The organism is Microlunatus sp. GCM10028923, assembly GCF_042666975.1.
GTDB lineage: Bacteria > Actinomycetota > Actinomycetes > Propionibacteriales > Propionibacteriaceae > Microlunatus.
The window spans coordinates 110,803-339,584 of the sequence record NZ_JBHTFF010000004.1 but is presented as its reverse complement, the minus strand read 5'-3'; the positions used below and the strand labels follow the sequence as shown (position 1 = coordinate 339,584).

At 69.5% G+C, this 228,782-nt stretch carries 205 protein-coding genes, 1 tRNA gene and 1 pseudogene (2 of these 207 only partly in view); 132 read left to right on the top strand and 75 right to left on the bottom strand.

What is annotated here, in order from left to right:
* A protein-coding gene (locus ACFQU4_RS11800; protein WP_377491478.1) for an ABC transporter substrate-binding protein crosses the window boundary here: on the bottom strand, positions 1-700 show its 5' portion. 326 nt of this gene lie to the left of the window's left edge; 700 of the gene's 1,026 nt are visible here — the first part of the coding sequence; it begins with the start codon at positions 698-700; its stop codon lies beyond the left edge, outside the window.
* A 133-nt stretch (positions 701-833) separates the two neighbouring features.
* Here ACFQU4_RS11800 and ACFQU4_RS11795 point away from each other — a divergent pair, with 133 nt between their 5' ends.
* Both ACFQU4_RS11795 and ACFQU4_RS11790 read left to right on the top strand, forming a co-directional pair.
* On the top strand, positions 834-1,145 hold the full coding sequence (locus tag ACFQU4_RS11795) for a hypothetical protein (RefSeq protein WP_377491474.1): 312 nt from the start codon (positions 834-836) through the stop codon (positions 1,143-1,145).
* Between the two features lie 9 nt (positions 1,146-1,154).
* Positions 1,155-1,715 (top strand): GNAT family N-acetyltransferase, encoded by a 561-nt coding sequence (locus ACFQU4_RS11790; protein WP_377491471.1) that lies wholly within the window; start codon positions 1,155-1,157, stop codon positions 1,713-1,715.
* A gap of 22 nt (positions 1,716-1,737) precedes the next feature.
* On the opposite strand, the gene ACFQU4_RS11785 is transcribed toward ACFQU4_RS11790, so the two are convergent.
* Entirely contained in the window at positions 1,738-2,988 is a 1,251-nt protein-coding gene (locus tag ACFQU4_RS11785; RefSeq protein ID WP_377491468.1) for an amidohydrolase family protein, read from the bottom strand.
* A gap of 17 nt (positions 2,989-3,005) precedes the next feature.
* Here ACFQU4_RS11785 and ACFQU4_RS11780 point away from each other — a divergent pair, with 17 nt between their 5' ends.
* From ACFQU4_RS11780 to ACFQU4_RS11750, 7 genes are all read left to right on the top strand, one after another.
* Complete coding sequence (locus tag ACFQU4_RS11780; RefSeq protein WP_377491465.1) at positions 3,006-4,820, top strand: gamma-glutamyltransferase family protein; 1,815 nt, start codon at positions 3,006-3,008, stop codon at positions 4,818-4,820.
* An 87-nt stretch (positions 4,821-4,907) separates the two neighbouring features.
* Positions 4,908-5,813: a dihydrodipicolinate synthase family protein gene (locus ACFQU4_RS11775; protein ID WP_377491462.1), complete on the top strand. Its 906-nt coding sequence runs from the start codon at positions 4,908-4,910 to the stop codon at positions 5,811-5,813.
* Positions 5,813-6,814, top strand: a complete 1,002-nt coding sequence (locus tag ACFQU4_RS11770; protein WP_377491460.1) for a proline racemase family protein — start codon at positions 5,813-5,815, stop codon at positions 6,812-6,814. The genes ACFQU4_RS11775 and ACFQU4_RS11770 overlap by 1 nt, the downstream gene beginning before the upstream one ends.
* Complete coding sequence (locus ACFQU4_RS11765; protein WP_377491457.1) at positions 6,811-7,473, top strand: GntR family transcriptional regulator; 663 nt, start codon at positions 6,811-6,813, stop codon at positions 7,471-7,473. The genes ACFQU4_RS11770 and ACFQU4_RS11765 overlap by 4 nt, the downstream gene beginning before the upstream one ends.
* A 5-nt stretch (positions 7,474-7,478) precedes the next feature.
* Positions 7,479-8,633: an NAD(P)/FAD-dependent oxidoreductase gene (locus tag ACFQU4_RS11760; protein ID WP_377491454.1), complete on the top strand. Its 1,155-nt coding sequence runs from the start codon at positions 7,479-7,481 to the stop codon at positions 8,631-8,633.
* The gene (locus ACFQU4_RS11755) at positions 8,626-8,898 is read left to right on the top strand and encodes a (2Fe-2S)-binding protein (protein WP_377491451.1); all 273 of its coding nucleotides are present in this window, start codon (positions 8,626-8,628) and stop codon (positions 8,896-8,898) included. The genes ACFQU4_RS11760 and ACFQU4_RS11755 overlap by 8 nt, the downstream gene beginning before the upstream one ends.
* On the top strand, positions 8,895-10,334 hold the full coding sequence (locus ACFQU4_RS11750) for an FAD-dependent oxidoreductase (protein WP_377491448.1): 1,440 nt from the start codon (positions 8,895-8,897) through the stop codon (positions 10,332-10,334). Before ACFQU4_RS11755 ends, ACFQU4_RS11750 begins: the two co-directional genes overlap by 4 nt.
* Here the strand turns inward: ACFQU4_RS11750 and aztD are convergent.
* Complete coding sequence (gene aztD / locus ACFQU4_RS11745; RefSeq protein ID WP_377491445.1) at positions 10,309-11,526, bottom strand: zinc metallochaperone AztD; 1,218 nt, start codon at positions 11,524-11,526, stop codon at positions 10,309-10,311. The two genes, ACFQU4_RS11750 and aztD, sit on opposite strands and share 26 nt — an antisense overlap.
* A gap of 123 nt (positions 11,527-11,649) precedes the next feature.
* Between aztD and ACFQU4_RS11740 the strand changes: the two genes are divergently transcribed.
* Positions 11,650-12,042 carry a DUF5709 domain-containing protein gene (locus ACFQU4_RS11740; RefSeq protein WP_377491442.1) on the top strand — a complete coding sequence of 131 codons (393 nt, stop codon included), beginning with the start codon at positions 11,650-11,652 and terminating at the stop codon, positions 12,040-12,042.
* Positions 12,043-12,061: 19 nt separating this feature from the next.
* Positions 12,062-12,979: a phosphotransferase gene (locus tag ACFQU4_RS11735; RefSeq protein WP_377491439.1), complete on the top strand. Its 918-nt coding sequence runs from the start codon at positions 12,062-12,064 to the stop codon at positions 12,977-12,979.
* A 51-nt stretch (positions 12,980-13,030) separates the two neighbouring features.
* Here ACFQU4_RS11735 and ACFQU4_RS11730 read toward each other — a convergent pair whose 3' ends face one another.
* The gene (locus tag ACFQU4_RS11730; RefSeq protein WP_377491436.1) at positions 13,031-13,255 is read right to left on the bottom strand and encodes a hypothetical protein; all 225 of its coding nucleotides are present in this window, start codon (positions 13,253-13,255) and stop codon (positions 13,031-13,033) included.
* Between the two features lie 104 nt (positions 13,256-13,359).
* Here ACFQU4_RS11730 and ACFQU4_RS11725 point away from each other — a divergent pair, with 104 nt between their 5' ends.
* From ACFQU4_RS11725 to era, 6 genes are all read left to right on the top strand, one after another.
* Positions 13,360-14,079 carry a metal-dependent transcriptional regulator gene (locus ACFQU4_RS11725; RefSeq protein WP_377491433.1) on the top strand — a complete coding sequence of 240 codons (720 nt, stop codon included), beginning with the start codon at positions 13,360-13,362 and terminating at the stop codon, positions 14,077-14,079.
* 88 nt (positions 14,080-14,167) lie between these two features.
* The gene (locus ACFQU4_RS11720) at positions 14,168-15,190 is read left to right on the top strand and encodes a PhoH family protein (RefSeq protein ID WP_377492251.1); all 1,023 of its coding nucleotides are present in this window, start codon (positions 14,168-14,170) and stop codon (positions 15,188-15,190) included.
* A 25-nt stretch (positions 15,191-15,215) separates the two neighbouring features.
* The gene (gene ybeY / locus ACFQU4_RS11715) at positions 15,216-15,677 is read left to right on the top strand and encodes an rRNA maturation RNase YbeY (RefSeq protein ID WP_377491430.1); all 462 of its coding nucleotides are present in this window, start codon (positions 15,216-15,218) and stop codon (positions 15,675-15,677) included.
* Between the two features lie 65 nt (positions 15,678-15,742).
* Positions 15,743-17,008 carry a hemolysin family protein gene (locus ACFQU4_RS11710; protein ID WP_377492248.1) on the top strand — a complete coding sequence of 422 codons (1,266 nt, stop codon included), beginning with the start codon at positions 15,743-15,745 and terminating at the stop codon, positions 17,006-17,008.
* A gap of 2 nt (positions 17,009-17,010) precedes the next feature.
* Positions 17,011-17,334 (top strand): cytidine deaminase, encoded by a 324-nt coding sequence (locus tag ACFQU4_RS11705; RefSeq protein ID WP_377491427.1) that lies wholly within the window; start codon positions 17,011-17,013, stop codon positions 17,332-17,334.
* A complete protein-coding gene (gene era / locus ACFQU4_RS11700) occupies positions 17,327-18,268 on the top strand; it encodes a GTPase Era (RefSeq protein WP_377491424.1) in 942 nt (313 codons plus the stop codon). The genes ACFQU4_RS11705 and era overlap by 8 nt, the downstream gene beginning before the upstream one ends.
* A 10-nt stretch (positions 18,269-18,278) precedes the next feature.
* On the opposite strand, the gene ACFQU4_RS11695 is transcribed toward era, so the two are convergent.
* From ACFQU4_RS11695 to ACFQU4_RS11685, 3 genes are read right to left on the bottom strand one after another with little or no spacing between them, the layout of a single operon-like run.
* Positions 18,279-18,596 (bottom strand): type II toxin-antitoxin system PemK/MazF family toxin, encoded by a 318-nt coding sequence (locus ACFQU4_RS11695; protein WP_377491421.1) that lies wholly within the window; start codon positions 18,594-18,596, stop codon positions 18,279-18,281.
* A complete protein-coding gene (locus tag ACFQU4_RS11690; protein ID WP_377491418.1) occupies positions 18,593-18,793 on the bottom strand; it encodes a hypothetical protein in 201 nt (66 codons plus the stop codon). The genes ACFQU4_RS11695 and ACFQU4_RS11690 overlap by 4 nt, the downstream gene beginning before the upstream one ends.
* Positions 18,794-18,827: 34 nt before the next feature.
* On the bottom strand, positions 18,828-19,583 hold the full coding sequence (locus tag ACFQU4_RS11685) for a helix-turn-helix domain-containing protein (RefSeq protein WP_377492245.1): 756 nt from the start codon (positions 19,581-19,583) through the stop codon (positions 18,828-18,830).
* Positions 19,584-19,764: 181 nt separating this feature from the next.
* Here ACFQU4_RS11685 and ACFQU4_RS11680 point away from each other — a divergent pair, with 181 nt between their 5' ends.
* The gene (locus tag ACFQU4_RS11680; RefSeq protein ID WP_377491415.1) at positions 19,765-20,532 is read left to right on the top strand and encodes a phytanoyl-CoA dioxygenase family protein; all 768 of its coding nucleotides are present in this window, start codon (positions 19,765-19,767) and stop codon (positions 20,530-20,532) included.
* A gap of 9 nt (positions 20,533-20,541) precedes the next feature.
* Here the strand turns inward: ACFQU4_RS11680 and ACFQU4_RS11675 are convergent, their stop codons facing one another.
* The gene (locus ACFQU4_RS11675) at positions 20,542-22,473 is read right to left on the bottom strand and encodes a hypothetical protein (RefSeq protein WP_377491412.1); all 1,932 of its coding nucleotides are present in this window, start codon (positions 22,471-22,473) and stop codon (positions 20,542-20,544) included.
* Positions 22,474-22,571: 98 nt separating this feature from the next.
* On the bottom strand, positions 22,572-23,792 hold the full coding sequence (locus ACFQU4_RS11670; RefSeq protein WP_377491409.1) for a hypothetical protein: 1,221 nt from the start codon (positions 23,790-23,792) through the stop codon (positions 22,572-22,574).
* A gap of 90 nt (positions 23,793-23,882) precedes the next feature.
* Here ACFQU4_RS11670 and ACFQU4_RS11665 point away from each other — a divergent pair, with 90 nt between their 5' ends.
* Complete coding sequence (locus ACFQU4_RS11665) at positions 23,883-26,045, top strand: hypothetical protein (RefSeq protein WP_377491406.1); 2,163 nt, start codon at positions 23,883-23,885, stop codon at positions 26,043-26,045.
* Here the strand turns inward: ACFQU4_RS11665 and pepN are convergent.
* Positions 26,033-28,621: an aminopeptidase N gene (pepN, locus tag ACFQU4_RS11660; protein ID WP_377491403.1), complete on the bottom strand. Its 2,589-nt coding sequence runs from the start codon at positions 28,619-28,621 to the stop codon at positions 26,033-26,035. The two genes, ACFQU4_RS11665 and pepN, sit on opposite strands and share 13 nt — an antisense overlap.
* Before the next feature lie 19 nt (positions 28,622-28,640).
* Positions 28,641-29,399, bottom strand: a complete 759-nt coding sequence (locus ACFQU4_RS11655) for a hypothetical protein (protein ID WP_377491400.1) — start codon at positions 29,397-29,399, stop codon at positions 28,641-28,643.
* Between the two features lie 92 nt (positions 29,400-29,491).
* Here ACFQU4_RS11655 and ACFQU4_RS11650 point away from each other — a divergent pair, with 92 nt between their 5' ends.
* Complete coding sequence (locus ACFQU4_RS11650; protein WP_377491398.1) at positions 29,492-29,953, top strand: ribose-5-phosphate isomerase; 462 nt, start codon at positions 29,492-29,494, stop codon at positions 29,951-29,953.
* On the opposite strand, the gene ACFQU4_RS11645 is transcribed toward ACFQU4_RS11650, so the two are convergent.
* On the bottom strand, positions 29,916-30,119 hold the full coding sequence (locus ACFQU4_RS11645; protein ID WP_377491396.1) for a hypothetical protein: 204 nt from the start codon (positions 30,117-30,119) through the stop codon (positions 29,916-29,918). The genes ACFQU4_RS11650 and ACFQU4_RS11645 overlap by 38 nt on opposite strands.
* A 65-nt stretch (positions 30,120-30,184) precedes the next feature.
* Here ACFQU4_RS11645 and ACFQU4_RS11640 point away from each other — a divergent pair, with 65 nt between their 5' ends.
* Positions 30,185-30,991: an Fpg/Nei family DNA glycosylase gene (locus tag ACFQU4_RS11640; RefSeq protein ID WP_377491394.1), complete on the top strand. Its 807-nt coding sequence runs from the start codon at positions 30,185-30,187 to the stop codon at positions 30,989-30,991.
* A complete protein-coding gene (locus ACFQU4_RS11635; RefSeq protein WP_377491392.1) occupies positions 30,973-32,523 on the top strand; it encodes a hypothetical protein in 1,551 nt (516 codons plus the stop codon). The genes ACFQU4_RS11640 and ACFQU4_RS11635 overlap by 19 nt, the downstream gene beginning before the upstream one ends.
* 21 nt (positions 32,524-32,544) lie before the next feature.
* Here ACFQU4_RS11635 and ACFQU4_RS11630 read toward each other — a convergent pair whose 3' ends face one another.
* Positions 32,545-32,919: a hypothetical protein gene (locus tag ACFQU4_RS11630; RefSeq protein WP_377491390.1), complete on the bottom strand. Its 375-nt coding sequence runs from the start codon at positions 32,917-32,919 to the stop codon at positions 32,545-32,547.
* Between the two features lie 174 nt (positions 32,920-33,093).
* Here ACFQU4_RS11630 and ACFQU4_RS11625 point away from each other — a divergent pair, with 174 nt between their 5' ends.
* From ACFQU4_RS11625 to ACFQU4_RS11615, 3 genes are all read left to right on the top strand, one after another.
* Positions 33,094-34,695, top strand: a complete 1,602-nt coding sequence (locus ACFQU4_RS11625) for a carboxylesterase/lipase family protein (protein WP_377491388.1) — start codon at positions 33,094-33,096, stop codon at positions 34,693-34,695.
* Positions 34,696-34,706: 11 nt separating this feature from the next.
* A complete protein-coding gene (locus ACFQU4_RS11620; RefSeq protein WP_377491386.1) occupies positions 34,707-36,209 on the top strand; it encodes a glycoside hydrolase family 28 protein in 1,503 nt (500 codons plus the stop codon).
* A gap of 62 nt (positions 36,210-36,271) precedes the next feature.
* Positions 36,272-37,756 (top strand): CoA-acylating methylmalonate-semialdehyde dehydrogenase, encoded by a 1,485-nt coding sequence (locus tag ACFQU4_RS11615; protein WP_377491384.1) that lies wholly within the window; start codon positions 36,272-36,274, stop codon positions 37,754-37,756.
* Between the two features lie 9 nt (positions 37,757-37,765).
* On the opposite strand, the gene ACFQU4_RS11610 is transcribed toward ACFQU4_RS11615, so the two are convergent.
* From ACFQU4_RS11610 to ACFQU4_RS11600, 3 genes are all read right to left on the bottom strand, one after another.
* Positions 37,766-38,545 (bottom strand): glycosyltransferase family A protein, encoded by a 780-nt coding sequence (locus tag ACFQU4_RS11610; protein ID WP_377491382.1) that lies wholly within the window; start codon positions 38,543-38,545, stop codon positions 37,766-37,768.
* Between the two features lie 144 nt (positions 38,546-38,689).
* Positions 38,690-38,983, bottom strand: a complete 294-nt coding sequence (locus ACFQU4_RS11605; RefSeq protein ID WP_377491380.1) for a DUF503 domain-containing protein — start codon at positions 38,981-38,983, stop codon at positions 38,690-38,692.
* A gap of 177 nt (positions 38,984-39,160) precedes the next feature.
* Positions 39,161-40,525, bottom strand: coding sequence for a DNA polymerase IV (locus ACFQU4_RS11600; RefSeq protein ID WP_377491378.1), 1,365 nt, complete (start codon positions 40,523-40,525; stop codon positions 39,161-39,163).
* Positions 40,526-40,661: 136 nt separating this feature from the next.
* On the opposite strand from ACFQU4_RS11600, the gene ACFQU4_RS11595 reads away from it, so the two are divergent.
* From ACFQU4_RS11595 to ACFQU4_RS11585, 3 genes are all read left to right on the top strand, one after another.
* Entirely contained in the window at positions 40,662-42,272 is a 1,611-nt protein-coding gene (locus tag ACFQU4_RS11595; protein ID WP_377491375.1) for a carboxylesterase/lipase family protein, read from the top strand.
* Between the two features lie 219 nt (positions 42,273-42,491).
* On the top strand, positions 42,492-44,639 hold the full coding sequence (gene glgX, locus ACFQU4_RS11590; RefSeq protein ID WP_377491372.1) for a glycogen debranching protein GlgX: 2,148 nt from the start codon (positions 42,492-42,494) through the stop codon (positions 44,637-44,639).
* 5 nt (positions 44,640-44,644) lie between these two features.
* On the top strand, positions 44,645-45,256 hold the full coding sequence (locus ACFQU4_RS11585; protein ID WP_377491369.1) for a 50S ribosomal protein L11 methyltransferase: 612 nt from the start codon (positions 44,645-44,647) through the stop codon (positions 45,254-45,256).
* A 4-nt stretch (positions 45,257-45,260) separates the two neighbouring features.
* Here ACFQU4_RS11585 and ACFQU4_RS11580 read toward each other — a convergent pair whose 3' ends face one another.
* A complete protein-coding gene (locus ACFQU4_RS11580) occupies positions 45,261-45,728 on the bottom strand; it encodes an Lrp/AsnC family transcriptional regulator (RefSeq protein WP_377491366.1) in 468 nt (155 codons plus the stop codon).
* Positions 45,729-45,838: 110 nt separating this feature from the next.
* Between ACFQU4_RS11580 and ACFQU4_RS11575 the strand changes: the two genes are divergently transcribed.
* Positions 45,839-47,080, top strand: coding sequence for an NAD(P)/FAD-dependent oxidoreductase (locus ACFQU4_RS11575; protein ID WP_377491363.1), 1,242 nt, complete (start codon positions 45,839-45,841; stop codon positions 47,078-47,080).
* Between the two features lie 43 nt (positions 47,081-47,123).
* A complete protein-coding gene (locus ACFQU4_RS11570; protein WP_377491360.1) occupies positions 47,124-47,675 on the top strand; it encodes a GNAT family N-acetyltransferase in 552 nt (183 codons plus the stop codon).
* Between the two features lie 30 nt (positions 47,676-47,705).
* On the opposite strand, the gene ACFQU4_RS11565 is transcribed toward ACFQU4_RS11570, so the two are convergent.
* From ACFQU4_RS11565 to ACFQU4_RS11535, 7 genes are all read right to left on the bottom strand, one after another.
* Positions 47,706-48,635 (bottom strand): transketolase family protein, encoded by a 930-nt coding sequence (locus tag ACFQU4_RS11565; RefSeq protein ID WP_377491357.1) that lies wholly within the window; start codon positions 48,633-48,635, stop codon positions 47,706-47,708.
* 2 nt (positions 48,636-48,637) lie between these two features.
* Complete coding sequence (locus ACFQU4_RS11560; RefSeq protein WP_377491354.1) at positions 48,638-49,324, bottom strand: thiamine pyrophosphate-dependent enzyme; 687 nt, start codon at positions 49,322-49,324, stop codon at positions 48,638-48,640.
* Positions 49,325-49,412: 88 nt separating this feature from the next.
* Positions 49,413-50,420: a LacI family DNA-binding transcriptional regulator gene (locus ACFQU4_RS11555; protein WP_377491351.1), complete on the bottom strand. Its 1,008-nt coding sequence runs from the start codon at positions 50,418-50,420 to the stop codon at positions 49,413-49,415.
* Between the two features lie 37 nt (positions 50,421-50,457).
* Positions 50,458-51,921, bottom strand: a complete 1,464-nt coding sequence (locus ACFQU4_RS11550) for an alpha-L-fucosidase (protein WP_377491348.1) — start codon at positions 51,919-51,921, stop codon at positions 50,458-50,460.
* Between the two features lie 14 nt (positions 51,922-51,935).
* The gene (locus ACFQU4_RS11545) at positions 51,936-53,585 is read right to left on the bottom strand and encodes an ABC transporter substrate-binding protein (protein WP_377491345.1); all 1,650 of its coding nucleotides are present in this window, start codon (positions 53,583-53,585) and stop codon (positions 51,936-51,938) included.
* A gap of 22 nt (positions 53,586-53,607) precedes the next feature.
* Entirely contained in the window at positions 53,608-54,537 is a 930-nt protein-coding gene (locus tag ACFQU4_RS11540; RefSeq protein ID WP_377491342.1) for a carbohydrate ABC transporter permease, read from the bottom strand.
* Between the two features lie 4 nt (positions 54,538-54,541).
* Positions 54,542-55,525, bottom strand: coding sequence for an ABC transporter permease (locus ACFQU4_RS11535; protein WP_377491339.1), 984 nt, complete (start codon positions 55,523-55,525; stop codon positions 54,542-54,544).
* Positions 55,526-55,782: 257 nt separating this feature from the next.
* Here ACFQU4_RS11535 and ACFQU4_RS11530 point away from each other — a divergent pair, with 257 nt between their 5' ends.
* Together ACFQU4_RS11530 and ACFQU4_RS11525 are read left to right on the top strand one after the other, a co-directional pair.
* The gene (locus ACFQU4_RS11530; protein WP_377491336.1) at positions 55,783-57,285 is read left to right on the top strand and encodes a SulP family inorganic anion transporter; all 1,503 of its coding nucleotides are present in this window, start codon (positions 55,783-55,785) and stop codon (positions 57,283-57,285) included.
* Between the two features lie 4 nt (positions 57,286-57,289).
* On the top strand, positions 57,290-57,727 hold the full coding sequence (locus ACFQU4_RS11525; RefSeq protein ID WP_377491333.1) for a MerR family transcriptional regulator: 438 nt from the start codon (positions 57,290-57,292) through the stop codon (positions 57,725-57,727).
* Here the strand turns inward: ACFQU4_RS11525 and dnaN are convergent.
* On the bottom strand, positions 57,702-58,856 hold the full coding sequence (gene dnaN, locus ACFQU4_RS11520) for a DNA polymerase III subunit beta (RefSeq protein WP_377491330.1): 1,155 nt from the start codon (positions 58,854-58,856) through the stop codon (positions 57,702-57,704). The two genes, ACFQU4_RS11525 and dnaN, sit on opposite strands and share 26 nt — an antisense overlap.
* Before the next feature lie 110 nt (positions 58,857-58,966).
* On the opposite strand from dnaN, the gene ACFQU4_RS11515 reads away from it, so the two are divergent.
* The gene (locus ACFQU4_RS11515) at positions 58,967-59,605 is read left to right on the top strand and encodes a hypothetical protein (RefSeq protein WP_377491327.1); all 639 of its coding nucleotides are present in this window, start codon (positions 58,967-58,969) and stop codon (positions 59,603-59,605) included.
* Positions 59,602-60,231: a hypothetical protein gene (locus ACFQU4_RS11510; RefSeq protein WP_377491324.1), complete on the top strand. Its 630-nt coding sequence runs from the start codon at positions 59,602-59,604 to the stop codon at positions 60,229-60,231. The genes ACFQU4_RS11515 and ACFQU4_RS11510 overlap by 4 nt, the downstream gene beginning before the upstream one ends.
* Before the next feature lie 3 nt (positions 60,232-60,234).
* Here ACFQU4_RS11510 and hutI read toward each other — a convergent pair whose 3' ends face one another.
* From hutI to hutH, 6 genes are all read right to left on the bottom strand, one after another.
* A complete protein-coding gene (gene hutI / locus ACFQU4_RS11505) occupies positions 60,235-61,413 on the bottom strand; it encodes an imidazolonepropionase (RefSeq protein ID WP_377491321.1) in 1,179 nt (392 codons plus the stop codon).
* Positions 61,413-62,744: a formimidoylglutamate deiminase gene (locus tag ACFQU4_RS11500; RefSeq protein WP_377491318.1), complete on the bottom strand. Its 1,332-nt coding sequence runs from the start codon at positions 62,742-62,744 to the stop codon at positions 61,413-61,415. Before ACFQU4_RS11500 ends, hutI begins: the two co-directional genes overlap by 1 nt.
* Positions 62,741-63,952, bottom strand: coding sequence for an allantoate amidohydrolase (locus ACFQU4_RS11495; RefSeq protein ID WP_377491316.1), 1,212 nt, complete (start codon positions 63,950-63,952; stop codon positions 62,741-62,743). The genes ACFQU4_RS11500 and ACFQU4_RS11495 overlap by 4 nt, the downstream gene beginning before the upstream one ends.
* Complete coding sequence (locus ACFQU4_RS11490) at positions 63,949-65,319, bottom strand: purine-cytosine permease family protein (RefSeq protein WP_377491313.1); 1,371 nt, start codon at positions 65,317-65,319, stop codon at positions 63,949-63,951. Before ACFQU4_RS11490 ends, ACFQU4_RS11495 begins: the two co-directional genes overlap by 4 nt.
* A 59-nt stretch (positions 65,320-65,378) precedes the next feature.
* A complete protein-coding gene (gene hutU, locus ACFQU4_RS11485) occupies positions 65,379-67,037 on the bottom strand; it encodes a urocanate hydratase (protein ID WP_377491310.1) in 1,659 nt (552 codons plus the stop codon).
* Positions 67,038-67,142: 105 nt separating this feature from the next.
* Entirely contained in the window at positions 67,143-68,696 is a 1,554-nt protein-coding gene (gene hutH, locus ACFQU4_RS11480) for a histidine ammonia-lyase (protein WP_377491307.1), read from the bottom strand.
* 80 nt (positions 68,697-68,776) lie between these two features.
* On the opposite strand from hutH, the gene ACFQU4_RS11475 reads away from it, so the two are divergent.
* Positions 68,777-69,541, top strand: a complete 765-nt coding sequence (locus ACFQU4_RS11475) for an IclR family transcriptional regulator (RefSeq protein WP_377491304.1) — start codon at positions 68,777-68,779, stop codon at positions 69,539-69,541.
* A gap of 51 nt (positions 69,542-69,592) precedes the next feature.
* Positions 69,593-70,009: a DUF3224 domain-containing protein gene (locus tag ACFQU4_RS11470; RefSeq protein ID WP_377491301.1), complete on the top strand. Its 417-nt coding sequence runs from the start codon at positions 69,593-69,595 to the stop codon at positions 70,007-70,009.
* On the opposite strand, the gene ACFQU4_RS11465 is transcribed toward ACFQU4_RS11470, so the two are convergent.
* Positions 69,981-70,541, bottom strand: a complete 561-nt coding sequence (locus ACFQU4_RS11465; protein ID WP_377491298.1) for a dihydrofolate reductase family protein — start codon at positions 70,539-70,541, stop codon at positions 69,981-69,983. The genes ACFQU4_RS11470 and ACFQU4_RS11465 overlap by 29 nt on opposite strands.
* Positions 70,542-70,574: 33 nt before the next feature.
* Positions 70,575-71,306 (bottom strand): helix-turn-helix domain-containing protein, encoded by a 732-nt coding sequence (locus ACFQU4_RS11460; protein WP_377491295.1) that lies wholly within the window; start codon positions 71,304-71,306, stop codon positions 70,575-70,577.
* Positions 71,307-71,404: 98 nt separating this feature from the next.
* Between ACFQU4_RS11460 and ACFQU4_RS11455 the strand changes: the two genes are divergently transcribed.
* From ACFQU4_RS11455 to ACFQU4_RS11440, 4 genes are all read left to right on the top strand, one after another.
* A tRNA-Pro gene (locus ACFQU4_RS11455) sits at positions 71,405-71,477 on the top strand.
* Between the two features lie 160 nt (positions 71,478-71,637).
* Positions 71,638-73,422, top strand: coding sequence for an ATP-binding cassette domain-containing protein (locus tag ACFQU4_RS11450; protein ID WP_377491292.1), 1,785 nt, complete (start codon positions 71,638-71,640; stop codon positions 73,420-73,422).
* Positions 73,423-73,545: 123 nt separating this feature from the next.
* On the top strand, positions 73,546-73,758 hold the full coding sequence (locus ACFQU4_RS11445) for a hypothetical protein (protein ID WP_377491289.1): 213 nt from the start codon (positions 73,546-73,548) through the stop codon (positions 73,756-73,758).
* A 3-nt stretch (positions 73,759-73,761) separates the two neighbouring features.
* Positions 73,762-75,450 (top strand): glycerophosphoryl diester phosphodiesterase membrane domain-containing protein, encoded by a 1,689-nt coding sequence (locus ACFQU4_RS11440; protein WP_377491286.1) that lies wholly within the window; start codon positions 73,762-73,764, stop codon positions 75,448-75,450.
* Between the two features lie 18 nt (positions 75,451-75,468).
* On the opposite strand, the gene ACFQU4_RS11435 is transcribed toward ACFQU4_RS11440, so the two are convergent.
* Positions 75,469-76,185 carry a tyrosine-protein phosphatase gene (locus ACFQU4_RS11435; protein ID WP_377491283.1) on the bottom strand — a complete coding sequence of 239 codons (717 nt, stop codon included), beginning with the start codon at positions 76,183-76,185 and terminating at the stop codon, positions 75,469-75,471.
* A gap of 94 nt (positions 76,186-76,279) precedes the next feature.
* Between ACFQU4_RS11435 and ACFQU4_RS11430 the strand changes: the two genes are divergently transcribed.
* The gene (locus ACFQU4_RS11430; RefSeq protein ID WP_377491280.1) at positions 76,280-76,522 is read left to right on the top strand and encodes a hypothetical protein; all 243 of its coding nucleotides are present in this window, start codon (positions 76,280-76,282) and stop codon (positions 76,520-76,522) included.
* On the top strand, positions 76,522-76,839 hold the full coding sequence (locus ACFQU4_RS11425) for a hypothetical protein (RefSeq protein WP_377491277.1): 318 nt from the start codon (positions 76,522-76,524) through the stop codon (positions 76,837-76,839). Before ACFQU4_RS11430 ends, ACFQU4_RS11425 begins: the two co-directional genes overlap by 1 nt.
* 31 nt (positions 76,840-76,870) lie before the next feature.
* Here the strand turns inward: ACFQU4_RS11425 and ACFQU4_RS11420 are convergent, their stop codons facing one another.
* Positions 76,871-77,239, bottom strand: coding sequence for a VOC family protein (locus tag ACFQU4_RS11420; RefSeq protein ID WP_377491274.1), 369 nt, complete (start codon positions 77,237-77,239; stop codon positions 76,871-76,873).
* 152 nt (positions 77,240-77,391) lie between these two features.
* Between ACFQU4_RS11420 and ACFQU4_RS11415 the strand changes: the two genes are divergently transcribed.
* Complete coding sequence (locus tag ACFQU4_RS11415) at positions 77,392-78,600, top strand: alpha/beta hydrolase family protein (RefSeq protein ID WP_377491271.1); 1,209 nt, start codon at positions 77,392-77,394, stop codon at positions 78,598-78,600.
* A gap of 15 nt (positions 78,601-78,615) precedes the next feature.
* Here ACFQU4_RS11415 and ACFQU4_RS11410 read toward each other — a convergent pair whose 3' ends face one another.
* On the bottom strand, positions 78,616-80,052 hold the full coding sequence (locus tag ACFQU4_RS11410) for an MFS transporter (protein ID WP_377491268.1): 1,437 nt from the start codon (positions 80,050-80,052) through the stop codon (positions 78,616-78,618).
* A gap of 40 nt (positions 80,053-80,092) precedes the next feature.
* On the bottom strand, positions 80,093-81,061 hold the full coding sequence (locus tag ACFQU4_RS11405; protein WP_377491265.1) for an LLM class F420-dependent oxidoreductase: 969 nt from the start codon (positions 81,059-81,061) through the stop codon (positions 80,093-80,095).
* 170 nt (positions 81,062-81,231) lie between these two features.
* Here ACFQU4_RS11405 and tig point away from each other — a divergent pair, with 170 nt between their 5' ends.
* A complete protein-coding gene (tig, locus tag ACFQU4_RS11400; protein WP_377491262.1) occupies positions 81,232-82,635 on the top strand; it encodes a trigger factor in 1,404 nt (467 codons plus the stop codon).
* A 72-nt stretch (positions 82,636-82,707) separates the two neighbouring features.
* Here tig and ACFQU4_RS11395 read toward each other — a convergent pair whose 3' ends face one another.
* Complete coding sequence (locus ACFQU4_RS11395) at positions 82,708-83,190, bottom strand: glutathione peroxidase (RefSeq protein ID WP_377491259.1); 483 nt, start codon at positions 83,188-83,190, stop codon at positions 82,708-82,710.
* Between the two features lie 119 nt (positions 83,191-83,309).
* Between ACFQU4_RS11395 and ACFQU4_RS11390 the strand changes: the two genes are divergently transcribed.
* From ACFQU4_RS11390 to clpX, 3 genes are all read left to right on the top strand, one after another.
* Positions 83,310-83,903, top strand: a complete 594-nt coding sequence (locus ACFQU4_RS11390; protein WP_377491256.1) for a ClpP family protease — start codon at positions 83,310-83,312, stop codon at positions 83,901-83,903.
* 62 nt (positions 83,904-83,965) lie between these two features.
* Positions 83,966-84,568, top strand: coding sequence for an ATP-dependent Clp protease proteolytic subunit (locus tag ACFQU4_RS11385; RefSeq protein WP_377492242.1), 603 nt, complete (start codon positions 83,966-83,968; stop codon positions 84,566-84,568).
* 119 nt (positions 84,569-84,687) lie between these two features.
* Positions 84,688-85,977 (top strand): ATP-dependent Clp protease ATP-binding subunit ClpX, encoded by a 1,290-nt coding sequence (gene clpX, locus ACFQU4_RS11380; RefSeq protein ID WP_377491253.1) that lies wholly within the window; start codon positions 84,688-84,690, stop codon positions 85,975-85,977.
* A 33-nt stretch (positions 85,978-86,010) separates the two neighbouring features.
* Here the strand turns inward: clpX and ACFQU4_RS11375 are convergent, their stop codons facing one another.
* Complete coding sequence (locus tag ACFQU4_RS11375; protein WP_377491250.1) at positions 86,011-88,842, bottom strand: polysaccharide lyase family 8 super-sandwich domain-containing protein; 2,832 nt, start codon at positions 88,840-88,842, stop codon at positions 86,011-86,013.
* Positions 88,843-88,983: 141 nt separating this feature from the next.
* Between ACFQU4_RS11375 and ACFQU4_RS11370 the strand changes: the two genes are divergently transcribed.
* The 6 genes from ACFQU4_RS11370 (at position 88,984) to ACFQU4_RS11345 (ending at position 97,514) form a co-directional block, all read left to right on the top strand.
* Complete coding sequence (locus ACFQU4_RS11370) at positions 88,984-90,141, top strand: ROK family transcriptional regulator (RefSeq protein WP_377491247.1); 1,158 nt, start codon at positions 88,984-88,986, stop codon at positions 90,139-90,141.
* A 324-nt stretch (positions 90,142-90,465) separates the two neighbouring features.
* Entirely contained in the window at positions 90,466-91,374 is a 909-nt protein-coding gene (locus tag ACFQU4_RS11365; RefSeq protein WP_377491244.1) for an ABC transporter permease subunit, read from the top strand.
* The gene (locus ACFQU4_RS11360; RefSeq protein WP_377491241.1) at positions 91,371-92,330 is read left to right on the top strand and encodes a carbohydrate ABC transporter permease; all 960 of its coding nucleotides are present in this window, start codon (positions 91,371-91,373) and stop codon (positions 92,328-92,330) included. Before ACFQU4_RS11365 ends, ACFQU4_RS11360 begins: the two co-directional genes overlap by 4 nt.
* 26 nt (positions 92,331-92,356) lie before the next feature.
* Positions 92,357-94,006, top strand: coding sequence for an ABC transporter substrate-binding protein (locus ACFQU4_RS11355; RefSeq protein WP_377491238.1), 1,650 nt, complete (start codon positions 92,357-92,359; stop codon positions 94,004-94,006).
* Between the two features lie 32 nt (positions 94,007-94,038).
* Positions 94,039-95,667: an extracellular solute-binding protein gene (locus tag ACFQU4_RS11350; protein WP_377491235.1), complete on the top strand. Its 1,629-nt coding sequence runs from the start codon at positions 94,039-94,041 to the stop codon at positions 95,665-95,667.
* The gene (locus ACFQU4_RS11345) at positions 95,595-97,514 is read left to right on the top strand and encodes a DUF2264 domain-containing protein (RefSeq protein ID WP_377492239.1); all 1,920 of its coding nucleotides are present in this window, start codon (positions 95,595-95,597) and stop codon (positions 97,512-97,514) included. The genes ACFQU4_RS11350 and ACFQU4_RS11345 overlap by 73 nt, the downstream gene beginning before the upstream one ends.
* A 214-nt stretch (positions 97,515-97,728) precedes the next feature.
* Here ACFQU4_RS11345 and ACFQU4_RS11340 read toward each other — a convergent pair whose 3' ends face one another.
* Positions 97,729-98,097 carry a VOC family protein gene (locus ACFQU4_RS11340; protein WP_377491232.1) on the bottom strand — a complete coding sequence of 123 codons (369 nt, stop codon included), beginning with the start codon at positions 98,095-98,097 and terminating at the stop codon, positions 97,729-97,731.
* Positions 98,098-98,112: 15 nt separating this feature from the next.
* Entirely contained in the window at positions 98,113-98,601 is a 489-nt protein-coding gene (locus tag ACFQU4_RS11335) for a MarR family winged helix-turn-helix transcriptional regulator (protein WP_377491229.1), read from the bottom strand.
* Positions 98,602-98,701: 100 nt separating this feature from the next.
* Between ACFQU4_RS11335 and ACFQU4_RS11330 the strand changes: the two genes are divergently transcribed.
* Positions 98,702-102,097: an efflux RND transporter permease subunit gene (locus ACFQU4_RS11330; protein ID WP_377491226.1), complete on the top strand. Its 3,396-nt coding sequence runs from the start codon at positions 98,702-98,704 to the stop codon at positions 102,095-102,097.
* 90 nt (positions 102,098-102,187) lie between these two features.
* Here ACFQU4_RS11330 and ACFQU4_RS11325 read toward each other — a convergent pair whose 3' ends face one another.
* The gene (locus tag ACFQU4_RS11325; RefSeq protein ID WP_377491223.1) at positions 102,188-102,559 is read right to left on the bottom strand and encodes a GNAT family N-acetyltransferase; all 372 of its coding nucleotides are present in this window, start codon (positions 102,557-102,559) and stop codon (positions 102,188-102,190) included.
* Here ACFQU4_RS11325 and nhaA point away from each other — a divergent pair.
* A complete protein-coding gene (nhaA, locus tag ACFQU4_RS11320; protein WP_377491220.1) occupies positions 102,525-104,459 on the top strand; it encodes a Na+/H+ antiporter NhaA in 1,935 nt (644 codons plus the stop codon). The two genes, ACFQU4_RS11325 and nhaA, sit on opposite strands and share 35 nt — an antisense overlap.
* Here the strand turns inward: nhaA and ACFQU4_RS11315 are convergent.
* From ACFQU4_RS11315 to valS, 6 genes are all read right to left on the bottom strand, one after another.
* On the bottom strand, positions 104,456-104,863 hold the full coding sequence (locus ACFQU4_RS11315) for a cupin domain-containing protein (RefSeq protein ID WP_377491217.1): 408 nt from the start codon (positions 104,861-104,863) through the stop codon (positions 104,456-104,458). The two genes, nhaA and ACFQU4_RS11315, sit on opposite strands and share 4 nt — an antisense overlap.
* A 32-nt stretch (positions 104,864-104,895) precedes the next feature.
* A complete protein-coding gene (locus tag ACFQU4_RS11310) occupies positions 104,896-105,318 on the bottom strand; it encodes a hypothetical protein (RefSeq protein WP_377491214.1) in 423 nt (140 codons plus the stop codon).
* 106 nt (positions 105,319-105,424) lie between these two features.
* The gene (locus ACFQU4_RS11305; protein WP_377491211.1) at positions 105,425-106,798 is read right to left on the bottom strand and encodes an ABC transporter substrate-binding protein; all 1,374 of its coding nucleotides are present in this window, start codon (positions 106,796-106,798) and stop codon (positions 105,425-105,427) included.
* A gap of 31 nt (positions 106,799-106,829) precedes the next feature.
* Positions 106,830-107,747, bottom strand: coding sequence for a carbohydrate ABC transporter permease (locus tag ACFQU4_RS11300; RefSeq protein WP_377491208.1), 918 nt, complete (start codon positions 107,745-107,747; stop codon positions 106,830-106,832).
* Complete coding sequence (locus tag ACFQU4_RS11295) at positions 107,744-108,703, bottom strand: carbohydrate ABC transporter permease (RefSeq protein ID WP_377491205.1); 960 nt, start codon at positions 108,701-108,703, stop codon at positions 107,744-107,746. Before ACFQU4_RS11295 ends, ACFQU4_RS11300 begins: the two co-directional genes overlap by 4 nt.
* Positions 108,704-108,843: 140 nt before the next feature.
* Positions 108,844-111,450, bottom strand: coding sequence for a valine--tRNA ligase (gene valS / locus ACFQU4_RS11290; RefSeq protein WP_377491202.1), 2,607 nt, complete (start codon positions 111,448-111,450; stop codon positions 108,844-108,846).
* Positions 111,451-111,595: 145 nt separating this feature from the next.
* Here valS and ACFQU4_RS11285 point away from each other — a divergent pair, with 145 nt between their 5' ends.
* The 5 genes from ACFQU4_RS11285 (at position 111,596) to ACFQU4_RS11265 (ending at position 115,389) form a co-directional block, all read left to right on the top strand.
* A complete protein-coding gene (locus ACFQU4_RS11285; protein ID WP_377491199.1) occupies positions 111,596-112,204 on the top strand; it encodes a TetR/AcrR family transcriptional regulator in 609 nt (202 codons plus the stop codon).
* 81 nt (positions 112,205-112,285) lie between these two features.
* Complete coding sequence (locus ACFQU4_RS11280) at positions 112,286-113,143, top strand: ABC transporter ATP-binding protein (RefSeq protein WP_377491196.1); 858 nt, start codon at positions 112,286-112,288, stop codon at positions 113,141-113,143.
* Positions 113,140-113,850, top strand: a complete 711-nt coding sequence (locus ACFQU4_RS11275) for a hypothetical protein (RefSeq protein WP_377491193.1) — start codon at positions 113,140-113,142, stop codon at positions 113,848-113,850. Before ACFQU4_RS11280 ends, ACFQU4_RS11275 begins: the two co-directional genes overlap by 4 nt.
* The gene (locus tag ACFQU4_RS11270) at positions 113,847-114,584 is read left to right on the top strand and encodes a hypothetical protein (protein ID WP_377491190.1); all 738 of its coding nucleotides are present in this window, start codon (positions 113,847-113,849) and stop codon (positions 114,582-114,584) included. The genes ACFQU4_RS11275 and ACFQU4_RS11270 overlap by 4 nt, the downstream gene beginning before the upstream one ends.
* A gap of 202 nt (positions 114,585-114,786) precedes the next feature.
* Positions 114,787-115,389 carry a hypothetical protein gene (locus ACFQU4_RS11265; RefSeq protein ID WP_377491187.1) on the top strand — a complete coding sequence of 201 codons (603 nt, stop codon included), beginning with the start codon at positions 114,787-114,789 and terminating at the stop codon, positions 115,387-115,389.
* Positions 115,390-115,423: 34 nt separating this feature from the next.
* On the opposite strand, the gene ACFQU4_RS11260 is transcribed toward ACFQU4_RS11265, so the two are convergent.
* From ACFQU4_RS11260 to ACFQU4_RS11240, 5 genes are read right to left on the bottom strand one after another with little or no spacing between them, the layout of a single operon-like run.
* Positions 115,424-116,185 carry an SDR family NAD(P)-dependent oxidoreductase gene (locus tag ACFQU4_RS11260; protein ID WP_377491184.1) on the bottom strand — a complete coding sequence of 254 codons (762 nt, stop codon included), beginning with the start codon at positions 116,183-116,185 and terminating at the stop codon, positions 115,424-115,426.
* Between the two features lie 18 nt (positions 116,186-116,203).
* The gene (locus tag ACFQU4_RS11255) at positions 116,204-117,235 is read right to left on the bottom strand and encodes an ABC transporter permease (RefSeq protein WP_377491181.1); all 1,032 of its coding nucleotides are present in this window, start codon (positions 117,233-117,235) and stop codon (positions 116,204-116,206) included.
* On the bottom strand, positions 117,232-118,227 hold the full coding sequence (locus ACFQU4_RS11250) for an ABC transporter permease (RefSeq protein ID WP_377491178.1): 996 nt from the start codon (positions 118,225-118,227) through the stop codon (positions 117,232-117,234). Before ACFQU4_RS11250 ends, ACFQU4_RS11255 begins: the two co-directional genes overlap by 4 nt.
* Positions 118,224-119,735, bottom strand: coding sequence for a sugar ABC transporter ATP-binding protein (locus tag ACFQU4_RS11245; RefSeq protein ID WP_377491175.1), 1,512 nt, complete (start codon positions 119,733-119,735; stop codon positions 118,224-118,226). Before ACFQU4_RS11245 ends, ACFQU4_RS11250 begins: the two co-directional genes overlap by 4 nt.
* Positions 119,736-119,745: 10 nt before the next feature.
* Positions 119,746-120,762: an autoinducer 2 ABC transporter substrate-binding protein gene (locus tag ACFQU4_RS11240; RefSeq protein ID WP_377491172.1), complete on the bottom strand. Its 1,017-nt coding sequence runs from the start codon at positions 120,760-120,762 to the stop codon at positions 119,746-119,748.
* A gap of 138 nt (positions 120,763-120,900) precedes the next feature.
* Between ACFQU4_RS11240 and ACFQU4_RS11235 the strand changes: the two genes are divergently transcribed.
* Complete coding sequence (locus ACFQU4_RS11235; RefSeq protein WP_377491169.1) at positions 120,901-121,980, top strand: substrate-binding domain-containing protein; 1,080 nt, start codon at positions 120,901-120,903, stop codon at positions 121,978-121,980.
* Positions 121,964-122,728, top strand: a complete 765-nt coding sequence (locus tag ACFQU4_RS11230) for a helix-turn-helix domain-containing protein (protein ID WP_377491166.1) — start codon at positions 121,964-121,966, stop codon at positions 122,726-122,728. Before ACFQU4_RS11235 ends, ACFQU4_RS11230 begins: the two co-directional genes overlap by 17 nt.
* Here ACFQU4_RS11230 and ACFQU4_RS11225 read toward each other — a convergent pair.
* Together ACFQU4_RS11225 and ACFQU4_RS11220 are read right to left on the bottom strand one after the other, a co-directional pair.
* Positions 122,700-123,530, bottom strand: coding sequence for a class I SAM-dependent methyltransferase (locus tag ACFQU4_RS11225; RefSeq protein WP_377491163.1), 831 nt, complete (start codon positions 123,528-123,530; stop codon positions 122,700-122,702). The genes ACFQU4_RS11230 and ACFQU4_RS11225 overlap by 29 nt on opposite strands.
* Positions 123,531-123,569: 39 nt before the next feature.
* Positions 123,570-124,022, bottom strand: a complete 453-nt coding sequence (locus ACFQU4_RS11220) for an HIT family protein (protein WP_377491160.1) — start codon at positions 124,020-124,022, stop codon at positions 123,570-123,572.
* A gap of 190 nt (positions 124,023-124,212) precedes the next feature.
* Here ACFQU4_RS11220 and ACFQU4_RS11215 point away from each other — a divergent pair, with 190 nt between their 5' ends.
* From ACFQU4_RS11215 to ACFQU4_RS11125, 19 genes are all read left to right on the top strand, one after another.
* Entirely contained in the window at positions 124,213-125,730 is a 1,518-nt protein-coding gene (locus tag ACFQU4_RS11215; RefSeq protein ID WP_377491157.1) for a bifunctional folylpolyglutamate synthase/dihydrofolate synthase, read from the top strand.
* On the top strand, positions 125,727-126,089 hold the full coding sequence (locus ACFQU4_RS11210; protein WP_377491154.1) for a DUF4233 domain-containing protein: 363 nt from the start codon (positions 125,727-125,729) through the stop codon (positions 126,087-126,089). Before ACFQU4_RS11215 ends, ACFQU4_RS11210 begins: the two co-directional genes overlap by 4 nt.
* A 34-nt stretch (positions 126,090-126,123) precedes the next feature.
* Positions 126,124-126,564, top strand: a complete 441-nt coding sequence (gene ndk, locus ACFQU4_RS11205) for a nucleoside-diphosphate kinase (RefSeq protein WP_377491151.1) — start codon at positions 126,124-126,126, stop codon at positions 126,562-126,564.
* A 2,056-nt stretch (positions 126,565-128,620) separates the two neighbouring features.
* The gene (locus tag ACFQU4_RS11200; RefSeq protein ID WP_377491148.1) at positions 128,621-129,724 is read left to right on the top strand and encodes a hypothetical protein; all 1,104 of its coding nucleotides are present in this window, start codon (positions 128,621-128,623) and stop codon (positions 129,722-129,724) included.
* Between the two features lie 742 nt (positions 129,725-130,466).
* A complete protein-coding gene (locus tag ACFQU4_RS11195; RefSeq protein ID WP_377491145.1) occupies positions 130,467-130,925 on the top strand; it encodes a hypothetical protein in 459 nt (152 codons plus the stop codon).
* A gap of 11 nt (positions 130,926-130,936) precedes the next feature.
* Positions 130,937-133,474 (top strand): GH-E family nuclease, encoded by a 2,538-nt coding sequence (locus tag ACFQU4_RS11190; protein ID WP_377491142.1) that lies wholly within the window; start codon positions 130,937-130,939, stop codon positions 133,472-133,474.
* Between the two features lie 149 nt (positions 133,475-133,623).
* A complete protein-coding gene (locus tag ACFQU4_RS11185) occupies positions 133,624-134,079 on the top strand; it encodes a suppressor of fused domain protein (protein WP_377491139.1) in 456 nt (151 codons plus the stop codon).
* Positions 134,080-134,109: 30 nt separating this feature from the next.
* On the top strand, positions 134,110-134,484 hold the full coding sequence (locus tag ACFQU4_RS11180) for a hypothetical protein (RefSeq protein WP_377491136.1): 375 nt from the start codon (positions 134,110-134,112) through the stop codon (positions 134,482-134,484).
* Positions 134,485-134,784: 300 nt separating this feature from the next.
* Positions 134,785-137,166, top strand: coding sequence for a M23 family metallopeptidase (locus ACFQU4_RS11175; protein WP_377491133.1), 2,382 nt, complete (start codon positions 134,785-134,787; stop codon positions 137,164-137,166).
* 2 nt (positions 137,167-137,168) lie between these two features.
* Positions 137,169-137,798, top strand: coding sequence for a hypothetical protein (locus ACFQU4_RS11170; protein ID WP_377491130.1), 630 nt, complete (start codon positions 137,169-137,171; stop codon positions 137,796-137,798).
* Positions 137,799-137,804: 6 nt separating this feature from the next.
* Positions 137,805-139,202, top strand: coding sequence for a P-loop NTPase (locus tag ACFQU4_RS11165; protein ID WP_377491127.1), 1,398 nt, complete (start codon positions 137,805-137,807; stop codon positions 139,200-139,202).
* Positions 139,202-140,176, top strand: coding sequence for a hypothetical protein (locus ACFQU4_RS11160; protein ID WP_377491124.1), 975 nt, complete (start codon positions 139,202-139,204; stop codon positions 140,174-140,176). Before ACFQU4_RS11165 ends, ACFQU4_RS11160 begins: the two co-directional genes overlap by 1 nt.
* A 16-nt stretch (positions 140,177-140,192) precedes the next feature.
* Positions 140,193-142,718 (top strand): ATP-binding protein, encoded by a 2,526-nt coding sequence (locus ACFQU4_RS11155; protein WP_377492236.1) that lies wholly within the window; start codon positions 140,193-140,195, stop codon positions 142,716-142,718.
* Positions 142,719-142,853: 135 nt separating this feature from the next.
* The gene (locus tag ACFQU4_RS11150) at positions 142,854-143,852 is read left to right on the top strand and encodes an ABC transporter substrate-binding protein (RefSeq protein ID WP_377491121.1); all 999 of its coding nucleotides are present in this window, start codon (positions 142,854-142,856) and stop codon (positions 143,850-143,852) included.
* Complete coding sequence (locus tag ACFQU4_RS11145; protein ID WP_377491118.1) at positions 143,849-144,730, top strand: ABC transporter permease; 882 nt, start codon at positions 143,849-143,851, stop codon at positions 144,728-144,730. Before ACFQU4_RS11150 ends, ACFQU4_RS11145 begins: the two co-directional genes overlap by 4 nt.
* The gene (locus ACFQU4_RS11140) at positions 144,727-145,452 is read left to right on the top strand and encodes an ABC transporter ATP-binding protein (RefSeq protein ID WP_377491115.1); all 726 of its coding nucleotides are present in this window, start codon (positions 144,727-144,729) and stop codon (positions 145,450-145,452) included. The genes ACFQU4_RS11145 and ACFQU4_RS11140 overlap by 4 nt, the downstream gene beginning before the upstream one ends.
* The gene (locus tag ACFQU4_RS11135; protein ID WP_377491112.1) at positions 145,449-147,071 is read left to right on the top strand and encodes an FAD-binding protein; all 1,623 of its coding nucleotides are present in this window, start codon (positions 145,449-145,451) and stop codon (positions 147,069-147,071) included. Before ACFQU4_RS11140 ends, ACFQU4_RS11135 begins: the two co-directional genes overlap by 4 nt.
* A complete protein-coding gene (locus ACFQU4_RS11130) occupies positions 147,068-147,406 on the top strand; it encodes a 4Fe-4S binding protein (RefSeq protein ID WP_377491109.1) in 339 nt (112 codons plus the stop codon). The genes ACFQU4_RS11135 and ACFQU4_RS11130 overlap by 4 nt, the downstream gene beginning before the upstream one ends.
* A 15-nt stretch (positions 147,407-147,421) precedes the next feature.
* On the top strand, positions 147,422-148,258 hold the full coding sequence (locus ACFQU4_RS11125) for an NADPH-dependent oxidoreductase (RefSeq protein ID WP_377491106.1): 837 nt from the start codon (positions 147,422-147,424) through the stop codon (positions 148,256-148,258).
* Here the strand turns inward: ACFQU4_RS11125 and ACFQU4_RS11120 are convergent, their stop codons facing one another.
* Together ACFQU4_RS11120 and ACFQU4_RS11115 are read right to left on the bottom strand one after the other, a co-directional pair.
* On the bottom strand, positions 148,259-149,065 hold the full coding sequence (locus tag ACFQU4_RS11120) for a hypothetical protein (RefSeq protein ID WP_377491103.1): 807 nt from the start codon (positions 149,063-149,065) through the stop codon (positions 148,259-148,261).
* 4 nt (positions 149,066-149,069) lie between these two features.
* Positions 149,070-150,431 carry an amidohydrolase family protein gene (locus tag ACFQU4_RS11115; RefSeq protein WP_377491100.1) on the bottom strand — a complete coding sequence of 454 codons (1,362 nt, stop codon included), beginning with the start codon at positions 150,429-150,431 and terminating at the stop codon, positions 149,070-149,072.
* A gap of 106 nt (positions 150,432-150,537) precedes the next feature.
* On the opposite strand from ACFQU4_RS11115, the gene ACFQU4_RS11110 reads away from it, so the two are divergent.
* The 7 genes from ACFQU4_RS11110 to ACFQU4_RS11080 are packed head-to-tail and all read left to right on the top strand — an operon-like array spanning position 150,538 to position 158,319.
* The gene (locus ACFQU4_RS11110; protein ID WP_377491097.1) at positions 150,538-151,545 is read left to right on the top strand and encodes a LacI family DNA-binding transcriptional regulator; all 1,008 of its coding nucleotides are present in this window, start codon (positions 150,538-150,540) and stop codon (positions 151,543-151,545) included.
* A 20-nt stretch (positions 151,546-151,565) separates the two neighbouring features.
* A complete protein-coding gene (locus ACFQU4_RS11105) occupies positions 151,566-152,726 on the top strand; it encodes an ABC transporter permease (RefSeq protein WP_377491094.1) in 1,161 nt (386 codons plus the stop codon).
* Positions 152,727-152,731: 5 nt separating this feature from the next.
* Entirely contained in the window at positions 152,732-153,658 is a 927-nt protein-coding gene (locus ACFQU4_RS11100) for an ABC transporter permease (RefSeq protein WP_377491091.1), read from the top strand.
* Entirely contained in the window at positions 153,655-154,668 is a 1,014-nt protein-coding gene (locus ACFQU4_RS11095) for an ABC transporter ATP-binding protein (RefSeq protein WP_377491088.1), read from the top strand. The genes ACFQU4_RS11100 and ACFQU4_RS11095 overlap by 4 nt, the downstream gene beginning before the upstream one ends.
* Positions 154,665-155,705 carry an ABC transporter ATP-binding protein gene (locus tag ACFQU4_RS11090; protein ID WP_377491085.1) on the top strand — a complete coding sequence of 347 codons (1,041 nt, stop codon included), beginning with the start codon at positions 154,665-154,667 and terminating at the stop codon, positions 155,703-155,705. Before ACFQU4_RS11095 ends, ACFQU4_RS11090 begins: the two co-directional genes overlap by 4 nt.
* Before the next feature lie 35 nt (positions 155,706-155,740).
* Positions 155,741-157,465, top strand: a complete 1,725-nt coding sequence (locus tag ACFQU4_RS11085; RefSeq protein ID WP_377491082.1) for an ABC transporter substrate-binding protein — start codon at positions 155,741-155,743, stop codon at positions 157,463-157,465.
* Positions 157,462-158,319 (top strand): glycosyl hydrolase family 18 protein, encoded by an 858-nt coding sequence (locus ACFQU4_RS11080; RefSeq protein ID WP_377491079.1) that lies wholly within the window; start codon positions 157,462-157,464, stop codon positions 158,317-158,319. The genes ACFQU4_RS11085 and ACFQU4_RS11080 overlap by 4 nt, the downstream gene beginning before the upstream one ends.
* Here ACFQU4_RS11080 and ACFQU4_RS11075 read toward each other — a convergent pair.
* Positions 158,307-159,278, bottom strand: coding sequence for an aldo/keto reductase (locus tag ACFQU4_RS11075; RefSeq protein ID WP_377491076.1), 972 nt, complete (start codon positions 159,276-159,278; stop codon positions 158,307-158,309). The two genes, ACFQU4_RS11080 and ACFQU4_RS11075, sit on opposite strands and share 13 nt — an antisense overlap.
* 137 nt (positions 159,279-159,415) lie before the next feature.
* On the opposite strand from ACFQU4_RS11075, the gene ACFQU4_RS11070 reads away from it, so the two are divergent.
* From ACFQU4_RS11070 to ACFQU4_RS11025, 10 genes are all read left to right on the top strand, one after another.
* Positions 159,416-161,383: an ArnT family glycosyltransferase gene (locus ACFQU4_RS11070; protein ID WP_377491073.1), complete on the top strand. Its 1,968-nt coding sequence runs from the start codon at positions 159,416-159,418 to the stop codon at positions 161,381-161,383.
* Positions 161,380-162,588 carry a glycosyltransferase gene (locus ACFQU4_RS11065; RefSeq protein ID WP_377491070.1) on the top strand — a complete coding sequence of 403 codons (1,209 nt, stop codon included), beginning with the start codon at positions 161,380-161,382 and terminating at the stop codon, positions 162,586-162,588. The genes ACFQU4_RS11070 and ACFQU4_RS11065 overlap by 4 nt, the downstream gene beginning before the upstream one ends.
* A 70-nt stretch (positions 162,589-162,658) precedes the next feature.
* Complete coding sequence (locus tag ACFQU4_RS11060) at positions 162,659-165,583, top strand: Na+/H+ antiporter subunit A (protein ID WP_377491067.1); 2,925 nt, start codon at positions 162,659-162,661, stop codon at positions 165,581-165,583.
* Entirely contained in the window at positions 165,580-166,122 is a 543-nt protein-coding gene (locus ACFQU4_RS11055) for a Na(+)/H(+) antiporter subunit C (RefSeq protein ID WP_377491064.1), read from the top strand. Before ACFQU4_RS11060 ends, ACFQU4_RS11055 begins: the two co-directional genes overlap by 4 nt.
* Entirely contained in the window at positions 166,119-167,651 is a 1,533-nt protein-coding gene (locus ACFQU4_RS11050; protein WP_377491061.1) for a Na+/H+ antiporter subunit D, read from the top strand. The genes ACFQU4_RS11055 and ACFQU4_RS11050 overlap by 4 nt, the downstream gene beginning before the upstream one ends.
* Positions 167,648-168,223 carry a Na+/H+ antiporter subunit E gene (locus ACFQU4_RS11045; RefSeq protein ID WP_377491058.1) on the top strand — a complete coding sequence of 192 codons (576 nt, stop codon included), beginning with the start codon at positions 167,648-167,650 and terminating at the stop codon, positions 168,221-168,223. Before ACFQU4_RS11050 ends, ACFQU4_RS11045 begins: the two co-directional genes overlap by 4 nt.
* Entirely contained in the window at positions 168,220-168,540 is a 321-nt protein-coding gene (locus ACFQU4_RS11040; RefSeq protein ID WP_377491056.1) for a monovalent cation/H+ antiporter complex subunit F, read from the top strand. Before ACFQU4_RS11045 ends, ACFQU4_RS11040 begins: the two co-directional genes overlap by 4 nt.
* Positions 168,537-168,941 (top strand): monovalent cation/H(+) antiporter subunit G, encoded by a 405-nt coding sequence (gene mnhG / locus ACFQU4_RS11035; protein WP_377491053.1) that lies wholly within the window; start codon positions 168,537-168,539, stop codon positions 168,939-168,941. Before ACFQU4_RS11040 ends, mnhG begins: the two co-directional genes overlap by 4 nt.
* A gap of 9 nt (positions 168,942-168,950) precedes the next feature.
* Positions 168,951-169,577: a pyridoxamine 5'-phosphate oxidase family protein gene (locus ACFQU4_RS11030; protein ID WP_377491050.1), complete on the top strand. Its 627-nt coding sequence runs from the start codon at positions 168,951-168,953 to the stop codon at positions 169,575-169,577.
* 289 nt (positions 169,578-169,866) lie between these two features.
* Positions 169,867-172,560 carry an Rne/Rng family ribonuclease gene (locus tag ACFQU4_RS11025; protein ID WP_377491047.1) on the top strand — a complete coding sequence of 898 codons (2,694 nt, stop codon included), beginning with the start codon at positions 169,867-169,869 and terminating at the stop codon, positions 172,558-172,560.
* Here ACFQU4_RS11025 and ACFQU4_RS11020 read toward each other — a convergent pair whose 3' ends face one another.
* The gene (locus tag ACFQU4_RS11020) at positions 172,561-173,439 is read right to left on the bottom strand and encodes an aminoglycoside phosphotransferase family protein (RefSeq protein WP_377491044.1); all 879 of its coding nucleotides are present in this window, start codon (positions 173,437-173,439) and stop codon (positions 172,561-172,563) included. It abuts the gene before it with no gap.
* A 358-nt stretch (positions 173,440-173,797) separates the two neighbouring features.
* Here ACFQU4_RS11020 and ACFQU4_RS11015 point away from each other — a divergent pair, with 358 nt between their 5' ends.
* The 5 genes from ACFQU4_RS11015 (at position 173,798) to ACFQU4_RS10995 (ending at position 179,592) form a co-directional block, all read left to right on the top strand.
* On the top strand, positions 173,798-175,228 hold the full coding sequence (locus tag ACFQU4_RS11015; RefSeq protein WP_377491041.1) for an extracellular solute-binding protein: 1,431 nt from the start codon (positions 173,798-173,800) through the stop codon (positions 175,226-175,228).
* Between the two features lie 2 nt (positions 175,229-175,230).
* Positions 175,231-176,181 (top strand): carbohydrate ABC transporter permease, encoded by a 951-nt coding sequence (locus ACFQU4_RS11010; protein WP_377491036.1) that lies wholly within the window; start codon positions 175,231-175,233, stop codon positions 176,179-176,181.
* The gene (locus ACFQU4_RS11005; RefSeq protein ID WP_377491033.1) at positions 176,178-177,080 is read left to right on the top strand and encodes a carbohydrate ABC transporter permease; all 903 of its coding nucleotides are present in this window, start codon (positions 176,178-176,180) and stop codon (positions 177,078-177,080) included. Before ACFQU4_RS11010 ends, ACFQU4_RS11005 begins: the two co-directional genes overlap by 4 nt.
* Complete coding sequence (locus ACFQU4_RS11000; RefSeq protein ID WP_377491030.1) at positions 177,080-178,462, top strand: sulfatase-like hydrolase/transferase; 1,383 nt, start codon at positions 177,080-177,082, stop codon at positions 178,460-178,462. Before ACFQU4_RS11005 ends, ACFQU4_RS11000 begins: the two co-directional genes overlap by 1 nt.
* A 71-nt stretch (positions 178,463-178,533) precedes the next feature.
* Positions 178,534-179,592: a LacI family DNA-binding transcriptional regulator gene (locus ACFQU4_RS10995; RefSeq protein WP_377491027.1), complete on the top strand. Its 1,059-nt coding sequence runs from the start codon at positions 178,534-178,536 to the stop codon at positions 179,590-179,592.
* Positions 179,593-180,468: 876 nt separating this feature from the next.
* Here ACFQU4_RS10995 and ACFQU4_RS10990 read toward each other — a convergent pair.
* Positions 180,469-181,926, bottom strand: a complete 1,458-nt coding sequence (locus ACFQU4_RS10990; RefSeq protein WP_377491024.1) for a hypothetical protein — start codon at positions 181,924-181,926, stop codon at positions 180,469-180,471.
* Between the two features lie 303 nt (positions 181,927-182,229).
* Here ACFQU4_RS10990 and ACFQU4_RS10985 point away from each other — a divergent pair, with 303 nt between their 5' ends.
* The gene (locus tag ACFQU4_RS10985) at positions 182,230-182,811 is read left to right on the top strand and encodes a GNAT family N-acetyltransferase (RefSeq protein ID WP_377491021.1); all 582 of its coding nucleotides are present in this window, start codon (positions 182,230-182,232) and stop codon (positions 182,809-182,811) included.
* On the opposite strand, the gene ACFQU4_RS10980 is transcribed toward ACFQU4_RS10985, so the two are convergent.
* Together ACFQU4_RS10980 and ACFQU4_RS10975 are read right to left on the bottom strand one after the other, a co-directional pair.
* Positions 182,784-183,830, bottom strand: a complete 1,047-nt coding sequence (locus tag ACFQU4_RS10980; protein WP_377491017.1) for an alcohol dehydrogenase catalytic domain-containing protein — start codon at positions 183,828-183,830, stop codon at positions 182,784-182,786. The two genes, ACFQU4_RS10985 and ACFQU4_RS10980, sit on opposite strands and share 28 nt — an antisense overlap.
* A 112-nt stretch (positions 183,831-183,942) precedes the next feature.
* The gene (locus tag ACFQU4_RS10975) at positions 183,943-184,851 is read right to left on the bottom strand and encodes a LysR family transcriptional regulator (RefSeq protein ID WP_377491014.1); all 909 of its coding nucleotides are present in this window, start codon (positions 184,849-184,851) and stop codon (positions 183,943-183,945) included.
* Between the two features lie 148 nt (positions 184,852-184,999).
* On the opposite strand from ACFQU4_RS10975, the gene ACFQU4_RS10970 reads away from it, so the two are divergent.
* From ACFQU4_RS10970 to ACFQU4_RS10940, 7 genes are read left to right on the top strand one after another with little or no spacing between them, the layout of a single operon-like run.
* Positions 185,000-186,586, top strand: coding sequence for an ABC transporter substrate-binding protein (locus ACFQU4_RS10970; protein ID WP_377491011.1), 1,587 nt, complete (start codon positions 185,000-185,002; stop codon positions 186,584-186,586).
* Positions 186,587-186,626: 40 nt separating this feature from the next.
* Complete coding sequence (locus tag ACFQU4_RS10965) at positions 186,627-187,556, top strand: ABC transporter permease (protein WP_377491008.1); 930 nt, start codon at positions 186,627-186,629, stop codon at positions 187,554-187,556.
* Complete coding sequence (locus tag ACFQU4_RS10960; RefSeq protein ID WP_377491005.1) at positions 187,553-188,422, top strand: ABC transporter permease; 870 nt, start codon at positions 187,553-187,555, stop codon at positions 188,420-188,422. Before ACFQU4_RS10965 ends, ACFQU4_RS10960 begins: the two co-directional genes overlap by 4 nt.
* A gap of 13 nt (positions 188,423-188,435) precedes the next feature.
* Positions 188,436-189,404 (top strand): ABC transporter ATP-binding protein, encoded by a 969-nt coding sequence (locus ACFQU4_RS10955; protein WP_377491002.1) that lies wholly within the window; start codon positions 188,436-188,438, stop codon positions 189,402-189,404.
* The gene (locus ACFQU4_RS10950; protein WP_377490999.1) at positions 189,401-190,195 is read left to right on the top strand and encodes an ABC transporter ATP-binding protein; all 795 of its coding nucleotides are present in this window, start codon (positions 189,401-189,403) and stop codon (positions 190,193-190,195) included. Before ACFQU4_RS10955 ends, ACFQU4_RS10950 begins: the two co-directional genes overlap by 4 nt.
* Positions 190,196-190,205: 10 nt before the next feature.
* A complete protein-coding gene (phnA, locus tag ACFQU4_RS10945) occupies positions 190,206-191,531 on the top strand; it encodes a phosphonoacetate hydrolase (protein ID WP_377490995.1) in 1,326 nt (441 codons plus the stop codon).
* Positions 191,521-192,990, top strand: a complete 1,470-nt coding sequence (locus ACFQU4_RS10940; protein ID WP_377490993.1) for an aldehyde dehydrogenase family protein — start codon at positions 191,521-191,523, stop codon at positions 192,988-192,990. Before phnA ends, ACFQU4_RS10940 begins: the two co-directional genes overlap by 11 nt.
* 175 nt (positions 192,991-193,165) lie before the next feature.
* Here ACFQU4_RS10940 and ACFQU4_RS10935 read toward each other — a convergent pair whose 3' ends face one another.
* Complete coding sequence (locus tag ACFQU4_RS10935; protein WP_377490990.1) at positions 193,166-194,044, bottom strand: alkaline phosphatase family protein; 879 nt, start codon at positions 194,042-194,044, stop codon at positions 193,166-193,168.
* Positions 194,045-194,151: 107 nt separating this feature from the next.
* On the opposite strand from ACFQU4_RS10935, the gene ACFQU4_RS10930 reads away from it, so the two are divergent.
* Complete coding sequence (locus ACFQU4_RS10930; RefSeq protein WP_377490987.1) at positions 194,152-195,555, top strand: FAD-dependent oxidoreductase; 1,404 nt, start codon at positions 194,152-194,154, stop codon at positions 195,553-195,555.
* A gap of 9 nt (positions 195,556-195,564) precedes the next feature.
* Here ACFQU4_RS10930 and ACFQU4_RS10925 read toward each other — a convergent pair whose 3' ends face one another.
* Genes ACFQU4_RS10925 through ACFQU4_RS10915 form a run of 3 tightly spaced genes read right to left on the bottom strand, consistent with a single transcriptional unit; the run spans position 195,565 to position 197,628 of the window.
* Positions 195,565-196,116: a hypothetical protein gene (locus tag ACFQU4_RS10925; RefSeq protein ID WP_377490984.1), complete on the bottom strand. Its 552-nt coding sequence runs from the start codon at positions 196,114-196,116 to the stop codon at positions 195,565-195,567.
* Between the two features lie 46 nt (positions 196,117-196,162).
* Complete coding sequence (locus ACFQU4_RS10920; RefSeq protein ID WP_377490981.1) at positions 196,163-197,299, bottom strand: hypothetical protein; 1,137 nt, start codon at positions 197,297-197,299, stop codon at positions 196,163-196,165.
* Complete coding sequence (locus ACFQU4_RS10915; protein ID WP_377490979.1) at positions 197,296-197,628, bottom strand: ArsR/SmtB family transcription factor; 333 nt, start codon at positions 197,626-197,628, stop codon at positions 197,296-197,298. Before ACFQU4_RS10915 ends, ACFQU4_RS10920 begins: the two co-directional genes overlap by 4 nt.
* A 103-nt stretch (positions 197,629-197,731) precedes the next feature.
* Here ACFQU4_RS10915 and ACFQU4_RS10910 point away from each other — a divergent pair, with 103 nt between their 5' ends.
* Entirely contained in the window at positions 197,732-198,994 is a 1,263-nt protein-coding gene (locus tag ACFQU4_RS10910) for a sodium:proton exchanger (protein WP_377490976.1), read from the top strand.
* Here ACFQU4_RS10910 and ACFQU4_RS10905 read toward each other — a convergent pair.
* On the bottom strand, positions 198,927-199,313 hold the full coding sequence (locus ACFQU4_RS10905; protein ID WP_377490973.1) for a DUF3037 domain-containing protein: 387 nt from the start codon (positions 199,311-199,313) through the stop codon (positions 198,927-198,929). The genes ACFQU4_RS10910 and ACFQU4_RS10905 overlap by 68 nt on opposite strands.
* Positions 199,310-200,068 (bottom strand): HipA family kinase, encoded by a 759-nt coding sequence (locus tag ACFQU4_RS10900; protein ID WP_377490970.1) that lies wholly within the window; start codon positions 200,066-200,068, stop codon positions 199,310-199,312. The genes ACFQU4_RS10905 and ACFQU4_RS10900 overlap by 4 nt, the downstream gene beginning before the upstream one ends.
* Positions 200,069-200,174: 106 nt before the next feature.
* Between ACFQU4_RS10900 and ACFQU4_RS10895 the strand changes: the two genes are divergently transcribed.
* From ACFQU4_RS10895 to ACFQU4_RS10885, 3 genes are all read left to right on the top strand, one after another.
* Positions 200,175-202,253, top strand: coding sequence for a glycoside hydrolase family 36 protein (locus ACFQU4_RS10895; RefSeq protein WP_377490967.1), 2,079 nt, complete (start codon positions 200,175-200,177; stop codon positions 202,251-202,253).
* Positions 202,254-202,347: 94 nt separating this feature from the next.
* Positions 202,348-203,052, top strand: coding sequence for an N-acetylmuramoyl-L-alanine amidase (locus ACFQU4_RS10890; RefSeq protein WP_377490964.1), 705 nt, complete (start codon positions 202,348-202,350; stop codon positions 203,050-203,052).
* Between the two features lie 102 nt (positions 203,053-203,154).
* Positions 203,155-203,763, top strand: coding sequence for a DUF5701 family protein (locus tag ACFQU4_RS10885; RefSeq protein ID WP_377490961.1), 609 nt, complete (start codon positions 203,155-203,157; stop codon positions 203,761-203,763).
* A gap of 27 nt (positions 203,764-203,790) precedes the next feature.
* Here the strand turns inward: ACFQU4_RS10885 and ACFQU4_RS10880 are convergent, their stop codons facing one another.
* Entirely contained in the window at positions 203,791-204,771 is a 981-nt protein-coding gene (locus ACFQU4_RS10880) for a Gfo/Idh/MocA family protein (protein ID WP_377490958.1), read from the bottom strand.
* Positions 204,768-205,898 carry a Gfo/Idh/MocA family protein gene (locus ACFQU4_RS10875; RefSeq protein WP_377490955.1) on the bottom strand — a complete coding sequence of 377 codons (1,131 nt, stop codon included), beginning with the start codon at positions 205,896-205,898 and terminating at the stop codon, positions 204,768-204,770. Before ACFQU4_RS10875 ends, ACFQU4_RS10880 begins: the two co-directional genes overlap by 4 nt.
* Positions 205,899-206,163: 265 nt before the next feature.
* Here ACFQU4_RS10875 and rplU point away from each other — a divergent pair, with 265 nt between their 5' ends.
* From rplU to proB, 4 genes and pseudogenes are all read left to right on the top strand, one after another.
* Positions 206,164-206,472 carry a 50S ribosomal protein L21 gene (gene rplU / locus ACFQU4_RS10870; protein WP_377490952.1) on the top strand — a complete coding sequence of 103 codons (309 nt, stop codon included), beginning with the start codon at positions 206,164-206,166 and terminating at the stop codon, positions 206,470-206,472.
* A 9-nt stretch (positions 206,473-206,481) separates the two neighbouring features.
* Positions 206,482-206,748, top strand: coding sequence for a 50S ribosomal protein L27 (gene rpmA / locus ACFQU4_RS10865; protein ID WP_377490949.1), 267 nt, complete (start codon positions 206,482-206,484; stop codon positions 206,746-206,748).
* A gap of 111 nt (positions 206,749-206,859) precedes the next feature.
* Positions 206,860-208,275, top strand: a pseudogene (gene obgE / locus ACFQU4_RS10860) (GTPase ObgE); the annotation flags it as partial.
* Between the two features lie 14 nt (positions 208,276-208,289).
* On the top strand, positions 208,290-209,408 hold the full coding sequence (proB, locus tag ACFQU4_RS10855; RefSeq protein WP_377490946.1) for a glutamate 5-kinase: 1,119 nt from the start codon (positions 208,290-208,292) through the stop codon (positions 209,406-209,408).
* 114 nt (positions 209,409-209,522) lie between these two features.
* Here proB and ACFQU4_RS10850 read toward each other — a convergent pair whose 3' ends face one another.
* The 3 genes from ACFQU4_RS10850 to ACFQU4_RS10840 form a co-directional block, all read right to left on the bottom strand.
* Positions 209,523-210,503 carry a type IV toxin-antitoxin system AbiEi family antitoxin domain-containing protein gene (locus ACFQU4_RS10850; RefSeq protein WP_377490943.1) on the bottom strand — a complete coding sequence of 327 codons (981 nt, stop codon included), beginning with the start codon at positions 210,501-210,503 and terminating at the stop codon, positions 209,523-209,525.
* Between the two features lie 223 nt (positions 210,504-210,726).
* A complete protein-coding gene (locus ACFQU4_RS10845; protein WP_377490940.1) occupies positions 210,727-212,586 on the bottom strand; it encodes a nucleoside/nucleotide kinase family protein in 1,860 nt (619 codons plus the stop codon).
* A 53-nt stretch (positions 212,587-212,639) separates the two neighbouring features.
* Positions 212,640-213,581, bottom strand: coding sequence for a sugar-binding transcriptional regulator (locus ACFQU4_RS10840; protein WP_377490937.1), 942 nt, complete (start codon positions 213,579-213,581; stop codon positions 212,640-212,642).
* Between the two features lie 141 nt (positions 213,582-213,722).
* Here ACFQU4_RS10840 and ACFQU4_RS10835 point away from each other — a divergent pair, with 141 nt between their 5' ends.
* From ACFQU4_RS10835 to ACFQU4_RS10780, 12 genes are all read left to right on the top strand, one after another.
* Positions 213,723-215,150, top strand: a complete 1,428-nt coding sequence (locus ACFQU4_RS10835; RefSeq protein WP_377490934.1) for an ABC transporter substrate-binding protein — start codon at positions 213,723-213,725, stop codon at positions 215,148-215,150.
* The gene (locus ACFQU4_RS10830) at positions 215,147-216,010 is read left to right on the top strand and encodes a carbohydrate ABC transporter permease (RefSeq protein WP_377490931.1); all 864 of its coding nucleotides are present in this window, start codon (positions 215,147-215,149) and stop codon (positions 216,008-216,010) included. The genes ACFQU4_RS10835 and ACFQU4_RS10830 overlap by 4 nt, the downstream gene beginning before the upstream one ends.
* Positions 216,007-216,873, top strand: a complete 867-nt coding sequence (locus tag ACFQU4_RS10825) for a carbohydrate ABC transporter permease (protein WP_377490928.1) — start codon at positions 216,007-216,009, stop codon at positions 216,871-216,873. The genes ACFQU4_RS10830 and ACFQU4_RS10825 overlap by 4 nt, the downstream gene beginning before the upstream one ends.
* A gap of 41 nt (positions 216,874-216,914) precedes the next feature.
* Positions 216,915-218,375 carry a sulfatase-like hydrolase/transferase gene (locus ACFQU4_RS10820; protein WP_377490925.1) on the top strand — a complete coding sequence of 487 codons (1,461 nt, stop codon included), beginning with the start codon at positions 216,915-216,917 and terminating at the stop codon, positions 218,373-218,375.
* A gap of 46 nt (positions 218,376-218,421) precedes the next feature.
* The gene (locus ACFQU4_RS10815) at positions 218,422-219,477 is read left to right on the top strand and encodes a zinc-binding dehydrogenase (RefSeq protein ID WP_377490922.1); all 1,056 of its coding nucleotides are present in this window, start codon (positions 218,422-218,424) and stop codon (positions 219,475-219,477) included.
* A 117-nt stretch (positions 219,478-219,594) separates the two neighbouring features.
* Positions 219,595-221,277, top strand: coding sequence for an ABC transporter substrate-binding protein (locus tag ACFQU4_RS10810; RefSeq protein ID WP_377490919.1), 1,683 nt, complete (start codon positions 219,595-219,597; stop codon positions 221,275-221,277).
* 7 nt (positions 221,278-221,284) lie between these two features.
* Positions 221,285-222,310 (top strand): ABC transporter permease, encoded by a 1,026-nt coding sequence (locus tag ACFQU4_RS10805; protein WP_377490916.1) that lies wholly within the window; start codon positions 221,285-221,287, stop codon positions 222,308-222,310.
* Positions 222,311-222,319: 9 nt separating this feature from the next.
* Positions 222,320-223,255, top strand: coding sequence for an ABC transporter permease (locus ACFQU4_RS10800; RefSeq protein WP_377490913.1), 936 nt, complete (start codon positions 222,320-222,322; stop codon positions 223,253-223,255).
* Positions 223,252-224,349, top strand: a complete 1,098-nt coding sequence (locus ACFQU4_RS10795) for an ABC transporter ATP-binding protein (RefSeq protein ID WP_377490910.1) — start codon at positions 223,252-223,254, stop codon at positions 224,347-224,349. The genes ACFQU4_RS10800 and ACFQU4_RS10795 overlap by 4 nt, the downstream gene beginning before the upstream one ends.
* A gap of 22 nt (positions 224,350-224,371) precedes the next feature.
* A complete protein-coding gene (locus tag ACFQU4_RS10790; RefSeq protein WP_377492233.1) occupies positions 224,372-225,451 on the top strand; it encodes an ABC transporter ATP-binding protein in 1,080 nt (359 codons plus the stop codon).
* A gap of 72 nt (positions 225,452-225,523) precedes the next feature.
* The gene (locus tag ACFQU4_RS10785; protein WP_377492230.1) at positions 225,524-226,198 is read left to right on the top strand and encodes a heme oxygenase (biliverdin-producing); all 675 of its coding nucleotides are present in this window, start codon (positions 225,524-225,526) and stop codon (positions 226,196-226,198) included.
* 92 nt (positions 226,199-226,290) lie between these two features.
* Complete coding sequence (locus tag ACFQU4_RS10780) at positions 226,291-227,922, top strand: GxGYxYP domain-containing protein (RefSeq protein ID WP_377490907.1); 1,632 nt, start codon at positions 226,291-226,293, stop codon at positions 227,920-227,922.
* A gap of 2 nt (positions 227,923-227,924) precedes the next feature.
* Here the strand turns inward: ACFQU4_RS10780 and ACFQU4_RS10775 are convergent, their stop codons facing one another.
* Positions 227,925-228,332 carry a DUF1304 family protein gene (locus ACFQU4_RS10775; protein ID WP_377490904.1) on the bottom strand — a complete coding sequence of 136 codons (408 nt, stop codon included), beginning with the start codon at positions 228,330-228,332 and terminating at the stop codon, positions 227,925-227,927.
* Positions 228,329-228,782: the 3' portion of a cupin domain-containing protein gene (locus tag ACFQU4_RS10770; protein WP_377490901.1), read on the bottom strand. 14 nt of this gene lie beyond the right edge of the window; 454 of the gene's 468 nt are visible here — the last part of the coding sequence; its start codon lies beyond the right edge, outside the window; it ends in the stop codon at positions 228,329-228,331. Before ACFQU4_RS10770 ends, ACFQU4_RS10775 begins: the two co-directional genes overlap by 4 nt.

The window sequence follows — 228,782 nt, the reverse complement described above, 5'->3', positions numbered from 1 at the left end:
CCAGGCTCGCGTAGTACGCGAGATCGGCGTTGTCCTTCGGTACGGCGATGTACATCATCTGCGGATCCAGGGCGACCGCGGCGATCCGGACGTCCGGCTTGCTCGTCGCCCAGTCCCGGAGCCGGTTGGACGCGGCTTCGAAGTCGGCCTTGTCCTTGGTGATCTCCGGCGAACCGAGATCGACGCCGAGCGAGGCGGCCAGCTCCGCGTACCGGGCGATCGTCCGGTCCAGCGTCGCGCCCTTGCCGTGGTTGATCTTGACCATCGGCGCGATCTCGGCCATCTTCTTCTCTTCGTCGGTCAACTCGGCCTCGGGCGACCAGGTGCCGTAGACGATCAGGTCCGGCGCCAGCGTGGCGAGCTTCTCGATGTCGGCCTGACCGTACTCCTCGCCGAGGTTCGTCACCGCCGCCGGATCCACGTTGCCGGATTGCGGATTGGGCTTGCCGTCGACCGGGGACAGCGGCCCGAACGTCCCGACCGCCTTGATGCCGAGGTCCCACAGCGCGCCGGCCGAACTGGTGTACGCGACGATCCGCTTGGGCACCTCGGGCGCGGTGACGGTCTGGCCGCGATCGTCGACGAAGCTCCAGCCCTGCTGGGTCTCGGCAACGGGCGGCGGCGTGGAGGCGCAGGCGGCGCCGGCGAGTACGAGCAGAGCGGCCAGGCAGGCCAGCACGGACCGGATCGGTCGAGCCACGAGAGTCCCCCTCGGTTAGGTCAGGCTTACTTTATAGCCTGTGGCGGCGTTGCGGACAGAACGAGGTCTGCGATCCGGACAGCGTGTGTGTCACGCTGTGCCGGGGGTCTTTCGAGGAAGGGGGACCGGGGACGTGATGGAGAGCTACTTCGCGGATGCGCGAAAGAAGCCGTTGTTCGGCTGGATCGTCGCGGGTGAGGTGATCGGTGGTCTCGGGTTGCTGTGCACGGTGATCTTCGCGGTGCTCGCCTTCACCTGGACACGCGAGCAATCGGCGTACGCCCGCACTAGTATGATGATCGTCCCCAGATTTTTTCCCTTGTATCTGTGGCTGACCTCCTCGCTCGCCTGCCTCCTCATCGGCATCGGCGTGATCTGGGTGATTGCCGCCCATCTGGTCCGGGCGTTCCTGCTGCGACGCCCCGAGGCGACACCACGCTCGTAGGCTGGGCCAGTGCCCACCCTGGAGTTCCCGGAGCTCGCCGATGACGTGGTCCGGCTGCGTGCCTGGCGGGACGCGGACGCCGATGATCAACTCGCCGGGCTCACCGACCCGCTGTTCGTACGGCACTCGGACGTGCCACCGCTCGACCGGGACAAGATCATCCGCAGGATCGCCACGCTGGACCGGCAGCGCAAGACGGGCTCCGCGATCTACTTTGCGATCGTCGCCGCCCACGACGACACCGAGGTGCTCGGCGAGGTGTCGCTGAGCGACCTCGACGGCGGCACCGGGCGAGGCAGCGTCGGCTACTGGCTGCTGGGCGCGGCCCGGGGCCGCGGCGCCGCGACCCGTGCGGTCCGATTGCTGGCCGGCTGGGCGTTTGCCGAGCTGGGCCTGGCCCGGCTCGAGCTGACCTGCGGACCGGACAATCCCGGTTCGCAGCGGGTGGCGCTGCGCAGCGGGTTCCGGCAGGAGGGTCTGCTCCGGTCGCATCAGCCGTTCAAGGGCGGCCGGCGGGACAGTCTGATCTTCGGACTGCTCCCGAACGATCTCGCCGCCACCGAACCCTGAGCCCGTCGAAGGGCCTCGTTGATCAACCCTCGAAGCAGACGGTCCCGGACCTGATCACCGTGCGCGGCCGGTCCGGGTCACACAGCACCTCGGGATCGGTGAACACGTCGCCGGACAGCACCAGCAGGTCGCCGACGCAGCCGGTCCGGATCCGACCAAGATCATCGCGCTGGATCAGGTCGGCGTTGACGGAGGTGGCCGAGCGCAGCGTGTTGGGCCAGCCGTCGATCTCGGCCTGCAGTCGCAGCCCGTTCAGTTGATCATCCTGCAGGTCGCCCATCAGATCGGAGCCGAAGCCGATCGGCACCCCGGCGGCCCGGGCGATCGGGATCGAGTCGCGGCCGGCGTCGAGCACCTCCCGGTTCTTCCGCTGGGCGAACTCCGGCATCCCGACCGCGGGGCCGCGGTCCTCGTTGGCGCGGTAGGCAGCCAGGGTCGGCACCAGGTAGGCGCCGTGCTCGGCCATGATCGCCGCGGCCTCGGTGTCGAGCAGGTTGCCGTGTTCGATGCTGCGGCAGCCGGCCAGGACCGAGTGGATGATCGCCTCCGGTGAATAGGCGTGGACGGCGACGTACGATCCGCGCCGGGCGGCCTCCTCGGTGGCGGCCCGCACCTCCTCGGTCGAGTACTGCGGCACCCGCAGCGGATCGGCGGGCGAGACCACGCCGCCCGAGGTCATCAGCTTGATCGCGTGCGCGCCGCGCCGGAACCGGTCGCGGACGGTGCGCCGGATCTGGTCCGCCCCGTCCACCACCTCGCACATCTGGTGACCGTGCGAACACTCGACGCTGTCGGCGCCACGGCTGTCGCCGTGCCCGCCGGTCTGGCTCAGCGCCGCGCCGGTGTAGAGGTAGCGCGGTGACCAGTAGAGGCCCTCGACGCCGGCCCGGGCGAACGCCGGGTCGCCGCCGGCGACGTCGCGCACGGTGGTGAACCCGCGGGCCAGCGCCGCGGTCAGCCGCCGGGCGGCCTTGACGCCGAGGTAGCTGCCCGGGATCCGGTCGGCCAGTGCGCCGGTCAGGTCGATGGCGAACGCGTGCAGGTGGGCGTCGATCAAGCCCGGCAGCACCGTCCCGCCGCCGGCATCGATCACCCGGCCGGACCCGGTCACGTCCGGGCCGGCCTCGACGATCCGGCCCGCCTCGATCCGTACCCCGCCTCGGTAGGGCTCCTCGGCGATTCCGTCGAAGATCATCCCGTTGACCACGGTGAGGTCGGACTCGGCGATCACGGCATGGTCGGTCCGCAGACCGAACCGGCGACTGCTCTCCATCCTCCCAGCGTAGTAGCGTGAAGCGATCCGACCGCACGATCATGATCAACTCCGGATCGCCGAGGAGCACCGCCATGATGACCACCCGCCCGGAACTGATCGGCGACTTCGGCATGGTGGCGAGCACCCATTGGCTCGCCTCCGCCGCGGGGATGAGCGTCCTGGAGCGCGGCGGCAACGCGGCCGACGCCGCCGTCGCGGCCGGCTTCGTGCTGCAGATCGTCGAACCGCACCTGAACGGCCCCGGTGGTGAGGTGCCGATCCTGGTCTGGTCCGAGAGCGAGCAGGAACTCAAGGTGATCAGCGGCCAGGGCGTGGCGCCGGAAGCCGCGACGATCGGGGCGATCACCGGTCAGGGCCTGGACCTGATGCCCGGTACGGGACTGCTGCCGGCGACCGTGCCCGGCTCGTTCGGCGCCTGGCTGCGGCTGCTCCGGCAGTGGGGCACCTGGTCCGTGGCGGACGTCCTGGAACCGGCGATCACCCTGGCCCGCAAGGGAAGTCCGGTGCTGTCCCGGGTCGAGGCGACGGTGGCCGGGGTGGCCGACCTGTTCCGTACCGCCTGGCCGAGCTCGGCCGAAATCTGGCTGCCCGACGGTGCGCCGCCGGCGGCCGGGAGCCGGTTCCGGAACCCGGTCCTGGCCGAGACGTACGCCCGGGTCGCCCGCGCGTCCGAGCAGGCCGGTGGCAGTCGCGATCAGCGGATCCAGGCCGCGCACGACGCCTGGTACTCCGGCTTCGTCGCCGAGGCGATCGACGCGTTCTGCCGTACCGCCGAGGTCCTGGACACCAGCGGCGAACGCCACCGCGGCCTGCTCACCGGGGCCGACCTGGCGCGCTGGCAGCCGCCGGTCGAGGACCCGGTCGTGATCGACTACGGCCGCTACCGGGTCGCCAAGACCGGGCCGTGGGGCCAGGGCCCGGTGCTGCTGCAGCAGCTGGCCTTGCTGCAGGCCGCCGGGATCGACGCGGTCGAGCCGGGCTCGGCCGACTGGGTGCACCTGATCACCGAGGCGAGCAAGCTGGCCTACGCCGACCGCGAAGCCTGGTACGGCGATCCCGACTTCACCGACGTTCCGCTGGACGACCTGCTCAGCCCCGAGTACGCGAAGCAGCGCGCGACGCTGCTCGGCGACACGTCCTCACCCGACCTGCGCCCCGGCAGCCCGGGAGGACGCGAGCCGACGTTGCCGCGCTACCCCGGTGATCATGAACCGGATCCGGGCGCCGGGTCGGGCGAACCGACCCTGCGCGGCGACACCTGCCACCTCGACGTCGTCGACGCGAACGGGATGATGATCTCCGCGACGCCGAGCGGCGGCTGGCTGCAGTCGTCCCCGGTGATCCCCGGCCTCGGCTTCTGCCTGGGCACCCGGGGGCAGATGTTCTGGCTGCAGGACGGGCTGCCGAACTCGCTCCGGCCGGGCGCCCGGCCGCGCACCACGCTCACGCCGTCGTTCGCCTTCCGGGACGGCGAACCCTGGCTCGCCTTCGGCACGCCCGGTGGTGATTTCCAAGATCAGTGGTCGCTGCACTTCCTGCTCGACGTGATCCACCGCGGGATGAACCTGCAGCAGGCGATCGACGCTCCCGACTTCCACACGCTGGCCGTACCGAACTCGTTCTATCCGCGCGACATCCACCCGCGGCACCTGCTGATCGAAGATCGTTTCGGGGAGCCGGTGATCGAGGAGCTGCGGCGACGCGAGCACCTGGTCGAGGTCGGCGACGGCTGGTCCCTCGGCCGGATCTCCGCCGTAGCCCGGGACGGTGGCTGGCTGAAGGCCGGCGCCAACCCGCGCGGTGCCCAGGGCTACGCCGCCGGGCGGTAGCCGTCCTTCCCGCTACCGGAGCGCGTGGCGTGCTTCGGTTCGGCCGGCCTCTATCTTCCGGTGCCGTGTGACATTACACTGCGGTTCATGGTGGAGCAGAGCAAGCCTTGGCGTGGAGTTCAGGTGGCGGCGGCGCTGCCGTTCCAGGACGACCTGACGATCGACGTCGACGCGTACGCGGAGCACGTGAGATTCCTGGCCGAGAACGGGTGCGACGGGATCTGCCCGAACGGGTCGCTCGGGGAGTACCAGACGCTGACCGACGAGGAGCGGGCGCTGGTCGTCCGGACGGCGATCGAGGCCGCGCCGGACGGGTTCTCGGTGATGCCGGGCGTCGGCGCGTACGGTGCGCTGCAGTCCCGGCGCTGGGCCGAGCACGCCGCAGAGGCGGGGGCGCAATCGGTGCTGCTGCTGCCGCCGAATACGTACCGGGCCGACGAGACGACCGTGGTGGAGCACTACCGCGAGGTGGCCAAGGCCGGCTTGCCGATCGTCGCCTACAACAACCCGTACGACACCAAGGTCGACCTGACGCCGCCGCTGCTGGCCCGGCTGTTCGGCGAGGGCCTGATCGTCGGCGTGAAGGAGTTCACCGGCGACGTGCGCCGGGCCTACCGGATCGCCGAACTCGCGCCCGGCCTGGACGTGATCATCGGCACCGACGACGTGCTGCTCGAGCTCGGCATCGCGGGCGCGGTCGGCTGGATCGCGGGGCTGCCCAACGCGCTGCCGGCGATCAGCGTCGAGCTCTACCGGCTGGCCACCTCGGCCGACCCCGCTGATCTTGCCGAGGCGCTGCCGATCTACCGCGCCCTGCACGCGCTGCTGCGCTGGGACGCGACCACCGAGTTCGTCCAGGCGATCAAGCTCATGATGGACGTCGCCGGCCGCAAGGGTGGGGCCTGCCGGCCGCCGCGGCTGTCGCTGCCGTCGGAGTCGGCGGCCGAGATCACCGGCGAGGTGGAACGGGCGCTGGCCCAGGGCTGGCGCTGATGCGTTCGAAGCGCGTCTTCCACGCGGTCGACTCGCACACGGAGGGCATGCCGACCCGGGTGATCACCGGCGGGGTCGGCGTGATCCCCGGTGCGACGATGGCCGAGCGGCGGCAGTGGTTCGCCGAGAACCAAGATCACGTCCGCACCCTGTTGATGTACGAGCCGCGCGGCCACGCCGCGATGAGCGGTGCGATCCTGCAGCCCCCGACCCGGCCGGACGCCGACTACGGGGTGCTGTTCATCGAGGTGTCCGGGCTGCTGCCGATGTGCGGGCACGGGACGATCGGGGTGGCCACGGTGCTGGTCGAGACCGGCATGGTCGAGGTCGTCGAGCCGGTCACGGTGATCAATCTGGACACGCCGGCCGGGCTGGTCCGGGCCGAGGTCGCGGTACGAGACGGCGCCGCGACCGCGGTGACGCTGCGCAACGTCGACTCCTTCGCGCACGCGCTGGACCGGACCGTCGAGGTCCCGGGGTACGGTCCCGTCGGCTACGACCTGGCCTTCGGCGGGAACTTCTACGCCATCGTCGAGCTGGACCGGCTCGGGCTTCCGTACGACCGCGCGGCCGGTGCCGAGTTGATCAAGGCCGGGCTGGCGATCATGGACGCGATCAACGAGGCCGACCGGCCGGTCCATCCCGAACGGTCCGACATCGCCGGCTGCCACCACGTCTATCTGGCCGCGCCGGGCTCGGACGCCCGGCACTCCCGGCACGCGATGGCGATCCACCCGGGCTGGTTCGACCGGTCGCCGTGCGGCACCGGGACCAGCGCCCGGATGGCCCAGCTGCACGCCCGGGGCGAACTGGCGCTGGACACCGACTTCGTCAACGAGTCGTTCATCGGCACCCGGTTCGTCGGCCGGCTGATCGACACGGCGACGGTCGGCGGCCGGCCCGCGGTGGTGCCGACGATCACGGGCCGGGCCTGGGTCACCGGCACGGCGCAGTACCACCTCGACCCGACCGATCCGTTCCCGGCGGGATTCCTGTTGTGACGCAGGCGTTGCGGCCGCTCAAGCGGGAGAATCTCCGGGACTCGGTGAAGCGGGCGATCCGGTCGGCGATCATCTCCGGTGAGATGGAGCCGGGCCGGGTCTATTCGGCGCCGACGCTGGGGGAGACCTTCGGCGTCTCGCCGACCCCGGTCCGGGAGGCGATGCTCGACCTGGTCCGGGAGGGTCTGGTGATCTCCCTTCCCAACAAGGGCTTCCGGGTCACCGAGGTGTCCGAGTCCGACCTCGATGACGTGGCCCAGCTGCGGACGCTGATCGAGCCGCCGATGGTACGGCTGGTGGCGGGCACGATCGACGCCGCCGGGATCGAGCGGCTCCGCGAGCAGGCCGGGAAGATCGTCGACGCGGCGCGGGCGGGGGACCTGATCGACTACGTGTCCTGCGATCTCGACTTCCACCTGACCCTGCTGGAACACGCCGGCAACCGGCTGCTGCTTGATGTCGTCGCCGACCTCCGGGCCAAGACCCGGCTGCTCGGACTGACCCCGCTGCTGGAGTCCGGCCGGCTGGTCGAGTCGGCCGAGGAGCATCTGGTGATCATGGACCTGGTCGAGGCGGGCCGGGGTGAGGACGCGGAGGCGTACCTGCGCCGCCACATCGGGCACGTCCGCGGCCTGTGGGCCGCCCAGCCCGAGGCATGATCACGATGCGGCATCCCGATCTGGTGATCATCGGTGCCGGCGTGGTCGGCGCCTCGTGCGCGTACTTCGCCGCCCTGGCCGGGTTGCGTACGGTCGTCCTGGACCGGGCCGGGGTGGCCGGCGGTACGTCGAGCGCCGGCGAGGGCAACCTGCTGGTGTCGGACAAGGAGCCCGGTCCGGAGCTGGCGCTGGCCCAGTACGCCCAGCGGCTGTGGCGGCAGGACCTCGCCGAACACGCGGCCCGGTGGGAGTTCGAGGCCAAGGGCGGGGTGGTGGTCGCGGCCACCGCGCCGGCGCTGGCCGGGCTGCGCCGGCTGGCCGACGCCCAGCGCGCCGCCGGCGTGATCGCCGATGATCTTGGTCCGGACGACCTGCCCGACTACGAGCCCGAGCTGGCGACCGGGCCGGCCGGGGGAGCGTTCTATCCCGAGGACGCCCAGGTGCAGCCGATGCTGGCCGCGGCCCAGTTGCTCCGGCTGGCCCGGGACCGCGGTGCCGAGCTGCGCGCGGCGGAGGTGACCGGGTTCCTCCGGTCCGGCGACGACGTGGTCGGCGTCCGTACGGCCGACGGCGGGACGATTCCGGCCGGCCGGGTGATCAACGCGGCCGGCACCTGGGCCGGCGAGGTCGCCGGACTGGCCGGGGTGACGCTGCCGGTGTTGCCGAGGCGCGGGTTCATCCTGGTCACCGAGCCGGTCGGCAGGCTGATCCGGCACAAGGTCTACAGCGCCGACTACGTGGACAACGTGGCCAGCTCCGACGCGATGCTGCAGACCTCCCCGGTGATCGAGGGCACGCCGAGCGGGACCGTGCTGATCGGGTCGTCGCGGGAGCGGGTCGGCTTCGATCATGAGGTCAGGCCCGAGGTGCTGGGGCTGCTGGCCCGGCAGGCGATCGAGCTGTTCCCGGTGCTGGCCGGGGTGCGGGTGCTGCGGCACTACCACGGGTTCCGGCCCTACTGCCCGGACCATCTGCCGGTGATCGGCGCCGATCCGCGGGCACCCGGGTTGTTGCACGGCTGCGGCCACGAGGGTGCCGGGATCGGCCTGTCGGTGGCGACCGGTGCCCTGCTGACCCAGGTGATCACCGGCGAGCCGCCGGGGGTGGACCCGGCGCCGTTCGCGCCCGAGCGGTTCGAGGCCGGAGTTGATCATGAGTGAGCGGCCGTACCTGATCAAGGTCGACGGCACGGACGTCCCGGCCCGGCCGGACCAGACCGTCGCCGCCGCGCTGATCGCGGCGGACATCGTGTCCTGGCGGCGGACCAGGCGGTACGGCCGGCCGCGCGGGCTGTTCTGTGGCATCGGGGCCTGCTTCGACTGCCTGGTCCGGATCGACGGCGGGCCACCGGTCCGCGCCTGCCTGATCCCGGCCGGCAACGGCATGATCATCGACACCGACCGTGACGACGAGGGAGCGTCGTGACCGGCCCGGAACGGTTCGCCGCGGTCGTCGTCGGGGCCGGCCCGGCCGGGCTGACCGGCGCGGTCCGGCTCGCCGCGGCCGGGCTGCGGACCGCCCTCGTCGATGCCGCGCCGCGCCCGGGCGGCCAGTTCTGGCGGCACACCGAGGCGGCCGGAACCCGGGGCCAGCACGACCGGTCCGCGCTCCGCCGGCTGTTGCGCGACCTGGCGGCCCATCGGAAGGCGGGCCTGATCGACTACCGGCCCGGTCGCGAGGTCTACCTGATCACCGGCGCCCCCGGCGAGCGGCGCCTGGAGCTCCGGCCGACCGCTCCCGGCGGCCCGCCCACGGCGGACGACGGACCCGAAGGGGAGTCGGTGATCGCGGAGCGGCTGTTGCTCTGCCCGGGCGGCCATGATCGACAACTGCCGCTGCCGGGCTGGGACCTGCCCGGGGTGGTCGCGGCGGGCGGTGCGCAGGCGCTGCTCAAGGGGCAGCGGACCCTGGTCGGGCGCCGGGTGCTCGTCGCCGGGACCGGGCCGTTCCTGCTGCCGGTGGCCGTCGGCCTGGCCCGCGGCGGCGCGACGGTGGTGGGAATCTGCGAGGCCAACGACCCGGGCCGCTGGGTCCGCTCCGCGGCCGCCGTCGCCCGCGTGCCGGGCAAGCTCCTCGAAGGGGCCGGCTATCTGGCCGGGCTGGCCCGGCAGCGGATCCCGTACCGGAGTAGGACGATCGTCGGCGAGATCCGCGCCGACGACCGGGTCCGCTCGGTCCGGCTGGACCGGCTGGACCGGGCCGGGAACCGGGTCCGGACCGGGATCGCCGAGCTCGAGGTGGACACCGTCGCGCTCGGCTGGGGGTTCACCCCGTCGCTCGAGTTGATCATGATGGTCGGCGCCGCGACCGGGCTCGGGGTCGACGGTTCGCTGATCACCGAGGTCGACGCCGGGCAGCGGACCAGCCAGCCGGACGTCTACGTCGCCGGCGAGGCGTGCGGGGTCGGCGGCGCGGCACTGGCCAGGCTGGAGGGCGAACTCGCGGCCCGGAGTCTGCTCGGCGAGTCGCCGACCGAGGACAAGATCATCCGCCGGATCGGCCGGCTGCGCGCGTTCGCCGAGGCGATGCACCGGGCCCACCCGGTGCCGGCCGGCTGGCCGGACTGGTGCCCGCCGGACACCCTGCTGTGCCGCTGCGAAGAGGTGACCCTGGCCGAGGCGGAACGGGCCACGAGCGATCTCGCGGCCCGTTCCGCCCGGCAGCTCAAGCTGTTCACCCGGTGCGGCATGGGCTGGTGCCAGGGCCGGATCTGCGGCCCGAACGTCGCCCGGCTGGTCCGCGGCCGCGACCAAGATCACGACGACGTCGAGGACCTTCGGGCGATGGCGAAGCGGACCTTCGCCGTACCCGTCACGCTGGGCGAACTGGCCCGGCTCAGTGACCCTCGCCGACCCCGCTGATCTCGTTGGGCACCTGCGGCAGCTCCACCGAATCGACCACCTTGTTCCCCGGCAGGTAGATCACGTGCACGGTCGAGGTGGCCGGGTCGGTGACCCAGGCGGTCTCGTCCTCGACCAGCAGCGTCGGCCGCGGGTCCTGCCAGTCGACCGGCTCCCGCCACGGCTCGATGATCTTGATCTGCTTGGTGATCTTGCCGGTGTCCGGGTCGATCACGTGCAGCCGGCCGTCGGTGCCGAGCACCAGCGCCTCACCGTTCGGGCCGCGGCCGAGCGAGCGGAAGGTGTAGCTGGTGCCGAGCTCGACCAGCCGGAGCTTGGCGGTCTCGGTGTCGATCAGGCTGATCCGGGTCGGCTCCTCGAGCTCGGCGTCCTTGTCGGTCTTGTAGTCGCCGAGTACGACGTCGGACCGCGGTGAGCCGGCCTGGTTGCCGATCCGGCCGTACTCGTCCGGGCTGTCGATCTTGACGAACTTCCCGTCCCGCCAGAGCAGTACGCCGTCCGAGCAGCCGGCCAGCACGGTGCCGCTCTCGGTCGCCGCCTCGCCGTGCAGGTCCGGGCAGTCGTCGCTGGCCGCCACCTCCTTCAGCGCGGAGTCCAGCACCTGCGCACCGGTCCGGCCCTCCTCGGTGCCGACGCTGACGAACAGGCCGCCGTCGGACAGCGGCACCGCGACCCCGTGGTGCGGCGACGGCGCGGTCCAGGTCGGTTCGCCGGGCGCGGTGTTGATCTTGGCCGGATCGAGCACCCGAACCGTCCCGGCACCGTCGCTGAACAGGGCCACCTTGCCGGAGTGCCGGACCACGTGGCCGGGCTCCGGCGCCGGGTACGTGGTGTCGGTGAACACCGCCTCGCCGGCGAAGAAATGATCATGGTCGCCGTGGCCCTTGACCTCGACCCCGGTGTCCAGCACCCGGAACCCGTCGGCGGTCGAGACGAGCAGGTGCCGGCGATCACCGGCCGGGTTGAGCCGGAGGAAGCCGGGCAGCTTCAGGTCGGCGACCGGCTCCAGGGTGTCGCGGTCCAGCACCAGGATCCCGCCGTTGTAGCTGACCGAGATCCGCGGCCCGGTCACCTCGGGCCGCTCGGTGCCCGCCCCGCTCGGCGCGGCCGGCTCGCTCGGCGTGGCACAGCCGGCCACCGCGAGCAGGGTCGCGGCCAGGGCGGCGGTCAGCGTCGCGCGTACCTTCCTCATGACGTCCCCATTTCGATATTGAAAATCATTGTCATTATGAGGAAAGCCTAACCCGGAAATCTGCGGGCGGCGAGTCTGGTCCGACCGGTGGGCGAGCCCGGACCTGCGTGGCAGGCTGTGCCCATGAGTTCGTACGACGAGGAAATGCCCGACCAGTCGGAGCAGCTGGATCAACGCCAGCCCGAGGACACCCTCGACGACCGCGGCGTCGAGGACGTACTCGACGAGGGCTATTCGCCGCCCGAGCGGTGGCGGAATCTCGATGAGGACTCGACCCTCGACGAGAGGCTCGACATCGAGGTGCCCGAGGACAGCGACGACGGCGGCGAGTATCTCGACGACGGCGAGGTCGGCGGCTCCCGGGCCGGCCGGCTGGTGGATCCGAACGGCGGCATCGGCGAGGACAACGAGTCGGCGCTGATCGGCGATGACGTCGGGATCGACGGCGCCGGGGCCAGCGCGGAGGAAGCCGCCGTCCACGTCGTCCCGGACGACCTCGGCGACGAAGACGCATGAGCCGCGGCCGCCTGCGGCGATGAGCGACCCGGACGGCGAGGTCGCGCGGCAGTTGGCCCGCGGCGACGGTGGTCTCGACCCGGCCGGGCAGGTGGCCGCGGTCAACGCGCGGACCGGTGCCGGCCTGACCCTGGTCGGCCGGGCCGAGCACGGGGACTCGGGCGGCGCGGTGTACGTGCGCTGGCCGGACGGCCGGCCCGGCGTGCTGACCCGGTCGCCGGCCTCCCTCGAGCGGGTCCGGCAGACCGCGGAGGTGCTCGCCGGGCTACGTGCCGACGGCCTGCCGGTGCCGCGGCACGACCTGATCGTTGAGCTCGGCGGCGGGGTCGTCGGGATCGTCCAGGAGCGGCTGCCGGGCCACCCGGCGGAGCGGTTGGACGCCGCGACCATCGACGCGATGGTCGAGATCAACGAGCGGTTCGCGGGCGGGCTGGCCGACCGGACCGACGTCCCGGTGCCGGAGCTGGGCATCCGGGAGGAGTCCTGGGATCCGCGGGCGGTCGCGCTGCTCCGCGAGCACGGGCCGCGAGCCCGCCGGATGCTCGACCGGATCCGTGAGGTGGGGGAGTCCGCCCCGCTCCGGATCGACGGCGACGACGTCCTGCATCCCGACCTGACCCTCGGCAACGTCCTGTACGAATCCGGCCGGGTCACCGGCGTCGTCGACTGGAACTGGGGCGTCGAGCGCGGCGACCGCCGGTTCGCGCTGGTCCGGATCTACATCGACCTCTACTGGAGCCTCGTCTATCCCGGTCGGGTCGACCCGTCCGCCTGGGAACGCCTGGACACCGTCGTCGAGACCCTGATCGAACCCGACCTGCTGCGCGCCTACTGGGCCGGCGTGACCCTCGGACAGCTGAGCCACTGGAGCATCGAAGGCAGCAAGGTCGCCGTCGATCTCTTCCTCCGCCTCGGCGAATCCCGCCTCACCCCCTGACCCCGGGAGCCAGGCGGGTCGGAGGATCGGCTGGTAACGCCGGTTGAAGGATCAGCGGTGGCTGGCGGGGATGCGGCGCGGGGCCGGCGTGCGGTGGGTGCGCTCGCGGCGGATCAGCCAGGCGAGGGTGAGCAGGCCGCCGAGGAGGGCCAGGCTGCTCCGCAGTACGGCGTCGGGATCGGTGACCGAGGTGCCGAAGCCGGTCAGGCCGACGATCACGAGCACGGTGGCGAGCACGGCGACCAGCCCGCGGACCAGCTCCTTCGCGCTCACCATTCACCAAGCATGCACTATATTTTTCGGCTCGCCAAACTTTCTCGTCCGGTACGCCGTACCAACGACCGTCGGCCGGGCGACGCAGCGCCACTAGACTTGCGACGATGACGGTGGCCGAGCTCTCGCCGATGGCGCAGGACTACCTGAAACTCATCTGGAAGTGTCAGGAGTGGTCCGACGACCCGGTCAGCACCAACGCGCTGGCCGGACGGCTGGGCGTCTCCCCGTCGACCGTCTCCGGCAACATCAAGAAGCTCGCCTCGCTCGGGCTGATCGACCACACGCCGTACGGCGCGATCCAGCTCAGCGTCGAGGGCCGTACCGCCGCGGTGCAGATGGTGCGCCGGCACCGGCTCCTGGAGACCTATCTGGTGGTCCGGCTCGGCTACGGCTGGGACGAGGTGCACGACGAGGCCGAGAACCTCGAGCACTCGGTGTCGCAGTTGTTCATCGACCGGATCGACGCCGACCTCGGCCACCCGGGACGGGACCCGCACGGCGACCCGATCCCGGACGCGGAGGGCCGGATCGAACGGCCGGAGGCGCAGCAGCTGTCCGAGGTCGAGCCGGGGCACTGCGGCTACATCGCGCGGATCCTGGACGACGACGCCGAACTGCTGCGCTACCTGGACACCCGCCGGCTGGTGCTCGACACGCACGTCACGGTCGACGAACGCCGCCGGTTCGCCGGGTCGCTGTCGATCACCCGCGAGTCGGGCGCCGACGGGCCGGAACAGCTCGACCTGGGCCTGGCCGCCGCGGAGTCGATCTGGCTGACCACGACGCCGCACCGGCACCGCCGGGCCGTACCGGCCGGCTCCTGAGCGGAGGGGCCGAAACTTCTCGTTGGAGAGGTCGGCGGATGTTGATTAGGATGGCTGGACCGATACGTACCCCGACCGAGGACAACCCCTGACTAGTCACGATCAACCGGCCACGCTGGCCACTGCGGGCCAGGCCACGACGGCTGCCGGCGCCAACTCGCGCCGGATCACGATCCCGAACTCGATCGAGATGGTCAACGTGCTCGGCTCGGCCGACGAGTTCCTGCGCATTCTCGAGCGCGACCTCGACGCCGAGATCCACGTCCGCGGCAACGAGATCACGCTCACCGGGCCGCCGGCCGCGGTCACGCTCGCGGTCGAGGTGTTCACCGAGCTGGTCGCCGTGCTGCGCACCGGCCAGGGCCTGACCGCCGACGCGGTGGAGCGGATCTGCTCCATGCTGAGCGCGCGCGAGGACGCCCGGCCGGCCGAGGTGCTGACCCAGAACATCCTGTCCAACCGGGGCAAGACGATCCGGCCGAAGACCCTGAACCAGAAGCGGTACGTCGACGCGATCGACCAGCACACCGTCGTCTTCGGGATCGGCCCGGCCGGCACCGGCAAGACGTACCTGGCGATGGCGAAGGCCGTCCAGGCGCTGCAGAGCAAGCAGGTCAACCGGATCATCCTGACCCGGCCGGCCGTCGAGGCCGGTGAGCACCTGGGCTTCCTGCCCGGCACGCTGAACGAGAAGATCGATCCGTACCTGCGGCCGCTGTACGACGCGCTGCACGACATGATCGACCCGGACTCGATCCCGCGGCTGCTGACCGCCGGCACCATCGAGGTGGCGCCGCTGGCCTACATGCGCGGTCGTACGTTGAACGACGCGTTCATCATCCTCGACGAGGCACAGAACACCTCGATGGAGCAGATGAAGATGTTCCTGACCCGGCTCGGGTTCGGGGCCAAGATGGTCGTCACCGGCGACGTCACCCAGATCGACCTGCCCGGCGGCAGCAAGAGCGGGTTGAAGGGGGTCCAGGGGATCCTGGACAACGTCGACGACATCGCCTTCTGCATGCTGACCAACCACGACGTCGTCCGGCACAAGCTGGTCGGCCGGATCGTCGCGGCCTACGATCGATTCGAGGCGCAGCGCCCCCGTTGACGAGACGACCCGGCAGGCGACGACGATGACCATAGACATCAGCAACGAGTCCGGATTGGAGGCCGACAGTACCGGCCTGGTCCGGTTGGCCCGCTACGCGATGGATGAACTGCGGATCCATCCCCAGGCCGAACTGTCGATCCTCCTGGTCGACACGGACGCGATGAGCGCGTACCACCAGAAGTACATGGGCGAGGACGGCCCGACCGACGTGCTGTCGTTCCCGATGGACGAGCTGCGGCCGCCCGCGGACGAAGAGGAGCCGCCGGACGGACTGCTCGGCGACATCGTGCTGTGCCCCGAGGTGACCAGCCGGCAGGCCGCCGAGCACGGGCGCACCCCGGAGGCGGAGGCCGAGTACCTGCTGGTGCACGGACTGCTGCACCTGCTCGGGTACGACCACGCGACGCCGGACGAGAAGGCGGAGATGTTCGGGCTGAAGGACAAGATCATCGCGGGCTGGGCGGAAGCCCGGCACCGGAGCTGATCACGGTGAGCCAATATCTGGTTCAGCTCGGGATCGCCTTGCTGCTGGCCATTCTGGCCGGTCTGATGGCGGCCGCCGAAGCTGCGTTGTCCTCGTTCTCGCGCAGTCGTGCCGACAAGCTCGTCGCCGACGGCCGGCCCGGCGCGCTCCGGGTGCGCAAGATCGTCGAGGACCCGCCGCGCTATCTGAACACGGCACTGTTCCTGCGGATCGTGTTCGAGATCAGCGCGATCGTGCTGGTCGCCCTCGTCTTCTTCGGCGTGTTCGGGCTGACCTGGCAGGGCGTGTTGATCTCGGCCGGTTCCATGATCGTCATCTCGTACGTGCTCTGGGGCGTCGCGCCGCGGACGCTGGGCCGGCAGCACCATGATCGGGTGGCCTGCCTGTTCGCCGGTCCGCTGGTGGCGCTGACCCGGGTGCTCGGGCCGCTGTCCCGGCTGTTGATCTTGATCGGCAACGCGCTGACGCCGGGCAAGGGGTTCTCCGAGGGCCCGTTCGCCTCCGAGGCGGAGTTGCGTGAACTGGTCGACCTCGCGGAGGCGAGCGAGGTGATCGAATCCGGCGAGCGGCGGATGATCCACTCGGTGTTCGAGCTCGGCGACACCATCGTCCGCGAGGTGATGGTGCCGCGGACCGACATGGTGTTCATCGAGAGCAACAAGACGCTGCGGCAGGCGATGTCGCTGGCACTGCGGTCCGGGTTCAGCCGGATCCCGGTCACCGGCGAGGGCGGTCTGGACGACGTGGTCGGGGTGCTCTACCTCAAGGACACGATCAAGCGGGTGTACGACCACCCGAAGGCGGAGACCACCGAGCGGGTCGCCTCGCTGATGCGGAACCCGGAGTGGTGTCCGGACTCCAAGCCGGTGGACGAACTGCTGCGCGAGATGCAGCTGAACCGGACCCACCTGGTGATCGTCGTCGACGAGTTCGGCGGCACCGCCGGCATGGCCACGATCGAGGACATCCTGGAGGAGATCGTCGGCGAGATCACCGACGAGTACGACGAGGAGAACACCGACATCACCCAGCTCGCCGACGGGCGCTACCGGGTCTCGGCGCGGCTCGGCGTGGACGAACTCGGCGACCTGTTCTCGCTGGAGCTGGACGAGGAGGACGTCGACACCGTCGGCGGCCTGATGGCGAAGCTGCTCAACAAGGTGCCGATCGTGGGCTCGACGGTGACCTACCACGGCCTGGAACTCGTCGCCGACCGGTCGACCGGCCGGCGGAACCGGATCGGCACCGTCGTGGTCCGCCAGGTCGAGGACCACCAGCCCGACGAGGCCACGGAATCGGCGACATCGGACACGACGGCGAGGGCGACCTGACCATGATCAGCAATCCTGAGGACAGCAAGATCATCACGCTGGCCCGGGCGGCGCGGGCCAGGACCGGGGCCGCGGAGGGCGCCTGCATCCGGGACACGGACGGCCGGACCTATGCCGCGACGACCGTCGCCCTGCCACACCTGCAGCTGTCCGCGGTGGCGGTCGCGATCGCCATGGGCGTCTCCTCCGGAGCGCCCGGGCTGGAAGCGGTCGCGCTGGTCGGCGAGGGCACCCTGACCGACGCGGACCGCGCGGTGATCGCCGATCTCGGCGGTGACGCGGTGACCCTGCTGGTTGCCGATCCGAACGGAAATCTCCGTGACTGAGCCAGCGAACGAGGGCCCGGAACACCGGTCCGGCTTCGCCTGCTTCGTCGGCCGGCCCAACGCCGGCAAGTCCACCCTGACCAACGCCCTGGTCGGCAGCAAGATCGCGATCGCGTCGTCGAAGCCGCAGACCACCCGGCACGCGATCCGGGGCATCGTGCACCGCCCGGACGCCCAGTTGATCTTGATCGACACGCCGGGCCTGCACAAGCCGCGGACCCTGCTCGGCGAACGGCTGAACGACGTGGTCCGGACCACCTGGTCCGAGGTCGACGTGATCGGCGTCTGCCTGCCGGCCAACCAGCGGATCGGGCCCGGCGACACGTACCTGGTCAAGGAGATCGCGGCCCTGCCGAAGCGGCCGACCCTGGTCGGCATCGCCACCAAGGACGACCTGGTGAGCAAGCAGCGGATGGCCGAACACCTGGTCCGGATGGCTGCGCTGGAAGAGGAACTGGGCATCAGCTGGGCCGAGATCGTGCCGGTCTCGGCGACCACCGGTGATCAACTCGACGTGCTGGCCGGGGTCCTGTCCGGCCTGCTCCCGGTCGGCCCGCCGCTCTACCCGGACGGCGAGATCACCGACGAGCCGGAGGAGACCCTGGTCGCGGAGCTGATCCGGGAGGCCGCACTGGAGGGCGTCCGGGACGAGCTGCCGCACTCGATCACCGTGATGATCGACGAGATGGGGCTGCGCGAGGGCCGGGCGAAGGACAAGCCGCTGCTCGACGTGTACGCGTCCATGGTCGTCGAACGCGATTCGCAGAAGGGGATCGTGATCGGCCACCGCGGCGCCCGGCTGCGCGAGATCGGCACCGCGGCCCGGAAGCAGATCGAGGCCCTGCTCGGCACCCCGGTCTTCCTCGACCTCAAGGTCAAGGTGGTCAAGGAGTGGCAGCGCGACGCCAAGCAGTTGAACCGGCTGGGCTTCTGAGCGTCGGGCGTCACAACCCGAGGTAGTGCGCGACGGCGTTCTCGATCTCGGCGATCTCGTCGCGATCGAGGTAGCCGACCGGGTCGCCGTGGACGAACGTGGTGTCGATGGTGCGGATCTGATCGACGAGGAACCGGGTCCGGGTTCCCATGACGTCCAGCTCCGGTCGGAATACCGCCGGGCCGGCGCTGGTCGAGGTCGGGATCACGGTGACTACGCTCCAGGGCATCGAGCTGAGGCTCAGCACGACGGCGTACCGGCGCCCGCGTTGCTCGTGCCCGCGTTTGGTGCTTCCGAAGTCGACCCGGTAGATCGCTCCGCGGATCACCACACGTCCTGATCGCCGTCGAGGCTCTCGTCGCTCAGCCGCTCGGCGTCGGCCCGCGCCTGCTTGATCCACACCTCGCGCTCCAGCAGTCGCAGCGCACGGCGGATGACGTCGCTCTTGCGTTCACCGGTGCGCATGGCCGCCCGGATGATCTGCTCATCCTCGGCGGTCGGCCGGAATCCGATGGTTGCCGTCATGCCAACCAGCGTACCTGGGTCTGTTCAACAAGTGTCAAGCAAATGTCGCACGCTGCGACGCCGTGGTCATCGTTCGCAGCCGGCCCGGTGCGTTGCCGGTCTCGCTCTTGATCACCCGGCTCAGGTGGCTGGCCGAGGCGAAGCCGCAGCGGTCGGCGATCACGGCGAGGGTCAGGTCGGAGGTGCGCAGGAGGTCGAGGGCGCGGCGGACCCGGACGGCCAGCAGGGCGACCTGCGGTGGCAGGCCGCGGCGGGCGATGAAGTGCTGGCGCAGGCCGGACACCGAGACGCCGGCCTCCCGGGCGGTCGCGGCGACCGAGATCCGTTCCGCATAACGCTCCTCGAAGATCTGCTCGACGCTGCGGACGAGTTCCTCGGCCGGTTCGGGGCGCTGGTCCGGATGCTGACGTTGCAGGGTCAGGTCGATCAAGGTGACCAGGGCGGTGATCAACTCCGGGCTGCGCCGGTCCGGCTGGGTGTCCTCCCGGACCAGGCCGGCCAGGTGGTTCCCGAGCTCCTGGGCGGCGCGGCCGGAGCACTCGTCCGGCCAGGCCTGGTCGTCCGGCGCGTCCAGCAGCTGGTAGTAGTTCGAGTAGGCCGTGTGGGCGATCTCCTCGTGACTCGCGTTCGGCCGCAGCACCAGCACGGTGCCGGGGCGGGCGGCGTAGTGCACGCCGTCGACGATCGAGTCGATCCGGCCCGTCCGGTAGTAGGTCACCTTCCAGCCGGCGTGCCGATGCGGGGCGGCGTGCTGCCCGCGGCCGGCCGCGTAGGTGCCGATGGCGAGCATGGACACCCTGCCTGCTCCTGGTGTCTGGTGCATCTTCACGGGATCGAGATTAACCGTGGACCACTGAATCGTGTACGAAGGCTTGGCGATTCGTGCATGATCATTGCGGATCGATGCATTGGCCCGGCCCGGTGCCGGATGGTGAGCTTGACGGCAACGCAGCGACCGAGGAGGACCATCCGTGAGCACGTACCGCACCGCCGACGCCCTGGCCGACCTGGACGTCACCGAGGACAGCCTGACCCCCGAACAGCGCAAACAACTCGACGACGACGGCTACCTGCCGTTGATCAACCACATGCCGGACGACCTGCTCCAGGCGTTCCGGGAGCGGACCGACGAGCTGCTCGAGTCCGAGGGCTCGGCGGCCGGCCACGAGGTTCCGCAGGGCGCCGGCGTCGCGGCCCTGGCTGACCTGCTCAACAAGGGCGAGATGTTCGAGCGCTGCTACACCGACCCGGCCGTGCTGAGCGCGGCCCGGCAGGTGCTCGGTGAGGAGTTCCGGGTCAACTCACTGAACTACCGGTCCACCCTGCCCGGCCAGGGGCAGCAGGGCCTGCACGGCGACTGGGGCGGGCCGGTCCAGGACGGCGACTTCCACATCCTCAACTCGATGTGGTTGCTGGACGACTTCACCGAGGACAACGGCGCGACCCGGATCGTGCCGGGGACCCACCGGTCCGGGCGCTGGCCGACCGACGACCTCGAGCGCACCACCGATGATCACCCGGATCAGATCCTGGCCCTCGCGCCGGCCGGTTCGGTGATCATCTTCAACGCCCACGTCTGGCACGGTGGCACCCTGAACCGGACCGCGCAGCGCCGCCGCGGGATGACGATGTCCTTCTGCCGGCGCGACGAGCCGCAGCAGCTGAACCAGGCCGAATACCTCCGGAAGTCCGTCTACGACCGGATCTCGCCGGCCCAGCGCCACCTGCTGGACGTCTGACCGTCGAGGTCAGAAGCGGGTGACGGCGATCAGGTTGCGGCCCTTGATCGTGTAGATCGTCCGGCCGTCCGGCGCCACGGCGATCAGCCCGGCCGCGTAGGCCTGGGCGGCCAGCCCGTCGACGAGGGTGGTGATCACCGGGGTCGCACCGCCGGTGATCTTGAACAGTCGCTTGCCGTCGGTCCCGAAGAGTCCGTCCCGGGCCAGCACCAGGGTGCTGGCACCGGTGCCGATCTTGGCCGTCGCCTCGACCCGCCGTCCGGTCGGGTCGAGGACGAACAGGTCGCCCTTCTCCGTGGTGCCGTAGATGCGGCCCTGGTACGGCATCAGGTCGGTGATCTGCTGGGCTCCCGGCACCGGCGCGAACTGATCGACCACCTTGCCGGTGCGCAGGTCGAAGCGGGAGACGGTGGCCTCCTTCTCGATCGGGTCGGTGCCGAGGCTGTTGCGGGTCTCGCTGCCCAGGAAGGCGATGCCGTCCCGGACCGCGACCGACCTCAGGGACTGGTTCGGCACGATGCCGCGGCGCACGGTCAGCCTGCCGTCGGAGAGCCGGTAGTCGGCCAGGGCGCCGTTGATCTTGCCGTAGTCGGCCTCGGTGGCGATCAGCAGTCGGCCGGAATCGGCGTCGTACCAGGCGTCGGTGGGCCGGGTCTGCTCGTTCTCGATCCGGTCCAGTTCGGCGAGTTCGGTCCCGTCGGGCCGCATTGACCACAACCGGGCCAGCGTGTACACCCCGAGGTAGAGCCGGTCGCCGATCGGCGTCATCGTCTTCGCCTCGCCCGGCAGGAAGGTCCGACTGTTGCTGCCGGCCGCGAGGTCGTGGACCTGGATGCCGGCCTTGCCGCTGACCAGGACGGTGTTCGCGGTGGCGGCGAGGTGCATGGCCAGTTCCGGCGCCGGCGGCAGGCCGGCCTGGCCGAGATCGACACCGCTGAAGGTTCCGGTCGCCTTGTCGTAGCTGACGATCTGGCTGGTCAGGCTGGCCCGGACCTGGTCGCCGTCGATCAGGATCTTGTTGAAGTACGCGCCGTCGTACGGCTGGCCGAGCCGCTCGGGCGTGCTGCTGCCGGCCGGTACCCGGTACAGCGTCCCGGAGGCCCGGGTGCCGAAGTAGACGTCGCCGTTGGCCGGGTCGTGGCTGATCGCGGTGACGTACTGATCACCGGCGGGCGCCTGCACCTCGACCGGCGTGCTGGGGTCGGCGGTGTCGAAGATCAACATCGTGCCGGTCGGGGACAGTCCGGCGGCCAGCCGGTCACCGTGCAGGGCGAGGGTGGCGACGAACGTGCGGTCGGCGTAGCCGGCCGGCAGGATGTTCGCGGTGGCGCCGCTGGCCCGGTCGACGGTGATCAACTTCGCGTGCGATCCGATGCCCGCATAGATGGTCTGCTCGTCGACGGCGATGCTGCGGACGTACTGCTCGCCCGGGGCGACGGTGCCGTAGCTGCGGGTCGTCCCGGTGGCCGGGTCGTAGCTGTGCACGCCGGCGTCCGGGTAGGTGCCGGCGACGATCAGCCCGTCCGGCGAGGCGGCCAGGGACCAGATGAAGGACCCGAAGTTGGCCACCTTGGACAGCGCCCCGGTGTCGGTGTTGATCTTGTACAGGTCGCCCGGCGTGTAGGTGCCGACGTAGAGGTCGGTCCCGACGTGCGCCATCGCCCAGACGCCGGCACCGGACGGCAGGTCGACGGTCCGCTCGACCTGGCCGCTGGCGGGGTCGAAGGCGCCGACCCGGACCGGCGAGACGCCGGAGGTCGCGGTCCAGATCAGGTCGCCGACCTGTTCGGCGACGCCGGTCGAGGTGACCGAGGAGGCCGGGCCCAGGTCGGTCACCACCGGACCGGCAGCGGGCTCGGCGACGGCGGGCACGGCCGCGAGCCCGGTCAGGGCGAGGAGGAGCGAGGCGAGCAGCGCCAGCCGACGCGCGATTCCAGACATTCGGACCACCTATTTCACCGTTAATGCACGCCCGTAATTGAGTCGAACGGTATGAGACGGTGGCCGCCTCGTCAAGGGTCGGGTGCCGGGGCTGGGCGCTAGCGGGCCGAGACCCCATCGGCCGGTCCCTCGGCGGTACGGGACCGCCGCCGCGCCACCACCCGGTCGATCATGCCGACGCCGACGTAGAAGCCGGCCACGGCCACGCAGATGGCCGCGATGACGCCGGGCGGTGTCTGGTCCGGGTCCAGGAAGAAGTACGGGATCGGCACGCCGAACGTGGTGTTCGCGGTCCACAGCGTGATCACGTACCCGAGCGGGAAGATCATCATCGCCAGCACCTGGCGCATCGTCAGCGGCCGCAGCGCCGCCTGACCGGCGCGGAGACCGAGCAGCACCACCAGCGGAGCGGCGAGGTGCATCGAGATGTTGGCCCACATGGTCGGCTCGTCGGTCCGCAGCCCCTGGGTCGGCACCATGACCAGCCAGTACGCCAGCGCGGACAGCACGATTCCGGCGACGCCGGAGCGCAGGATCACCTGGTAGCCCGGCGGCTGCAGCGGCCGGGCGAAGGTCGCGATCGTGACCAGCAGCGCACTCAGCACCGAGAACAAGAGCAGCACCGGGGTGGTCAGGTCCGGCTGCTGGGCCTGCAGCCAGACCCCGGTCAGGGCGGCCACCGGGACCCAGATGTTGATCTTGTAGCGCGGCGTGAAGTAGCTCATCGCGGAGTCGGCGAAGACGGACCAGAGCAGCACCGAGCCGAGCACCGGGATGATCACCACCCAGAACCGGGCCGGGTAGTACGGGTTCAGCCGGGCGGCCTCCAGACACATGAAGAACGTGTAGACGACGCCGAGTGCGTACAGGCCCAGGAACGGCAGCAGGGCGGCGATGTAGCGGGAGACCCACCGGTCGCCGCGTTCCTGCACGATCGTGTAGAGGTTGGTGATCGGGTTCCGGGCCCGGGCACCGACCAGGCCGCGCCGGGAGGACTCGGTCATGCCGGCGATCTTGATCAGCTCGTCCTCGAACAGCCGGGCCGAGCGGGCCCGCCGCGAGGTCCCGGCGATCATGACCGTCTGGTAGAGCATCAGGAACACCACCGGCCACGGCAGGAAGCCGATCAGGACGGTCGGGAACTCGTCCTGGTAGACCGCGAACAGCGACACCGGCAGGTAGGCGATCACGATGCCGACCAGCGCCATGCTGACCTGGGAGGCGTTCTGGATCCCGGCGTCCTCGGTCTGCAGCAACGCCGACAGCGCCTCGGTGCGCGCCTCGGGGTCGGGCCGGTCGCCCGCCGCGCCGTCCGTCATCCCGCCCCCTTCCGGTGTATCCACCGAAGTACAGCACAGGTCCGGCCGGCTCCGTGGCCCCTTCGGCGACCCGAGATTAGGCTTTCCCGGGTGACGGACCGCAGACGGACCATGATCGACTCACTCGCCACCTGGGCCGCGGCCGCCGACCGGGACTGGGTGGATCCGGACGGCGACGGGACCTTCGGCTGGTACGGGACCGGCTATGACAACTGGGGTGTGCAGACCAACCAGAAGTACCTCGGCGCGGTCGGCGCGCTGGCCGCGCTGACGGAGGACGATCGGCTGGCCCGGCGGGCTCTCGCGGCGCTCCGGTTCAGCATCCGCAGCCATCGCTCCGGCGGCGGCAGCTGCGCGGACGGCAAGCCGTGGGGCCACACCTGGATCAGCGCGCTCGGCATCGAACGGATGATGTACGGCGTCGATCTGCTCGCCGACCGGGTCGAGCCGGAGCTGGCCGCCGGGCTGGACCGGATGCTGGTCAGCGAGGCGGAGTGGATCCGGACCGCGTTCCACCGGGGCCGGTCCCGCGGCGTGGTGGGCGGGCTGTGGAACGTCTCCGGCCGGAACGCGCCCGAGTCGAACCTCTGGGCCGGCGCCCTGCTCTGGCGGACCGCCCAGCGGGTGCCCGATCATCCGCAGCGGCCGGTCTGGGAGGAACTGGCCCGGACGTTCATGATCAACGGCGTCAGCGTGCCGGCCGACCGCAACGACCCGACGATGATCGACGGCCGACCGGTCCGGGAACGGTTCCGCGGCGCCAACTTCTTCGACAGCTACGCCCTGGACCATCACGGCTATCTCAACGTCGGCTACATGATCATCTGCGTCAGCAACGCGGCGATCCTGCACTTCGACCTGAAGCGGCGCGGCGAGCCGGCGCCGGAGGCGCTGCACCACCACCAGGCCGACCTCTGGCGGGTGGTCCGGCCGCTGATCGCACCGGACGGGCGGCTGCTCCGGATCGGCGGGGACAGCCGGGTCCGCTACGCGTACTGCCAGGAATATCTGTTGCCGTCGCTCTGCTACGCCGCCGACCGGCTCGGCGATCCGGAGGCGATCGAGCTGCTCGACGCGCAGCTGGACCTGATCGTCCGGGAGCAGCGCGGCAACCCCGACGGCAGCTTCTACGGCAGCCGGCTGGCCGAACTGGCCGCCACCAGCCCGTACTACCTCACCCGGTTGGAGAGCGACCGGGCCTGCGCCCTCGGCACGGCCCTCGCCGACCTTGATCAACTGGAGGACTCGGGCACGGCCCTTCGACAGGCTCAGGACACGGCCGGGTCGTGGAGCTGGATCGACCATGATCATCAGGCGGTGGCGCTCCGCGACGAGCACCGGCTGGCCTCGTTCTCCTGGCGTGCGTTCAGCGGGACGCAGGGGCTCTGTGTGCCGCTGGTCGACGGGTCGCTGGCCGAGTGGGACCTCAACCTGGCGCCCGAGATCACGGTGCTCGGCGACCAGGGCGAACCGGGCCGGCTGTCCCGGGCGGTGACCAGGAGCCGGGTCACCGAGGTCGAGGGCGGCTTCGTCACCTCGGGCACGGTCGTCGAAGGAGTCCGGCTGAGCATCCCGGAGGGCTGGACCGGCGGCGACGGCGCCCGGACCATGATCGCCGTCGCGGCCCTGCCGGACGGGCACACCATGATCGGGATCCACCGCACCGTGACCGCGGACTGGTGGGTCGGGATCGGTTCGGTCAAGGGCCTGCACCTGAACGTGCCCAACGACGTCCTCAACGACTCCCGGCGCCGGTACGTCCACGCCGGCGGCACCGTGGAGCTCGAACCCGGGGCAGCGGAGCAGCTCGCCCTCGGCCGGTGGGTCGCCGTGGACGACGTCCTCGGTGCCGTCGGGCTGTGGGGGAGCGGGGAGTTGATCATGGACCGCTCCGCGCGCCGCCGCGGCGGTCCGCAGCACTCCCTCTTCGTGGACGAGCTGTGCTTCCCGCACTGGACCGGGCCGAAGCATCTGCCGCCCGGCAGCGTCCTGGTCGAGCACGCGTTCGCCGTGCTGGCCGGCTGCGACACCGCGACCACCGCCCGGTTCGCCGACGCCAATCCCGCCCGGCCGGCCGACCTCGACGGCGAGCTGGCCGGCGCGACGGTGACCGCACTGGACGGCCACCGCTACCGGCTGCTGCTGAATCTGGCCGAGACCCCGGTCCGGCCGGAGCTGCCGGCCGGCGCCGTCGACCTGGCGGGGGAGCCGGGCGAACTCGGCCCCGGAGAGGCCGCGCTCTACCGGCTCTGAGTCGCGTTCTCGGCGGCCTGCTGGCAGCGCAGCGAGCGCTCCGACTCGTCCCGACGCTCCGAGACCAGCCGCCGCACCGAGGGGGTGAGGTCGGCCGCGGCCAGCCAGGCGTCGACGGTGCGCAGCTGTTCGGCGGTGTCCTCCAGCCGCGGATAGAGCAAGATCAGCGCGTTGTCGCGCAGCGACGTCCCCTGGCCGCCCCAGATCCCGTTGCCGGCCGACATCTGCTCGGCCGCCTCCAGGTAGGCCGCCAGATACGGGCGCAGCAGGTCGTCCTGGCCGGGCTGGACGAAGCCGACGCAGACCTGGCGCTGGGTCTCGTTCGGCACGTTGCCGTCGGCGACGGCGAGCCGCCAGGACTCCGCCTTGGCGGCCGGATCGGGCCGGGCGGCACGAGCCCCGGCGGCCTGCTCGGCACCGGTGATCGTGTTGTCCCGGCCCTGCTCCGCGGTGATCATCGCGTCGTCGGCGAGGCCGAGCCGGGCCAGGTGCAGGATCAGGATCCAGCGCAGGTCCTGGTCGACCACCAGCCCGTCCGGTACGTCCTCGCCGACCAGCCAGCCGTTGATCACCGCACCCGCTGCCGGATCCAGCGCCGCCCTGGCGTACGCCCGGGCCAGGGCCAGCTGGTGGTCCGAGCCGGGCTCGGCGGCCGCCAGCAGGCCGGCCAACCCGTCCTGCCAGGTCCGCCGGACCGCTTCCCGTACCGCCAGCGGAGTGTCTTCCTGGGCCGCCCGCAATCCCTGCAGCAGCACGGCTTCCACGGCGGTCAGGTCGGACTCGACGGCGACGCCGCGAAGCACCAGGGCGACGTAGTCGGCGGCCGGCAGCTCGGCGTCGCGGCACATGTCCCAGGCGGCGCCCCAGCAGACGGCCCGGGCCAGCGGGTCGTCGATCCGGTCGATGGTGTCGATCAAGGTGCTCAGCGACCGCGGGTCCAGCCGCAACTTGGCGTAGGTCAGGTCGTCGTCGTTGATCAAGATCAGGTCCGGCTGCCGCCGGCCGGCCAGTTCGGGCACCTCGGTGGTCTCGCCGCTGACGTCGGTCTCCAGCCGGTGGCTCCGGACCAGCCGGCCGTCGGTCAGGTCGTAGAACCCGATCGCGATCCGGTGATCACGCAGCGTCGGCCACTCGGCCGGCGCCTCCTGCCGGACCGCGAACCGGGTGATCATGCCCGCGTCGTCGACCGCCAGCTCCGGCCGCAGCGTGTTGACGCCGGCCTGCTCCAGCCACTGCGCCGACCAGCCGGACAGGTCCCGGCCGGACGCCTGCTGCAGGGCGGTCAGCAGATGGCTCAGCTCCGTGTTGCCGTAGGCATGATCGGCGAAGTAGCGCCGGGCGCCGGCCAGGAAGGCGTCCTCGCCGACGAACGCGACCAGCTGCCGGAGCACCGAAGCGCCCTTGGCATAGGTGATCCCGTCGAAGTTCTGCTCCACCGCCTCGAGATCGATCATGTCGGCCGCGATCGGATGGGTGCTGCTCAGCTGATCCTGCCGGTAGGCCCAGGTCTTGCGCTTGTTGCAGAAGGTCGCCCAGGCCTGGCTCGGTTCGGCATCGAGCCGGCTCTGCGCGAACGTCGCCGCCCATTCGGCGAACGACTCCTTCAGCCACAGGTCGTCCCACCAGCGCATCGTCACCAGGTCGCCGAACCACATGTGGGCCAGCTCGTGCAGCACGACGTTGGCGCGTTCCCGGTACGTCGCGGCGGTGACCCGGCTGCGGAAGATCATGCTGTCCCGCAGCACGATGCAGCCGACGTTCTCCATCGCGCCCATGTTGTATTCCGGCACGAACGCCTGGTCGTACTTCCCGAACGGGTACGGGTAGCCGAAGGCCTCCTCGAACACGTCGAAGCCGCCCCGGGTCACCTCGACGATCCGGTCGGCGTCCAGGTGCGGCAGCACGGAATCCCGGACCAAGATCGACAGCGGCGCCGCGTTCTTGCCGGCGGTCTCCTCGGCGATCACCTGCCGGTACTCGCCGGCGACGATCCCGACCAGGTAGGTCGAGAACGGCTCGGTCTCGGCGAATTCCCAACGGGACAAGGCCTCCGTGACCGGCACCCGGCCCTGCTCGGCGCCGTTGCTGATCACCGTCCAGTCCTGCGGCGCCGTCACGGTCACCGACATCCGCGCCTTCAGGTCGGGCTGTTCGAAGCAGGCGAAGACGCGCCGCGCCTCGGCCGACTCGAACTGGGTGTAGCAGTAGACCCGGTCGTCCGCCGGGTCGACGAAGCGGTGCAGGCCGAGGCCGGCCCGGCTGTACCGGTATTCCGCGGTCACCGTCAGTTCGTGATCACCGGCGGTCACGTCGAACGGCAGCCGGCTGTCCGCGAACCGGCCGGTGTCGAGCGGCTCGCCGTCCAGCGTCGCGGTGATCACCCGGTCGGCGATCGCGTCGACGTGCAGGCTGCCCGGTGCCTCGGCCCGGAACCGCACCGTCGACGTGGAGCGGAAGGTCAGCGCCGGATCGGCGACCTCGCGGCCCGACAGGTCGAGCTCGATCCGGTAGTGCGAGGTGGCGATCAGGGCCGACCGAGCCATGGCCTCGTCGCGGGTCAGGTTGTCCGGGAACATGCGCCCGATCCTGCCACGATCAAAATCGGGCCGTGCTGGCGCGCAGGAACTCCCGCCAGGTCTTGTCGTCGGTCAGGTCCCCGCCGACGCCGAGCTCGGACGTGATCTTGGTCACGACGGACCGGGTGGGTTCGGCCCACTCGCCGTCGAGCGGCGCCGGCTGGCCCCAGACGTACGTGCAGATCGCCTGCACCGCGTGGTTCTGCACCCGGGACGCGCCGCCACGGAAGGTGGACAGCCCGGTGCCGGTGACGCCGTTGTCGACGTGCAGATGGTTCCGGTGCGCGTCGTCGAAGAGGTACGTCAGCACGTCGGCGAAGTGGTGGTGCAGGCTGGCGGCGGTCGCCCAGTAGCGGCGCAGCGTCGCGGCCGGCGCGGAGCCGCCCCAGAGGTCGTACCGGGCCGACATCAGGTCCCGGCCGCCGGACCGGAGCCTGGCCAGGTCGAACGCCCGGCCGGCGTTGTGCCAGGAGGAGCACCGCGGCTCGCCGTCGGTCCAGCTTCCGTACGTCCTGAGCTCGTCGAACTCGACCCCGGTCTCGGACCGGAAGAAGCCGAGCCAGTCGATCAGCCGGTCATGGAAGGCGTCGTCGAAGCGGAAGGTCCGGCCGCGCTCGTCGATCTCGTAAATCAGCGGCGCGCCGCCGAGATCCTCGTGGCCGGTCAGCTCTCCGGCCCGGACACAGGTCGGCCGTTCCCGGCCGACGTCGGTGCAGCCCGCAGCGGCCAGTCCCGCGAGTCCGGCACAGCCCAGCAGCGCCCGTCGGCTCAAAGTCACCCGGCCGACCCTAGTGCCGTTCCCGTCCCGCCCAATCAGACGCTGGGCCGACACGGGTGCCAGGCCCATCGGACCTTTGAGATAGTTCTCTCATGCGCGTACACATCGGCAGCGACCACGCGGGGTATGAGCTGAAGAACCACCTGGCCTCGGCCCTGCGAGGCGACGGCCACGACGTCGTTGATCATGGTCCGCGCGTGTTCGACCCGGACGACGACTACCCGGTCTTCTGCATCCCGGCGGCGCTCGGCGTGGTGGCCGATCAGGGCTCGCTCGGCGTCGTGATCGGCGGCTCCGGCAACGGCGAGCAGATCGCGGCCAACAAGGTGATCGGGGTGCGTGCCGCGCTGGCGTACGACGCCGAGACCGCGCAACTGGCCCGCCAGCACAACGACGCGAACGTGATCGCGATCGGCGCCCGGATGCATGATCAGGACGGCGCGACCGACCTGGTCCGCACCTTCCTGGCGACGCCGTTCAGCGCGCAGGAGCGGCACGCGCGGCGGATCCGGCAGATCAGTGAGTACGAGGAGCGTCGGGGCGAGGAAGAGTAACGCGCTGCGGCCGGCGTCCCTCGGCCCGCGCCCGCAACTCGGCCAGCACCGACTCGGCGAGGAGTTCGTCCTCCGGAGTGGGTTCGCCGAGGCGGACCAGGTCGCGAGCCTCGAGGTCCGAGATGGTGGGAACGATGAACGGGGCCGGAGCGGCCGCACCTGTCATAGTGGACAGCCTAATCTGCCCGCGGGGGCTCGGGCCACAGACAAAGATCGTTCGAGGATCGTGAAATGCCGGAAGGCCACACGCTGCATCGGCTGGCACTGGATGTGACGGCCGGATTCGCCGGCCAGGTGCCGGTGGTGACCAGCCCCCAGGGCCGGTTCGCCGAGTCGGCCGCGCTGCTCGACGGGACCCGGTTGATCAACGCGGCGGCGCACGGCAAGCACCTGTTCGTCGAGTTCGCCGGCGACCGTCACCTGCACATCCACCTCGGCCTGATCGGCACCCTCCAGTTCGGTCCGCCCGGCCCGCCGCAGGGCGAGGTCCGGGTCCGGCTGGCCACGCCCGACCTGGTCGCCGATCTTCGCGGCCCGCAGCAGTGCGACGTCCTGACCGGGGCCGAAGCGACCGCCCTGATCGGGCGGCTGGGTCCCGATCCGCTGCGCGACGACGCCGACCCCGAACTGGCCTGGCGGCGGATCCACCGGTCCGGCCGGCCGATCGCCGCGCTGCTGATGGATCAGGCGATCCTGTCCGGGGTCGGCAACGTCTACCGGGCCGAGGTGCTGTTCCGGAACCGGATCCACCCGCACCGGCCCGGCAACAAGCTGACCCGGCGCAGCTGGCTGGCGATCTGGTCGGATCTGTTGCTGCTGATGCCCAAGGGCGTCGCCGACAACCGGATCGACACGGTCCGCGACGAGCACACGCCGGAGGCGATGGGACGACCGCCGCGCGTCGATGATCATGGCGGAGAGGTGTACGTCTACCGCCGCAACGGCCTGCCCTGCTGGGTCTGCGGTTCCATGATCAGGACCGAGGTCCTGGCCGGGCGCAATCTGTTCTGGTGTGGGCGATGTCAGCGCCGCGGATGATCTTCGACGTGCCGCCCGGCCGGCTCCGGATCGACCGGACCGGCCGGATCGTCGCGGCCACTGCGGGTGATCACCGCTATCTCGCCGGCGGCGGGGTCGGCGAGGTGGTCATCGACGGCCGGGCCCGGCAGCCGGACCTGGTCCGGCTGGCCGGCGACGCCGACGAGGTCGACCTGGAGCTCGACGCCGGTGACGGCCTGGGGATCTCGGTCCGGCACACGGTCGCCGCCGGCTGGGGCTGGCGGATCCGGCTGGCCAACGCCACCCAGCACGAGCTCGCCGTCGACCAGGTCCGGCTCGACCTGACCCTCGGCGAGCAGATGGTCGGGCACCCGATCGCCGCCGGTGCCGAGGCCGAACTGGTGATCCGGCCCGGTGACGGCAGCGGCCCGATCCTGGCCGGCCGGCTGCTCACCGGCGCCATCACGGAGATCACCGACGCCGGCCTGCTGACTGGGCCGCTGCTGCTGCCCCCGGGCGCCGGCTTCGTGATCACCTGGCAGTGGACCTGGTACGCCGACGTCGCCCGGCTGATCGAGCGCCGCCGCGGCGTGGTGCCGTGGCCGACCGTTCGTACCGTCGGCGAGCCGATCGACCTGCGCAGCGACCCGGACGCGGCCCTGATCGTGCCGGACGACCTGATCGGCGTGGACGGGACGCTGCCCGGGCCGGGCGGCCAGATCACCGAGCTGGTGGCGGATCGGCCGGCCCGGTTCCCGATCGAGGAGCGGTCCGCGCGCGGGACCGTACGGTTCGAGCTGGGCTGGGCGCCGCCGGCCGAATCGGTGATGGCCGAACGAGCCGAGCGATTCCCGGCGCCGGCGCCGACCGGCCCGGCCGGCTCGACTGCGGACGGGATCCTGCTGCACCGCACCCTCAGTGCCGGTACGGCAGCGGACCCGGACGAGGCCGCCGAACTGCTGGAGTTGATCACCGGCGGGCTGCTGGACGACGGACCGGCGACCGCGCTGGACGCGACGCTGCTCTGCATCGAGCATCACCGCACCGGGTCCCGGGAACTGCTCGAGGTGGCCGTCGACTGGCTGCTGCGCTGCGACCGGGTCGATCCGGGTCTCGGCATCGCGGTCACCCAGGCCTGCCTGGCCCGGGTGATCCGCGGCCAGGCGATCGCGCCGATCATCCAGCACGCCGGTTCGCTGGCCGCGGCGCTGCCGGAACAACCGGAGGTTCCGCTGAACGGGCCCGGGATCGCCGAACTGGAGTTGCTGGCCGCGGTGCACCGCACGGTGGAGCAGCCGTCGCCGGCGTTCCGGGCCCGGCTGCGGGCGGCGGGACCGTACCTGGGTAGCGGCGAGGTGGCTCCGGCCCGGCCGGCGCTCGCCGAGACCGACCAGGCCGCCCTGATCGCGGTGATCCGCTTCGCGGAGGAGCAGGCCGCCGCAGCGATCGGCCGGGACTGGGCCGCGCCGCCCTCGGTGCTGGCCGAGGCGGCCGCCGGCATCCTGCTCGACCAGGTCGCCGACAGCGCCTTGTCCGAGACCCTGGCCTGGCTCGCCCTCGCCCAGCTCTGAGCTGTGGCCCAGCTCTGAGCGCTACTGCTCGACGGGCTTGGCCTCGGTCCGGGCACCGGACGGCCGGGCGATGGCCAGTACGGCGAGGGCTCCGGCCGCGACGACCATGATCATCTGCAGCCACAGTCCGACCGTGTCGCCGACCGCGCGGACCTCGACCAGCCGGACCGCCTGGCCGGCGCCGAAGAGTCCGATGATCATGAAGGCGGCGGCCAGCACGGCGGCGACCGGCGACCAGCGGAACGGCAGGAACGCGGTCAGCGCCGCGGCGACCAGCAGCACGATCACGCCCGGCGCGACGGCCGGATAGCCCGGCAGGTTGCCGCCGGCGATCTGGATGTAGATCCCGATCGCGGCGAGGAACAGCGCGCTGGCGGAGAGTGACTTGAGGTTCATGGTCATGATCGTTGCCCGCCGTCCGGGACCGGCGCGTCGTCGGCGGCGCGTATTTCCGGTCCCGGCACTGCGTCCGGCGACGTAGCGGATTCTCCTTGTCCTGCACGGATTGCGTACGCACGATCAACGCCTGGACGGACGCGCGGCCGGCGTCCGCTCGGGAAGAGTGGCGGCATGCAGCCCTCGCTCCGGCCCGTCCGCACCATGATCATCCGAACACTGGCCGCGGCGGTGTGCGCCGTCGCCCTGGTCGCCGCCGCCCTGCCCGCTCAGGCTCAGCCGCGCAGCGGCCCGACCACGGCCCGGCTCGACTCGGGCTGGGTCCGCGGCGCGGCCGGCGACGGGGTGGCGGTGTTCTCCGGGATCCCGTACGCGGCGCCGCCGACCGGTGACCGCCGGTTCGCCCCGCCGGCCACACCCGAACCGTGGACCGGGATCCGGGACGCGACGGCCGCGAGCCCGAGCTGCCCGCAGCCGGCCGGCTTCGACGCCGGCGGCGTCCAGGTCGCGGGTCAGGAGGACTGCCTGTATCTCGACGCGGTGGTGCCCCGCGGCACCGGCCACCGCCGGCTGCCGGTGATCGTCTGGCTGCACGGCGGCGGGATGATCACCGGCTCGGCCGGCCAGTACGACGCCACCCGGCTGGCCAGCCGCGGCGAGGCGATCGTGATCACCGCCAACTACCGGCTCGGCGCCCTGGGCTTCCTCGCCACGCCGGCTCTCGACGGCGGGGGAGCCGACTCCGGCAACTACGGGCTGCTCGACCAGCACGCCGTCCTGCGCTGGGTCCGGAACAACGCGGCGGCGCTCGGCGGCGACCCCGGCCGGGTCACCCTGGCCGGCCAGTCGGCCGGCGCCCGCAGCACCTGCGCGCAACTGGCGGCGCCGGCGGCTCGCGGACTCTTCGCACGGGCGATCCTGCAGAGCGGACCGTGTGCGGTTCCCGTCCTCAGCCGGGCGGAGGCCGACCGGAACGGCGCGACGGCGCTGGCCGAGGTCGGCTGTGCCGACGCGGCGGATCAGGCCGGCTGCCTCCGTGCCCTTCCGGTCGCGGACCTGGTCGCCCTGCTGCCCGACTTCGGGACGCCGGCCGCGCGCCGGCCGGAACGGTGGGGCCCGGTGGCCGGGACGACCTACCTGCCCGAGCAGCCGATCACGGCCCTCCGCCGGGGATCGGCCGCCGGCGTGGACCTGCTGCTGGGGACCACCCACGACGAGAGCCGGTCGTTCATCCTCACCGGCTATCCGGACCTCACCGCGGAGGCGTACGCGGCGGAGCTCCGGGCCGTGTTCGGCGACGATGCGGACGCGGTCCTGGCGACCTATCCGGCCGCCGAGCAGCCGAGCCCGGTGATCGCGCTGGCGACCGTACAGACGGACCGGACGTACGCCTGCCCGGCGTTGATCACGGCCAGGACGGCGTCGCGGCACAGCCGGGTGTACGCCTACGAGTTCACCGAGGACTCCGGACTGACGGCGGCCGGCCAGCCGATGGGCGCGATGCACGGCTGGGACCTGCCTTTCCTGTGGACGTTGCGGATGCCGCAGGCCGGCTATCCGGACCTGACCGCGGCGCAGACCCGGCTCAGCGACACCATGATCGACTACTGGACGACGTTCGCCCACCGCGGCCGGCCCGCGTCGTCCGGGGCACCGCGGTGGCCGGCGTTCGGCCCGCGGGGCTCGGTGCTCGGCCTGTCCACCGAGGCGATCCGGCCGGTCGACCTCGCGGATGATCATCGCTGCGCCTTCTGGGCCGCGCTCGACCAGACCTAGGAGCCGCGCCCATGGACAACGCACTCAGCCGCCGCCGGATGATCATCATCGGCGCGAGCGCCGCGGCCGCGGGCCTGCTGCCCGGGACCGCCGAGGCGGAGCCGGCGGCCCCGGCGACTGGTCCGAGCCGCATCTTCGATGTCCGGCGGTACGGCGCGAAGGGCGACGGGGTGGCGATCGACTCCGGTGCCGTCAACCGGGCGATCGACGCCGCCGCCTCGCCCGGTCCGTCGGGCGGCCCCGGCGGAACCGTCTACGTTCCCGCGGGAACGTACGCCTGCTATTCGATCCGGTTGCGCAGCAAGGTCGCCCTGCACCTCGCCCCGGGCGCGACCCTGCTGGCCGCGCAACCCGTGGACGGCCGCGGCTACGACCCGCCGGAGCCGGGCGTCGGCAACGACTTCCAGGACTTCGCCCACAGCCACTGGCGGAACAGCCTGATCTGGGGCGAGGGGCTGACCGACGTCACGGTCTCCGGCCCGGGCCTGATCGACGGGCGCGGCCTGGTCGGCGGGCGCGGCGAGGAGGATCCCGGGGCGGGCAACAAGGCGATCGCGCTCAAGCGCTGCCGCAACGTCAGGATCAGCGATCTGACGATCCTCAACGGCGGCTCGCTGGCGATCCTGCCGACCGGCGTGGACAACCTGCGGATCGACAACCTGATCATCGACACCTACTCGGACGGGATCAATCTCGACTGCTGCCGCAACGTCCGGATCTCCGGCTTTTCGATCAACACGCCCAACGCGGACGCGATCTGCCTGAAGAGTTCGTACGCGCTCGACGAGGCCCGCGCGACCGAGAACGTGACCATCGGCGACTGCCTGGTCAGCGGGTACGACCTCGGCACCCTGCACGACGGCACGTACCGGACCGTGGGACGGCATCAGCGGATCGGCCGGATCAAGTTCGGCACCGAGTCCGTCGGCGGCTTCAGGAACATCGCGATCTCGAACGTGATCTTCGAACACTGCCGGGGACTGGCGCTGCAGACCGTCGACGGCGGACGGCTGGAGGACGTCACGATCAGCAACCTGACGATGCGCCGGGTCGAGATGCCGATCTTCCTCCGGCTCGGCGCCCGGCTGAGCGCTCCGGCCGGCACCGAGCCCGGGCGGCTGCGCCGGATCGCCATCAGCGACGTGATCGTCGACGGCGCCGATCCCCGCTACCCGTCGACGATCGCCGGCATTCCCGGGCATCCGGTCGAGGACGTCCGGCTCAGCAACGTCCGGCAGCGGGTCACCGGCGGCCTCGGCCCGGGCGACGTCGAGCAGAATCCGCCCGAGGACGGGGCCGGCTACCCCGAGACCGACAAGTTCGGCCCGTTGCCCGCGTACGGCTTCTTCCTCCGCCACGTCGACGGCATCACGTTCGACAACGTCGAGGTCGGATTCGAGGAACCGGACACCCGGCCCGCGTACGTGCTGCGCGACGTGGCGGACGCCGATTTCCACCACAGCCGGCCGGTGGCCGACACCCGCCTCGACCACGTCGACCACGCCGAACTCTGAGCGCCGACCAATCCGGCGAACGGGGCCGCGCCGACCCTGGTTCCGGGCCTTAGGCTGGGGCCATGGGTAAGCGGATCGGACATTTTCTCGACGGCAAGATCATCACGGGTGGGGACCGGGTCGGGCCGGTGTTCAATCCGGCGACCGGACAACAGACCGGCGAGGTCGCCCTGGCCGACGCGGCCGAGCTGGGCGCCGCGGTCGAGGTGGCCGCCGCGGCCCTGCCCGGCTGGCGCGAGACGCCGCTGGCCCGCCGCGCCGAGGTGATGTTCCGGCTCCGGCAGTTGATCAAGGAACGTGGCGACGAGCTGGCGGCGATCATCACCGCGGAGCACGGCAAGGTGCTCGGCGACGCGGCCGGCGAGATCAGCCGCGGCCTGGAGAACGTGGACTTCTGCGCCGGCCTGCCGCACCTGCTGAAGGGCGAGTACGCCGCCCAGGTGTCCCGCGGTGTCGACGTCCACCAGGTCCGGCAGCCGGTCGGCGTGGTCGCCTGCGTGACCCCGTTCAACTTCCCGGCCATGGTGCCGCTGTGGATGATCACCGGCGCGATCGCCTGCGGCAACACGGTGATCTTGAAGCCGAGCGAGCGCGACCCGTCGGCGGCGCTGTGGATCGCCGAGCGGTTCGCCGAGGCCGGCCTGCCGCCCGGCGTGCTGAACGTGATCAACGGCGACGCCGAGACCGTGGGCGCGATCCTCGATCATCCCGGGATCGCCGCCGTCAGTTTCGTCGGCTCGACCCCGATCGCCGAGTCGATCTATCGCCGGGCCGCGGAGTCCGGCAAGCGGGTCCAGGCGCTCGGCGGGGCGAAGAACCACATGGTGGTGATGCCCGACGCCGACCTGCCGGCCGCCGCCGACGCCGCCGTGTCCGCCGCGTACGGCTCGGCCGGCGAACGCTGCATGGCCGTCTCGGTGCTGGTCACGGTCGGCGACGTCGCGGACCCGCTGATCGACCTGGTCGCCGAGCGGATCGCCAAGCTCCAGATCGGCGACGGGACCGACCCGGCCTCGGAGATGGGCCCGCTGATCACCGAGCAGGCCCGGGACCGGGTCGCCTCCTATGTCGCCGGAGCGTCCGCGGAGGGCGCGACCGTGGTGGTCGACGGGCGGGAGCAGCAGTTCGACGGCGACGGCTTCTTCCTCGGCGTCAGCCTGATCGACCAGGTCAAGCCGGGCATGAAGGTGTACGACGAGGAGATCTTCGGCCCGGTGCTCTCGGTGGTCCGGGTGGACAGCTACGACGACGCGGTGCGGCTGGTCAACGAGTGCGAGTACGCCAACGGGGTGGCGATCTTCACCCGGGACGGCAAGACGGCCCGCTCGTTCGAGTTCGACGTCGAGGTCGGCATGGTCGGCGTCAACGTACCGATCCCGGTGCCGGTGGGTACGTTCTCGTTCGGCGGCTGGAAGCGGTCCCTGTTCGGCGACACCCACATCTACGGCCCGGAGAGCTTCAACTTCTACACCCGCCGCAAGGTCGTCACCACTCGCTGGCCCGACCCCTCCGAGACCCAGGTCAACCTCGGCTTCCCGACCCACTGACCCCGCGGGTCAGGCGGAGCGGCGGAGGTCGCTGTACCAGGCCACGGAGCCGGCGCCGATCGGGCGGCCGCGGTTGGCCACCCGCGGCGCGACGGCGCGGTCGACGACGTAACGCAGGATCGGCCGCATGTTCGAGCCGTCCAGCGACTCGATCTTGGCCAGCTCGTCCTCGGTGTCGGCGTAGTCGGTGTGCTTGATCCGCTCCAGGTCGCTGTGCTGCAGCACGCGCAGGAACCGGCGATCCCGCAGCATCACCGGCCGGAGGAACTTGCGGACCGCCCGGATCACCAGGTCGGAGTCCTCGCCCGACCAGCCCCGGAACCGGTCGCTCTCGTCGTAGCCGCCGAGCATGATGAAGTTTTCCTTGGACAGCGCGATCCGCCCCATGCAGCCCTTGTGCACGCCGGCGTTGAGCCGGTAGTCGAGCCGGTTCGACGCCACGACCGAGTTGGGCCGCCGGCCGAAGACCGCCCGCAGGTACTGGGCGAAGCCGAACCCGACGAAGTTGTCCGCGTCGACGTTGCAGACGACGTCGCCGCTGGCCAGCGAATGGGCCATGTTCTTGGCGTGCGAGTGGCGGAAGTACGTCTGACCCTCGCAGCGGGCGAACTTCAGGATCCCGGCGTCGCGGTACGGCTTCAGCCGCTCGTCCGTGGTGATCCATTCGGCCAGGTCGTCCGGCGAGCTGTAGTCCAGGACGACGAATTCGACGTCATTCGGACGTGACCAGTCGACGCTGTCCCGCAGGTTTTTGGGCAGGGTCTCCTTGAGATGGTGCGCCCTGCCCATGCAGGTCGTACAAAAAGAGAGCTTCATAGCTGACCGCAAAGCCTTCTTTCCGTGTGGGGCTCATTCTACTCGGGTCCTACTCGGTCCAGGGGTGAGACTGTCGCACCTACGGGCTGGTCCGCAAGCTTCCCGCGCCGAGATCGGTCAGTCGTCGGTGTTCCGGATGATCCGGCGAGCGGACAGCAGCTCCGACTCCGGGCGTGCCGCGACGCTGCGCTCGACGGCGTCCAGGATCTGGATGAGATGGGCATGATCCCCGGACGCGGCGGCGATTCCGATGCCCGTGCGGCGGTGCAGGTCGAGGTGGCCGACCTCCGCGACACTGAGCTGATAGGTACGCCGGAGCTCCGCGATCAGCGGCCGGACCAGGGAGCGCTTCTCCTTCAGCGACCCGACCTCACCGAGGAGCAGGTCGAACTCGATCGAGCCGACCCACATCTCAGCAGGACCCGGACGGGCGACGGCGCCGGGGCGCACGAGCCGACGGGGTTCCCGCAGCCGTGGGGCGAGGATGATCGGCTGCCCCGAGCAGCCGTGTCGCATGATCGGCCATGGGTGAACCCTAGGGCAATCCGCTGGATGTTTTCGACGTCCGTCCCAACCGGACCGGAATCGCTATCGCGCTGTGACCTGGCCGCCGGGCGCTCCGCCGGGGTGCAGGGCGGGGTCGTCGACGGCGAAGGTCCGGACCGGGCCCGGCGGCGTGTCCCGGGTCTCGAACCGGACCGTCACCCGGCCCAGTCCGGCACCCCAGACCCAGCCCGCTCCATGATCATCGTGGTGCACGTCCCGGCCCGGGTGCCAGCCGGTGCCGTGCCGCGGCCGGGCCCCGGCGGTGTCCGGTGCCGACGGCTGCGCGGAGTCATGATCATCGGCCGGCTGCGGTTCCGGGAGGGGCTCGGCGTCCTCGCCGAACAGGTCCTCCTGGACCACGTCGGTGAGGCCGGCCACGCCGACGCCGAGCAGCCGGATCCCATTGCTGGTGTCGATCTGGGCCAGCAGGGTGCGGGCGACCGCGGTGATCGTCTCGGTCCGGTCGGTGGCGCCGGACAGGGTCCGGGCCCGGGTGTTCGTGGCGAAGTCGTGCTGCCGGACCTTGATCGTCACCGTACGGGCGAACAGGCCGGCCGCGCGGAGCCGGCGGCCCACCTGGGCCGCATGGCCGTCCAGGACCTCGCCGAGTCGATCATGGTCGACCAGGTCGGTGGCGAAGGTGTCCTCGACCGAGATCGACTTCGCCTCCCGTTCCGGTTCGACGGCCCGGTCGTCCCGGGCGTACGCCAGCGCCAGCAGACCCTGGCCGTGGGCCCGGCCGAGTTCGCGGACCAGCTCGTCGGGCGGGATCGACTGCAGGTCGGCGACGGTGCTGACGCCGATCCGGCGCAGCTTCTCGGCGGTCACCGGCCCGACGCCGGGGATCACCGTCACCTGCATCGGCCGGAGCAGTTCGACCTCGCTGCCCGGCTCGACGATGAACAGTCCGTCCGGCTTGCTCAGTTCGGTCGCCACCTTCGCCATGAACTTGGAGCTGGCGATGCCGACCGAGCAGGTCAGGCCGCCGGTGACCTCGGCCAGTTCGGCCTTGACCGCTCCGACCAGATCGACCAGCGCGGGCCGGTCCAGGCCGACCGGCGGCTCCGTGGCGGCCAGGTCGACGAACGCCTCGTCCAGCGACAGTGGCTCGACCAGCGGCGACAGCCGGTGCAGCAGGTCCATCACCCGCCGGCTGGCGTCGCGGTACGCGTCGAACCGGCCGGACAGGAAGGCCGCGTGCGGGCAGCGCCGGCGGGCCTCGTGGGTGGGCATGGCCGAGCGCACCCCGTACCGCCGGGCCTCGTAGGAGGCGGTCGACACGACGCCGCGCTGGCCGGTGCCGCCGACGATCACCGGCTTGCCACGCAGCGACGGTTTGTCGCGCTGCTCGACCGAGGCGAAGAACGCATCCAGGTCGAGATGCAACACGGAGGCCTCAGCTCGCACAGGCCCATCCTCGCCGACGCCACCGACAGCGGCGGTGGGGCGATCCCCAGCACCGATCCGGGGGATCGCCGGTTGTCGACGGCCCGGCCCGCGCGGCGACGATGAAGCCGTCCCGCTCAGCCCGGAGGAGAACCCCATGAAACCCGTCATCCGCGCGGTCCTCGTGATCGCCGCGACCCTGCTCACCCTGGCCGGCCTGATCGCCCCATCGGCCGCCGCCCCGGCCGGCCCGAAAGCCGTGGCCAGGACGGAGAACGGCCTGGTCAGAGGCACGTCCGAGGCCGGCGTCGCGGTCTACCAGGGCATCCCGTACGCGGCGCCGCCGGTCGGCGAGCGGCGCTGGCGTACCCCCGAACCGGCGGCCGACTGGGCGGGCCTGCGGGACGCGTCCCGGCCGGGTGCCGCCTGCGCCCAGGCCGGCGACTTCATCGGCGACCCGCCGAGCGACGCCGAGGACTGCCTCTACCTGAACGTGACGACCCCGCGGCACGCGTCCGCCCGGCGGCCGGTGCCGGTGATGGTCTGGCTGCACGGCGGCGGGTTCCAGTGGGGATCCGGATCGATCTACGGCGCCGAAAAGCTGGCCCGGCGCGGGGACGTGATGGTGGTCACGCTCAACTACCGGCTCAACGTGTCCGGCTTCCTGGCTCACCCGGCCCTGGCCGGTTCCGGGCAGGACGCGGGCAACCTCGGTGTCGAGGACCAGCAGGCGGCGCTGCGCTGGGTCCGCCGGAACGCCGCCGCGTTCGGCGGCGACCCGGGCAACGTGACGATCTTCGGTGAGTCGGCCGGCGCCCAGGTCAGCTGCACCCACCTCACCGCGCCCGGCTCCCGCGGGCTGTTCGAGCGGGTGATCATGCAGAGCGGCCCGTGCACCCTGAACTGGCCGTACGGCGACACCTGGCGGGCGAAGCCGCGGGCCGAGGCCGAGGAGATCGCGCTGGCCGTCGCGGAGAAGGCCGGCTGTGCCGATCCGGCGACCGCGGGGACCTGCCTGCGGTCGAAGTCGGTCGCCGAACTCCTCGCCGCCGACGCCGGCGAACACGGCCACGGCCCGTCCTTCGGCGGCAACCCGGTGATCCCGGAGGACCCGGCCCGGCTGCTCGCCGCCGGCCGCGCCGCGGACGTCCCGGTGCTGCACGGGACCACCCGCGACGAGCACGTGACGTTCCAGGTCGGGATGGAACTGATGACCGGCGGGCCGGTGCCGCCGCAGGCGTACGGGCCGGTGCTGGGCCAGTTCCTCGGCCTGGACGCCGGGCAGACCGACCGGGTGCTGCGCGAGTATCCGCTGTCCGACTACGACGGTTCCACCGGCGCGGCGCTGTCCACCGTGCTGACCGACTGGGCCTGGGCCTGCCCGGCCGCGCAGACCAACGACCTGCTGGCCCGCCGCGGCCCCACCTACGCCTTCGAGTTCGCGGACCGGACCGCTCCCTGGCTCGGCGGTACGGAAGCGCCGGACTTCCCGACCGGCGCCTTCCACGCCGGCGAGCTGCAGTACCTCTTCTCCGGTGCCTACGCCGGCCAGCCGCTGACCGCGCAGCAGCGCCGGCTGTCGGACCGGATGATCGACTACTGGACCGCCTTCGCCCGCACCGGCGATCCGAGCCGGCCCGGGCTGCCGGCCTGGTCGAGGCTGCGGCCGGGCGACACCCGGGTCCAGGCGCTCGCTCCGGGCGCCGGCGGGATCCGGCCGGTCGACCTGCACCGGGAGCACCGCTGCGGGTTCTGGAACAGCCTCTGACCAGGGGGTAGGCACACGTTCCCTGAGCCTGTCGAAGCATGTCCTGAGCCTGTCGAAGGGGGCAAGGCCTGATCCGGCTCGGCCCTTCGACAGGCTCAGCGCGCGTTCGGCACTGTCCGGCGCCGCCGACCCGGCCGTGCACGATCGGCCGCCAGCCGGGAGAATGGGCGCCCCGTCGCCTGCCGGTGCCGGGACCGGAGGTCGGGCGAGAGGACGTGGATGGAGACGTGGCCGGGACAGCCGTATCCGCTGGGGGCGACCTACGACGGCAGTGGGGTCAGCTTCTCCGTCTTCTCCGAGATCGCTGACCGGGTCGAGCTCTGCCTGATCGACGACGCCGGCGCCGAGACCCGGGTCGAGATCACCGAGGTCGACGGCGCGATCTGGCACGTCTACCTGCCCGGGATCGAGCCCGGCCAGCGCTACGGCTACCGGGTGTACGGACCGTACGACCCGGCGCAGGGGCACCGCTGCAACCCGGCCAAGCTGCTGCTGGACCCGTACGCGAAGGCGATCGAGGGGCAGCCGGACGGCGACCCGTCGCTCTACTCCTACCGGTTCGCGGACCCGGCGCAGTTCAACGGCGACGACTCGCTCGGCCACACGATGCTCTCGGTGGTGATCAACCCCTACTTCGACTGGGGACACGACCGGCCGCCGGCGCTGCCGTACCACGAAACGATCTTGTACGAGGCGCACGTCCGCGGCCTCACCATGACCCATCCGGACGTGCCGGAGGCGATCCGCGGCACCTACGCCGGCGTCGGCCATCCGGCCACCATCGAGCACCTGCAGAAGCTCGGCGTGAACGCGCTGGAACTGATGCCGGTGCACCAGTTCGTCAACGACAGCCACCTGGTCGAGCGCGGGCTGTCCAACTACTGGGGCTACAACACGATCGGCTTCCTGGCCCCGCACAACGCGTACGCCAGCACCGGCCAGCGCGGCCAGCAGGTCGGCGAGTTCAAGAACATGGTCCGGTCGCTGCACGACGCCGGCATCGAAGTGATCTTGGACGTGGTCTACAACCACACCGCGGAAGGGAACGAGCGCGGCCCGACGATCGGCTTCCGCGGCATCGACAACGCCGCCTACTACCGGCTCGCCGACGACAAGGCGCGCTACTACGACACCACCGGCACCGGCAACAGCCTGCTCATGCGCAGCCCGCACGTGCTGCAGTTGATCATGGACTCGCTGCGCTACTGGGTGCTCGAGATGCACGTCGACGGGTTCCGGTTCGACCTTGCGGCGACGCTGGCCCGGCAGTTCCACGAGGTGGACAAGCTGTCGGCCTTCTTCGACATCATCCAGCAGGACCCGGTGATCTCCCAGGTGAAGTTGATCGCCGAGCCGTGGGACCTCGGCGACGGCGGCTACCAGGTCGGCAACTTCCCGTCGTTGTGGTCGGAGTGGAACGGAAAGTACCGTGACACCGTGCGCGACTTCTGGCGCGGCCAGCCGGCGACGATGGCCGAGTTCGCCTCCCGGCTGACCGGGTCGAGTGATCTCTACAACCACTCCGACCGGCGGCCCACCGCGTCGATCAACTTCATCACCGCGCACGACGGCTTCACCCTGCGGGATCTGGTGTCGTACAACGAGAAGCACAACGCGGCCAACGGCGAGGACGGCCGGGACGGCGAGAGCCACAACCGGTCCTGGAACTGCGGGGTCGAGGGCGAGACCGACGATCCGGCGATCAACCAGCTGCGGGTACGGCAGCAGCGCAACTTCCTCACCACGCTGCTGCTCAGCCAGGGCGTGCCGATGATCGCGCACGGCGACGAACTGGGCCGCAGCCAGGGCGGGAACAACAACGTGTACGCCCAGGACAACCCGGTCTCCTGGATCGACTGGGCGCTGACCGACGAGCAGCGTGGCCTGCTCGACTTCACGGCCGGGCTGATCGCCCTGCGCAAGGCACATCCGGTGTTCCGGCGGCGGCGGTTCCTGGCCGGCAGCGCCGGCGCGGCGGGCGGCGGTGAGCCGGGCGAGATCAGCTGGCTGAAGCCGGACGGGCACCCGATGGACGACGCGGACTGGAACGCCGGCTTCGCGCGCAGCCTGATGGTGTTCCTCAACGGCGACGCGATCCCGGAGCCGGACACGATGGGCCGTCCGGTCACCGACGACCGCTTCCTGCTGCTGTTCAACGCCCATTCGGAACCGATGGACTTCGTCCTCCCCGGCGCGGAGTACGGGTCGGAGTGGACGGTCCGGCTGGACAGCAGCAGCGGGCTCGCCGAGCCGGACGCGGCACCGGTCTGGCCGACCGGGTCGACGCACCCGGTCGAGGCCCACTCGGTGGTCGTCCTGTCCAGTCCGCTCGAGGCCGAACCGCCGGCCGCCGAACCAGGGGTGTGACGGCGATGTCGGGGGAGCCGCCGGAGGAGTCGACGGAGTCGATCTTCGTCCAGCTGGACGTGCGGATCGTCGTGCCGCCCGGAGTGCGGCCGATCACCAGGGTCTCCGACCTGCTCGCCTCGGCCGTGCTGGACGAGGTCACCGAGACCGACCGGGTGCTCGACTACGGCACCGGCAGCGGGGTCAACGCGGTGCTTGCCGCCCGCCGGTCGCCGGTCGTCGTCGCGGTCGACCTGGTGCCGCGGGCGGTGGCCGCGGCCCGCAGCAACGCGGTCCGGAACCGGGTCGCGGAACGGATCACCGTCCTGCGCAGCGACGGCTTCGACGCCGTCGAGGGCCGGTTCGACGTGATCATCATCGACGTGGCCGAGGCGGACGCGCGGACCCTGACCGGGTTCTTCGGCGGGCTCGATGATCATCTGGCCGAGGGCGGCCGGGTGCTGCTGCACACGGAGATGCGCGATGATCTTGCCGACCTGCTGGAGTTGATCACCGAGCACCGGCTGCAGCGAGCGATCGCCACCCAGCGTTCGATCACCCGGGGTTCGCACCGGATCCCGTACGTGGTCTTCCGGCTCACCCGCGCCGACGAACCGGCCGCGCTGGCTTCCGACTGATCGATCAGTGGTACGGGTCGAGCGAGTCGAAGATCACGCTCGTGTTGGTGCTGGCGATCTCCGGCCGGGTGCTCAGCGTGCTGGCGACCAGCGTGCGCAACTGTTCGGAGTCGGACACCGCGACGTGGGCCAGGAAGTCCTGATCACCGGTGACGAAGTAGACCCGTTCCACCTCCGGCAGTGAGACCAGGTAGCGGCCGAACGTGGTCAGATCGCCGCGGGCGTTCGCCTTCAGCCTGATCGAGATCATCGCCTGCAGACCGCGACCGGCGGCGGCATGGTTGATCTCGGTACGGAAGCCGCTGATCACCCCGGTCTCGAGCAGCCGGTGCAGCCGGGCGTGGGCGGTCGACGGGGCGATCCCGACCCGGTCGGCGATGAGCTTGATCGGCAGCCGCGCGTCGGCACGCAGCTCGGCCAGGATCTGCTCGTCGATCCGGTCCAGCCGGGCCGGTTGTCGGTCGTTCGGCACGAAGCCTCCTCGTGGAACCGCCGCGGACGATTCGTCGCGGCTGGCGCTGTCGTACCGAACAATATTCGGAAGTCATTGCGATCGGGCGAAGGGATGGCCACGATCGCCGCGTGAACACTCACGCTTCGAGGCCGCGGACCGCACTGGTGATCGGCGCCGGGATGGTCGGCCTCGCCACCGCCTGGCACCTGCAACGACGCGGCATCGACGTCACCGTGATCGACCGGTCCGGGGTCGCCGCCGGCTCCTCCTGGGGCAACGCCGGCTGGCTGACGCCCGGGCTGGCGATGCCGCTGGCCGAACCGAGCCTGTGGACGTACGCGCCGCGGGCGCTGCTCGACCCGAACGCGGCGCTGCACATCCCGGTCCGGCTGCAGCCGCGGCTGTGGCAGTTCCTGCTCCGGTTCATCGGGCACGCGACCACGCGGACCTGGCGCCGGACGATGGCCGATCTGACCCCGATCGACCGGCTCGCCCTGGACGCGTACGACGAACTGAAGGCCGGTGGCGTCGCGGCCCGGTCCCGCGAGGTCGACTTCTTGGTCGGCTTCGAATCGGTGCGGCAGGCCCGCGCCTTCCGGCACGAGCTGGCCGGCGTCGAGGCGGCCGGGCAGCAGGTGCCGCTGCGCCGCCTCGGCAGCGCGCAGGAACTGGTGCCGCAGGTGTCGGACCTTCCGTACGCGTACGCGCTCGGCGGGCAGCGGATCATCGAGCCCGGCCCGTTCGTGGAGAGCCTGGCCGACGCGGTCCGCGACCGCGGCGCCAAGATCATCACCGGCGAGGCGGTGCGGGACGTGGAGCAGGTGCCGGGTGGCGGCGTCCGGGTGGATCTCGGCAACGGCCGGACCGAGGCGGCCGACGTCGCGGTGCTGGCCACCGGTGCCTGGCTGCCCGAACTCGCCCGGCCGCTCGGCGTCCGGACCCCCGTCCAGGCGGGGCGCGGCTACTCCTTCACCGTCGAGGGCGAGATTGATCATCCGGTCTACTTCCCGGCCCGGCGGGTCGCCTGCACGCCGTACCAGGGCCGGTTCCGGATCGCCGGCACGATGGAGTTCCGGGGGCCGGACGAGCCGCTGCAGCCGCGCCGGATCGAGGCCATCGTGAACTCGGTCCGGGACCTGCTGCCCGGCCTCGACCTGGACCGGCGGACCGACGAGTGGGTCGGCTCGCGCCCGGTCACCACCGACGGCCTGCCGCTGGTCGGCGCCACCCGGCTGCCCGGCGTCTACGTGGCCGGCGGCCACGGCATGTGGGGGATCGTCCTCGGCCCGGCCACCGGCCGGCTGCTGGCCGACCAGATCGCCACCGGCACCGCCCCGGAAGCCCTGCGCCCCTTCGACCCGCTCCGCTGACCCTTGGCGGCCCGGCCGGCACCGTTCGGCTTAGCCTTCGGGGATGGACGGTGCGGAACCCGAGATCACGTTCCGGCGGTTGACCCGCGACGACTTCCCGCTGCTCGGCCGCTGGCTCGCGCAGCCGTACGTCGCTCGGTGGTGGAACCACGACCCGACCCCGGCCGGCCTGGAGCGTGACTTCGGGCCGGGGGTGCGGGGCGAGGAGCCGGGGGAGGACCTGATCGCGCTGCTCGGCGACCGGCCGTTCGGTCTGGCCCAGCGGTCCCGGCTGGACGACTACCCCGACTACCGGATCGAACTGCAGGCCTACCTCGACGTACCTCCGTCGGCCGTCACGATCGACTACCTGATCGGCGAACCCGAGCTGACCGGTCGCGGCCTCGGCACCAAGATGATCATGACGCTGGTGCAGCGAACCTGGATCGATCATCCGGACGCAACGGCGATCATCGTGCCCGTGGTCGCCGGGAATCGCCCGTCCTGGCGGGCCCTGGAGAGGGCGGGCCTGACCCGGATCGGTTCCGGTGATCTTGAACCGGACAACCCGGCCGACCCGCCACTGCACCACCTCTACCGGATCGACCGGCCCTGACCCGCGGCCCGCAGCCGTCGGCCGGAATCCCTACGCCGGTTCGAGGAACCGGCTGATCGAGGCACGGATCCCGGCCGGGTCCAGTCCGTGCAGTCGATCATGGTCCTCCGGTTCGCCGTACCGGTGCGAGTCCGGGTCGCCGACACCGAGCCCGAGCTGCCGGTGCGGCAGGTCGGCCAGCACCCGGGCGACCTCCGCGGCGGAGGTCCCGGCCAGGTACGGCTCGACCATGATCACGTTCGGCGCGGCGAGGGTACGGCGCAGCGTGGTGCCGTCGAACGGCCGCACGGTCGAGGCGTAGAGCACGGTGACGTCGAGGTCGGCGACGGCCGCCAACGTCTTGTGCAGCGTCGGGCCGACGGCGACGACCGTGCCGCGCCGGCCGCGCCGGATCGGGATCAGCCCGTCCTCGAGGTACGGCTCCGGATTCTGCCCGTCGCCGACCCGGAGGTAGGTCCGGCCGGTGCCGCGGACGGCCCGGCGCAGCTGCCGGTCCAGCTCGGCCGGATGGCCCGGCACCTGGATCGTCCAGTCCCGCAGCGTGTCCAGCAGGGCGACGTCGCCGGGCGCCTGGTGGGTCCGGCCGCCGGCCGGCCAGTCGTACGAGCCGTACGCGCCGACCAGCACGCCGCCGACATCCTGGTGCCCGAAGTCGAGCTTGACCTGCTCCCAGGCCCGCTCGATCACGAAGGCACCGAAGCTGTGCACGATCGGCTTCAGCCCGGCCAGCGCGAGGCCGGCGCCGGCGCTGACCAGGAGCTGCTCACGGATCCCGACGTTGATCACCCGCTCGGGATGATCCGCGGCGACCGGCCCGAACTGGGCCGCGGTGATCTCGGCCAGCACGACGGCCACCTGCGGATCGGTCCTGATCAACTCGCTCGCGGTGATCACGAACTGGTCCCGCAGGTTCGCCGCGTAACTGGCGGTGCGCGGTGCGGTCGAGGTGGTGCTGGTCATGATCATCCCTTCGGTTCGACGTCGGCGACGACAACGGTGGGCCGGTCCGGTGCGGTGCCGGCGAAGGCGGCGGCCAGTGCTTCATGATCACGGCCGGACACCTCGTGGGTACGCCAGCCCTCGGCGGCGAACCGGCCGGCGATGCCGCCGCGCCAGCCGTGGCTGGAGGAGTGGTTGTCCACCACGACGACGGTCAGGTCGGCCAGCCCGACCGCGCCGGCGTAGACGACGGCCTCGCTGTTGGACCCCTCGTCGAACTCGGCATCACCGACCAGCGTGATCACCCGCGGCCGCCGGCTCGTGCTCGGCGGCCGGGCCCGCAGGCCGAGCGCGAGCCCGACCGCGATCGGCAACCCGTGGCCGAGCGACCCGCTGGAGATCTCCACGCCGGGGACCAGCAGCCGGTCCGGATGGTGCCCGAGCGGCGAGTCGTACCCGCCGAACGTCGGCAGCGTCTTCTCGTCGATGAAGCCCTTCGCCGCCAGCACCGCGTAGTAAGCCATCGGCCCATGTCCCTTGGACAGCAGGAATCTGTCCCGGTCGGGGCGGTCCGCGGTCCGCGGCGTGACGTTGAGGACGCGGTCGTACAGCACCCAGAGGACGTCGAGGGTCGACGTCGCACTCGGTCCGTGCTTCTCGTCTCCGGTCATCAACCCGAGCAGGCGGTCCAGGTCGTCGTAGCTGTCCATGTCGACCAGCCTGCAACTTCAAGTTGTCTTGAACTCAAGCCTTGGCCCGAATCTCGGTTGCGGCTGTTCGGGGCAACGGAGGTTCGGGTCAGCCGAGGGCGCGTACGGACTTGCGCTCGATCAGCCGGGCCGGTGGGTCGGTGACGTCCAGGTCGGCCGGCTGGCCACCGGCCAGGCGTTCGTGCAGCAGCCGTACCGCGGCTCGGCCCATCGCCTCGACCGGCATCCGCAGGGCGGTCAGCGGCGGCGAGCTGTGATCACAGATCCAGGAGTCGTGAATGGTGATCACGCTCAGGTCGTCGGGGACGCGGATGCCGCGCTCCTGTGCTGCGGTGAGCAGCCCGATGGCCGCGTTGACGTTGGCCACGACGACGGCGGTGGGAGGCTCCGCCGTGCCCGAAACCAGCAGCGCGAGGGCCGCCGCCGAAGAATCCAGGGCGTAGCCGAGATGCGTGATCAGTCCTTGATCAACGGGAAGGCGGTGGCCCCGCAGAGCGGCCAGATAGCCGTCCTCCCGGCGCCGTGCGGTGATCATGTCCGGCAGTCCACCGACCAGAGCGATCCGGCGGTGCCCACGGGAGATCAGGGTTTCGGTCGCCAGCCGGGCCGCGCCGGCGTCGTCCATCATTACGCTGCCGGGCCGGCCGTCGAGCCGTCCGTGCACCAGCACGGACGGCACGTGGCTGACCAGCCGGGACAGCGCATCCAGGCTGGTGTCGTCGGTGGCCTGGAGGATGAAGCCGTCGACCCGGCCGCGTTCGATCATCCGGGCCAGTTGGCCGCTGCTGCGCACCTGCTCGGACCGGCCCAGCAGCACGGTGTAGCCGCGCCGTTCCGCTTCCTCCTCGATTCCCTCCAACAGTCCCGAGAACAGCGGGTTGGTGATGTCGGGCACCAGCACGCCGATGGTGTCGGACTTCGCGGCGCGCAAGGCCCGGGCGACGACGTTCGGCTGGTAGCCGAGTTCGGCGGCCACCCGGAGCACCGTGTCCTTGGTCGCGGCGGCCGCGCGAGCGTTCGGGTCGTTGTTCAGGATCCGCGACACCTGGCCGATCGACACGCCCGCCCGTTCGGCGATATCGCGCAGGCGCACCATCTCTCGCAGTCCCTCCCATCCGGTCCCGCGCATCATCTCATCGCGGCGGGCCCGCGTACTCGATGGCGAGGCAGGCCGGCCCGTCGTGGGGCAGCCGCTCCGGCAGCCTGACCACCAGGATGCCCTCGGCGACGGCGAACTCGACCGGTCCCGCTCCGAGCAGCCGGACGCCCGTGATCCGATCGTCCGCATCGAGGCTCTGGATCACCGCCCGGTGATCATCGGGCCGGCGCAGCTGGAAGGCGTACAGGGTGTTGCCCTTGGTGGTGAACCGGAAGTCGCGGCTCGTCCAGGGGACCGCCTCCTCGGTGAATCCCTCGATGCGGACGCTGCTCGGCCCCTCCCCGGACACCCGGAACGGGCGGGTGCCGTAGATGCCCTCCCCACACACCTGGAGCCAGCGGCCGAGTTGATCAAGGAGGTGCAGGCATTCGTCGTCCACGGTCCCGTCGGGTCGCTGCGGGATGTTCAGCAACAGGTTGCCGTTCTTGGCGACGATGTCGATCAACATCTCGATCACGTGCGTCGGTGTCTTGTAGACGTCCCGGACGTTGTAGAACCAGTCGCCGACCGAGGTGTCGGTCTGCCAGGCATCGGGCTTGATCTCGGGCTCCTGGCTGCGTTCGACGTCCAGGACGCCGACGCCGTAGATCTCCGGACGCCGGTCCTTCTGCGTGTAGACGGCCTGGTTCGCTCCGTCGTGCCGGGCGGCGCTGCTGTTGTAGAGATGGGCGACCGCGCTGAGCCCGGCCCGGTAGCCGTGCTCGCCGAACGGCAGCGGACCGTCCGAGTAGAGCAGGTCCGGCTGATAGCGGTCGATGACCTCGATCATGATCTCGAGCCAGTGCTGGTGCCAGCCGGGATTCGGCGTGTACCAGGGATCGAGGGAGAAATCCTGATCTTGGTAGTGCTCGTGGTTGTCGAGATAGATCTCCGACGATGCCGGATCCGTGCCGTCGTAGGGAATTCCGGCGAACGGTCCCTTCCGGTCGCTGCCCTTGTTGACCTTCCACCAGCTGAAGGTCGCTCCCAGGTGTTCGGTCAGGCCGAACGGCAGCCCGTGGCTCGTGGCGGCATCCTTCCAGAGCTGCGTGATGTCCTTCTTCGGCCCGACCCGGGCCGAGTTCCAGGGGTGGATCGCGGAGTCGTAGTTGAAGAAGTTGTCATGGTGCATGGCCTGCCCGACGAAGTACTTGGCACCGGCCGCCACGAACAGGTCCATCAACGCCTCGGGCTCGAATCGTTCCGCCTCCCACTGAGCCGCGATGTCCTTGTAGCCCACCTTCGACGGGTGCCCGTAGCGGCGAAGGTGGTAGCGATACTGATCGGAACCCTCGATGTACAGGTTCCGCGCGTACCAGTCGCCGTACATCGGCACGGATTGCGGTCCCCAGTGGGACCAGATGCCGAACTTGGCGTCGCGAAACCAATCCGGGCAGGTGAATTGTCGGAGCGAATCGAGAGTCGGCTCGAAGGGTCCGCTCAGAACAGGTGCCGGCATGGTGGGAATCCCTTTCAACGTTTGACGCTGGACTTGTCGTAGGCCGTCTGGAGCAGCTCCAGATAGCGCGGCAGACCGAGACCCTCGAAGCCCTTGACGTAGGCATCCCAGTCGGTGTCGAGGTTCTTGGAGCCGGTGATGAACTGCAGCGAATTCTGGGCGACGTAGTTCTCGATGTTGGTCTGCAGCGTCGCCATCTCACTGGCGTCCGCCGGATCCACCCACACGCCCCAGTACGGGAAGATCGCGGCCTGGTCCTCCTTGCCCTCGTACAGCTTGGTCGCCTCCCACAACCGGCGCTCGAAGCCAGCGGAGTCGTAGATGTCCTCCGGGACCGCCAGGGCGTCGCGGAATTGCTTGGTGTTGTTGTATTGCGCGATCGCGCCCCAGCCGGTCTCCTCCTCGGTGCCCGTCTGCTTGAAGAGCGGCTTCAGATTGGGGTCGAGAGCCTTGTCCTTGGGACCGGGATCGACCCAGGCGACACCCTTCTTCCCGATATGGCCCTCCAGGTGGCCCTCGGTGGTGAAGATGTAGTCGAGCAGCTTGATCGCGGCCACCTGATCGGTCTTCGTTGCCTTGTTGGTCAGGACGAAGGTCGCGCCCGGCGCCGACGGGAAGTTGTACGCGGCGTGGGCCATTCCGGCCGGCCCGGTCACGGGCGGCACGGCGTCGTAGTCCTTGTCCCGTTCGTCCTTCTGGTCGAGACTCACGGCCTGGGCCAGGTGCAGCACGGTGGCCGAGCCGAGAATGGGCTCGCCGGCGTGGTCGCCGATCCGCAGCAGGGCCTCCCCGTTCTGGGTGAACGCGCCCTTGTCGATCAAGCCCTCGTCGTAGAGCGACTTGATGTAGCGCAGACCCTCGCGCCAGTCCTCCTTGTTGGCTTGATCATCAACGCGGCCGTTGTTGAGCACCAGGGTTCCGCGGTTGTTCCCGCTGGTGCCCTGCGGGTCGTAGATGAACGAGTTCATGAAGTACGGGATCAGGGCGTCCTGCAACGAGGCGGTGATCGGGACCTCGTCCGCCTTCCCGTTCCCGTTCGGATCCTTGGTCTTGAAGGCGCGGAGAGTCTCCCGCATCTCCTCGGTCGTGGTCGGCTGTTTCAGCCCGAGCTTCTTCAGCCAGGCCGAGTTCATCCACAGCTTGGCCTGATAGCTGCAGTGATAGCAGTCGACCCACTGCGGCAGCCCGTAGATGTTGCCGTCGGGCGCCACCGACATCGCCTTGAAGTCGGGCAGCGTGTCGAGCGCCTTCTGGATGTTCGGCGCGTGCTCGGCGATCAGGTCGTTGAGCGGCAGCGCGACACCCTGCTGGCCGAGCTTCATCAACTCCGCCGACTTGAACTGATCCACCCAGGGAATGAGCAGGAACAGATCGGGATAGTCACCGCTGGCCAGGGCGATCTGGCGCTTCTCGGCCGCCGGGCCGGCGTCGTAGGTGGTGGTCTGCCAGGTGAACTTGATGTCGAACTTCTTCTCCATCGCCTTGGTGAAGGGATTGGCGGCAAGGTTGCTGTCCGCGAGCTGCGGAGAGAACACCGAGATGTCGGCTGTGCCGCCGACCTCCTCCTGCTGCTCCGGTTGGTTCGGAGTGCAGGCCACGCCGGCCAGGGCGAGGCAGGCAGCCAGGGCGAGACCGAGTAGTGATCGGACCTGTGAACGAGACATGACGCTCCTTTGCGTGTTGGGGTCAGCCCTTGATCGCGCCGACGAGGACACCCTTGGTGAAGTGCCTCGCGACGAAGGGATAGATCAGCAGGACGGGGATGCTGGCGACGACGATCAGTGAGTACTTGAGCAGGTCGGCGAGCCGTTGCCGTTCCAGCTGCAGCGCCGGGTCGGCGATCGTGGCCTGCGTGTTCAAGATCAAGATGTTGCGGAGTACGAGTTGGAGTGGGTACAGATCGGCGTCCTTGAGGTAGATCAGGGCGTCGAAGTAGGAGTTCCACTGGGCGATCGCGTACATCAGGGCGACCACGGCGATCATCGGCTTGGAGAGCGGCAGCACGACCGACCAGAGGAACCGTAGGTCACCGCAGCCGTCCAGCTCGGCGGCCTCGGTGAGCTCGTCGGGGATGGCCGAGCGGAAGTAGGTCCGGGCGATGATCACCTGCCAGACCGCGATCGCGTTCGGGATCAGCAGCGACCACCGGGTGTTCAGCATGCCCAGCTCCTGGACCACCAGATAGGTGGGGATCAGGCCGCCGCTGAACAACATGGTGAACATGACCAGGACCATGATCACGTTGCGCCCCATGAATCCCTTCCGGGACAACGGGTAGGCGATGGCGATGGTCAGGCCGGTGCTGATCACAGTGCCGGCAACGGTGTAGAACAGCGAGTTCCCGTAGCCGGTCAGGATCTGCGGGTTCGACAGGACGGCCTGGTAACCGGCGAGGGAGAAGTCCACCGGCGACAGGAAGACCTGTCCGGAGGACACCGCCTCAGGGCTGGAGAAGGAACTGCTGAGGATGTGCAGCAGTGGTGCCACGACGGCTATGACGGCGACGCCGAGCAGGATGTAGATGGCGATCAGGAAGACGAAGTCGACCCGGGATTCCTTGATCCGCCGCGGTTCCCGCCGAAGCCGTTCCTCGGCGATGGTCATGGTGGTGTTCATGGCGTCACCACAGCCCGCTGCCGCTGAGCCGCCGCGCGACGGCGTTGACGACGAGGAGCAGGGCCAGATTGATCAACGAGTTGAACAGGCCGACCGCGGTCGCGATTCCGAAGTCGGCGTTGAGCAGCCCGGTCTTGTAGACGTAGGTCGCGATGATCTCCGACTCGGACAGATTCAGCGGATTCTGCATCAGGAAGGCCTTCTCGAAGCCGACCGCCATGATGCTGCCGACACTCAGGATCAGGATGATCATCGCCGTCGGCATGATGCTCGGCAGGTCGACGTGCCAGATCCGGCGCAGTCGCGAAGCACCGTCGACTCGGGCCGACTCGTAGAGCGCCGGATCCACCGCGGACAGCGCGGCGAGATAGATCACGGCCGCGTACCCTGCGGTCTGCCAGACGTCGGACCACACATAGATGTGGCGGAAATAGTTCGGGTCGCCGAGCAGGTCCGGTGCGTCGACGCCGAAGAACCCGAAGGCCTTGGTGACCAGCCCCAGCCTCGGCGCGGTCAGCAGAATGAGCATCGAGACGATCACCACGGTGGAGATGAAGTACGGCGCGTAGGTGACCAGTTGCACGGTCTTGCGGAACCAGCGGTGCCGGACCTCGTTGAGCATCAGCGCCAGCAGCAGGGGGAGTGGGAAGCCGGCCAGGATCGCGTACCCGGAGAGCAGCAGAGTGTTCTTGATCAAGGTCCAGAAGATCGGGTTCCGGAAGAAGAGTTCGAAGTTCTTCAGTCCGATCCAGGGGCTGTCCCAGATCCCCTTGACCACGCTGTAGTTCTTGAAGGCGATCACGATGTTGGACATCGGAACGTACTTGAACACCACGAAGTAGAGCAGCGGCGGGATGATCAGCAGATACAGCTGCCAGTGCCGGCGGAGGCTCTTCCGCCAGCGGAAGGCCAGGGACTGCCGGCGGGTGGTGATCTGCCGGGTCAGTGCGGGTTGCTCCACCGCGACGGAGTGTTCGACCGTCCTCACCTGTGCCTCCTTGCACGTCGGGTGATCAGGTTGCACAAACGTTTGGGCAACCAGCCAGGTATAACCATAAACATCTGATGACTCGTTGGCAAGGTCTCGCGGGAACGGGCAGGTCAGCCGGGTTGGACGGTAAATCTCCCCTCACGTTAGGGTTGCTTCTGGTCATGAGTTCTCGCGCTCGACGACGCGCGGTTCCGGGGATGCATCACCGAGGTTCTGTCCACAAGTCGTCCCTTCCCATCGATCGGGGTCACCGGATGTCGTCCGTCGCGCCTGCCCAGCTCGAGTCCACATCGGTCCTGGCCGCCCTGCGGTCGCCCCGTCGGCTGCGGACGGAGGTGCTGGCCGGGCTGGTCGTCGCGCTGGCGCTGATCCCGGAGGCGATCTCGTTCTCGATCATCGCCGGCGTGGATCCGCGGGTCGGCCTGTTCGCGTCGTTCACGATGGCGGTGACGATCGCGATCGTCGGCGGCCGGCCGGCGATGATCTCGGCGGCGACCGGGGCGGTGGCGCTGGTGGTGGCCCCGGTGGTTCGTGATCATGGACTGGACTACCTGGTGGTGACCGTGCTGCTGGCCGGTGTGTTCCAGATCGGGCTGAGCCTGTTGGGGGTGGCCAAGCTGATGCGGTTCATCCCGCGCAGCGTCATGGTCGGCTTCGTGAACGCGCTGGCGATCTTGATCTTCATGGCTCAGCTGCCGCACCTGATCGGGGTTCCCTGGGCGGTCTATCCGATGGTCGCGGTCGGGATCGCGATCATGGTGTTCCTGCCGCGCTTCACCCGGGTCGTCCCGGCGCCGCTGGTCGCGATCGTCGTGCTCAGCGTGTTCGCCGTGCTGGCCGGGGTCGACGTGCCGACGGTCGGCGACGAGGGGGCGCTCCCGGACAGCCTTCCCTCGCTCTTCCTGCCCCAGGTTCCACTCACCCTCGAAACGCTGCAGATCGTCGCGCCGTACGCCTTCGCCGTGGCCCTGGTCGGGCTGCTGGAGTCGCTGATGACGGCCAAGCTCGTCGACGACATCACCGAGACCCGCAGCTCCAAGACCAGGGAGGGCCTGGGCCAGGGGGTAGCGAACCTCGTCACCGGGCTGTTCGGCGGCATGGGCGGCTGCGCGATGATCGGCCAGACCATGATCAACGTCAAGGTGTCCGGGGCGCGGACGCGGATCTCGACCTTCCTGGCCGGCGGCTTCCTGCTCGTCCTGGTGGTCGTGCTCGGCGACATCGTCGCCCTGATCCCGATGGCGGCGCTGGTCGCGGTCATGATCATGGTGACGGTCGGCACGATGGACTGGCACAGCGTCGATCCGCGCACGCTGCGCACCATGCCGCTCAGTGCGACTGCGATCATGGCCACCACGGTCGTGGTCACCGTGGTGACGCACAACCTCGCGGCCGGGGTCATCCTCGGCGTGATCGTGGCGTGCCTGCTGTTCGCCCGCCGGATCGCGCACTTCACCGAGGTCGTCGAGGTGGCGCACCCGGACGAGAACACCCGGGTGTACGCGGTCAAGGGCGCGCTCTTCTTCGCCTCCAGCAACGACCTCGTCTACCAGTTCGACTACGCCGGCGACCCCGAGAACGTGATCATCGACCTCAGTGAGTCGCAGATCTACGACTCGTCGACCGTCGCCGCGCTGGACGCGATCGAACTGAAGTACCGCCAGCGCGGCAAGCGGGTCGAGGTGATCGGGCTCAACGAACCCAGCCGCGCCTGGCACTCCAGGCTGACCGGCAAGCTCCGGGCCGGGGCACACTAGCCCCATGCCCGATCACCCGTACGACAGCGAACCGGCGGCCGGCTCCGAACGGCCGGTGCAGGTCGGGGTGGTGGCCGAACGGCTCGGCCTGTCGATCAGGACGCTGCACCACTGGGACGAGACCGGCCTGGTCGTGCCGTCCGCCCGCAGCGCCGGCGGCTTCCGGCTCTACACCGAGGACGACATCGCCCGGCTGATCACCGTACGGCGGATGAAGCCGCTCGGGTTCACCCTGGACGAGATGAAGGGACTGCTCAGGGCGCTGGCGACCCTGGACCGCGCCGACGCGGACCCGGACGAACAGGCCGAGGCCCGTGCCTACGTGACCGCCTGCCACGACCGGGCCAGGGCCAGTTGCGACGAGCTGCGCCGCAAGCTGGGCTGGGCCGAGGAGTTCCGCGACCTGCTGGCCGACGTCAGTTACCCAGCCGGAGCGTCTTGATCAGGTGCCGGTAGCCGGTCTCCGGATTTCCTTCCAGGTCGGCGATTCCGGTGACCAGGCACTGCCGCTGCCGTTCCGTGATCGCCAGTTCGACGTACGGGGTATCGACCACCGACAGAGCGTCCAGCAGGTAACCGGGGTTGAAGCCGGCCAGGCCGATCCGGTCCTCGGACAGGAACTCGTTCACCGTCGGCAGCGTCACGCTGGACCGCCCGGCCGTCGCCGAGGCCGCCGTGAGCGAGCAGTGTTGATCATCGACGAGGAGGCGCAGCGGGGTGTTCCGCTCCAGGACCAGCGCCGCTCGCCGTACCGCCTCGCGCAGTTCGGCCGTCGCGACCCGGACCGTGGTGTCCGGGGACACCTGCAGCAACGGACCGAAGTCCGGGTAGGCGCCGTCGATCAGCCGCGACGTCTGCCACACCTCGCCGGACCGGCTGCGGCCCCCGAACGACACGGTGGGCACGCCGGTCGGGTCTGGGTCGAAGCCGAGGTCGACCCGGCTGCCGGCGAGCAGGCCACGGGTCACGGTGCCGAGCCCGCGGGCCGGCACCAGCAACTGGGCCTTGGCCTGCGGATCGGCCGGCTCCCAGGCCAGGGTGCGGACGGCCATCCGGTAGCGGTCGGTGGCCATCAGGGTCAGCTCGGCGCCGTCGATGTCGATCAGCACACCGGTGAAGATCGGCAGCAGTTCGTCCCGGCCGGCCGCGATCACCGCCTGGTGCACCGCCCGGTCGAAGTCGGCCAGCTCCACCGAACCGGACACCGCCGGCGCCTCGGGCAGCGCGGGATAGTCGGCGACCGGCAGCGTCTGCAGGACGAACGAGGTGCCCTCGCCGGTCAGCTCGGCCTCACTGCCCTCCGCGGTGATCGCGACCGTGCCGGCCGGGAACGCCCCGGCGATCTCGGCGAGCAGCCGACCGGGCACCAGCACGCTGCCGGGGCGGAGCACCTCGGCGGGCACGCTGACCCGGACCGACGACTCGTAGTCGAAGCCGGACAGGGTGACGGCGCCGGCGCCGGACTCGATCAGCATGCCCGCCAGGATCGGGGTGGTCGGCCGGTTGGGGACGACTCGGGCCACGGACGGCGCGGCCTCGGCCAGCGCGGCGGCGTCGACAACGATGTGCACCCCCCGGACAATAGTGCTTGCCGGTGCGTCGAGTGTGCGGGGGAGCAGACTCCCGGCTGTGCGGACGAGGTTGCCGTCCCTCCTTGCACGCCAGCGAATACGCTTGCGCCATGTCCGCACCCAAGGCGCGCTCGCCGAAGCCGCTGCCGACACCACGGCTGCCCTGGCAGCCGCCGTTGCCGGTCCTGATCATCGCGATCGCCCTGCCGGCGGTGGCGGGAGTCCTGCTGGCGTGGGCGAACAGCGTTCCCGGGTCGCAGGTGATCATGGGCGTGATCGGGGTCGGGCTGAGCCTGGTCTCCGCCTCCTTCCTGGTGATCAACGGGATCATCTGCTTCGCCCGGCGGACCCTGGTGCCGGCGGTGATCATCGGCGCCGTCGTCCTGGTCGGGCTGTTCGTCTTCGCCGAGTCCGGGGCGCCGCTGCGGGCCCGGTTCGAGCTGCACCGGTCCGCGTTCGACGCCGTCGCCGGCCAGCCGCAGCCGCCGAAGGAAGGAGTCTGGCAGGGCCCCTGCCCGACCCGGATCGGCAACTTCCCGATCAGCCGGTGCTCGGCGATCGGCACCGGTTTCCTCTATTACGAGCCGGAGGGCGGACTGCTCAACGGAGCCGGCTTCGCCTATCTCCCGGACGGGCCGGAGGGGGCCCAGCGTCCGCAGGCCGACGATCCGACGGCGGACCTGTCCGGTCCGATCGTCTACCGGCCGCTGGCCGGCGGCTGGTACTCCTTCATCGATCCGGCCTGGTGATCATGGAACCTGAGTTCTCCGACGAGTCCGCCGCTGCGGTACGGCGAGCCGGGGAGCGCCTGCAGGAGGCGCTCGGCACACAGATCGAGCTCGCCGCCCGGGCCCGGCAGGACACCGACCTGGCCGACCTGGACGACGCCGCGGAGGCGGTCCGCGAACTGCTGGCCGACTACGCGCAGGTGCTGCTCGACCACTGCGGCGATCCCGCGCCGTTCGAGGACAGTGTGGACGAGCCCGAGCCGGATCCCGGCGACGACGAGGACACCACCTTGATCAGCCGGCTGGCCCGGACCGACTTCATGATCGTCGACGAGCCGGCGCTGCTGGCCGACGGCGCCCGCGCCGGAGCGGAATCCGGCGCGGCACCCCCGCCGGTGCTCGACCCGGCCCCGATGAGCGTGGCGCGGGCGATCCGGCTGATCCTGGCCTCCGACGGGCCGGACGGCCTGTGGCGCGCGGCCGGCGTCCGGCCGCTGTGGTCGGAGACGATCATCCTGAAGCCGGACCCGGTGGAGATCGACGACGAGGACGAGCTGGACGACGAGGAGGAGCCGGACGATCCGCTGTCGATCTTCGACGTCGACGGCGAGATCATCAGCACCGAGAGCGAGCAGTTCTTCCGCTGAGCCTCAGAGGTCCATGGCTCGGGTCAGCGCCATCCCGGGCGAGTAGGCCAGGTGCAGGTACGACGGCGCATCGATCACCGCGACGTCGGCCCGGCGGCCGATCATGATCGCGCCGATGTCGGTGCGGCGCAGGGCCTTGGCGCCGCCGGCGGTCGCGGCCAGCAGCGCCTCGGCCGGGGTCAGCCCCAGCTCGCGTACGGCGAGGGCGATCATGAACGGCATCGACGACGAGTGGCAGGTGCCCGGGTTACAGTCGGACGCCAGCGCTATCGAGACGCCGGCGTCGACCAGCCGGCGGCCGTCCGGGTACGGGGAGCGGGTGGCGAACTCCACTCCCGGCAGCAGGGTGGCCACCGTCGTGTCCGCGGCTCCGGCCAGCGCGTCCACGTCGGCCTCAGTCAGGTAGGTGCAGTGATCGACACTGGCGGCGCCGAGTTCGACCGCCAGCCGGACTCCGGGCCCGGGGCCGAGCTGGTTCCCGTGCACCCGCAGCTCCAGGCCGGCCGCGGCCCCGGCGGTCAAGATCATCCGGGACTCCTCGGCGGTGAACGCGTGCGGCGAGTTGGGCTCGCAGAACACGTCGATCCAGCGCGCGTACGGGGCCGCGGCGGCCAGCATCGGCCCGCGTACCAGGTCGACGTAACCGGCCCGGTTCGCAGCCAGTTCCGCGGGCACGACGTGACCGCCGAGGAACGTCGTCTCCACGGTGAACTCGCGGGCCAGCCGGAGCGCCCGTACCTCCTCCTCGACGGTCAGCCCGTACCCGCTCTTGATCTCCAGCGTGGTGCTGCCCTGGGCGCGCGCCGCCGCGACCCGCCCGGCGATCAGGGTCCGAAGTCGATCATCGTCGGCCGCCCTGGTCGCCGCCACGGTGGTGCCGATCCCGCCACCGTCGTAGCGTGACCCGGTCATCCGCGCGGCGAACTCCTCGGCCCGGTCGCCGGCGAACACCAGGTGGGTGTGGCTGTCGACGAAGCCCGGGATCACGGTCCGGCCGGCGCAGTCGATCATGGTGTCGGCGGCCGGCGCCTGAGCGGCCGGGCCGATCCAGGTGATCACCCCGCCCTCGGCCACCACCGCCTGGTCGTGACGGAGACCGAGTCCGTCCGGCCCGTCGCCGTCGCAGGTGACCAGCTGGCCGATCCCGGTGATCAAGGTCGCGTGCTTCGGGGTGGTCCTCATCAGGCGTCCTCCCACAGGCGGTCGAGGATGGTCAGGTCCGGGGTGACCTGGACCGGGAGCCCGTCGGCCACGATGGTACGGCCGCCGACGACGACCCGCCGGACGTCGGCCGCGGTGGCGGCGTAGCAGAGTTGGTCCGGTCGGCTGCCGGCGGTCCGGATCGACGACGGGTCGACGACGACGAGGTCGCACCGCTGCCCGGCCGCGATCGTGCCGCCGTCGGACCAGCCCAGGCTCCGGTAGCCGGCCGCGGTCGCGGCGGTGATCAACTCCTCGGTGCCGAACCGGCCCCGCTCGCCGGTGCGCAGCCGTTCGTGCAGTTCCAGGCCGCGCAGTTCCTCGAACGGGTCGATCACGGCGTGCTGATCGGTACCGAGCGCGAGCGGCGCCCCGGCGTCGGCGAGCTCCCGGGCCGGACCGATGCCGTCGGCCAGATCCCGTTCGGTGGTGGGGCAGAAGCACGCGCAGGTCCCGGAGCCGCCGAGCCGGGCGCGGTCGTCGGCGGTCAGGTGCGTCGCATGCACGACCGTGGTCCGCGGCCCGAGCAGACCATGATCATCGAGCAGCCGGGCCGGGGTCCGGCCGTAGTGGGCGAGGCAGGCCTCGTTCTCGGCCGGCTGCTCGCTGAGGTGGACGTGCAGCGGCAGCTCCGGGAACGCCGCGCCGATGGCGCCGAGGTCCGCGGCCGGGACGGCGCGCACCGAGTGCGCCGCAATCCCGATCCTGGTCAGCCCGGCCGGTTCGGTCTCGGTGGCGATCAGGTCGGCGACCCGGCCGGACCAATGGTCGACGTCGCCGTCGGAGAACCGCCGCTGGACCGGATCCGGCGGCCGGTGTCCGGAGTCGTCCAGCCCGCCGGCGAGGTAGCAGGTGTCCAGCAGAGTGATCCGCAGGCCGACCTCGCGGGCCGCCTCGAGCAGGGCCCGGCCCATCGCGTTCGGGTCGGCGTAGCGCCGGCCTTCGTGATCATCGTGCAGGTAGTGGAACTCGCCGACCACCGTGAAGCCGGCCAGGGCCAGCTCCGTGTAGCAGGCGCGGGCCAGCTCCAGCAGGCTGTCCGGGTCGAGCCGGCCGGCGAGGGCGTACATCTTCTCCCGCCAGGTCCAGAAGCTGCCCCGCCCCGACTGGGTCCGGCCGCGCAGGGCCCGGTGGAACGCGTGCGAATGGGCGTTCGCGAAGCCCGGGAACACCATGCCGGTCAGGCGTTCGTCGCCCGGCTCGGGTTCGGCGCCGGTGATCACCGACGTGAACCGGCCGTCGGCCTCGGTGAGCCGGACCCGTTCGGCCCAGCCGTCCGGCAACCACGCGTGCTCGGCCCAGTAGTTGATCATGAGTCGCTCGCGAGGTCGGCCAGCACCGAGGCCAGCGCGTCGACACCGGCCTCGCAGTCGTCCGGCTCGGCCCATTCGGCGGGGGAGTGGGACACCCCGGTCGGGTTCCGGACGAAGATCATCGCCGTCGGGATGCCCGCCCGGGACAGGATCCCGGCGTCGTGACCGGCGCCGGTGCCGAGGATCGGGACGGGCCGGTCCGCCGGCCCGAGCAGTACGGCGAGCCGGGTGGCCAGGTCCGGGTCGAACCGGGTGACCGGGGTCCAGGACTCCTCGCTGATCACGCCGCCGTCGGCCGCCGCGGACGCGGCCAGGTCCGCCAGCGCTGCCCGTACCGCATCCTCGGCCGGGCCGCGCGCATCCAGCCAGGCGGTCGCCGCCGACGGGATCGCGTTCACCCCGCCCGGCACCACCCGGGTCTTGCCGACCGTGGCGAGGCAGCCGTTCCGTTCCGCGGCGGTACGGGCGGCGAGGACCAGCCGGGCCAGCCCGAGCATGGCGTCGGACCGGTCGGCCAGCGCGGTCGTGCCGGCATGATCGGCGACGCCCGGGAAGTCGAACCGCCACCGGCCGTGCGGCCAGATGTCGCTGCCGACGCCGACCGGCGCGCCGAGGTCGACCAGTCCCTTGCCCTGCTCGACATGGAGCTCGACGAAGGTGCCGATCCGGCCCAGCGCCTCCGGATCCGGACCAAGATCATCCGGACGTCGTCCGCTGGCTCGCAGGGCTTCGGCCAGGGTGATCCCGTCAGCGTCGGCGAGGCCGAGCGCCCGGTCCGCCGCCAGCTCGCCGGTGATCACCCGGGATCCCGCGCAGGCGACGCCGAACCTGGCACCCTCCTCGTCGACGAAGCGCACCACGCCGATCGGCCGGTCCGGCACGAAGCCACGCTCCCGCAGCCGGTCCACGGCGAGCAGCGCGCTGACCACGCCGAGCGGGCCGTCGAACGCGCCGCCGTCCGGGACGCTGTCCAGGTGCGATCCGGTCACCACGGCCCGGCCGGGCGCCGCGTCCGGATCGCCCCACCAGGCCCACTGGTTGCCGGCCCGGTCCTCGGTCACCGGGAGCCCGCGGGCCGCGCACTCGGCCGCGAACCAGGATCCGAGTTCATGATCATCACGGGTCCAGGCGTAGCGCCGGTAACCGCCCGAGCCAGGGTTCTGCCCGACCTTCTCGATCTCGGTCAGCAGGTCGCTCGTCGTGCTCACGCGTCCTCCCGTACGGTCCGGGGCCGGGCCAGCAGGTAGTAGAGCAGGCCGGTGATCACCAGGCCGACCATCCAGGAGATGTCGGCGCCGCCGAGCAGCTCGGTGATCGGACCGGTGTACAGCTTCTGGGCCAGGAAGGGGATCTGGACCACGACCCCGACGCCGTAGCAGGCCAGGGCCCGCACGTTCCACCGGCCGTAGCGTCCGTCCGGATCGTAGAGCGCGTCGACGTCGACCTTCTCCTTGGAGATCAGGTAGAAGTCGATCAGGTTGATCGCGCTCCACGGCGTGAACACCATCAGCAGCACCAGCACGAAGTTCTTGAAGTTGTCCAGGAAGTCGGCCGACGCGGCCAGGGCGATGATCACCGAGACCGCGATGAACGCGGCGATGTAGACGGTCCGGGCCCGGCGGCTGATCGCCGCGGTGCCGGTGAACCCGGCCACCGTGGTCAGCGCACACATGAAGCCGCCGTACGCGTTCAGGCTGTTCACGGTGAGCTTGCCGCTGACGATCACCAGGTAGATCGCGATCGCGGCCAGCCCGGGCCCGGCCACCGAACCGAGGAAGCCGACCTGATCGGCCAGGAACGACTTCCCGTCCCGGGCCGGCAGCGTGGCCACCAGGGCGCCGAGGGTCATCGACCACTGGGAGCCGATCACGCTGCCCAGCAAGGTGTACGTGAAGGTGGTCCGCGGCTTGGTGGTCCGGGGCAGATAGCGGCTGTAGTCGGCGACGTACGGGCCGAAGGTGAGCTGCCAGCCGGCCCCGAGGGCGACGCTCAGCAGGAACGGCGGCCAGGCGAACTGCGCACTCCCGATCAGCCCGCCGAGGTCGACGCTGCGCAGGATCTGCACGGTCAGGAAGCCGAAGCCGAGGATCCCGAGGACCGTGGCGATCCGGCCCATCCGGTGGATCACCTTGTAGCCGAGCAGGGCGATCAGCAGGGTCAGCAGGCCGAAGATCACGATCCCGACCCATGGTGCCGAGACGCCGACGATCTGGTTGATCGCCTGGCCGGACAGCACGGTGCCGGTCGCCGCGAAACCGAGATACATGACGATCACCAGCAGCAGTGGGATCGCGGCCCCGAGGACGCCGAACTGGGCCCGGCTGCTGATCATCTGCGGCAGCCCGAGCAGCGGGCCCTGGGCGGAGTGCAACGCCATCACGGCGCCGCCGAGCAGGTTGCCGATCAGCAGTCCGACGATCGCCCAGATCGGGTCGGCGCCGAAGACCACCGCGAGTGCGCCGTCGACCACCGCGGTGATCTGCGTGGTGGCACCGAACCACAGGGTGAACTGACTGACCGGGGTGCCGTGCCGTTCCTCGTCCGGGACGACCTCGATCGACCTGGTCTCGATCATCCCGGTTGCTCCGTGCCCTGAGCTCGTCGAAGGGCCCTGACCCGTGCGCTGCGCCATGATCATGACCCTTCGCTGAGCGGGACCCGCACCCCGCGTCCGTCGGCGACGTCGCGGGCGAGGTCGTACCCGGCGTCGACGTGTCTGATCACGCCCATCCCGGGGTCGTTGCTGAGCACCCGGGCGATCTTCTCGGCGGCCAGCGCGGTGCCGTCGGCGACGGTGACCTGGCCGGCGTGGATGGACCGGCCGATGCCGACCCCGCCGCCGTGGTGCAGGGAGACCCAGCTGGCGCCGGACGCGGTGTTGATCATGGCGTTGAGCAGCGGCCAGTCGGCGATCGCGTCGGAGCCGTCCAGCATCGACTCAGTCTCCCGGTACGGGCTCGCCACCGACCCGCAGTCCAGATGATCACGGCCGATGACGATCGGGGCCTTGACCGCGCCGGAGGCGACCAGGTCGTTGAACGCGGCCCCGGCCCGGTCCCGCTCGCCGTACCCGAGCCAGCAGATCCGCGCCGGCAGCCCCTGGAAGCTGATCTTCTCCTGGGCGCCGCGGATCCACTTCTGCAGTCGGTCGTTGTCCGGGAACAGGTCCAGCACGGCCCGGTCGGTGGCGGCGATGTCGGCCGGGTCGCCGGACAGCGCGACCCAGCGGAACGGGCCCTTGCCCTCGCAGAACAGCGGCCGGATGTAGGCGGGCACGAAGCCCGGGAAGTCGAACGCCCGCTCGCAGCCGCCCTTGCGGGCCTCGTCCCGGATCGAGTTGCCGTAGTCGAACACCTCGGCGCCGCCGTCGGCGAACCCGACCATCGCGGTCACCTGCTTGGCCATCGACGCCCGCGCCCGGTCGGTGAACTCCTCCGGCTTCTTCGCCGCGTAGTCGTCCCAGTCGTCCGGGTCGATGCCCTCCGGCAGGTAGCTCAGCGGGTCGTGCGCGCTGGTCTGGTCGGTGACGATGTCGATCTCGACGCCGCGCCGCAGCAGCTCCTCGAAGATCGTGGCAGCGTTGCCGGTGACGCCGACCGACCAGGCCCTCCGGTCCTGCTTGGCCTGGATCGCGATCGCCACGGCGTCGTCGAGGTCGTCGGCGATCTGATCGAGGTAGCGGTGGTCGACCCGGCGCTGCAGCCGGCTCCGGGCCACGTCGACCACCAGGCAGACGCCGCCGTTGAGGGTGACCGCGAGCGGTTGCGCGCCGCCCATCCCGCCGCAGCCGCCGGTCAGGGTGAGCGTCCCGGCCAAGGTGCCGCCGAACCGCTTCTCCGCGACCGCCGCGAAGGTCTCGTAGGTGCCCTGGACGATGCCCTGGGTGCCGATGTAGATCCACGAGCCGGCCGTCATCTGGCCGTACATGGTCAGGCCCTGCTGCTCCAGCCGGCGGAACTCCGGCCAGTTGGCCCAGTCCGGCACCAGGTTGGAGTTCGCGATCAAGACCCGTGGCGCCCACGGATGGGTCCGCATCACCCCGACCGGCCGGCCGGACTGGACCAGCATCGTCTCGTCCTCGGCGAGGGTCGTCAGCGTCCGTACCATCGCGTCGAAGGACCGCCAGTCCCGCGCCGCCCGGCCGGTCCCGCCGTACACGACAAGATCATCGGGGCGTTCCGCGACCTCCGGGTCGAGGTTGTTCATCAGCATCCGCAGCGGCGCCTCCGCGGCCCACGACCGGGCCGTCAGCCCGGTCCCGCGCGGCGCCCGTACCGGCCTCGCACCCTCCATGATCAACCGTCCCTTCCGTCTCAGGTTTTTCACGTAACGTGAAAAACTGGCGCTACCCGTCAGATATAACTCGCGTAAAGCGGCAAGAAGTGTGGGGAAGTGGGGTCATCGGAGCGGGCCCGTCACCGACTCCACTGCGGCGCGCAAGCTGCCGTCCTCGATCACCCGGACCGCGGTCTCGATCTCCGGCGAGAGCCAGCGATCCGGTCCCGGGCCGGCCACCCCGGCCCCTTCGAGTACGGAGATCGCCGCGGCAGTGGCCGGCCCCGGCCGCAGCGGGGCCCGCAACCGCAGCCCGCGCGCCGCGGTGATCAACTCGATCGCCAGCACCCGGCGCAGCCCGTCGATCGAGCGGCGCAGCTTGCGCCCGGCCGACCAGCCCATCGACACGTGGTCCTCCTGCATGGCCGAGGACGGGATCGAGTCGACCGAGGCCGGCGTGGCCAGCCGCTTCAGCTCGGACACGATCGCGGCCTGGGTGTACTGCGCGATCATCAGGCCCGAGTCGACGCCCGGATCGTCGGCGAGGAACGGCGGCAGCCCGTGGCTGCGGGCGCGGTCCAGGAACCGGTCGGTGCGCCGCTCGGCGATGCTGGCCAGATCGGCCGTCACGATGGCCAGGAAGTCCAGCTGGTAGGCGATCGGGGCACCGTGGAAGTTGCCGTTGGACTCCACCCGGTCGTCCGGGGTGATCACCGGGTTGTCGATCGCCGAGGCCAGCTCCCAGCCGGCCACGGTGGCCGCGTGATCGACCGTGTCCCGCGCGGCACCGGCGACCTGGGGCGCACAGCGCAACGAGTAGGCGTCCTGCACCCGCGGGCAGTCCTCCACCTGGTGGCTGGCCCGGATCTCGCTGTCGGCCATGATCATCCGGAGGTTCGCCGCGGAGGCCGCCTGGCCCGGCTGCGGCCGCAACGCGTGCAGGTCGGCGGCGAACACGTGGTCGGTGCCGAGCAGTCCCTCGACGCTCATTGCCGCGGTCAGGTCCGAGACGGTGATCAAGGAACGCAGGTCGTCGATCGCCAGCAGCAGCATGCCGAGCATGCCGTCGGTGCCGTTGATCAACGCCAGGCCCTCCTTCTCGGCCAGTGCGATCGGCACGATCCCCGCCTCGGCCAGGGCCTCGGCCGCCGGCCGGACCCGGTCGGCGGGATCCCGGACCAGCCCCTCGCCGGTCAGCGCTAGCGCGCAGTGGGCCAGCGGAGCAAGATCACCGGAGCAGCCCAGGCTGCCGTACTCGTGGACGACCGGGGTGAGCCCCGCGTTGATCATCGCGAGGTAGCCGTCCAGGGTCTGTTCGCGGATCCCGGTCCGGCCGGTGGCCAGCGTGGAGCAGCGCAGCAGCATCAGCGCGCGGACCACCTCACGTTCCACCTCCGGCCCGGAGCCCGCGGCGTGCGACCGGATCAGGCTCGCCTGCAGGGCGGCCCGCCGGTCCGCCGGGATGTGGGTGGTGGCCAGGGCCCCGAAGCCGGTGGAGACGCCGTAGTGGGGCTCGGCGTCGTCGGCCAGGGCGTCGATCACGGCACGGGTCCGGCGCACCTCGGCGCGGGCGTCGTCGGTCAGGCGCACCGTCGCGCCGTGCCGGGCGACCGCGATCACATCCGCGGCCGACAGCGGGCCGATCCCGAGCGGCACCGATCCGGAATCAGGGTTCATGGTCTTATTGGAGTGCCGCCGGAGGGGTTTGGCGAGTACCGGCACGGCAACTTCTGTCCCGGATCTGAGACACTGCGGTCATGTCCTCGGCGCCGGCGGCGGATCACGTGCTGGCCGTGCTGCGGCTGCTGGCCCGGCAGCCGGAGCCGGTGTCGGCCGGCACCGTCGCGGCCCGGCTCGGGTTGCCGCGGTCGACCACGTACCGACTGCTGTCCATCCTTCGTGATCAAGGATTCGTGAGCCACCTGGTCGACCGGCGGCGCTACTGCCTGGGCGTCGCCGCGTACGAACTCGGCACGGCCTACCAACGGCAGGAGCCGTTGCAGCGGATCGCCGGGCCGACGTTGCGCCGGCTCGCCGCCGACCTGGGCCAGCACGCGCGGCTGTCCGTCCTGCACGGCACCGAGGTCTACTTCGTGATCGAGGAACGCGCCCCGGGAACGCCACTGCTGGTGACCGACGTCGGGGTACGGCTGCCGGCGCCGGTCACCGCCAGCGGACTGGCGATCCTGGCCGAACTGCCGGCCCGCCAGCTCACCGCGCTGTTCCCGCACCCGGACGCCCTGGTGCAGCGGGAAGGCCGCGGGCCGACCACGCCGACCGAACTGCGCCGGCTGCTCAGCGACGTCCGCACCCGCGGGTACGCCGTCGAGGAGGGCTTGGTGACGCCGGGCTGGACCTCGATCGCCCGGCCGGTGCTGGACACCCAGGACCATCCGGTGGCCAGCGTCGCCGTCACCTTCCCGGCCGACGCCGGCCCCGGCCTGCGCGACCAGGTCGTCGAGGCCGTACGGAGAGCCGCCGCTCAGCTGTCCGACCGGCTCGGCGGCCGCCCGGCCGGCTGATGTCGGATTTGATCAAGCGGTCCGGCCGGGACCGCGGCTAGCCTCGCTGCCATGCAGGCACAGGGAACCTTCACCGTCTCCGACTGGACCCCGAGCGACCACACGCCGCCGATCACGACGGCCGCGTCGGTCGGGCACGCCACCATGATCAAGACGTTCACCGGCGGCATCGAGGGCCGGGCCAGCACGCAGTTCACCGGCGCGCTGAACCCCGAGACCGGGGCCGGCAGCTATGTCGCCCTGGAGTCGTTCGAGGGCACGATCGGCGGCCGGACCGGCACGATCAACTTCCTCCACACGGCGTCGACGCACGGCACCGACCGCTACGACGAGAAGCTCGCGATCGTGCCGGACAGCGGCACCGGCGAACTGGCCGGGCTGACCGGCTCCGGCTCGATCATGGTCGACCCGGACGGCACCCACCACTTGATCTTGGACGTCAGGCTCGAGGCCGTACCCGAAGGTTGAGATTGATCACGCCGCTGGCGTTGGTCCGGCTGCTGATCACCTCCATCGACTGCGGCACCGAACCCTCGGGGAACAGCCGTGCTCCGGTGCCCAGCGACACCGGGTAGAGGAACAGGTGCAGCTGGTCGACCAGCCCGTCGGCCAGCAGCGCCCGGACCAGGGTGCCGCTGGCGCCGGTGAACACGTCGCCCTGCTGCTCCTCCTTGAGCCGGCGGATCGCCGCCGGGTCGTACCCGCCGAGCAGGGTGGTCGGCTGCCAGGTCGCCTCCGCCTCGGTGAGGGTCCTCGAGACCACGTACTTCGGGGTCTTGTTGAGGAACGGGGCGAACAGGTCGTCGTCGGCGGTGCGCTCCGACCAGGCCGGCGCGAACAGCTCGTAGCTGCGCCGGCCGAGGAGCACCGCGGTACAGGTCTCGGCGAGCCGGTTCAGGGTCTCGTTCATGCCCTCGTCGAAGTCGAAGTCCGCCGACCATCCCGGCTCGTCGATGATGCCGTCGAGGGTGATGAACTCGTGTGCGTGCAATGCGCCCATGGGTGTCCTGTCTGCTGGTGGCTCGGCAGGACACTAGGCGTTCGCGGGCGGTTCGGTCTTGTACAGCAGCGACAGCGGCTCGGCCGGGTCGACCCGGCGCAGCTGCCGGGCGGTCCGGCCGATGTAGCGGGCCAGCGACCGGGTCAGGTGCGGCTGATCGAAGTAGCCGAGCGTGTGCACGACCTCGACCGGCGGCACGCCTTCCATGATCAACATCGCGGCCTGCCGGGCCCGCAGGATCTGCCGGACCGCGGTCGGCGTGAGCCCCGTCGTCGCCAGGAAGCGCCGCTGCACCGTACGCAACGACACCCGGAGCCGATGATCATCGACCGCGGCCGCGACGACCGGGTCCCGGCCGAGCACCCCCTCCCGGACCAGCCGGTCGACGAAGCCCTCGGCGTTGCCGAAGCCCGGCCGGAACCAGCGCGAACCGGCCAGCTCGAACCGCCGATCGGTGACCTCCGGCAGCTCGATGCCGCCGTCCAGCAGCAGCCGCGCCGGAAGCTGGGGCAGCGCCGTGCCGAGCGAGAAGGTGATCCCGAAGAACCACGTGTCCGGTGGCACCGGCGCCAGCCCGGCCCGCGACTCCGGACCCTGCACGGCGACCCGGATCCGGCCCGGACCGCCCCAGAACACGAGTTCCGTGTACGGATTCGCGACCGACATCATCCGGTCCACGGCGAAGCTGCGGCTGCGCCAGACCCGCTCGACGAACGGTGAATCGGAGGGACGATCCTCGACCTCCAGCCCCATCGCCGCAGCCACCTCCGATCTTGATCATCCCGTGCGCCCAAGGTAACGGGTTGGTGGGTGGCGAGCCCGGACACTACACTCATGCGGACCCTCCCGGACGATCCGGGAGACGGGGCGTGGCCCAGTGGCTAGGGCACCTGCTTTGGGAGCAGGGGATCGCGGGTTCGAGTCCCGCCGCCCCGACATTTCTTGCTAGGTTGGGACCACCCAAGCCACTCTGCCTCTGGGTCCCTCGGGGACGTCATCGCATTTGGCCGCGGGCGGCACGACCTTCCACCGGCATTTTCGGGCCGGTTGCTGTCGGCTGCCCTCGTCTATCGGCCACGATGCACAAGGACCTCCGGTGACCACCTCCCAAGATCTGACCTTTTCCGCCGCCCTCGCGGCGGCCGCACGGACCTCCTGGCGCACCCTCAGGGACGCCGCCCGGCACGCCACGGGCTGGTTCGTGGCCGCGGCCGCACTCAGCCTGTGCCACGCCCTGATCCCGCCCGCCGAGGTCTGGCTGCTCAAGCGGCTGCTCGACGAGATCGCCGCCCCACAACGCAATCAGCAGGGCCTGGCGACCGCGCTGGTGGGCCTGACCGTGGCGGTCGGGCTGAACTTCTCGATCGGCTACCTGGCCCTGACCGGGTCCCAGCGGGCCGGCCTCCGGCTCGGCTGGCACTACCGGACGGCGCTGGCCCGCGCGGCGGCGTCGCTGGCGCCGCACCGGCAGGCCGATCCGGAGGTGACGACGGCCTTGCAGGCGGCGGAGCTGGGCATCGACGCGCTGAGCCGGGTGCCGGGCAACCTGCTGCAGTTGGCCGGCACCGCCGTGACGGCGGCCGGACTCTGCGTGGCGATCTTCACCTTCAGCCCGTACGCCGGGGTGCTGGTGCTGGCGGCCCTGCTGCCGACCGTGATCGCGATGACGTTCATCGCCCGGGTGGAGGCGCGCGGCTGGCCGCCGGTGGCCGCGGCTCAGCGTCGCTCGACGTACGCGATGGAGCAGTTGCTGCAGCAGCGGCCCGGCACCGAGTTGGCTCTGCTCGGCACCGGCGCCAAGGTCGCCGATCGGGTGGCTCGCGAGCAGCGCCGCAAGTTGATCTTGTTCGACCGGATACTGGCGGCCGACATGCGCTGGGAGACCGCCGCCTCGACCGGCACCGCGGTGCTGCTGGCTGGCGCGCTCTGGGCGATGATCAACTCCGGCGCGGGTGCCGCCGTCGCCGCGGCCGCGATCGCCGGCATCCTGTCCGGCCTGTCCGCGATCCGGTTCACCGGGCACGCGTTCGGCAACATCATGTCCACCGCGCCGCAGGCCGAGACCTACTACCGGATGGCGGGGGAGCGGGACGCCGAACCGGCCGGCGGTCCGGTCGGGCGGCCCCGGCGGATCGAGCTCGACCGGGTGACCGTGCGTTATCCCGGGCAGCAGCAGCCCGCCGTGGACGGGGTGTCGCTCACCGTCGAACGCGGCGAGCTGATCGCTCTGGTCGGTTCCAACGGGGCCGGGAAGACGACGACGGTCAACGCGCTGATCGGCGTCCTGCCCACCGACGCCGGCACCATCAGGATCGACGGCGAGTCGATCGGCTTCCCGACCCCGTCCGGCCTACTGGCCGGCTTCGGCCTGCTCAACCAGGAGTTCGGCCGGTACGAGTTCACGGTGCGCGAGGCCGTCGAACTCGGCACCCCGCGCTCCGGCGTCACCGACGCCGAACTCTGGGCCGCGCTGGATTCGGCTCGGCTCGGCGACCTGGTCCGCACCTTCCCGGACGGCCTGGACACCCAGCTCGGCCAGCAGTGGGGCGGCGTCGGGCTCTCCGGCGGCCAGTGGCAGCGCCTCGCCCTGGCCCGGATCTGCCTGCGCGCCGCCGACGTCTGGATCCTCGACGAACCGACCAGCGCGATCGACGCCGAGGCCGAAGCCGAGATCTTCGCCGAACTCCTGCAGAGCAAGGAGAACCGGATCACCATCGTCGTCTCCCACCGCGCCTGGACCCTGCGCGGCGTGGACCGGATCTACGTCTTCGACGAGGGCCGGATCGTGCAGGTCGGCAGCTACCGCGAACTCCTTGATCAACCCGGCCGCTTCGCAGACCTGTTCGCCGAACAGCTCACCGGCCAACGGTCGGACCCGTGAGGTCGGGTTGTCGACTTGCCCACGTCGAATCGTCCCGGAGACGTCGGAAAGTCGACAATCCCACCTCCCGGTTGACGTCCGGGGCGATGGGCGGGGTCGGCGGGGGACTGGCAGGATCGGGGGATGGATGCGGGTCCTGAGGTTGAGTCGACGGGTGTGCTGTCCGCTGCAGGGAGCCGCGAGCCGGTCGGGTCGCGTCCGGTGGGGGTGTTGCGCGCCGCCGGTACGGGATTCCGCAGCACCTGGCGTTCGCCCTTGCTCTACGTCTTGATCATTCTGGCCGGTGAACTGCTCGCCGCCCTGGTGGGAGCGCCGGTGATCAGGCTGCTCTACTAGCTGGTGCTGGTCGAGAGCGGAGCGGACAGCCTTTCGTACGAGGAGTTCGTCCGCATCCTGCGCAATCCGATCGCGGACGCGACCCTGCTGCTCGCCGCGGGGCTGGCCGTGGTGTTGATCTTCACCGGCTTCGCCCTGGTCTTCATCCTGGCCGACGAGCACCAGAGCCAGGGCTCCGCGCGGCTCCGGCCGACACTGCAGCGGCTGCGGCGAACGCTGCGGAAGCTGGTCCATCCGCAGAGCCTGCTGCTGGTGATCTATCTCCTGATCGTGCTGCCGCTCGGCCAGGTCGGCCTGATCGCGTCGCTGACCAGCCGGGTCGCCGTGCCTCCGTTCGTCACCGACGAGCTGGCGAAGTCGCCGGTGGCCGGCCTGCTGTACGCGTTGGCCATGCTGGTCCTGCTGTATCTCAACCTCCGCCTGCTGTTCGTGTTGCCGCTGATCAGCACCACGGACGCGGGAGTCCTGGCCGCGATCGCCACCAGCTGGCGACTCAGCCGGCGCCGGACGCTGCGCCTGTTCGGTCTGACCGTCCTGGTCGGCCTCCCGCACACCGCGGCCCTGGTCGTGGTCGGCCTGCTCGCCTGCCTCCCGACGGCGGTTGCGGACGAGGTGGCGCCGGACCGGTCGTTGATCATGGCCGCAACCGGCCTCGCGGTCTGGCAGGTGGCGCTGTTCGTGATCACCGCGCTGGCGACGACCACGCTGGCGCAGAGCCTGATCGTCCTGCAACGCGACGGCCTGCCCAGGCTGTCCGGCACCGCCCGGCCGGACCCGGCCGAGCCAGGCCCGACCATGATCGGAACCGACGGCGGCAGCCGGTCCGCCTGGCCGCTGCGGGCGATCGCCGGCGGCGTCGCCCTGGTCGTGATCATCGCGGGCTCGGTGATCAACGCCGCCGCGTTCCAGACCTTCGACGTGGACCGGACGGCCGAGGTGATCGCTCACCGCGGCTGGGTCGACGACACGGTGGAGAACACGGTGCCCGCGCTGCGGGCGGCCAAGCGGGCTGGTGCGGACCGGGTGGAGTTCGACGTCCAGGAGACGAAGGACGGCAAGTTCGTGGTGATCCACGACTCGAACCTGAGCCGGCTGGCCGGACTCGGCCGTGAGGTCAAGGATCTGACCCAGGCGGAGCTGACCAAGATCACCGTCCGGGACGGCGAAGCCAGCGCCCGCATCCCGTCCCTCGAGGAATGGATCGAGACGTCGCGGGAGCTCGACCTGCCGCAGTTGCTCGAGGTCAAGCTGCACGGCGGCGAGAGTCCCGAACTCGTGCCCCGGCTGCTGGCCGTGCTGGACAGCTACGGGGTCGCCGACTGGTACACGTACCACTCGCTCAGCCGGGACGCGGTGACCCAGTTGAAGGAGGCCCGGCCGTCGCTCCGGGTCGGCTACATCATCCCGATCAACCTGAGCGGGATCCCGAACCTCGACTGTGACTTCGTCGTCATCGAGCAGGCCTCCTACGATGACCGTTTCCTGCAGCAGGCCCGGGAGTCCGGCCGGCGGATCATCGTCTGGACCGTTCAGTCGGAGGAGCGGATGCAGGCCCTCATGATCGACGGCGTGGACGGCATCATCACCGATCACCCGGACACCGCGATCGCGGTCGAACACGAGGTGGCCCAGGACGAGGGACTCACCACCCGGTTGATCGAACGACTCGTCCGTACGTTCCCGGGCGGGTGAGTCCCGGCGCCGGGTGGGTCAGTCCGTGACGCCGACCAGTCGTGCCCGCAGCCGGCCGAGGGTGTCGTCGCCGAGCCCGCCGTGCCGGAGGTACGCCTCGGCGCCGCCGTACCCGCGCTCGAGATGATCAAGCACCGTGATCATGGTCTCGGGCCGGCTGCTGAGCTCCTCGGCGAGCAGGTCCCGGGCGGTCTCGTCCTCGACGGCGGCGAGCAGTTCGGCGAAGTGATCGCGCAACCGCTCGTCGACCGCGACGTAGTCGGCGGTGATCACCTCGGCGGGCACCCCGGCCACGCCCAGGGCGAGCGCGATCACCATGCCGGTCCGATCCTTCCCCATGTGGCAGTGGACCAGGACGCCGCCGGCCGGCGCGGTCGCGATCGCCTCGATCGCGGCGGCGTACATTTCGGGCCTGAGCTCCAGCCCCGCGATGTAGGTCTGGTCCAGACTCAGCGCCGGATCGTACGGATCGTCGTGCCGGTACAGCGGGCGGTTCCAGTGCAGCGGATCACCCGCGAAGGGTGTCGGGTAGCGCTCGCACTCCCAGTCGGTCCGGACATCGACGATCCGGCCCAGCCCGGCCTCCCGAGCGACGTCGACCCCGGCAGTGGTCAACCGGGTCAGGTTGTCGGACCTGATCAACGCCCCGGTGGCGATCCGGCGCCCGTCGGACGTGGGCAGCCCGCCGAGATCACGGACATTGAGACAGTCGGGCCAGTCCAGGGTCGTCGGCACGCTTCATCAGACCACGCTTCGATTCGGTCTGCCAGCCCTGCTTCCACCGCCCACGTTCGAGTAGAGTGTCGTATGTGTCTGACACATTCGAAGAATGAAGCCAAGGGTCCGGATCACGGCCTCCGCCAGGAAGCACCGCATCTCGCAGAGCCGGATCATTGCCGCGTTGGCGGAGGCAGAACTCGTTACCGTTGACGGCGACGCCGAGTACTACGTCGGCTTCGACGACCGCGGTGTCGAGCTCGAGCTCATTGTGGTTCCGGATGACAGGCATGAGGGTCGCTATGCATGCATTCACGCGATGCCGACGCACTACCGCAAGCGACAGGAGGAGTGATGGCTACATTCAAGGAGCGCCACGGCGAGCCGGAACTCGACGAGAGCGATGAGCCGTTTGTCTACCACGGCGAGGAACTGACGGATTCCCGGGCCGAGCAGATTGCGCAGGAAGCCTTGGCGGCAGTCCGTCGTCGCAATCTTGTGCCGGGGCGGAAGTCCTTGACGGGTGACGGCAAGCATTCGCCCGTTGTACAGTTCCGGGTTCCCGGCCCAGTGCGGGAAGCACTCGAAGCACAGGCTGAGCGGGAAGGCTTGACGCGGTCGAAGCTTGCCAGGAAGGCCTTGGACGAGTACCTGGAGCGGCACGCAGGCTAGGTGCCCTGCGCCCGAGGATCCCGCTGGCGGCTCAGGCAGGCGTGTGGCAGACGGCTTCGACGTTGTTGCCGTCGGGATCGCGGACGAACGCGGCGAAGTAGTGCTCGTGGTACTCCGGCCAGACCCGCGGCTCGTGCAGGATCTCCATGCCCTGCGCCTTCGCCGCCTCGAAGAACGCGAGCACGGCGTCGCGGTCCTTCGCGGTGAAGGCATGATGGGTCGGCCGGTTCGGCACCTGGTCGGTCCACTGGCCGATCCAGAAGTCGGGATGATCATCGCCGTAGCCGATGGCGACCTGGAAGTCCATCACGCGGCGTTGGCCCAGCGCTCCGAGCACGGCGTCGTAGAAGGCAGCGCTGGCCGCCACGTCGGCGACCTGAAGCCCGAAATGATCAATCATGACTGGGACGGTACCCCTCCGCACGGTGTTGCACGACTCGTCTGCGCAGGTCGGGTCAGCCACAGCGCAGAGAGGCCGGTTAGCACCATCGTCCGCAGCCACCCTTCCGACGAGGATGAATCGATCCGATGAGTCCGAGGAAGGACGTTTCGATGCTGAGACGACAGCTACGGCGGCTGGTCGCGGTGATCATGGTGGGGGTTGGTCTGCTCACAGCGACGTCAGCTACCACCTCAGCACGAGAACCCGGACCGCAGCCGGATCGCGGGACGCTGGTTTCGGTCACGCCCCTGGAGCGACTCGACCGTGCGGAGGTCGCCGCGCAGTTGAGCCGGCATGGGCTGGACACCGCCCAGATCCGTTACGGAGTTCGCTCCTACCGCGTGGAGTACCGCACGGTCGATCTCCGCGGACGCCTCACCACCGCCAGCCAGCTCGCCGTGCTTCCCGAGTCCGGTCAACGGCGGCTGACCGCTGCCGTCAACCTGCACGGCACCACGATCGCCCGAACGGAGGTGGCGTCGATGTCGGACGGGCAGGACCGGTCGACCAGCTACCTGCTGGGCGCCGCCGGGTACGCGGTGTCGGCGCCGGACTACCTGGGACTGGGAACCGGCAGCGGCTTTCATCCCTACCTGCACAGCGATTCCACAGCGAGCGCCGGCCTCGACGGGGTGCGAGCCCTCGGCCAGCTGGGCCACTGGCACGGACAGCGGTTGGATCGCGAGGTCATGATCACCGGCTTCTCCCAGGGCGGGCATGCCGCCATGGCGTTGGGCCGGCTGCTGGACGGAGGCGCCGATCGGCAGTTCCGGGTCGGTGCTCTGGCGCCGGTCAGCGGGCCCTACGACACCAGCAGCATGGTGCGGGACCTGGTGACCACCGACCTGGACCACCGGGCTTCCTACCTGGCGTACCTGATCATCTCCTGGAACCGCATCCACGGCCTCTACGACGACCCGGCCGACGCCTTCCGGGCACCGTACGCTGCCACGATCGAGGAACTGTTCGATCACACCCATCCGGCCTACGAGGTGCTGTCGGCGTTGCCGCAGGATCCCGCCGACCTGTTCACGCCGGAGTTCCTGGGACTTCTCGAACACCCCACCGGCCGGCTGGCCGAGGTGATCAAGGACGAGGCCGAGGTCTGTCAATGGCGCCCGCCGGTCGGGGTCAGGCTCTACAGCGCGTCCGGCGACCGGGTGGCTCCCGCGAAGAACTCGCTCTACTGCGCCGCCCAGGTCCGGCAGCACGGCGGCCGGGCACAGGTTGTCGATCTTGGGGAGATCGATCATCTCGGTTCGGCCGCCCGGGCGATGCCGCTGGTCGTGGCTCAGTTCGATCAGGCACGACGACACTGAGCCGAAGTTGATCACTCAGTTCTGGGTACGGTACTCCTCGGCGTCGGTGTCCACCCCGACCGGATCCCAGCGGAACACGAGCAGGGCGAGGACGCCGAGCAGCGGGAAGATCGCGATGATCCAGAACACCCCGGACTGCAGCGCCCCGGCCAAGATCGGGAAGAAGAACAGCGAGATCACGGAGAAGACCCGCTTCACGGCCTCGTTGAAGCCGACGCCGGTGCCGCGCAGGCTGGTCGGGTAGCTCAGCGTCGCGTACGACATCAGCTGGGCACCGGGCCCGCCGGCCTGGGCGAAGATGAACAGCGCCAGCATGCCGACGGCGATCGCGATCAACGGTCCGGTCGGGATGCCGACCACCGCCAAGATCAACAACGCCACCGCCTGCAGGGCGAAGCCGATCAGGGCCAGTCGCCGGGACCCGGCCTTGCTGACCAGGGCGACGCCGACCAGTCCGCCGCCGACCCCGAACAGGAGGTTGATCACCAGCGACGAGGCGATGGTGATCAACGGGCCCTGCTGGAACAGGGTGGAGATGATCAAGGGGGTGCCGTACGCGACGGCGTTGTAGCCGAACGTCGAGAACACACTGACGCAGAGCGCGACGATCGTACGGACCCGATAGGTCGGCGACCAGAGCCGGGCGAACGCGGTCCAGTTCGCCGCCGGGGCCCGGCGCGTGGTCACCGCGTCGGCCGCCAGTTCCGCATCGATGCCGTACGCCGAGCGCAGGATGTCCACCGCGCCGCGCAGGTCGCCCTGATTGGCCAGCCACTGCGGCGATTCCTTGAGGAAGCGGCGCCGCACCAGCAGCACCACCAGCGCCGGCACCGCGCCGAAGCCGACCACGATCCGCCAGAGCAGCGGCTGGCCGGACTCCGGCAGCGCGAGGAAGGCGATCAGTACCACCAGATAGCCGAAGCCGGTCGCCGCGTACCAGGCCGGCGACCAGGCGTTGACCCGCTGCGACCGGTTGCCCTTGCCACGCAGCGAGGAGAACTCGGCCAGGAACGCCATCGCCACCGGAAGATCAAGACCGACCCCGATGCCCATCACGAACCGGAAGAAGATCAGCCACCACTCGTTCGGCGCCAGGGCGCAGCCGATCGCGGCGACCACGAAGAAGATCATGTCGGCCATGAACAGCCGGTAGCGGCCGAGCCGGTCCACCAGCACCCCGCCGACCGAGGCACCGACCACCGAGCCGACCATGATCGACGCGTTGACCACGCCGGTCATCAGCGCGTCCAAGCCGAACTGGCGGCGGATCTCGGTGATCCCGAACGCGATCGACGAGAAGTCGTACGCGTCCATGAAGATGCCGCCCAGGGCCAGGATCACCACGGCCGCGGCGCCCTTGGTCGGACGCGGGCGGTCGGCGACCAGCCGGGCGACGTCGGCGGCCGTCCGGACCACGGGCCGGGCGGCCGCCGTTGTCGAAGAGTCGTTCACAACCAGGGATGGTAGGCCCAACGCCCACCGTCCCCGTCGATCAACCGAACTGCGGGATGATCTCCTCGGCGAACCGCTGCAGCGGTTCATGATCGTAAGCGAGCGCCGGGATGTAGCAGATCACGTAGTCGGCGCCGGCCTCGACCAGCTGCTCGACCTCCGCCTTGATCTCCGACACGGTCTTCACCGGGTCGCCGTAGCGCTCCCGCCAGGTCGGCGGCAGGCCGCGGAACGCCTTCTCCTCGGCCTTCGCCTTGTCCTCGCCGTCGGCGATCGGATAGACGTTCAGGCTGGTCGACTTGATGATCTCCGAGTAGTCCCGGCCGACCTTCTCGCAGTGACCCTTGAGGATCGCCGCCTTCTGCTTCAGCGTCTCCGGGTCGCCGCCGCCGATGTTCGCGGCGTTGCCGTACTGCGCGACCAGCTTGAGGGTGACCTTCTCGCCACCGCCGCCGATCCACAGCGACGGGTGCGGCTTCCGGACGCCCTTCGGCTCGTTGTAGGGGCCGTCGATCGAGTAGTACTTCCCGGCGAAGGTCGGGTTGTCCTCGGTCCACATCTTGTGAATGATCTGCACCGCCTCGCGGAAGGCGCCCATCCGGTCCTTCAACTCCGGCCACTCGTAGCCGTACGCCTTCCACTCGTTCTCGTACCAGCCGGCGCCGATCCCGGCGTACAGCCGGCCGTGGCTGGCCACGTCGACGGTCGAGGCGATCTTGGCGTAGAGGGAGGGGTGCCGGTAGCCGTTGCAGCCGACCATCTGGCCGACGTTGACCCGGGTCGTGTCGCGGACCAGCGTCGAGGTCGCGGTCCAGCACTCGAAGGTGGTGTTCGGGGTGGGTTCGGGAACGGTGTGGAAGTGGTCGTACACCCAGATCGAGTCCCACGGACCGGCGTCGGCGGCCTTGGCCACGGCGGTCATCGCCTCGTACTGCTCGACCGGATCGGCGATGTCGGCCAGATCCATCCGCCAGCCCTGCGGAACGAAAACTCCAAATTGCGTCGTCACGGGTTTCCTTTCCCTGATCAAGTTGTCGCTGGTGACCCTACTCGGCTCTCTCGGCGCGGGATTTGGTGCCCTCGGACGCCGACCGTAGGATGGTCCGGTCTCTGGCGAGGCGTATCTTCGGCCTGCGCTGGACCCGAACTGATGCCATTCCTTCCACCAGGAGTCTGTACGTGCCGAGCACCGTCGAGCAGCTGAGCCCGTCCCGGGTCAAGATCACCGTCGAGGTCCCGTTCGACGAACTCAAGCCGAGCGTGGAGAAGACCTACCAGGCGATCGCCCAGCAGATCACCATTCCCGGCTTCCGCAAGGGCAAGGTCCCGCCGATGGTGATCGACCAGCGGTACGGCCGCGGCGCGGTGCTGCAGGAGGCCATCAACGACGCGCTGCCCGAGCTGTACGGCAAGGCCGTCTCGGACAACAAGCTGTCCCCGCTGGCCCAGCCGGACATCGAGGTGACCAAGCTCGAGGACAACGATCTCCTCGAGTTCACCGCCGAGGTCGAGGTGCGGCCGGAGTTCGAGCTGCCGGAGCTGGACTCGCTGTCCGCCACGGTCGACGCGCTCGAGGCCGATGAGGAGCGGGTCACCGAGCAGCTGGACGCGCTGCGGGCGCGGTTCGGCTCCCGGGAGACCGTCGAGCGTGCCGCCGACGAGGGCGACGTCGTGACGATCGACCTCGAGGCGAGCATCGACGGCGAGGTCCTCGAGGACGCCACCGCCGAGGGCATGGAGTACGAGATCGGCTCCGGCTCGATGCTGGACGGCCTCGACGACGCCGTGACCGGGCTGTCCGCCGGCGAGACCGCGACCTTCACCTCGAAGTTGGTCGGCGGCCCGCACAAGGACGAGGACGCCGAGATCAAGGTCACCGTGTCCACGGTCGCCGAGCAGAACCTGCCCGAGCTGGACGACGAGTTCGCCCAGCTGGCGTCGGAGTTCGACACGCTGGACGAGATGAAGGACGACATCCGGACCCGGCTGATCAACATGAGCCGGCTGGAGCAGGCCAGCGACGCCCGGGACAAGGTCCTGGAGGACCTGATCGGCAAGATCGACTTCGACGTGCCCGAGGGTGCGCTGGCGGCCGACGTCGAGGCCCGCAAGGAGCAGATCAACCGTCAGCTCGGCCAGGCCGGCCTCTCCCTCGAGCAGTACCTCGCCGAGTCCGAGGAGAGCGAGAACGAGGAGTCCTTCTGGGCCGACGTGGAGAAGCGGGCCTCCGACGCGCTGAAGGCGCAGATCGTGCTGGACAAGCTGGCCGAGGAGCGTGAGGTCCCGGTCGACCAGAACGACCTGACCCAGCACATCATCCGGTTGGCGCAGCAGCAGGGGAGCAACCCGCAGCAGATCGCGGACCACCTGCAGGAGCACCCGCACCACGTGAACGAGTACATGACCGAGATCCGGCGCGGCAAGGCGCTGGCCCTGGTCGTCGAGGCCGCCGCGGTCACCGACTCCAACGGTGACCGGGTCGAGCTGGACCGGCTGCAGCCGGACGGCACGCTGGCCGATCCCGTCGTCGAGACGGACGAGATCGAGGCCGAGGCCGAGGCCACCGAGCCGGTCGCGAAGTAACGAACGTTCCCTGAGCCTGTCGAAGGGCGAGCCGCATGATCGGGCTCGCCCCTTCGGCAGGCTCAGTGCTTGTCAGGCGCCGAGTGCCTTCTCGACGTCGCCCTCGAGCTGCTCCGGGGTGGTCTGCGGCGCGTACCGCTTGATCACCTCGCCGTCCCGGCCGACCAGGAACTTGGTGAAGTTCCACTTGATCGCGTCGCCCAGCACGCCGCCCTTCTCGGACCGCAGCCAGGTGTAGAGCGGGTGCGCGTCGGCGCCGTTGACGTCGATCTTGGCGAACATCGGGAAGGTCACCCCGTGGTTCACCCGGCAGAACTCGTCGATCTCGTCCTCGGTGCCCGGCTCCTGGTGGCCGAACTGGTCGCACGGGAAGCCGAGCACCACGAGCCCGGCGTCGGCGTGGTCGGCGTACAACTTCTGCAGGCCGTCGTACTGCGGGGTGAAACCGCACTTGGAGGCCGTGTTCACGACCAGGACGACCTTGCCGAGGTACTCGCCGAGCGGCCGCTCGGTGCCGTCGATCGCGGTTGCGGAGAAGTCCGCCAGGGTGCTCATGATCACCAATCTAGCCGCGGCGCCGCGGCGGTCCGCGTGCGCCGTCAGCGAACAGGGCCGGGATGCCCTCTGCCACGAGGTGCTCAGCGGGTAGGTTCGTGCCCGTGAATGCAGAACTGATGGCAGAGCGCAGCGGGGGCTTCGGTCTCGACGACCAGGTGTATCAGTCGCTGTTGCGGAACCGGATCATCTTCCTCGGCACAGAGGTCCGGGACGAGAACTCCAACGCGATCTGTGCCCAGATGCTGCTGCTGAATGCGGAGGACCCGCACAAGGACATCTGGCTGTACATCAACAGCCCCGGCGGCTCGGTGGACTCCGGCATGGCGATCTACGACACCATGCGCTGGATCTCCAACGACGTCGCCACCGTGGCGATGGGCCTGGCCGCTTCGATGGGCCAGTTCCTGTTGTCGGCCGGCACCAAGGGCAAGCGGTACGCGCTGCCGCACAGCCGGATCATGATGCACCAGCCGTCCGGCGGCCTCGGCGGTACGGCGAGCGACATCAAGATCCAGGCCGAGCAGTCGCTGCACATCAAGTCCGTGATGCAGAACCTGATCGCCGAGCACACCGGCCAGTCGCTGGAGCAGATCGAGCGAGACTCCGACCGGGACCGCTGGTTCACGGCGGAGGCGGCGAGGGAGTACGGGTTCATCGACCACGTGTTCACCTCGGCCGCGCAGATCCGTTCCGAGTCGCCGACCCAGTGAAGAAGGAGCACCCGATGAACCCCAGCACGTTCGGCGGCGACCCGACCAGTTACGCCCCGCGGATGGACTACTACATCCCGCAGTGGGAGGAGCGCACCTCCTACGGGATGCGCCGGATCGACCCGTACACCAAGCTTTTCGAGGACCGGATCATCTTCCTCGGCACCCCGATCTCGGACGAGATCGCGAACGCCGTGATGGCACAGCTGCTGTGCCTGCAGTCGATGGACCCGGAGCGCGACATCGAGATCTACATCAACTCGCCGGGCGGCTCGTTCACGGCGCTGACCGCGATCTACGACACGATGCGCTACATCAAGCCGGACATCCGGACGGTCTGCCTCGGCCAGGCCGCGTCGGCCGCCGCGGTGATCTTGGCCGCCGGCACCAAGGGCAAGCGGCTGGCGCTGCCGAACAGCCGGATCCTGATCCACCAGCCGGCGACCGAGGGCGGCTACGGCCAGTCCTCGGACATCGAGATCCAGGCGCGGGAGATCCTCCGGATCCGTGCCCTGATGGAGAGCATGCTCGCCTCCGACACGGGCAAGGAAGCCGACGAGGTCAGCCGCGACATCGAGCGGGACAAGTATCTGACCGCCGAACAGGCCAAGGAGTACGGAATCATCGACGACGTCCTGACGTCGCTCAAGGCCGTGCCGGCCTGACCGCTGGAATATGTTCCACATCGTCCGGAGCCCGGGTTACTGTGGAGCGAAGCCCGACACACCGCCCACGGCTTCGGCCGTAACCGGGAACCCGTAGTACAGGGAAGTGAGGAGACGGCGTGGCTCGCATCGGAGAGAGCGGCGATCTGCTGAAGTGTTCTTTCTGCGGAAAGAGTCAGAAGCAGGTCAAGAAGCTCATTGCTGGTCCAGGTGTCTACATCTGTGACGAGTGCATCGACCTCTGCAACGAGATCATCGAAGAGGAGTTCTCCGAAGGTGCCGACGTCGGCCTGCTGGACGAGCTGCCCAAGCCGCAGCAGATCCGGCAGTTCCTCGACGGGTACGTGATCGGCCAGACGAACGCCAAGAAGGCGCTGGCCGTCGCGGTCTACAACCACTACAAGCGGGTCCAGTCACGGGCCTCGAACCCGGCTCGCCGGGCCGAGGAAGACAACATCGAGTTGGAGAAGTCCAACATCCTGTTGATCGGCCCGACCGGCTGCGGCAAGACCTACCTGGCGCAGACGCTGGCCCGGATGCTCAACGTCCCGTTCGCGATCGCCGACGCCACCGCGCTGACCGAGGCCGGCTATGTCGGCGAGGACGTCGAGAACATCCTGCTGAAGCTGATCCAGGCCGCCGACTTCGATGTGAAGAAGGCCGAGACCGGGATCATCTACATCGACGAGGTCGACAAGATCGCCCGCAAGAGCGAGAACCCGTCGATCACTCGGGACGTCTCCGGCGAGGGTGTCCAGCAGGCCCTGCTGAAGATCCTGGAGGGCACCCAGGCCAGCGTTCCGCCGCAGGGCGGGCGCAAGCATCCGCACCAGGACTTCATCCAGATCGACACCACCAACGTCCTGTTCATCGTCGGCGGCGCGTTCGCCGGCCTTGATCAGATCGTCGGCCAGCGGGTCGGCAAGCGGCCGCTCGGCTTCAACAACGATCCGGAGACCCGCAAGCCCGAGTCGGAGGATCCGTTCGAGGACGTCCGGCCCGAGGACCTGGTCAAGTTCGGCCTGATCCCCGAGTTCATCGGCCGGCTGCCGATGATCTCCTCGGTCAGCCCGCTGGACCGGGAGGCCCTGATCCGGATCCTGGTCGAGCCGAAGAACGCGCTGACCAAGCAGTTCAAGAAGCTGTTCGAGCTGGACGGCATCGAGTTGGAGTTCACCGACGAGGCCATCGAGGCGATCGCCGACCTGGCGCTGCTCCGCGGCACCGGGGCCCGCGGTCTGCGCGCGATCCTCGAGGAGGTCCTGCTCAACGTCATGTACGACGTGCCGAGCCGGAGCGACATCGCCCAGGTGATCATCACCGCCGAGGTCGTCAACGACAACGTGCTGCCGACCCTGGTGCCGCGCAGCAAGATGCCGAAGCGCGAACGGCGCGAGAAGTCCGCCTGATCCTCACCCCCTGAGCCCGTCGACGGGCGTCGGTCAGCGCCGGAGCACGCCCTGGCGCGGCTGGCCGCCGGCGTCCGCGACGTCCACGGTGAGCCGCACCCCGTTGTCCAGTTGGGCGACCTCGATCTCGGGGTCGCCCTGCCAGGACCACCGGCCCGGACGATCCAGCTTCAGCGTGATCCGCCGGTTCAGCTGCGTCGGGTCGCTCACCGCGAGCGCGAGCCCGTCCCGTCGCTCGATCATGATCACGGACGCCTCCCACCGGTCGGTCGCGGTCACCGGTGTCAGCCGGATCGCGTCGGCCACCACGATGCCGTTGGCGTCGTTGTTGATCTCCACCCAGTGATCGCCGCCGGCGGTGAAGTCGAACACGCCGACCCGCCGCCAGCGTGAGCCGCCGCCCCAGCGCTGGCTCAGCCGCACGGTCTGGGTACCGGCGGCGTGCTTGATCACGAACGGGGTGTTCGTGGCGTAGCTGCTGTGCTCGAACCACCAGCCGCCGAGTTCGTACGTCCCGCTCGTCGGGACCTTGATCGCGAAGCGCACCACGGCCGACCCGTCGCCGGCCGGATGGTAGTGCTGCTGCCCCTCGTAGCGGGCGCCGCCCGCGTCGGTGCTGACCTGCCAGTCGCCCGAGTGCACCGCGAATCCGGCGGAGCGGTCGTCGACGATCACGGTGGGCAGGTCGGCCGCGCTGGGCGTCTCGAGCGTGATCGGGCCGACCCGGCCCGGCGTCCAGAAGTTCACCGCGGTGAAGCCTCGGGCCGGTGCCTGGACCGCCTGGGCCCGGCCGTTGTTGATCATGACCCGGAGCCCGGGGTCGTCGGCCAGCTCGGCGGTCCGCCGCGCCGAGGCGCCGGGCAGCAGGGCGTACGCGTAGGAGGCCGCGGCCGGTGCCGGTCCGTGGTCGAGCCAGAGCGTCTGGTAGCGCCGCCGGGTGGGTTCGGTCGACCCGTTGACATGGATGTCGCGCCAGCGGCCGGTCCGGTCCTCCCGGACGGTCCGGAGTTCGGCGCCGTCGAGGAACAGGTAGCCGCCGGTGCCGGCCAGGTGGGCCCATCGCGGTGCGCCGAAGGTCCGCGGCTCACCGGGCTCGGCCGGCTGCCGTACCCCGTCGACGGTGAAGGTCTCGGTGCCCGCCGCGTGCAGGTTGCGATTCTCGATCGTGGTCTCCACCGTGCTGCTGCCGCCGGCGGTGATGTCGGCGCCGAGCGCGACCACCCGGTCGTCCAGGAAGAACCAGGACTTCTTCGCCCGCAGCGTGGACCCGTAGCGCGGGTCCTGCACCAGCGCCATCGACGCGCTGCCGTAACCGTCCAGGCCGATGGCGCCGACCGCCGGGTCCGGACTGGTGTAGTTGCGACCCTGGGAGTCGGCCCGGGGCACTCGGTCCACCGTCGTTCCCGGGAGCCGGTACGGATCGACGGTCGGCCAGTGGTCGTCGGCGTAGTGCCCGAGGTCGTCGGTGTAGACGTAGACCATGCCGTTGGCCGTGTACCAGCCGTGCATGTTGGTGTTCAGGTTGGTGGCCTCGAAGTTGCGGATCCGGCTGGACGACAGCGCCAGCCCGACCGAGTAGCCGCGCGCGTGCTGCAGGGCCCGGTCCATCGCCGGGAAGGCGCGGAAGCCCGGCGGCCGTTCGCGGAGCTGGAGGCCGTCGTCGGACAGCACGGCCAGGGCCGGCGGCAGCAGCGGCAGCGGCGCCCGGGCCAGGAAGTCGAGGTACGTGTCCCGGGTGATCCAGGTCTTCGCCATGGCGCGGAAGGCCGCGCTGTCCGTTTCCGGCGCGGCCGCCGCGGCCCGCAGCACCAGCTCGATGATCTTGTGGCCCGCGACATGATCACTTTCCGCCTGGTCGGAGATCACCCGGCCGCGGACCAGGTCCATCATGGCGCCGTTGATCATGAACGGCTCGAAGGACTGGTAGACCCACTCGGCGAGATTTCCCTTCTGTGGATCGGAAATCTCCCAGGACGTCCCGGCCAGCAGGCCGAGCAGTGGGGCCAGGGTGATCACCAGGCCCGACCCGTAGGCGCCGTTGTACGGAAACGCCTCGTGCTGGATGAACGAGCCATCCCGGTAGAAGCCGTCGCCCGCCGTGACGTACGGAAACACCGCGGTCACCGACCGGCCGGCCTTGGCGAGCCGTTCCCCGTCGCGGCCGAGCACCCCGCTCACCGCGCCCTGCCGGCACTTCCAGACCAGGTTCGCCCCGGTCGCGGTCGAGCCGTTGTAGTTGATCTTGGAGGGGTCGGGCGTCCAGCGGTCGATGCTGGCCAGCAGGGCCGTCCGGTCCTCGGCCGGCAGCGCCTCGCCGAGCAGGATCGCGGCGTTGATGACCCGGTCCGGGGTGCTGATCTCCCACTCGTACCAGGCGCCCGACTCGTACTCGACGCCGTGCGCGAACATCGTCTCGTTCAGCCAGCGCATCGCCTCGACCACCCGGCCGGCCAGTGCGGCGTCGGCCCGGTGGCTCGACCCGGCGGTGGCGTACCCGCGGGCCAGCGTGGCCAGCCGGGCGAAGCTGTCCCGCATCGAGTTGGACTTCTCCCGGTTGGTACCGGCCAGCGGCAGATCCGCCCAGAGCGAGCCGGTGCTGCCGGATGCCGGCACCGCGAGCGTCGCGAGGTGCCTGGTGATCTCCGCGTCGAGCTCGGCCAGCCGGTCCCGGATCAGCGGGACCGCCGGGTCGACTCCCGGGCCGCCGGTCAGGTAGTCCCGCCAGCGGGCGGCGAGGGTCGCGAACTCGTCCTGCGGTTCGCCGTGCGCGAGGCCTTGGCCGGCGATCGGGCCGAGGACCAGGCCGGCCGCTCCGGCGGTGAGCGCCTGGCGACGGGTGAGCTGACGGGGCTGAGCGGGCACCATGGCGCGCCTCCTGGGCGAGAGTTCGACCGTGAACCGTGGCCCTCCGGCACTCGTCCAGATCAGCGAGCGCGTCCCCGGGCACACAGCAGCATGATTATCTATAGTCTGTTGATAAGTCAAGGGTGAGCCGGAGGAGGCGGGATGGTCGCGACGGGCTCCGGTGGCCGGCCGGCCCTGCTGCGCCGGCACAACCAGGCCCTGATCCTCGACGCGCTGCGGCGGGCCGGCGACGTGACCAGGCCCGAGCTGGCCCGCCGGACCGGCCTGGCCTGGCCGACCGTGTCCCGGCTGGTCGACGACCTGATCGGCCGCGGGCTGGTCGAGGACACCGGTCACACCGAGCCCGGCCGGGGCCGCCCGGCGACGACGGTCCGGCTGCGGCCGACGGGGGCGTACGCGGTCGGCGGCGAGCTGGACCGGCAGGGGATCCGGCTGGTCGTCACGGACCTGCACGGCACCGTGCGGGGCGCGGCCGAACTTGACCGGGGCGACGAACCTGCCGCGGAGCTGCGTGCCATGGCGGGACGGGTCGAGGCGCTGCTGGCCGACATCGGGGTGCCGGCGGAGCGGGTGCTCGGGATCGGCCTCGGGGTGCCCGGCCAGCTCGACCCGGAGCGCGGGCTGCTGGTCGGGCCGGCCCACCTGCCCGGGTGGTCCCAGGTCCCGATCGTGGCCCTGCTGTCGGACCTGCTCCCGTACCCGGTGACGGTGGACAACGACGCCAATCTGGCGGCCGTCGGCGAATTCCTGCTCGGCGGCCACCGGGCGCGGAACCTGGTCTCGGTCTACGCGGGATCGGGGATCGGGGCCGGGCTGGTGCTGGACGGACGGCTCTATCGCGGCCGCGCCAACGGGGTGGGGGAGCTCGGCCACTGCACCATCGACCCGGCCGGACCGGCCTGCTTCTGCGGGCGCTCCGGCTGTGTCGAGGTGTTCGCCAGCACCGGCGCGATGGCCGTGTCCGCCGGACTGCCCGGCTTCGCCGAGCTGCTGGCCGAGGAGGCGGCCGGGGTTCCGGCGGCCCGGTCGGCCCTGCGGTTCGGCGGTGAACACCTCGGCCTCGGGCTCGCCCATCTGATCAATCTCCTGGACCCGGACCTGGTCGTGCTGGCCGGCGAGGCGGCGGCCAGCACGACCTTCGAAGTCGCCGTCTTCGAGGCGATGCGGCGGCACACATTCCTGGCCGGCTCACGCGAGATCGAGGCCAGGAGATCAGCACTGGGCCGCGACGCGGTGGCGCAGGGCGCCGCGGCCACGGTGCTCACCGAACTCTTCGAGTCGCCCCTGGGTCAGGGATGAGGACGGTGCGAATTCCTCGGCAGCGGTGCCGATTCACGCCCTCGATAACGATCCGGATGCCGACCTTGGCAACGCGTGGCAAACCCTTGCCATGTGCTTGCCATCCCGGTTGCTATGAGTCACAGTAGCCTGCGTGACCGGGCACGGTCAGCAGTACAAAACCAGACATCGGAGTCGGCCGCCCGGCCGCAATGACAAAGAGGGACTTCCCAATCAATGGCAAGGTCATCTAGTCTCGCTGAGATGGGCAAGCGTTTACCAAAGACGGTGAACGGCGGGGGCGGCACGGCGACAGCCGGGTCGGCCCCAGCCGGTGGCCGCAAAATGGGATCGATCAAGCGGTTGGGTCGGGACAAGCTGCTGGTCGCGCTCGGACTTCCGGGTGCGATCGCGCTGATCCTGTTCCAGTACGTGCCGCTGCTGGGCAACGTGATCGCGTTCCAGGACTACCAGCCGTACCTGGAGATCAACGAGGCTCCGTTCGTCGGGTTGGAGAACTTCTCCTTCCTCTGGGACGGCAACGTGCAGTTCCTCAACGCGCTGGTGAACACGTTGACGCTGACCGTGATCCAGACGGTGCTGGTGTTCCCGGTGCCGTTGGTGCTGGCGCTGTTGCTGAACAGCCTGGCGGGGGAGCGGCTGAAGCGGCTGCTGCAGTCGATCCTCTACCTGCCGCACTTCCTGTCCTGGGTGATCGTCGTCGCGCTGTTCCAGCAGATGCTCGGCAACGCCGGCATGCTGAACACGTTCCTGGTCCAGAACGACTTCCCGCTGATCCAGATCATCGGCGTGCCGGAGTTGTTCAAGGCGCTGATCACCGCGCAGGTGATCTGGAAGGACGCCGGCTGGGGCACGATCATCTTCCTGGCCGCGATCTCACAGATCGACCAGGAGCAGTACGAGGCCGCGGCCGTCGACGGCGCGAACGCCTGGCAGCGGTTGATCAACATCACGCTGCCGGCACTGAAGGGCCTGTTCATCCTGCTGTTGATCTTGCGCCTCGGCAACAGCCTCTCGGTCGGCTTCGAGCAGATCATCCTGCAACAGGGGCCGGTCGGGCTGGAGGCCAGTGAAGTGCTCGACACCTGGGTCTACAACAACGGCATCATCGGCGGTAACTGGGGCATGTCCACCGCCGCCGGCCTGGTGAAGAGCGTGGTCGGTATCGGATTGGTGATCGGCGCCAACAAATTGGCCCATCTCTTCGGCGAGCGAGGGGTGTACTCGAAATGACCACGCTGGAACGACAGTCGACCATCGGGGCCTCCGACGCCCCGCTGCGGTCGATCAAAGGGGCCAGCAAGCGCCCGGTCTGGATGGAGAAGCCGAACCCGCTGGTCCAGCTGATCAAGTTCGTCGCCCTGTCCATCTCGGTGCTGTTGGTGATCGTCCCGTTCTGGTCGGTGATCGCGACCTCGCTGGCCGACCAGAAGACGATCAACGACAGCGGCGGCGGCATGATCTTGTGGCCGGGCGGTCCGTCGTTCGCCGCGTACAGCGCGATCCTGTCCGGCGGGGTGGTGACCCGGGCGGTGATCATCTCGGTTGCGATCACGGTGATCGGGACGTTGCTCTCGCTGGCCACGACCGCCGGGCTGGCGTACTGGCTGTCCCGGTCGGGTTCGTTCGGTTCCAAGCCGGTGGTGTTGATCGTGCTCGGCGCGGTGCTGTTCAGCCCGGGCCTGATCCCGAGCTACCTGCTGGTGAAGCAGTTCAACCTGCTGGACTCCTGGTGGTCGCTGATCCTGCCGGTGCTGGTGAACGCCTTCAACGTGATCGTGATGCGGGCGTTCTTCCAGGAGCTACCGCAGGAGTTGTTCGAGTCGGCCGCGATCGACGGCGCCTCCAGCCTCACCGTGCTGGTCCGGATCGTGCTGCCGCTGTCGAAGGCGGTCCTGGCGGTGATCGGCCTGTTCTACGCCGTCGCGTACTGGAACGCGTTCTTCAACGCCTTGCTCTACATCCAGAGCACCGACAAGTGGCCGATGGCCCTGGTGCTCCGGACCTTCGTGGTCAACCAGACCACCATCGGCGGTGATCAAGTCGGTGGAATGGCTGAGGTGCTGCCGCCGCAGTTGCCACTCCAGATGGCGATCCTGGTGGTCGCCCTGGTCCCGATCTTGATCCTTTATCCATTCCTGCAGCGCCACTTCGCGAAGGGCGTCATGATCGGCGCCGTCAAGGGCTGACTTCAGAGTTGAGGGAGAACCACACTATGTCCGCATTCACGTTCCAGCGCCGGTCGTTGCTCGCCGGAGCCGGTGGTGCTGCGCTGCTGGCCGGCACGGGCGCCCTGGCCGGCTGCAGCTCCGGCGGCGGCAACGAGGACAACACGGCCGCCAAGAACACCGCGGTCGCGTTGCCCACCTATGTTCAGTACACCGGCGTCAAGCCTGACCTGCCCGGTTCGGACAAGGGCGTCGACCCCGGGTTCCGGAACTTCCCGAAGGAACGCCCGAAGGTGGTCCCGGAGAAGCCGGGCAACGGCGAGACCCTGACCGGGATGGGCAACATCTACTATGCGGTGCCGCCGGGCCCGGACCGGAACACCTACTGGGCCGGGCTGAACGAGCGGCTCGGGCTCAAGCTCGACCTGCAGATGGTCGGCAACGCCGACTACACCCAGAAGTTCGCCACCACCATCGCCGGCAACGACCTGCCGGACATGCTGCAGATGCAGACCGTGGCGAACTTCCCGTCCCTGCTGGAGAAGCGGTTCACCCGGCTGGACGAGTTCCTGGCCGGTGACGCGATCAAGGAATACCCGAACCTCGCCAACATTCCGACCCGGCACTGGAAGCCGAGCGTCTACAACGGCGGCATCTTCGGCGTGCCGATTCCGCGCGGTGCGGTCGGCGCCTACAGCTTCATCCGGCAGGACCTGTTCGAAGCGGCCGGTCTCTCGCCGGAGCCGAAGAGCTTCGCCGAGCTGACCGAGACGGCGAAGGCGCTGACCGACCCGAAGAAGCGGCGCTGGGCGTTCGGCATGTGGGGACAGGTCCGCAACTACCTGACCATGATGAACGGCGCGCCGACCGGCTGGCGGGAGGAGGGTGGCAAGCTCACCCACCAGTACGAGACCGAGGAGTACAAGCAGTCGATCACGGACCTGACGGAACTCTGGAAGGCCGGGGTGCTGCATCCCGACGCCTTCTCCGACCAGCTGCCGTTCAAGAACCTCTTCAACGCGGGCACTGTCGCGATCAACGCCACCGACGGCTACGCCGGCTGGACCCAGTACATCCTGGACAACGCCTCGAACCCGACGTTCAAGCTCGGCCTGATGCCGGTGTACGAGCGCGAAGGTGGCCAGCTGGCGGCCTGGCACCAGGGCAGCGGTTTCTATTCGATCACCGGGCTGAAGAAGCAGGACAACCCGGACAAGATCAAGTTGATCTTGCGCGTGCTGAACTGGCTGGCTGCGCCGTTCGGCACCGAGGAATACCTCTACCGGCTGTACGGCGAGGAAGGGGTCGACCACACGGTCAACCCCGACGGCGACCCGGTGCTGACCAAGACCGGCACCGCCAACACCGTGATCCCGATCCGCTACATGTCCGACTCGCCGTACACGATCTACCAGCCCGGCCGGCCGGACGACGCGGACACCCAGCACGCGTTCCAGACCAAGGTGCTGGAGAAGTCGATCACCAACCCGACGGTGGGCCTGTTCTCGAACACGCACGCCACCAAGAACGCGACGATCGACAAGACGTTCAACGACGGCGTCCAGCAGATCGTCCAGGGACGCGATCCCTTCAGCAAGTTGGATGAGCTGCTCAAGGCGTGGCGCAGCGGTGGCGGCGACGGCATGCGCTCCGAGTACGAAGAGCAGCTGCAGCAGGCCGGCGGACAGCCCGGCTGACCTGACCTGATTCATTGGACCAAGGAGGATCCATGATCAACAGCTCGTTCGGACGACGGACGCTGCTGGCCGGTGCCGGAGCGACCGCCCTGATCGGCACCGCCACGGGATGTGCGACCAACTCCGGGGCCGGCTCCAACACGGCCGAGAAGAACACCGGCGTGAAGTTGCCGAACTACATCGAGTACCAGGGGGTCAAACCGGACCTGCCCGGCAACGAGAACGGGACCCTGCCCGGCTTCCACCAGTTCCCGGCCGAACGGGCCAAGTCGGTGCCGGAGAAGCCCGGCGGCGGTGAGACTCTGTCCGGTCTCGGGCACATCTACACCGCGGTGCCGCCGGGGCTGGACCAGAACTCGTACTGGAAGGGCCTGAACGAGCGGCTCGGGGTCAACCTCGAGGTCCAGATGGTCGGCAACGCCGACTGGGAACAGAAGTTCGCCACGGTGATCGCGGGCAATGATCTTCCCGACATCCTGCAGCTCCGCGTCGTGGCGAACTTCCCGTCGCTGCTGGAGAAGCGGTTCACCAAGCTGGACGAGTTCCTGGCCGGTGACGCGATCAAGGAGTACCCGAACCTGGCCAACGTCGCGACGCGGCACTGGAAGTCGACGGTCTACAACGGTGCCATCTACGGGATTCCGATCCCGCGCGGTGCCGTCGGCCAGTACCACTTCATCCGCGCCGATCTGTTCGACGAAGCCGGGGTCTCCACCGAGCCGAAGGGCTTCGACGAACTCCTCGAGACGGCCAAGGCACTCACCGACCCGAAGAAGCGGCGGTGGGCGTTCGGCCTGATCGGTTCGACCCGGTCGCTGATGGCTCGGATGAACGGTGAACCGAACACGTGGCGGGAAGAGGGCGGCAACCTCACCCACTCGTACGAGACCGAGGAGTTCCGGCAGACGCTGGCGGATCTGATCACGCTCTGGAAGGCCGGCGTCATTCATCCGGACTCGGTGAGCACGACCTTCCCGTTCAAGCAGATGTTCAACGGCGGGACCGTGGCGATCAACCCGGCGGACGGGTATCTGGGCTGGGCCGGCTACATCGCCGAAGCCACCGGGAGCTACAAGCTCGGCGTGCTCAAGGCCTACCAGCGCGACGGGTCGGCGCCCGCCCGGGTGACCTACGGTGCACCGAACTATTCGATCACCGGGCTGAAGAAGCAGGACAGCCCGGACAAGATCAAGTTGATCTTGCGGGTGCTGAACTGGCTGGCCGCGCCGTTCGGCACCGAGGAGTTCACCTACCGCAAGTTCGGCGAGGAGGGTGTCGACCACACCGTCGGGCCCAACGGCGACCTGGTCAAGACCAAGACCGGTACGGCGAACATCGCGCTACCGATCGGCTACTTCTCCGACAGCCAGAACCCGCTCTACGAGCCGGGGCGGCCGGAGGACGTCGACCTGCAGCACAAGTACCAGTCCGAGGTCATGCCGACGGCGATCGCCAACCCGACCGAAGGCCTGTTCTCCAACGCCTCCGCGACCAAGAACACCCCGGCCGACAAGAAGTTCCTGGACAACCTCTGGCAGATCGTCCAGGGCCGGAAGCCGGAGTCCGAGGTGGAGAGCCTGATCAAGACCTGGCGCAGCGAGGTCGGCGACGAGATGCGGACCGAGTTCCAAGATCAACTCCAGAACGGTGGCCAGCGCTGACTTCCACATCGCTCACCCACGAACTGTCGAAGCCGGGCGAGAGCTGGGGCCGGGAGGACCTGCTCCAGCTCACCGACCGGTCCCTGCTGGCGCTGCGCCGCTGGGCAACGCCGGGCCGGGCCAGGTTCGACCTGCCCGGTCCGCGGGTCGGCTCCGGTCCCGAACGGGACGGGCTGGAGGCGTTCGCGCGGTCGTTCCTGGCCGTCGGGTTCCGGCTCTCGGCCGCCGAGACCGATTCTCATGATCATGCCGGCTGGTACGCCGCCGGGCTGGCGGCCGGGACCGACCCGGAGTCGCCCGAGTGCTGGCCGTCCCTCCGGGAACTGCCGCAGGCACGGGTCGAGGCGGCCGCGATCGCGATCGCGCTGCACGAGAGCCGGCGCTGGATCTGGGACGGGCTGACGCCGGCGGTCCGGCAGCGGGTGATCGACTGGCTGTCCGGGTCGGTCGGCATCACGTACCCGGACAACAACTGGCGCTGGTTCCAGAACGTGACCCAGGCGTTCCTGCGCTCGGTCGGCGGACCGTACGACCAGGCCTGCCTGGACGAGAACCTGGCCTTCCTGGACGACTGCTACCTCGGCGACGGCTGGTACAGCGACGGCCGGCCGGACCGCCGCACCGGCAACGTCGACTGGTACGTCGGCTGGGTGATGCACCTGTTCTCGCTCTGGTACTGCCGGATGTCCGAGGGCGAGCCGGGCATCGACGACCTGCGCGCCCGGTACGCCGAGCGGCTGCGCCCCTACCTGGCCGACGCGGTGGACCTGTTCGGCGCCGACGGGGCACCGCTGCACCAGGGCCGGTCGCTGGTCTACCGCCATGCCGTGGTCGGCGCGCTCTGGACCGGCGCGGTCTTCGACGCCAGCCCGCTGCCGGCCGGCCGGCTGCGCCGGACCGCCCTGGGCGCGATCCGCTTCTTCACCGAGCACGGTGCGTTCGACGACGACGGGCTGCTCAGCCTCGGCTGGCTGGGCCGGTTCGAGCCGATGCGGCAGTCCTACTCCGGTCCCGGCTCGCCGTACTGGGCCAGCCTGGGGCTGGCCGGACTGGTGCTGCCGGAGAGCCATCCGGTCTGGTCCGAGCCCGAACAACCGGCACCGATCGAGACCACCGACGTGGTCCGGCCGATCCGGCCGATCGGCTGGCTGGTCTCCGGGACCGCCGACGACGGCATCGTGCGGGTGATCAACCACGGTGTCGATCACAGCACCGCGACGCCGGAACCGGAGAACCCGTACTACAACCGGTACGGCTACTCCAGCGTCACCGGCCCGGTCCCGATTCCCGCCGGCACGGCCGACGGCGCGGTGGACCAGCAGGTCGCGCTGATCGATCCGGCCGGTCGCTGGTCCCAGCGGCCGTTGATCGAGCGGCTGGCCGTCGATGATCATCGGGCCAGCAGCCGGCAGCGGGCCAGGTTCGCCAGAACCGAACCGGAGCAGGGATTCGAGGATGGCCCCGAGCTGACCTGCGTCTCCCTGGTGCGCGGTGCGATCGAGGTCCGTGCGACCAAGATCGATGATCATGATCAGGCTCCGGCCGCGTTGGTGATCTCCGGCTACGCCGTACCGCGGCGTCCCGCCGAGGGTGCCCGGACCGGCCTCCGCAGCGCTGTCGCCCCGCTCTCCGAGGGCGGCACTGTGGGCAGTTCGCTGCACCCGGTCTCGAACGCGTTCGGCGCCGATCTCGAGGTCCCCTGGTGCCGCTTCGAGGCCCCGGACTCCGGCCGCTGGTACGTCATCGCCCTCTGCCTCGGCGAGAGCGAGCCGACCTGGCCCACCCTCACCGACACCCCGTCCGGTCCCAGGATCACCTGGCCCGACGGCACCACCGACCCCCTCTAACCCACCCGACCCCCGCCCCCCGCCCAAACCCCGCCGACCGGGCACAAAAGCAGCCGTTCTGGCGGCGTGTCGCTGCTGTTGTGCCCAGTCGGCGGGCGGGAACGGAGGAGTGGGCGACGGCCGGGGCGCAGGTACGAGGGGTGTGTGCATCGAGTGGACGATGATGGCAACGATCTCGGTCCGGAGGCTGTCCTTTGGGTCCACTCGAGGTGGGTCAGACGGCGTCGGCGCCGGCGGGCTCCCAGAGCTGGATCGGGTTGCCCTCCGGATCGGCGAGGTCGGCGAACCGCCCGTTCGGGTAGGTCTCGGGATCGACCGTGACGTCGATGCCGTGACCGCCGAGCTGGGCGACCATGGCGTCGAGATCGTGGACCCGGAAGTTGATCGCCCACTGCTGCTCGGGTCGGCGGAAGTGCGACGAGTCGCTGGGGAATGCCGCGAACACCGTCGGACCCGCTGCCTGCTCCCAGGATCGCACCTGATAGCTGGCCGGTGGCTCGGTGACCCCGAGGACGCGTTCGTACCAGCTGCTCAGGGCGGCGGGATCGCTTGCCCTGAAGAAGAATCCGCCGATCCCGGTCACGCGTTCCATGCTGGGTCAGGGCCGTTCCTCGGTGTCGACTTCCTCAGTCAGGACCCGCTGCAGTGCGGTGACGCCGCGGACCAGCGCCCGGAGATCGTCGAGTTCGAGGCGCTCCAGGACATGCGTGTGCATGGTGCCGGCACTGCTGACGAAGCTCGCGATCAGATCGCGGCCGTCGTCGGTGACCTCGAGCCGGCGGACCCGGCGGTCGTTCGGGTCCTCCACCCGGCGCGCCACCCCGTGATCGACGAGTCGGTCGATGATGCCCGACATCGTGGCCGATGAGACGCCGAGGCGTTCGACGAGCCGGTGGGCGTTGGCCTGCTCGGGTTCGATCGAGATCATCGCGAGCACCTTGAACTGCTGCATGGTCAGCGGGATCTTGATCTTCGGCTCCACCAGCGAGCGCAGCACCCGGCGCTCGGTCTCGGCGTGCAGCCGCTCCAGCCGGGCGAGCAGCTCCGCCCGCTCGTCGTCGTGACCCGGCTCACGCTCCGTCGTCATGCCCGTCCCTCGATTCGCGCATTGTCATGCTCTACGCTAACTATTAGCTTAACGCTAACTACTGACTCTGATCCTGACTCTCGCCTCAATCGGAGGTCTCGTGTTCCGCCTCGCTCAGCTCAGCCTGAAGCAGCGCTCGCTGGTGGCTCTGGCCACCCTGATTCTGATCGCTGCCGGCATCGGCACGACCGGATTGCTGAAGCAAGAACTCATCCCCTCGATCGAGATTCCCCAGGTCGCGGTCCTGACGTCCTACCCGGGCACCAGCCCGGAGGTCGTCGACGAGCAGGTCAGCCAGCCGCTGACCTCGGCGTTGTCCGGACTTGACGGCGTTGAAGACATTACCGCCGAATCGCGCAGCGGCTTCTCGACGGTCCGGATCGAGTTCGCGTACGGCACCGACACGGACGAGGTCCAGTCCGACGTGGACCAGGCCATCGCCGGCCTGAACGGGACCCTGCCCGAGGGCGTGACGCCGAAGACGATGGTCGGCAGCTCCGACGACCTGCCGGTGATCAGCCTGGCGATCTCCTCGTCGGCCAGCCCGGTCCGGCTGACCGCCGACATCGAAGAACACGTGATCGGCGAACTGCAGAAGATCGAAGGGGTACGGGAAGCGACGCTGTCCGGTGCGGTCACCCAGCGGATCGTGATCACCCCCGACCCGGCCAAGCTGACCGACGCCGGGCTGACCCGGCAGTCGATCGAGGACGCCCTGCAGGCCAACGGCACGATCATCCCGGCCGGCAGCCTCGACGAGGACGGCAAGACGTACTCGGTGAACTCCGGTACGGCGCTGGCGAACCTTGATCAGTTGAAGGCGATCCCGCTGCTGCCCGCGGCGACCGGAGGCCAGTCCGGCGCGGCCGAGAGCGTACCGCTGAGCGACGTCGCCACCGTCGAGCTGACCAGCCCGGAGCAGACCTCGATCACCCGGACCAACGGCGACGAGGGGCTGTCGGTCTCGGTGACCAAGAAGCCGAACTCGGACGCGGTCGCCATCTCGCACGCGGTCCGTGATCAACTCGCCGGGCTGGAGGACGACCTGGGCGAGGGCGCGTTCATCCAGGTCACGTTCGATCAGGCGCCGTTCGTCGAGCGGTCGATCGAGGACCTGACCACCGAGGGTGCGCTGGGCCTGGTGTTCGCCGTCGTGGTGATCCTGATCTTCCTGCTGTCGGTGCGGTCGACCCTGGTCACCGCGGTCTCGATCCCGGTCTCGGTGTTGATCACCATGATCGGCCTGTACGCGGGCGGCCACTCGCTCAACATGCTCACCCTCGGTGCCCTGACCATCGCGATCGGCCGGGTGGTCGACGACTCGATCGTGGTGATCGAGAACATCAAACGCCACCTGAGCTACGGCGAGCCCAAACAGGAGGCCATCCTGACCGGCGTCAAGGAGGTCGCCGGGGCGATCACCTCCTCGACGCTCGCCACGGTGGCGGTCTTCCTGCCGATCGCCGTCGTCGGCGGCATGGTCGGGGTGCTGTTCCGCCCGTTCGCCTTGACCGTCGTGATCGCCCTGCTGTCCTCGCTGGTCGTGGCCCTGACCATCGTGCCGGTGCTGGCGTACTGGTTCCTGAAGCAGCCGGCCGGCGAGGTCGACGCCGACCGGGTCCGCGAGGAGGCGGAGAAGAAGGAGCGGAACTCCGCGCTGCAGCAGGGTTATCTGCCGATCCTGCGGGCGACCCAGCGGCATCCGGTGATCACGCTGCTGGCCGCGGCCCTGATCCTGGCCGGCACGGTGGCCGCGGTGCCGCGGCTGGAGACGGACTTCCTCGGCGACTCGGGCCAGAACCAGTTGTCGGTGGTCCAGGAACTGCCGGCGGGTACGGACCTGGCCGGGCTCACCAAGGCGGCGACGAAGGTCGAGCAGGAACTGCTGGACGTGGACGGCATCGAGACCGTTCAGGTGACCATCGGCAATTCTGCTGACGGCGGCCTGATGAGCATGATGTCCTCGGACCCGATCAGCTACCTGATCACCACCGATCCGGACGGCGACCAGGCGGCGATCCAGGACGCGGCCCGGGCCAAGATCGACCGGCTCACCGGCATCGGTGACGTGACGATCACCGCCGGCGGTGGTGCCGCGTTCGGCGGCTCCAGCACCGTGGACGTGATCATCAACGCGGAGCGGGACGAGGATCTCGGCAAGGCCAACGACGAGGTGATGGACGCTCTCGACGACGTTGCCGGCTCGGCCAAGGTGGAGTCCGACCTGGCCGCGGCGCAGCCGACGCTGGAGATCACCGTGGACCGGGCCAAGGCGGCCGACTCCGGCCTGTCCGAGGCCCAGGTCGGCGGGTACGTCGCCTCCGTGATCAACCCGCAGACGATCGGCTCGGTGCACTTCGACGGCGACGAACTGGAGCTCTACCTCTATCCGAAGGATCCGCCGCAGACCGCAGCGGAGCTGAAGGAACTGGCCGTGCCGACGCCGGCCGGGTCCACGGTGAAGCTGTCCTCGGTGGCGAAGGTCGCGCAGGTGGACGTACCGCCGAGCATCTCGAGCAACGACGGGGAGCGGATTGCGACGGTCTCGGTGACCCCGGAGGACGGAGTGGCGATCGGCACCCTGACCGAGTCGGTACGGACAGCGCTCGGCGACGCCGACCTGCCCGACGACACGGCGGCCGAGCTCGGCGGCGTCAGCGCAGACCAGGCCGACGCCTTCGGCCAGCTCGGGGTCGCCCTGCTGGTCGCGATCGCGATCGTCTACCTGATCATGGTCGCCACGTTCCGCAGCATCGTCCAGCCGCTGATCCTGTTGATCTCCATCCCGTTCGCCGCGACCGGCGCGCTGCTGGCGTTGTTGATCACCGGCACGCCGCTCGGGGTGGCGGCGCTGGTCGGCACCTTGATGCTGGTCGGCATCGTGGTGACCAACGCGATCGTGCTGATCGACCTGGTCAACCAGTACCGCGAGCGCGGGGCATCCGTACGGGAAGCCGTCGAGGAAGGCGCCCGGCAACGGCTCCGGCCGATCCTGATGACCGCCCTGGCGACGATCTTCGCCCTGATCCCGATGGCGCTCGGCCTCACCGGCGGCGGGGGCTTCATCTCCCGCCCGCTCGCCTTGGTCGTGATCGGCGGCCTGATCTCGTCGACCGCGCTCACCCTGATCCTGGTCCCGGTGCTCTACCTGCTGGTCGAGGGGAGCAAGGAACGCAGCCGGGCCCGTGCCGCCGCTCCGGCTCCGATCGCCGATCCCTCCGCCCCGGCTGCCGATCCGGCCGCCTCGGCATCCGTCCCGGCCCCTGACCCTGATCCGGCCGCCCCGGTTCCGTCCGCACCGGATTCGGGCCTCCCCGATCCCGCGCCGGAACCGGCCGAGGGGGAGCAGGCCGCCTCGGCCGCCGACCGGGATCAGCTGGCCCGGCTCGAGGAGGAGAACGTCGCACTGCGCCGGATGATCGCCGACGAGGAACTGCGCCGATCGGTCCTGGTCCAGGAACTCCGCCGACCGGAAGCAGGCGAGCAGCCCAACTGACCCGCCGACCACGCCGAGTGGACGCGTTGACCGCCCCCGGAGCCCGGTTCGCCGGTCAACCAGTCCACTCGGCGAAGCCGGATCCGGGATCTAGGGTCGTTGCTTGGTCATGAAGACTGCGCCGGCGATGTGTCCGGCGGCCGACGGCGGCGGTGGTGCGAGCGTGTAGCCCGCTCGGTTGTAGAACCGGAGGTTGCGCTCGCTCCTCGCGCCGGTGAAGAGCACGTACCGCTCGATGTCGGAGGGCGCGGCCCGCTCGATGAGGCCGAGCAGGGCTGATCCGATGCCGCGCCCGGCGAGATCGGGAGCGACCATGAGCCGGCCCACGTGCCGCTGCGGCGGCGGGCCCGGAGCGTGCGGTCCCGGGAGCGACGCCGCGGGTTGAGCATGGCCAGGGGACGGGTTCCGGAGGTCGTAGGCTCTGCTGGTGAGCAGTCCAGTGGCCGGTGGTGAGCAGATCACCCCGCGGGTAACGTCGGACTCGACGCCCAGCCTGCCGGTCCAGGGTTCGCTCGACCAGGGCCCGCCGGACCCGGCGCTGATCCGTCTGGAGCGTGGCCTGTTCCGGTTCTCCTACAACGAGCCCCGCAGTGCCGCCCTGCTGCTGGCCGCGACGGTGCTCGCCCTGATCTGGGCGAACCTGCCCGGCGGCACGTACCAGGAGTTCTGGCACACCGAGCTGGGTGTCGCCCTCGGCCCGTACGAGCTCTCGCTGGACCTGAAGCACTGGGTCAACGACGGCCTGATGGCGTTCTTCTTCTTCGCCGTCGGCCTGGAGGTCAAGAAGGAGCTCGCGATCGGCGAGCTGAACGACCGGTCCCGGGCGGTGGTGCCGATCGTCGCCGCGCTCGCCGGGCTCGCCCTGCCCGCGTTGATCTTCCTGGTCCTGAACGCGTCCGGGCCGGGCGCCGGCGCCTGGGGTGTGGTCGTCTCGACCGACACGGCGTTCGTGCTCGGCGTGCTGGCGCTGGTCGGGCCGCGGCGCGCGGCGCGGCTGCGGCTGTTCATCATGGCGCTCGCGGTCACCGACGACATCGGCGCGTTGTTGATCATCGCGCTGTTCTACACCGAGTCGATCAACCTGCCGGCGCTCGGTGCCGCGGTGATCGGATTCGGCCTGATCTTCGTCCTGCGCCGGCTCCGGGTGGCCCGCGGCGCCGGCTACTTCGTGGTCGGGATCGCCACCTGGGTGGCGATGTACCTGTCCGGCGTCCACCCGACCCTGGCCGGCGTCGTGATCGCCCTGCTGCTGCCGGTCTTCCCGCCGAAGCGGCAGGCGGTGGAGCGGGCCGCGCAGCTGGCCCGGGCCTTCCGGCAGTCGCCGAGCGCCAAGTACTCCAGGGCCGCCCGGGTCGGGCTGACCACCGCGGTGTCGGTCAACGAGCGGCTGCAGATCGCCTTCCACCCGGTCAATGCGCTGGTGATCGTGCCGCTGTTCGCGCTGGCCAATGCCGGGATCACCCTGCACCTGGACACCCTCACCGCCGCGTTCGGGTCGATGCTGACCTGGGGCATCGTGGCCGGCCTGGTGATCGGCAAGCTGGTCGGCATCGCCGGCGCGGCGACCGCGGTCACCCGGGCCAGACCGGGCTCGCTGCCACCGGGGCTGACGCTGCCGCAGATCGTCGGCGGTGCGGCCCTGTCCGGGATCGGGTTCACCATCTCCCTGTTCATCGTCGACCTGGCGCTGACCGACCCGGTGCTGCAGGACCAGGCCCGGGTCGGTGTGTTCCTGGCGTCCCTGATCGCCGCCGGACTCGGGGCGGTGATCTTCTTCGCGATCCGCGGCCAGACCCGTGACCTCGGCCCGCCGCTGGAGCTGCTCCGGCCGGTCGACCCGGAACGTGATCACATCCGCGGCCGCCCGGACGCCACGTACACCTTGATCGAGTACGGCGATTTCGAGTGCCCGTTCTGCTCCAGGGCGACCGGCTCGATCCGGGAGGTCCGGGAGTTCTTCGGCGACGATCTCCGGTACGTGTTCCGGCACCTGCCGCTGGAACGGCAGCACCCGCAGGCCTACCAGGCCGCGCTGGCCAGCGAGGCCGCCGCCGAGCAGGGGAAGTTCTGGGAGATGCACGACCTGCTGTTCGCGCACAGCGACGCGCTGGAGCCGGAACAGCTGCGTGGGTACGCGGAGCAGCTCGGCCTCGACCTGGACGCCTTCGACGAGGCGCTGCGCACCCGGGCCCACGCCGGCCGGGTGAACGACGACCTGGTCGACGCCGAGACCTCGGAGCTGACCGGGACACCGGCCTTCTACATCGGCGACGAACGGCTGACGGGGCCGTACGACGCGCAACGCCTGATCTGGGAACTGTCCGAGTCGGCCCCGCCACCGCCCGGAGCCATCACCGACTAGCCGAGTTCGGTGTCGTAGGCGGCGAAGATCTCGGCGGTGCTGCGGCCCTGCTGGCGTTCCGGATCGTGCAGCACTGCGATCAGTTCCCTGATCTTCGGCGTGGTGATCAACAGATAGCGGGTGACGACCGGGGCGGCGTTCCAGTAGGTGTGCACGACGCCGGCCTTCGCCAGCGCGGCACCGCCGGCCGGAACATCGAATTCCCTTCCGTCGAAGGAGAATCCGAGGCTTCCCTCGAGCACGTACCAGGCCTCGTCGTCGCCCCGGTGGACGTGCAGCGGAGCCACCGGCTCCGGCTTCCCGGACCGCGACGGCGGCTGCTCCCATTCGGCCATCACGAAGTCGCCGCCGGTCAGTTCGGCCGCGGCGAGGCTGGTGCGGATCAGATCGGACTCGATAGCCATGATCGTGAATATTTCACGATTTCGACAATTACTCAAGCGGTACGACGACGCCGCCAGGTCCGGACCAGATAGGTGACAGCGGCCGCGCAGCCGGGCACCGGCAGCAGCATCAGGACCAGCAGCGGGCCGGCGACGCCGGATGCGAGCACCAGCCCGCTCAGGCCGGCGGTGATCATGAACCACCACAGCCCGAGACCGGTCCGGTACGCGGCGTAGACCAGGGCGGCCAGTGCGGCGGCGAGGAACCCGGCGAGCAGGAAGGCCCGCGGTCCGGCACAGGCCGGGCCGCCGCTGGTGCAGCCGACGGCGTCCAGCAGGCTCAGTCCGTACCCGATGCCGAAGATCACCAACGCCACCCCGGTGCTCAGATAGGCCCGGACGAGGTGCCGGGCGAAGGGGTGACTCGCCGTCGCGGAGGGCGACGTGGTCAGCGAACCGATCGATGCTTCAGCCATGCTGTTCATCCTTGTTCGGCAGGGTCTTTCAGACGTCTGGCCGAGGTGCGGAACCACCCTGGCCCGGGTCCGACTCCGGGCCCAGGGCGGTTCGGCCGGGTCGGACTCAGGACGTGATCACGCGCTCCAGGTCCTCGCGGTTGTCGGCCATGATCTCCTCGAGTCGCGGCCGGATCCCGGTCAGCGCCTCGGCCGCCGGCACGTTGTCCCCGTACACCCGGGCCATCGCGCCGCTGATCTGGTCGGTCGCGGCCTGGAACCAGGTGATCCGGTCGGCGGTCTTGGCGTTCGACAGCTGGTCGAGCGCGACCCCGAAGTTCGGGTTCTCCTTGACCAGGTCCTTGACGATGCTGGTCTCGTGGGCCGTCTTCACGATCGGCACGTAGCCGGTGGCGGCGTGCCAGTAGGCCGCGATCTCGGGCTTGGCCAGGAACTTGAACAGTTCGGCCGCCGCGTCCTGCCGGTCCTTGGACTCGGCCTTGATGATCGAGAGCCCGGAGCCGCCGGTCGGCACCTGGGTCCGCTCGGACTTCTTGCCCAGCATGAACGCGACGCCGATGTCGAACTTCGCGGCCTGCATGGCGCCGCGCAGCGAGGCGGTCGAACCGTGGCAGGCGGCGACCAGGCCGGTCGTGTAGTCGGTCATCGCGGCCTTCGCCATGTAGCCGAGCTTCTGCTCGTGGATGAACGACCGCTGCCATTCCAGCCACTCGACCGCCGGCGCCTGGTCGACCGTGATCTCGTAGTCCTTCGAGAACGAGCCGCCGAAGGCCCAGACGCCGGCCTGGCCGAACCAGTTGTCGGTGGCGCCGAACGCCAGGGTCTGCAGCGGCTTGCCGCTGACCGTGATCTTGGCCAGCTCGGGCCCGTACTCGGCCAGATCGTCCCAGGTCTTCGGCCCCTCGGCGGGCAGGCCGGCCTTCGCGAAGAGGTCGCGATTGAAGTAGAACAAGGGATTCGAGCGGGCGAACGGTACGACGTAGGTCTTGCCGGCCGCGACGCCCTCGCCGACGTACTGGTCCAGATAGGTGTCGAGCGACCAGTCGGCGGTGAAGTACGGATCGAGCTCGGCGAACACCCCGGAGAAGTAGAACTGCAGCCACTGCAGCTCCGGGAACGCCACGACGTCCGGCACCTGGCGCGCCTGCAGGGCGGCGGTCAGCTTCTGGTTCAGGACCTGATAGCTCTCCTGCGACTCGGACACGGCGACGATGTCGCTCTGCGACTCGTTGAACTGGCGCAGCATCTCGTTGATCGCGTCCTGCGGACCGGCCGTCCACGGGGACCAGAACAGCACCGGGGTGCGGCCCTGGTACTGCTGCGGGATCTGCAGATCCGCCTGCTTGTAGGCGTTGTTGACCGCGCCCTCGGTGCTCGCACCGGGCGCTCCGCAAGCCGCCAGCGCGGTTGCGGCGCCGGTCAGACCCAGGACGGACAGCATCGACCGGCGGGAGAAGGTGGACGTGGTGAACCTGGTCATGATCGACTCCGATTTCTTGATGGTGGGTACGTCAGCGCAGGGCACCGGCGGCGAGCCCGCCGACGATGCGTCGCTGCGCCAGGAAGAAGATGATCAACATCGGTAGCGCCGTGATCACAGTGCCGGCCATCACGGCACCCCAGTTGGTGTAGCCCTCCTCGGACCGGAGGAACATCAGGCCGATCGGCAGCGTGCGCATGGTGACCGTGTTGGTCGCGATCAGCGGCCAGACGAAGTCGTTCCACTTGCCGATCAGGATGATCAAGGTCGCCGTGATGATCATGGGGCGGGACAGCGGCAGCACCAGATGGATCAGCCGGTAGAGGTGCCCGGCGCCGTCCAGGGTCATCGCGTCGGTCAGTTCGGCCGAGATCCGGCGCATCTGCTGCAGCAGCAGGAACATCGCGAAGGCGGTGCCGATGCCGGGCAGGATCAGGCCCTGGTAGGTGTTGATCCAGCCGAGGTGGCCGATCGTGATGTAGTTGACCAGCAGGGTGACGTGGCCGGGCAGCATCAGCGATCCGAGCATCAGCAACAGCACCGGCCGCTTCCAGCGGAACGGCACGAACGCGAAGGCGTACGCGCTCATGATCGCCAGCACCAGTTCCAGCGTGGTGCCGACCGAGGTGGTGATCACCGAGTTGATCAGGAACCGGTCGAACGGCGCCGCCTGCCAGGCCTCGACGAAGTTCTCCCAGCGGGGCAGGGCCGGCAGCCAGGTCACCGGATAGGTGTAGATCTCCTCCGGAGCCTTGAGGGCGGTGCTGAACAGCCAGTAGAGCGGGATGACGAACACGGCCAGCGTGATCACGAGCAGCGGGTAGAGCAGCAGCCGCGGACCGAACCACCGGGTACGGCGGCGGGCCGCCCGGCCGGAAGGCGACGGGGTCGGGTCGGGTGCCGTCCGGCCGGTGGGCTCGGCGGTCCGGGAGATCGGGGGAGCGCTCATTGGTAGTGCACCGTCCGATCGCCGATGCGCAGTTGGATCACCGTGAGTGCGAGCAACAGCAGGAACATCAGCGTTGCCGACGCGGCGGACATGCCGATGTCGAAGTCGCGGAACGCCGTCGCGTAGATCAGCCAGCTCAGCGTGGTGCTGGAGTCACCGGGCCCGCCCTCGGTCAGGGTGGCGATGATGTCGAACGCCTGCGCGGCGCCGATCAGCCCGGTGATCGACAGGAAGAGGGTCGCCGGCGAGAGCAGCGGCAGGGTCAGGTTGGTGTGCAGCCGCCAGCCGGACGCCCCGTCCAGCGCCGCGGCCTCGTACACGTCCTTCGGCAGGTCAAGGATCGCCGTGTAGTAGATGATCGTGACGAAGCCGAGCCGCTGCCACAGGTAGGCCAGCGTGATCGCCCAGACCGACCAGTCCGAGGTGGTGGTCCAGCGCGGCGACTCCATCCCGACCAGGTCGAACGCGACCCGGGACAGCCCGTACGTCGGGTCGAAGATGAACAGCCAGAGCACGCCGATCGCCGCGCCCGGCAGCAGGTGCGGCGCGAAGGCGATCGTCCGGACGAAGCCGCTGAACCGCAGCCGGGCGGCCAGCAGCAGACCCATCAGGATCCCGCCGACCAGGCTGCCGACCGTGCTCACGCCGGTGAAGATCGCGGTGTTGATCAAGGCGGAGTGGAACCGGGTGTCGGTGATCATGGACAGGTAGTTGCGCAGGCCGACGAAGGTCGGCTGCGGATCGACCAGATCCCACTTGGTCAGGCTGAGATAGACGTTGTAGATCGTCGGCCAGTAGGAGAAGACGAGGATCACGATCAGGTTCGGCGCGATCAGAGCGCCGAACAGCAGGGCGTTCCTGAGGTGGTTCCGTCGTCGACGGGCGCGCCGGGTCGGGGCCCCGAGACGTACGCTCTCCGCTCCGGCCCTACCCCGTTCGGCCGCAAGGGTGCTCACGGCCGCTGATCATGATCGGACAAGGTAACGCCGCGGCCCTGGAACCGTGGCCCGGCGGTGAACACGGACCCACCAGCACCGGCAGCTTCAGGACAAGCGACCCCAACGCGCCCTTCGACAGGCTCAGGACACGGTGTCGGTCAGGACGGGTCGGCCAGCGTGACGTCGACGCTCAACTCGCCGTCCCGCTCGGTCCACTCGACGGCACCCGTGATCCGGCCCACGGCGCGAAGATCGGCCTCGACCGAACGGACCCGGTTCAGGGTCTCGGCCGGCCCGGCGAACTCGGCCCGGGTGATCTCGATCTTCATCGACACCTTCGCCGTCGACTTGGCGCCACGGATCGCGATCAGCGCGGCGGCCACGTCGGCCAGCAGCTGCCGGTCACCGGCCGCGTCGTCGAACTCGTCGACGGACGGCCAGGCCGCGTGGTGCACCGAGCCCGGCTTCCACCAGGACCAGACCTCTTCGGTGACGTACGGCAGGATCGGCGCGAACAGGCGCAGGATCACGTCCAGCGCCCGGAGCAGCGCGGCCCGGGCCGAGTCGGCGCCGGTCTCGCCCGAGGAGCCGTAGGCCCGCTCCTTGACCAGTTCGAGGTAGTCGTCGCAGAACTGCCAGAAGAACCGCTCGGTCACCTCGAGCGCCGTCGTGTAGTCGTACGCCTCGAAGTGCTGGGTGGCCGCCGTGATCACGGTACGCAGCTCGGCCAGCATGGCCTGGTCGGCGGGCTCCGTGATCGCGGTGCCGGGCTGCGGCTCGGGGTAGCCGAGGATCAGCTTGCTCGCGTTCAGCACCTTCATCGCGAGCCGCCGGCCGACCTTCATCTGGGTCTCGTCGAAGGGGGAGTCGAGCCCCGGCCGGGCCAGCGCAGCGCGCCAGCGGACGGCGTCGGTGCCGAACTTGTCCAGCACCTCGGTCGGCACCGTCGCGTTGCCCTTGGACTTGCTCATCTTCTTGCGGTCCGGGTCGGTCACGAAGCCGCTGATCATGGACCGGGCCCAGGGCAGCGAGTCGTTCTCGAAGTGCGACCGGATCACCCGGTCGAACAGCCAGGTCCGGATGATGTCGTGCGCGTTCGTGTTCAGGTCCATCGGGAACGTCAGCTCGAACAGCTCCGGATCCCGTTCCCAGCCGCAGACGATCTGCGGCGTCAGGGACGAGGTGGCCCAGGTGTCCATCACGTCCGGGTCGCCGACGAAGCCGCCGGGCACGCCGCGTTGATCATCGGCATAGCCGGTCGGAGTGTCGGTGCTCGGGTCGACCGGAAGTGCGGATTCCTCGGCGAACAAGGGGTTCTGGTAGTCCGGCTCACCTTGATCATCGAGCCGGTACCAGACCGGGAACGGCACCCCGAAGAAGCGCTGGCGGGAGATCAGCCAGTCGCCGTTGAGGCCGCCGACCCAGTCCTCGTAGCGGTGCCGCATGTGCTCCGGCACCCAGCCCAGCTCGCGGCCGCGCTGCAGCATCCGGTCCCGCAGCTCGGCGTCCCGGCCACCGTTGCGGATGTACCACTGCCGGGTGGAGACGATCTCCAGCGGCTTGTCGCCCTTCTCGAAGAAGTTCGCCTTGCGCTGGGTCGGCTTCGGCTCGCCGTCCAGGTCACCCGACTCGCGGAGCAGGGCCACCATCGCCTCGCGGGCGCTGAAGGTGGTCTTGCCGGCCAGCTGCTCGTACGCCGAGCGGCCGGACTCCGGAATCCATTCGGGCACCTCGGCCAGAATCCGGCCGTCGCGGCCGATGATCACCCGCGCCGGCAGCTGCAGTTCCCGCCACCAGGTCACGTCGGTCTGATCACCGAAGGTGCAGCACATCACCAGGCCGGACCCGAGGTCCTTCTCCACCAGCGGGTGCGCGAGCACCGGCAGCTCCACCCCGAACACGGGACTGGTCACGGTCTGCCCGACCAGGCCGGCGAACCGCTCGTCCTCCGGATGGGTCAGCAGCGCCACGCAGGCGCCGATCAGTTCCGGCCGGGTGGTCTCGATGTACACCGGGCCCTGCGCCGCGTGGAAGGCGATCTTGTGGAACGCACCCGGGTAGTCGCGGGCCTCCACCTCGGCCTGCGCGATGGCGGACTGGAACGTCACGTCCCAGACCGTCGGAGCCTCGGCCAGATAGGCCTCGTCGCGGGCCGCGTTGCGCAGGAACGCCCGCTGGGCCACCGTGATCGACTCGTCGGAGATCGTCGTGTAGAGCGTCGACCAGTCCACGCTCAGGCCGACCTGGCGCCACAGGTCCTCGAATGCCTTCTCGTCGACCTCGGTCAGTTCGTGGCAGAGCGCGACGAAGTTACGCCGGCTGATCGGCACCTGGCGCTTCGGGTCCGGCTTCGCGGGCGGCGTGAAGTCGGGGTCGTACGGCACCGACGGGTCGCACCGGACGCCGTAGAAGTTCTGCACCCGGCGCTCGGTGGGCAGGCCGTTGTCGTCCCAGCCGATCGGGTAGTAGACGGACTTGCCGGTCATCCGCTGGTAGCGCGCGATCAGATCCGTGTGGGTGTAGGAGAACACGTGCCCCACGTGCAGCGAGCCGGACACGGTCGGCGGCGGGGTGTCGATGCTGAACACCTGGTCCCGGCGCTCCGGGCGGACGAACGCGTACGTCCCGTCGGCGTCCCACTTTGACGACCACTTGGCCTCGAGCCCTTCCAGCGCCGGCCTCTCCGGCACCGCCCGTACGACGACGACCTCGGACGCGGGAGCTGTCGGAGGGGTCGTACGGGGTGCTGTCGAGGTATCGGTCATAGCGCTCGATCTTACGGAAGAGGGCGCGTCGGCCGCACATCCATTGCCGGGCGCGGTTCACGGCGGTCTTGCCCGGGGTCCGGCGGCGGCGTAATCTGACCAATGAACAAAAAACCAATCTGTTTTCAGAGATTCAGGAGGGCCTGTGCCGTCGGCGTTCACCGAGCGGGAGCGGGAGCGGATCAGCGGGAAGCTGCTGGACGCGGGCTTCCGGCTGTTCACCACCCAGGGGCTGCGCAAGACGTCGCTGGACGACCTGGTGCGGCCGGCCGGCATCGCGAAGAGCACCTTCTATCGCTTCTTCGACTCCAAGGAGGAGTTGTACGTCGAACTGATGTTCCGTCAGGTGCCGCGACTGCGGGAGGGGATCCTCGAGGTCCTCGCCGACGAGTCGCTGGATGTGGCCGAACGGCTGCGCCGCTATCTGCACGCCGCACTGGACATCCAGCGGAACAACCCGCTCTACCGGCGGCTGTTGACCCATCCCGACGAACTCGAGCTGGTCGGGACGAAGGTGTCGCCGGACCGGCTCGAGGAGGCGAAACGGCTGATCATCGAGCCGTCCCTGGACTTTCTGCAGCGCGCCCGCAAGAACGGCGACCTGGTCGACGTCGAACCCGGCATCGTGTTCGGCGTCGTCCAGGCGGTGCTCACCGTGCCGCTCCAGGAGCAGATGTTCGACCCGGCCAGCTATGAGCCGGCCTTGGACCTGCTGATCGACATCGTCGCGACCGGGCTCACCCGGTCGAGATAGCACGCTCCTGTCCGTTCGCGGAGCGGGGCGGGGGTTCAAGGGGGTCGTCCCCCTTGCTCGATGAATTGAAAGGACGAAACCATGATCACAGTGGAGGGCTTGACCTTCCGCTATCCCGGCAGCGCCGAACCCGCCGTGCGGGGGATGGACTTCGAGGTGGGCCGAGGCGAGATCTTCGGCTTCCTCGGGCCGAGCGGCGCCGGCAAGTCGACGACCCAGAAGATCCTGATCGGCCTGCTGACCGGCCACGGCGGACGCATCTCCGTCTGGGACCGGGAACCGGCCGACTGGGGCCCGGACTACTACGAGCGGGTCGGCGTCTCGTTCGAGTTGCCGAACCACTACCTGAAGCTGACCGCGCGGGAGAACCTCGAGTTCTTCGCGTCGCTGTACGCCGGGCCGACCCGCGACCCGATCGAACTGCTCGACCTGGTCGGGCTGGCCGACGACGCGGACACCCGGGTGGGCAAGTTCTCCAAGGGCATGCAGATGCGGCTGGTGTTCGTCCGCGCGCTGCTGCACGACCCCGAACTGCTGTTCCTGGACGAGCCGACCTCGGGCCTCGACCCGACCAACGCGCGCAAGGTGAAGGACATCGTGCTGGCCGAGAAGGCCCGCGGCAAGACGGTGTTCCTGACCACCCACGACATGGCGACCGCCGATGAGCTCTGCGACCGGGTCGCGTTCGTCGTCGACGGCCGGATCGTCGCGCTGAACTCGCCGCGGGCGCTGAAGGTGGAGCGCAGTCAGCGCCGGGTCCGGGTCGAGTACCGGGACGGCGGCGGCGACCTGGCCCACCGGGACTTCGGCATGGACCGGCTGGCGGAGAACGACGATTTCCTGTCCCTGTTGAAGAACCAGGCCGTGGAGACCATCCACAGCAAGGAAGCCACCCTGGACGACGTGTTCGTCGAGGCGACCGGTCGGCGGCTGACGTGAACCGGTTGGGCGTCGTCCTGCGCGGTGAGTTCCGGCTGCAGTGGCGCTATCGCTTCCTGCAGGCGGGGATCTTCTCCGGCTTCATGTGGCTGTTGATCTTGCTGCCGTTGCCGCACGACCTGCGGTCGATGGCGGAGCCGTACGTGATCTTCGGGGACCTGTCGATCGTCGGCTGGTTCTTCATCGCCGGCGCCGTGTTCTTCGAGAAGGGGGATCGGACCCTGAACGCGCTGGTGGCCACCCCGCTGCGCTTCGGTGAGTACCTGGCCTCGAAGTTGATCACGCTGACCCTGCTGTCCACCGTGCTGGCGATCTTCGTCGCGACGGTCACCCACGGCACCGGCTACCGGCTGCCGCTGCTGCTGCTCGGCGCCGTGCCCGGCACGTTGGTGATGTTGCTGGCCAGTTTCATCTCCTCGATGCCGTTCTCCTCGGTGAGCAACTGGTTCCTGCCGTCGACGATCCCGTTGGCGGTGCTCACCTTCCCGGCGTTCCACCTGTCCGGGATCCTCGAGACACCGTGGATGTACGTGATCCCGACGCTGGGCCCGCTGCTGTTCCTCGGCGCCGCGTTCGGTCAGACCACGCTCGAGGCGTGGCAGATCGGCTACGGCGTGGTCTACCCGTTGATCTTCGCCGCGCTGCTCTGGCTGCCGGCCCGGCACCTGTTCAACCGCCACGTGGTGGCGAAGTCGGGGAGTGAATGATCATGAACACGTTGTTGGCCTTGGGCAAGAACGATCTTCGCGGGATCCGCCGCGAGTCGCTGTTCGCCTTCGTCCTGTTCGCCCCGTTGGGCTGGATCGCCATGGTCAGGTTCGGTACGCCCGCGGCGGCCGCGATGACCGAGGACCGGTACGGGCTCGACCTGGCGCCCTACTACCCGGTGATCCTGACCGGCTTCCTGTTGCTGACCAGCCCGGTCGTGATCGGGGGACTGGGCGCGTTCCTGGTCCTCGACGAGCGGGACGGCGGCACCATCGCCGCGCTGCGCGTCTCGCCGGCCCGGATGAGCACCTACCTCGGCTACCGGGCGATCACCGTGGTCGTGGTCACCGCGCTCTACGTGATCATCACGCTTCCCGCGAGCGGGCTCTTGCCGCTGGACCAGTGGCCGGCGCTGATCCCGGTCGGGCTGCTGGCCGGACTGTCCGGGGTGGTCATCTCGCTGGGCCTGCTGGCGTTCGCGCGGAACAAGGTCGAAGGGCTGGCCGGAATCCGGGCGATCGGGATCGTGGTGGCCGGGCTGCCGCTGATTCCGTACTTCCTGGGACCGGAATGGCAGTACCCGTTCTGGCTGCTGCCGCCCTACTGGCCGGCGAAGGCGTACTGGCTGATCAGCACCGGTGATGCCTGGTGGCCGTACCTCATCGGCGGGGTGATCTACCACGTGCCGCTGATCGTGCTGCTGTACCGGAGATTCGTGCGCAGTCTCGGCTGAGGCCAGGGTCGGATCCCTAATATCACGTGTCATTCGGGCGGTCATATCTTAATTCCAATTTCAGACGGCCCTCTAGACAGATTTGAGCTGGGTTCGTATGTTTATCGGTCGTAAGGCCATGTATCACCTCAGCTCGGGGGATTTGAAGGTCCGACTGCTGGTCCGGAGTCGTGAAACGGCTTCGGAGAACCTATCCCGAGGAGTGATCGTGTCTATCTTTAAGCCATTGGTCAAAGGTGTCGTCGCCGGCGCAGCGGTGTTGGCGACCACCTTCGCCGGCCTCACTACCGCAAGCGCTGATACGGGAGCGATCGAGCTCAAGGGCGTCAAGGGCGAACTGACGCGCACCCAGGTCTCGACGTACGTGACCGACAGCCTCGAGTATCAGCTGTATCGCGAACTCATCGAGCACGGGGCCACCAAAGCCCAGGCCGCCGTGCTGGCCGACAAGATCACCGATCGCATGAAGAGCCGGGTGAAGACCCAGCTGCCCAACAAGGGGACGGTGACCAAGGGGACCGTGCGCAAGCTCGAGGCCTCCATGGAACGCGATCTCGAGCGGACGATGGACGCCAAGGTCAATCTGAAGCTCGACCGTGGGACGCTCGCGCCGACGCTCGACCTGCCGGGTGGTCTCGACCTCGCCGGGCTGCTGGGCAAGGTGCTCGGCCTGGTCGGGAGCCTGTTGGACACCGTGATCGGCCTGCTGGGTGGTCTCGGTGGCGGTGGGCTGCCGGAACTGCCGGAGTTGCCGGAACTTCCGGAGCCGGAGCTGCCGGAGCCGGAACTGCCGGTCGGTGAATGAGCTTGCGTTGAAGCCCTCGGCGGCGGCTGCGCGGTCAGTAGACCGTGTAGCCGCCGTCGATCACGACCACCGAACCCGTCATGAACGCGGTGGCGTCCGAGGCGAGGAAGACCACGGTCGGCGCAATCTCCTCCGGCATCGCGTAGCGCTGCTGCGCTGAGTCGTCGATCCAGCGGGCTTTGAATTCCGGCCGGTCCACCGGCGCCATATCAGTTTTGACATATCCCGGCGCGACGGCGTTCACGCGAATTCCGTACGGCGCCCATTCTGCGGCCAACGATTTCGTCAGTTGGTGAACCGCGGCCTTCGAGGCATTGTAGGAGGCCTGCCACTGCGGGCGGTTCACGATGATCGACGAGATCGATCCGACATTGACGATGCTGCCGCCACCGGACTCCTTCATGATGCGGGCCGCGGCGATCGACGTGGTCCAGACCGACTTGAGGTTCAGGTCCAGCACCGTGTCGAACTCGTCCTCCGGGACCTCGAAAGTGGGCCGGTGGATCGCGATTCCCGCATTGTTGATCACGATGTCCAGCCCGCCCAGTGCGGCGGCCGATTCGGTGACGATCCGATCGGCGTCGGTGACCAGGTCGCCGGTGACCACCTGGACCCGATGGCCCTCGTCGCGGAGCGCCGCGGCGGCTTCCTCGTTGCGGTCCTGATCCCGGGCGGTGATCACCACCTCGGCGCCGGCCTCGGCCAGTCCTCGGGCGAAGGCGAGCCCGAGCCCGCGATTCCCTCCGGTGACCAGGGCCTTCCGCCCGGTCAGCCGGAACGTGTCCAGTACGTGCACGGTGCCTCCCTCTGCTCGCTAACCCAACACCTGGAATCTACGGTTCGTGTAGCCGTTCAGCAGCGCCGCCCCGATCAGCAGGACGCCGAGGGCGAGAAGTTGGGTCTGGGTGCCGACGTTCCCGGCGAAGGTGAGCAGGATGCCGGCATTCAGCCAGCTGATCAGCAATGCCGCCAGGATCACGCCGGAGACCCGGCCGATCCCGCCGGTGATCGCGACGCCGGCCAGCACGGCGATGGTGATCGCGGGCAGTGCCATCCCGTTGCCGGAGGTGCCGGCGTCCGGCCGCGCCGACGCGAACTGGCCGACCGTGACGACCGCGACCAGGCCGGACACCGCGCCGGCGCCGGCGTAGGCCCAGAACCTGGTGCCGGCGACGTCGATCCCGGACCAGGTCGCCGCCACGTCGTTGGTGCCGATGGCGTACAGCCGACGGCCGTACGGTGAGCGGTCGATCACGTACCAGACGATCAGGGCGGTCGGCAGCAGGAAGATCACCGTGCCGAGCGGGATCAGCGGCAGGTAGCGGCCGATCAGCGGCAGCTCGACCGACTGGGCGGTGCCGAACAGGCCCTGGATCGGTGCCGAGTTGATCGGCTGCTGCGCGTTGATCACGATCGCGATCGATTTGTACGCGTAGTAGGTGGCGAGAGTCGCGATCAGCGCCGGGAAGCGCAGGTAGGCCACCAGCAGGCCGTTCACCGCGCCGAGCAGTCCGCCGACCAGCACGGCCGCCACGATCGAGAAGGCCAGTCCGAAGCCCCAGACGCCGTACAGGAAGCCGAAGATCATCCCGACCAGGGACACCATCGAGCCGACCGAGAGGTCGATCCCGCCGCGGCCGGAGACGATCACCAGGAGCTCGGCCAGGCCGAGCATCGCGGTCGGCACGACGGTGATCAGCGCGCCGGCCAGGTAGTCGGAGTTGTAGCGGCCGCTGAGCCCGCCGGTCAGGTCGAGCACGGTGAACACCGCCAGCACGATGACGATCATGATCGCCAGCAGGATCGCCCGCTGGGTCAGTACGGCCCGCAGCACCCGGCCGGTCACGATTCGCCCCGCAGCCGGCGGCGGAGCAGGTCGGCACCGACCGCGATGATGATGAAGACGCCGACGAACAGCTCGCTCAGCTGGGACGGCCAGCCGAGCTGGGTGACGCCGGAGGTGACGCTCTGCACCAGGATCGCGCCGAGCACGGTGCCGAGCACCGTACCGCGGCCGCCGGTGATCGAGGTGCCGCCGATCACCACCGCCGCGATCACCTTGAGCTCCATCCCGGTGCCGACCGTCGGGGCCAGCGTCTGGGTGCCGTTGGCGATCGCGACACAGGCGGCCAGGCCGACCAGCAGTCCGGTGATCAGGTACGCCAGCGCGGTGCGGCGCTGCACCCTGACACCGGCCAGCCGGGCCGCCGCGGGATCGCCGCCGATCGCGTAGTAGTGCCGCCCGCCGGCGGTGTAGCGCAGATACCACCAGGCCAGCGCGGCCAGCACGATCATGATCAGGAACGAGGTCGGCAGGCCGAGCGGCCGGCCCTCCTCGCCGCGACCGAGCAGGGCCAGGGTGTCCGGCAGGTCGTTGACCACCTGGGAGTCGAAGACCCGCAGACCCAGGAAGAGGAACAGGTTCGCGGTACCGAAGGTGATGATGATCGGATGCACGCGGCCGAACGAGGTGAGCACTCCGTTCAGCAGGCCGAGGACGCCGCCCAGGGCGATCGCCAGGGCGAGGGCCAGGGGCAGCGGGGCAGCCAGCACCGTCATCGCCTTGGCGACCACGACGGCGCAGACCATGATCATTCCGGCGACCGAGACGTCGATCCCGCCGGCGATGATCACGAACGTCATCCCGATGCCGACCAGGGCGATCGGGGCCACGTTGGACAGCATCGGCTGCAGCGACTCCGGGCTGAGGAAGGCGGGCGTGAACAGCGCCAGCAGCAGCCAGACCACGGCGACGACGACCAGCAGGACCACCTCCTGGCCGGACACCGGCGACGGCAGCACGCGGCCGGACCGGGCGATCGTCGGCGGGGCGGTCATCGGGCCGGCTCCGACTCGTCGCCGCTGGCCGCCGCGAGCACGTCGACCTGGGAGGCTTCCGGCCCGAACTCGGTGGTGGTGCTGCCGTCCCGGACGACGACCACCCGGTCGGCGATCCGGAGTGCCTCCGGCAGGTCGGCGGTGACGACCATGATCGCCGCGCCCTGGTCGGCCAGCTCGGCGATCAGCCGGTGGATCTCCTCCTTGGCCCCGACGTCGACGCCCTGGGTCGGCTCGGCCAGTACCAGCAGCGCCGGCGGGTCGACGAGTTGCCGGGCCAGCACCGCCTTCTGCGCGTTGCCACCGGAGAGGGTGCCGACCGGTTGCCGCTCGCCGGTGCTGCGGATCGCCAACCGCTCGATCATGGCCCGGGCGATCTCACGTTCGCGGCGGCGGTCGAACCAGAGCCCGAGCCGGCTGAGCAGCGGGATCTGGCCGGCCGAGACGTTGAACGCGATCGACTGGAACGCGAACAGTCCCTGCCGCTTGCGGTCGGCCGGGAGCAGGCCGATGCCGAGGCGCTGGGCGTGCCGTGGGGATCGGGGCCGGACCGGACGGTCGCGCAGGACGACCGTCCCGCCGGTGATCTTGGTCATGCCCCAGAGCGCTCCCGCGATCTCGGCGGTGCCCGAGCCGACGAGGCCGTACAGGGCGACGATCTCACCCTCCTTGATCGACAGTTGCACGTCCTGGAAGCCCTCGCCGGCCAGTCCTTCCAGCCGGAGCACCGGCGCGCCCGGTTCGGTCGGGTGCTCGCGGGCCCGTTCCTCGATCGCGCCGCCGACCATCAGCTCGGCGATCCGGCGCACCTTGAGCTCGCCGATCGGCTGGGTGCCGAGGGTCCGTCCGTCCCGCATGATCGTCACCTCGTCGGCGATCCGGACCAGCTCGTCCAGCCGGTGCGAGATGTAGATCACCGAGACACCGCGCTCGGTCAGCCGGCGGACCACCCGGAACAGCACCTCGATCTCGGCCTCGGTGAGGATGGCGCTCGGCTCGTCCAAGATCAGCACCGAGGCCTGCTGGGCCAGCGCCTTGGCGATCGAGACCTGTTGCTGGACGGCGATCGGGAGCTGACCGACCGGGCGGGTGGCCAGCCGCTCGGGCAGTCCGATCAGCCGGAGCAACTCGTCCACCTGGTCCCGCTGCCGGCGCCAGTCGACCCGGCCGGCCCGGCGGAGCTCCCGGCCGGTGAAGATGTTCTCGGTCACGGTCAACTCGGCGAAGAGTTGCGGCTCCTGATAGACCGTGGCGACGCCGAGCGCCATCGCCTCGGCGGTTCCGGCGAGGGTGACCGGCCGGCCGTCGAACTCGATCACTCCGCGATCCGGTACCTCCGCGCCGGAGATGATCTTGATCAAGGTCGACTTGCCGGCGCCGTTCTCGCCGACCAGGGCGTGCACCGTACCCGGCCGGACGGCGAGGTCCGCGGACCGGATCGCCGCGACCCCGCCGAAGCTCTTGGCGATCCCGCCGACCCGGATCCGCGGCACCGCTTCGGTTGTCACCGGCCCGGCCTCAGTAGTCGAACTCGTCCACGTTGTCGAGCGTGATCTCCAACGCCGGCCCGAGCAGGAGCATCTTCTGCCCGCCGTCGTAGGCGACCGAGGGGAGAGCATCGCTCACCTGGTTGGTCTCGGCGAAGGGCGTGCCCTTGGCCAGCTGCAGCCCGGCCCAGGCGGTCAGGTAGCCGAACTCCTCGACGTTCCAGAGCACCGAGGCCGAACACGACTTGTCCTGCAGGTACGGCTTCATCGACTGCGGGGTGCCGACCCCGACGGTGAACACCTTGCCGATCTTGCCGGCGTCCCGGACCGCCTGGGCGACGCCGACGGCGGAGGTCGTGCACTGGCCGATCAGCCCCTTGAGCTTCGGATTGGCGTTCATGTAGTCGGTCGCCATCTGCGCGTTGGCGGCCTGGTCCTCGCCGGAGAAGCCGACCTCGGTGAGCGTCATCTTCGGGTACTTCTCCTTCACGTACGCCTTCTCGGCCGCGATCCAGGAGTTGAGGTTCTCCGCGGTCTCGCCGCAGGAGACGATGGCGAACTCGCCGGACTCGCCCATCGCCTCGGCGAGCGAGTCGATCACCTGGGTGGCGATCCCGTCGGCGGTCGCCTGGTTGACGAACACCTCGCGGACCGAGCTGGGGGCGTCGGTGTCCGAGGTGGCGACCTTGATCCCGGCCTCCTGGGCCTGCTTCAGCAAGGGAGCCATGGAGTCCGGGTCGTTCGGCGCGACCATGATCACGTCGACCTGTTGCTGGATGAACGAACGGACCACGTCGGCCTGCTGGGCCGCGTCGGCCGTGGTCGGGCCCTGGTAGAGCCACTCGACATCGAGATCGGCGGCGGCCCGCTTGCCGCCGGCGTCCATCGCCTCGAAGTACGGCGAACCCTGCAGCTTCGGGACGAACGCGACCTTGACCTTCTCACCGCCGGACTCGGGCGCCGGCGCGTCGTACCGCTGGGTGCAGCCGGTGACCGCGACGGCGAGTGCGAACGCCGCCAGCATCGCGACCGGACGAGACATCCTCATTGAGCCTCCTCGAATCCCGCACGGGAGGGACCCCATATTTCGAACTGGGGTCCGAAATTCTGGCCGATTTGAGCGTAGGCTCGGTTCTCGCGGGGTGTCAATGGCTCGGTTCCGTGGAGATCGCCGGAGGTGCGCACGATGCAGGGACGGGTGCCGGCCGTCGGGCGGGCCGCGACACTGCTGCGGCTGATCGCCGAGACCGGCCGGCCGATGCGGATCCCCGAACTCGCCGGCGGCACCGGAGTGCCGCGAACCACCGTGGCCGGGGACTGCGCCGCACTGGCTGCGGAGCGGCTGCTGGTCCGCGGTGCCGACGGCAGCTTCTGGCTCGGTCCGCGACTGGCCGAGCTCGCGGCGTCGGCACGGTCCGGGCGACCGCTCGGCGCCGTGGTCGGCGTGCTGGTGCCGAACCTGCACAATCCCTTCTTCGACGTCGAGATCGCGGCGCTGACCGAGATCGCCACCGAGCAGGGGGCCGAGCTGGAGGTCGGCGACGCGGCCGAGGACCCGGCCCGGCAACGCCGCCAACTGGGCCGGCTGATCGACGCCGGCGCGGACGTGATCATGATCAACCCGGTCGCCGGGACCGGCTTCGAGGCCATGATCAACAAGGCCCGGGAACGGGACGTGCCGGTGATCGCCATCGACGCCCGGACGGCCGGCGTCGACGCGTCGGTGACCAGCGACAACACCCAGGCCGGCGCCGCTGCCGGGCACTACCTGGCCCGCGCCCTCGGCGGCGCCGGCCGGGTCGGGATCGTCGACGGACAGCCGATCACGGCGATGGCCGATCGGGTGGCCGGCTTCCGGACCGCCCTGGCCGACTACCCGGCGATCATGATCACCGGCCGGCTCAGCGGCTGGCACGACCGCGACTCCGGCCGCGCCTGCACCGAGCGGCTGCTCGCCGACGGCGCCCTGGATGGGCTGTTCGTGATCAACGACCTGACCGCGTACGGCGCCGCCGACGTGATCACCGAGCGGCGGCTGCCGACCAAGATCGTCACGGTCGACGGCTCGGCCGAGGCGGTCCGGCAGGTGCGGGGCGGCGGGCCGATCATCGCCACCGCCGCGCAGGACCCGGCCCGGATCGCCCGGGAGGGTGCTCGGCTGGCTGCGGCCCTGCGGACCGGCCACCGGCTGCCGCAGAGCACCGTACTGCTGCCGACCCGATTGATCACCGCCGAGAGCTGGCTCGACTATGAAGCCTGGGGCTGAGCGGGAGGCCGGCCGGGCGCCCGCGATCCGCCGGTCCGCCCGGGTGCTCGACCTGCTGGCGCACGACGGTCCGGCACCCGGCGCCCGGATCGGCGCCGGGCTCGGCCTGGCCAAGAGCTCGACGTCGGACCTGCTGGGTTCGCTGGAGGCCGGCCGCTGGGTACGCCGGGCCGAGGCACGGTTCGTGCTCGGCGGCCTGTTGACCGAGCTCGGCGATGGCCTGGTCGGGAACGCGATCGACCTGATCAGGTTCGGGCCGGCCTGGGCAGCCGACCCGGTGCTGCACCAGCAGACGGTGGCGGTGCAGGTCGTCCAGGGCACCGAGGTGCTCTGCGTGGACGTCCGGGTCGGCCGGCAGTTGATCATGGTGACGCCGCGGCCGGGCGACCGGACCCGCGGCTGGTCCGGCGATCAGGGAACGCCGGCCCTGGCGGCGCTGCCCGAGCCCGAGTTGCGGGAGACCCTGGACCGGTTCGGTGACTTCCTCGGCCTTCCGGTGCAGGAACGGCAGGCGGTGCTCGACTGGTCGGCGTCGCGCCGCGTGACCGTACCGTGGCGGTTCGGGACGGCGGCGGCCGGCAATGACGAGCTCTGCGTCGCCTGCCCCGGCGGCCGGGCCGCCGTGCTCGCCGTACCCCTTCCGGACGGGACGTCCAAGGCGGCCCGGACCCGGATCGGGACCGCCTTGGCCGAACTCGCCGAACGCTGCCGGCCGCGGGCTAGGGACGCTTCGTCGCGGCGATGGTGAAGGTCAGCGGCAGCCGCTCCGGACGGTCGGTCAGCCGCCACTCGCCGTTGCCGAGCGGCGTCATCCGTCCCGCCACCGCCTCATGGGGTGCCGTGTCGTGCTCCTCGAACAGCGTTAACTCGAGGCCGTGCCGGAGCAGCGCGGTGATCAACTCGCCGAGCCCGTGGTTCCACTGGTAACTGGTGGTGTGGGTGATCTTGTGATCGGTCTGGACGTAGGTGCCGTCGCCGTCCCAGATCAACGGCTCGGTCTCGAAGTACGGGTACTCGAGTGTGAGCAGGCCGTCCGGCCGGGATTCGTTGGTGGCATGGAGCATCGGGTGCCCGTCACGCAGGAACAGCCGGCCGCCCGGCCGGAGCAGCTCGGCGACGACCCCGGCCCAGCGGTCGATGTCGGGCAGCCAGCACAGCGCGCCGATACTCGTGTAGACGAGATCGAAGCTGCCGGAACGATCAAGAGCCGCGGGCGCGGAGTAGACGTCCGCGACGACGAAGTCGGCCGGCGTCGAGGTGCGGTCCGCCAGTTCGCGGGCGCGGTCGATCGAGACCGGTGAGAGGTCGACGCCGGTGATCTTCGCGCCGAGCCGGGCCAGTGAGATCGTGTCCGTACCGATGTGGCACTGCAGGTGAACGGCACGCAGGCCACGCACGTCGCCCAGCCGCTCGGCATCGAACCGCACCACGTCACTGAGGAAGTCGGGATCGTCGAACTCGGCGACCCGGTAGTCGGGGGACGCGACGTGGGCGACCGCCCGGTCGTCCCAGTTGGCGCGGTTCGCGGTCAGGTACGCAGGCTCGGACATCCCGTCATGATCACGTGGCGCCGGGGGAGGGGCAATCGGTTATCGCTGCGGCAGTGCGGCGCGCAGCTCGCGAGCCAGCTCGTCCATCCGGTCGGTCGGCACCCACTGCTCCCGCGGCTGCTTCAGGTAGCCGAAGATGTTCGGCCCGAGCAGGTCCGGGGCCAGGTCGGCGGCGCGCGGCACCAGATGGATGTGCAGGTGGCTGAAGCCCTCCTTCTCGGCGAAGAGCATCTGGTACGTCTTCACGCAGCCGACCACCGTGCGCAGGGCACGGGACAGGTCCAGCAGCATCGGCCCCACTTCGGCCGCGGCGGCGTCGGTGAGGTCGGCGTAGCTCGTGACGTGGCGGGTCGGCAGCAGCACCAGCCAGCCGGGCAGGGCCGAGTCGAAGGCGTGCGCCACCCGCCAGTGCTCGGTCCGGACCACCTGTTCCCGGTCCGGCAGTGTGTCGGCGCCGGTGTGCGTGCAGGCCAGGCAGTCGGTGGTGTTCATCGCCCAGAACACTAGTGGGGCGTCTCGGCACCGGCTCACCAACGGGACGCACCTGGGAACGCGCCTCGCTGCGTTCTCCTCGGTCGACCTATGACCCGATAGGCCTCCTTCGTCGGCCTGGCGATGCCCGCACCCAGGCACGTCCCGTCGGCAAGCCAGTACCGAGACACCCCACTAGACTGTGCTGGCTATGTCACATGCCGAACTCGTCGCCACCCTCACCGCTCGCTGGCCGGAACACCGGGTCGCGCCGAGTCTCGGTCGGGTGCAGGCGTTGATGGACCTGCTCGGTGAGCCGCAGCGGACGTACCCGGTGATCCATGTCGCCGGTACGAACGGCAAGGGCTCGACCGCCGCCATGATCGAATCGCTGCTGCGGGCGGCGGGCTTGCGTACCGGAAGATTCTCGAGCCCGCACCTGACCAGCGTCACGGAACGGATCATGATCGACGGCCGGCCGATCGACGAGGAGCGCTTCGACGCGACCTGGGCCGACATCGAGCCGTACGTGGCGATGGTGGACGAGCGCAAGATCGACGGCGTCGCGATGACCTTCTTCGAGATCATCACCGCGATGGCCTTCGCCGCCTTCGCCGACGCACCGGTCGACGTCGCGGTGATCGAGGTCGGCCTGGGCGGCACCTGGGACGCCACCAACGTCGCCGACGGTGCGGTCGCCGTGATCACGCCGATCGATCTTGATCACACCCATCTGCTCGGCTCGACGGTGGACAAGATCGCGAAGGAGAAGGCGGGCATCATCAAGCCGGGTGCCCACGCGATCCTCGCCGGACAGCCGGTGGACGCCGCGGCGACGCTGCTGGCGCGCTGCGCCGAGGTCGGTGCGCTGGTGCAGCGGGACGGGATCGATTTCGGCCTGCTCTCGCGCAGCGTCGCCGTCGGCGGCCAGCTGATCCGCCTCAACGCGTCCGGCGGACCGGTCGACGACGTCTTCCTTCCCCTGCACGGTGGACATCAGGCGGAGAACGCCGCGCTGGCCGTTGCGGCGGTCGAGGCGTTCCTCGGCATGCGCGCGCTGGAACCGGACGTGATCAGGGCCGGGCTGGCGGAGGTCCGGATGCCGGGGCGCCTGGAGGTGATCCGCCGGTCGCCGACCGTCGTCCTGGACGCCGCCCACAACCCGCACGGTGCCCGCGCCGCGGCCACCGGAATGGCCGAGGCGTTCGGCTTCAGCCCGTTGATCGGCGTGATCGCCGTGATGCGGGACAAGGACGCCCGCGGCCTGATCAGCGAACTCGCCGAGACCGTCGACCGGATCGTCGCGACCCAGGTGGCCTCGACCGATCGCGGGATGCCCGCCGAAGCGCTGGGCGAACTGGCGGCGGAGATCCTCGGAACCGACCGGGTTCAGGTCGAGCCACGCCTGGACGACGCCATCGAGACCGCGATCGGCCTGGCCGACGCCGACGAGTACGGCAACGCCGGCGTCCTGATCACCGGTTCCGTGATCGCCGTCGGCGAGGCCCGGACCCTGTTGGCCGGCAACGAGCCGTGGCCCGTGAACGGCGGGGACGCGGTCGTCGAGGCCGAGGAAGATCCGGAGGAGGAAGAGGACACGGATCCGGAGGACTGGAGCCGCGACGATCTCGACGGATACGACTACGCGCCGCCGCAGATCCGCCGCGCGCCGGCCGAGGACCCGCTGCGCCCCCTGGTCAGCGATGAACCCGAGGGCGACGGCAGATGAGGCTTGCCGCCGACAACCCGATGCGGATGCCGCTGATGATCACCCTGATGTTCGAGGTGATCGTGTTCGGCCTCTCCATCCCCGTGATGATCTTGATCTCGGGCCTGCCCGGCTGGGTGGCCGGCGGCCTCGGCGGACTCGCCGCACTCCTGGCCCTGGCGAGCGCGGGCCTGATGCGCTCCACCGCCGGGTACCCGCTCGGCTGGCTGACCCAGGTGGCCGGCATCGCCCTCGGATTCGCGAACCCGACCATGTTCGTCGTCGGCGCGATCTTCGCCGGCGTCTGGCTGCTGTTCTTCGTCCTCGGACGTCGCCTGGAGCGCCGCGCGCCCCGCGCCGGGGGAGCCCCGACCGCCTGAGTCCGACCCGGATGGCGATGGATAAGGTGCAGCCATGACTGACACCCCGACGCCGCCGGCGCCCGCGGCCCAGCGCTCCTTCGTCCTGATCAAGCCCGACGCCGTCCGGCGTGGACTGGTCGGGGCCGTGCTGAGCAGGCTGGAGAGCAAGGGCCTGTCGATCGTCGCCATGGAACTGCGCCAGGTGGACGGGGAACTGTCCGATCAGCACTACGCCGAGCACGTGGAGAAGGCCTTCTACCCGCCCCTGCGAACCTTCGTCACCTCGGGCCCCTCGGTGGCCCTGGTGGTCGAGGGCGACGAAGCCATCGAGGTCGTACGCCTGCTGAACGGGGCCACCGACGGCCGCAAGGCTGCCCCGGGCACCATCCGAGGCGACTACTCCCTGTCCAACCGGGAGAACCTCGTCCACGGCTCCGACTCCCCAGAGTCCGCCGACCGCGAGATCGCCCTCTGGTTCCCCGGCCTCAGCTGACGCAACTTTCAGGCTGAGTTATCAACAGGCGGCCGAGCTCGGGTGAGTTATCCACAAGTTCGGGCTGGCGTCTAGAGTTAGGCGCCCACTGGATGTCATAGTGACGTCCATGGCAGGCCCGACGCAGTGGCTGCCGGTAGCTGCGGACCAGAGACCCAGCCCCGGCACCCGCAAACGCCCCCGCCGCTGGCGTCCCTTCGCGGTGGTCCTCTTGGCCTGCACTCTCCTGCCCGCCTACAGCTGCCGCGGAAGCACCGAACCGCCGCCTGCGACCTCCCGCCCGACTGTGCCCAGTTCTGGCACGAGGATGGGCCCGACACCCACTCCGACCCCGACATCAGCCCGAGACAAGGCCATCGCAGATTCCAAACAGGCCTACATAGAATTCTGGCAGGCGCAGGACAGGGTCTCGCAATCAGGGGGTGCAGCGCGCATTCCCGCCTACATGGAAAAGTTCCTGGATCCGAAGGGTCCGGCGCGCTCGTCGTATCTCGATGAGATAAGGTCGTTGCGATCCGGCGGCTTCAAAAGTACGGGATCCGCGACACTCCGAAACTTTCGAATTCTGTCCATGTCTGACATTGAAGATAAATCGCCAGAGGTGCGATGGCACCTTTGTGTTGACCAGACAAACGTCAAAGTCACAAAGAAGGGTGCGCCGCACAGCCATCCGCAATTTCTCGATGAGCAGTCGCACCTTCGGCTTGACAAGACTTCGGGACGCTGGCTCGTGTACCTCGTGTCGTCGCGTGTGATCCCGAGCAGTACGGGGTGCGCATAATGGGTGGGAAGATACTCAAGTCCACGGTGCTGGTCATAATCACTCTATGTTCTTTAGTCCTTGGGATGAGTGCCATTGATGCGACTGCAGAGGAAAGATCATGCCCGGACGGAACCTTCAAACGAGTACATTCCAAAACCGGCGAGGTAACCTGCGTCATCGGGGATCGTAAGGCTGACAAGGACGACGACGAAAGTCCCTGGATGAAACCAGGATTACCGGACGACAAGGATGTCAGGGCGCCGGACGAGCTACCTGAGGATCGATCAGAATGGACGTGGACTGAGGTCATGTACTATTCGGATCCTCAGCCACAGTGCTGGGGGATTGATGATCCGGCTTCCTATATCGAGTGCCAGAGAACCCAATGGGCCACAGCAGAACTCAGTGATGAAGAATCGGTCGAAGACATTGCCCTCGAGGTCGTGTCTAGAATTAGATTCACTGCAATGGACCCACTGATGGGGCCGGATCGATCGCAGCATGAATATCCGTTCGATACTGCCGTCGGCTTTCCGGTCTGGCTGTGGACAGAAGGGGGAACGGAGGCGAACTCCGTAACCGAACAGAGTGGGGGCCTAACAGTCTCCGTATCGGTTCGATTGACGGACGTACTATGGGACATGGGCGATGGGACGAGAATCCGGTGCAGTCGCGGCACGGCATGGACTGTAGGAACTCCGGCCGGGAAGCCATCGCCAACCTGTGGTCACATCTATACCTCGCCCGGCGTGTACGATGTCGTCGCCACTTCAAGCTGGGAACTATCTTGGCGCGCTGGCGGACAATCCGGCGTCACAACTCACAGTATTGCGGTTCCACGAACTTTTGAAGTGGGTGAGGTTCACGTACTCGTTAGATGATGTGAGGCTCCATGACCTTGGATCCTGTACCAGAACAGAGGGATCCGTCGGACCGGGCCGAAACGAGGCCTCAATGAGCAGCGGTTGGTTGGTCGAGATAGAAGCTATGATTGAAGGGGTCTAAGTGCACAGGGTCAAGCTTGCAGTGGTTATCGGAATGGCCGTGCTGGCCAGCTCAGTGTTGGGTGCGTGTGGGACCACAGTCCGCGTCGATGGAGCCAAAGTCGACAGCAATGTGCCATATCTCTCTGTTCTAGAACAAGCATGGCGAGATGGATCGGCCGCAGACAAGTATGCGCAGGTCGCAAAGGAGTCGCATTGTTGGCTTCTGAGGGATCCGTCAACTGAGACACTACAACCCCGTGCATTGTGTGGACCGATAAGGCATCTTAGCGATGAAGGTGCTCCGGGAGTGTTTGATGAATTACTCTTCGAGCCAAGACTGCAGGGCGACGGCCAGGTCTCCGTCGATGCTTCGACAATCAGCGTCGGTCAGACGGGTATTGAGCCTCCGGCCGGAATCGAATTGTATCGGCCTGACGGTAAGGAACCGATTCAGGCTGACCAGGTTCCGATGCCCTTTGCACCCCAGGCTGATCGAGGTGTGGTTGCGCTTGCCGATGACGAAGTGTTGGCTGGAGGGGGCACCCCGGAGAAGAATAACGTCATCTATACTCCCTCTGAAGACGTAAAAGTGGTGAAGTTCGGAGGCGTCCCCAGATTGCAAGGAGGAGGTGAAGCCCCATATTATGTGCCGGCAGAGAATGAGGAGTTCCTGGCACTCACGGTGGAAATAGATCGGCAAAGTGGGGGAGACGAAGAGATCGAATCCTCGCGATCCTACTCTGTCCGTATCGACGGGAAGATCAACAGCATTACCGACGATCTTCTCGGTGCCTCGCGGGCAACAATCGTTGCTTCAGTCGCCGCGGGAAAGGATGCTGAACTAATTGCTGGCGTGGCTGGGGTCGAACAGACCCTTTCGTTCCGCACTGGTGAGCGTACATCGAAGACTGCGGGCGGCTGGTATCGGGACGTAACTGAATTCGACATAAATAAGGGTTTCGATGACAGCGTGAAGATTGGTCAGTTCGAGTGTCGTCACCGCGTCACTTTCGTGGGTGCTAAGATTTCTGCGTACGACAGGCTTGAGGGATGGGCGCCAGAAGGCCAGATGTGGGTTTACCTCAATTGGGTTGACAGCATTACCGACACTGAACCAAGGGTGACGCAGGGTGGGCTCATCCAGTACCAGAGTGCTAAGATAGCTGCCGGGGCAGTAGGAATAGTAGTTGATGGTCGAACTGCGGGAAAGGTTGTGAACGGTGAGCCGGCCTCTGACGGTAGTTACGTACGGGACGGGCGAGTGCTCCTACAGATTCCTGATACTGCGAAGAATGTTGAGATAACCTACAGTCCAAAGGGCACTTTCCGGGCTCGGTCATATTCTGATCCGAACCCCGGAAGCGGATCATTCTCCCTTACTTCAATGAAATTTGACCTGACTCTCTCTTGACGATGCCCCGACACCGCCGGGGCAAGCATGCGTTAGGTCTGCAGAGGTCCGTACTAGAATGCCGACCCACCAGCAGCGCGATGTTCCTGGACGCCGACCTGAGGTTAGGGCAGGTAGGCCGCTCCGCTGGCGCTAGCATGGACAAGGTGCCAGTGCGGGACCTATCGTGACTGGGGAGGTGGGCGATGAGCGGACCAGACGTTAGGCGACTGCGGGCCGGTGAGGAGCGTGAGGCTCTGGTCGGTCGGGTGCGTGCCAGATTTGGCATGACTAGGCGCGACCGGGATCAGGTGACGGAGTGGCTCGAGGAGAGTGGCGCAGTTCCGTTGGCGATCGCGGGTGCCGTGCTAGCCGTCTTTCTGATTGTGAAGATCGTGATTAGCATTGTCGGTGGCAGTTAGCGGAAGATGAATCATGGACGAAAAGGTCAATCTATCCGGAGCCTGGACCGATTTCTGGGACGCGGTCACAGACAAGGGCGGCGCTGGGCTAACTACCGGTGCGGCCTGGATTGGTTTGCTGATAATTATTGGGGCCTTGATCGTCTTCCTCTGGCGTCGGACTAGAGGCTACTCGGATGAGAATTCGCCGCGTGGCTGGGTAGTTTGGGCGATCGTTTTCGGGGCAGTGCTAGCAGCACCTGGATTCTTGATGCCTGCGATTCTGGGTCTGGTGGACCTGGTTGCAAACACCGCAGTTGGGCTGTGGGATAGAGCGCAAGACTCCTAGGTTGCGGTGATTTATGAATGAACAGCCCTTGTATGCGCTTACGGATATGACCGGCCGTGAGGCATCCAACACTCGACACCAAACCGTTGGTCCTGTAGATCTGCCCTACCGTGGCTTTATCGTCGGAATCGTTGCAGCGATGATTGGACTGATTCCGACACTGTTCCTGTGGATCATATTTGGCCCCATTGCGGGTCTATTGCTCGTCGTAATTGTTACTGCTTCAATCTGGCTCTTCCATGGGGCAACGCGTCGTGGACTCCAGATTCGTAACTATCAAATGCTTGTGAATCGTCGAAACTCCATCATGAATCAGTTCATGCTTGGGCCTGCCGTAGTTGAGGTCCCACACGATGACTGGGCCATCCTCAAGCGCGGAAGCGCCGCGAATCCGTTGAAGCAAGTTCCACCGGACGAGCAGCCGTTAAGGCCCGTCAGTACTGTTGCTCGTGTGACGTCACTCTTCGACTGAAAGATGTCGACATGAACACGGCGGGGATAAAGTTTGTGGGACGCCTCGCGGGCGCTGTGTTGCTGTCGTTGCTTGCAATTCTGTTAGGTGCATCACCGGCATCGGCAAATCCTGACGATGACCTTGACAAGGTGCGTGGAGTCTGTGCGACCAGTGACGGGACGACTGACTATCAGTACCTTCCGGTTGAGCGATGGTCAGGCGCCACGCAGCAGTTGCATGTGCGTACGGGAGGAGGCACGCCGTTTGACCTTGGTCCGTTCCAGCGTCAAATGCAGGGGAGTACCTTCGCGGCCGGAGATTTTCTGTACTCAGTGACGACGAAGTTTGTGATGTGGTCGACCGATTTCTGTCCGTTGGAGTCCGTTGGTGCGACGATCGACAACGCGGCAGCGCAGTTCGGACGCTCCCTGCTTGGCTCGCCGCTCCTAGCCGGTGTTGTTGCACTAGCTGTTATCGGCCTATTGGTCCAGGGTATGCGGCGTGAAGCGGGATGGATGGCACGGCTCCTGGTCAAGATGGTGATTATCGGGGCACTTGTGATGATGGTCGTTGGTGCTTCCAACAGTCGTGTTGACAGTTCTGGAAACTTCGAACCCGGAGAGGGTTCGCCTGGTTGGTTCGCCACCATGATCGATCAGGCGATAACGGAGATCGCTGCTGCTCCTGCAGCAGCGCTGAACACACCGCGGATCGAGGACGGTATTGGTGTTGACACAGACCAACTGAGCTGTGGCGCTTACGTCAACGCCCTTCGGAAGGGATATGACGCCTCCGCCCAGCGAGGTGGGGCCTTGATCGATGCCAAGTCGATCCCGGCTCAGACGGTTTCCAACCTGTGGCAGGTCTCGGGCTATCGGGCCTGGTCAGTCGGCCAGTTCGGTCGGGACAATTTGAATGGGCAGAATCGGGTTGCGTGCCGGATGCTCGATCACAACGCCGGCATCCCGGCTGGCGTCGTGACCTACGTGGTCGAAGGTCAAGGGGTGACAGAGAACGAGTCTGTTGCCACTCGGGCGGATGTGATGTCGCGGGTGCCGGAGAAGCGGCTCCCAATCACGCAAGCCCGGGTGAATCCCAGCGCGCCGGCTTGGAAGCCGTTGAATCGGCAGGAGCAGGACCAGGCCTGGATCGCCTGGGCGGCGTGTGTACCGCAAGACGGGCTACTCGAGAATCTGGACAAGCCGGACGGCTGGCGCGCTCCGCGGGGGCAGGAGTGGTTGATCAAGGCGAAGGCGGAGCGAGTCGGCGCCGCTGAGGGCAGGAGCCAGGCGTTCGACCGAGCCTGCTTCGACTTCTTCAATACCCCCGGCGAAGAAGTCAACGATATCTTCGACTGGGGCGACGGCGACGGAGAGCTGAAAAAGGTGGCGGGGGACATGCCAGCCTCGATCTACGACTTCATCTCCGCCCTTCACGGGACCAACCAAGTCGCGAGCAGTTCTGCGGTGATCGGCTATATGCTCTCCGCGATCGGCGTCGCTGCCGTCTTCGGAACGCTCGGCGCCGCGATCATGATCGTGAAGTCTGTCGCGGCGTTCATGCTGCTGTCGGTGATCTTCGTTGCGCTACTGTGCCTGCTGCCCCGGGGCGATAACCATCGGCTGATCAGGTTCGTCAAGATCTACGTCGGGCTGTCACTGACAGCAGCGTTTGCGATCTTTATCATGAGCCTCGTGACGCTGTTCACGAACGTTATCCTGAACATCATCAAGAACTTCGCCGGTCCCAACTCCGACATGACATTAATTCTTGGTGGGTTGGCCCCGGTCATGGCCGCGATCGCCCTACACTTCGCGTTCCAAAAGGCGGGCATGCCTTCACCGATGTCCGTGAGAGGCGCGATGGCCTGGGGCGGATCTCTGTCGGGGGGCGCTGGCCTCGGCGCTATTCGAACCGGCGGCCAGCAGATCCTAGATGGCGCGAGGGGGCTAGTGAACCGGGGGCGTGGCAAGGGGCAGGAGGGTGAGAGCAGCGCCAGCCGGCCTTTGCGCAGCCTCGGGAAGCGAAACTCCGAACTCGAGTCCACGCAAGCCATCCCGCCGCGTCGGCAGACCAGTGCCAACGGCGCCGATATGAACTCCCCCGAAACCATTCTGAATGATCCGAATTCAACGCCGGCCCAGCGCGCCGAAGCTCAGCGTCGCCGACGTGCGGCCGCAGCAAGTGCTGGGCGAAAAGCGCAAGAAAGTTCCGAGAACGGAGGCTCAGGAGACTCGAGCGGTTCGATTGACCCGTACCCGTACAAGCGGCCGTCGCGACATCGCGCCAGCGTTCGCGCGGAGGTTTGGCCGGCTAGTGTCGAACCCGGGACCGGACGTGTTAGGGATCCCGAGACTGGAAGCTTCATGTCCGTGAACAAGTCTTGGGATATGGGTCACAAGCCCGGGTACGAATTCCGAAAGCATGAATTGAGTGCCGTGCACAGAGGAATCAGTCGAGCACAGTTCTTGGATGAGCACAACGATGCAACCCGGTATCGGCCCGACCTTCCCCAGTCGAATCGAAGCCGCAGGTCGGAGGACGCATCCGGTGCATTCCTTGGATAGGCAGATGCCGAAGTTGGACGCCCAGAACCCTGGAGGCCGGCGTGGATGTAAGTGATCATGCGAAGGCGCTGGCCAGGCGTCTGGCCAGCCTGGCGCCGGTCAAGCCGTCGGTGACCAGGATCCATTGGGAGGGATCGGCCGCGGACATCATGACGCTTCCGGAAACCCCCGGTGAAGGACATACGACCCTGGCCAGCGTGTGCCTGTCCGAGTACGAGGCAACGATCGACGGCCAGGCTCAGGACTTCGGTCTGGAGATTTCTCTCACGTATTCCGGTGCGTTCGGGGGCGCGATGGAGGTGATCTCGGATGCTGTCCTTCTCTGCCTGGGGCGCGACGAAATTTACCCGGGTGCCGTCCTGCCGGACATCGTTGCGCACGGACCGTTGCGCCATCTGTTCTTCATCGTTCCGGAACTGTGGGATGGCGGCCTCGTCTCGTTGGAGGTCGGGGATCGGGAGGTGCGATACCTCCAGGCGATCGGGATCACCGATGAGGAAATGGCGGTGGTCGGCACCGAGGGCGCCGATGCACTGGTGACGCTGCTCAACGGGTCCGAGGCGGACCTCTTCGACTGGTCCCGGCGCTCGGTCGCGACCCTCTAGCGCCATGCCGACATCGCCAGAGGCATCCGCTTGAGGATCTACGAAGAAAAGATCGTCGGTGCCCTGCGTGAACTTGGCGACCGCGCATACCAGGCACGGGTCTGGACCGGTGAAGCACTTCCGGATCTGTCGTCGTTCGTCGAGTGTGTCGAGACCCTTTTCGACGACAGCGGGTTGGGGTCCGCACTTGAGGCGGGCAAGGTGTTCGGAGATCACATCGATGCTCAGCTGCGCGTTCTGAGCGAGGTCATTGATCGGATCGAATCCGACGAGCCGTACGAGGTCCTGGCCGCCGATGCCAATTTCGACCGGGCGACGCGGCTGGCTGTGACGATTCTGGAGGCTCTCCAGAAGCCTGACGGAGGCGACGAGGGTCGTCCCATGAGCACGGAGGACAGGGGCTGAGCGAGGGTCGCTCAAGTTCTGCCACCGACTGCGGCGAGACAACCGTTGGACCCAGTTCGTCACTCAGGTCACAATGGTATAAACCGGCGTGTGTGATGTCCCTCGGGGGGCCGAGCCCGTTCTCTTCGGAGACGGCGGGATCGGCATGGTGGGCGGCGTGCCTCGACGACTCGGGGACCGCAGCCTGCCCTCGTTGTGAAGGGAGGTGACCGGGGGATGGCCCAGGACGGTCCAAGCGACAACGGGAACGGACCGTCGAGGGGCGGCGTTCGCCGGTCGCTGGCGTCCGGGAAACGGCTGATGTCCGGCAGTGACTCGGACGGTTCGGTCGGCGGAGACGTACGCGACGTCGGGGGCAACGCCAAGGCAGGCGCGAAGCTGGGCTCGGCCGTGGGCGGTGCTCAGGGCGCCGCAGCCGGCGCAGCGGTCGGTGCGGGGATCGGCATCGCCAAGAATCCCGCGGCCAGGCGCCGGATCCTCACGGCGGCCGTGATCGCGGTGGTCGTACCGGCCTATCTCATCGTGAATCTGATCCAGTCCGTCACCCAGGTCGGCGGCGCGGTCGCGACCGACACCGGATTCCGCGAGGAACTCTCGTACGAGGCCGCGACTGCGGAGGGCCTGACGGAAAAGGAGATCTCGCTCTACAAGCTGGCCGCCGAGGGTTCCGGAACCACCTGGACCGTGCTCGCGGCGATCGACCGGTCCGCCGGCGACTGGACGCAACCGGGTGATCCTCCGTACGGCATCAAGGTGGCGGGCTTCAACAAGGCTGCGGCCCCGTTCGGGATCGATCGGCTGACCGAGAAGACCGCGAAGGACCGCCAGCTGGCCGGCTATCTGCTGGGCCGGTTGTTCGCGGCCCAGATGATCGCCGGGCCGGGCACCGACCCGCTGACGGTCGACGCGGGCGCCGTGACGATCCCGGACCCGCAGGACGCCGACCGCTTCATCATCGGCATCAACCAGGACGATCCGGCGAGCGCGGGCGTGCACGACCGGACCCGGAAGGCGTTCGAGCAGGTTCTCTCCCAGCTCCCCACCTCGACCAGCGGCGACCAGGCCCGGGTCTTCGATGCCGCGTACCGCTGGGCGATCGGCCAGAAACAGGAGCCGCAGGCACCGGCGGGATCCTGCACGCCGGGCCAGATCGCGATGATCGGCCTGCCCGGCAATCTGCCTCGGCTGGACGGGTTCACCGAGCTCCAGATCCGCAACGCGGCCGCGATCATCGCGGTGGGGAAGGCGCTCAAGCTGCCGGAGCCGGCCTGGCGGATCGCCCTGATGACCGCGCTGGTCGAGTCGCAGATCGGTGCGGACAGTTCGACGTCCAGTCCCGACAGCAATCACGATGTCGGCGTCTTTCAGCAGCGGGCGCTGATCGGCTGGTATGCCGACGGGCGCACGTACGAGGAGAACGTCAAGCAGCTCAACGACATCCAGGTGGGCGCGAAGGCGTTCTACGTCGGCCGTAAGGTGACCGCCCAGAACGTCGCCGACGCCAAGAAGGCCGGTACGGAACCCGCGGGGGACGCCGGTTACCACCTGCCCGGGCTGCTGCAGACCGACGGGTGGCAGTCCCTGCCGCCGGGGGACGTGGCCCAGAAGGTCCAGGGTTCGGCGTTTCCGGACCGCTACGCGACCCGCGAGGCCGAGGCCGTCGCGCTGATCAACGGGCTCGGCGGGGTGACCGGACCGGTGTCGGCCACCGACGAATGCCAGGGCCAGGGCGGCGACTTCGCGAACTGCCCGGCGACCGGGCTGCCGTCGGAGCGCGGGCTGAAGCCGGACGCGCTGCGCACGCTGCGCTGCACCAAGCAGAAGTTCCCGGCGATCATGGACATCGGCGGCTACTACTACACGACCTGGGGCGAGCACCCGCTCTATCGGGCGGTCGACTTCATGATCCCCGGGTACGAGACGCCGGCCGGCCAGAAACTCGGCGACGAGGCGGCCGAATGGCTCAAGGCGAACTGGCGCCAGCTCGGCATCATGTACATCATTTGGCAGGAACGGATCTGGTCGGTTCAGCGTGCCGAGGAGGGCTGGCGCCAGTGCGGTACGGCAGCCGCCGGCTGCTACTCGGGCCCGAGCGACTCCGCCGCCCACCGCAACCACATCCACGTCTCCGTGTACGGCAACAAGGGCGTGGTCGACACCGGCGGCGGGGACGGCAAGTGGGGCCTGCCGACGGCACAGAACTACTCGATCGGCCATGGCGTCTGCGTCTCCGGCAGCGGCGAGTGCTGGGGTTACGAGGGACATACCGGGCAGGATCTGTCGTCCAACGAGGGCTCCTCGATCCTCGCCGTCGCCGACGGCACAGTCAGCACAACCAAGGTGTTCTGCCCGAGCTACACGAACGAGCAGCGGCGAAGCAACCGAGGGTGCTCGTACGGCCGCTTGGTGGTGATCGACCACGGTGGCGGTGTCCAGACCTTCTACGCCCACCTGAATTCGTTCGGCCCGGGCATCAAACCCGGTACCTCCGTGAAAAGGGGTCAGGTGATCGGCACCGAGGGCGAGCAGGGGAACGCGCGTGGTGCCCACCTCCATTTCGAGGTCCGGCGCGGGGGCGCGGTGATGAACCCGCTGACGTACCTGGAGCAGCAGGGTGTCCCGATCCGCTGCTCGCCGCAGATGACCAGTAACGCGGGCCACGTGCCCGCCGGGGACTGTTGACCATGGCGACCAGGAGTTCGACGAGTGTGGTCGGGATCGCACTGGCGGTGGTGATCGTTGTGGCGGTTGTGGTGGGGATTTGGCGGTCCGTCGCGTCACGGACGCCGGAAGGGTCCGGCGAGCCGCCGCTGCCGCCTGCCGCCACGACGAGCGCGCCGTACGAGCACCCGGGGGACGAAGGTGCCTCCGACACGCCGACCGCGCCACCGCCGACGAATGTGCCCAGCACGGGTACGGACGCGGATGAGCACAGCCGCCTGACGCCCGCCGAGGAGGCCGTGGTCACGAACCGTGCAACGGCCTTCTGGAAGGCCTTTTCGGTACGAGATCCGGCGATTCGCGATCAGGAGTTGGCCAAGGTGACGGTGCCCTATCTGGCCCAGCGAATGTCGGTCACGTCCACCTCGCGGATACCGGTCATCACCCCCGTACGGTCAGCGGTGGTTGACGGTACCTTTTCCCAGGCCACGGTGGTGTCCGAGGCGACAGGCAGCTCGCAGAACAAATGGTGGTATGTGACTTTGGTATTCGATCCGGTGACGGAAACGTGGTCGGCGCAGGCTTATGAAGAGGCGTCGCCAGGCCTGATCGCGGCAGCCCAGAAGATCATGAAGAATATGGAAGGGAGGTGAGGTGACGTGACCACCCCGATCGGACTCATTGGCCTGGATCCGCTCGCGATCCACCTGGTCAGGGCCGGATTCACGGTAGCCTCCAGTCCTGACCTGCGGATCGCCGCGGACCGGGTGCACGACCTGGTCACCGAGTTCGGCCCGGTCGGCTGCCTGATTCTCAACCAACCGCGGGTGCAGAGCCTGATCCCGCGGATCTACCGTCACGTCAACCTGACCGTGCTCGGCACCGACCAGTACCCGATCGTCGACGACGGCGATGGCTACCGGACGTACCAGTTGCGACCGGGCAGCACCGTCGTGGACGTCCTCAAGAACGCCGGGGTGGTCACCGACGCGATCGACCTGGACCAGCTGCCGCCCGGGCTGCAGTTCGAGCCGGACGGATCGCTGCTGGACCCGAACCAGCCCGACTGGTCCGAGTGGGACCCCGACGCCGCCGGCGTGCCGCGCCGCGCGGCCGAGCCCGAGCAGCCGCCGAGCCCGGACGAGGAACTGTTCGCCGAGTCGGTACGGCGAGCGCTGCGAGGCGGCGCCATCCGGACCGGCGAGGCCGAGGTGCTGTTCGCGCTGTCCGGGTCCGGCGGCGTCGGCAAGTCGTCGCTGGCCCTGTCGGTCGCCAACCGGGCCGCGAACCGCGGACGCCGGGTGGTCCTGGTCGACGCCAACCTCGGCCAGCCCGACCTCGCCACCTTCCTGCGGGTCGCCGACGGCAACCTGCCGACGATCTTCGATGCGGTCCTCGACGACAACGTCCGGACCGGCATCATCTCGCCGCTGCAGCTGAACCGGACCCGGGACGCCCGGCTGTCGAAGGTCAACTTCGCGTTCATCCAGGGGCCGACGGCCGAGCAGCTGGGCACCGGCCGGCTGACTGCCTCGGTGCTGGCCGGCATGATCAGCCAGGTCCGGCAGTTCGCCGACCTGGTCGTGCTGGACACCCAGATCCTGGAGCGGGACGATCCGCGCGACCTGGTGTCGCAGGTGATCGAACCCGAGCTGGGTTCCGGCGGCTGGGCGCTCGCCGTGACCGGCATGTCGACCGCCGGACTGTCCAACCTGATCGAGGTGATGGAGCGGCTGATCAGGCTCGGCGTGAATCCCAGTCACGTCATGTCCTTGATCAACAGGGTGCCCACCAACATCGCCCTGCACAATCAAGATCGCATCGTCGCCGCGCTGCGCGAGCTCTCGGTGCACCTGGGCACGATCTGGGAGGACAACGAGATCCTGTCCCGGATGAACGCGGGCGAGCTCGCCTCCGATCTCCCGGTCTGCGCGAACATGATCGACGTCGTGCTGCAGCGGATCTTCGACATGCCGGTCGAGGCGGCTCCCTATTCACCGGACTCGGGCAAGGACCGTCGTCGCTGGTTCCGGCGGCGCGGGAAGGAGGCCGGCTGATGAAGACGGCCAACGGCGCGCGCAAGATCAAGAACGTCGACTGGTGGGACGAGCCGGACACGCTGCCGGTCGTCGTCGACCCGAATCGGGGCAAGGCGCGGCGCCGGGTGATCACGATCTACCTGTGGGTGTCGGCGATCTTGTTCCCGTTCCTGATCTTCACCGTGGTCGTCCTGGGCGTGCGAGTGCTGACTCCACCGGCGGCGAGCACGGGACCGTCGTCCGACACGACCACGACCAGGGAGGCGGCCCAGGCCCAGGTTGCGGTGGAGGAGTGGCTGAGTAGCAACCCGTCGCCGCTTCCCGGTGGCCGGGTCGTGGCGTACATCGGTTCGATCAGCAAGCCAGCCCAGCCCCGGGAAGGTGAGGAGAACGTCGTTCGGACTCTGGCGACGTACCGGTTCGTGCTGGCGGCGCCCGAAGGCAGGATGTATGAGACGAGCATCCAGCTATTGATCACGCCGAGCGGCGCGATCCCGATATCCGATCCGGCGCTGGTACCGATCCGGGCTTCGGGGCCAGGGTCGGGTGATCAGGCCGAGTGGCCGTGGCCGGGGGTAGAGTCGATGACCGCCCCAGCCGAGTACACCTCGGCTGTGAGCGCTTGGGCGAAGGCCTACACCGGTGGAGATCCTGCGGCGCTGAAGCTCGCGGTCGGCGATCCGGAAGCTAGTCGAGCTTATCTTCCGCTGAGCGGGGTGACCTTCAGCGCTCCGTCGATCCGGGAGACGGGCGCACTCTGGACCGAGGACGTGGAACGGACGAGAACAGCGAAGCCTCGGCAGGCTCTGGTTCGGGCGTCGTTTAACGTGGTCTGGGCGACCGCCGGGCAGGGTACCCAGCAGCCGAGGCTCACCTACGACCTACTACTGGATCGCGCTGACACCGCTGCACCGGCGGTGGTGGCCTGGGGGCCACCCGGCACGGAACTTACCCCTTACAGCAACGCCATCACTGATCCCGGACCGCGTTGAGAACGGAGAGTTGATCATGGCCAGTCGGCAGCGTCGGGGCGCGACCTTGAATCAGCTGTCCACCAAGCCGACCTATTACACGACGCTCGGGCCCACCTATCCCGGTGGCCGGTGCCGGTCGAGCATGGACGGCAGCATTTGGCTCTATCGCTCGGTGCCGCTGAAGCCTGTGGTCGACGCGCGGGACGACAAAGCGGCTATGGACGCAATGACTCCGCTGTTCCGGGCATACGTCGAGCTTGCCGGACTGGTCGATGCATCGTCCAACCGTCGGTACACGGCGCGTTCGTCCTACAGAAGGACGCACGCGCTGCTTCTCAACATCCAGGAGAATTTCCATCTGTCCTGGACTCATCCATTGGGCGCGTATCTGAACAAGGGATTCGGCGAGGAGCCGGTCGACAAGCGACTGCTGCTGTTCGGCGTTCAGTTGAACGACAAGGTCGGAGGTGGCGGCGGCTTCCGGGACCGGGTGGACTCGCTGGCGGCGTTCTTCAAGGACGGACTGATTCCGCTAGCCGACTTCGACGAGGACTACGCGCGGGTCGATGCTGCCCTCGCTCGGTGCGGACTAATCGTGCCCCGCCCTGAGCAGCTCAAGTTGGCGGATGCGTACTGGAATCTCGGTGACACCCCGGCGACCCCGCGGCTGAACCATCTCGAGCACATGCACGTGTTCCATTCGCCCGACTCGATGCGCATCGCCGAGATCGTCGGCACTGAGAACTGCGAGTCGCTGGAGGCCGTACCGGGGCAGAGCGCGGTGACCTATGCTTCCGTGACGGAGTTTGACTTCGACTTCGATTCACCTACCGATCCGGTCGCCCATTGGGTGTCGACGGTGATCGACGAGGGCGCCATTGCGGTGTCGGTCCGTGGCTTGGTGGAGCCTGCGAAGATGACCCGTAATCAGTTGCGAACTCAGCGGAAGCGGTTCATCCGGGACATCGAGGATCGGCGCAAGCAGGGTCAGCTGTCCCGCAGCGAGCAGGACGAGATGCTGATGAAGCTCGGCCAGGTCGAAGATCATTACGGCAAGGGCGGCGCGAATCCGTCCTTGATCGACGCCAGTGCGCTGGTGGCGTTCTCCGGGATCAAGAGTCTCGACACGTTCAACTCGGCCAGCAATCCGATCCGGCTGGCCCCGATGACGCTGCTGCAGCCGGGGGCGATGGCGGAGACCTGGCTGTGCTCCAACGTGCGGGCGAATCCGAAGCTGCACGACATTCCGGTCCAGGTGATCGCCGCGTCCGGGATGACGTCGCTGTCATTCGTCGGCGACGCCGACGGCGCGCTGGTCGGGTTCACCGAGCGGGACCGGCAGCCGGCCTGGCTGTCGCCGAAAGCCGCGTCGGCCAAGGACAAGCTGCCGCTGTTCCTCTGCGCCGCGTCGACCGGTTCCGGCAAGACGATGTTGCTGCTGAACCTCGCCGACCAGTGGGCCCGCGGCGGCGAGTCCGGCGTGATCATCGACCCGAAGCAGGGATCCGATCACTCGGCGGTGGTCGAGGCCTGCGGCGGGCAGACGATCCGGTTGGACGACATCCGTTCGGCGGATGGGATCTTCGACCCGATCCGGTTCTCGGCGAGCACCGAGGTCGGGGTCGAGCTGGCCAGCTCGATGCTGTTGTCGATCAACGTCTGGGGCGACAGCTCGGCCAAGGCCCGGGTCGAGCAGCCGCTCGGCGAGGCGCTGCGGTACGGGGTCGAGCAGGGCGCGACCTGTATCGGCGAGGCGCTGGCGATCGCCGACCGCGAGCTTGATCATCTTCCGGAGGACATGATCAGGCGAGTGCTGTCCGAGGCCCGCAACTCGGCCACCTTCTCCGCCCTGTGCGGTACGGATCCGCAGTCCCAGGCGCTCACGGTGGCCGAGGGGATCACGTTGATCATGGTCGGCGACAACCACCTGAACGTGCCGCTGGCCGGGCAGGCGCCGGACGGGCTGGGGCAGCGGACCGCGCTGGCCCTGGTCCGGATGATGGTGTTCGGCTCCGCGGCGGCGCTGCGGTCCCGGGGCGGCGGCTTCGTGTCGCTGGACGAGGCCTGGATGTTCCTCGGAGCGGGCGCGGCCGAGGTGGAGCGGCTCGGCCGGCTGGCCCGGTCCCAGCGGGTGCTGCCGCTGCTGTTCACCCAGCGGGTCACCGACGCCCTGGAGGCGGGCCTCAAGGGCTACATCTCGCGACTCGCGATCGGGCCGCTGGAGGACGAGGACGAGGCGATCGCGGCCTGCCGGATCGCCGGGCTGAATCCGGAGCGCTACAAGGCGCGGATCATGCTGCCCGGCACCCTGGGCGGCGACTCGCACACCGGTGAGCAGCCGAACTGGGATTCGATGCACGCGCTGAAGAGCCCGCGGAACTCGCGGATCCTGCGCGGTTCGATCTTCATCTACCAGGACCTCGACTCCCGCGCCGTACCGACCGAGATCCGGCTCACCGACGAGTTCCACCGACTGGCCTCGACCAACCCGGAGGACGTCGAGCTGCGGAAGCGGGAACGGGCCACCACCCTGCGCGACGGTGCCGACCTGTTGGTCTGACCGGCCCGCGACGTTCCGCTGCTCCGACTCCGCTCCGTCCGGATGCCGAGCATTTCGTAAATCCCGTATTTCCTATTCGTACGATAGGTAATACACGTCCGGTTCGGGACGATCGGATTCACGGGGAGGATGATCATGGGGCGGAGCTCGGCACGCACTCGAGGACCAGCCGCGCTGGGGGCGGTGCTGGCGCTGATCGTGGTGATCGCGGCCGGCTGCACCCTGCCGGGAAGCGCAGCCGGAGCCGACTCGTCGAGCGACGGCTACGTGCTGCGGATCGGGGCCACCTCGGTGACCGGGACGCCGGCCGGCTCGCTCGGCTGGGCGGACAAGAACGGGATTCTCGCCGACAAGTTGGCGCCGGCGGGCGTGACCAAGATCGAGTACGCGTTCTTCCAGTCCGGCAAGGATGTGGTGGCGGCGCTGCTGAGCGGGGCGGTGGACGTCGCGGCGGTCGGCGACAACCCGACGCTGACCGCCAAGGGCAACGGCGCCGCCGTCACCCTGCTGGCGCTGGACTCGATCAACGGTGACACCTGGCTGATCGGCGCCAAGGGCGGACCGACCTCGATCGACGGCCTGGCCGGGAAGTCGATCACCGCGCCGCAGGGAACGATCCGGGACCGGGCGGCCCGGCAGCTGGTGGCCGAGGCGGGGCTGACCGGAAAGATCGAGATCAAGGACGTACCCACGCCGGAATCGATCGCCGGGCTCACCGCGGGCAAGATCGACGCCACCGTGGTCGGCGGCACCGGTGCGGTCGAGTTGGCCAACAAGGGCTTCCCGGTGATCGACAAGACCTCCGCGCACGGCCTCGGCAGCGTGGGGACGACGATCGCGCAGTCCGCGTTCGTGGAGGCCCACCCGGGCTTCGTCGAGGCCTGGCAGGCCGGGGTGGTGGCGACGAACGTTCACATCGTCGAGCATCTGGACGACTACATCGCCTGGGTCGCCGAGACTGATGCTGTCGATCCGGAACTGGTCCGCCAGTCGATCGATCCGAAGACCTTCAACACCGAGCCGCTGCCCAAGGTCGGCCTGGACCAGCTGAACAGCGCCTACGAGTTCCTGCGCGACGACGACGCGATCACCCAGGAGTTCGACGTCTACGCCTGGGCCGGGCAGTCGGCATGACCACCCAGGTTGATCACGCCCGGATCGATCAGGCCTCCGGTGATCAGGCTGCCGGAGTCGCGCCGGCCCTGATCGACCTCGGCGGCTCGGCGGCCGGCCCGGGTCGGCGGTTCGCGGTGCCGCGCTGGCTGCGCCGGATCTCCGGGCCGGCCCTGCTGCTGATCTTGTGGGCGGTCTCGTCCCAGCTGGGTCTGCTCAACCGCGATCTGTTCCCGCCGCCGGACCAGGTCGCCTGGGCTGCCATCGAGCTGACCCTGTCCGGCCAGCTGCCGACCCACGTCGGCTGGTCGATGCTGCGGGTGCTGCAGGGCAGCGTGCTGGGAATCGTGCTCGGCGTCGCCGTAGCGCTGGCCGCCGGCCTGACCAGGATCGGCGAGGACCTGGTCGACTCGACGATGCAGGTGCTCAAGGCCGTACCGAACTTCGCCCTGACCCCACTGTTGATCATCTGGATGGGGATCGGCGAGGAGCCGAAGGTGTTGTTGATCACGCTCGGCGTGGCGATCGCGATCTATATCAACACGTACGGCGGGATCCGGGCGGTGGACCAGCAATTGGTGGAGATGGCGCAGACGGTCGGGGTCAGCCGAGTGACCTTGATCAGCCAGGTCATCCTGCCCGGCGCGATGCCCGGGTTCCTGGTCGGCCTCCGGCTCGGCCTGAGCAGTGCCTGGCTCAGCCTGATCTTCGCCGAGACGATCAACACCACCCGCGGCATCGGCTTCCTGATGTCGCGAGCGCAGACCCTGCTCCAGTTCGACGTGTCGGTGTTGATCATCATCCTGTACGCGGTGTTCGGGCTGCTCAGCTACGCGTTCGTACGGCTTCTCGAATGGCAGCTGCTGTCCTGGCGCAACGGCTTCCGGGGTGTGGCGTGAGTTCCGCGGCGAACGCCGTCGAGGTGATCGACGTGCACCGGACCTTCGGCGTCCAGCAGGTGCTGCGCGGGGTCGACCTGACGATCGCGCCGGGCGAGTTCGTTGCCATGCTCGGCCACAGCGGCTCCGGCAAGTCGACCCTGTTGCGGGCGCTGGCCGGGCTCGATCCGGAACTGCACGGCACGGTCCGGGTCCCGTCGGCCCGGTCGACCGTGTTCCAGGCGCCACGGCTGCTGCCCTGGAAGCGGGTGCTGGCCAACGTGGCGTTCGGCCTGCGACGGTCGGATGCCGACGCGCTCGCCCGGCAGGCGCTCGCCGAGGTCGGGCTGACCGGCAAGGAACGGGCCTGGCCGGCGACCCTCTCCGGCGGCGAGGCGCAGCGGGTCTCACTGGCCCGGGCGCTGGTCCGCGAGCCGGACCTGCTGCTGCTGGACGAGCCGTTCGGCGCGCTCGACGCCCTGACCCGGATCCGGATGTACGGCCTGCTGCACGCGCTGTGGCGGCGGCGCCGGCCGGCCGTGCTGCACGTGACCCACGACGTGGACGAGGCGGTGCTGCTGGCCGACCGGGTGGTGGTGCTGCGGGACGGAGTGATCGCTCTTGATCATCGGGTCGATCTGGCGGAGCCTCGGTCACGTGACCAGGAGGGGTTCGCCGAGCTGCGGCAGTTGCTGATGGCCGAGCTGGGCGTCACCGACCGGATCGGCGGGCCGGTCCGGTGACCGCGGCGGACCTGGACGCCGAGGAGCTGGAGACCGACGTACTGGTCATCGGCGGCGGCCCAGCCGGCGGCTGGGCCGCGGTCTCGGCCGCGGAGACCGGAGCCCGGGTCGTCCTCGTCGACAAGGGATATCACGGCACCAGCGGCGCCACCGCGGCCGGCGGCAACAACCTCTGGTACGTGCCGCCCGGCCCGGACCGGGAGCGCGCCGTGCTGGCCCGGGAGGCGGCCGCCGGCGGGCTGACCGACGCCGGCTGGATGGACCGGGTGCTGGACCTGACCTGGCGCCGGGTCGGTGATCTTGCCGGCTGGGGCTACCCGTTCCCGGTCGACGAGCAGGGGACCGAGCGGCGGTCCAGTCTGCAGGGCCCGGAGTATCTGCGCCGGCTGCGGCGCCGGGTGCACCGCGCGGGCGTACGGATCCTTGATCATCATCCGGCGACCGAGCTGCTGGCGACGGCGGACGGGGTCGTCGCCGGCGCTGCGGGGCTGGCCCGGCAGGACGGGATGCGGCCGTGGCGGGTCCGGGCGGCGAGCACCGTCCTGGCGACCGGCGGCTGTGCGTTCCTGTCCGGCAGCTTCGGCACCAACGTCGACACCGGCGACGGGCAGCTGATGGCCGCCGAGGCCGGCGCCGAGCTGTCCGGCATGGAATTCTCCACCGCGTATGCGCTGTCGGCCGCCTGGGGCGTGCACACCAAGGGCCTGATGATGCGGTACGCGAGCTACTACGACGCGTCCGGCGCACCGCTGGAACTGCCGGACGGCACCGACGGCCGGGCCGCCGCGAACGAACTGCTGGCTCGCGGCGAGACCGTGCTGGCACGGCTCGACCGGGCGCCGGAAGGGCTGCGGGCGGCGATGTGGGACGCCCAGCCCAACTACTTCCTGCCGTTGCAGAAAGCCGGGATCGACCCGTTCACCGACCGGTATCCGCTGCGGATGGTCTACGAGGGGACGGTGCGCGGCACCGGCGGACTGCGGATCGTCGACGAGGACTGCGCGACGACGGTGCCGGGTCTGTTCGCGGCTGGCGACGCGGCGACCCGGGAGTTGATCACCGGGGCGATCAGCGGGGGCGGCAGCCACAACGGGGCCTGGGCGATCTCGTCGGGCACCCTGGCCGGTCGCGCCGCGGCCCGGCGGGCTCGCCGGCTGGCCGGACAGCCGACACCCGCCGCCGGTCCGCTGGGCCGGGCCGGCCTGGCGTCCGACGCGGCGGATCCCGGCTCCGCGGCGGCGGTGATCACCGAGACGCAGGCCCAGATCCTGCCGCCCGAGCGCAGCTACCGGCGTGATCAGCACGGCCTGGTCGCGGCGCGCGAGTCGCTGGAATCCCTGTGGCAGCACGCCGTTCCGCGCTTGGGCGGGGCCGGGCGGGAACTGCTCCGGGGGCGCCAGGCGGCTGCGCTGGTGGCGACCGGGCGGTGGATCACGGCGGCGGCGCTGGCCCGGCCGGAGAGCCGTGGGATGCACCGCCGGACCGACCTGCCGGATGCCGATCCGGCCTGGGCGCGGCGGCTGCTGGTCGGCGGGCTGGACCGGGTCTGGTGCCGTCCGGACCCGGTCGCACCGGTGCTGGCCGGGGCCGTCCATGATCAACTGGGAGCGGCGTCATGATCGAGATCGTTCAGCCGGATCGCTGTGTCAGCTGCGATCTCTGCATCGAGGTCTGTCCCACCGACGTGTTCGAGCGCGGCGCCGACGGGATCCCGGTGATCGCCCGTCAGTCGGACTGCCAGACCTGCTTCATGTGTGAGTCGTACTGCCCGACGGACGCGCTCTACGTCGCTCCGCTGGCCGGCCCGGCGCCGGCCGGGTCGATCCACACCGACCCGGACCGGCTGCTGGAGCAGGACGCCTTCGGCAGTTACCGAGCAGCGCTCGGCTGGGGGCGCGGCCGGACCGCCGGCAGCCGCCGGGACAAGAACTACCTGTTCACCACCCGATCCTGACCTCGAGGGGACGCCATGACGATCACCGCCCACACCACCGACCCGGTCCGGCTGCGCTACGGCGGCGACGCCGGAACCGGGCCGACCCTGCCGGTGGACGAGTGGAACGACGTGTTGCGGACCCAGCTGGGACATCGGTCGGTGCGGGCGTTCCGGCCCGATCCGGTGGCAGAGCCGGTGCTGTCGACGATCTTGGTCGCGGCCCAGTCCGCACCGACCTCGTCGAACCTGCAGCCGTGGAGCGTCGTCGTCGTGACCGATCCGGAAAGGAAGCGGCGGCTGGCGACCGCGGCCGGTAATCAGGACTTCATCGCCGAAGCGCCGGTGTTCCTGGTCTGGCTCGCCGACTACGCCCGGATCGAGCAGCTCGGCGCGAGCCTGGACCGGCCGACCGAGGGACTGGAGTTCACCGACTCCGCCCTGATCGCCTTCGTCGACGCCGCGCTGGCCGCGCAGAACGCGACCCTTGCCGCGGAATCTCTCGGCCTCGGTACGGTGTTCGTCGGAGCCGTCCGGAACCGGCCGGAGGCGTTCCGGACCGAGCTTTCCCTGCCCCATCGGGTGTTTCCGCTGTTCGGTACGGCGATCGGCCACCCGGACCCGGACCGACCGGCGCAGGTCAAGCCGCGGCTGCCGCTCGGCGCGGTGGTGCACCGCGAACGGTACGACCTCGACGCCCAGGTGCCGGCGGCGACCGCGTACGAGGAAACCATCGGTCGGTTCTACGCCGAAGCCGGCTTGGCCCACAGTTGGCGGGACCGGGTTACTGCGCGGTTGGCTGGCCGGGACAGTCTGAAGGGCCGGGACCGGATCCGGCAGGCCCTCGAGGCGGCGGGCTTCCCGCTCCGCTGATCATGGTCGGCGGAGTCCGGCGAGCCGGCGGCGGCAGTCGTCGAGCTTGCCGCCCAGCGGCTGGTTCGGGTCCTGGTAGCTGACCCCGTGGTAGTGCCCGACCGTCGCGCCGGACAGCAGATGATCAAGGCCGTGGGTCTGCATGGCCAGGGTCGCCGGGCCGAAGGTGTCGGCGAACCCGGCCAGCTCCGGATCGGCCGAGATGATCACGCCGGAGGACAACCCGATGATGTCGGCGACCCGGCGGAAGCTCTCCGTGTTGCGGACCAACGCGAAGGCCGGATGGCAGCGGGTCTTGTGCCGGCTGGGGAAGTTGCCGGTATCGACGTCGTCGATCGCGACGCGGAGCCGCTGCGGGCGGCCGCGCCACGGGTCCTGGCTGCTGCCCGGCCCTTCGTGCTCCTCCAGCCAGGCGAACCGGGCCTGCACGGCCCAGGCGTTCGGCGCAGCCGCCAGTTCGGCGGCCATCCGGCCGACGGTGTCGTCCTCGATCACGTAGCTGTCGGCGTCGGCGAACAGGAAGTGGTCAGCGTCGGGATGGTCGGCGACGAAGTCGCGCATCACGTCTCCGTGGCTGTTCGCCGCGGTTTCGGTGGCCGGCCAGCGGGACAGGGTGAACGCGGCACCGAGCTCGGTGCAGGCCTGGATCAAGGCCGGCAGACCTTGATCATCGGAGTGGTTGTCCATGATCGTGATCTTGAGCAGACCGGAGTCGATCATGGTCCGGTGGGCGGCGACCAGGGTCCGGACCGCCAGCTCGGCGAACTCCGAGGTGTTGTGGTTGACGATGCAGGCTTCGATCCGCATCCGCTCAGCGTACGTACTCTCCGGGATCGTCGGCGAGCAGCCGGTCGGCGCCAAGCGCGGCGCGGTCGACGATGACGCCGTCCTTGATCACCTCGCGGATCCGGCCGTAGTTCTCCGGCGCGGCCAGCGGATCGGCGTCCAGGACCACGAGGTCGGCCGTCTTGCCCGCGGTGACGGTGCCGTGGCGATCGTCCTTGCCGTACGCCTCCGCGATGTAGGCGGTGGCCGACCGGAGGATCTCCATCGGGGCCAGGCCGAGTTCCCAGGCCGCCTTGATCCAGAGGAAGTGGCCGCGGCCGATCTGGGTCGGCATGTCCGGGACGGTGTCCTCGAGGATGCCGGGCCGGAACCCGGCATGATTCTTGACCCGCTGCCCGTAGGCGAAGGCGTCGGTGGTGAGCAGGACCCTGGCTCCCTGCTCGATGAACGCGCGCTGGTTCTGCTGGGCCGTCCGCCGGCTCCTGCCGTGTTCGGGCCGCGCCTCCTCCAGCCAGCGCAGGTAGTCCTCGGTGACCATCAGCGCCATGCACGGCAATTGCTTCTCGACGATCTCGGCGATCAACTTCTCCGGGATCGGCGTCTCAGCGGTCTGGTCGGGGTGCTGGAGCAGATCGTTGCCCGCCTCGACCTCCATCCGCAGCGACTCGACCGTCGTCGTGTGCGCCTGGACGAGCAGGCCCTTCTCGTGGCACACGTCGACGATCCGTCGCTGCGCCTGCTCGGAGAACAACAGGAAGCCCTCGGTACGGTGATCCGACGCGGCGTACTTGATGAAGTTGACCCCGGTGGCGTCGATGTAGCCGGCGATCGCCTCGCCGATCTGGTCGACGGTCAGCTGGATGAGCTTGGTGCCGCAGCCGAATTCCCAGTGATCATTGATCCGCTTGATCGTTTCCGCTTCGAAGGTGAGCCCGGTCTTGAAGAAGTCCTGCGACATCGGGCCGTCCAGGCCGATGATGTTGCCGGCGCAGAAGAACCGGGCTCCGGACCGATCACCAGCGTTGATCGCGTCCCGCGCCGTGATCAAGGACGCTGCCGGGCCCCAGGTGTCGAAGACCGTGGTCAGGCCGTACTTGAGCGCCAGCTCGGCCGCCTCCAGGGCGAGCTCGTCGTAGCGCCCCTCGTACTCCAGCAGCGTGTCCGGGGTGCGGGCCGAGACCAGGTGAACGTTGGCATCCATCAGGCCCGGAATCACGTACGCACCCGTCAGATCACGAACCTCGGCGCCGTCCGGCAGCGGCACCTGGTCGGCCGGCCCGGCGGCCTCGATCAGGCCGTCCTTGATCACGATCGTCGCATCTGTGATCGGCTCCGCCCCCGTTCCGTCGATCAACGTGGTGTGCTGCAGGACCATGGTGTCGGACATGAGACTCCGTTTCTCGAGGCTGCTGAAAAGGCTACTTCGCCTAGGATGCGGCTGGGGCACCAACCCGCTCTGGAGGATCGGAGGCACGTCCGTGGCGCGGAGTCGAATGCGTGACATCGCCGATCGGCTGGGCATCTCGGAGGCGGCGGTTTCCTTTGCCCTGAACGGAAAGCCGGGGGTGTCGGAGGAGCTGCGGACCCGGGTCCGGGCCGTCGCCGAGGAACTGGACTGGCGGCCTCATGCGGCCGCCCGGGCGCTCGCCGACGCGAACGCCCACGCGGTCGGGCTGGTGCTCTGCCGCGACGACAACAGCACCAGCGGCGAGGGCTTCTTCATCCAGTTCATGGCCGGGCTCTCGACCGCTCTGGAGAACGAGTCGACCGCCCTGGTGCTGCAGATCGTGCCCACGGTGGCCGAGGAGGTCCAGGTCTACCGCCGGTGGTGGCGCGAGCGCCGCGTCGATGCGGTCGTCGTGCTCAACCTGATCCGGGACGATCCGCGGCCGGACGCGCTGGCCGGGATCGGCTGCCCGGCGGTGCTCGTCGCGGGGCCGTACGCACCGCCGGGTCACGTCACCGTCTCGGTCGACGACGCGGCGGCGATGCACCGGATCGTCGCGCACCTGATCGATCGGGGACACCGCCGGATCGGGCACGTCGGCGGGCCGGACGAACTTGATCATGCTCAACTGCGCCGCAGCTCGCTGTCGGCCGAGGGCCGGCGGGCCGGGATCCAGACCGCGCTGGCCCGGACCGACTACACGGAACAGGCCGGCTACCGGGCGACCCGGGCCCTGCTGCGCCGGAAGCGGCCGCCGACCGCGATCGTCTTCGACAACGAGATCCTTGCCCTGGCAGGGATCTCGGCGATCACCGAGGCCGGTCTCCGGGTGCCGGACGACGTCGCGGTCGTCTCCTGGGAGGACGGCCCGATCTGCCGGCTGTCGACGCCGCAGCTCACCGCCCTGGACCGGTCGGCCCAGCAGCTGGGCCGGCACACGTCGGACGCCGTGCTGCGGCTGCTCGGCCGGGCCGGCGCGCCGGCGACCAGCGCCGAGTTGCAGCCCGAGCTGCTGATCCGGGCCAGTACCGATGCTAAACGATTGACCAACTAAGGCGCTTAAGGTTAGCCTCCATGCCGTCGGCCGAGGGGCCGGACATCGGGCGCAGGGAGGCGATCGAGATGGCCGTTTCCGATCTTGGAACGGCCGTCGACCCCCGGGCCCCGCTGGACCGGAGCCGGCTCGTTCGGGCCGCCGAGGCGCGGCCGGCTCGGACCATGGCGCCGCTGCTGGGCGCCCTCGGCTATCTCGGTCGCCGGCTGGGGATCTACCTCGGCGTCGCCGTCGTCGCCACGGTGCTGAACTTCTTCCTGCCCCGGCTGATGCCGGGTGACCCGGTCCGGGACTACATCCAGGCGACGATCAACGCGACCGGGCGACCGCCGAGCGGGTTCGAGCTGCGCAGCCTGAAGATCTTGTACGGCGACCCGGACGAGAACATGCTGCTTGCCTTCGGCCAGTATCTCGGCGAACTGGCGCAGGGCAACTTCGGGCTCTCCACGTCCAGCTACCCGACCCCGGTGACCGAGATGATCGCGCAGGCCCTGCCCTGGACCATGGTCCTCGGCTTCGTCGTGGTGATCGGCGGCTGGGTGATCGGCACCGCCGGCGGCGCGGTGATCGGCTGGCGGCCCGGATCGAAGGCCGACTCGGTGCTGACCCCGGTGATCATGTTCTTCCACTCGATCCCGTCGTACTGGCTCGCGCTGGTCTTCATCTGGTACTTCGCCTACCGCAACTCGTACTTCCCGGCCCAGGGCGCGTACGGCCGCGACGTCGAGCCGAGCCTCAGCGATCCCGCGTTCCTGCCCGATGCGGCCTACCACGCGGTGCTGCCGCTCTTCGTCACGCTGGTGCTCGGCTTCGCTGGCTGGATGTTCGCGATGCGCAACATGATGATCAACACCGGCAACGAGGACTTCGTGGTGCTGGCCCGGGCCAAGGGGCTGCCGGCCAGGGACATCCTGTTCCGCTACGCCGCCCGGAACGCGATGCTGCCCAACGTCACCGGGCTGGCGCAGGCGTTCGGCGGGATCCTGATGGCGATCGTGTTCATCGAGACGACCTTCGCCTATCCGGGCGTCGGGCTGCTGTTCAACAAGGCGATCTTCAACCGGGACTACCCGCTGATGCAGACGCTGTTCCTGATGGCGACCCTGACCACGCTGATCTTCAACCTGCTGGCCGACTCGGTCTACGTGCTGCTGGACCCGCGCACCCGAGAGGAGGCCTGACCGCCATGTTGCGCCGATTCCTCTCGATCACGAAGGTCCGGGTCGGGCTGGCGATCTTCGTCGCCATGTTCGCCGTCGGGTTCATCGGGCCCTGGCTGATGATGGACGTGCTCGGCATGGATCCGCTGATCGTCGACACCACAAGACTGGCCGCGCCGCCGAGTCCGGAGCACTGGCTCGGGACCACGGCGAGCGGCCAGGACGTCTTGCTCCGGATCGTGCTCGGCACCCGCGGTTCGCTGCTCGTCGGCCTCACCTCGGCGCTGATCGCGACCGGCATCGCGCTGATCGTCGGGATCACGGCGGGCTACCTGGGCGGCGCCGTCGACGCGGTGATCAACGCCGTGATCAACGTCTTCCTGACCATGCCGTCGTTCGTTGTCCTGCTGATGATCGCGGCGGCGTTCCGCGACCTGAACTGGGTGATGGTGTCGGTGATCATCGGGGTCTTCGAGTGGCCGGGCACCGCGCGCTCGATCCGGGCCCAGGCGATGTCGCTGCGCGGCCGCGACTTCACCGCGGCCCTTCGGACGATCGGCGAGCGGCCCTGGCGGATCGTGCTGGTCGAGCTCGCGCCGCACCTGAACGGCCTCGCGTCCAGCCTCTTCCTGAGCGCGTTCGTGGCCGGGATCTTCGCGCAGTCGGGGATGGCGTTCCTCGGCATCGGCAACGCCAGCGAGTACAGCTGGGGCACCGAGATCAATCTCGCCTCCGGCCAGAACGCGCTGTTCCGCGGACTGTGGTGGTGGTTCTTGCCGCCGGGCCTGGCCATCGCGCTGCTCGGCTTCGCCACCGCGTTGATCAACTTCGGGCTGGACGAGGTGACCAACCCGGCGCTCAGTTCGAAGCGGGCCGCGATCGTCCGGCGGTTCCTGGCGGAGCGGCGGAAGCGCCGGGCGTCCCGGCCGAACACTCTGGAGGTGACCGGATGACGATCACCGAGACGAGCACCCCGTTGTTGGAGCTGCGCGGGCTGAGCGTTGCGTACCTCACCGAACGGGGCCGGGTGCCCGCCTGCAGCGACATCGACCTGACCGTCAACCGGGGCGAGATCATTGGCGTCGCCGGCGAATCCGCGTCGGGCAAGTCGACCCTGCTGACCGCGATCACCCGCCTGCAACGGATCCCGGCCGTCACGGTCGGCGGCCAGGTGCTCTATCACGGTGCGCGCGCGGCGGACCCGGTCGATCTGGTGGAGCTCGACGAGCCCGAGCTGGCCGGGCTGCGGTGGAGCGAAATCTCCGTCGTGATGCAGTCGGCGATGGCGTGCCTGAACCCGGTGCTGCGGCTCCGGTCCCAGTTCGCCGACGTGCTGAAGGCGAAGAACCCGCGCCTCGGTAAGCCCGAGCTGCGGGAGCGGATCGCGGCGCTGCTGGCCATGGTCGGCATCGCGCCGGACTACATGAACCACTACCCGCACCAGCTGTCCGGCGGGATGCAGCAGCGCTCCTTGATCGCGTTGGCGATGGCCTGCGATCCGGAACTGGTCGTGATGGACGAGCCGACGACGGCGGTCGACGTCGTGATGCAGCGGCGGATCCTGAACCAGGTGCTGCGGCTGCAGCGGCGGCTCGGCTTCGCGGTGATCTTCGTGACCCATGATCTTTCGCTGCTGCTGGAGATCGCCGACCGGATCGCGATCATGTACGGCGGACGGATCGTCGAGGTGGGCACCGCGGAGCGCGTCTACCGGAGTCCCCGGCACCCGTACACCCGCGGCCTGCGGGACTCGTTCCCGCCACTGACCGAGCCGGTGCGCCGGCTGACCGGGATCGCCGGGTCACCGCCGAACCTGCTGCAGCTGCCGGCCGGTTGCGCCTTTCAGCCGCGCTGCCCGGCCCGGATCGACCGCTGCGCCGTGGAACGGCCGGAACCGACGGACCTGGGCGACGGCACGGTGGCCTGCCACGTCGCCGTCGACGACGCGGAGGAACGATCATGAAACGGCCGGCGGACGAGGTCCCGGTGCTGGAGGCGGTCGGGGTCAGCCAGGAGTTCGTCGGCAAGACCAGCACCGGCCACCGGACCCGGATCAGGGCGATCCGGGACGTCTCGCTGCGGCTGTTCCGGCGGCAGATCATCGCCATCGTGGGGGAGAGCGGTTCCGGCAAGACGACCCTGGCCCGGCTGTTCTCGCTGCTCTACCGGCCGACCCGGGGCGAGATCAGGTTCCAGGGTGCGCCGGTGCGGCGGGACCGACGCGGCCGGTCGGCGTACTACGCCGAGGTGCAGATGATCTTCCAGGACCCGTTCGGTTCGCTGAACCACCTGAAGACGCTGCGGCACATCATCGGCCGGGCGGTCCGGTTGCACACCGGAGCGCGGACCCGGTCGGAGGTGACCGGCCGCGTGCACGAGGCGCTGGAGAAGGTGAGCCTCACGCCGCCGGCCGACTACGCCGAGCGGTATCCGAGCGACCTGTCCGGTGGCCAGCGGCAGCGGGTGGCCATCGCCCGCGCGCTGTCGATGAACCCGGCCGTGCTGCTGGCCGACGAGCCGACCTCGATGCTGGACGCGTCGATCCGGCTGGACGTGCTCAACCTGCTCCGCGGCCTGCGTGATCAGGAAGACCTGGCGATGATCTACATCACCCACGACATCGCCAGCGCCCGCTACCTGAGCGACGTGATCGCCGTGATGTACGCCGGCGAGATCGTCGAGCAGGCGCCGACCGAGGACCTGATCGCCGAGCCGCTGCATCCGTACACCTGGCTGTTGCTCCAGTCGGCCCCGAATCCCCAGCACTACAAGGGAAATCAGTCGACGAGCCAGGACGCTGACGAGGATCCGGACGAGGCCGAGCCGGTGGACGTCGCGGTCGACCTGCCCGGCTGCCGGTTCGCGGCCCGCTGTCCGCGGGCGATGAACCTGTGCGCCGACGAGCGGCCGCCGCTGGTCGACGTCGGTGGCCGGTCGGTCGCCTGCTGGCTCCATCTCACCGACGACGCCCGACCGAACCGAACCATGATCGAAATCTGATCGAACCGACTCGACAGCAGACACGAAGGAGTGCCATGAAGATCAAGAAGGGATGGGCCGTCGCCGCCGCGGCCGCGGTGTTCGCCCTCGGCGCCTGCTCCGGCGGGAGCTTCGGCAACAAGCCGGCCGAGGCGACCAACGACGGGATCATGACCGTTGCGCTGAACACGAACCCCGGTGTCGGCGAGTCGAACCAGTTCGTCAAGAACTGGAACTTCTGGGCGGTCGGTGGCAAGGGCGTCGCGCCGGGCATGACGCTGCTGTACGAGACGCTGCTGGGACTCGACAAGGCCCAGCCGGGCAAGCTGACCCCGGCGCTGGCGGAGTCGTACGAGATGAAGGACGGCGGCAAGCAGCTGGTCTACCACCTGCGCAAGGGCGTGAAGTGGTCCGACGGCGTGGAGTTCACCTCGAAGGACGTGAAGTGGACCTACGACCGCGCGATCGGCGACGCGTGCACCGACCGGGTGAAGGGCGAGGACGGCGAGTGGGACTACAAGTGCTGGGTCGCCTCGAAGGTGCAGACGCCTGATCCGTACACGGCGATCATCCAGTTCAACGAGCCGGATCGCCAGCAGGTGCTGAACTTCGCCGCCTGGTATCCGATCTTCCCCGAACACGTCTGGTCCAAGAAGAACGTCGACAAGGACCAGAATCTCGAGCCGGTCGGCACCGGGCCGTTCCGGGTCAAGGACTTCAAGCCGGAGATCATCAAGTACGAGCTGCGCGAGGACTACTGGGGCGGGCCGAGCAAGGGCGTCAAGGAGGTCCACCTCATCCCCGGTGCCAGCGTCGGTGCCCGGCAGGCCCAGCTGAGCCGTGGCGAGATCGACTGGACGGTCGGGTCGGCGGCCGGCGTGCTGACCGACTTCGTCCAGCCGGACCCGCAGAACAATCACTACCGGTTCTATCCCAACGGTGGTGGCTACGGCGTGATCTTCAACCACACCGTTGCTCCGTTCGACAACCTCGAGGTACGCAAGGCGATGCGGAGCGCGGTCGACCCGACGAAGGCCCGGGACGCGGCCGCGGTCGGCTACACCATCCCGACGCCGGCCGGGCTCGACCCGACCATGTACGCGCCGGTGCTGACGCCGGAGACCTCCCAGCCGCAGCAGCAGGATCTCGAAGCGGCGAAGGCGAGCCTGGCCGCGAGCGGCTACACCGTGAACCCGGCCGGGAATCTGGAGAAGGACGGCAAGGAGTTCCCGATCACGCTCTACGTCAACGTCTCGAATGATCAAGACATGCAGGCGGGGCCGATCTTCGTCTCCCAGTGGAAGGAGGTGCTCGGCCTGAACGTCAAGATCCAGACCCCGGCCGAGACGGTGTTCAACAAGGCGGCCTCGAAGGGGGAGTACCCGCTGTTCTTCGGCACCGTGGCCGGCGGCACCTCGATGTACTTCGCCTACCAGGGCTACTCGGTGCAGAACACGGTCGCGATCGGCGCCGAGTCGCCGTCGGTGAACTACGGTCGCTGGAAGAACGCCAAGGTCTCCGATGCCGCGTATGGGTTGCAGGACGTCGATCCCGGCGACTTCGACGGCACCAGCCCGCTGGCCGGCGTGATCGCCGAGCAGGCCCTGGCCGAGGCGCCGTTCATCGCCACCGAGGGCACCGGTTACCAGGTCATGTGGTCCAGCCGGAAGTGGGACGGGATGCCGGAGACCGGGCAGCCGTACGTTCCGTCGCTGGACAACTACCAGGATCCGATCCAGACCATCCTCGCCATGACCCCGTCGACGCCGAAGAACCCATGACCGGGCGGTTGATGGTCTACCACCAGTCGCACGGGACCGGGGCGGACTTCGTCGAGCTGCAGCCGATGATCGCGTCCGGCCGGCTGACCCAGTTGATCATCGCGGCCGTCCACATCACCGACGACGGCCGGATCGTGCTGAACGACCATGATCACGACGATCCGTACCATGATCAGCTCTGGTCGGAGGTGTCGCGGGTCCGGGCGGCCGGGGTGCCGGTGCTGGCAATGGTCGGCGGCTGGGCGCCCGGCACCACCGACAAGCTCGACGGCGCCGGACTGGCTCGCTACTACCCGCCGTTACGCGACTTCCTGGCGCGGTACGCGTTCGACGGGATCGACATCGACGTCGAGCAGGACATGTCGCTGGCCGGGGTGATCGCCCTGATCGATGCCCTACGCGCCGACTTCGGCCCGGACTTCGCGATCATCCTGGCACCCGTGGCCAGCGCGCTGGCCGGCGGCGGCAACCTGTCCGGCTTCGACTACGAGGAGCTCTACCGGGAGCGTGGCCATGAGATCGCCTGGGTGAACGCCCAGTTCTACAGCGGGTTCGGGTCGGCCGCCGATCCGGCCGACTACGTCACGATCATCGAGCGCGGCGTCTATCCTCCGGACAAGGTCGTGCTCGGCATGATCGGGAACCCGGCGGACGGGCATGGCTACGTCGACGTGGACCGGGTGGCCGAGACCGTACGGGACCTGGTGCAGCGCTATCCGGAGTTCGGCGGGGTGGACGTCTGGGAGTACTTCCGGGCGCTGCCCGGCGGTCGCTCGGAGCCCTGGCGCTGGATCGACCTGATGGCCGACGCGATGACGCCCGGGCCCCGGGCGACGAGCGATCACCAGGCGTAGTCCTCCGGGGCCGTCTTGTGGCCCGGGAAGATCTCGTCCAGGCGGTCCAGCGTCGCCTGGTCGAGGGTGATCTCCACGGCGCGGAGGGCACCGTCGAACTGCTCCTGGATCCGCGGGCCGATGATCGGCGCGGTCACGGCCGGCTGGTGCAGCAGCCACGCCAGGGCAAGATCACCGGGCTCGTGTCCGAGCTGGGCGGCCAGGTCCTCGTACGCGGTGAGCTGCTCGCGGTGCTCCTCCACCGCCTGGGCGGCGCGACCCTCGAGCCGGCGGACGCCCTCGTTCACCTTCTTGATCACGCCGCCGAGCAGGCCGCCGTGCAGCGGCGACCACGGGATGATGCCGATGCCGTAGTGCTGCGCGGCCGGGATGACCTCGAGCTCGATGCTGCGCTGGACCAGGTTGTACAGCGACTGCTCGCTGACCAGGCCGAGGTAGCCGCGCCGGTTCGCCGCCTCCTGGGCCTGGGTGATGTGCCAGCCGGCGAAGTTCGAGCTGCCGCTGTACAGCAGTTTGCCCTGCTGGACGGCGACCTCGACGGCCTGCCAGATCTCCTCCCACGGCGTGTTCCGGTCGATGTGGTGGAACTGGTAGAGATCGACGTAGTCGGTCTGCAGCCGCTTCAGGCTGGCGTCCAGGGCGCGCCGGATGTTCAGCGCGGAGAGCTTCCCCTCGTTGGGCCAGGGACCCATGTCGCCGTACACCTTGGTGGCGAGGACGGTGCGCTCGCGGCGGCCGCCGCCGGTGGCGAACCAGCGGCCGATGATCTCCTCGGTCCGGCCGCGGTGATCGGGACCGCCGTAGCCGTTGGCGGTGTCGAAGAAGTTGATCTCGTTGTCGTGGGCCGAGTCCATGATCCGGTGCGCGTCGGGCTCCGGGGTCTGCGGGCCGAAGTTCATCGTGCCGAGGCACAGGCGGGACACCTTGAGGCCGGTGCGGCCGAGCTGTGTGAACTGCATGGTTACCGACAGTAGTCCGCCGGGCCGGGGGCCGGCAGCCGGTGTCCCGGTCGCCGGATCGTCGCACCGGGGAAGCCACAGGGCGACCACAGGCCGATCATGGTGTCCGAAAAGTCGGGACCGGCACGGTTCTTCCCATGACGCCTTCGACACCGATCCCCGTGATCAAGACCCGGGTGATCAAGATCGGCACGCTGGCCGCCCTGCTGATCGGCACCGCAGTGTTCTACCTGTGGGGTCTGTCCGCCTCCGGCTACGCCAACTCCTTCTACTCGGCGGCCGCGCAGGCCGGGTCGCAGGACTGGACCGCCTTCCTGTTCGGCTCGCTCGACCCGTCGAACTCGATCACGGTCGACAAGCCGCCGGCCTCGCTCTGGCTGATGGCGCTGTCGGTCCGGTTGTTCGGTCTCAGCTCGGCCAGCATCCTCGTTCCGCAGGCCCTGCTCGGGGTCGCCACCGTCGCCGTCCTGTACGCCACGGTGCGCCGCACGTCCGGCCACTGGGCCGGGATCGCGGCCGGCGTGATCTTGGCACTGACCCCGGTGGCCACGCTGATGTTCCGGTTCAACAACCCGGACGCCATGCTGGTCTTCCTGATGACCGTCGCCGCGTACGCGACGCTGCGGGCGGTCGAGCGGGCCGGGGTCGGCTGGCTGGTGCTGGCCGGGACGGTGATCGGGTTCGCCTTCCTGACCAAGATGCTGCAGGCCTTCCTGGTGCTGCCGGCGTTCGTCCTGGTCTACCTGATCGCCGCACCGACCAGGTTCCGGAACCGGCTGCTGCACCTGCTGGCCGCGTTCGGCGCCATGATCGTTTCGCTCGGCTGGTGGATCGCGCTGGTCGAACTGCTGCCGGAGAACCTGCGGCCCTACATCGGCGGCTCGCAGCACAACTCGGTGCTGGAGTTGATCTTCGGCTACAACGGCCTGGGCCGGATCACCGGCGAACAGGTCGGCAGTGTCGGCGGCAGTCCCGGCGGCGGCTGGGGCGAGACCGGGCTGACCCGGCTGTTCGACTCGGTGTCCGGCGGCATGATCAGCTGGCTGATCCCGGCGGCGTTGATCTTGGCCGTGGTCGCGGTGATCGCGATCGGGACCCGGCCCAGGCCCGCGGCCCGGCTCAGCCACGCGTCGATCCTGATCTTCACCGGCTGGCTGGTGGTGACCGGGCTGGTGTTCTCCTTCATGGCCGGGATCTACCACGACTATTACACGGTCGCGCTGGCCCCGGCTGTCGCCGGCACGACGGCGGTCGCGGCGGCGGAGCTGTGGCGGCAGCGGGCGCGCTGGCTGAGCCGGATCGGGCTCGCCGCGGCGACCGGCGCGACGACGGCCTGGGCGGTGCTCCTGCTGGCCCGCGCCACGGATCCGTACCCGAGCCTCCGGGTTCCGGTCGCGATCATCGGCGGCCTGGCCACCTTCGGCCTGCTGTTCGCCCCGCAGCTGCCCAAGCACCTGGCCCGGGCCGTGCTGGTCGCCGCCGGGTTGTCCGCGGTGATCGGTCCGGCGGCGTACTCGGCGCAGACCGCGGCCACCGCGCACCAGGGATCGATCGTGACGGCCGGGCCGGTCGAGGGCGGCCCCAGCGGCGGGCGCATGATCATCTACGGCCCTCCGCCCGGCGGGCCGCCGGGCCAGGGCCAACCGGACGGCGGCGGGATGCGGCAGGGCGGTGCCGCACCGCCGGGCCAGGACGGCGCCCGGGAACCGGAGTTCGGCCGGGCCGGCGGCGGCTTCCTCGGCGGCGGTACGGCCAACGAGGAGATCGTCGCCAAGCTGAGGGCGGACGCCGAGGCCTACAGCTGGGCCGCCGCCACGACCGGCTCGCAGTCCGCGGCCACCTACCAGCTGGCGTCCGGCGTGCCGGTGATGGCGATCGGCGGCTTCAACGGCAGCGACCCGAGCCCGACCCTGGCCGAGTTCCAGCAACTGGTCGCCGAGGGCAGGATCCACTACTACCTCGGCGGCGCCGGCGAGGACGAGCGCGGCCGGATGCAGAACGGAGGCAGCCGGGCCGCGGAGGAGATCGCCGCCTGGGTGGCCGACACCTTCACCGGCACCACGATCGACGGCGTCACGGTCTACGACCTGAGCGAGGCGAAGTGAGCCGCCGGCCGGGCGCCGGCCCGACCCTGGAGCTCGTCGTCCCGGTGTACAACGAGGAGGCGGACCTGGCGGCCTCGGTGGTCCGGCTGCACGACCACCTGCGGCAGGCGATGCCGTACTCCTGGCAGCTCACCATCGCCGACAACGCCAGCACCGACGCGACTCCGGCGATCGCCCGCCGGCTGGCGGCCGAGCTGCCCGGCGTCCGCTCGGTCCGGCTGGAGCAGAAGGGCCGCGGCCGCGCCCTCAAGAGCGTCTGGTCGGAGTCGACGGCCGACGTCGTGGCCTACACCGACGTCGATCTGTCGACCGATCTGCGTGCCCTGCTGCCGCTGATCGCGCCGTTGATCACCGGGCACTCCGACGTCGCCATCGGGACCCGGCTGGCGCCGGCCAGCCGGGTCAGCCGCGGCCCGAAGCGGGAGCTGATCTCGCGCGGCTACAACCTGTTGCTCAAGGGCACCCTGGCCGCGTCGTTCTCCGACGCCCAGTGCGGCTTCAAGGCGCTCCGCCGCGAGGTGGCTCGCCGGTTGCTGCCGCTGATCGAGGACGACAACTGGTTCTTCGACACCGAGCTGCTGGTGCTGGCCCAACGGTCCGGGCTGCGGATCCACGAGGTGCCGGTGGACTGGACGGACGATCCGGACAGCCGGGTGGATCTCGTCGCGACCGCCACCGAGGACCTCCGCGGCATCCTCCGGCTGGCCCGTGGGCTGCTGACCGGCCGGATCCCGGTCCGCCGGATCGGCGCCGACCTGCTCGCCTCGCGGCCGGCTCCGGCCAGCGCGGGACTGCTGGCCCAGCTGGTCCGGTTCGGCGCGGTGGGCGTGCTGAGTACGGCGGCGTACTTCCTCATCTATCTCCTGCTCCGCGACGCGGTCGGGCCGCAGCCGGCCAACCTCGTCGCGCTGTTGATCACCGCGATCGCGAACACGGCGACCAACCGCAGGATGACCTTCGGCGTGCAGGGCCGGCGCCGGATGATCACCCACCAGCTCGGCGGCCTGGCCGCCTTCGGCTTCGGGCTGCTGCTGACCAGCGGGTCGCTCTGGCTGCTGCACGCGGTCACGGCCGAACCGGGCCGCGCGGTCGAGGTGATCGTGTTGATCTTCGCCAACGCGGTCGGCACCGTGGTCCGCTTCCTGACGCTGCGGAGGCTCATGACCCGTTCGGATACAATGCCGTATCCCGGCGCGCTTCCGTAGTGTCGACCCTTGTCGCATGGACGTTGCCGGTACCGTCCCAGTAAACGATCCGTGACGACGAGAGGTCCGAGTGACGCTCCTCATCGCCGTGCACTTCGGCGTTGCCATGCTCGCGCCCCTGCTGGCCAGGTGGCTGCGCTGTCGCGCCTACTTCGTGCTCGCGCTGGCTCCGCTGGCGACGGCGATCTGGCTCGGCCTGCAGGGGCCCGCGGTGCTCGCCGGCGAGGTGCCGACCGAGTCGGTGTCCTGGATCCCCGCGCTGGGAATCGATCTCACGTTCCGGCTCGGCATCCTGCAGTGGGTGCTCGGCATGATCGTTTCGTCGGTCGGGGCGCTGGTCCTCTTCTACTGCCGCTGGTATTTCGCGGACGAGGACCCGGCACCGCGGACCAGCGCCGTGCTGACCGCGTTCGCCGGCGCGATGCTCGGCCTGGTCACCGCCGACGACCTGATCGTGCTGTACGTGTTCTGGGAGCTGACCACGGTCTTCTCCTATCTGCTGATCGGGCACAAGCCGACCCGCAGCGCCAACCGGCGGGCCGCCCTGAACGCCCTGATCGTGACCACGTTCGGCGGCCTGGCGATGCTGACCGGGATCATCATGCTGGCCGTCACCTCCGGCACGTTCTCGATCTCGGAGATCCTGTCCCGGGCCGACCTGCAACTGGCCTCGCCGGTGATCGTCGTGGCGGTACTCCTGATCTTGGTCGGCGCGCTGTCGAAATCCGCCCTGGTCCCGTTCCACTTCTGGCTGCCCGGCGCGATGGCGGCGCCGACCCCGATCAGCGCCTATCTGCACGCGGCCGCCATGGTCAAGGCCGGCGTCTATCTGGTCGCCCTGCTGGCGCCGACCTTCGCCGGTCAGCCCGGCTGGCGGCCCGTCGTGCTCACCCTGGGCGCGGTGACGATGATCATCGGTGCCTGGCGGGCCCTGCGGCAGTACGACATCAAGGTGCTGCTGGCGTACGGGACGGTCAGTCAGCTGGGCTTCCTGATCTTCATGTGCGGCCTCGGCACCCGGTCGGCTGAACTGGCCGGCATCGCCATGATCATCTCGCACGCGCTGTTCAAGGCCGCACTGTTCCTGGTGGTGGGCATCGTCGACCGTTCCGCCGGCAGCCGGGACATCCGGCGGCTGTCCGGGCTCGGCCGATCGCTGCCGGTGATCGCGGTCACCGCCGCGCTGGCGTCGGCGTCGATGGCCGCCGTGCCTCCGCTGATCGGGTTCGTCACCAAGGAGGCGGCGTTCGAGTCGCTGACCTATCTGGCCGACGGTGACGGGGTCGGCATCCCCAGGCTGCCGGCGCTGCTGCTGATCGCCGCGATCCTGGTCGGCTCGTCGCTGACCGTCGCCTACTCGCTCCGGTTCCTCTGGGGTACGTTCGCGACCAAGCCGCGGTCGGACGCGCCGGGCGAGGCGGAGCCGACCGGCTGCCGCCGGGTCCCGGCCGGCTTCGCCGCGGCGCCGCTGATCCTGGCCGGCGCCTCGCTGGTCGGCGGCTTCCTCGGACCGCAGCTGACCGCCGCCCTGGAGCCGGTCGCCGCGACGGTGCCGACCGGGCACGAGGGCCACGGCATCGCCCTCTGGCACGGATTCACGCCGCCGCTGCTGATGTCGGCCCTGGTCCTCGTGGTCGGGTATCTGATGTTCCGCCACCGCGACTGGATCGGCCGGATCCAGGCCACCCTGCCGCGGGTGCCGGACGCCCAGGAGACCTACCAGTGGCTGATGCGCGGCCTGGACCGGGTCGCCGTGGAGACGACGGCGCTGACCCAGCGGGGCTCGCTGCCGATCTACCTCGGCGCGATCATGCTGGTGCTCGTCTGCGCTCCCGGTGGGGTGCTGATGATCATGACGGACTTCCCGTCCGGGTTCCGGATCGCCGACTCGCCGGGCCAGGTGCTGGTCGGCGCCGTGATGATCATCGCGGCGTTCGGCGCGGCCACCGCGCGCGGCCGGATGAAGGCGGTGATCCTGGTCGGCGTCACCGGCTACGGCACCGCGCTGCTCTTCCTGCTGCACGGCGCGCCGGATCTGGCCTTGACCCAGATCCTGATCGAGACCGTGATCCTGGTCGTCTTCGTGCTGGTGCTGCGCAAGCTGCCGAAGTACTTCACCAACCGGCCGCTGCACTCCAGCCGCTGGTGGCGCCTGGCGATCGCCGCCGCGGTCGGCTTCGTGATCGCCGCGATCGCCTTCGTGGCCAGCGGTTCCCGGATCGCGCCCCCGGTGTCGACGACGTTCCCGCAGGCGGCCAAGGACTTCGGGTACGGGCTCAACATCGTCAACGTCACCCTGGTCGACATCCGGGCCTGGGACACCATGGGCGAGATTTCGGTGCTCGTGGTCGCCGCGACCGGTGTGGCCAGTCTGATCTTCATCCGGACCAGGAACATCGACCTGACCCGGCTGGCCGGCCCGCGCGGCGGCCGGCGGCGCCGGCTGAACGGCAACGGCGGCAGCATGGTCTGGTTGCGCGGCGGCGTCACGCTGTCCCCGCTGAAGCGGTCGCTGATCTTCGAGGTGGTCACCCGGCTGCTCTTCGGCACCATGATGGTCACCTCGGTGTATCTGCTGCTGGTCGGGCACAACGAGCCCGGCGGCGGGTTCGCCGGCGGCATGGTCGCCGGGATGGCGCTGGTGATCCGCTACCTGGTCGGCGGCCGGCACGAGCTGGACGAGGCGGCACCGGTCGACGCCGGCCGGCTGCTCGGCATCGGACTGATCATCTCCGGCCTCAGCACCGTCGCGCCGATCGCGTTCGGCGGCCGGATCGGGCAGAGCTACGACATCTCGATCGCCGTGTCCTGGTTGGGAAATCCGCACCTGGTCACGTCGGTGTTCTTCGACGTCGGCGTCTACCTGGTGGTGATCGGCGTGATGCTGGATCTGGCCCGCAGCCTCGGTTCCGGGATCGACCAGCACGAGGAGCAGGACCGCACGCCGTCGCCGCTCGGGGCGACCACCGCGGCCGGATCGAAGGCGGCCCGATGAACCCGATCATGGAGCCGAATCTTGCCCTGATCATCCTCGGCGGCGTGCTGATCACGGCCGGCGTGTACCTGCTGCTGGAGCGGTCGCTGACCCGGATCCTGGTCGGCCTGCTGCTGACCGGCAACGGCGTGAACGTGCTGTTCCTGGTCGCCTCCGGTGCGGCCGGGGGAGCGCCGATCATCGGGTCGACGGCACCGGCGGAGATGAGCGACCCGCTGCCGCAGGCCATGGTGCTGACCGCGATCGTGATCACGCTCGGGATGGCGGCATTCCTGCTCACGCTGGCGTACCGGAGCTTCCAGCTGAACGGCAACGACGAGGTCGCGGACGACGTGGAGGACCGCAGGATCCGCGAGCTGGCCGAGGCCGACCTCGCCTCGGCGTCGTACGACGAGGCCGACACCTCCGTACCGTCGGAGGACGAACGGGTGATCATCTCCGAGGACGAGCGCCCCGTCGAGCCGGTGGATCCGGCCGATCTGCCGGAGCCGGACGAGACCGCCTCCGACCCGGCCGGATCAGGGGGTGCCCGGGCATGAACAACCTGTTGCCGCTGCCGGTGCTGCTGCCGCTGGTCGGGGCCGGCGTCGCGCTGGCGCTGAGCCGCCACCCGCGGATCCAGCGGGTCGTCTCGACCGCCGTCCTGCTGCTGGTGCTCGCGATCGAAGGCTTCCTGGTCTACCTGACCGACGCGTTCGGGCCGATCGTGCTGTGGGTCGGCGCCTGGCCGCCGCCGCTCGGGATCGCCCTGGTCGCGGACCGGATGTCGGCCCTGATGCTGGTCGTCTCGTCGCTGGTGACCCTGACGGTGTTGATCTTCGCGATGGGTTCCGATCTCGAGGAACGGCAGCGGGAGACACCGGTCTCGATCTTCCACCCGACCTTCCTGGTGCTGGCCGCGGGCGTCTCGAACGCCTTCCTGGCCGGGGATCTGTTCAACCTGTTCGTCGGCTTCGAGATCCTGCTGTTCGCCTCCTACGTGCTGCTCACCCTGGGCGGCACCGGGGAACGGATCCGGGCCGGCACCACCTACGTCGTGGTCAACCTGCTGTCCTCGCTGCTGTTCCTGGTCACCATCGCGGTGGTCTACGCGGCCACCGGGTCGGTCAACCTGGCCCAGCTGGCCGGCCGGCTCGCCGAGCTGCCGGACCAGCTGCAGCTGATCCTGCAACTGCTGCTGTTGACGGTGTTCGCGATCAAGGCGGCGGTGTTCCCGTTGTCGGCCTGGCTGCCGGACTCGTACCCGACGGCGCCGGCGCCGGTCACCGCCGTGTTCGCGGGCTTGCTGACCAAGGTCGGCGTGTACGCGATCATCCGTACCCAGACCGTGCTGTTCCCGGACAGTCCGCTGACCGGGCTGCTGCTCTGGGCGGCGCTGCTGACCATGATCATCGGCATCCTCGGCGCGGTGGCCCAGTCCGAGATCAAACGAATGCTGTCCTTCACCCTGGTCAGCCACATCGGCTACATGATCTTCGGCATCGCGCTGGCCAGCACCAGCGGCTACGCCGGCGCGATCTTCTACACCGCGCACCACATCACGATCCAGACCACGCTGTTCCTGGTCACCGGGCTGATCGAGCGGCGCGGCGGCACCACGTCATTGAGCGACCTCGGCGGCCTGGCCGCCCTGTCGCCACTGCTCGGGGTCTTGTTCTTCGTGCCGGCGATGAACCTGGCCGGGATCCCGCCGCTGTCCGGCTTCGTCGGCAAGCTCGGTCTGCTCGGCGCCGGGGTCGCCGTCGGCACCCCGCTCGCGTACGTGCTCGTCGCCGGCGGCGTGCTGACCAGCCTGCTCACGCTGTACGCGATGGCGAAGGTGTGGAACCGGGCGTTCTGGCGGTCGGCGCCGGACGGCGTGCCCGACCGGGAGGGCACCCTGACCGTGCGCCGCGGCAAGATCGAACTGCCGCGCGGGATGGTGATCACGGCCGCGTTCCTGGTCCTGATCGGGTTCGCGATCACGTTCATCGCCGGCCCGCTCTACGGCTACGCCGAGCGCGCTGCCGGCGACATGCTGCTCCGAACCCCGTACCTGCAGGCCGTGCTGCCGGAGGGAGTGCGATGAACACCCCACCATCGGACGGCGGCGCCGAACCCGGCCTGCCGCCGCGCCGGAACGGGCTCCAGCCGGCGACGATCATCGTGCTGGCCGTGGTCTGGATCGTGCTCTGGGGCGAACTGTCGCCGATGATCGTGATCAGCGGCCTGCTGGTCGGACTGCTGATCAGCGTGCTGTTCCCGTTGCCGACGGTGCCGTTCGAGGGCCGGCTCCGGCCGGTGCAGCTGATCTGGACGGTGCTGCGGCTGATCGGCGATCTCGTCCTGGCGAGCGTCGACGTGGTCCGGACGATTCTGAGTCCTACGCCGCCGCGCGGTGCCGTGGTCCGGGTCAAGCTGCGGTCCGACTCCGATCTCTATCAGACCCTCACCGCGGAACTGGTGTCGCTGGTGCCGGGCAGCATCGTGATCGAGGCCCGGCGATCCAGTCGGACCCTCTATCTGCACGTCCTCGACGGGACCGGGCCGGACGCGCTGGACCGGGTGCGGCGCGAGGTCCGTACCGCGGAACGACGGGTGCTCGCCTCGCTGGGCAGCAAGGCGGAACGGGCCCGGCTAACCGAGGGGGAGACCTCATGATCGTCACCGTGATCCTCGGCATCGGCGTCGTGCTGCTCGGCGTCGCCGCGGTGCTGACCTTGATCAGGATGTCGAAGGGCCCGAGCACCCTGGACCGGGTGGTCGCCGCCGACGTGATGATCGCGATCGTGATCGCCGCGCTCGCCACCGAGGCCGTGATGCACCGGCACGCGACCACGCTGCCGGTGATCTTGGTCCTGGCGCTGCTCGGGTTCGCCGGGTCGCTCAGCATCGCGCGGTTCGTCTCCGACCGGGACAAGGCCGTGAAGTGGAACGTCCCGCCCGACTTCGACCAGAAGCAGGGGGAGCGGAAATGACCGGCGTGCTGGACGTCGTCGGCGCGGTGCTGGTGCTGATCGGCGCCGTGCTCTGCCTGACCGCGGCGATCGGCCTGCTCCGGCTGCCGGACGTGCTGAGCCGGATGCACGCCGCGACCAAGCCGCAGACGCTCGGCCTGCTCTGCGTGCTGGCCGGGATCGGGTTCACCCTGCGCCATCCGGCCGTGATCGGACTGCTGGTCCTGGTCGGACTGCTGCAACTGTTCACGGCGCCGGTCGCGGCGCACATGGTGGCCCGGACCGCCTACCGGACCCATCAACTGGACGACGACCTGCTGGTCACCGACGAGCTGTCCGACGACCTGTCCGACGCCGGCTTCGAACTCGTCACCCCCGACGACGAGGACACTGATGACAACGGTGGGAGGGGCGCCACGTAGATTGGGCGCATGGGGTGGACCGAGATCACCGACGTGGCTCAGCTCGAGGAACTGATCGGGACGCCGATGCAGCGGGTGCGGGACAAGGTGCGGCCCGCCCTGCACGACGTCGACCGGGCCTGGCTGGAGGCCGCTCCGTTCTGCCTGGTCGCGACGTCGGCCGTCGACGGCAGTTGTGACGTCTCGCCGAAGGGCGATCCCGCCGGGCAGCTCGCGTACGTCATCGACGAGAAGACCATCGCCGTCGCCGAACGGCCGGGCAACCGGCGGGCCGACGGCTACCGCAACATCCTGTCCAACCCGCACGTCGGCCTGATCTTCCTGCTGCCCGGCCGCGGCGACACGCTGAGGATCAACGGCCGGGCCCGGCTCGTCTCCGACGCCGACTTCTTCGACCGGATGGTGGTCAAGGGACACCGCCCGGTGCTCGCGCTGGTGGTCGAGATCGACGAGGTCTTCCACCACTGCAGCAAGGCCTTCCTGCGGTCGCGGCTCTGGGACGCCGACACCTGGGACCTCGACGCCGTACCGTCTCGGCCGGAGATCGCGAAGCTGCTGGAACGGCCCGATTCCTCCCTCGAGGAACTGCGGATCTACTACGGCGAGCAGTACGCCGACAAGCTGTACTCGGCCTGATCCGAAGCCGTGTCGCGCCCGCCGGAAATCGGGAATCCGGTTCAGTTGTGGAATACTGGGTGATGTCCAGGGCGCTCCAAGCGCCAGGACTCGACCGCCCGGTGCATCGAGGTGACAGCTCGAAGCGCCTGGTAGGGGCACCCTTCACCGCGACGCACGGCTTGGCTGTGGACCTGGCTTGCGACCGCGGGAGGCCCTCGGAGTCGACCACTGCAAGCTTTCGCAGCCCGGCCCCGGCCGGAGCAGCTGACGAGATGGCACGTTCAAGGCGTGCCCTGAAGGAGTCCGGATGCTCGAAAATGAGCCCGACACGCATACCCCCGATGAGCCGACGACCCTGTTCGGTGATCCCACGCCGGAGCCGGTGACCAAGCCTCCGGCCCGCCGCCGGGCGGCGACCCGGCCGGCCGGCCCGCCGTCCCCGGCGCCGACGCTCGACCTGCCGACCGAGGCGCCCGCCGAGGCGCCGGCCGCTGAGCCCGAGCCCGAGGCGAAGCCCGCCGCGAAGCGCGCGGCCAAGAAGACCACCTCCCGCCGGACCACCAAGAAGGCTGCCGCGGCCCCGGAGCCCGTCGAGACCCCCGCCGCAGAGGCGCCCGCAGCCGAAGCCCCCGCCGTCGAGACCCCGGCCCCGGTCGAGGAGACTCCCGCCGCTGAGGCGCCCGCAGCCGAGGACGCGCCGAAGACCACCCGCCGCCGGACCAAGAAGGCCGCGGCCGAGCCGGCCGCGAAGAAGCCCGCCCGGAAGCGGGCCAGCAAGAAGACCGCAGCGGCCGAGCCGCCCGCGGAGGAGCCCGCCGTAGCCCCCGAGCCCGCCGCCGAGGTGGCCGAGGTCGAGGAGCCGATCGCGGCCGAGTCGCCGGCGACCGAGCCGGTCGCGGCGGAGGCTGCGATCGAGGAGCCCGCGGCCGAGGACGTACCGGCCGAGGAGGAGCCCGAGGAAGAGGCGACTCCCGCCGAGGACGAGGCATCCGAGACCGCCGGCGACGCGTCGGCGGAGGAGACCGCCGATCCGATCGCCGAGGCGGTCGCCGCGCTGCTGGGCCAGCCCGAGACTGCGCAGGACGACGCCACCGACGACGAGTCGGACGACTCGGCGACCGACGATGCGGGCGATGACGTACCCGATGGTCACCGGCGCCGCCGGCGTCGGCGCGGCGGCCGGCGTCGCCGTCGTGGCGGTGCCGGCGACGGTGACGACGACGAGGCTGTCGCGGAGGCCGACGGGCCGAAGGAGACCGCCGCGGAGCCGGCCGAGTCCGGCGAAGCCGAGGCGGAGTCCGGTGACTCCGAGTCCGAGGGCGACGGCACGCGTCGCCGGCGTCGCCGCCGGCGTCGTCGCGGCGAGGACGGCGACGAGGGTTCGAGCTCCGGCTCGAGCGCCCGGAGCCGTCGGGACACCAAGTCCGAGGTGACCGGGATCGACGGGTCGACCCGGATGGAGGCGAAGCGGCAGCGCCGCCGGGAGGGCCGCGAGGCCGGCCGGCGCCGCGCGCCGATCCTGAGCGAGGCCGAGTTCCTGTCCCGCCGCGAATCGGTCACCCGCAAGATGGTGATCCGGCAGCGCGACGACCTGACCCAGATCGCCGTCCTCGAGGACGACGTGCTGGTCGAGCACTACGTCGACCGCGAGTCGGCGGCGTCGCTGATCGGCAACGTCTACCTCGGCCGGGTGCAGAACGTGCTGCCCTCGATGGAGGCCGCGTTCATCGACATCGGCCGCGGCCGCAACGCGGTGCTCTACGCGGGCGAGCTGGACTGGGACTCGTTCGGCGTGAGCGGCGACGACCGCAAGGTCGAGCGGGTGCTCAAGTCGGGCCAGACGGTGCTGGTCCAGGTCTCCAAGGACCCGGTCGGCGCGAAGGGCGCCCGGCTGACCAACCACGTGACGATCCCCGGCCGCTACATCGTGTACGCGCCCGGCGGTCACCTGTCCGGCATCTCCCGCAAGCTGCCCGACACCGAGCGCAAGCGGCTGAAGGACATCCTGGCCGACCTGGTGCCGGACGATGCGAGCGTCGTGGTCCGTACCGCGGCCGAGGGGGCGAGCGAGGACGAACTGGTCCGCGACGTCAACCGGCTCCGGGCCCAGTGGGAGGACATCGAGAAGAAGGTCAAGTCCGGCAGCGCGCCGCAGTTGCTGTACGGCGAGCCCGACCTGACCGTACGGATCGTCCGCGACCTCTTCACCGAGGACTTCGCCGAGCTGATCGTGCAGGGCAACGGCGGCACCGCCGACTCCTACGACGTGATCCAGTCCTACGTCGGTCACGTCGCACCGCACCTGGCCGACCGGATGAAGCGCTGGGAGGGCGACGAGAACAGCGACCTGTTCGCCGAGTTCCGGCTGGACGAGCAGATCGCGAAGGCCCTGGAGCGCAAGGTGTTCCTGCCGTCCGGTGGATCGCTGATCATCGACCGGACCGAAGCGATGACGGTGATCGACGTCAACACCGGCAAGTTCACCGGTAGCGGCGGCAACCTCGAGGCGACCGTCACCAGCAACAACCTGGAGGCGGCCGAGGAGATCGTCCGCCAGCTCCGGCTCCGCGACATCGGCGGCATCATCGTGATCGACTTCATCGACATGGTGCTGCCGAGCAACCGCGAACTGCTGCTGCGCCGGCTGGTCGAGTGCCTCGGCCGTGACCGGACCCGGCACCAGGTCGCCGAGGTGACCAGCCTCGGCCTGGTTCAGCTGACCCGGAAGCGGATCGGCACTGGCCTGTTGGAGGCCTTCAGCACGCCCTGCCCGCACTGCAACGGACGCGGACTCGAACTGCACGACGTGCCGGTCGAGTCGCAGGCCCAGCCCGACGGCGGCGCCCGCGAACAGCATCGCGGTGGTGGCGGCGGCGGTGGCGGTGGCCGGGGCGGCCGTGGCCGGTCCCGTTCGCGTGGCGGCAGTGGTGGCGGCAACCAGAACGGTGCCCACTCCGACGGCGAGCAGAAGAACGAACAGAAGGCGGAACAGCCCGCCTGATCAACCCCGGATCGGGGAACGCCGGCCGTTCGGGTCGAAGAGCGTTCCCCGATCATGGCGGTCGCTGAAGTTGCGCAGCGCATGATCACGGAGGTCGGTCGAACCGGCCAGCTGGGCCGCTGCCGCGACCTGGAGCGACAGCGTCGCGCGGTGCGTCATCGCCCGGGCGAGCACCTCGGCCGAGCAGAGCGGCGCGACGGCATCGGCGCCGTGGAACCCGATCAGCGGTGCAAGGTCGATCGCCGGATCACCGACGCAGGCATGATCAAGATCGAACACTCCGGCGACTCGTCCGTCGACGTCCCAGAGCAGGTTGTGCGGGCCGAAGTCGCCGTGGCACACGGCCGGAACGGCGTCCTGCTCGGTGATGATCACCTCCTCGATGCGATCGCGGGCCGCTCCGCGCGCCGAGGTCGGTAGGAGCGGTACCAGCTCCGCCGAGACCAACGCTGGCCACTGGCGACCGCCGCACCAGGACCGCGGTTCCGGCAGCGCCATGTCTTGGCTCGGATCCAGTTGGGCGAAGGCGTCGAGCACCGTCCGGTAGGACGCTCCCCGTACCTCCTCGAGGTCGGCGGGATCACTGCGCCCCGGCACCCGAGTGATCAACACCGCCGACCAGCGGTCGCGGTGGTGCGGCCCGTCCAGCAGCCGGGGGAGCGGGATCGAGGTCCCGCTGCCGGCGAACGTCCGCAGGATCCCCGCCTCACGTTCCGTACGGCCGGCGAACCCCGTGCCCGTCGTGATCCTGGCGATCGGTCCGTCGGGCGGGGTGATCACCGTGTGGAAGGCGCCCGACGTGATCACCGCGCCGGTCCAGTCGACGTCCGGCCAGTGATCGGAAGCGAAGGTACGAAGCTCCGACGCCGACTCGTCCATCCGCGCATTCTCCCATCCATCCGCGGGCAGTCCCCGAGCCAGCCGCCCGAGCACATTAACCTTCATGTCATCGGTACGGAGTGGCGCGTTCATCGGCATCCGCTGAGATACAGGATGTTCGGTCTTGACAAGCAATTGTCATCCGGGCGAACCTAGCCAAGGAACATTAACGTTCATGCATTGGCTAGTGCACCTCCTCGACGCGTCAAAGGCTGTCGCGGCTCACCACTTCACGAGAGGCTCGGCCATGGCTCACGCCGGATCTGATCTTGTTCGCACGCGCACGCGCCCGCGTACCCTGCCCCGCCGCGCCGCGCTCGGCCTGCTCGGGGCGGGAGTGGCTCTGGCCGGTTGCCGGGTGCAGACGTCCGCGCCCGAGCAGTCCGGCGGCGTGCGGGCCGTCGAGTTGCCGGACTCCAAGGCGGAGCTGCCGACCGGCGACGTCACGTTCCGCTGGCTCGACGGCGGCGGTAACCGGCAGCTGTTCCTGGATCCGCTGTTCGCGGCCTACCAGGCGAAGCACGGCAACATCACGGTGCAGTACGACGCCACCAACATGGACACGGTCAACGAGACGATCCCGCTGGGCGTACGGAACGGAACGGCTCCGGACGTGTTCGCCATCGGCAACAAGATCGAACACCGCACCGCGATCGAGGACGGCTGGTGCCAGCCGATCGAGGACCTGGTGCCGGACTTCGAGGCGTGGCGGGCGGCGTTCCCGGCGGACGCGTTCGTCCCCAACGTGCACGTCTTCGACGGCAAGACGTACAGCTTCCCGCTGAACGGCAGCGGCGAGATCACCGAGATGTTGATCTTCAGCACCGAACTGACCGAGCGGGCCGGGATCGATCCGACCCGCGACCTCGGCACCTGGGACCAGTTCCGGGCGGCGGCGAAGAAGATCACCGAGGCCGGCGACGGCGCGTTCTACGGACTGATGAACAGCCGCACGCCGGTGAAGATCGTCGAGGGCCTGCTCGCGACCGCCGGCTGGTACGGGGAGCTGGACTTCAAGACCGGGCGGTACCACTACGACGCTGCCGAGGTGAACGACGTGGTCGACCTCGTCCTGGCGATGCACCAGGACGGCAGCCTCTGGCCGGACTTCGCCGGCATCAGCGCCGCCGACGCACGCGGTCGGATGCCCAACAACGTCGCCGGACTGCAGGTCGACGGGCCGTTCTCGATCGCGGAGTGGGAGCAGGCCGAATGGAGCTTCGGGTTCACCACGATGCCGACGCCGGAGGCGGGCGCGACGTACACCAACTCCTACAGCTACGGCGGTGGCGGCAACGTCTTCGTGTTCGCCAAGGCGGCCAACCCGGCGGTCGCGGGTGACCTGTTCTCCTACCTCGGCAGCCTGGCCGGGCAGACCGAGATGGTGATCCAGTCCCGCGGAGCGCTGCTGCCCAGCCTGCCCGAGGCGCAGCAGCAGGCCGAGCAGGCCGGCAGCGAACTGAATCCGCACTTCGCGAAGGTACGGGAGCTGTCGGCTGACGTGATGCGGGTCGAGCCGGTGCCGGTGGTCCGCAACGGCGACGTGGCCAAGGTGGCGCCCAAGCCGGTCACGCCGAACTTCGCCGATCTGCTCGGTGGCATGCTGACCGGCCAGGTGAGCGACATCAAGAAGGAACTGCGCAAGCTCAACGACGGGCTCAACCGGGCCCTGGACGACGCGATCGCCGAGGCTCGCGGCAAGGGCGCCGAGGTGTCCCGGGACGACTACGTCTTCGGCAACTGGGATCCGGCCAAGGACTACGGCCAGGCCGACTACGACGCGCTCTGATCATGAGACGGTCCTGGCGTGCGACCACGGTTCGGTGGTGCTACCTGTTCATGATCCCGGCGGGCGTGCTGGCCGCCCTGTTCACCTTCTACCCGATGGTGATGTCCTGGTGGTACTCGTTGCTGGACTGGTCCGGCTTCACGGCCGACGCCGAGTTCGTCGGCCTGGAGAACTACTGGCGGCTGCTCCATGATCAGCAGTTCTGGTCGGCGTTCGGCCGGTCGATGTTGTTCGTCCTGGTCGGGACCCCGGTCCGGGTCGTCCTCTCCTTGATCATCGCGATCGTCCTCAATGATCAGCTGCTGAAGCTGGCGCCGGTCTTCCGTACCTTCATCTTCATTCCGGTGATCACGACATCCGCGGTCGTCGGTGTCGTGATGAGCTTCATGCTGGGGTCCTACCAGGGCCCGGTGAACCAGGTGCTGACGACGCTGAACCTGGTCGACCAGCCGGTCAAGTTCCTGTCCGACCCCGACGTCGCGCTGTGGACCGTGATCGCGGTCCAGGTGTGGAAGTCCACCGGGCACACCATGATCTACTGGCTGGCCGCCCTGCAGACCGTACCGGCGACGTATCACGAGGCGGCCCGGGTGGACGGCGCCGGCCCGCTCCGGGTGGCCCGGCACATCACCTGGCCGATCCTGATGCCGTTCGCGGTCGTGATCATCATCCTGACCGCGCAGAGCGACCTGCACGCCTTCTCGCTGGTTCAGTCGATGACCGAGGGCGGGCCGTACTTCAGCACCCAGGTGATCGAGGTGTTCATCTACCAGACGGCCTTCGCCGCCGGCAGCAGCGAGAGCGGGAACGCCGGGGTGACCCAGCTCGGCTACGCCTCGGCGGCCGGCTGCTTCTTCGGTACGGTCACCTTGATCATCGCGGTCGGGCAGGCCTGGGCGGTACGCAAGCTCAACCAGGTCCGCGGCCAGCTCGTCGAAGCGGGGGATTCATGATCACGACAGCGACGCCGCCGGAGTCGGTCGGCACGGACGTCGATCGCGGCCCGCGCCGGATCCGGCGCCATCGACCCCGCACGGTGATCCGGTTGACGGTCATCTCGGCGATCTTGTTCCCACTCTGTCTGCTCTGGATCTATCCGTTCATCTGGATGGTGTCGGCGTCGGTGAAGAGCAACAAGGAGATCTTCGCCGGCCTGAACCCGTTTCCGGAGATCGTCCGGCTGGACAACTACGTGCGCGCCTGGGAACAGGCCAACATCGGCCGCTACTTCTTCAATTCGGTGTTCATCACGGTCTTCTCGATCATCATCTCGGTCACTGCGACGGCCTTGATCGGGTACGTACTGGGTCGCTACCGGTTCCCGGGGAAGAAGGTGATCATCGGCCTGTTCGCGGCCGCGGTGTTCCTGCCGGAGGGCTACACGATCATCCCGATCTTCGACCTGATCTCCAACCTCGGGCTGAGCGGCAGTCTCTGGGGCGTGACGCTGGCGGAGGCGGGCGGGGCCCATGTGGTGGCGACCCTGCTGTTCGCCGGCTACTTCCGGCAACTGCCCGGCGAGCTGGAGGAGGCGGCCCGGATCGACGGTGCCGGCTTCTTCCGGATCTTCGGGTCGATCTATCTGCCGTTGGCGAAACCGGTGATCGCGACCGCGGTGATCCTGCAGTTCATGCACTCGTGGAACTCGTTCCTGCTGCCGCTGGTGCTGACCCTGTCCCGGCCGGAGCTGCGAACCCTGGCGGTCGGCGTCTATTCCTTCCGGGGCGAATACCTGAACGACTGGTCCGGCATGGCGGCCGCGTCCACGATCTCGCTGATCCCGATCATCGTCGTGTTCCTGATCTTGCAGCGCTACTTCGTGGAGAGCATCGCCGGGGCGGTGAAGAACTGATGCCGAACGTCGTGCTGTTCATGAGCGACGAGCACAGTCCGCGCTACTCGTCGACGTACGGCCACCCGTTCGTTGAGACGCCACAGCTGGATCGGCTGGCGCGCCGGGGAACGGTGTACGAGAGCGCCTACTGCCCGTCGCCGCTGTGCGTGCCGTCCCGGTCGTCGTTCATGACCGGCCGGTGGGCGCACGAGATCCAGCGCTACAACAACTGCAAGGTGATCGAGGGCCGGTTTCCCAGCTACGGCGGGGTGCTGGCCGAACAGGGCGTCCACACGACCTACCTCGGCAGCGCGTCCAACCTCTATCGCGACCCGGCCCGGCTCGGCTTCTCCGAGCTCCGCCTGGTCGAGACCACGCGACGCTCGCTGAACCCGACGGCGGTCCGCGGCGGCGAGGATCGACCGGGCGTGCCGCGGAGCACCGCCGACTCCGGCAGCCGGCCCGACCGGTTCGCCGTCGACGTCGAGTTCGTCGATGCCGCGGTCGACTGGTTGATCAACACGGCGCCGAGGCTCGGCCGACCGTGGACGATCACGGTCAACGTGCACCCGCCGCATCCGCCGCACACGGCCGATCCGGCCGGCTGGGCCCGGTACGAGGGGCTCGGTGATCTGCCTCGCTTCGGTGCCGATCACCCGGCGGCGCAGCACCCGTACACCAGGGATCTGCGTGATCATGGCGGCTGGGACTACCCGGACGACCTGGTCCGACGGCTCCGAGCCGGCTACTACGCGGCGGTGAGCTACGTCGACCACGAGCTCGGCCGGGTGATCGACGCGGTGGACCGGGCCGGGCTCGGCGACGACACGGTGATCGGCTACACGACCGATCACGGCGAGATGCTCGGCCGCTACGGGGTCTGGGGCAAGCGCAGCCTCCACGAGGATTCGGTACGGATCCCGCTCGTCGTGGCCGGCCCGGGCTTCGCGGCCGGGTCCAGGGTCAGGACACCGGTCGGGCTGCTGGATCTGCAGGCGTCGTTGTTCCATGCGGTGGGTGCCGATCGGCCGGGGGATTGGCACGGCACGCCGCTCCAGCTGATCGACCGCGATGATCAGGAACGGGTGGCGTTCTCCGAATATCACGGCCACGAGGTCCGCGGCGGCGGCTTCGTGATCAGGCGGGGTGACTGGAAGTTGATCTACAACCTCGCCGCGCCGCACCAGCTGTTCGACCTGAGCACCGACCCGGACGAGCTCGACGACCTGGCGGCGGACCGGCCGGAGGTGCTCGCCGACCTGGAGGCCGCGCTGTTCGCGATCTGTGACCCGGCGGCGGTGGACCGCGACGCCGACGCCTTCCAGGCGCGCCAGCTCGAGGTGATCGCCGGCTTTCGGCGCTCGGTGCCGGAGGAGGTCCTCGACGTCCCGTGGACCTGACGGCCGGGTTGACCGGGCCGGCCGGACCTCGGTAATAGTGTGGCGGCATCCGAGACGAAGGGGGTTCATCGATGGCGGGCGTGCCCTCCGAAGCGCGGCGGCGAACCCTGGCCGACGTGGCCCGAGCGGTCGGGTTGTCGGTCAACACGGTGTCCCGTGCGCTGAACGGGCTGTCCGGCGTCAGCGAACCGACCAGGGCCCGGATCAGGGCGGAGGCCGACCGGATCGGCTACCTGCCCAACGTGCACGCGCGGTCCCTGGTTCTCGGCTCCCGGCGCACGATCGGGCTCGTGATCACCAACGTCTCCAACCCGTTCTACGCCGAGTTGATCAGCGAGATCGAGGCGCACACCTCCGATGCCGGCTACACGCTGATGTTGTTGCTCAGCGACGAGTCGGAGAGTCGTGAACTGGAGGCCGCCGAGACGGCGGTCAAGTCCGGGGTCGACGGCGTGATCGTGGTGCCCGTCCAGGGGCGGCACAATCCGTGGGCGTCGCTGGCGAAGGCCGGGATCCCGGTCGTCGTGGTCAATCGGGAGCTGCCGGACCTCAAGTCCGACTTCGTGAGCACGGACAACGAGGCCGGTGCCTACGCCGCGACCTGTCATGTGATCGACCGCGGCGCGACCAGCGTGGTGTTGATCGAGGAGGACCTTCCGATCTCGACCATCGACAACCGCGTGGCCGGCTTCCGGCGCGCCCTTGCCGATCATGGAATGACGATCGACGATCGCAGCGTGGTGGCGGTGCCGACCCGGCGTAGCGCCCGCGCCGCGCTGCCCTGGCAGGCCGACGACTCGTACCGGGTCGCGGTCGACCTACTGGAGCGCGGCCACCGGCCGGACGCCTTCTTCGTCGGCAACGACTACTTCGCGCTCGGCCTCTACCGGGCCCTGGCCGAACACGGCCTCACGGTGCCGGACGACGTCATGGTCGTCGGCTTCGGCGACTACCCCTTCTCCGCCTTCCTCACCCCGTCACTGTCCACAGTCCGGCTCCCGGCCCGGCAGGTGGCCAGCCTGGCGATCCGCCGGCTGCTGGCCCGGCTGGACGGCGACCCTCCGCCCGAGGAACCCTTGTCCAGCTACGTTCCCCCCGAGCTGGTCGCCCGAGGATCCACCCGACGCTGAGCGGTGGCTAGAGAGTCGTCGATAGGGAGTGGGGGACCGGTCCGCGCCAAGACCATGGATGCGGGTGCAATACGTGAGATGGGCCTGGCTGCGCGACCAAACGCTAGGGACCGCCGACCCACGCGCCGCCAACCTAACCGCTCGGCAGCACTGTTCCCTGAGCTTGTCGAAGGGCAAGGCATGATCCGGCTGGCCCTTCGACAGGCTCAGGGCGCAGGTGCTGGTCAGGCGGCGGACCAGAGGGCGTGGGCGCCCGGTCCGGGACCAAGATCATGGTTGCGGTGCGATGCGTGAGGTGGGCCTGGCTGCGCGACCAATCGCTAGGGACTGGCGGCCTACGCGCCCGCCAACAGATCGCTAGGCAACACCGTTCCCTGAGCACGTCGAAGGGCAAGCCATGATCCGGTTCGTCCCTTCGACAGGCTCAGGGCACGGAGGCTGGTCAGGAAGCGGACCAGGGGTGTGGGTGGCCGGTCCTGGACCAAGATCACGAGTCTCGGCGCGGTTCGCGAGATGGACTTGGCTGCCTGATCAACGCTAGGCACTGGCGGCATGCGCACCCGCCAGCGAAACCGCCCGGCAACACCGGTCCCTGGCTTGTCGAAGGACGAGGTCCGATCCGGCTTGGCCCTTCGACAGGCTCAGGGAACGAGGGTTGGTCAAGCAGCGGACCAAGGGCTGTGGGTGGCCGGTCCGGGACCCAGATCATGGATACGGTGCGATGCGTGAGATGGGCCTGGCTGTGCGACCAAACGCTAGGCGCTGGTGGCTTACGCGCCCAGCAGCAAGCCGCTTGGCAACACGTTGCCTGAGCTTGTCGAATGGCAGGGCACGATCCGGTTTGGCCCTTCGACAGGCTCAGGGCACAGGGGCTGGTCAGGCTGCGGCCCAGAGGGCGTGGGCGACCGGGCCGGCGCCAAGATCGTGGGTGCCGGTGCGGTTGGTGAGGTAGACGTGGCCGTGGGGTGAGCGGAAGATCATTGTGGTCGGGTCCGGTTTTCGGCGTCGCCAGCCACCGTGAGTGACGGCGCGATGTTCCGTCCTCGACAGTGGAATGAGCTTCTCGACTCGGGTCTGGCCGGGTGGACCATTCGACCGGTACGGATCCGCGTGATCAAGATCAAGATTCCGGGTCACCGTCGACCACGGGAACACACTCCCTGGACACCGCAACAGCGCACGATGCCGGTACGGGATCTCGTAGTCGTCCACTGGCGGCGGCGCGTCGTTCAGGTCGATCACCGGACGCACGATCACGCGATCGTGGTGTAGCCAGTCACCGATCACGCTCTTCAGGGTCGGCCCGATCTCAGGCACCCGGCAGACTCCGTCACTTTGACTGAGGTCTTCGGCGGAGATGTGGACGACCACGGTCGAGGTCGGGACCAATAGTTTCGGATCCAACTTCTCGACCAGCCGCTGCACCGCGGCTTCGAAGATCGCCGATTCCACATCCACCGAAGCCGGACGATCCCGCAACGCCGGATGCACCTCGGACTCCTCGACCATCAGCTCGGGTTCATCATCCGGCGTCAGGGCAGCGACCGCCTCGGCCAACTCCTGGTCGAACAGCTCCGGCTGACGACGCTTCGCCCGCAATCGGGTGATCGCCGCGGCATCACCCAGCATCCCGAACGCCTCAGCACGCCGCTCATCCGCAGTGCCCTCACTCAGACAATCGGCAAGTTCCTGCACCTGCGCATACAACCGCTCTGCCGCCAACGGCTCGAGTCGACCGAACACGCCCTTCAGGCCGTTGTCGTCGGTCTGCGACTTCCAAACTCCGACCTGCTTACGCCGCTCCTCATACTCCGCCCGAGCCCGATCACCATCGATCCGCAAGATCGTCGCTTCGACTGTGTCGAAGAGCTTCCCGGGCGGCTGGGTCCCGGCGAACCATGCCACGGACCGGTCGACTTCGGCGGCCTGCTCCAACGACAGGTGATGGGTCATCCGGGCGACCCGGAGCGCCTGCCACTCCTCCACCTCACAGCCCATGACCTTGGCCCACAACTGTGGCAGTCGGTGACGAAGATCAAGAACGTCACCTAGGAACAGCATCCCGGAGCTGGTGCTCTTGCCCAGCTTGGCGAACAGTTCGACCATGGCGAGATCGTTCACCGCCGGTGTCCCCTCACCGCCCGGCCGGACCGCCCGCGCCAACCCCGGCCCGGTCTCCATGATCGACTCCGCCGGATGCGCATCCGCCCAAGCTGCGACCCAAACCAGGAGCTCGTTCGCAACCGCGATCCGGGCACGCTTCAACCCGTCCACGGCCTTAAGGATGTCGTGGCTGCCGTACCCGACAGCCTTCGACTCCAACGATTCGAACATAAAGCCTATTATAGACCAAGGAGCCGACAGATATCCCCACAAAACAAGGAATCTGTGGATAGCCGGGGCCTCGGTCGACAGGGCGAACGTGCTGAATCTTGGCTCGCGCGGCTTCGATCTCGCAAGGCGACGTCGGCGATCACCCGGCCGGACGCGGGCGTCGGGCATGATCGATCAGGGCCCTGGGGATGGGAGGGAGCGCTCGATTCCGAGAGGCCAGCGTCCACCTGAACGGGGGATAGGGTGGCGGGATGCTCTGAGGCGTGATGATCTTGGTCCCTTCCTTCGACCCAGAGGACTGTCATGCCCAGTTTCCAGCTCCGTGACTATCGGGATGCCGACCGTGAGTCCTGGCTGCGGTGTCGCCTGCTCGGATTCTTCGAGACCGACTACTACGACGACATCTGGACCGAGCGACCCGACTACGAACTGCCGGCGATCCGACTCGTCGCGGTCGACGACGCCGCGGTGATCGGGGTTCTTGATCTTGTGGTCGACGGCGAGCTGGCCACGATCGAGACGGTCGTCGTCCATCCCGAGGCCCGGGGACAGGGCATCGCTTCCGCCTTGCTGGCCCAGGCGCTTCAACGGCTTCCGATCCAGACCGGCAGGGTGGACGCCTGGACCCGGGAGGACCTCGCCGCCAACGCCTGGTATCGCCGGACCGGCTTCCGCGAGGACCATCGCTACCTGCACGTCTATCTCGGACCGGGGGAGTCGCGAGCCGGCTTCTCGACTCCGGACGGCCTGGACGGACCGATGCACGCCTTCCTGCACGCCCGGATCGAGGACGAGGAGCGACTCCGGTCCCGGTTCCGGCGGGTGTACGTGTGCCGGCGTTACGTCCTGGACCTGGATCAGGGGCGGACGAGTACCCGGGGGTAGGTTCCGGTACGCATCAGGGCGAACGCGTCGTTGATCTTGGTCAACGGCTGCGGCGGCGAGACGAGGCGACCGAGGTCGAGTCGTTCGCCGTGCTCGGTCAGCCAGTCGACGGCGAGCCGGAACTCGTCCGGGGTGTAGTTGTGGACCCCGCTGAACCGGATCCGGCGGGTCACCAGCAGGGCCGGGTCGAAGGTGACGGTGCCGGAGTCGATGCTCACCGAGCCGGCCCCGATCACCTGGCCGCCGAGGTCGACCGCCTTCAGGGCGTCGGTGAAGGCGGCGGGGCTGCCGGACGCCTCCACCACGATCGGGTACGGGCGCTCGGCGCCGTCATCGGGCACCGCTCCGGTACCGGCCAGCATTGCCAGCCGCTGGGCCGACGGATCGCGGACGACGACGGTACAGCCGAGCCCGGCCAGCATGGCCGCGCAGTAGAGCCCGACTGCCCCGGCGCCGAAGATCAACACCGTCTCGTCGCCGACCGGGGCGGCGGCTGTGACCACGGCCGCCGCGGTCGCCGTGGCGCAGCCGGCCGGGACCATGATCGAATCGTCGACCCGATCGGGGATCCGGAGCACTGGGACGCCGGGGCTGACCCGGATCCGGGTGGCCAGGGTGCCGCTGGCGTACGGCGACTCGGTGACCGACGCGTGGCCGTACTTGAAGAGCGAGCGGCACTTCATGGTCAGGCCGGCCCGGCAGCGGTCACACCGACCGCAGGATCTGATCATGGAAAGGGCGACCCGGTCGCCGACCCGGAGCGGGTCCCCACGCAGGTCGACCGCGCCCGGATCGACCGCGCTGATCCGGCCGACGCCCTCGTGCCCGAGCGCGGTCTGGGGCGGTGTCGACCGATGCCCGAGCACCGTGTGCAGGTCCGATCCGCAGATCGCGGCCGCCGTGAGGTCCACGTCGAATTCGCCGGGCGCCCGGTCCGGGAGCTCGATCCGGCGCAGCCCGATCTCGCCCTGATCGAAGACGGCGACCTGGACGGATCCCGGCGCAGCGGCGTGCGTCATCGGTGGTCCCCTCATTCATGATCAGCATGGCCGGTCGGCCTGCGGATCAGTCTGCCCAGCGGCCCGAACCCGGACAATGCACAATGAGCAATGAGGTGATCACGGAGATTGATCAACTGGAGGGTTTCAGGCCCGGTCCGCCCTCGGCCGCCCAGCTGCGCAGATGCTCGATCAGCGCGCGCGTGGCGGGAGTCACATACCGCTGCGGCGAGTGCACCAGATAGAAGTGGTGCACCGGGTGGGCATCCTGCAGAGCCCGTACCTGCACCGATCCCGCGTCGAGCCAGGCCTTCGCGGTGGTCTCCGGCACCAGTGAGACGCCGAGCCCGGCCGCGACCGCCTCGTTGACCGCCGTGGTGCCACCCAGCTGGGCGACCACCCGGGGATCATGATCTTCGAGCAGCTCCCGCATGATCTCCCAGGTCAGTGATCCCTCCTCGCGGGCGACCTGGGGCAGGGTGGCGAACTGCTCCACCGTGAGCGGGTCCGGCAGCGTCATCGACGACGGGAAGAGGACGACCAGGTCCTCGATGTAGAGCGACTCGCTCTCCAGTTCGCCCCACTCCGGCGGCCGCGGCGTGATCGCCAGCTCGGCCTCGTCCCGGTCCACCCGGCCGAGGACGTCCTCGGTGTTGCTCACCTGCATCATGACCACGATGTCGGGATGCCGGCGTTGGAAGTCGGCGACGATCCCCGGGATCACGTGGTTGCCGGCGCTCGCGGTCGCGGCCAGCCGCACGGTGCCGCGCTGCAGCCCGCGGAACTGCTGGATGACCTGCTCGGCCTCTTCGATGTCGGACAGGATGATGTTGATCCGCTCGTAGAGCGCCAGGCCGGCCTCGGTGAGCGCGATCCCGGGCCGCGACCGGATGAACAGCGGCACCCGGTAGTGCTCCTCCAGCTTCCGGATCTGGTTCGACACGTGCGGCTGCGAGGTGTAGACCTCCTTCGCCGCGACGGAGAAGGACAGATTGCGGGCGACGGCGCGGAAGATCTCCAGCTGCTGCAACGTCACGGCCATGGGCCGACCCTACTCGACGCGATCCGTTATCCCCTCATCACCAAAGCCGCATTGACCGTTCCGGCCGGCCCCTCGAATACTCATGATCAACGCCGCGGGACTCGGGTGGCCGCCCGGGAATGATCACCATCGCCGATAGGAATTGATCATGAGTGAGTTTCCGCTGAGCCGTCGAACCCTGCTCGGAATCGGAGTGTCGGCCGGAGCGGCGGCGACGCTCGCCTCGACCGGGTGCACCGGTGGATCGGCGACCGGGATGGCGGCGCGGACCGAGCTGCGGATCGGGGTCCAGTCGCTGCCGAGCACGCTGGACGCGAACGGTTCGGTGTCCAACTCCGGCATCCAGGCCTACCACAACATCTACGACACGCTGATCGCCCGGGACACCAAGGCGGACAAGCCGGCCTTCAAGCCTGGGCTGGCCAAGACCTGGAAGCAGGTCGAGGAGCTGACCTGGGAGTTCGAGCTGCGCGACGACGTGAAGTTCCACGACGGCAGCCCGTTCACCGCGGCCGACGTCGTCTACTCGATGAACCGGGTGATCACCAAGGAGGACCCGAGCTACGCCACCGCCTACGCCTACCTGCTGTCCAATGTCACGGAGTTCAAGGCCGTCGACGACGTCACGGTACGGGCGACGACGAAGCATCCCGAGCCGCTGATGGAGCATCTGCTCTCGGATCCGAACGCCGGCATCTCGGCGAAGGCGTACACGACCGAGGCGGGACTGGACGCGGCGTCCAACAAGCCGGTCGCCACCGGGCCGTACAAGGTCACGGAATACACCCCGGACGTCTCGTTGATCTTGGAAGCAGTGCCCGGTCACTGGTCCGGCGAGCCGCCGTACACCAAGATCACCTACCTCTCCATCCCGGAGATCGCGTCCCGGATCACGGCCCTGAAGAACGACGAGGTCGACTTCATCACCAACATCCCGCCGGACCAGGAGACGCTGCTGACCGGTGATCAACGGGTCAAGGTGGTCGGCGGGGTCCTCGAGCTCTACCACATCTACCGGCTGAACATGTCCAACCCGGCGCTGGCCAAGCCGGAACTCCGCGCCGCCCTGGACTACGCGATCGACCGGGAGGCGATCGTCTCGTCGATCTGGGACGGCAAGGCCGAGGCGGCGACCTCGTACCAGTTCACCAGCTATCCGGACACGCTGAAGTTCCCGGACCGCCAAGACATCGCCTTCGACCAGGCCAAGGCCAAGCAGTTGGTCGCCTCGTCCGGGTACGCCGGCGAGGTGATCGAGATCTACAACACCACGAACTACTACACCTACGCCGATCTCGTCGCGCAGGCCGTGGTGGACATGTGGGCCGACGTCGGCGTCACCGCGAAGCTGGTGCAGGTCGACGACATCCCGGACGAGGACCCCGGCCTGGAGATCAGGACTTGGTCCAACCCGCTCTACTACCCGGACCCGATGGGCATGATCGAACGGCACTGGGCTCCCGCGGGCGAGGCGGCCAACGTGAAGCACTTCGTCGCCACCGAGGCGTACACGGACGCGTTCAACCGAATGCGGTACGGCCAGGACGAGGCCGAACGCAAGGAGGCGCTGGAGGAGTTGTTCGACTTCTACCGAGCCCAGACCCCGTTCGTCTACCTGTTCAAGCCGTACGAGTCGCTCGGCATGCGGTCCAACATCGACTACACCCAGTCGCCCAACCTGCGTCCGTACTGCCTGTCGTTCCGGGCCGGCGACATCGCCGAGCGCTCGACGTGAGCAGTGTGCGTCCGGCAGGGTTCTGGCGGGATTCCCTTCCGTGCTGAGGTTTCTCGGCTCCCGGGCCCTGGTCAGCGGCGGCACCGCGCTGCTGGTGCTGATCTTCGTCTTCATCGCGGCGCGGGTCACCGGAAACCCGTTCGACCTGATGTACCCGGACGGCCTGGAACCGGGGCAGTTGGCTCAGTACAACGCCAAGTACGGCCTGGACCGCAGCTACCCCGAGCAGTTCCTGCTCTACCTGCGCAACGCGGTCACCGGCGACTTCGGCATCGGCCTGGTGGAGCGCCGGCCGGTCCCGGAGATCTTCTTCCCGAGACTGGCCGAGACCCTCAAGCTGGGCGTCTTCTCGCTGATCTTCAGCGTTGTGGTCGGCGTCGGGGTCGGCATGCTGCTCGCGCTGTACCCGCGGCAGCCGCTGATCCGGGCCCTCGGTCACCTGATGTCGCTGCTGTATGCGGTGCCCGGGTTCGTGCTGTCGCTGGTGATGATCTTGACCTTCGGGTTCGTCCTGCATGCGTTGCCGACCCAGGGGGCTTCGACGCCGGCGCACTACCTGATGCCGGTCGTCTGCCTGTCGGTCGGCTCGATCGTCTCGCTCTCCCGGTACGTCGACAACAGCATGCGGGAGACGCTGCACAAGGACTTCGTGGTCACCGCGATCAGTAAGGGCACCGGCCGCCGCTCGGTGGTCTGGCGGCACGTGTTCCCCAACACCGGCGTCCCGGTGATCACCCAGATCGGCATGATCGTCGTCGACATCCTGTCCGGCACGATGGTGATCGAGACGATCTTCTCCTGGCCCGGGATGGGCAACCTGCTGGTGACCTCGGTGATCAACCGGGACTTCCCGGTGATCCAGTTCTCCGTGGTCACCGTGTCGATCATCGTCATCGTCCTCAACTACCTGCTGGACGTCGCGTACCTGCTGCTCGATCCGCGGATCGGCCGGACCCGAGGAGTGGCATGACCCTTCGACAGGCTCAGGGCGCGGTGGTGCGACAGGTGGGCTCGATGACCGCCTGGACGAAGGTGTGCGCGACGCTGTTGATCATCGTCGTGCTGGCCGCGCTGCTGGCCGGCGTCGTGTCGCCGTTCGACCCGGATCGCACGGAGCTGGCCAGCCGGAACGCGCTGCCGATCTTCCTGGATCCGACCTCGGCCAACCTGCTCGGCGCCGACGGGATCGGGCGGGACACGCTGAGCCGGACCCTGCACGGCACCCGGACCAGCCTGCTGATCGCCGCGGTCGGCCTGATCGTCGGCAGCCTGGTCGGCCTCACCCTCGGGCTGACGGCCGGCTTCTTCGGCGGCGCCTGGGACCGGCTGGTGATGCTCGCGGTGAACTTCCAGCAGTCGGTGCCGCTGACCCTCCTGATCCTGGTCGGGCTGGTCATGTTCGGCCGCGGCATCGGCGTGCTGATGATCTTCATCGGGCTGGCCCGGTGGGAGACCTACGCCCGGGTGATCAGAGGCCTGGTGCTGAGCGCCCGGGAGCAGCCATTCGTCGACGCCGCCCGTTCCTACGGCGCACCGCCGGTCCGGATCATCCTGCGGCATGTGCTGCCCAACACGGTCTCGTACTACATCGTCATGATGGTGCTCAGTTTCCCGCCGGTGATGTTGCTCGAATCGGCGTTGTCGTTCATCGGGATCGGTGTCCAGCCGCCGACCGCGACGCTCGGCCAGATGATCGGCGAGGGCCGTACCTACCTGGCGACCAACCCGTGGTCCTCGATGGTGCCGAGTGCGGTACTGGTGCTGATGGCCTACTGCGTGCACGTGATCGGGGAGTGGCTCCGCTCCCGCGTCCAGGTCAGATTCGCGGACCGGTAGGAGTTGAGCTGCGATGACGTTGTCCCTGTCCGACCTGACGATCACCGTCCGTACCGACGGCGTCGACCGGGTGCTGGTGGCCGACCTGTCGCTGGAGGTCGAGGAGTCCCGGACCACCGCCGTCGTCGGCGAGTCCGGCAGCGGGAAGTCGATCACCGCGCTCAGCGTGCTCGGCCTGCTGACGTCCTGGTACGCGGCGTCGGCGTTCTCGGTCACCGGCCTGCTGCGGATCGACGGCGAACCGGAGCACACCCTCGACCTGGCCACCGCACAGGACGCGGACTTCGACGCGATCCGCGGCAGCGCGGTGTCGATGATCTTCCAGGACCCGTGGACCGCGCTCAACCCGATCCGCACGGTCGGTCGGCAGCTCGTCGAATCGGTCCGGGCGCACAGTCCGGTCACCGCCGCCGAGGGCCGTACCAGGGCCATCGACCTGTTGGAACGGGTCGGCATCCCGCACCCCGCCGAGCGGTACGACAGCTACCCGCACCAGCTCTCCGGCGGCCAGCTGCAGCGGATCATGATCGCGATGGCGCTGGCCGGCCGGCCCCGGTTCCTGATCGCCGACGAGCCGACCACGGCGCTCGACGTGACCGTGCAGCGCGGCATCCTGCGACTGCTGGACGAGCTGCGTGCCGATGGGCTCGGCATCCTGTTGATCACCCACGATCTCAGCGTGGTGGCCAGCCACTCCGACCGGATCGCGGTGATGTACGACGGGGCGATCGTCGAGTCGGGCCGGTCCCGCTCCGTGATCGCCGACCCGCGCCACCCGTACACGCAGCTGTTGATCAGCTCTGTGCCGACGCTCGACGTCGCGCCGGGCAGCCGGCTGGTCACCAAGGCCGATGTCCTGGCCGGCCGCTCGATCGATCCCCGGATCGGCCGGTTCGACCCGGACCAGCGGACCGACGTCGAGCTGGTCCGGCTCGCCGATGATCATGTCGTGTCCCGGCGCTTCGTCGGAGGCCTGCGATGAGCACGCCGCTGCTGGAGATCACGGACCTGACCGTCTCGTACCAGGTCGGCTCGAATCTGCTGCACCGCGGCGGATCCCGGCACCGCGACGTGGTCAAGGACGTCTCGCTGACGGTGGGCCGGAACCAGATCTTCGGCCTGGTGGGGGAGTCCGGTTCGGGGAAGACGACGGTCGCCCGGACCGTGCTCGGGCTGACCGCCGCGCGCCGCGGCTCGGTGATCTTCGACGGCGAGGAACTCCTCGGCCGGAAGGGACTGTGCGCCAACCAGCCAAGGATCCAGATGGTCTTCCAGGACCCCAACAACTCGCTCGACCCGTCGATGACGGTGCGGCAGATCCTGGCCGAGCCGATGATCATCTCCCGGGTCGTCGCGCGGTCGGCGATCGAGGAGTTCAGCGCCGAACTGCTGGCCACGATGGACCTGCCGCCGGACGCCCTGGACCGGCGGCCGTACCAACTGTCCGGCGGGCAGCGGCAACGGGTCGGACTGGCTCGGGCGCTGGCGACCAAGCCCGACCTGATCGTCGCCGACGAGTGCACCTCGGCGCTGGACGTCACCGTCCAGGCCCACGTGCTCAACCTGATGATGGGCCTGCGGGAGAGCGCCGGCGTCTCGTTCCTGTTCATCTCGCACAACCTCGGGGTGATCCGGCACGTGGCCGATCAGGTCGCGGTGATGCGGGACGGATCGATCGTCGAGGCCGCGCCGGCGGGCCAACTCTTCTCGGCTCCGCAGCACGAGTACACGCGGGAGTTGCTCGATTCGGTGCCCAGTTTTGATCATGAGTAAGGAGAACGAGATGACACGGCAGCCCTTCACCGTCAACGGCCGGGAGTACCGGCCACCGGCCGAGCCGGTGGTGGTGATCTGTGTGGACGGCAGTGAGCCGGCGTACCACGAACAGGCACTCGCGGCGGGCCGGATGCCGTGGCTGGCCAAGGCCGGCCAGGACGGGCTCAGCAACTGGCCCGCCCACTGCGCGATGCCGGCCCTGACCAACCCCAACAACGTCTCCATCGCCACCGGCCGGCCGCCTCGTGATCATGGAATCAGCGGCAACTACATCCTGGACCCGGACAGCGGGCAGGAGGTGCTGATGAACGACAAGGCGTTCCTCCGGATCCCGACGATCTTCGCCGCGGCCGTCGCCGCCGGGTACGACGCCGCGGTGATCACTGCCAAGGACAAGCTGCGCCGGCTGCTCGGCGCCGGGCTGGTCGAGTCCGGTCCCGCCCTGGACGGGTCCGGCGGCGAGCACGTACCGGAGTGGCGCGGGATCTGCTTCTCGGCGGAGAAGGCCGACCGGGCCACCGTTGCGGACAACGGAATCGGCGACGTGCTGGACTACGTCGGCCGGCCGCTGCCGGAGGTGTATTCGGCGGACCTCAGCGAGTTCGTGCTGGCCGCCGGGGTACGACTGCTGGCCGACCGCCGGCCGGACCTGCTCTACCTGTCGCTGACCGACTACATCCAGCACAAGCACGCGCCGGGGACCGAAGTGGCGAACGACTTCTACGCCATGATCGACAACTACGCCGGGCAGTTGGACGCGCTCGGCGCGGTGGTCGTGATCACCGCCGACCACGGGATGAGCGCCAAGAGCGACGCGGCCGGGGCGCCGCGGGTGATCTACGTCGAGGAGGAGGCGAACCGGGTCCTGGACGGAGCCGCATCGCGGGTGATCCTGCCGATCACGGACCCGTACACGGTGCATCACGGGGCGCTCGGCTCGTTCGCCAGCGTGTATCTGCCCGACGGCGCCGACCCGGCGGTCGTCGGCAGTGCGCTGGCCCGGATCGAGGGCGTCCAGGCGGTGCACACCCGGGCCGACGCCGCCGACCGCTACGCCCTGCCGCCGGACCGGATCGGCGATCTCGTCGTGCTGGCCGAGAAGGGGTACGCGCTCGGCCGCTACCCGGCCTGGCACGACCTCGGGCAACTGGACGCGCCGCTGCGCTCCCACGGCGCGCTCGGCGAACTCAACATCCCGTTCCTGATCAACCGGGAACTGCCCCGGCCGGCCGACCTCGAGCAGGACATCGCCGAACCCGCCTGCGTGCACAACTACGACGCGTTCTGGGTGGCCACGACCGGGCTCACCGCCGGAGCCGATCATGCCGGCTGAACCCGTACCGGAACGGTTGCGGCGGAACCACATCGGCGGCGCCTGGACCTCGACGGCCCGGACCAGGGCCGACGTCAACCCGGCCGATCTCGATGATCAACTCGGCGACTTCGCCGAGTCGTCGGCGGCCGACGCGACCGCGGCCGTCGACGCGGCCTGGGCCGTCCGCGAGTCGTGGGAGGCGGCCGGGCCGATCGAGCGGGCCGCCGTGGTCCGGCGCGCCGCACGGCTGATCGAAGCCGAGGCCGACCGGTTCGCCGCCGCGATCACCCGGGAGCAGGGCAAGCGGCTCGGCGAGGCGCGCGGCGAGGTCGACCGGGCGTTGGCGATCATGGAGTTCATCGCGGGCGAGGGCCGGCGGCTGAACGGGATCACCACCCCGGCCGAGGAACCCCGCACCCTGGCCATGACGTTCCGCCGGCCGATCGGCGTGGTCGGCCTGATCACGCCGTGGAACTTCCCGCTGGCCATCCCGGTCTGGAAGGTGGCGCCGGCGCTGGTCGCGGGCTGCACCGCCGTTCTGAAGCCGTCCCCGCTGACGCCGCTGACGGCAGCGTTGCTGGTCGACGCCTTCCAGCGGGCCGGGGTGCCGGACGGCGTGCTCAACCTGGTCCAGGGTGATCGCGATCCCGGCGCCGCGCTGGTCGATGATCATCGGGTGGCCGGCATCTCGTTCACCGGGTCGCTGCCGGTGGGCCAGGCGATCAACGTGGCCGGCGCCGGCCGGCTGCTGCGCACCCAGCTCGAGCTCGGCGGCAAGAACGCGGTGATCGTGCTGGCCGACGCCGACCTGGCGGCGGCCGCGGCGGCGATCGTCCACGGCGCGTTCGGGCAGAGCGGCCAGCGCTGCAGCGCGACCAGCCGGGTGATCGTCGACCGCCGGGTCAAGGACGAGCTGGTGGGTCGGGTGATGGCGCGGGCGGCGTCGATGCGGGTCGGCCCGGGCGACGTGGACGGGTCGGACCTGGGCCCGGTGATCAACGACGTCCGGCGGGACGCCTGCCTGGACGCGATCCAGCGAGCGATCGCCGCCGGCGCCACGGTACGGGGCGGCGGCGGACCGGCCCGGGTCGAGCGGGACGGACGCGAGCTCGACGGCTACTACGTCCAGCCGACGGTGCTCAGCGAAGTCCCCTGGGACAGCGAGCTGGCCCAGGAGGAGATCTTCGGCCCGGTGCTCGCGGTGATCGACTGCGACGGCTTCGACGACGCGGTACGGATCTCGAACTCGGTCCGCTACGGCATGTCGGCGACGATCTTCACCGCCGACCAGGGCTCGATGTTCCAGGCGCTGAACGTGCTCGACGCCGGCATGCTGCACGTCAACCGGCCCGGCGTCGGCGCGTACGCCCACCTGCCGCACATGGGGGCGAAGGCGTCCCAACTCGGCGCACCGGAGTGTTCCCCGGACACCTGGGCCTTCTACACCGACCTCAGATCGGCCTGCATCAGATACTGATGATCATGGCCGGGAACGGCTGGCCGCCCGGCCGCGGGAAGAGTGCGGTCAGAGCGACCAGCCTGCTTCGTGGCCGGTCCAGGGGATCGGCCCCCGAAGTGGGGACCGGGGGTGTCCCTGGCCCCAGTGTGACTCGGATGTGGCGGTAACGGGTCACCGACCCGTCACGATTGGATCACGCGGTCGGGACGGCGAGTTCGGTACGCGAGCCGAACGGAAGCCCGACGAACGGCTCCGGCTGGCCGGTCAGCCCGAGCACGTGGTGCACGTGGCCGGCGACGTCCGCCTGTTCCAAGATCAACGGCTGCCCGCCGGCCGGCACGCCACTGCCGCAGGCCGCGATCCAGGCGGTCCGTTCCTCCGGGGTGTCGCCGCCGTGCCCGCCCTCGTCGACGTGACCGTGATCGGTGGCGACGATGATCAACCAGTCCTCGGCGGCCCGGTCCGGCCGCTCGTCGACGGCGCGGAGCAGCGCGTCGAGTCGCCGGTCGGAGGCCTCGATGAACTCCCGGTAGGCGGCGCCGACGCCCTCCCGGTGCCCGGCGGTGTCCACGCCGTGCTGGTAGACGAAGGTGACCGAGCCGGGTTCCGAGGCGAGCCCGGCCAGGTGGGCCACGGCGCGGTCGGCGACCTGTTGATCACCGTCGTGCCAGTCGGCCGCGGTGTCGTCCTTGCCCCGGTTCCGGTCCGGCACGAAGCCGCCGGCGGCGAAGATCGGGCCGCCGCTGTGGCTGCTCACCAGCGGCTCCCAGTCCGCGGCCGCGAACGTCTGCAGGCCCGGGTACGCCCGAGCGGCGAGGGTGCTGAAGTCCGGGTACCGACCAAGATCATGATCGGTCAGGTCGTTGTCGAAGATCCGGTGCGTCGGCGGCAGCACGCCCGACACCATGGTGGACCAGCTGGGCCCGGAGATCGTCGGTCCGGACGGGTTGACCTGCAACGACTGCAGGAAACCGGCGGCGGCGACCTTGTCCAGCGCCGGCGTCTCCTGCTCGGTCAGAGTGTCGAACCGGACCCCGTCGATACCGACGAAGAGGACGTGCGGTCTGCTCATCGAAACGCCTTCCAGCGATGGAAATCGTCCATGATCGTAGCAACGCGAACCGGGCCGGTGATCGAAAAGTCCGATTCGCGGTCGTGATGTGCGGATAACCTGAGCCGATGAGACCGTACGTCGTCGCGATCATCGGGTCCGGACCGTCGGGGATCTACGCCGCCGAGGCCCTCTGCCAGCAGACCGACGTGCCGGTCGCGGTTGCGGTGCTGGACCGGTTGCCGGTCCCGTTCGGCCTGGTCCGGTACGGCGTCGCTCCCGACCATCCGTCGATCCGGTCGATCCGCAACATCCTCGAGCGCACGCTGAGCCGGCCGGAGGTGCGGTTCTACGGCGACGTCTCGGTCGGCCGCGACCTCACCGTCGAGGAACTCCGCGGCACCGTGGACGCGGTGATCTACGCGTACGGCGCTGCCAGCGACCGCCGGCTCGGCATCCCCGGCGAGGAACTGGACGGCAGCATCGCGGCCGCGGAACTGGTCGCCTGGTACTGCGGGCACCCGGACGTCCATCCCGATCTCGACGGTGCGGCCGCCGACGAACCTGATCAACCGGTGCCGGCCATCGACGCCGCGGCCGCCACCCGGCTGGTTGGCAGCACCCGGTCCGCGGTCGTCGTCGGCGTCGGCAACGTCGCCCTGGACGTGGTGCGGATCCTGATCCGGCCGACCGAGGACCTGGCCCGGACCGACATGGCCGAGGAAGTGCTGAAGGCGCTGGACGGCCGGGCGGTGACCGACGTACACGTGCTCGGCCGGCGCGGCCCGGCGCACACCTCCTTCACCACCAAGGAACTCCGCGAGCTCGGCGACCTGGACGGCGTGGACATCGTGATCGACCCGTTCGATCATGATCTTGATCCGGCCGCGGTCGGCAAGGTGGCGCTGCGCAACCTCGGCGTGCTGTCCGACTGGGCCGAGCGGGGGAGCCGCGGCGCCGACCGGCGGATCCACTTCCACTTCTGGACCCGGCCCACCACCTTGGTCGGCGACGGCCGGGTCCACTCGGTGATCACGGAACGGACCATGATCGACTCCACCGGCACGCTGGTCGCCGACGGGCCCGGGCCGGAGCTGCCGGCGGACCTGGTGGTCCGCTCGGTCGGTTACCGCGGCACCGCCCTGCCCGGCGTCCCGTACGACGAAGGGAAAGCTCGGGTGCCGCACGCGGAGGGTCGGGTGATCCGGGACGGGTCGTTCGCCACCGGCGAGTACGTGACGGGCTGGATCAAGCGCGGCCCGACCGGCGTGATCGGCACCAACAAGTCCGACGCGGTGGAGACCGTCACCTCGCTGCTCACCGACATCGCCGACGGCGAACTGACCGCTCGCCACAACCCGGACGAGCTCGGCCGGCTGCTGGCCGGCCGCGGGATCGACCCGCTCGGCATGGGCGACTGGCGCCGGATCGATGCCGCCGAGATCGCCCGCGGGCAGAGCCAGGGCCGCGACCGGGCCACCCTCGCGCACCGCTCCGACCTGTTCGCCGCCGCCGAGCACGAGGACCGCTAGCTCGCGCAGTCAGGCGAAGGCCAGCCAGATCACCAGGCCGGCCAGCACGGTGTCGAGCACCATGCAGAACTCGGCCATCGACCGGACCACCACCCGATCCTTGCGGTGGTGGTAGACGTCCCAGCCGGCGTGCGCGAGCAGGCCTGCCGCCACCAGGATCGCGGACAGGGCCGGGTTCTGCCGGGCAGCGATCACGGCCAGCCCGGCCAGGATCACCATCGCGACCAGCTGCAGCGGCAGTCCGTGCAGGGGCTTGCCGCGGCCGCGGGCGAAGCCGTACCCGATCATCAGGACGGCGATCGCGATCATGATCAGCGACGGGTCGAAGCCCGGGACCAGGAAGCCGACGGTGATCAGCACGAAGCTGACTCCGAAGATCGGCCAGGCCGACCAGCGCAGGCCGAGTGCGGCCGCGCCGAGATAGACGAGCGCCGAGGCGGTGACCACGGCCGCCGCGTCGGCGACGCCGAAGATCCGCAGGCTGACGGCGGTCAGCACGGCGACCGCGAGGCCGGCGAAGGCGGGCCAGCGGTCGCGCAGGGTGGTGACGACGGTGCTCACCGGATCTTTATACCCTAGGGGGGTACCGTACGTCCAGGGGTTCGGCTCAGCGGGTTCCGCGGAGCAGGTCGAGCTGGTCGTCGATCTTGGGGGCCTGGCCCTGGTCCGCGGGTGCCGCGACGACGAACCGGCCGAACTGGCTCAGGCAATCGGACTTCTCGCGGGGGCGGTAGCCCTCCAGGCAGACGGTCCGGTCCGCCGCCGTGCCCGGGTGCTCCCGGACCTCGTGGCCGTGCTCGCCCTTCGTGGCGAGGCGTCGCTCCAGGACCGCCGCCGCGGCCGCCGCGTCACGGTAGGCGGCGACCTCGTACCGGCCGTCGAAGTAGACCTCCAGGCCGTCGCCCCGCAGGTCGGCGGGCACCGCCCGCTGTCGCTCCGTGGTGCCGTCCGTGATCACCTGCCGGTCTCGCCAGTTGCCGCTGCTGATCACGGGGATGTCCGCCGCCCGGTCGAACAGGGTCGCCGGGACCGGGGTGTCCTCGAGGTCGGCCGTGCTGCCGACGGCCTCGGTGAGGGCCTTGGTGGCCGGTTCGAGGTACTGCTCGGCCTGTTCCGGAGTGCCGCAGGACACGGTCACCGTCACCGCGGTACGCGAGCCCACCGCGGCCAGCCCGTGGATCGAGACGTTGCGGCCGCGGCCGGAGGAGCAGGCGCCGACCCGCTGGATCAGCTGGGCACCGGCGGCGCCGGTGATCTTCGGCTCCTTGAGGACGGTCGACGAGCCGCGGGTCGACTGTCCGTGGCGCAGCAGAGCGGCGTCCCGCTCGTCCGTCCCGGTGAACAGTTCGACCGCGACGGACAGGCTGGCCCGGTCCTGGGCGGTCTTCGGCATCACGTCGTAGCGGTACGTCGACACCTCGGCGATCCGGCCGGCCGGCGGCTGCGGGCGCTCGCGGTCGAAGATCCGGGCCTGGTCGTCGAACGCGTATTCCACGTCGAACTGGGCGTCCTCGAACGCCTCCGCGGTCGCCAGCCGATCCCGGATCAGCCCGGCGGTCGCGTAGCTGAACAGCTTCGGGTCCTCGCCGACCGGCACCGGGGTGAGCGGCTTGCCGGCCGTCCAGGGCGGCTGGTTCACCAGCGGTGGCGACCAGCCGACCAGGCCGAGGGCGACCGCGAGGATCCCGGCCAGGCAGCCGGCGATCACCACGCAGCTGCCGGCGATGATCAGGATGCGTTTCACCGGACCGGCCCGGGCGGGTCGGGGGCGAGGGTGCCGTCCGGGGCGATGTGCTCGAAGATCTGCTGCACCATCGTCAGGACGTGCGGGTCGTCCACGGTGTAGATCTGCCGCCGGCCTTGCCGCTCGGCCCGGATGATCCCGGCCAGTCGCAGTTTGCTCAGATGCTGACTCGCGGTGGCGATGGTCACACCGACGCGCTCGGACAGCGTGCCCACGTCGTACTCGCCGGCGGCGGCGAGGGCCACCAGATGCAACCGGACCGGCGCGGACAGGAGTGCGAACGTCCGTGCCGCGACCTCGAGCTGGGCGTGGGTCGGGTCGGGGATCATGGCTGCATTCTGCCCGGCCCGGGTCCCGCGCTCGTGATCAGCCTCACGCCGATTTGACACTTCTTCACTTGCGTAACTGTCAAAGTGTTGCCAGGATTGCTGCGTGCTTCGAACGCTGCGCCCGGTCCTGATCTGCCTGGCGATCGCTCTGCCGGCCCTGGTGGTCCGGGTCTCCGGACTCCACCTGACGCCGGCCCTCGGCCTGGTCGTCTTCGGTGCCGGTGTCGTGGCCGCGGCGTTCGTGCTGGCCTGGGCCGCCGAGGCTGCCGAGGTGGACATCTCGGGCGGGCTCGCCGTCGCCGTACTGGCGGTGATCGCGGTGCTGCCCGAGTACGCGGTCGACCTCTACTTCGCGTTCACGGCCGGCAGTCGGCCGGAGTACGTGCAGTTCGCCGCAGCCAACATGACCGGCTCCAACCGGCTGCTGCTCGGCCTCGGCTGGAGCGTGGTGGTGCTGGTCTCCTTGATCATCGCGAGCCGTCGTTCGGGGCAGACGGTACGGGAGCTGGTGATCGATTCGCGCTACCGGCTCGAGCTCGGCTTCCTGATGATCGCGTCCCTGCTGGCCTTGATCATTCCGCTGTCCGGGCAGATCCATCTGATCCTCGGCATCGGCATGCTCGCCCTGTTCACGTACTACCTGCTCCGGGTTGCCCGGACCGAGGACGAGGGGGAGCCGGAGCTGGTCGGGCCGGCCGCCCGGATCGGTGCGCTGCCAGCCCGGCTCCGCCGCCCGCTGGTGGTGATCATGTTCGTCGGTGCCGCGGTGATGATCATCGCCTGCGCGGAGCCGTTCGCCGAGTCCCTGATCTCCGGCGGCCGTTCGCTCGGCATCGACGAGTTCCTGCTGGTGCAGTGGCTGGCGCCGCTGTCGTCCGAGGCGCCGGAGTTCATCGTGGCGATCATGTTCGCCGTTCGTGGCAAGGCGTCGATGGCGATCGGGACCTTGATCAGCGCGAAGGTGAACCAGTGGACGCTGCTGATCGGCAGCCTCCCGGTGGCGTACCTGATCGGTGGCGGCGGCCCCTCGCTGCAGTTGGACGCCCGGCAGGTCGAGGAGTTCTCGCTGACCGTGGCGCAGACCCTGCTCGGCATCGCGATCCTGCTCACGCTGCGGTTCCACCGGCTGGCGGCGCTGGCCATGCTCGGGTTGTTCGCGGTTCAGTTCGGGGTGCCCGGCACCGAGGGTCGGTACGTGATCACCGCCGTCTACGCCGTGATCGCGGTGGTGCTGATGATCATCCACCGCCGGCACCTGGTGCCCACCCTGACCGCGCCGTTCCGCAGCCTGCGCTCGATCACGGAGCCGGTGGCGTCACCAGGCGATCCATCAAACCGGCCAGGGTCCGTGCCGGATCATCGGTGACGCCCGCGTGCACCGGCGACGGCTGGACGACCGTGCTGCGCGGCGCGGTCAGGATGCCGAACCGGTAGAGCAGCCCGTCGTTCTCCCGGGCGCTGCCGACCGGTTCCGCGCACCGGAGCACGATCGACTCCGCCGACCGGCGGACCGCGTCCAGGTCGACGCCGGGATCGAGGGCCCTCAGCCGGGCCTCGTCGATCGCGACGTCGGCCGCCAGGACGTCCAGGTCCTGGCAGTAGATGATCACTCCGATGTTGACGAACTCGCCGCGCTCCACCCGGGGCACCGCCCGGATCGCCGCGTAGCTGAACCCGTACCTCATCGAAGCCACCGCTCGGCCGCCGCGAGCCGGGCCGAGAGGTAGTCCCGGTAGGCGATCCGGGCCGCCGCCGGATCCGGCGGGGCGGCCGGGTCGGGCCGGTCGGGATCCGGCAACAGCCACGCGTCCGGGACGTCGGCGATCACGGCGTCCAGGGCCGCGTCGTCGAACCGGCCGGCGAGTCGATCATGGGCCTCCCGCGGCCGGGCCCGGCCGGACAGCACATGATCACCGTAGTTGTACGCACCCTCGGCGAAGGCCTCCGGACGACCCCACGCGTGGTGGAACCGCAGGCAGGCGCCGTGGTCGATCGCCCACAGCTGCCGGTGCCAGACCAGCAGGTTGGTGTTCCGCAGGCTGCGGTCGACGTTCGCGGTCCAGGCGTCCAGCCAGACCAGGGTCGAGGCGGTCTGCCCGTCCACGTCGAAGTTGCGGTCGTACCCGACCGAGCCGGGCAGGTAGTCCACGGCCAGGTTCACCCCGACGCTGGCCTTGATCAGCTGCTGGATCTCCTCGTCCGGCTCGGTGCGGCCGACCTCGGCCGCGACGTCGATCAGGGCGAGGTCCGGCGTGTGCAGGTCGGCCCGGCGGGCCAGCCCGGCGACGATGATCTCGGCGACCAGGGCCTTGATGCCCTGTCCGGCGCCGGTGAACTTCACCACATAGGTGCCGAGGTCGTCGGCCTCCATGATCGCCGGCAGGGACCCGCCCTCGCGGAGCGGCGTCAGGTACGCAGTGGCGGTGATCCGTGGCAACACGTCCGCCAGCGTAGTGGCGCCGGTGCCCGGGACCGATTCATTGACCTGCGTGGAATTCGTGGTCCGAGGGTTACGACGGCCTCCGGCCCGTGCCTACCCTGGTCCGGTGCAGCCGCTGACGCTCGGCGACGAGTCCTTCCTGATCATGATCGAGGCCGGTGGCGACGCGCCGCCGGCGATCACCGAGGTGCGCCGGGACGGGCACCGGCTGACTCTGGCCCGACCCCGGCCGCTGGTCGAGGTGCTCACCCTCGGCGACGGCCACCACAACCCGACGCCACGGCTGATCCGGACCTCCGTCGGCGCCGGGCTCCGCTACCGCGGCCATGATCATTCCGACGACGGCACCGCCCTGCGGCTGGACGTCGCCGGTCCGCACGGGCTCGCCGCCGAGGTGGAGCTGCGGATCCGGCCGGGCGTCGCGGCCATCACCGGCGTGATCACCGTACGGAACGAGGGCACCGAACTGGCCCTTCTGACCTCCGTCCCGTCGCTGAACCTCGGCCTGTGCGGACTACTGGACGAGGACGAGCTGTCCCCGGACCGGCTGGAGCTCGTCTCCGGCGTGTCCGACTGGCTGGCCGAGTTCCGGTGGACCCGGGAACCGCTGCGCGACCGGCTGGTCGTGCTGGAGTCGGCCGGGCACCCGGTCTCCGGCAAGGGTTCGGTGGGGCAGCGGTCGGTCGGCAGCTGGTCCACCGGCGGGGACCTGCCGACCGCGGGCGTGGTCGCCGCCGACGACCACTGGGCCTGGCTCTGGCAGGTCGAGCACAACGGCGGCTGGCGCTGGGAGCTCGGCGATGATCAAGGCGGCGTGTCGCTCGCGGCGGGTGGGCCGACCGAGACCGATCACCAGTGGGTGCAGCGGTTGGAGCCGGGCGCCGAGTTCCGTACCGTGTCGGCGACGGTCGCCGTCGGCCTCGGCTTCGACGACGCCGTCGCGCAGCTGACCGGGCACCGCCGGGCCACCCGCCGTGATCATCCGGACCGGAGCCGGCTGACGATGATCTACAACGACTACATGAACACGCTGTCCGGCGATCCGACGACGGAGAAGCTGCTGCCGTTGATCGACAGCGCCGCCGAGGCCGGCGCCGAGGCGTTCTGCATCGACGCCGGCTGGTACGCCGAGGACGGCAACTGGTGGGACACGGTCGGGGAGTGGCAGCCGTCGACCGGGCGGTTCCCGGGCGGCGGGCTGGCCGCCGTGCTGGACCGGATCCGGGAGCGCGGGATGATTCCCGGGGTCTGGCTGGAACCGGAGGTGATCGGCGTCCGCAGCCCGATGGTCGAGCGGCTGCCCGCCGAGGCGTTCTTCAGCCGCCACGGGGTACGGATCACCGAGGCCGGCCGCTTCCACCTGGACCTCCGGCACCCGGCCGTTCGTGATCATCTCGACGCGACGGTGGACCGGCTGGTCGGCGAGCTCGGCATCGGCATGTTCAAGTTCGACTACAACATCAATCCCGGCGCCGGCACCGACCGGGACGCCGACAGCGCCGGGGCCGGCCTGCTACTGCACAACCTGGCCCACCTGGACTGGCTGGACGGGCTGTTCGACCGGCATCCCGAGTTGATCATCGAGAACTGCAGTTCCGGCGCGATGCGCTGCGACGACGCGATGCTGTCCCGGCTGCAGCTGCAGTCCACCAGTGATCAACAAGACGTCGCCCGCTACGTGCCGATCGCGGCCGGCGCACCGCTGCAACTGCTGCCCGAGCAGGCCGGTTCCTGGGCCTACCCGGCCGACTGGATGGGCCTCGAGGAGGTGGCCGCGACCCTCCAGGCCGGACTGCTCGGCCGGCTCTACCTGTCCGGGCACCTGAACCGGCTGAGCGAGGACCAGCTGACGCTGATCCGAGACGCGGTCGCTGCCCACAAAGAGATCCGGGCCACGATCGGCAACGCCGCGCCGAGTTGGCCGCTCGGGCTGCCCGGCTGGGGCGACCCGGTGATCGCGTTGCGGCTGACCGGGCCGGACGAGTCCTTGATCACGGTCTGGCAGCGCGGGCCGGAACCGGTGGAGGTCGTGGTGCCGCTGACCCGCCCGGCGCGCGACTGCTCGGTGATCTTCCCGACCACGCTCGACCCGTGGCCGGCCGAGTTGATCAACGACGGCAAGGCCCTGCGCCTCGCGGCCGGCCCGAGCCCCGTCGCTGCCCGTACCTTCCGGCTGGGGCACTGAGCGCAGGCGCCGGCGCGGTGAGCTCGACGAGCGGTGACCTGCGCAACTGAGACGATCCCCGAACCCATCGGAGACGAGAGGAAGGGGAGCAGACATGGAGACAGAGGACAACCTGATCGGCCGCCGAGTTCTCATGCTCGGATCGGCCGCGACGGCCGCGTCGATCGGGCTCGGCGCTCTCGGAGCACTACCCGAGGCGGAGGCGGCCGTACGGCCTCGTCGCCGGGCTGCCTTCGCGGTCTGGGACCCGATCACCGGCCGGTCGACCACCGCGATGAGCCCGAAGCGGGTGACCGTGCACATCGCGGTGACCCGGAGCGACGACATCTACGGTCCGGGCAAGGGCCCGGGCGGTAGCTACGCCCACTTCTACAACCCGCGCTCCGGTGCGCCGCGTCAGCATCAGTACCTCGACCGGCGGGCGGCGGCCGATCTCAACGGGAACGCGCGGAGCATCTCCGTCGAGCACGCCGGGCTCGACGGCGACCGGATGACCGACACCCAACTGCGGAACCTCGCCAAGATCTTCGCCTGGGCCGTCATCCACTGCGGGGTGCCCAACCGGATCGCGACGGTGAACGACCTGCGCGGCCTGGCCTGGCACCGGCTCGGCATCGACGGCAACTTCGGCCGGTTCGATCGCAACGACCGCACGACCTGGTGCCGCAAGCAGACCGGCGCGGTGTGGTCGAACTCCACCGGCAAGCTCTGCCCGACCGACAAGTTCATCCGCCAGATCCCCACGGTCTACTCCAAAGCGCAGTACTGGTTGAAGAAGTGGGGCGGCCGCCCGGGCTGACCGGATCTGGCGCTTCCAAAAACTAAGTCAGGTGTACGGAATTATTCTGGAGCCCGGTGCGTTGTGGCGATCAACCCATCCGGTCGACCAGGAGGTTCCCTCTTGCACCAACTCGAACGACTCGTCGAACTCGGCGTCCCGGCGCTGGCCGGACTCGAGGTGGAGGAGTTCCGCGGGCTCGGCCGACGGCTGCCCGACCGGCCGGACGCGTTCCTGGCCGTCCACCCGTCGCTGGTCCCGGCCGCCGAGCTCGCCCCGCTCTTGTCCCGGTCCGGCAAGCCCGGGTTCGTCGTCGAGGACCTGACCGACCTGGACCGGTTCACGCCGATCCCGGCGGTCGAGGTGCCGGACCAGCCGCTCTATCTGGTCGCCGAGCCCGACCGCGGCGACGACCTGCTCAACTGGAGCCCGGACGAGGCGCTGCCGGAACTGACCCGCCGCGGCCGTACTCCGTTCACGATCAGCGAGGGGATCAGCTGGCTGCTTCAGCAGCCCGACCGGCTGGAACCCAACCGCTGCTTCATGTGCGTCGGCTCCCGGACCACCAACGCCCGTGGCAAGCTCGACGCCCGGACGCCGGCGATCTGGATCAGCGGCGGCACCGGCCGGGACGGCAAGGAGCGGAAGAACGCGCCGAAGGTCGGCTGGTGCTGGGCCGGCAGCCGGCACACGTGGCTCGGCTTCGGCTCGACGACGGGGCGGCTCGGGTGAGCGGTCAGTTCCCTAAGCCGGATTCGATCATGGAGTTCCGGCGGCCTCGTAGAACCGCAGCGCGGTGGCCAGGACGTCGCGGGCGGTCCGGGCGTCGGCCGCGGGCCGGGTGCCGTCGCGCAGTGCGGTGATCATCAGGTCGACGGTGTCGGAGCCGTCCTCGGGCAGCCGGCGGTAGGTCCAGGGCTCACCGTCGAGCGCCTGGCCGAAGAGGCCCAGGCCGTGGTCGTACCAGACCGACCCGCGGCTGCCGACCAGCTGGGCCCGGTGGCTGAACGCGCCCGGCGCGGCGACCCAGGTGTCCTCGACGGTGATCACGGCACCGCTGTCGAGGGTGAGGATCGCGTGGCCGTAGTCCTCGACCCGGAGGTCGGGATGGGCGATCCGGCCGATCGTGCCGGTGATCGAGGCGACCGGGCTGGCGAAGAGCCAGGCGATCCGGTCCAGCTGGTAGACGGCGTGATCGAGCCAGCCGCCGCCGGGCACCCGGTCGGGATCCACCCACCAGCCGCCGTCGGCCGGCGCGTCGGACCAGGAGCGGGGCAGCGAGGAGTTCATCTCGAAGCTGCCGCTGCGCAGGTCGCCGAGGCGGCCCGAGTGCACCAGCTCGGCCAAGGTCCGGGCCAGTGGGGAAACCCGTCGGGCCTCGCTCGGTACCAAGATCACGTCGGCCGCGTCGACGGCCTCGATGATCGTGTCGGCTTCGGCCAGCGTCATCGCCAGCGGCTTGACCGAGACGATGTGCTTGCCGGCCGCCGCGGCCGCCCGGCAGAGCTCCGGATTGCGGTCGACGCTGGTGAAGATCGCCACCACGTCGACCGCCGGATCCTCCAGCACCAGGGCCGGATCGGTGCCGGTGGCCGCGTCGCCCGCGGCCTGCCGGGCATGATCGAGATCGCCGTCGACGACGGCCACCAGGCGGGTCGCCGGGTCGGTCGCCACCCGGGCCGCGAACGGCAGCGCCGCGTACCAATGATCAAGGCCGATGATCCCGAAGCCGATCGTCATGGCTGATCCGTCGGCGACCGGAACGTCGTCCGGAGCTCCACGATCCGGCCCTCCCGGGCCGACGTCTCGACCGCGAGCATGATCTCCAGGGCGTGCCGGGCGTGATCGGCACCCAGCTCGTTCGGTGCACCGTTCAGGACGATGTCGGCGAGGTGACCGACGATGATCGCCCGGCCGACCCCGGCCCGGGACGCGTCGGAGGCCAGCGGCCGGGACGGGTCGACCCAGCCGTCGACGCCGGGCAGCAGGTCGGTCTTGAACACCTCGAGCTCTGGGCCGTCCGGCACCCCGAGGTTGATCACGCCGCGGCGGCCGAACAGCTCCAGCCGCGGGCTGCGGCTGGCGTGCAGGTTGTAGTTCCCATCCACCACCGCGTACGTCGAGCCGCCGAAATCCAGCAGGAACAGGGTGTTGTCGTCGGCGGTGACGTCGATCTCCAGTCCGGCGAACGGCCCGCCGCGGACCACCCGGACCGGATCGGTGATCCCGGAGAACGCCACCACCCGGCGGGCCGGGCCGAGGATCCCGGTGATCTGGTGGATCCCGTACACGCCCATGTCGAGCAGCGGTCCCGACCCGCGCTGGTAGAACCAGGTCGGGTCCGACGGCCAGCCGCCGGGTCCGCCGCCCGGCCCCTGATGCGAGCTGTGCACCCGGGCGAACGCGACCCGGCCGATCTCGCCGCCGGCGACGAGGTCCCGCGCCTTCTTGATCGGCGCCCGGAGCAGGTCCGGGGGAGCGCTGACGATCACCCGGCCGCGACGCTCCGCGAGCATGATCAACTCGTCGGCCTCGGCCAGGGTCGCCGCGATCGGCTTCTCGGTGACCAGGTGCAGATCGTGCTCCAGCACCACCTTGGAGGTCGCGTAGTGCGCCGGGATCGGGGTCAGGTTGACCACGGCGTCCAGCCCGCCGGCGGCGACCAGTTCCTCGACCGTGGCGTGCACCCGCGGAATGCCGTACTGCTCCGCGACGGCGGCCGCCCGAGCCTGATCGACATCGGCGAGCGCGACCACCTCGACGGTGTCCGCGTAATGGTGCAGGTTCGGCAGCACACCGTACGAGGCGACGGCGATCCCGCCGGCCCCGAGGATGCCCACCCGCAACGGCCCGGCCGAAGTGACCATCGGAACCCTTCCCTCGTTGGACCCACTCATTGTCGGCCGGGGACCGGGACAGGGGCCAGGCGGAATCCGAGGAATGGGCCTGGCAGGATCGTCCTGACCCGCGTGGTCGGCAGGACCCGAGGGTCGTTTTGACCTTCGTCCGGCTGGCCGAGTATCTTGGACCCTCGGTGCGCTCCCCGCATGCGGTGGGTTGTGCCCGCTCGGCATCGGCGGCCCGGAACCCCGGCGCCATCCAGTCAAGGCTTCGACGAGAGTAGGTTCAGGCGTGTACGCGATCGTGCGCAGTGGCGGCCGCCAGCACAAGGTAGCTGTTGGCGACGTCCTCGAAATCGACCGGATCAGCGATGAGGCCGGCGCCAGCGTGCAGCTGCAGCCCGTCCTGCTGGTCGACGGCGAGGCCGTGACGTCGGACAAGACGGCTCTGGAGGCCGCGTCGGTCACCGCCGAGGTGCTGGCCGAGACCAAGGGTCCGAAGATCCGCATTCTGAAGTTCAAGAACAAGACCGGGTACCGCAAGCGCCAGGGGCATCGGCAGCGGTACACCAAGGTCAAGGTCACGGGCATCGAGAGCTGAGGTAGAGACATGGCACACAAGAAGGGCGCATCCTCGACCCGCAACGGTCGCGACTCCAACGCCCAGCGCCTCGGCGTGAAGCGGTTCGGCGGCCAGGTCGTCGGCGCCGGCGAGATCATCGTGCGGCAGCGCGGCACCCACTTCCACCCGGGCGACGGCGTCGGCCGCGGTGGCGACGACACGTTGTTCGCGCTGGTCCCGGGCACGGTGCAGTTCGGCACCCGCCGCGGCCGTCGCGTCATCAACATCACTCCGGCCGAGAAGATCTCGGCCTGAGCGGCGCCTAGCCCGACAGCAGTAGGGGCGCCAACCACGAGGGTGGCCGGGGACCAGACTCCCCGAGCCACCCTTATTTTTTGCCGCAAGCCGGCGTGAAAGGGACCTGACATGGCGATTCCGAGTTTCGTCGACAGGGTCACCCTGCACGTGTACGGCGGCAAGGGCGGCAACGGCTGCGCCTCGGTGCACCGGGAGAAGTTCAAGCCGCTCGGCGGGCCGGACGGCGGCAACGGCGGCGACGGTGGCTCGGTCATCCTGCGGGTCGACTCCAGCCTGACCACCCTGGTCGACTACTACCGCGAGTCGCACCGGCGGGCCCGCAACGGAGTGCCCGGCCGCGGCGACCACGCCAACGGCGCGACCGGCGACGACGTCGTGCTCGCCATCCCGCGCGGCACCGTGATCACCGACGCCGACTCCGGCGAACAGCTGGCCGACCTGACCCAGGACGGCGCCGAACTGATCGTGGCCCAGGGCGGCCGCGGCGGTCTCGGCAACGCTGCACTGGCCTCCGCCGCCCGCAAGGCGCCCGGCTTCGCGCTGCTCGGTGAGGAGGGCGAGACCCGGCGGATCACCCTCGAACTGAAGCTGGTCGCCGACATCGGGCTGGTCGGATTCCCGAGCGCCGGCAAGTCGTCGCTGATCGCGGCGATCTCGCGGGCCCGGCCGAAGATCGCCGACTACCCGTTCACCACCCTGGTGCCGAACCTGGGCGTGGTGGTGGCCGGCGACGTGACGTACACCGTGGCCGACGTGCCCGGCCTGATCGAGGGCGCCAGCGAGGGCCGCGGGCTGGGCCTGGAGTTCCTCCGCCACATCGAGCGCTGCGCCGCGCTGGTGCACGTGATCGACTGCGCCACCTACCTGCCCGGGCGGGATCCGCTGACCGACCTCGACGTCATCGAGGCGGAGCTGGAGGCGCACGGCGGGCTGGCCGACCGGCCCCGGATGGTCGCGCTGAACAAGATCGACATCCCCGACGCCGTCGAACTGGCCGACCTGGTCACGCCCGACCTGGAGGCGCGCGGCCTCCGGGTGTTCCGAGTCTCCACCAAGAGCGGCGAGGGGTTGCGCGAGCTCACGTACGCGATGGCGGAACTGGCCGCGCTGCGCGCCGCCGAACCGGAGCCGGAGCCGGCCCGGCCGGTGCTGCGGCCCAAGCCGGTCGGCGGGGTGCCGGACTTCACCGTGGTCCGCGAGGGCGAGCTGTGGCGGGTCCGCGGCGAGAAGCCGGAGCGCTGGGTGCGGCAGACCGATTTCGGCAACGCCGAGGCCGTCGGCTACCTGGCCGATCGGCTGAACCGGGTCGGGATCGAGACCAAGCTGCTGGAACTCGGCGCCGAGCCGGGTGACGGCGTCGCGATCGGCGGCGAGGACGCGGTCGTGTTCGACTTCGCGCCGCAGATCGACGTCGGGGCCGAGATCCTCGGTCGACGCGGCGAGGACAACCGGTTCGTCGAGGAGCGGCCGGCGGTCCAGCGGCGGCGGGCCAAGGACGAGGCCTACCACCGGGCCAGGGCCGAGGAGGAGAACCAGGGATGAGCGGCGGGCAGCGCCAGGGGGTGGCGGAGGCCCGGCGGGTGGTGGTGAAGGTCGGATCGTCGTCCTTGACGACCGCGATCGGTGGCATCGACCCGGAGCGGGTACGTGAGCTGGTGGACGATCTGGCCGGCGTACGGCTGGCCGGGCGTGAGGTGGTGCTGGTCTCGTCCGGCGCGATCGCCGCCGGCCTGGCGCCACTGGCCCTGAAGACCCGGCCGCGCGACCTGGCCACCCAGCAGGCGGCCGCGTCGGTCGGCCAGGGCTTGCTGATGGGGCACTACACGGCGATGTTCGCCGATCACGAGCTCGGCGTCGGGCAGGTGCTGCTCACCGTCGGTGACGTGACCCGGCGCGGCAACTACCACAACGCGTACCGCACGCTGGGCCGGCTGCTGGAGCTCGGCATCGTGCCGGTGGTCAACGAGAACGACACCGTCGCGACCCACGAGATCAGGTTCGGCGACAACGACCGGTTGGCCGCCCTGGTCGCGCACCTGGTGCACGCCGACGCCCTGATCCTGCTCAGCGACGTGGACGCGCTCTACAGCTCCAGCCCGTCCAAGCCCGGCGCCCGGAGGATCGACGAGGTCCGTTCGGATGATGATCTTGCCGGCGTCGACATCTCGGCGCGCGGCAGCCGGATCGGCACCGGCGGCATGATCACCAAGGTGGAGGCGGCCCGGATCGCCACCTCCGCAGGGATCCCGACCGTGCTGGCCAGCGCCGACCGGGCCGCGGCCGCCCTGGCCGGCGACCCGATCGGCACGCTGTTCCACCCGACCGGCAAGCGCCGCCCGACCCGGCTGCTCTGGCTGAAGCACGCCAGCGCCGCCCGCGGCGAGTTGATCTTGGACGCCGGCGCGGTACGGGCCGTCGTCGAGCGCAAGGCCTCCCTGCTCCCGGCCGGCGTGACCGGCATCAACGGAGCCTTCGGCGTCGGCGAGCCGGTCGACCTGGTCGCGCCGGACGGCGCCGTGATCGGCCGCGGCCTGGTCAACTACGACTCCGACGAACTGCCCGGCCTGCTCGGCCGCAACACCGCCGACCTGGCCGCCGAACGCGGCCCCGGCTACGACCGCACCGTCGTCCACCGGGACGCCCTCGTCCTGCTCTGATCAGCTGCTCCAGGAGGCGATCCGGACGGTCAGTTTTTCACGTTACGTGAAAAACTGGCTCCTCCCGCGAGTTATAACTCGCGGGAAGAGCCAGGAAGTATGGGGAAGTGGCGGTCAGGATGCCTGCGGGCGCTGTACGTAGAGCCGGTGGGAATGTTCGAGGTCTTCGCGGATCATCATCATGGTCGAACGAACCTGAGGTTTAAGCAGGTCAGACCAGACCAAGCGGCTCACTCCACGTCCTGTTCGCCGGATCGCATCCTCCCGTCGTTTCTCTCTGAACACGGCGTCGCCCGGGGATTCACCCGGCTTCAGGTACCGCTGGTATTTGATCTTGCCGTCGAACTCAGCGACGTGCCTGTGCTCCTCCCACGCGAAGTCGGTTGTCCCGATCTTGTACCCCGCAGCGTCGTAGACCGGTACCTGAAGCTCGGGCCGCGGCACCCCGTATCGATAGAACCGGACGCGCGCGAACGACTCCCCGCCGTTAGCCGCCCGCCCGTCGGCGAGGGAGACCGCGGTCCGGGCAGCTCGCACCCTGGGGTGGTGGGCTGAGGCGGCCGAGATCTCCAGCAGCCGAGGGGTCATGTCTGGATCGAGCCGGAGTGCCGAATCGATGGTGATCACTCCACCTTCGAGGCTCGACGTTCGAGCAACATCCCAGGCCGTACGGGCAAGACTGGTGATCAGAATCCCATCCCGCTCTATCAGGTCCTGTTCGTCGTCGATAGACATGACGTGGTGCTTCACCCCGGCCACCGTGCGCACGGTCGCGTCGTCGAGTCGCAGGAGGTGCACGACGTCGAGGTCGCTTCGCAGGAGTTCCAGGCCGTAGGTCGCCGCGGCACTCGGCCCCCAGAGCGCTGCCCGCCCACGCTGGATCGCGACGACGGCCCGGGCCAGGAGGGCATGCCTGCCGACGCGGTCGAGACGGTCGTGGATCTCGGCCGGAACGTACAGACCATGGCGAACTCGTACTAGTCCGCCGTCACGAACGGCTCTCCCGAGTTCCCGATCGGTGATACCGCAATCGAGCGCCTGTGCTCGCGTGATGAAACCGCCGTTGGCATCGACGACCCCTTCCATGCTGGTCATGGAATGGAGCCTTACATCGCCAACGCCTGCTTTCTGCCTGAACAGAAAGTCTGTGGATGGCGAAAGTTCCTGGCTTGACGCTGTGGATAACTCGGTGCGCGTCTTCCCGTCACTTTCTAGCTGTTCCCGCGAGAAGTAACTCGCGGGAACAGCCAGTTTTTCACGCAACGTGAAAAACTGCGCATCGCGTGGGACTGGTGGGGCGAGGCCGGTGAGTGCAGGGTCAGGGGGTCCAGGCCGGGATCCGGAGGGTGGCGCGGTCGGCGCTTTCCATGATCAGCTTCGCGTTCGCCTGGTCGACTCGGGCCACCCACTCGGCGGCCTCGGCCGGGGTGCGGCCGTGGTCGACGTGGCGCTGGGTGAGGCGGTCCAGGCGGAGGTCCTCGTCGGGTTCCAGGTACCAGCACTCGTCCAGTTCCGTCGCGACGTCGCGCCAGGCCGGGTCCTCGAGGAGCAGGTAGTTGCCTTCGGTGATCACGATCGGCACGCCGGCCAGGACGACGCCGTTGGCCGCGATCGGCTCCTCCAGGTGGCGGTCGAAGACGGGCACGAAATGATCAACGTCGGTACGGGAGCGGACCCGGCGCAGCAGTTCCCGGTAGCCGAGCGCGTCGAACGTGTCCGGGGCGCCCTTGCGGTCGGCCCGGCCGAGCCGCTCCAGTTCCCGTTGCCCGAGGTGGAAGCCGTCCATGCCGAGGATCGCGGCGCGGTCGCCGAGCCGGTCCAGCAGGGCGGCGGCCAGGGTCGACTTGCCCGAGCCCGGCGCGCCGACCAGACCGATGATCACCCGGTCACGGGTGGCGGCGAGGGACTCGATCCTGGTGATCAAGGAGTCGACGGTGGTGATCGGGGCTTGGCCCTTCGACAGGCTCAGGGCGCCTTGCGGCGGGGAGGCCAGGGCGAGCCGCTGGAGCAGGGAGGGTGCCAAGGGAAGCTCGGTGAGCAGGGCGGCCTGCAGGGCGTGGTAGAGATCCGGCTTGCCGCTCCACATCGTCGCGGACGGGCGATTGCCGGGGTCGAGTTCGTGGTGCCAGCTGCCGTGATCATGGTCGATCAGGTGCCGGTCGGCGTAGTCGAGGAACAGGTCCAGCCGCTCGCCGAAGACGGGCTCGGGGCTGAGCCGCTGCCAGGTGGCGCTGGCGCCGATCGCCTCGGCCAGCACCCAGTGCGGCCGGGTCCGGACGACCGGCCGGCCGTCCCAGTCGATCGTGTAGACGAAGCCGGGGGAGCCGTCGACGGCCCAGCCGCGGTCGAACGCCGTGTCGTACAAGGCGCGGGAGGCCTCGGCCAGCCAGGCCGGCGGCTCCGCGAAGGCCGCACCCAGTTCGAGCAGCAGCCGGCTCCACTCGAGCAGGTGCCCGAGGGTGACCCCGTACGGCCGGAACTCGTCGGCGGGCCGGTCGGCGTTGTAGCCGCGCTCCTCCCGCCAGTCCGGGTCGTAGTGCTCCGGCAGCAGCCAGCCGGCGGCCCGCGCGTGCCGGTCGATGAACCGCTCCGCGATCAGCAGTGCCCGGTCCCGCCAGCGCTCGTCACCGGTCTGCCCGAAGGCGGCCAGCAGCGCCTCGACGCCGTGCATGTTGGCGTTCGCGCCCCAGTACGGCTCCGGGGTGCCGAACGCCACGTCCCAGCTCTCCACCAGGGCTTGATCATGATCGGACCAGAAGTGCCGGTCCATGATCGTCAACGCGTCGTCGAACAGCTCCGGGGCGCCGGGAATCCCTGCCCCGGCAGCGGTGGCGGCGGCCAGCAGGACGAACGCGTGCGGGTAGGCCGACTTGCGTTCGCTGCTGCCGTCGGCCGGCAGAGCGCCGTACCAGCCGCCGTGTTCCTGATCATGGAACGGTCCGCGCAGGGCCGAGATGCCGTGCCGCGCGAGGTCGGGACTGCCGGGGTGGCCGAGCACGGCCCCGAGCGCGAAGCAGTACGTCATCCGCGCCGTGATCACCAGGTCCCGCCGCGGGTCCGGCGCCAGCCGGCCCTCGCGGTCCAGCGTGCCGAAACCGACGTCGACCCGGGCGGCCCGACCGAAGTCGAGCAGCCGGTACGTCTCGGCCCAGCCGTCGAATCCCGATGAACCCGTCACGGCACCGAGGTTAGGGCACGCTGCCGAGGCAGGTGAACGCGGAGCGACTCCGGTCAGGGCAGCGAGAGCAGCTCCTCGGCCGCGGCCCGGTGGGTGATCAGGCCGTTCAGCAGCCCGCTGGCCAGGCCGGCCCGGGTCGCGACGGCCTTGCCGCGGCCGAAGGCGATCCCGATCCGCACCCCGACGCCGGCGAGTTCCTCGAAGCTCGGGGCCAGGGTGCGGTCCGCGACGTCGGGCCGGAGCGGGTTGCCGTCCGCGTCGAGGTAGATGCCGGCGATCTCGGCCGCGACGCCCTGCCGGGCGGCCTCCTGCCGGTCGGCCTCGGGCAGCACGTCGTACAGGGTGGACAGGCCCGGGGCCCAGGCCCCGACCCCGAGCACGATCGCGGTGAGCTTCGGGATCATGGCCACGGCCCGGGCGACGTCCGGGTTCTGCCGTACGGCCTCGACGGTGGCGGCGCCGAGGATCGGTGCGTAGAAGACGTACGCCTCACCGCCGCCGGCCCGGGTGATGTCGCGGACGCACTGGATGATGTCGAGGGCGTCCGGCCGCGAGATGGCACCGGTGAGCTGGACCACCGGGCAGGCCGGGAACGCGCCGACCTGGTCGCCGATGCCGAGCAGCGGCCGGGCCGAGGCTAGCCCGAGGACGTCGTCGGCGGTGAGGATCTCGCCGAGCAGCTCGATCGCCGCGACGCCCAGCTTGCGCAACAGCTCCCGGCCCTGGTCCTCCGGCACGTCGAGGATGACCACGTGGTCCAGCCCGAACCGGGCGCCCAGCTCGGCCGCGAGCTCGTTGTCGCGCAGGCCCGGCAGCCCGATCTCGATCCGGACGATGCCGGTGTCGCGGGCCCGGGCGATCAGCCGCGCGACCCGGAACCGGCTGATCCCGAGCACGTCGGCGATCTCGCTCTTGGACTGGTCGTGGACGAAGTAGCGACGGCTGACGTTGGCCATCAGGACGGCGTCCTTGACCGTCGGCTGCGCGGTCGGCATCTACGGTTCCCCCTCTCAATCGCTCAATTGAGCGATCATAGCCCGCCATCTTGACCGGGCACGACCAGTGAGCGTACGAATTGCTGTCGTAGAAACCGTTGCAATTCGCTCGTTTGAGCGAACCTCGAAGGGGAGGAACACGTGTCGGCACGGATCGAGGCCCCCTGGTCTCGGCGCAGATTTCTCGGCTCGGCGGCCGGGCTGAGCGGCGGACTGCTCGGTGGGGCGGCGCTGCTCGGCGGCTGTGCGGCCGGCAGCGGAACGGTCGCCGGGGAACTGCCGGAGCTGCCGGCGGACGTCGCGGAGTTCTTGCGCGTCCAGGGCAAGGCGCTCGGCGTCGACCGGATCGGCGTCCTGGCCTACGCGTCGCCGCAGGCGGAGGTGGTCAAGGCGTTCACCGCCCAGTTCAGCGAGCTGACCGGCATCGAGGTCGCCTGGACCGGACTGGACGAGCAGTCGGCCGCCAGCCGGGCCAGCGTGGCGCTCGGCTCCGGGGCCGGCGGCTACGACATCGTGCAGACCTCGTCCGGCCTGCTGCCGACCTACGTCGAGCGGGGCTGGGTGGCCGACCTCACCGCCCTCCGCGGCGCGTCGCCGGCGACCGTGCCGACCTGGGATCCGGCGGTGTACGGCCCGGGCACGGTGGCCATGCTGAGCCAGGGCGACGCGCTGTATGCCGTGCCCAACTTCATCGGGACCCAGGTCTTCTACTACCGCACCGACGTGTTCGAGCAGGCCGGCGTCTCGGTGCCGACCACCCTGGCGGAACTGCGCACGGTCTGCGCGGCGGTGCACAGTGACGAGATCTCCGCGATTGCCTTGCGCAGCGCGCCGAACGCCTCCCAGCTGCTGTTCGTCTGGAGCGCCTGGCTGTACGCCTACGGCGGCCGGTTCTACACCGACTACCGCGACGGTAGGTACTCCGGCGTCGCGCTCGAGAGCGACGAGGCGCTGCAGGCCCTCGAGCTGTACGTCGAGCTGGTCCGCGACTACGCGCCATCCGGCGCGACCAACTGGAGCGTCGAGGACGTCACCCGGTCCTTCACCACCGGCCGGGTCGCGATCGTGCAGGAGGGCGCGGTGTTCGGCGGCACCTTCAACGACCCGGACGCCTCCCAGGCCGCCGGCAGGGTCGGCACCTTCGTCATCCCCTCCGGCCCGGCCGGCCGGTTCGTGCCGTACAACGCGCACGGCTGGCTGGTCGCCGAGCGGTCGGCCCACCGGGACGCGGCCTGGCTGTTCGCCCAGTGGGCCACCCTGCCGGAGATCCTGACCGCCGCCACCCTGGGCAAGGTCGCCTACTCGACGCCGCCGCTGCCGAAGGTCTACCGGACGCCGGAATACCGGGACAAGTACGGCTTCGACGACTTCGTGGTCACCGTGCAGGAGACCATCGAGACCGCCGACGGCGGCGGCTACACGCCGTTCGACGACGCCAGCTACCAACCGCGCTCGGCGGACTGGAACACGGTCGGCCAGAAGATCAGCGAGGAGCTGAGCAAGGCGGTGACCGGCCAGGTGGATCCCCGGTCGGCGCTGGCCGCGGCGGCCCGGGCGGTGGGCTCATGATCCGGCGGAACTGGCAGGCGCCGTTCCTGGCGCCCTTGATCATCGTGCTGCTGGTCACCACGGTGCTGCCGATCGGCTTCATGATCATGCTGGCACTCGGCGAGGAGACCGGAAACCTCGGCGAGCTGCGGTTCACCGGCCCGCAGAACTTCGGCACCGCGCTCGGCAGCCCGGCGCTGTGGCACTCGATCGGCCTGGTGGTCGCATTCCTGGTCGGGGCGCTGGCGCTGGAGCTGCTGATCGGCGTGTCGGCGGCCCTGGTGCTGGACCGGCTGCTGCCCGGCAATTCGATCATCCGGGTGCTGCTGCTCTGGCCGGCCGTGCTGCCGCCGATCGCGGTCGCGTTGATCTTCAAGTTCATCCTGCAGGGCGACATCGGCCTGATCTCGTACTATCTCGGGCTGATCGGGATCGAGCAGGAGTGGCTGACCGGGCCGACCTCGGCGATGGCGGTGATCATCGGGGTCGACATCTGGCAGTACACGCCGTTCGTGATCTTGCTGACGCTGGCCGCGCTGACCGGGATCCCGGCCGAGCTGCGCGAGGCCGCCGTGGTGGACGGGGCCCGGCCGGGGCAGGTGATCCGGCACATCATCCTGCCCATGATCAGCACCGCGACGGTGGCGACCGCGCTGCTCCGGTTCATCGACGCGATCCAGGTCTTCCCGACCATCTACACGCTGACCCGGGGCGGGCCGGGGACCAGCACCCAGCTGCTGACCTTCTACAACTACCAGGTCTTCTTCGGCGAGCTGAAGTTCGGCCTCGGCGCCGCGGTGGCGGTGATCGTCGTCTGCTTCACCCTGCTCTGCGTCGGCTCGCTGCTGCTGGTCCAACGACGGACGGAGCGACTCCTGTGACCCGCCAGCCCACCGCCCTCGCCCTGCGCGCCCGGCGCGGCCCGCTGACGATCGTCGGCTATCTCTACCTGGTGATCCTGCTGATCTTCTTCGGCCTGCCGATCGTCTACGCGGTGCTGACGGCGTTCCAGCCGAGGTCCGTGACGAACCAGCCGATGCCGCAGTGGCTGTTCACCCCGACGCTGGACAACTTCCGGTCGCTGTTCGAGGAGTACTCCTTCATCGGGCCGCTGCTGAACAGCCTGCAGTCCAGCCTCGGCTCGGCCCTGGTCGCGTTGATCATCGCCGCGCCCGCCGCGTACGCGCTGAGCCGGTCGCGGATGGGCCGGTCCCGGGCGGCCCGGCTGGGCTGGGTCGGCTTCTGGCTGCTCGGTGCCCGTGCGCTGCCGGCGATCGGCCTGGCCATCCCGGCGTACGCGATCTTCAACGAGATCGGCCTGAACGACACGATCGTGGCGATGCTGATCGTCTACCTGCCCTACAACGTGGCGCTGGCGACGATCCTGCTCAAGGTGTTCCTGGACGGCGTGCCGATGGAGATCGACGAGGCCGCGGCGGTCGACGGGGCCGGCCCGTTCCGGACCCTGTGGTCGGTCATCCTGCCGCTGTCCCGGCCCGGCGCCGCCTCGGTGATGATCATGACCTTCCTGTTCGGCTGGAACAACTTCCTGTTCCCGCTGGTGCTGACCGGTTCCCGGGCCGGCACCATCCCGCTGGCGCTGCAGCAGTTCCTGGGCAGCTACACCCTGCAGTGGAATCAGGTGATGGCCGGCGTCGTGCTGCTGTCCCTGCCGCTGATCCTGCTCGCCGTCCTGTTCGGCAAGTACATGATCGGCGGGCTGACCGCCGGCAGCATCAAATGATCAACCAGTCCTGACCAACCAGAAAGAGCGAGGACCTCCCTGTGGCACGACGGCCCAACATCGTGATCATCTGCACCGACCAGCACCGCTTCGACGCGGTGTCGACCCACCCCGGCAGCGCCGCCGTGACCCCACACCTGGAGCGGCTGGCGGCGGACGGGGCGGTGTTCGATCACTGCTATTCGCCGAGCCCGGTCTGCGCGCCGGCCCGGGCCTCGATGCTGACCGGGCAGTACCCGAGCTCGCACGGCCTGTGGGCCAACGGCGTGACGCTGCCGGCCGACGCCTCGCTGGTCTCCCGTGAGCTGGCCGAGGCCGGCTACCGGACCGGACTGATCGGCAAGCTGCACCTGGCCGCGGCGTTCCAGGGTCGGACCGAGGAACGGATCGAGGACGGGTTCGAGTACCGCCGGTGGGCCCACGATCCCTTCCACGGTTCGCCGGACAACGCCTATCACCAGTGGCTGCGAGATCGGTTCCCGGAGCTGTGGCAGGCGGCCGTCGGCGATGTGGTGACGCCCGACCAGGAGGGCTTCGTGCACGCCGACACCGCCTTCGACGCGATGCCGACCGAGGCGCACTACTCGACCTGGGTGGCCGAGGAGGCGACGGAGTTCCTGCAGGCCGACGACGAACGGCCGTTCTTCCTGGTGGCCAACCTGTTCGACCCGCACCACCCGTTCGTGGCGCCGGAGGAATACCTGGCCCGGTTCCCGGCCGGGTCGGTGCCGCCGCCGGTCGGCGGCCTGGACGAGCTGGCCACCAAGCCCGCCTTCCAGACCGAGTCGTCGGGCTGCAGCTATGCCGGGCACGGCCCGTCCTTCACCGATTTCGACGCCGCCGGGATCGACGAGATCCGGCGCACCTACCAGGCGATGGTGACGCTGGCCGACGAGTCCATCGGCAAGATCATCGAGGTGCTCGACCAGGACCGCTTCAAGGCCGACACCCTGGTGATCTTCACCAGTGATCACGGCGAGCTGCTCGGTGATCATGCGATGCTGCTGAAGGGCCCGATGATGTACGACATCGCGGTCCGGGTGCCGATGATCATGCGCTGGCCGGACCAGGTGCCGGCCGGCCGGCGGGTCGCCTCGCAGGTCGGGCTGCACGATGTGGCCCGCACCCTGCGGGCTGCCGCGGCGCTGCCCGAGCAGCCCGCGGACCAGGGGATCGACCTGGTCGCGGTCGCCGACGGGCGGGCCGAGGGCCGGGACTGGTCGCTGTCGCAATATCGCGACTCGGGCTATCCGAACACGCCGCCGGTGCACAGCACGATGCTCCGGTCCGGGTCGTACAAGATCATTCTGTGGCACGGCGATCCGGCCGACGGCCGGGAATCCGAGGGCGAGCTGTACGACCTCGCGGCCGACCCGGACGAGTTGATCAACCTGTGGCAGGAGCCGGAGCACCTGGCCACCCGGGCCCGGCTGCTGCAGCAACTGGTCGACACCTCGGTGGCCGTGGAGGATCGCTCCGCGCCGCGCGTCGCCCCGTGGTGAAACACTGCCGCTGACGAGTCGGAGCTTGACCGAAGGAGTGGAGACGATGGGTTTGCCGACGACGATGACGGGGATCACCCTGCCCGGCGGGAGCCGGGTCGATCGGGCCGAGGTCCCGGTGCCACAGCCGGGTCCCGGCCAGGTGCTGGTGGAGGTCCGGGCCTCGTCGATCTGCGGCAGCGACATCCGGGCGATCTACCGGGAGCACCTGGGCCACGGCGCGGAGGCGTACCAGGGCGTGATCGCGGGCCACGAGCCGGCCGGGCGGATCGTCGCGGTCGGCGAGGGGGTCACCGAGCACGCCGTCGGCGACCGCGTCGCCTGCTACCACATCTCCGGCTGCGGCCAGTGTGCGGAATGCCGGCACGGCTACTACATCGGCTGCACCTCGGCGGCCCGCGCCGCGTACGGCTGGCAGCGCGACGGCGGCCACGCCCCGTACCTGCTGGCCCAGGCCGACACCTGCATCCCGCTGCCGGACGGGCTCAGCTACGCCGACGGCGCGCTGGCCTCGTGCGGCTTCGGCACCGCGTACGAGGGGCTGCTCCGGCTCGACCTGTCCGGCCGGGACCGGTTGTTGATCACCGGCCTCGGGCCGGTCGGCCTGGCGGCCGGGATGCTGGCCAAGGCGATGGGCGCCGGGCCGGTGGTCGGTCTGGACGTGATGCCGGACCGGGTCGCCCTGGCCACCGAACTCGGCGTGATCGACCACGGCTTCACGGTGGAGCAGACCGGCGAGCTCGACGCGGTCACCGGCGACGGGTTCAGCGCGGCGATCGACTGCTCCGGCAGCGCGCCGGGGCGGCACACCGCGATCGAACGGCTGGCCACCTGGGGCCGCTGCGCGTTCGTCGGCGAGGGCTCCACGCTGAGCCTCGAGGTGTCGCCGCTGCTGATCCACAAGCAGGTCACCCTGTACGGGTCCTGGGTGACCTCGCTGCGGCATCTGCAGGACCTGCTGGAGCACCTGGTCAGGTGGGGGATCAGCCCGGAGCGGACGATCACCCACCGGTTCGGTCTGGACCAGGCCGAAACCGCGTACGAACTCGCCGATCAGGGCCGTTCCGGCAAGATCTGTCTCTATCCGCACGGGGTGGAGTGAAAGCTTCGGCCAGGTTTCACTCCTGCAACGACGAGTCAGTATCCCGACACCGCTAGCTACTCTCCGGTAATGTTCCGCCCGATCGAGCCTCCCATCATCGAAATCGAGGTAAATACGATGCGGTTCACGAGATCGCTCCGGCGCGGAGTCGCGGCCATCGCCGCAGTTGCCCTCGCCGGCTCCCTCGCAGCCTGTGCCCAGAGTGAGCGGGAAGATCCCGGCACCGGAACGTCCTCCGGCGCCGTCGAGACCAAGGACACCTTCGTCTTCGCGGCGTCCTCCGATCCGGTCATGCTGGACCCGGCGATGGCCAGCGACGGCGAGACGTTCCGGGTGGCCCGGCAGATGTTCGAGGGCCTGGTCAGCACGAAGCCCGGCACGGTCGAGCTGATGCCCGGCCTGGCCGAGTCCTGGGAGCCCTCCGAGGACGGCAAGACGTACACGTTCAAGCTGCGGTCCGGGGTCAAGTTCCACGACGGCACCGACTTCAACGGCGAGGCGGTCTGCGCCAACTTCGACCGTTGGTACAACTGGACCGGCCTGAACCAGAACGAGAACATCACGTACTACTACGGGAAGCTCTTCAAGGGCTTCAAGACCGGCAAGACCGGCGGCATCTACGAGAGCTGCGAGGCTCCGGATCCGCAGACCGCGACGATCAAGCTGAACGCCCCGTTCGCCGGCTTCGTCCAGGCGATGACGCTGTCGTCGTTCGCCATGCAGAGCCCGGCGGCGATCGAGAAGTTCGACGGCAACAACACCACCGGCACCGTCGACGACACCCGGTTCTCCGAGTACGCGACCGCGCACCCGACCGGCACCGGCCCGTTCGTCTTCGACTCCTGGGAGCGCGGCGAGCAGGTCCGGCTGAAGCGGTTCGACGGCTACTGGGGCGACAAGGCCAAGGTGTCCCAGGTCGTGATCCGGACCATCAGCGACGGGAAGGCGCGGGCCCAGGAGCTCGAGGCCGGCACCATCGACGGCTACGACCTGGTCGCGCCGGCCGACCTGGCGCCGCTGAAGGAGAAGGGGATGCAGCTGCTCAACCGGCCGCCGTTCAACATCCTCTACCTGGCGTTCAACCAGAAGAACAAGGCGTTCCAGGACGTCCGGGTCCGGCAGGCACTGACCCACGCGATCGACCGGCAGGCCGTGGTGAACAGCACGCTGCCGGAGGGCTCGCAGGTCGCCAAGGAGTTCATCCCGGACCTGGTCACCGGCTACAACGACGGCGTCACCGAGTATCCCTACGATCCGGAGAAGGCCAAGCAGCTGCTGAAGGAGGCCGGCCAGGAGAACCTGGAGCTCAAGTTCGCCTACCCCACCGGCGTCTCGCGGCCGTACATGCCGACGCCGGAGGACACCTTCCAGGTGATCAAGACCCAGCTCGAGAAGGTCGGCATCAAGGTCACCCCGGTGGCGGCGAAGTGGAGCCCGGACTACCTGGACATGGTGCAGGGGGAGAACGGCACCGACAAGCGGGACATCCACCTGCTCGGCTGGAACGGCGACTACGACGACACCGACAACTTCCTCGGCGTCTTCTTCGCGGCCAAGTCCAACGAGTGGGGCTTCGACAACCCGGAGCTGTTCAAGGCGCTGAAGGAAGCCCGCGAGCTGCCGACGGTCGAGGAACAGAAGCCGGCCTACGAGAAGATCAACGCGATGATCGCCGACTACGCCCCGGGCGTCCCGATCGCGCACCCGGCGCCGACGCTCGGCTTCGGTGCCGGCGTCGAGGGCTACGTGCCCAGCCCGGTGCAGGACGAGGTCTGGAACACGGTCACGATCAAGCCGTAACCCGACCATGATCAGGTTCGCGGTCCGCCGGCTGTTGTTGCTGGTGCCGGTGCTGTTCGGGCTGAGCGTGCTGCTGTTCGTCTGGCTGCGCGCTCTGCCCGGCGACCCGGCCCGGGCGCTGCTCGGCGACAAGGCGACGCCGGAGTCGATCGCCCGGCTGAACGAGGTGTACGGCTTCGACAAGCCGATCCCGCAGCAGTACGTGACGTACATCGGCCGGCTGCTGCAGGGTGACTTCGGCGCCTCGGCCAGGACCGGCCAGCCGGTGCTGGAGACGTTCCTGGAACGGTTCCCGGCCACCATCGAGCTGGGCATCGCGGCGATGCTCTTCGCGCTGGTGATCGGGATCCCGCTCGGCTATCTGGCCGCCAAGCGGGCCGGCGGGTTCCTCGACCTGTTCACGGTCGGCGGGTCGCTGCTCGGCGTGGTGATCCCGGTCTTCGTGCTGGCGTACCTGCTCAAGATCGTTTTCGCGATCGGGCTGCCCGGTCCGCTCGGCGCGCTGGCGTTCCTGCCGGCGTCCGGGCGGCAGGACGCCCGGATCGACGCCACCCACATCACCAACTTCTACGTGCTGGACGGGATCCTGACCCGGGAGTTCGACGCGTCGCTGAACGCGATCACGCACCTGATCCTGCCGGCCATCGCGCTCGGTTCGATCCCGCTGGCGATCATCGTCCGGATGACCCGGGCCTCGGTGCTCGAGGTGATCGGCGAGGACTACGTCCGGACCGCCACCGCGAAGGGCCTGGCGGCAAACTTGATCACCCGGCGGCACGTGCTGCGCAACGCGATGCTGCCGGTGGTCACCACGGTCGGGCTGCAGACCGGAGCCCTGCTGGCCGGCGCGGTGCTGACCGAGTCGGTGTTCGCCTTCAACGGCATCGGGTCCTACCTGTTCGACGCGATCAGCGGGCTCGACTATGCCGTGCTGCAGGGGTTCATCCTGTTCATCGCGATCACGTACGCCTTGGTCAACCTCGTCGTCGACCTGCTCTACGGCGTCATCGATCCCCGGCTGCGGACCAGGTAGGGGGAGCTCATGACGACCGTTGATCCGTTGGTCGAACGGCCGGCCGCGCTGGCCGGGCTGACCGGCACCGACGATCATGACCGTGGCACCAGCCTGTGGCAGGGCGCGCTGCAGCGGCTGATCCGCAACCCCGGCGCGATCCTGGGCGCCCTGATCGTGCTCGCCTTCGTGCTGGTCGCGATCCTGGCGCCGGTGATCGCGCCCTACCAGCCGTCGTCCAGCGAATGGATCACCCAGGTCACGCCGTCCGACGTGCCCGGGCCGTCGCCGGACCACGTGCTCGGCCTGGACCCGTTCGGCTCCGACCTGCTCACCCAGTTGCTCTACGGGGCCCGGCAGTCGTTGATCATCGGCGTGGTGTCGACGACGCTCGGCCTGATCGGCGGCTCGCTGATCGGCGGCCTGGCCGGTGCGTTCGGCGGCTGGGTGGACACGCTGCTGATGCGGCTGGTGGACATCCTGCTCTCGGTGCCGTCGCTGCTGCTGGCGGTCAGCATCGCCGCCGCGATCGGGCAGAGCCCGAACGCGATCATGATCGCGATCGGGGCCGCCTGCGTGCCGATCTTTGCCCGGCTGCTGCGCGGTTCGATGCTGACCCAGCGGCACTCCGACTACGTGCTGGCCTCGGAGTCGCTCGGCCTGCGGCGCAGCACGATCGTGGTCGGGCACGTGCTGCCGAACTCGGTCGGGCCGGTGATCGTCCAGGCCACGCTGACGCTGGCGACGGCGATCATCGAGGTCGCCGGGCTCTCGTACCTGGGCCTCGGGTCGCCGGACCCGGCGATCGCGGAGTGGGGCCGGATGCTGGTCAAGGCGCAGGACCGGTTGCAGAGCGACCCGCACCTGACCGTGCTGCCGGGCGCCTGCATCGCCGTCACGGCCCTCGGCTTCACCTTGTTCGGTGAGGCCCTGCGGGAAGCGCTCGACCCGAAGTCGAGGAGATGATCATGGGCACCGAACTTGATCAACCGCTGCTCCTGGTGGACCAGGAGCGCCGGCTCGATCCTTCGACAGGCTCAGGACAGGCTCTGTTGGTGGTGGACAACCTCGCGGTCAGCTTCCGGCGCCGCGGCCGGGAGCCGTTCGTCGCCGTGGACGGCGTGTCGTTCACGGTCCGGCCGGGCGAGATCGTCGGCATCGTCGGCGAGTCCGGCAGCGGCAAGTCGGTCACCTCGATGGCGATCATGGGCCTGCTGCCGCGGCGTTCGGCGGTGATCACCGGGGCCGCCCGCTACCGCGGCCAGAACCTGATCGGCCGGTCCGCGGCCGAGCTGTCCTCACTGCGGGGCCGCGAGCTGGCGATGGTGTTCCAGGACCCGATGAGCTCGCTGAACCCGGTGCTGCCGATCGGGCTGCAGGTCACCGAGGTGCTGCGCCGGCATCAGCAGATCACCCGGGCCGACGCCCGGGACGAGGCCGAGGACCTGCTCCGCCGCTGCGGCATCCCCGATCCGGCCCGCCGGCTGCGGGAGTATCCGCACCAGCTGTCCGGCGGCATGCGGCAGCGGGCGCTGATCGCGATCGCCCTGGCCTGCAAGCCGAAACTGCTGATCTGCGACGAGCCGACCACCGCGCTCGACGTGACGATCCAGGCCCAGGTGCTGGAGCTGCTCAGCGAGCTGGTCCGCGACCTCGGCACCGCGATGATCATGATCACCCACGATCTCGGCGTGGTGGCCGGGCTGTGCGACACGGTGAACGTGATGTACGCGGGCCGAGTGGTCGAGACGGCCGAGCGGCGGGAGCTGTTCGCCCACCCGCAGCACCGCTACACCGAGGGCCTGCTGTCCTCGATCCCGCGGCTGGACGCTCCCCGCGGCGAACCGCTGCACCCGATCCCGGGCACCCCGCGGGACGTCGTGCCGTGGACCAAGGCCTGCGCGTTCGCGCCGCGCTGCCGGCACGCCGACGAGGCCTGCGTCCGGAGCGACCTGCAGCTGGTCGACTCGACTCGGCCCGATCACCCGGTGCGCTGCGTGCACCCGGTCGACGCACCGGGCCCTTCGACAGGCTCAGGGAACGATGGTGATGATGGCTGAGGCTCAGGGAACGAAGATGATCATGACTGAGGGTCAGCCGCTGCTCGACGTGCGCGGGCTCAAGGTGCACTTCCCGATCAAGCAGGGGATCCTGCTGGACCGGACGGTCGGCCATGTCCGCGCCGTCGACGGCGTCGATCTCGCGCTGACCCAGGGCCAGACGTACGGTCTCGTCGGCGAGTCCGGCTGCGGCAAGTCGACGCTCGGCCGCGCCCTGCTCCGGCTGGAGAAGCCGACCGAGGGCCAGGTGATCTTCGACGGCACCGACCTCGGCACGCTGCGGCCCGAGCCACTGCGCCGGATCCGGCGCCGGATGCAGATGGTGTTCCAGGACCCGCTGGGCAGTCTCGATCCGCGGCAGTCGGTGCGCAGCCTGCTGCTCGAACCGCTCAAGGCGCATGGGCTGTCCGAGGCGGACCGGGCCGAGTTCGGCGCCGACCGGCCGGCGAGCCACCTGGCCAAGGCCGAGTCGATGCTGGAACTGGTCGGGCTGCCCGGCTCGGCGCTGGCCAAGTACCCGTACGAGTTCTCCGGCGGGCAGCGGCAGCGGATCGGGATCGCCCGGGCGATGATCTTGAACCCGGACCTGGTGATCGCCGACGAACCGGTCAGCGCCCTGGACGTCTCGGTGCAGGCGCAGGTGATCAATCTGCTGGAACGGCTGCAGGACCTGCTCGGCCTGACCTACGTCGTGGTCGCTCATGATCTTGCGGTGGTGCGGCACATCTCGGACGTGATCGGCGTGATGTACCTCGGCCGGCTGGTCGAGGAGGCCGACAGCGACGACCTCTACGCGACGCCGCTGCATCCGTACACGATCGCGCTGATGTCGGCGATCCCGATCCCGGACCCGGAGGTCGAGGACCGGCGGGAACGGATCCTGCTCCGCGGCGACCTGCCCAGCCCGGCCAGGCCGCCCGCGGGCTGCCGGTTCCACACCCGGTGCCCGTACCGGCAGCCGGACCGGTGCGACACCGAGGTGCCGGAGCTGCGGGTGATCGAGGGGCATCCCGGTCGCCGGGTCGCCTGCCACTACGCCGAGGAGATCCTGGCCGGCCAGGTCACGGTGTCCGATCCGGCGATGGTCGTCGAGCCCGGCTGAACCTCCGCCGGCCACGCCGATCGGGGAGCAGTTAAAGTAAGGCTCACCAAAGTCGGCGAGCAGGGGGTCGTGATGATGACCGGGAACACCGTGGACCTGGAGCCTTTCTCGACCGTGCTCCGCCGGGCGACGGCGGAGCACCACGACCGGGCCGAGTCGGCTCCGTTCGTGGGGAAGTTGCTCGACGGCCGGCTGGGCCTGGAGGCGCTGGCCGCGCTCGCGGGACAGAACCTGTTCGTCTACACGGCGCTGGAGACGGCCGCCGAGCGGTGGCGTGCGGACCCCGTGGCCGGGCCCTTCGTCATCGAGGATCTGGACCGGCTGCCCGCGCTGCGGGCCGACCTCGAGCACCTGATCGGGCCGGACTGGGCGGCGTCGGTGCAGGCACGGCCCACCACGATGGCGTACGCCGAGCGGATCAGCGGTGCGGACTCGGCGGCCAGGTTCGTGGCGCACCACTACACCCGCTACCTCGGCGACGTGTCCGGCGGCCAGGTGATCGCGTCGGCGATGCGGCGCCAGCACGGCGACCGGGCCGGGCTCGCCTTCTACGACTTCGGCGGGCTGTATGCCGGGCCGTTGCGCAACCCGGCCGAGTTCCGGCGGCACTACCGGGCGCTGCTCGACGCCGCGCCGTGGACCGCCACGGACCGGGCCGCGGTGATCGACGAGTCGGCCCGAGCGTTCGGCTACAACCGGATGATCTTCGACGAGCTCGCCGACGACCTCGGTCTCGACGCCGCATGATCATCTTCTGTCCAGGACCGGGTGCCGGTCCTTGACCCGCGTCGGAGCGGCAACTTAGCGTCGGCGGAACCGACAACGGAGGTCAGGGCATCATGGTCGATCCCGTCAGTCCCCGATCGTTGCGGATGCCCCGGCGGCAGGCGCTCGGCGCCCTGTCCGCGGTGGCCGTCGCTGCCACGGCGGCCGGTGCGCTGCAGCCGGGCCGGGCGGTCGCCGATCAGCCGAGATCCCCGTACCCCAAGGGAATCGAGCCGACCGAGCTGTTCGTCGTCGACCGGGCCGGGCTGACCGACGACGAGGCGATCATGGTCGCCACCCTGCAGGGTCTGCTGGCCCGCCCCGGTGATCGGCGAGCGGGCCCGGCGATCTATCTCGACCTGCCGAACGGGTACCGGCTCTGGCTCGACGACCTGACCGAGCGGTACGAGCTCCCGGCGACCCGGGCCGACGACCCGTGGGGCCTGGTCGACCGGTTCGCGGACCGGGTGGCCGGCTACGTCCTGTACCGGAGCGGCGGTCCGACGATCAACGTGGCGACGACCGTGGCCGGCGTCGAGGGCGGGATCGCCGTGTCCGAGGCGCTGGAGCCGACCGCGATCGAGCACGGGTTGCGCCGGCTGGCCGACGTCCGCGAGCGGGACGACGCGTGGGCCTGGCGGACGTACCGCGGGCAGCTCCGGAGTGACCTTGTGGTGGAGCAGAAGGCCGACCCCGAGGTCGGCCTGTTCACCCACCAGCTCCGGGACTACGCGACGATGGCCGGCGCCTTCACCTTCTACGACGGCAATTCCGACTTCCGCAGGTCGGTCGTCGAGGATCTCGACCCCGACGCCGCCGTGATCGGCTGGGGCGATGCGCGGCAGGGCGAGGACGGCTTCGTCGGCGTCTCCTCGGCGGCCGGCGTCGTCACCCTCCCGGGCGACTGGGCGGGCAACCTGGCCTGTCTCTCCGGGATCAGCCTCCCGTCCCTGCAGCAACGGGCCCCGGTCCGGCCGCGTACGCCGGAGCCGGGCCGGCACCACGTCGCGTTCGTCGTCACCGACGGCGACAACGTGCAGTGGCTGCTGAACGACCTGCCGACCAGCCAGAACTGGTTCGGCAGTCCGCGCCGTGGCACCTTCGACCTCGGCTGGGGCGTGCCGCCGTCGGCGATCGACCTCGCGCCGTCCGTGCTGGACTGGTACTACCGCAACGCCTCGGCCGGCCGGCACGAGGACCGCTTCGTCGTCGGCCCGTCCGGCGGCGGCTACCTCTACCCGAGCCGGTATCCGCGCGACGAGCTGACGCTGCACACCGCCGAGCTCGCCCGGACGATGGAACGGGCCGATCTCGGCGTGGTCCAGATCCTCGACTTCGAGTCCTTCGACGACGCGGACCTGTGGTCGGCGTACCTGCGGCACGACCAGATCACCGGCCTGATCTACCTGGAGTACAGCCGTTACGACGGTCTCCGCGGCCGGGTCCGCTGGGTCGAGGACAAGCCGGTGATCTCGGCCCGGACCATGCTCTGGGAGGGGCTGAGCTCACCGGCCCAGGTGATCGAGACCCTCAACGCGGCCGGCACCGATCCGACCTCCGTGGACGGCTACTCGGTGGTGATGTTGCACTGCTGGAGCATGAACCTGGACGACCTCGGCCACGTCGTCGACAACCTGGCGCCGCACGTCTCCGTGGTCACGCCGGACGCCCTGGTCGCGATGATGAGCGCAGCCGTCCGGCGCTGACCTCACACCGCCACCAGGGCGGCGAGGGTGGCGATCGCGGTCGGCACGCTGCAGGCGATCGCCGGTGCGACGCCGGGACCCTTGGGCCGGCTCAGCGCCAGCCGGTCGGCGACGAACAGGACGACGCCGCAGCCGAACATGAACAGGCCGGTGAAGATCACCAGCGCACGGCCCTCGGCCACCGAACCGGTGGCCCACAAGATCACGCCGGCGACCGCGCCCAGGCTGAGGAACAGGTTGTAGAAGCCGACGCAGAACGACCAGAGCCGGACCGGCTCGATGTCGCGGGACGGCACCGCGAAGATCCCCTGGTGCACGCCCGGCCGGCGGAACATGATCGTCTCCCAGACGAAGGCGAGGAAGTAGATCACGGCGCCGAGCAGGACTCCGATCCAGGCGACGATGATCATGGTGCGACCTGTTCCGGAACCGGGTCGGCGGCCAGCGTGACCCGATGCTTGGCCAGCACGGTGGCGAGCTCCGGGCCGGCCGTGGCGCCGTCGGCGACGGCCCGCTGCAGGTCGGCGTGGAAGCGGCTCATCGCGCCGGTCAGGCTGATCACCAGGAACCGGACGGTCGGACTGAGCACGGTGAACGTGTGCCAGGCGTCCGGCGGGATGGTGATCACGGCGCCCGGCGCGAGTTCGATCGCCCGGTCCTCGACCTGCACGATCATCCGGCCGTGCAGCAGGTAGTAGGCCTTGGGCCAGGCGGTGCGGTGCAGCGGGGTGGCCGGGCCGCGCGGCGCGTCGACCTCGAACAGCTCGTAGCCGTCGTCGGTGTCCGCGGCGTCGATCTTGATCGTCAGCACCGCGTCCGGCGCGGTCAGTTCGGTGCCTTCGCCGGCACCGCGATGGCGT

What these genes read in the sequence shown, in the direction of transcription:
- ACFQU4_RS11670 (WP_377491409.1), bottom strand. Translation starts at nt 23,792, where the DNA reads ATGACGGACGGCGCGGCGGGCGACCGGCCCGACCCCGAGGCGCGCACC.
- ACFQU4_RS10950 (WP_377490999.1), top strand. Translation starts at nt 189,401, where the DNA reads ATGAGCACGCCGCTGCTGGAGATCACGGACCTGACCGTCTCGTACCAG.
- ACFQU4_RS11685 (WP_377492245.1), bottom strand. Translation starts at nt 19,583, where the DNA reads ATGCTCGCCATCGGCACCTACGCGGCCGGCCGCGGGCAGCACGCCGCC.
- ACFQU4_RS11645 (WP_377491396.1), bottom strand. Translation starts at nt 30,119, where the DNA reads ATGACAGGTGCGGCCGCTCCGGCCCCGTTCATCGTTCCCACCATCTCG.
- ACFQU4_RS11620 (WP_377491386.1), top strand. Translation starts at nt 34,707, where the DNA reads ATGGACAACGCACTCAGCCGCCGCCGGATGATCATCATCGGCGCGAGC.
- ACFQU4_RS11725 (WP_377491433.1), top strand. Translation starts at nt 13,360, where the DNA reads ATGACGGTGGCCGAGCTCTCGCCGATGGCGCAGGACTACCTGAAACTC.
- ACFQU4_RS11540 (WP_377491342.1), bottom strand. Translation starts at nt 54,537, where the DNA reads ATGAACACCACCATGACCATCGCCGAGGAACGGCTTCGGCGGGAACCG.
- ACFQU4_RS11365 (WP_377491244.1), top strand. Translation starts at nt 90,466, where the DNA reads ATGGGATCGATCAAGCGGTTGGGTCGGGACAAGCTGCTGGTCGCGCTC.
- ACFQU4_RS11090 (WP_377491085.1), top strand. Translation starts at nt 154,665, where the DNA reads ATGAAACGGCCGGCGGACGAGGTCCCGGTGCTGGAGGCGGTCGGGGTC.
- ACFQU4_RS11075 (WP_377491076.1), bottom strand. Translation starts at nt 159,278, where the DNA reads ATGCAGTTCACACAGCTCGGCCGCACCGGCCTCAAGGTGTCCCGCCTG.
- ACFQU4_RS11220 (WP_377491160.1), bottom strand. Translation starts at nt 124,022, where the DNA reads ATGAACACCACCGACTGCCTGGCCTGCACGCACACCGGCGCCGACACA.
- ACFQU4_RS11705 (WP_377491427.1), top strand. Translation starts at nt 17,011, where the DNA reads ATGATCAGCAATCCTGAGGACAGCAAGATCATCACGCTGGCCCGGGCG.
- ACFQU4_RS11385 (WP_377492242.1), top strand. Translation starts at nt 83,966, where the DNA reads ATGGACTACTACATCCCGCAGTGGGAGGAGCGCACCTCCTACGGGATG.
- ACFQU4_RS11595 (WP_377491375.1), top strand. Translation starts at nt 40,662, where the DNA reads ATGAAACCCGTCATCCGCGCGGTCCTCGTGATCGCCGCGACCCTGCTC.
- ACFQU4_RS10990 (WP_377491024.1), bottom strand. Translation starts at nt 181,926, where the DNA reads ATGTTCGAATCGTTGGAGTCGAAGGCTGTCGGGTACGGCAGCCACGAC.
- ACFQU4_RS10890 (WP_377490964.1), top strand. Translation starts at nt 202,348, where the DNA reads ATGGAGACAGAGGACAACCTGATCGGCCGCCGAGTTCTCATGCTCGGA.
- ACFQU4_RS11585 (WP_377491369.1), top strand. Translation starts at nt 44,645, where the DNA reads ATGTCGGGGGAGCCGCCGGAGGAGTCGACGGAGTCGATCTTCGTCCAG.
- ACFQU4_RS11215 (WP_377491157.1), top strand. Translation starts at nt 124,213, where the DNA reads ATGTCACATGCCGAACTCGTCGCCACCCTCACCGCTCGCTGGCCGGAA.
- ACFQU4_RS10940 (WP_377490993.1), top strand. Translation starts at nt 191,521, where the DNA reads ATGCCGGCTGAACCCGTACCGGAACGGTTGCGGCGGAACCACATCGGC.
- ACFQU4_RS11235 (WP_377491169.1), top strand. Translation starts at nt 120,901, where the DNA reads ATGCAGGGACGGGTGCCGGCCGTCGGGCGGGCCGCGACACTGCTGCGG.
- ACFQU4_RS10830 (WP_377490931.1), top strand. Translation starts at nt 215,147, where the DNA reads ATGATCCGGCGGAACTGGCAGGCGCCGTTCCTGGCGCCCTTGATCATC.
- ACFQU4_RS11170 (WP_377491130.1), top strand. Translation starts at nt 137,169, where the DNA reads ATGGCGACCAGGAGTTCGACGAGTGTGGTCGGGATCGCACTGGCGGTG.
- ACFQU4_RS11560 (WP_377491354.1), bottom strand. Translation starts at nt 49,324, where the DNA reads ATGGACAGCTACGACGACCTGGACCGCCTGCTCGGGTTGATGACCGGA.
- ACFQU4_RS11080 (WP_377491079.1), top strand. Translation starts at nt 157,462, where the DNA reads ATGACCGGGCGGTTGATGGTCTACCACCAGTCGCACGGGACCGGGGCG.
- ACFQU4_RS11175 (WP_377491133.1), top strand. Translation starts at nt 134,785, where the DNA reads ATGTCCGGCAGTGACTCGGACGGTTCGGTCGGCGGAGACGTACGCGAC.
- ACFQU4_RS11690 (WP_377491418.1), bottom strand. Translation starts at nt 18,793, where the DNA reads ATGACGGCAACCATCGGATTCCGGCCGACCGCCGAGGATGAGCAGATC.
- ACFQU4_RS11545 (WP_377491345.1), bottom strand. Translation starts at nt 53,585, where the DNA reads ATGTCTCGTTCACAGGTCCGATCACTACTCGGTCTCGCCCTGGCTGCC.
- ACFQU4_RS11310 (WP_377491214.1), bottom strand. Translation starts at nt 105,318, where the DNA reads ATGGCTGAAGCATCGATCGGTTCGCTGACCACGTCGCCCTCCGCGACG.
- ACFQU4_RS11625 (WP_377491388.1), top strand. Translation starts at nt 33,094, where the DNA reads ATGCAGCCCTCGCTCCGGCCCGTCCGCACCATGATCATCCGAACACTG.
- ACFQU4_RS10985 (WP_377491021.1), top strand. Translation starts at nt 182,230, where the DNA reads ATGCCCAGTTTCCAGCTCCGTGACTATCGGGATGCCGACCGTGAGTCC.
- ACFQU4_RS11050 (WP_377491061.1), top strand. Translation starts at nt 166,119, where the DNA reads ATGAACAACCTGTTGCCGCTGCCGGTGCTGCTGCCGCTGGTCGGGGCC.
- ACFQU4_RS10960 (WP_377491005.1), top strand. Translation starts at nt 187,553, where the DNA reads ATGACCCTTCGACAGGCTCAGGGCGCGGTGGTGCGACAGGTGGGCTCG.
- valS (WP_377491202.1), bottom strand. Translation starts at nt 111,450, where the DNA reads ATGACCGATACCTCGACAGCACCCCGTACGACCCCTCCGACAGCTCCC.
- ACFQU4_RS11360 (WP_377491241.1), top strand. Translation starts at nt 91,371, where the DNA reads ATGACCACGCTGGAACGACAGTCGACCATCGGGGCCTCCGACGCCCCG.
- ACFQU4_RS11150 (WP_377491121.1), top strand. Translation starts at nt 142,854, where the DNA reads ATGGGGCGGAGCTCGGCACGCACTCGAGGACCAGCCGCGCTGGGGGCG.
- ACFQU4_RS11710 (WP_377492248.1), top strand. Translation starts at nt 15,743, where the DNA reads ATGGCGGCCGCCGAAGCTGCGTTGTCCTCGTTCTCGCGCAGTCGTGCC.
- ACFQU4_RS11020 (WP_377491044.1), bottom strand. Translation starts at nt 173,439, where the DNA reads ATGGACGAGTCGGCGTCGGAGCTTCGTACCTTCGCTTCCGATCACTGG.
- ACFQU4_RS11100 (WP_377491091.1), top strand. Translation starts at nt 152,732, where the DNA reads ATGTTGCGCCGATTCCTCTCGATCACGAAGGTCCGGGTCGGGCTGGCG.
- ACFQU4_RS10875 (WP_377490955.1), bottom strand. Translation starts at nt 205,898, where the DNA reads ATGGTCACTTCGGCCGGGCCGTTGCGGGTGGGCATCCTCGGGGCCGGC.
- ACFQU4_RS11525 (WP_377491333.1), top strand. Translation starts at nt 57,290, where the DNA reads ATGCCCGATCACCCGTACGACAGCGAACCGGCGGCCGGCTCCGAACGG.
- ACFQU4_RS10915 (WP_377490979.1), bottom strand. Translation starts at nt 197,628, where the DNA reads ATGATCCCCGACCCGACCCACGCCCAGCTCGAGGTCGCGGCACGGACG.
- hutU (WP_377491310.1), bottom strand. Translation starts at nt 67,037, where the DNA reads ATGGAGGGTGCGAGGCCGGTACGGGCGCCGCGCGGGACCGGGCTGACG.
- ACFQU4_RS10805 (WP_377490916.1), top strand. Translation starts at nt 221,285, where the DNA reads ATGATCAGGTTCGCGGTCCGCCGGCTGTTGTTGCTGGTGCCGGTGCTG.
- ACFQU4_RS11755 (WP_377491451.1), top strand. Translation starts at nt 8,626, where the DNA reads ATGAGTGAGCGGCCGTACCTGATCAAGGTCGACGGCACGGACGTCCCG.
- aztD (WP_377491445.1), bottom strand. Translation starts at nt 11,526, where the DNA reads ATGAGGAAGGTACGCGCGACGCTGACCGCCGCCCTGGCCGCGACCCTG.
- ACFQU4_RS10850 (WP_377490943.1), bottom strand. Translation starts at nt 210,503, where the DNA reads ATGACCAGCATGGAAGGGGTCGTCGATGCCAACGGCGGTTTCATCACG.
- proB (WP_377490946.1), top strand. Translation starts at nt 208,290, where the DNA reads ATGAGCGGCGGGCAGCGCCAGGGGGTGGCGGAGGCCCGGCGGGTGGTG.
- ACFQU4_RS11270 (WP_377491190.1), top strand. Translation starts at nt 113,847, where the DNA reads ATGATCATGAACACGTTGTTGGCCTTGGGCAAGAACGATCTTCGCGGG.
- ACFQU4_RS11760 (WP_377491454.1), top strand. Translation starts at nt 7,479, where the DNA reads ATGCGGCATCCCGATCTGGTGATCATCGGTGCCGGCGTGGTCGGCGCC.
- ACFQU4_RS11130 (WP_377491109.1), top strand. Translation starts at nt 147,068, where the DNA reads ATGATCGAGATCGTTCAGCCGGATCGCTGTGTCAGCTGCGATCTCTGC.
- ACFQU4_RS11095 (WP_377491088.1), top strand. Translation starts at nt 153,655, where the DNA reads ATGACGATCACCGAGACGAGCACCCCGTTGTTGGAGCTGCGCGGGCTG.
- ACFQU4_RS11515 (WP_377491327.1), top strand. Translation starts at nt 58,967, where the DNA reads ATGTCCGCACCCAAGGCGCGCTCGCCGAAGCCGCTGCCGACACCACGG.
- rpmA (WP_377490949.1), top strand. Translation starts at nt 206,482, where the DNA reads ATGGCACACAAGAAGGGCGCATCCTCGACCCGCAACGGTCGCGACTCC.
- ACFQU4_RS10995 (WP_377491027.1), top strand. Translation starts at nt 178,534, where the DNA reads ATGGCGGGCGTGCCCTCCGAAGCGCGGCGGCGAACCCTGGCCGACGTG.
- ACFQU4_RS11445 (WP_377491289.1), top strand. Translation starts at nt 73,546, where the DNA reads ATGGATGCGGGTCCTGAGGTTGAGTCGACGGGTGTGCTGTCCGCTGCA.
- mnhG (WP_377491053.1), top strand. Translation starts at nt 168,537, where the DNA reads ATGACCGGCGTGCTGGACGTCGTCGGCGCGGTGCTGGTGCTGATCGGC.
- ACFQU4_RS10790 (WP_377492233.1), top strand. Translation starts at nt 224,372, where the DNA reads ATGACTGAGGGTCAGCCGCTGCTCGACGTGCGCGGGCTCAAGGTGCAC.
- ACFQU4_RS10815 (WP_377490922.1), top strand. Translation starts at nt 218,422, where the DNA reads ATGGGTTTGCCGACGACGATGACGGGGATCACCCTGCCCGGCGGGAGC.
- ACFQU4_RS11280 (WP_377491196.1), top strand. Translation starts at nt 112,286, where the DNA reads ATGATCACAGTGGAGGGCTTGACCTTCCGCTATCCCGGCAGCGCCGAA.
- ACFQU4_RS11105 (WP_377491094.1), top strand. Translation starts at nt 151,566, where the DNA reads ATGCCGTCGGCCGAGGGGCCGGACATCGGGCGCAGGGAGGCGATCGAG.
- ACFQU4_RS10810 (WP_377490919.1), top strand. Translation starts at nt 219,595, where the DNA reads ATGCGGTTCACGAGATCGCTCCGGCGCGGAGTCGCGGCCATCGCCGCA.
- ACFQU4_RS11430 (WP_377491280.1), top strand. Translation starts at nt 76,280, where the DNA reads ATGAAGCCAAGGGTCCGGATCACGGCCTCCGCCAGGAAGCACCGCATC.
- ACFQU4_RS11635 (WP_377491392.1), top strand. Translation starts at nt 30,973, where the DNA reads ATGTCAGCGCCGCGGATGATCTTCGACGTGCCGCCCGGCCGGCTCCGG.
- ACFQU4_RS11045 (WP_377491058.1), top strand. Translation starts at nt 167,648, where the DNA reads ATGAACACCCCACCATCGGACGGCGGCGCCGAACCCGGCCTGCCGCCG.
- ACFQU4_RS10800 (WP_377490913.1), top strand. Translation starts at nt 222,320, where the DNA reads ATGACGACCGTTGATCCGTTGGTCGAACGGCCGGCCGCGCTGGCCGGG.
- ACFQU4_RS11610 (WP_377491382.1), bottom strand. Translation starts at nt 38,545, where the DNA reads ATGGGCAGGGCGCACCATCTCAAGGAGACCCTGCCCAAAAACCTGCGG.
- ACFQU4_RS11350 (WP_377491235.1), top strand. Translation starts at nt 94,039, where the DNA reads ATGATCAACAGCTCGTTCGGACGACGGACGCTGCTGGCCGGTGCCGGA.
- ACFQU4_RS11025 (WP_377491047.1), top strand. Translation starts at nt 169,867, where the DNA reads ATGCTCGAAAATGAGCCCGACACGCATACCCCCGATGAGCCGACGACC.
- ACFQU4_RS11650 (WP_377491398.1), top strand. Translation starts at nt 29,492, where the DNA reads ATGCGCGTACACATCGGCAGCGACCACGCGGGGTATGAGCTGAAGAAC.
- ACFQU4_RS11530 (WP_377491336.1), top strand. Translation starts at nt 55,783, where the DNA reads ATGTCGTCCGTCGCGCCTGCCCAGCTCGAGTCCACATCGGTCCTGGCC.
- ACFQU4_RS11315 (WP_377491217.1), bottom strand. Translation starts at nt 104,863, where the DNA reads ATGGCTATCGAGTCCGATCTGATCCGCACCAGCCTCGCCGCGGCCGAA.
- pepN (WP_377491403.1), bottom strand. Translation starts at nt 28,621, where the DNA reads ATGTTCCCGGACAACCTGACCCGCGACGAGGCCATGGCTCGGTCGGCC.
- ACFQU4_RS11370 (WP_377491247.1), top strand. Translation starts at nt 88,984, where the DNA reads ATGGTCGCGACGGGCTCCGGTGGCCGGCCGGCCCTGCTGCGCCGGCAC.
- ACFQU4_RS10780 (WP_377490907.1), top strand. Translation starts at nt 226,291, where the DNA reads ATGGTCGATCCCGTCAGTCCCCGATCGTTGCGGATGCCCCGGCGGCAG.
- ACFQU4_RS11355 (WP_377491238.1), top strand. Translation starts at nt 92,357, where the DNA reads ATGTCCGCATTCACGTTCCAGCGCCGGTCGTTGCTCGCCGGAGCCGGT.
- ACFQU4_RS11085 (WP_377491082.1), top strand. Translation starts at nt 155,741, where the DNA reads ATGAAGATCAAGAAGGGATGGGCCGTCGCCGCCGCGGCCGCGGTGTTC.
- ACFQU4_RS10840 (WP_377490937.1), bottom strand. Translation starts at nt 213,581, where the DNA reads ATGCCGACCGCGCAGCCGACGGTCAAGGACGCCGTCCTGATGGCCAAC.
- ACFQU4_RS11395 (WP_377491259.1), bottom strand. Translation starts at nt 83,190, where the DNA reads ATGAGCACCCTGGCGGACTTCTCCGCAACCGCGATCGACGGCACCGAG.
- ACFQU4_RS11775 (WP_377491462.1), top strand. Translation starts at nt 4,908, where the DNA reads ATGGTGGAGCAGAGCAAGCCTTGGCGTGGAGTTCAGGTGGCGGCGGCG.
- ACFQU4_RS11115 (WP_377491100.1), bottom strand. Translation starts at nt 150,431, where the DNA reads ATGTCCGACACCATGGTCCTGCAGCACACCACGTTGATCGACGGAACG.
- ACFQU4_RS11155 (WP_377492236.1), top strand. Translation starts at nt 140,193, where the DNA reads ATGGCCAGTCGGCAGCGTCGGGGCGCGACCTTGAATCAGCTGTCCACC.
- ACFQU4_RS10880 (WP_377490958.1), bottom strand. Translation starts at nt 204,771, where the DNA reads ATGACGATCGGCTTCGGGATCATCGGCCTTGATCATTGGTACGCGGCG.
- ACFQU4_RS10970 (WP_377491011.1), top strand. Translation starts at nt 185,000, where the DNA reads ATGAGTGAGTTTCCGCTGAGCCGTCGAACCCTGCTCGGAATCGGAGTG.
- ACFQU4_RS11500 (WP_377491318.1), bottom strand. Translation starts at nt 62,744, where the DNA reads ATGATCAACTACTGGGCCGAGCACGCGTGGTTGCCGGACGGCTGGGCC.
- ACFQU4_RS11240 (WP_377491172.1), bottom strand. Translation starts at nt 120,762, where the DNA reads ATGAGGATGTCTCGTCCGGTCGCGATGCTGGCGGCGTTCGCACTCGCC.
- glgX (WP_377491372.1), top strand. Translation starts at nt 42,492, where the DNA reads ATGGAGACGTGGCCGGGACAGCCGTATCCGCTGGGGGCGACCTACGAC.
- hutI (WP_377491321.1), bottom strand. Translation starts at nt 61,413, where the DNA reads ATGAGGACCACCCCGAAGCACGCGACCTTGATCACCGGGATCGGCCAG.
- ACFQU4_RS11490 (WP_377491313.1), bottom strand. Translation starts at nt 65,319, where the DNA reads ATGATCGAGACCAGGTCGATCGAGGTCGTCCCGGACGAGGAACGGCAC.
- ACFQU4_RS10905 (WP_377490973.1), bottom strand. Translation starts at nt 199,313, where the DNA reads ATGAGGTACGGGTTCAGCTACGCGGCGATCCGGGCGGTGCCCCGGGTG.
- ACFQU4_RS11005 (WP_377491033.1), top strand. Translation starts at nt 176,178, where the DNA reads ATGATCACGACAGCGACGCCGCCGGAGTCGGTCGGCACGGACGTCGAT.
- ACFQU4_RS11415 (WP_377491271.1), top strand. Translation starts at nt 77,392, where the DNA reads ATGCTGAGACGACAGCTACGGCGGCTGGTCGCGGTGATCATGGTGGGG.
- ACFQU4_RS11110 (WP_377491097.1), top strand. Translation starts at nt 150,538, where the DNA reads ATGCGTGACATCGCCGATCGGCTGGGCATCTCGGAGGCGGCGGTTTCC.
- phnA (WP_377490995.1), top strand. Translation starts at nt 190,206, where the DNA reads ATGACACGGCAGCCCTTCACCGTCAACGGCCGGGAGTACCGGCCACCG.
- ACFQU4_RS11390 (WP_377491256.1), top strand. Translation starts at nt 83,310, where the DNA reads ATGGCAGAGCGCAGCGGGGGCTTCGGTCTCGACGACCAGGTGTATCAG.
- ACFQU4_RS11470 (WP_377491301.1), top strand. Translation starts at nt 69,593, where the DNA reads ATGCAGGCACAGGGAACCTTCACCGTCTCCGACTGGACCCCGAGCGAC.
- ACFQU4_RS11300 (WP_377491208.1), bottom strand. Translation starts at nt 107,747, where the DNA reads ATGAGCGCTCCCCCGATCTCCCGGACCGCCGAGCCCACCGGCCGGACG.
- ACFQU4_RS11185 (WP_377491139.1), top strand. Translation starts at nt 133,624, where the DNA reads ATGACGCTTCCGGAAACCCCCGGTGAAGGACATACGACCCTGGCCAGC.
- ACFQU4_RS11730 (WP_377491436.1), bottom strand. Translation starts at nt 13,255, where the DNA reads ATGGTGAGCGCGAAGGAGCTGGTCCGCGGGCTGGTCGCCGTGCTCGCC.
- ACFQU4_RS11070 (WP_377491073.1), top strand. Translation starts at nt 159,416, where the DNA reads ATGACGCCTTCGACACCGATCCCCGTGATCAAGACCCGGGTGATCAAG.
- ACFQU4_RS11040 (WP_377491056.1), top strand. Translation starts at nt 168,220, where the DNA reads ATGATCGTCACCGTGATCCTCGGCATCGGCGTCGTGCTGCTCGGCGTC.
- ACFQU4_RS10935 (WP_377490990.1), bottom strand. Translation starts at nt 194,044, where the DNA reads ATGAGCAGACCGCACGTCCTCTTCGTCGGTATCGACGGGGTCCGGTTC.
- hutH (WP_377491307.1), bottom strand. Translation starts at nt 68,696, where the DNA reads ATGAACCCTGATTCCGGATCGGTGCCGCTCGGGATCGGCCCGCTGTCG.
- ACFQU4_RS11210 (WP_377491154.1), top strand. Translation starts at nt 125,727, where the DNA reads ATGAGGCTTGCCGCCGACAACCCGATGCGGATGCCGCTGATGATCACC.
- ACFQU4_RS11465 (WP_377491298.1), bottom strand. Translation starts at nt 70,541, where the DNA reads ATGGGCGCATTGCACGCACACGAGTTCATCACCCTCGACGGCATCATC.
- ACFQU4_RS11420 (WP_377491274.1), bottom strand. Translation starts at nt 77,239, where the DNA reads ATGATTGATCATTTCGGGCTTCAGGTCGCCGACGTGGCGGCCAGCGCT.
- ACFQU4_RS10930 (WP_377490987.1), top strand. Translation starts at nt 194,152, where the DNA reads ATGAGACCGTACGTCGTCGCGATCATCGGGTCCGGACCGTCGGGGATC.
- ACFQU4_RS11640 (WP_377491394.1), top strand. Translation starts at nt 30,185, where the DNA reads ATGCCGGAAGGCCACACGCTGCATCGGCTGGCACTGGATGTGACGGCC.
- ACFQU4_RS11740 (WP_377491442.1), top strand. Translation starts at nt 11,650, where the DNA reads ATGAGTTCGTACGACGAGGAAATGCCCGACCAGTCGGAGCAGCTGGAT.
- ACFQU4_RS11615 (WP_377491384.1), top strand. Translation starts at nt 36,272, where the DNA reads ATGGGTAAGCGGATCGGACATTTTCTCGACGGCAAGATCATCACGGGT.
- ACFQU4_RS10775 (WP_377490904.1), bottom strand. Translation starts at nt 228,332, where the DNA reads ATGATCATCGTCGCCTGGATCGGAGTCCTGCTCGGCGCCGTGATCTAC.
- ACFQU4_RS11145 (WP_377491118.1), top strand. Translation starts at nt 143,849, where the DNA reads ATGACCACCCAGGTTGATCACGCCCGGATCGATCAGGCCTCCGGTGAT.
- ACFQU4_RS11250 (WP_377491178.1), bottom strand. Translation starts at nt 118,227, where the DNA reads ATGACCGCCCCGCCGACGATCGCCCGGTCCGGCCGCGTGCTGCCGTCG.
- ACFQU4_RS11550 (WP_377491348.1), bottom strand. Translation starts at nt 51,921, where the DNA reads ATGCCGGCACCTGTTCTGAGCGGACCCTTCGAGCCGACTCTCGATTCG.
- ACFQU4_RS11375 (WP_377491250.1), bottom strand. Translation starts at nt 88,842, where the DNA reads ATGGTGCCCGCTCAGCCCCGTCAGCTCACCCGTCGCCAGGCGCTCACC.
- ACFQU4_RS11335 (WP_377491229.1), bottom strand. Translation starts at nt 98,601, where the DNA reads ATGACGACGGAGCGTGAGCCGGGTCACGACGACGAGCGGGCGGAGCTG.
- ACFQU4_RS10795 (WP_377490910.1), top strand. Translation starts at nt 223,252, where the DNA reads ATGATCATGGGCACCGAACTTGATCAACCGCTGCTCCTGGTGGACCAG.
- ACFQU4_RS11030 (WP_377491050.1), top strand. Translation starts at nt 168,951, where the DNA reads ATGGGGTGGACCGAGATCACCGACGTGGCTCAGCTCGAGGAACTGATC.
- ACFQU4_RS10955 (WP_377491002.1), top strand. Translation starts at nt 188,436, where the DNA reads ATGACGTTGTCCCTGTCCGACCTGACGATCACCGTCCGTACCGACGGC.
- ACFQU4_RS11160 (WP_377491124.1), top strand. Translation starts at nt 139,202, where the DNA reads ATGAAGACGGCCAACGGCGCGCGCAAGATCAAGAACGTCGACTGGTGG.
- ACFQU4_RS11785 (WP_377491468.1), bottom strand. Translation starts at nt 2,988, where the DNA reads ATGGAGAGCAGTCGCCGGTTCGGTCTGCGGACCGACCATGCCGTGATC.
- ACFQU4_RS11425 (WP_377491277.1), top strand. Translation starts at nt 76,522, where the DNA reads ATGGCTACATTCAAGGAGCGCCACGGCGAGCCGGAACTCGACGAGAGC.
- ACFQU4_RS10980 (WP_377491017.1), bottom strand. Translation starts at nt 183,830, where the DNA reads ATGACGCACGCCGCTGCGCCGGGATCCGTCCAGGTCGCCGTCTTCGAT.
- ACFQU4_RS11570 (WP_377491360.1), top strand. Translation starts at nt 47,124, where the DNA reads ATGGACGGTGCGGAACCCGAGATCACGTTCCGGCGGTTGACCCGCGAC.
- ACFQU4_RS11675 (WP_377491412.1), bottom strand. Translation starts at nt 22,473, where the DNA reads ATGTCTGGAATCGCGCGTCGGCTGGCGCTGCTCGCCTCGCTCCTCCTC.
- ACFQU4_RS11225 (WP_377491163.1), bottom strand. Translation starts at nt 123,530, where the DNA reads ATGTCCGAGCCTGCGTACCTGACCGCGAACCGCGCCAACTGGGACGAC.
- ACFQU4_RS11195 (WP_377491145.1), top strand. Translation starts at nt 130,467, where the DNA reads ATGAATGAACAGCCCTTGTATGCGCTTACGGATATGACCGGCCGTGAG.
- ACFQU4_RS11605 (WP_377491380.1), bottom strand. Translation starts at nt 38,983, where the DNA reads ATGTGGGTCGGCTCGATCGAGTTCGACCTGCTCCTCGGTGAGGTCGGG.
- ACFQU4_RS10785 (WP_377492230.1), top strand. Translation starts at nt 225,524, where the DNA reads ATGATGACCGGGAACACCGTGGACCTGGAGCCTTTCTCGACCGTGCTC.
- ACFQU4_RS11475 (WP_377491304.1), top strand. Translation starts at nt 68,777, where the DNA reads ATGTCCTCGGCGCCGGCGGCGGATCACGTGCTGGCCGTGCTGCGGCTG.
- ACFQU4_RS10975 (WP_377491014.1), bottom strand. Translation starts at nt 184,851, where the DNA reads ATGGCCGTGACGTTGCAGCAGCTGGAGATCTTCCGCGCCGTCGCCCGC.
- ACFQU4_RS11230 (WP_377491166.1), top strand. Translation starts at nt 121,964, where the DNA reads ATGAAGCCTGGGGCTGAGCGGGAGGCCGGCCGGGCGCCCGCGATCCGC.
- ndk (WP_377491151.1), top strand. Translation starts at nt 126,124, where the DNA reads ATGACTGACACCCCGACGCCGCCGGCGCCCGCGGCCCAGCGCTCCTTC.
- ACFQU4_RS11305 (WP_377491211.1), bottom strand. Translation starts at nt 106,798, where the DNA reads ATGACCAGGTTCACCACGTCCACCTTCTCCCGCCGGTCGATGCTGTCC.
- ACFQU4_RS11630 (WP_377491390.1), bottom strand. Translation starts at nt 32,919, where the DNA reads ATGAACCTCAAGTCACTCTCCGCCAGCGCGCTGTTCCTCGCCGCGATC.
- ACFQU4_RS11010 (WP_377491036.1), top strand. Translation starts at nt 175,231, where the DNA reads ATGAGACGGTCCTGGCGTGCGACCACGGTTCGGTGGTGCTACCTGTTC.
- ACFQU4_RS11770 (WP_377491460.1), top strand. Translation starts at nt 5,813, where the DNA reads ATGCGTTCGAAGCGCGTCTTCCACGCGGTCGACTCGCACACGGAGGGC.
- ACFQU4_RS11190 (WP_377491142.1), top strand. Translation starts at nt 130,937, where the DNA reads ATGAACACGGCGGGGATAAAGTTTGTGGGACGCCTCGCGGGCGCTGTG.
- ACFQU4_RS11735 (WP_377491439.1), top strand. Translation starts at nt 12,062, where the DNA reads ATGAGCGACCCGGACGGCGAGGTCGCGCGGCAGTTGGCCCGCGGCGAC.
- ACFQU4_RS11565 (WP_377491357.1), bottom strand. Translation starts at nt 48,635, where the DNA reads ATGACCAGCACCACCTCGACCGCACCGCGCACCGCCAGTTACGCGGCG.
- ACFQU4_RS11000 (WP_377491030.1), top strand. Translation starts at nt 177,080, where the DNA reads ATGCCGAACGTCGTGCTGTTCATGAGCGACGAGCACAGTCCGCGCTAC.
- ACFQU4_RS11120 (WP_377491103.1), bottom strand. Translation starts at nt 149,065, where the DNA reads ATGCGGATCGAAGCCTGCATCGTCAACCACAACACCTCGGAGTTCGCC.
- ybeY (WP_377491430.1), top strand. Translation starts at nt 15,216, where the DNA reads ATGACCATAGACATCAGCAACGAGTCCGGATTGGAGGCCGACAGTACC.
- ACFQU4_RS11125 (WP_377491106.1), top strand. Translation starts at nt 147,422, where the DNA reads ATGACGATCACCGCCCACACCACCGACCCGGTCCGGCTGCGCTACGGC.
- ACFQU4_RS11055 (WP_377491064.1), top strand. Translation starts at nt 165,580, where the DNA reads ATGAACCCGATCATGGAGCCGAATCTTGCCCTGATCATCCTCGGCGGC.
- ACFQU4_RS11555 (WP_377491351.1), bottom strand. Translation starts at nt 50,420, where the DNA reads ATGGTGCGCCTGCGCGATATCGCCGAACGGGCGGGCGTGTCGATCGGC.